General features: G+C 62.1%; 188 protein-coding genes, 3 tRNA genes and 9 pseudogenes (2 of these 200 only partly in view). 106 read left to right on the forward strand and 94 right to left on the reverse strand.

Annotated features, from left to right (window positions below; genetic code table 11):
* Positions 1–300: pseudogene (locus tag DYST_RS00520) on the reverse strand (2OG-Fe(II) oxygenase); it reaches 397 nt to the left of the window's first position.
* 216 nt (positions 301–516) lie between these two features.
* Between DYST_RS00520 and carA the strand changes: the two are divergent.
* From carA to greA, 3 genes are read left to right on the forward strand one after another with little or no spacing between them, the layout of a single operon-like run.
* Positions 517–1,653, forward strand: a complete 1,137-nt coding sequence (gene carA, locus DYST_RS00525; protein WP_102303667.1) for a glutamine-hydrolyzing carbamoyl-phosphate synthase small subunit — start codon at positions 517–519, stop codon at positions 1,651–1,653.
* Positions 1,646–4,873, forward strand: a complete 3,228-nt coding sequence (gene carB, locus DYST_RS00530; protein ID WP_239949233.1) for a carbamoyl-phosphate synthase large subunit — start codon at positions 1,646–1,648, stop codon at positions 4,871–4,873. The genes carA and carB overlap by 8 nt, the downstream gene beginning before the upstream one ends.
* Positions 4,870–5,349: a transcription elongation factor GreA gene (gene greA, locus DYST_RS00535; RefSeq protein WP_239949234.1), complete on the forward strand. Its 480-nt coding sequence runs from the start codon at positions 4,870–4,872 to the stop codon at positions 5,347–5,349. Before carB ends, greA begins: the two co-directional genes overlap by 4 nt.
* 187 nt (positions 5,350–5,536) lie before the next feature.
* On the opposite strand, the gene ykgO is transcribed toward greA, so the two are convergent.
* The 5 genes from ykgO to DYST_RS00560 form a co-directional block, all read right to left on the reverse strand.
* Positions 5,537–5,662: a type B 50S ribosomal protein L36 gene (gene ykgO / locus DYST_RS00540; protein ID WP_010342887.1), complete on the reverse strand. Its 126-nt coding sequence runs from the start codon at positions 5,660–5,662 to the stop codon at positions 5,537–5,539.
* Positions 5,616–5,768, reverse strand: a complete 153-nt coding sequence (locus DYST_RS00545) for a hypothetical protein (RefSeq protein WP_199179007.1) — start codon at positions 5,766–5,768, stop codon at positions 5,616–5,618. Before DYST_RS00545 ends, ykgO begins: the two co-directional genes overlap by 47 nt.
* Before the next feature lie 20 nt (positions 5,769–5,788).
* Entirely contained in the window at positions 5,789–6,685 is an 897-nt protein-coding gene (locus DYST_RS00550) for a LysR family transcriptional regulator (RefSeq protein WP_102303664.1), read from the reverse strand.
* 296 nt (positions 6,686–6,981) lie between these two features.
* Positions 6,982–9,000: an NADPH-dependent 2,4-dienoyl-CoA reductase gene (locus DYST_RS00555; protein WP_239949236.1), complete on the reverse strand. Its 2,019-nt coding sequence runs from the start codon at positions 8,998–9,000 to the stop codon at positions 6,982–6,984.
* Positions 9,001–9,169: 169 nt separating this feature from the next.
* Positions 9,170–9,427 carry an acyl-CoA-binding protein gene (locus DYST_RS00560; protein ID WP_102303791.1) on the reverse strand — a complete coding sequence of 86 codons (258 nt, stop codon included), beginning with the start codon at positions 9,425–9,427 and terminating at the stop codon, positions 9,170–9,172.
* 114 nt (positions 9,428–9,541) lie between these two features.
* Between DYST_RS00560 and cmk the strand changes: the two genes are divergently transcribed.
* The 12 genes from cmk to DYST_RS00620 all read left to right on the forward strand — a co-directional run bounded on the left by cmk (position 9,542) and on the right by DYST_RS00620 (position 28,625).
* On the forward strand, positions 9,542–10,222 hold the full coding sequence (gene cmk / locus DYST_RS00565; RefSeq protein ID WP_239949238.1) for a (d)CMP kinase: 681 nt from the start codon (positions 9,542–9,544) through the stop codon (positions 10,220–10,222).
* A gap of 166 nt (positions 10,223–10,388) precedes the next feature.
* On the forward strand, positions 10,389–12,062 hold the full coding sequence (gene rpsA / locus DYST_RS00570; RefSeq protein ID WP_102303661.1) for a 30S ribosomal protein S1: 1,674 nt from the start codon (positions 10,389–10,391) through the stop codon (positions 12,060–12,062).
* A gap of 73 nt (positions 12,063–12,135) precedes the next feature.
* Positions 12,136–12,423 carry an integration host factor subunit beta gene (locus tag DYST_RS00575; protein WP_102303660.1) on the forward strand — a complete coding sequence of 96 codons (288 nt, stop codon included), beginning with the start codon at positions 12,136–12,138 and terminating at the stop codon, positions 12,421–12,423.
* A gap of 192 nt (positions 12,424–12,615) precedes the next feature.
* Positions 12,616–12,885 (forward strand): DUF1049 domain-containing protein, encoded by a 270-nt coding sequence (locus DYST_RS00580; RefSeq protein WP_239949246.1) that lies wholly within the window; start codon positions 12,616–12,618, stop codon positions 12,883–12,885.
* Entirely contained in the window at positions 12,882–14,057 is a 1,176-nt protein-coding gene (gene lapB, locus DYST_RS00585; RefSeq protein WP_102303659.1) for a lipopolysaccharide assembly protein LapB, read from the forward strand. The genes DYST_RS00580 and lapB overlap by 4 nt, the downstream gene beginning before the upstream one ends.
* 7 nt (positions 14,058–14,064) lie before the next feature.
* Positions 14,065–15,150 (forward strand): MraY family glycosyltransferase, encoded by a 1,086-nt coding sequence (locus DYST_RS00590; protein WP_343214846.1) that lies wholly within the window; start codon positions 14,065–14,067, stop codon positions 15,148–15,150.
* Positions 15,084–16,979, forward strand: a complete 1,896-nt coding sequence (locus DYST_RS00595; protein ID WP_102303657.1) for a polysaccharide biosynthesis protein — start codon at positions 15,084–15,086, stop codon at positions 16,977–16,979. The genes DYST_RS00590 and DYST_RS00595 overlap by 67 nt, the downstream gene beginning before the upstream one ends.
* Positions 16,980–17,852 carry a UTP--glucose-1-phosphate uridylyltransferase GalU gene (gene galU, locus DYST_RS00600; protein WP_102303656.1) on the forward strand — a complete coding sequence of 291 codons (873 nt, stop codon included), beginning with the start codon at positions 16,980–16,982 and terminating at the stop codon, positions 17,850–17,852.
* Between the two features lie 296 nt (positions 17,853–18,148).
* A complete protein-coding gene (locus DYST_RS00605) occupies positions 18,149–24,184 on the forward strand; it encodes an alpha-2-macroglobulin family protein (protein ID WP_239949253.1) in 6,036 nt (2,011 codons plus the stop codon).
* 316 nt (positions 24,185–24,500) lie between these two features.
* Positions 24,501–26,894, forward strand: coding sequence for a penicillin-binding protein 1C (gene pbpC, locus DYST_RS00610; RefSeq protein ID WP_239949255.1), 2,394 nt, complete (start codon positions 24,501–24,503; stop codon positions 26,892–26,894).
* An 88-nt stretch (positions 26,895–26,982) separates the two neighbouring features.
* Positions 26,983–28,272: an NAD(P)/FAD-dependent oxidoreductase gene (locus DYST_RS00615; protein ID WP_239949262.1), complete on the forward strand. Its 1,290-nt coding sequence runs from the start codon at positions 26,983–26,985 to the stop codon at positions 28,270–28,272.
* A complete protein-coding gene (locus tag DYST_RS00620) occupies positions 28,269–28,625 on the forward strand; it encodes a tRNA-binding protein (RefSeq protein ID WP_239949264.1) in 357 nt (118 codons plus the stop codon). Before DYST_RS00615 ends, DYST_RS00620 begins: the two co-directional genes overlap by 4 nt.
* Here the strand turns inward: DYST_RS00620 and DYST_RS00625 are convergent, their stop codons facing one another.
* Positions 28,626–29,900 (reverse strand): MFS transporter, encoded by a 1,275-nt coding sequence (locus DYST_RS00625; protein ID WP_239949266.1) that lies wholly within the window; start codon positions 29,898–29,900, stop codon positions 28,626–28,628.
* Positions 29,901–29,970: 70 nt separating this feature from the next.
* Between DYST_RS00625 and DYST_RS00630 the strand changes: the two genes are divergently transcribed.
* A complete protein-coding gene (locus tag DYST_RS00630; protein ID WP_239949267.1) occupies positions 29,971–30,591 on the forward strand; it encodes a TetR/AcrR family transcriptional regulator in 621 nt (206 codons plus the stop codon).
* 2 nt (positions 30,592–30,593) lie between these two features.
* Here the strand turns inward: DYST_RS00630 and DYST_RS00635 are convergent, their stop codons facing one another.
* Entirely contained in the window at positions 30,594–31,541 is a 948-nt protein-coding gene (locus DYST_RS00635) for an MBL fold metallo-hydrolase (RefSeq protein WP_239949269.1), read from the reverse strand.
* A gap of 106 nt (positions 31,542–31,647) precedes the next feature.
* Entirely contained in the window at positions 31,648–32,349 is a 702-nt protein-coding gene (locus DYST_RS00640) for a pirin family protein (protein WP_239949271.1), read from the reverse strand.
* A 262-nt stretch (positions 32,350–32,611) separates the two neighbouring features.
* Between DYST_RS00640 and DYST_RS00645 the strand changes: the two genes are divergently transcribed.
* From DYST_RS00645 to DYST_RS00660, 4 genes are all read left to right on the forward strand, one after another.
* A tRNA-Gly gene (locus DYST_RS00645) sits at positions 32,612–32,687 on the forward strand.
* Between the two features lie 83 nt (positions 32,688–32,770).
* Positions 32,771–32,844, forward strand: a tRNA-Cys gene (locus tag DYST_RS00650).
* A gap of 145 nt (positions 32,845–32,989) precedes the next feature.
* Positions 32,990–33,721 (forward strand): helix-turn-helix domain-containing protein, encoded by a 732-nt coding sequence (locus DYST_RS00655; protein ID WP_239949273.1) that lies wholly within the window; start codon positions 32,990–32,992, stop codon positions 33,719–33,721.
* A 75-nt stretch (positions 33,722–33,796) separates the two neighbouring features.
* Entirely contained in the window at positions 33,797–34,147 is a 351-nt protein-coding gene (locus tag DYST_RS00660; protein WP_239949274.1) for a VOC family protein, read from the forward strand.
* A gap of 741 nt (positions 34,148–34,888) precedes the next feature.
* On the opposite strand, the gene DYST_RS00665 is transcribed toward DYST_RS00660, so the two are convergent.
* Positions 34,889–36,136, reverse strand: coding sequence for an NADH:flavin oxidoreductase/NADH oxidase family protein (locus tag DYST_RS00665; RefSeq protein ID WP_239952028.1), 1,248 nt, complete (start codon positions 36,134–36,136; stop codon positions 34,889–34,891).
* Between the two features lie 71 nt (positions 36,137–36,207).
* Here DYST_RS00665 and DYST_RS00670 point away from each other — a divergent pair, with 71 nt between their 5' ends.
* The 32 genes and pseudogenes from DYST_RS00670 (at position 36,208) to gspD (ending at position 80,166) form a co-directional block, all read left to right on the forward strand.
* On the forward strand, positions 36,208–36,651 hold the full coding sequence (locus tag DYST_RS00670) for a MerR family transcriptional regulator (RefSeq protein ID WP_239949276.1): 444 nt from the start codon (positions 36,208–36,210) through the stop codon (positions 36,649–36,651).
* 62 nt (positions 36,652–36,713) lie between these two features.
* On the forward strand, positions 36,714–37,127 hold the full coding sequence (locus tag DYST_RS00675) for a hypothetical protein (RefSeq protein WP_239949278.1): 414 nt from the start codon (positions 36,714–36,716) through the stop codon (positions 37,125–37,127).
* 69 nt (positions 37,128–37,196) lie between these two features.
* Positions 37,197–38,486 carry a TolC family protein gene (locus DYST_RS00680; protein ID WP_239949280.1) on the forward strand — a complete coding sequence of 430 codons (1,290 nt, stop codon included), beginning with the start codon at positions 37,197–37,199 and terminating at the stop codon, positions 38,484–38,486.
* A complete protein-coding gene (locus DYST_RS00685; protein ID WP_343214847.1) occupies positions 38,483–39,751 on the forward strand; it encodes an efflux RND transporter periplasmic adaptor subunit in 1,269 nt (422 codons plus the stop codon). Before DYST_RS00680 ends, DYST_RS00685 begins: the two co-directional genes overlap by 4 nt.
* Positions 39,748–42,927: an efflux RND transporter permease subunit gene (locus DYST_RS00690; RefSeq protein WP_239949285.1), complete on the forward strand. Its 3,180-nt coding sequence runs from the start codon at positions 39,748–39,750 to the stop codon at positions 42,925–42,927. The genes DYST_RS00685 and DYST_RS00690 overlap by 4 nt, the downstream gene beginning before the upstream one ends.
* Positions 42,928–42,932: 5 nt before the next feature.
* A complete protein-coding gene (locus DYST_RS00695) occupies positions 42,933–43,394 on the forward strand; it encodes a copper-binding protein (protein WP_239949287.1) in 462 nt (153 codons plus the stop codon).
* Positions 43,395–43,424: 30 nt separating this feature from the next.
* Positions 43,425–44,180: a secretin and TonB N-terminal domain-containing protein gene (locus tag DYST_RS00700; protein ID WP_239949289.1), complete on the forward strand. Its 756-nt coding sequence runs from the start codon at positions 43,425–43,427 to the stop codon at positions 44,178–44,180.
* A 10-nt stretch (positions 44,181–44,190) separates the two neighbouring features.
* Entirely contained in the window at positions 44,191–44,736 is a 546-nt protein-coding gene (locus tag DYST_RS00705; RefSeq protein ID WP_102303637.1) for an RNA polymerase sigma factor, read from the forward strand.
* A gap of 4 nt (positions 44,737–44,740) precedes the next feature.
* Positions 44,741–45,706 carry a FecR family protein gene (locus DYST_RS00710; protein ID WP_239949291.1) on the forward strand — a complete coding sequence of 322 codons (966 nt, stop codon included), beginning with the start codon at positions 44,741–44,743 and terminating at the stop codon, positions 45,704–45,706.
* A gap of 588 nt (positions 45,707–46,294) precedes the next feature.
* Positions 46,295–47,860, forward strand: coding sequence for a ShlB/FhaC/HecB family hemolysin secretion/activation protein (locus tag DYST_RS00715; protein ID WP_239949293.1), 1,566 nt, complete (start codon positions 46,295–46,297; stop codon positions 47,858–47,860).
* A 60-nt stretch (positions 47,861–47,920) separates the two neighbouring features.
* Entirely contained in the window at positions 47,921–49,711 is a 1,791-nt protein-coding gene (locus tag DYST_RS00720) for a DUF2341 domain-containing protein (protein WP_239949302.1), read from the forward strand.
* An 11-nt stretch (positions 49,712–49,722) separates the two neighbouring features.
* Complete coding sequence (locus DYST_RS00725; protein ID WP_102303633.1) at positions 49,723–50,127, forward strand: ExbD/TolR family protein; 405 nt, start codon at positions 49,723–49,725, stop codon at positions 50,125–50,127.
* A 17-nt stretch (positions 50,128–50,144) separates the two neighbouring features.
* Positions 50,145–50,819 (forward strand): energy transducer TonB, encoded by a 675-nt coding sequence (locus tag DYST_RS00730; RefSeq protein ID WP_239949304.1) that lies wholly within the window; start codon positions 50,145–50,147, stop codon positions 50,817–50,819.
* 61 nt (positions 50,820–50,880) lie between these two features.
* A complete protein-coding gene (locus DYST_RS00735; protein WP_239949306.1) occupies positions 50,881–52,644 on the forward strand; it encodes a putative porin in 1,764 nt (587 codons plus the stop codon).
* An 11-nt stretch (positions 52,645–52,655) separates the two neighbouring features.
* On the forward strand, positions 52,656–53,279 hold the full coding sequence (locus DYST_RS00740) for a hypothetical protein (protein ID WP_239949307.1): 624 nt from the start codon (positions 52,656–52,658) through the stop codon (positions 53,277–53,279).
* Between the two features lie 92 nt (positions 53,280–53,371).
* Positions 53,372–53,683, forward strand: a complete 312-nt coding sequence (locus DYST_RS00745; RefSeq protein WP_239949309.1) for a hypothetical protein — start codon at positions 53,372–53,374, stop codon at positions 53,681–53,683.
* Between the two features lie 234 nt (positions 53,684–53,917).
* Positions 53,918–65,062 (forward strand): filamentous hemagglutinin N-terminal domain-containing protein, encoded by an 11,145-nt coding sequence (locus tag DYST_RS00750; protein ID WP_239949311.1) that lies wholly within the window; start codon positions 53,918–53,920, stop codon positions 65,060–65,062.
* Positions 64,977–66,200, forward strand: a complete 1,224-nt coding sequence (locus DYST_RS00755; RefSeq protein WP_239949313.1) for a hypothetical protein — start codon at positions 64,977–64,979, stop codon at positions 66,198–66,200. The genes DYST_RS00750 and DYST_RS00755 overlap by 86 nt, the downstream gene beginning before the upstream one ends.
* Positions 66,187–67,062, forward strand: coding sequence for a filamentous haemagglutinin family protein (locus tag DYST_RS00760; protein WP_239949315.1), 876 nt, complete (start codon positions 66,187–66,189; stop codon positions 67,060–67,062). Before DYST_RS00755 ends, DYST_RS00760 begins: the two co-directional genes overlap by 14 nt.
* A gap of 227 nt (positions 67,063–67,289) precedes the next feature.
* Positions 67,290–67,700, forward strand: coding sequence for a hypothetical protein (locus tag DYST_RS00765; protein WP_239949317.1), 411 nt, complete (start codon positions 67,290–67,292; stop codon positions 67,698–67,700).
* A 255-nt stretch (positions 67,701–67,955) separates the two neighbouring features.
* Positions 67,956–69,206, forward strand: coding sequence for a substrate-binding domain-containing protein (locus tag DYST_RS00770; protein ID WP_239949319.1), 1,251 nt, complete (start codon positions 67,956–67,958; stop codon positions 69,204–69,206).
* Positions 69,207–69,340: 134 nt separating this feature from the next.
* A complete protein-coding gene (gene gspE / locus DYST_RS00775) occupies positions 69,341–71,068 on the forward strand; it encodes a type II secretion system ATPase GspE (RefSeq protein ID WP_239949321.1) in 1,728 nt (575 codons plus the stop codon).
* A gap of 30 nt (positions 71,069–71,098) precedes the next feature.
* A pseudogene (gene gspF / locus DYST_RS00780) lies at positions 71,099–72,316 on the forward strand (type II secretion system inner membrane protein GspF).
* 41 nt (positions 72,317–72,357) lie between these two features.
* Positions 72,358–72,783, forward strand: coding sequence for a type II secretion system major pseudopilin GspG (gene gspG / locus DYST_RS00785; RefSeq protein ID WP_102303101.1), 426 nt, complete (start codon positions 72,358–72,360; stop codon positions 72,781–72,783).
* A gap of 4 nt (positions 72,784–72,787) precedes the next feature.
* Entirely contained in the window at positions 72,788–73,279 is a 492-nt protein-coding gene (locus DYST_RS00790; protein WP_275666909.1) for a GspH/FimT family pseudopilin, read from the forward strand.
* Entirely contained in the window at positions 73,276–73,683 is a 408-nt protein-coding gene (locus DYST_RS00795) for a prepilin-type N-terminal cleavage/methylation domain-containing protein (protein WP_239949323.1), read from the forward strand. The genes DYST_RS00790 and DYST_RS00795 overlap by 4 nt, the downstream gene beginning before the upstream one ends.
* The gene (locus tag DYST_RS00800; protein WP_239949325.1) at positions 73,680–74,345 is read left to right on the forward strand and encodes a prepilin-type N-terminal cleavage/methylation domain-containing protein; all 666 of its coding nucleotides are present in this window, start codon (positions 73,680–73,682) and stop codon (positions 74,343–74,345) included. The genes DYST_RS00795 and DYST_RS00800 overlap by 4 nt, the downstream gene beginning before the upstream one ends.
* Before the next feature lie 79 nt (positions 74,346–74,424).
* Positions 74,425–75,324 carry a general secretion pathway protein GspK gene (locus DYST_RS00805; protein WP_239949327.1) on the forward strand — a complete coding sequence of 300 codons (900 nt, stop codon included), beginning with the start codon at positions 74,425–74,427 and terminating at the stop codon, positions 75,322–75,324.
* On the forward strand, positions 75,321–76,484 hold the full coding sequence (locus tag DYST_RS00810; RefSeq protein WP_239949329.1) for a PilN domain-containing protein: 1,164 nt from the start codon (positions 75,321–75,323) through the stop codon (positions 76,482–76,484). Before DYST_RS00805 ends, DYST_RS00810 begins: the two co-directional genes overlap by 4 nt.
* Positions 76,481–77,110 (forward strand): type II secretion system protein GspM, encoded by a 630-nt coding sequence (gspM, locus tag DYST_RS00815; RefSeq protein ID WP_102303096.1) that lies wholly within the window; start codon positions 76,481–76,483, stop codon positions 77,108–77,110. Before DYST_RS00810 ends, gspM begins: the two co-directional genes overlap by 4 nt.
* The gene (locus DYST_RS00820) at positions 77,107–77,820 is read left to right on the forward strand and encodes a general secretion pathway protein GspN (protein WP_239946703.1); all 714 of its coding nucleotides are present in this window, start codon (positions 77,107–77,109) and stop codon (positions 77,818–77,820) included. The genes gspM and DYST_RS00820 overlap by 4 nt, the downstream gene beginning before the upstream one ends.
* 3 nt (positions 77,821–77,823) lie before the next feature.
* On the forward strand, positions 77,824–80,166 hold the full coding sequence (gspD, locus tag DYST_RS00825) for a type II secretion system secretin GspD (protein WP_239949331.1): 2,343 nt from the start codon (positions 77,824–77,826) through the stop codon (positions 80,164–80,166).
* Between the two features lie 915 nt (positions 80,167–81,081).
* On the opposite strand, the gene DYST_RS00830 is transcribed toward gspD, so the two are convergent.
* The 14 genes from DYST_RS00830 to DYST_RS00895 form a co-directional block, all read right to left on the reverse strand.
* Positions 81,082–81,324: a DUF2274 domain-containing protein gene (locus DYST_RS00830; protein WP_239949333.1), complete on the reverse strand. Its 243-nt coding sequence runs from the start codon at positions 81,322–81,324 to the stop codon at positions 81,082–81,084.
* Complete coding sequence (locus DYST_RS00835) at positions 81,321–82,631, reverse strand: TrbI/VirB10 family protein (RefSeq protein WP_239949334.1); 1,311 nt, start codon at positions 82,629–82,631, stop codon at positions 81,321–81,323. Before DYST_RS00835 ends, DYST_RS00830 begins: the two co-directional genes overlap by 4 nt.
* Before the next feature lie 2 nt (positions 82,632–82,633).
* Positions 82,634–83,623, reverse strand: a complete 990-nt coding sequence (trbG, locus tag DYST_RS00840; RefSeq protein WP_239949336.1) for a P-type conjugative transfer protein TrbG — start codon at positions 83,621–83,623, stop codon at positions 82,634–82,636.
* Positions 83,620–84,324, reverse strand: a complete 705-nt coding sequence (gene trbF, locus DYST_RS00845; RefSeq protein WP_239949338.1) for a conjugal transfer protein TrbF — start codon at positions 84,322–84,324, stop codon at positions 83,620–83,622. The genes trbG and trbF overlap by 4 nt, the downstream gene beginning before the upstream one ends.
* A 12-nt stretch (positions 84,325–84,336) precedes the next feature.
* Entirely contained in the window at positions 84,337–85,689 is a 1,353-nt protein-coding gene (trbL, locus tag DYST_RS00850; RefSeq protein WP_239949340.1) for a P-type conjugative transfer protein TrbL, read from the reverse strand.
* On the reverse strand, positions 85,686–86,012 hold the full coding sequence (locus DYST_RS00855; protein ID WP_239949341.1) for a hypothetical protein: 327 nt from the start codon (positions 86,010–86,012) through the stop codon (positions 85,686–85,688). Before DYST_RS00855 ends, trbL begins: the two co-directional genes overlap by 4 nt.
* 10 nt (positions 86,013–86,022) lie before the next feature.
* The gene (trbJ, locus tag DYST_RS00860) at positions 86,023–86,763 is read right to left on the reverse strand and encodes a P-type conjugative transfer protein TrbJ (RefSeq protein WP_239949344.1); all 741 of its coding nucleotides are present in this window, start codon (positions 86,761–86,763) and stop codon (positions 86,023–86,025) included.
* Positions 86,760–89,222, reverse strand: coding sequence for a conjugal transfer protein TrbE (gene trbE / locus DYST_RS00865; protein ID WP_239949346.1), 2,463 nt, complete (start codon positions 89,220–89,222; stop codon positions 86,760–86,762). Before trbE ends, trbJ begins: the two co-directional genes overlap by 4 nt.
* A gap of 10 nt (positions 89,223–89,232) precedes the next feature.
* On the reverse strand, positions 89,233–89,502 hold the full coding sequence (locus DYST_RS00870) for a VirB3 family type IV secretion system protein (protein ID WP_239949348.1): 270 nt from the start codon (positions 89,500–89,502) through the stop codon (positions 89,233–89,235).
* Positions 89,499–89,879: a TrbC/VirB2 family protein gene (locus tag DYST_RS00875; protein ID WP_239949349.1), complete on the reverse strand. Its 381-nt coding sequence runs from the start codon at positions 89,877–89,879 to the stop codon at positions 89,499–89,501. The genes DYST_RS00870 and DYST_RS00875 overlap by 4 nt, the downstream gene beginning before the upstream one ends.
* Positions 89,876–90,904: a P-type conjugative transfer ATPase TrbB gene (gene trbB / locus DYST_RS00880; protein WP_239949351.1), complete on the reverse strand. Its 1,029-nt coding sequence runs from the start codon at positions 90,902–90,904 to the stop codon at positions 89,876–89,878. Before trbB ends, DYST_RS00875 begins: the two co-directional genes overlap by 4 nt.
* Positions 90,901–91,365: a CopG family transcriptional regulator gene (locus DYST_RS00885; RefSeq protein WP_239949353.1), complete on the reverse strand. Its 465-nt coding sequence runs from the start codon at positions 91,363–91,365 to the stop codon at positions 90,901–90,903. Before DYST_RS00885 ends, trbB begins: the two co-directional genes overlap by 4 nt.
* The gene (locus DYST_RS00890; RefSeq protein ID WP_239949354.1) at positions 91,362–93,362 is read right to left on the reverse strand and encodes a conjugal transfer protein TraG; all 2,001 of its coding nucleotides are present in this window, start codon (positions 93,360–93,362) and stop codon (positions 91,362–91,364) included. Before DYST_RS00890 ends, DYST_RS00885 begins: the two co-directional genes overlap by 4 nt.
* Before the next feature lie 373 nt (positions 93,363–93,735).
* A complete protein-coding gene (locus DYST_RS00895; protein WP_239949356.1) occupies positions 93,736–93,984 on the reverse strand; it encodes a hypothetical protein in 249 nt (82 codons plus the stop codon).
* Between DYST_RS00895 and DYST_RS00900 the strand changes: the two genes are divergently transcribed.
* From DYST_RS00900 to DYST_RS00915, 4 genes and pseudogenes are all read left to right on the forward strand, one after another.
* Positions 93,973–94,434: a PadR family transcriptional regulator gene (locus DYST_RS00900; RefSeq protein WP_239949358.1), complete on the forward strand. Its 462-nt coding sequence runs from the start codon at positions 93,973–93,975 to the stop codon at positions 94,432–94,434. The genes DYST_RS00895 and DYST_RS00900 overlap by 12 nt on opposite strands.
* On the forward strand, positions 94,427–94,921 hold the full coding sequence (locus tag DYST_RS00905; RefSeq protein WP_239949360.1) for a transcriptional repressor: 495 nt from the start codon (positions 94,427–94,429) through the stop codon (positions 94,919–94,921). Before DYST_RS00900 ends, DYST_RS00905 begins: the two co-directional genes overlap by 8 nt.
* Before the next feature lie 123 nt (positions 94,922–95,044).
* The gene (locus DYST_RS00910) at positions 95,045–95,842 is read left to right on the forward strand and encodes a siderophore-interacting protein (RefSeq protein ID WP_239949362.1); all 798 of its coding nucleotides are present in this window, start codon (positions 95,045–95,047) and stop codon (positions 95,840–95,842) included.
* Between the two features lie 133 nt (positions 95,843–95,975).
* Positions 95,976–96,148: pseudogene (locus DYST_RS00915) on the forward strand (oxidoreductase); the annotation flags it as partial.
* 103 nt (positions 96,149–96,251) lie between these two features.
* Here the strand turns inward: DYST_RS00915 and DYST_RS00920 are convergent.
* The 3 genes and pseudogenes from DYST_RS00920 to DYST_RS00930 all read right to left on the reverse strand — a co-directional run bounded on the left by DYST_RS00920 (position 96,252) and on the right by DYST_RS00930 (position 98,266).
* Entirely contained in the window at positions 96,252–96,500 is a 249-nt protein-coding gene (locus tag DYST_RS00920) for an EexN family lipoprotein (RefSeq protein ID WP_239949364.1), read from the reverse strand.
* Positions 96,497–97,424: pseudogene (locus tag DYST_RS00925) on the reverse strand (LysR family transcriptional regulator). The gene DYST_RS00920 and the pseudogene DYST_RS00925 overlap by 4 nt, the downstream one beginning before the upstream one ends.
* A gap of 410 nt (positions 97,425–97,834) precedes the next feature.
* Positions 97,835–98,266, reverse strand: coding sequence for a VOC family protein (locus tag DYST_RS00930; RefSeq protein WP_239949365.1), 432 nt, complete (start codon positions 98,264–98,266; stop codon positions 97,835–97,837).
* A gap of 170 nt (positions 98,267–98,436) precedes the next feature.
* Here DYST_RS00930 and DYST_RS00935 point away from each other — a divergent pair, with 170 nt between their 5' ends.
* Complete coding sequence (locus DYST_RS00935; RefSeq protein ID WP_239949367.1) at positions 98,437–98,973, forward strand: TetR/AcrR family transcriptional regulator; 537 nt, start codon at positions 98,437–98,439, stop codon at positions 98,971–98,973.
* Positions 98,974–99,098: 125 nt separating this feature from the next.
* Here the strand turns inward: DYST_RS00935 and DYST_RS00940 are convergent, their stop codons facing one another.
* The 9 genes from DYST_RS00940 to DYST_RS00980 all read right to left on the reverse strand — a co-directional run bounded on the left by DYST_RS00940 (position 99,099) and on the right by DYST_RS00980 (position 106,492).
* On the reverse strand, positions 99,099–101,084 hold the full coding sequence (locus DYST_RS00940; protein ID WP_239949369.1) for a relaxase/mobilization nuclease and DUF3363 domain-containing protein: 1,986 nt from the start codon (positions 101,082–101,084) through the stop codon (positions 99,099–99,101).
* A gap of 463 nt (positions 101,085–101,547) precedes the next feature.
* Positions 101,548–102,132: a S26 family signal peptidase gene (locus DYST_RS00945; RefSeq protein ID WP_239949371.1), complete on the reverse strand. Its 585-nt coding sequence runs from the start codon at positions 102,130–102,132 to the stop codon at positions 101,548–101,550.
* Positions 102,129–102,659 (reverse strand): DUF2840 domain-containing protein, encoded by a 531-nt coding sequence (locus DYST_RS00950; protein WP_239949373.1) that lies wholly within the window; start codon positions 102,657–102,659, stop codon positions 102,129–102,131. Before DYST_RS00950 ends, DYST_RS00945 begins: the two co-directional genes overlap by 4 nt.
* The gene (locus DYST_RS00955) at positions 102,656–102,907 is read right to left on the reverse strand and encodes a chromosome partitioning protein ParB (RefSeq protein WP_196806961.1); all 252 of its coding nucleotides are present in this window, start codon (positions 102,905–102,907) and stop codon (positions 102,656–102,658) included. The genes DYST_RS00950 and DYST_RS00955 overlap by 4 nt, the downstream gene beginning before the upstream one ends.
* The gene (parA, locus tag DYST_RS00960) at positions 102,904–103,542 is read right to left on the reverse strand and encodes a ParA family partition ATPase (RefSeq protein ID WP_239949384.1); all 639 of its coding nucleotides are present in this window, start codon (positions 103,540–103,542) and stop codon (positions 102,904–102,906) included. The genes DYST_RS00955 and parA overlap by 4 nt, the downstream gene beginning before the upstream one ends.
* A gap of 253 nt (positions 103,543–103,795) precedes the next feature.
* On the reverse strand, positions 103,796–104,644 hold the full coding sequence (locus tag DYST_RS00965) for a replication initiator protein A (RefSeq protein ID WP_239949386.1): 849 nt from the start codon (positions 104,642–104,644) through the stop codon (positions 103,796–103,798).
* Between the two features lie 14 nt (positions 104,645–104,658).
* Positions 104,659–104,940, reverse strand: coding sequence for a helix-turn-helix domain-containing protein (locus DYST_RS00970; RefSeq protein ID WP_239949388.1), 282 nt, complete (start codon positions 104,938–104,940; stop codon positions 104,659–104,661).
* 125 nt (positions 104,941–105,065) lie between these two features.
* Positions 105,066–105,821 (reverse strand): DUF7011 domain-containing protein, encoded by a 756-nt coding sequence (locus tag DYST_RS00975; RefSeq protein WP_239949390.1) that lies wholly within the window; start codon positions 105,819–105,821, stop codon positions 105,066–105,068.
* Positions 105,822–106,141: 320 nt separating this feature from the next.
* Positions 106,142–106,492, reverse strand: coding sequence for a DUF2958 domain-containing protein (locus DYST_RS00980; RefSeq protein WP_239949391.1), 351 nt, complete (start codon positions 106,490–106,492; stop codon positions 106,142–106,144).
* Positions 106,493–106,784: 292 nt separating this feature from the next.
* Between DYST_RS00980 and DYST_RS00985 the strand changes: the two genes are divergently transcribed.
* Entirely contained in the window at positions 106,785–107,075 is a 291-nt protein-coding gene (locus tag DYST_RS00985) for a helix-turn-helix domain-containing protein (protein ID WP_239949393.1), read from the forward strand.
* Between the two features lie 66 nt (positions 107,076–107,141).
* Here DYST_RS00985 and DYST_RS00990 read toward each other — a convergent pair whose 3' ends face one another.
* The 15 genes from DYST_RS00990 to DYST_RS01060 all read right to left on the reverse strand — a co-directional run bounded on the left by DYST_RS00990 (position 107,142) and on the right by DYST_RS01060 (position 125,136).
* Entirely contained in the window at positions 107,142–107,459 is a 318-nt protein-coding gene (locus tag DYST_RS00990) for a DUF736 domain-containing protein (protein WP_239949395.1), read from the reverse strand.
* 767 nt (positions 107,460–108,226) lie between these two features.
* On the reverse strand, positions 108,227–110,263 hold the full coding sequence (locus DYST_RS00995; protein ID WP_239949397.1) for a ParB/RepB/Spo0J family partition protein: 2,037 nt from the start codon (positions 110,261–110,263) through the stop codon (positions 108,227–108,229).
* A 77-nt stretch (positions 110,264–110,340) separates the two neighbouring features.
* On the reverse strand, positions 110,341–111,165 hold the full coding sequence (locus tag DYST_RS01000; RefSeq protein WP_239949399.1) for a DUF932 domain-containing protein: 825 nt from the start codon (positions 111,163–111,165) through the stop codon (positions 110,341–110,343).
* Positions 111,166–111,709: 544 nt separating this feature from the next.
* Complete coding sequence (gene radC, locus DYST_RS01005; RefSeq protein ID WP_239949400.1) at positions 111,710–112,216, reverse strand: RadC family protein; 507 nt, start codon at positions 112,214–112,216, stop codon at positions 111,710–111,712.
* Positions 112,217–112,595: 379 nt separating this feature from the next.
* The gene (locus DYST_RS01010; protein WP_239949402.1) at positions 112,596–113,012 is read right to left on the reverse strand and encodes a very short patch repair endonuclease; all 417 of its coding nucleotides are present in this window, start codon (positions 113,010–113,012) and stop codon (positions 112,596–112,598) included.
* Positions 113,005–113,811 carry a hypothetical protein gene (locus DYST_RS01015; protein WP_239949404.1) on the reverse strand — a complete coding sequence of 269 codons (807 nt, stop codon included), beginning with the start codon at positions 113,809–113,811 and terminating at the stop codon, positions 113,005–113,007. The genes DYST_RS01010 and DYST_RS01015 overlap by 8 nt, the downstream gene beginning before the upstream one ends.
* Complete coding sequence (locus DYST_RS01020) at positions 113,812–114,525, reverse strand: hypothetical protein (protein ID WP_239949406.1); 714 nt, start codon at positions 114,523–114,525, stop codon at positions 113,812–113,814. It abuts the gene before it with no gap.
* Between the two features lie 189 nt (positions 114,526–114,714).
* Entirely contained in the window at positions 114,715–116,619 is a 1,905-nt protein-coding gene (locus DYST_RS01025) for a hypothetical protein (protein ID WP_239949408.1), read from the reverse strand.
* A complete protein-coding gene (locus DYST_RS01030; RefSeq protein ID WP_239949410.1) occupies positions 116,591–117,637 on the reverse strand; it encodes a PD-(D/E)XK motif protein in 1,047 nt (348 codons plus the stop codon). Before DYST_RS01030 ends, DYST_RS01025 begins: the two co-directional genes overlap by 29 nt.
* Complete coding sequence (locus DYST_RS01035; RefSeq protein WP_239949412.1) at positions 117,634–120,357, reverse strand: Z1 domain-containing protein; 2,724 nt, start codon at positions 120,355–120,357, stop codon at positions 117,634–117,636. Before DYST_RS01035 ends, DYST_RS01030 begins: the two co-directional genes overlap by 4 nt.
* On the reverse strand, positions 120,302–122,425 hold the full coding sequence (locus DYST_RS01040; protein ID WP_239949414.1) for a DNA cytosine methyltransferase: 2,124 nt from the start codon (positions 122,423–122,425) through the stop codon (positions 120,302–120,304). Before DYST_RS01040 ends, DYST_RS01035 begins: the two co-directional genes overlap by 56 nt.
* Positions 122,422–122,961 (reverse strand): hypothetical protein, encoded by a 540-nt coding sequence (locus DYST_RS01045; RefSeq protein WP_239949416.1) that lies wholly within the window; start codon positions 122,959–122,961, stop codon positions 122,422–122,424. The genes DYST_RS01040 and DYST_RS01045 overlap by 4 nt, the downstream gene beginning before the upstream one ends.
* 118 nt (positions 122,962–123,079) lie before the next feature.
* A complete protein-coding gene (locus DYST_RS01050; protein ID WP_239949417.1) occupies positions 123,080–123,382 on the reverse strand; it encodes a helix-turn-helix domain-containing protein in 303 nt (100 codons plus the stop codon).
* Positions 123,366–123,791: a type II toxin-antitoxin system RelE/ParE family toxin gene (locus tag DYST_RS01055; RefSeq protein ID WP_428993946.1), complete on the reverse strand. Its 426-nt coding sequence runs from the start codon at positions 123,789–123,791 to the stop codon at positions 123,366–123,368. The genes DYST_RS01050 and DYST_RS01055 overlap by 17 nt, the downstream gene beginning before the upstream one ends.
* Positions 123,792–123,939: 148 nt before the next feature.
* Positions 123,940–125,136, reverse strand: coding sequence for a tyrosine-type recombinase/integrase (locus tag DYST_RS01060; protein WP_239949419.1), 1,197 nt, complete (start codon positions 125,134–125,136; stop codon positions 123,940–123,942).
* A gap of 142 nt (positions 125,137–125,278) precedes the next feature.
* On the opposite strand from DYST_RS01060, the pseudogene DYST_RS01065 reads away from it, so the two are divergent.
* From DYST_RS01065 to DYST_RS01075, 3 genes and pseudogenes are all read left to right on the forward strand, one after another.
* Positions 125,279–125,368 (forward strand): annotated as a pseudogene (locus DYST_RS01065).
* 28 nt (positions 125,369–125,396) lie between these two features.
* Entirely contained in the window at positions 125,397–125,642 is a 246-nt protein-coding gene (locus DYST_RS01070) for a hypothetical protein (protein ID WP_239949421.1), read from the forward strand.
* Positions 125,643–125,793: 151 nt separating this feature from the next.
* Positions 125,794–126,462: a response regulator gene (locus DYST_RS01075; protein WP_102304934.1), complete on the forward strand. Its 669-nt coding sequence runs from the start codon at positions 125,794–125,796 to the stop codon at positions 126,460–126,462.
* A gap of 63 nt (positions 126,463–126,525) precedes the next feature.
* On the opposite strand, the gene rne is transcribed toward DYST_RS01075, so the two are convergent.
* Positions 126,526–129,714: a ribonuclease E gene (rne, locus tag DYST_RS01080; protein ID WP_239949423.1), complete on the reverse strand. Its 3,189-nt coding sequence runs from the start codon at positions 129,712–129,714 to the stop codon at positions 126,526–126,528.
* 437 nt (positions 129,715–130,151) lie between these two features.
* Here rne and DYST_RS01085 point away from each other — a divergent pair.
* Positions 130,152–131,073: pseudogene (locus tag DYST_RS01085) on the forward strand (RluA family pseudouridine synthase).
* On the opposite strand, the gene DYST_RS01090 reads toward DYST_RS01085, so the two are convergent.
* Both DYST_RS01090 and DYST_RS01095 read right to left on the reverse strand, forming a co-directional pair.
* A complete protein-coding gene (locus DYST_RS01090) occupies positions 131,041–132,438 on the reverse strand; it encodes a CPBP family glutamic-type intramembrane protease (protein ID WP_239949425.1) in 1,398 nt (465 codons plus the stop codon). The pseudogene DYST_RS01085 and the gene DYST_RS01090 overlap by 33 nt on opposite strands.
* Before the next feature lie 134 nt (positions 132,439–132,572).
* Entirely contained in the window at positions 132,573–132,914 is a 342-nt protein-coding gene (locus DYST_RS01095; protein ID WP_239949427.1) for a 4a-hydroxytetrahydrobiopterin dehydratase, read from the reverse strand.
* A gap of 138 nt (positions 132,915–133,052) precedes the next feature.
* Between DYST_RS01095 and DYST_RS01100 the strand changes: the two are divergent.
* A pseudogene (locus DYST_RS01100) lies at positions 133,053–133,662 on the forward strand (NfuA family Fe-S biogenesis protein).
* A gap of 71 nt (positions 133,663–133,733) precedes the next feature.
* On the opposite strand, the gene DYST_RS01105 reads toward DYST_RS01100, so the two are convergent.
* Positions 133,734–134,087, reverse strand: a complete 354-nt coding sequence (locus DYST_RS01105) for a c-type cytochrome (RefSeq protein WP_239949429.1) — start codon at positions 134,085–134,087, stop codon at positions 133,734–133,736.
* Between the two features lie 18 nt (positions 134,088–134,105).
* Positions 134,106–134,429 (reverse strand): c-type cytochrome, encoded by a 324-nt coding sequence (locus DYST_RS01110; RefSeq protein ID WP_102304919.1) that lies wholly within the window; start codon positions 134,427–134,429, stop codon positions 134,106–134,108.
* 179 nt (positions 134,430–134,608) lie between these two features.
* On the opposite strand from DYST_RS01110, the gene DYST_RS01115 reads away from it, so the two are divergent.
* Complete coding sequence (locus DYST_RS01115; protein ID WP_239949431.1) at positions 134,609–135,769, forward strand: glycoside hydrolase family 18 protein; 1,161 nt, start codon at positions 134,609–134,611, stop codon at positions 135,767–135,769.
* Positions 135,770–135,858: 89 nt separating this feature from the next.
* On the opposite strand, the gene DYST_RS01120 is transcribed toward DYST_RS01115, so the two are convergent.
* The 4 genes from DYST_RS01120 to DYST_RS01135 all read right to left on the reverse strand — a co-directional run bounded on the left by DYST_RS01120 (position 135,859) and on the right by DYST_RS01135 (position 139,753).
* The gene (locus DYST_RS01120; protein WP_102304917.1) at positions 135,859–137,091 is read right to left on the reverse strand and encodes a TraB/GumN family protein; all 1,233 of its coding nucleotides are present in this window, start codon (positions 137,089–137,091) and stop codon (positions 135,859–135,861) included.
* Between the two features lie 79 nt (positions 137,092–137,170).
* On the reverse strand, positions 137,171–138,061 hold the full coding sequence (locus DYST_RS01125; protein WP_239949433.1) for a carbon-nitrogen hydrolase: 891 nt from the start codon (positions 138,059–138,061) through the stop codon (positions 137,171–137,173).
* Between the two features lie 134 nt (positions 138,062–138,195).
* Positions 138,196–139,230, reverse strand: a complete 1,035-nt coding sequence (locus DYST_RS01130) for an agmatine deiminase family protein (protein WP_239949435.1) — start codon at positions 139,228–139,230, stop codon at positions 138,196–138,198.
* A 169-nt stretch (positions 139,231–139,399) separates the two neighbouring features.
* On the reverse strand, positions 139,400–139,753 hold the full coding sequence (locus DYST_RS01135; protein ID WP_428993947.1) for a hypothetical protein: 354 nt from the start codon (positions 139,751–139,753) through the stop codon (positions 139,400–139,402).
* 179 nt (positions 139,754–139,932) lie between these two features.
* Here DYST_RS01135 and DYST_RS01140 point away from each other — a divergent pair, with 179 nt between their 5' ends.
* Genes DYST_RS01140 through recJ form a run of 3 tightly spaced genes read left to right on the forward strand, consistent with a single transcriptional unit; the run spans position 139,933 to position 144,487 of the window.
* Positions 139,933–141,846 carry an ABC-F family ATP-binding cassette domain-containing protein gene (locus DYST_RS01140; protein ID WP_239949437.1) on the forward strand — a complete coding sequence of 638 codons (1,914 nt, stop codon included), beginning with the start codon at positions 139,933–139,935 and terminating at the stop codon, positions 141,844–141,846.
* Positions 141,843–142,775 carry a phosphoglycerate mutase gene (locus DYST_RS01145; RefSeq protein ID WP_239949439.1) on the forward strand — a complete coding sequence of 311 codons (933 nt, stop codon included), beginning with the start codon at positions 141,843–141,845 and terminating at the stop codon, positions 142,773–142,775. Before DYST_RS01140 ends, DYST_RS01145 begins: the two co-directional genes overlap by 4 nt.
* Positions 142,736–144,487, forward strand: a complete 1,752-nt coding sequence (gene recJ, locus DYST_RS01150; protein ID WP_239949441.1) for a single-stranded-DNA-specific exonuclease RecJ — start codon at positions 142,736–142,738, stop codon at positions 144,485–144,487. The genes DYST_RS01145 and recJ overlap by 40 nt, the downstream gene beginning before the upstream one ends.
* Before the next feature lie 8 nt (positions 144,488–144,495).
* Here recJ and DYST_RS01155 read toward each other — a convergent pair whose 3' ends face one another.
* Positions 144,496–145,665 (reverse strand): hypothetical protein, encoded by a 1,170-nt coding sequence (locus DYST_RS01155; protein WP_239949443.1) that lies wholly within the window; start codon positions 145,663–145,665, stop codon positions 144,496–144,498.
* A 31-nt stretch (positions 145,666–145,696) separates the two neighbouring features.
* Positions 145,697–146,545: a hypothetical protein gene (locus DYST_RS01160; protein ID WP_239949445.1), complete on the reverse strand. Its 849-nt coding sequence runs from the start codon at positions 146,543–146,545 to the stop codon at positions 145,697–145,699.
* A 237-nt stretch (positions 146,546–146,782) separates the two neighbouring features.
* On the opposite strand from DYST_RS01160, the gene DYST_RS01165 reads away from it, so the two are divergent.
* The 3 genes from DYST_RS01165 to DYST_RS01175 all read left to right on the forward strand — a co-directional run bounded on the left by DYST_RS01165 (position 146,783) and on the right by DYST_RS01175 (position 150,491).
* A complete protein-coding gene (locus tag DYST_RS01165) occupies positions 146,783–148,168 on the forward strand; it encodes a DUF3300 domain-containing protein (protein WP_239949447.1) in 1,386 nt (461 codons plus the stop codon).
* 11 nt (positions 148,169–148,179) lie between these two features.
* Positions 148,180–149,082 carry a DUF2950 domain-containing protein gene (locus tag DYST_RS01170; protein ID WP_239949449.1) on the forward strand — a complete coding sequence of 301 codons (903 nt, stop codon included), beginning with the start codon at positions 148,180–148,182 and terminating at the stop codon, positions 149,080–149,082.
* Positions 149,083–149,252: 170 nt separating this feature from the next.
* Complete coding sequence (locus DYST_RS01175; RefSeq protein ID WP_239949451.1) at positions 149,253–150,491, forward strand: BamA/TamA family outer membrane protein; 1,239 nt, start codon at positions 149,253–149,255, stop codon at positions 150,489–150,491.
* A gap of 48 nt (positions 150,492–150,539) precedes the next feature.
* Here DYST_RS01175 and DYST_RS01180 read toward each other — a convergent pair whose 3' ends face one another.
* From DYST_RS01180 to DYST_RS01190, 3 genes are read right to left on the reverse strand one after another with little or no spacing between them, the layout of a single operon-like run.
* A complete protein-coding gene (locus tag DYST_RS01180) occupies positions 150,540–150,998 on the reverse strand; it encodes a glycine zipper domain-containing protein (RefSeq protein WP_239949453.1) in 459 nt (152 codons plus the stop codon).
* A gap of 60 nt (positions 150,999–151,058) precedes the next feature.
* Positions 151,059–151,637, reverse strand: coding sequence for a hypothetical protein (locus DYST_RS01185; RefSeq protein WP_239949454.1), 579 nt, complete (start codon positions 151,635–151,637; stop codon positions 151,059–151,061).
* Between the two features lie 59 nt (positions 151,638–151,696).
* Positions 151,697–152,392 carry a response regulator gene (locus DYST_RS01190; RefSeq protein WP_239949456.1) on the reverse strand — a complete coding sequence of 232 codons (696 nt, stop codon included), beginning with the start codon at positions 152,390–152,392 and terminating at the stop codon, positions 151,697–151,699.
* A gap of 502 nt (positions 152,393–152,894) precedes the next feature.
* On the opposite strand from DYST_RS01190, the gene DYST_RS01195 reads away from it, so the two are divergent.
* The 3 genes from DYST_RS01195 (at position 152,895) to DYST_RS01205 (ending at position 155,654) form a co-directional block, all read left to right on the forward strand.
* Positions 152,895–154,472 (forward strand): sensor histidine kinase, encoded by a 1,578-nt coding sequence (locus DYST_RS01195; protein WP_239949459.1) that lies wholly within the window; start codon positions 152,895–152,897, stop codon positions 154,470–154,472.
* A complete protein-coding gene (locus DYST_RS01200) occupies positions 154,469–155,083 on the forward strand; it encodes a response regulator (RefSeq protein WP_239949461.1) in 615 nt (204 codons plus the stop codon). Before DYST_RS01195 ends, DYST_RS01200 begins: the two co-directional genes overlap by 4 nt.
* Before the next feature lie 157 nt (positions 155,084–155,240).
* Positions 155,241–155,654, forward strand: a complete 414-nt coding sequence (locus tag DYST_RS01205; RefSeq protein WP_239949463.1) for a response regulator — start codon at positions 155,241–155,243, stop codon at positions 155,652–155,654.
* Here the strand turns inward: DYST_RS01205 and ligD are convergent.
* Together ligD and DYST_RS01215 are read right to left on the reverse strand one after the other, a co-directional pair.
* Complete coding sequence (gene ligD, locus DYST_RS01210) at positions 155,651–156,553, reverse strand: non-homologous end-joining DNA ligase (RefSeq protein ID WP_239949465.1); 903 nt, start codon at positions 156,551–156,553, stop codon at positions 155,651–155,653. The genes DYST_RS01205 and ligD overlap by 4 nt on opposite strands.
* Positions 156,550–156,825 (reverse strand): hypothetical protein, encoded by a 276-nt coding sequence (locus tag DYST_RS01215; protein WP_239949467.1) that lies wholly within the window; start codon positions 156,823–156,825, stop codon positions 156,550–156,552. The genes ligD and DYST_RS01215 overlap by 4 nt, the downstream gene beginning before the upstream one ends.
* A 328-nt stretch (positions 156,826–157,153) precedes the next feature.
* On the opposite strand from DYST_RS01215, the gene DYST_RS01220 reads away from it, so the two are divergent.
* The gene (locus tag DYST_RS01220; protein ID WP_239949469.1) at positions 157,154–157,393 is read left to right on the forward strand and encodes a hypothetical protein; all 240 of its coding nucleotides are present in this window, start codon (positions 157,154–157,156) and stop codon (positions 157,391–157,393) included.
* Between the two features lie 319 nt (positions 157,394–157,712).
* Here the strand turns inward: DYST_RS01220 and DYST_RS01225 are convergent, their stop codons facing one another.
* Entirely contained in the window at positions 157,713–158,297 is a 585-nt protein-coding gene (locus DYST_RS01225; protein ID WP_102304900.1) for an FMN-dependent NADH-azoreductase, read from the reverse strand.
* Positions 158,298–158,412: 115 nt separating this feature from the next.
* On the opposite strand from DYST_RS01225, the gene DYST_RS01230 reads away from it, so the two are divergent.
* Genes DYST_RS01230 through DYST_RS01240 form a run of 3 tightly spaced genes read left to right on the forward strand, consistent with a single transcriptional unit; the run spans position 158,413 to position 161,363 of the window.
* Complete coding sequence (locus DYST_RS01230; protein ID WP_239949471.1) at positions 158,413–159,366, forward strand: LysR substrate-binding domain-containing protein; 954 nt, start codon at positions 158,413–158,415, stop codon at positions 159,364–159,366.
* Positions 159,367–159,426: 60 nt separating this feature from the next.
* Positions 159,427–160,572, forward strand: coding sequence for a pyridoxal phosphate-dependent aminotransferase (locus DYST_RS01235; protein ID WP_239949473.1), 1,146 nt, complete (start codon positions 159,427–159,429; stop codon positions 160,570–160,572).
* Positions 160,560–161,363: an amidohydrolase gene (locus DYST_RS01240; RefSeq protein WP_239949475.1), complete on the forward strand. Its 804-nt coding sequence runs from the start codon at positions 160,560–160,562 to the stop codon at positions 161,361–161,363. The genes DYST_RS01235 and DYST_RS01240 overlap by 13 nt, the downstream gene beginning before the upstream one ends.
* Before the next feature lie 26 nt (positions 161,364–161,389).
* On the opposite strand, the gene DYST_RS01245 is transcribed toward DYST_RS01240, so the two are convergent.
* Positions 161,390–162,733 carry a retropepsin-like aspartic protease gene (locus DYST_RS01245; RefSeq protein WP_239949477.1) on the reverse strand — a complete coding sequence of 448 codons (1,344 nt, stop codon included), beginning with the start codon at positions 162,731–162,733 and terminating at the stop codon, positions 161,390–161,392.
* A gap of 14 nt (positions 162,734–162,747) precedes the next feature.
* On the opposite strand from DYST_RS01245, the gene DYST_RS01250 reads away from it, so the two are divergent.
* The gene (locus tag DYST_RS01250; RefSeq protein WP_239949479.1) at positions 162,748–163,296 is read left to right on the forward strand and encodes a DUF2975 domain-containing protein; all 549 of its coding nucleotides are present in this window, start codon (positions 162,748–162,750) and stop codon (positions 163,294–163,296) included.
* Between the two features lie 7 nt (positions 163,297–163,303).
* On the forward strand, positions 163,304–163,528 hold the full coding sequence (locus DYST_RS01255) for a helix-turn-helix domain-containing protein (RefSeq protein ID WP_102304894.1): 225 nt from the start codon (positions 163,304–163,306) through the stop codon (positions 163,526–163,528).
* A gap of 44 nt (positions 163,529–163,572) precedes the next feature.
* On the opposite strand, the gene arsC is transcribed toward DYST_RS01255, so the two are convergent.
* From arsC to DYST_RS01275, 4 genes are read right to left on the reverse strand one after another with little or no spacing between them, the layout of a single operon-like run.
* Positions 163,573–163,920 (reverse strand): arsenate reductase (glutaredoxin), encoded by a 348-nt coding sequence (gene arsC / locus DYST_RS01260; RefSeq protein WP_102304893.1) that lies wholly within the window; start codon positions 163,918–163,920, stop codon positions 163,573–163,575.
* A 14-nt stretch (positions 163,921–163,934) separates the two neighbouring features.
* Positions 163,935–165,422 (reverse strand): pseudouridine synthase, encoded by a 1,488-nt coding sequence (locus tag DYST_RS01265; protein ID WP_239949480.1) that lies wholly within the window; start codon positions 165,420–165,422, stop codon positions 163,935–163,937.
* Entirely contained in the window at positions 165,419–166,300 is an 882-nt protein-coding gene (gene scpB, locus DYST_RS01270; RefSeq protein ID WP_239949482.1) for an SMC-Scp complex subunit ScpB, read from the reverse strand. Before scpB ends, DYST_RS01265 begins: the two co-directional genes overlap by 4 nt.
* A 49-nt stretch (positions 166,301–166,349) precedes the next feature.
* On the reverse strand, positions 166,350–167,264 hold the full coding sequence (locus DYST_RS01275) for a segregation and condensation protein A (RefSeq protein ID WP_102304890.1): 915 nt from the start codon (positions 167,262–167,264) through the stop codon (positions 166,350–166,352).
* Between the two features lie 468 nt (positions 167,265–167,732).
* Between DYST_RS01275 and DYST_RS01280 the strand changes: the two genes are divergently transcribed.
* Both DYST_RS01280 and DYST_RS01285 read left to right on the forward strand, forming a co-directional pair.
* Positions 167,733–168,908 (forward strand): DNA polymerase IV, encoded by a 1,176-nt coding sequence (locus tag DYST_RS01280; protein ID WP_239949487.1) that lies wholly within the window; start codon positions 167,733–167,735, stop codon positions 168,906–168,908.
* A gap of 98 nt (positions 168,909–169,006) precedes the next feature.
* Positions 169,007–169,375, forward strand: coding sequence for a PilZ domain-containing protein (locus DYST_RS01285; RefSeq protein ID WP_102304888.1), 369 nt, complete (start codon positions 169,007–169,009; stop codon positions 169,373–169,375).
* Positions 169,376–169,468: 93 nt separating this feature from the next.
* Here the strand turns inward: DYST_RS01285 and DYST_RS01290 are convergent, their stop codons facing one another.
* Positions 169,469–171,148: a long-chain-fatty-acid--CoA ligase gene (locus tag DYST_RS01290; RefSeq protein ID WP_102304887.1), complete on the reverse strand. Its 1,680-nt coding sequence runs from the start codon at positions 171,146–171,148 to the stop codon at positions 169,469–169,471.
* 118 nt (positions 171,149–171,266) lie between these two features.
* On the opposite strand from DYST_RS01290, the gene DYST_RS01295 reads away from it, so the two are divergent.
* Complete coding sequence (locus tag DYST_RS01295; protein WP_239949488.1) at positions 171,267–171,713, forward strand: nuclear transport factor 2 family protein; 447 nt, start codon at positions 171,267–171,269, stop codon at positions 171,711–171,713.
* Positions 171,714–171,788: 75 nt separating this feature from the next.
* Here the strand turns inward: DYST_RS01295 and acnA are convergent, their stop codons facing one another.
* Positions 171,789–174,539 (reverse strand): aconitate hydratase AcnA, encoded by a 2,751-nt coding sequence (acnA, locus tag DYST_RS01300; protein ID WP_239949490.1) that lies wholly within the window; start codon positions 174,537–174,539, stop codon positions 171,789–171,791.
* A gap of 708 nt (positions 174,540–175,247) precedes the next feature.
* The gene (locus DYST_RS01305) at positions 175,248–175,964 is read right to left on the reverse strand and encodes an SDR family oxidoreductase (RefSeq protein WP_239949491.1); all 717 of its coding nucleotides are present in this window, start codon (positions 175,962–175,964) and stop codon (positions 175,248–175,250) included.
* Between the two features lie 124 nt (positions 175,965–176,088).
* Between DYST_RS01305 and DYST_RS01310 the strand changes: the two genes are divergently transcribed.
* The 4 genes from DYST_RS01310 to DYST_RS01325 all read left to right on the forward strand — a co-directional run bounded on the left by DYST_RS01310 (position 176,089) and on the right by DYST_RS01325 (position 182,337).
* Positions 176,089–177,003: a LysR family transcriptional regulator gene (locus tag DYST_RS01310; protein ID WP_239949492.1), complete on the forward strand. Its 915-nt coding sequence runs from the start codon at positions 176,089–176,091 to the stop codon at positions 177,001–177,003.
* A 295-nt stretch (positions 177,004–177,298) separates the two neighbouring features.
* Complete coding sequence (locus tag DYST_RS01315; RefSeq protein ID WP_239949494.1) at positions 177,299–179,890, forward strand: bifunctional aconitate hydratase 2/2-methylisocitrate dehydratase; 2,592 nt, start codon at positions 177,299–177,301, stop codon at positions 179,888–179,890.
* A 154-nt stretch (positions 179,891–180,044) separates the two neighbouring features.
* Entirely contained in the window at positions 180,045–181,298 is a 1,254-nt protein-coding gene (locus DYST_RS01320) for an esterase/lipase family protein (RefSeq protein ID WP_239949496.1), read from the forward strand.
* A gap of 127 nt (positions 181,299–181,425) precedes the next feature.
* The gene (locus DYST_RS01325; protein ID WP_239949498.1) at positions 181,426–182,337 is read left to right on the forward strand and encodes a LysR family transcriptional regulator; all 912 of its coding nucleotides are present in this window, start codon (positions 181,426–181,428) and stop codon (positions 182,335–182,337) included.
* 23 nt (positions 182,338–182,360) lie between these two features.
* Here DYST_RS01325 and DYST_RS01330 read toward each other — a convergent pair whose 3' ends face one another.
* Both DYST_RS01330 and sbcB read right to left on the reverse strand, forming a co-directional pair.
* Positions 182,361–183,047, reverse strand: a complete 687-nt coding sequence (locus DYST_RS01330) for a DUF2461 domain-containing protein (RefSeq protein WP_102304880.1) — start codon at positions 183,045–183,047, stop codon at positions 182,361–182,363.
* Positions 183,048–183,058: 11 nt separating this feature from the next.
* The gene (gene sbcB / locus DYST_RS01335) at positions 183,059–184,507 is read right to left on the reverse strand and encodes an exodeoxyribonuclease I (protein ID WP_239949500.1); all 1,449 of its coding nucleotides are present in this window, start codon (positions 184,505–184,507) and stop codon (positions 183,059–183,061) included.
* Positions 184,508–184,632: 125 nt separating this feature from the next.
* Between sbcB and orn the strand changes: the two genes are divergently transcribed.
* From orn to DYST_RS01360, 5 genes are all read left to right on the forward strand, one after another.
* Positions 184,633–185,193, forward strand: coding sequence for an oligoribonuclease (orn, locus tag DYST_RS01340; RefSeq protein WP_102304878.1), 561 nt, complete (start codon positions 184,633–184,635; stop codon positions 185,191–185,193).
* Positions 185,194–185,213: 20 nt separating this feature from the next.
* Complete coding sequence (folP, locus tag DYST_RS01345; protein WP_239949502.1) at positions 185,214–186,122, forward strand: dihydropteroate synthase; 909 nt, start codon at positions 185,214–185,216, stop codon at positions 186,120–186,122.
* A 57-nt stretch (positions 186,123–186,179) separates the two neighbouring features.
* Positions 186,180–187,532, forward strand: coding sequence for a phosphoglucosamine mutase (glmM, locus tag DYST_RS01350; RefSeq protein WP_102304876.1), 1,353 nt, complete (start codon positions 186,180–186,182; stop codon positions 187,530–187,532).
* A gap of 120 nt (positions 187,533–187,652) precedes the next feature.
* The gene (locus tag DYST_RS01355; RefSeq protein WP_102304875.1) at positions 187,653–188,588 is read left to right on the forward strand and encodes an isopenicillin N synthase family dioxygenase; all 936 of its coding nucleotides are present in this window, start codon (positions 187,653–187,655) and stop codon (positions 188,586–188,588) included.
* 158 nt (positions 188,589–188,746) lie between these two features.
* Positions 188,747–189,247, forward strand: coding sequence for a hypothetical protein (locus DYST_RS01360; RefSeq protein ID WP_239949504.1), 501 nt, complete (start codon positions 188,747–188,749; stop codon positions 189,245–189,247).
* On the opposite strand, the pseudogene DYST_RS01365 reads toward DYST_RS01360, so the two are convergent.
* Positions 189,241–190,057: pseudogene (locus DYST_RS01365) on the reverse strand (SDR family NAD(P)-dependent oxidoreductase). The gene DYST_RS01360 and the pseudogene DYST_RS01365 overlap by 7 nt on opposite strands.
* Before the next feature lie 121 nt (positions 190,058–190,178).
* On the opposite strand from DYST_RS01365, the gene tpiA reads away from it, so the two are divergent.
* The 4 genes from tpiA (at position 190,179) to DYST_RS24245 (ending at position 192,230) form a co-directional block, all read left to right on the forward strand.
* Complete coding sequence (gene tpiA, locus DYST_RS01370) at positions 190,179–190,928, forward strand: triose-phosphate isomerase (RefSeq protein ID WP_239949506.1); 750 nt, start codon at positions 190,179–190,181, stop codon at positions 190,926–190,928.
* Between the two features lie 25 nt (positions 190,929–190,953).
* Positions 190,954–191,397: a preprotein translocase subunit SecG gene (gene secG, locus DYST_RS01375; protein WP_239949508.1), complete on the forward strand. Its 444-nt coding sequence runs from the start codon at positions 190,954–190,956 to the stop codon at positions 191,395–191,397.
* A gap of 11 nt (positions 191,398–191,408) precedes the next feature.
* Positions 191,409–191,493: transfer RNA gene (locus DYST_RS01380), tRNA-Leu, on the forward strand.
* 176 nt (positions 191,494–191,669) lie between these two features.
* Complete coding sequence (locus tag DYST_RS24245; protein WP_428993948.1) at positions 191,670–192,230, forward strand: Arm DNA-binding domain-containing protein; 561 nt, start codon at positions 191,670–191,672, stop codon at positions 192,228–192,230.
* 151 nt (positions 192,231–192,381) lie between these two features.
* Here the strand turns inward: DYST_RS24245 and DYST_RS01385 are convergent, their stop codons facing one another.
* From DYST_RS01385 to DYST_RS01400, 5 genes are all read right to left on the reverse strand, one after another.
* Positions 192,382–192,672 (reverse strand): hypothetical protein, encoded by a 291-nt coding sequence (locus tag DYST_RS01385; protein WP_239949510.1) that lies wholly within the window; start codon positions 192,670–192,672, stop codon positions 192,382–192,384.
* 183 nt (positions 192,673–192,855) lie between these two features.
* Positions 192,856–193,991 (reverse strand): IS3 family transposase gene (locus DYST_RS01390; protein ID WP_239949511.1). Its coding sequence is split into 2 segments (ribosomal slippage): positions 192,856–193,748 and positions 193,748–193,991, totalling 1,137 coding nucleotides; the frame shifts between segments, so codons are not numbered across the junction.
* Positions 193,992–194,309: 318 nt separating this feature from the next.
* Positions 194,310–194,624, reverse strand: coding sequence for a hypothetical protein (locus DYST_RS01395; RefSeq protein ID WP_239949513.1), 315 nt, complete (start codon positions 194,622–194,624; stop codon positions 194,310–194,312).
* A gap of 767 nt (positions 194,625–195,391) precedes the next feature.
* Entirely contained in the window at positions 195,392–195,523 is a 132-nt protein-coding gene (locus tag DYST_RS23910; protein WP_255558031.1) for a hypothetical protein, read from the reverse strand.
* A 93-nt stretch (positions 195,524–195,616) separates the two neighbouring features.
* The gene (locus DYST_RS01400) at positions 195,617–195,895 is read right to left on the reverse strand and encodes a hypothetical protein (RefSeq protein WP_199045333.1); all 279 of its coding nucleotides are present in this window, start codon (positions 195,893–195,895) and stop codon (positions 195,617–195,619) included.
* 951 nt (positions 195,896–196,846) lie between these two features.
* Here DYST_RS01400 and DYST_RS01405 point away from each other — a divergent pair.
* Entirely contained in the window at positions 196,847–197,299 is a 453-nt protein-coding gene (locus DYST_RS01405; protein ID WP_199045332.1) for a fasciclin domain-containing protein, read from the forward strand.
* A 1,616-nt stretch (positions 197,300–198,915) separates the two neighbouring features.
* Here the strand turns inward: DYST_RS01405 and DYST_RS01410 are convergent.
* From DYST_RS01410 to DYST_RS01440, 7 genes are all read right to left on the reverse strand, one after another.
* Positions 198,916–199,293 (reverse strand): hypothetical protein, encoded by a 378-nt coding sequence (locus DYST_RS01410; RefSeq protein ID WP_199045330.1) that lies wholly within the window; start codon positions 199,291–199,293, stop codon positions 198,916–198,918.
* 18 nt (positions 199,294–199,311) lie between these two features.
* On the reverse strand, positions 199,312–199,590 hold the full coding sequence (locus tag DYST_RS01415; protein WP_199045329.1) for a hypothetical protein: 279 nt from the start codon (positions 199,588–199,590) through the stop codon (positions 199,312–199,314).
* Positions 199,587–200,114, reverse strand: coding sequence for a cation:proton antiporter (locus DYST_RS01420; protein ID WP_275666910.1), 528 nt, complete (start codon positions 200,112–200,114; stop codon positions 199,587–199,589). Before DYST_RS01420 ends, DYST_RS01415 begins: the two co-directional genes overlap by 4 nt.
* Positions 200,115–200,622: 508 nt before the next feature.
* A complete protein-coding gene (locus DYST_RS01425; RefSeq protein WP_239949517.1) occupies positions 200,623–201,681 on the reverse strand; it encodes a slipin family protein in 1,059 nt (352 codons plus the stop codon).
* A gap of 772 nt (positions 201,682–202,453) precedes the next feature.
* Entirely contained in the window at positions 202,454–203,740 is a 1,287-nt protein-coding gene (locus DYST_RS01430) for an NRAMP family divalent metal transporter (protein ID WP_199045327.1), read from the reverse strand.
* A 181-nt stretch (positions 203,741–203,921) separates the two neighbouring features.
* Entirely contained in the window at positions 203,922–205,238 is a 1,317-nt protein-coding gene (locus DYST_RS01435; RefSeq protein WP_102304352.1) for a cation:proton antiporter, read from the reverse strand.
* Between the two features lie 87 nt (positions 205,239–205,325).
* Positions 205,326–206,531 (reverse strand): DesA family fatty acid desaturase, encoded by a 1,206-nt coding sequence (locus DYST_RS01440; protein WP_199045326.1) that lies wholly within the window; start codon positions 206,529–206,531, stop codon positions 205,326–205,328.
* Between the two features lie 393 nt (positions 206,532–206,924).
* Here DYST_RS01440 and DYST_RS01445 point away from each other — a divergent pair, with 393 nt between their 5' ends.
* The 9 genes from DYST_RS01445 to tkt all read left to right on the forward strand — a co-directional run bounded on the left by DYST_RS01445 (position 206,925) and on the right by tkt (position 225,820).
* Positions 206,925–207,083, forward strand: a complete 159-nt coding sequence (locus DYST_RS01445; RefSeq protein ID WP_102304354.1) for a DUF3309 family protein — start codon at positions 206,925–206,927, stop codon at positions 207,081–207,083.
* Between the two features lie 184 nt (positions 207,084–207,267).
* Positions 207,268–208,026 carry an SH3 domain-containing protein gene (locus DYST_RS01450; protein WP_199045325.1) on the forward strand — a complete coding sequence of 253 codons (759 nt, stop codon included), beginning with the start codon at positions 207,268–207,270 and terminating at the stop codon, positions 208,024–208,026.
* Between the two features lie 338 nt (positions 208,027–208,364).
* A complete protein-coding gene (locus DYST_RS01455; RefSeq protein WP_428993949.1) occupies positions 208,365–217,037 on the forward strand; it encodes a GH36-type glycosyl hydrolase domain-containing protein in 8,673 nt (2,890 codons plus the stop codon).
* Between the two features lie 131 nt (positions 217,038–217,168).
* Positions 217,169–218,560 carry a glucose-6-phosphate dehydrogenase gene (gene zwf / locus DYST_RS01460; protein ID WP_239949521.1) on the forward strand — a complete coding sequence of 464 codons (1,392 nt, stop codon included), beginning with the start codon at positions 217,169–217,171 and terminating at the stop codon, positions 218,558–218,560.
* The gene (locus DYST_RS01465) at positions 218,554–219,288 is read left to right on the forward strand and encodes an HAD family hydrolase (protein ID WP_199045857.1); all 735 of its coding nucleotides are present in this window, start codon (positions 218,554–218,556) and stop codon (positions 219,286–219,288) included. Before zwf ends, DYST_RS01465 begins: the two co-directional genes overlap by 7 nt.
* A gap of 2 nt (positions 219,289–219,290) precedes the next feature.
* A complete protein-coding gene (gene tal / locus DYST_RS01470) occupies positions 219,291–220,391 on the forward strand; it encodes a transaldolase (protein ID WP_199045855.1) in 1,101 nt (366 codons plus the stop codon).
* Entirely contained in the window at positions 220,388–222,076 is a 1,689-nt protein-coding gene (gene pgi / locus DYST_RS01475; RefSeq protein ID WP_233176244.1) for a glucose-6-phosphate isomerase, read from the forward strand. The genes tal and pgi overlap by 4 nt, the downstream gene beginning before the upstream one ends.
* Positions 222,073–223,731, forward strand: a complete 1,659-nt coding sequence (gene pgm / locus DYST_RS01480; protein WP_199045854.1) for a phosphoglucomutase (alpha-D-glucose-1,6-bisphosphate-dependent) — start codon at positions 222,073–222,075, stop codon at positions 223,729–223,731. The genes pgi and pgm overlap by 4 nt, the downstream gene beginning before the upstream one ends.
* A gap of 43 nt (positions 223,732–223,774) precedes the next feature.
* The gene (gene tkt, locus DYST_RS01485; RefSeq protein ID WP_199045852.1) at positions 223,775–225,820 is read left to right on the forward strand and encodes a transketolase; all 2,046 of its coding nucleotides are present in this window, start codon (positions 223,775–223,777) and stop codon (positions 225,818–225,820) included.
* A gap of 21 nt (positions 225,821–225,841) precedes the next feature.
* Here tkt and gnd read toward each other — a convergent pair whose 3' ends face one another.
* The 3 genes from gnd to DYST_RS01500 all read right to left on the reverse strand — a co-directional run bounded on the left by gnd (position 225,842) and on the right by DYST_RS01500 (position 229,708).
* Positions 225,842–226,747 carry a phosphogluconate dehydrogenase (NAD(+)-dependent, decarboxylating) gene (gene gnd / locus DYST_RS01490; protein ID WP_102304361.1) on the reverse strand — a complete coding sequence of 302 codons (906 nt, stop codon included), beginning with the start codon at positions 226,745–226,747 and terminating at the stop codon, positions 225,842–225,844.
* 112 nt (positions 226,748–226,859) lie between these two features.
* Entirely contained in the window at positions 226,860–228,383 is a 1,524-nt protein-coding gene (locus tag DYST_RS01495) for a mercuric reductase (RefSeq protein ID WP_239949523.1), read from the reverse strand.
* A complete protein-coding gene (locus tag DYST_RS01500; RefSeq protein ID WP_102304363.1) occupies positions 228,383–229,708 on the reverse strand; it encodes a glucoamylase family protein in 1,326 nt (441 codons plus the stop codon). Before DYST_RS01500 ends, DYST_RS01495 begins: the two co-directional genes overlap by 1 nt.
* A gap of 334 nt (positions 229,709–230,042) precedes the next feature.
* On the opposite strand from DYST_RS01500, the pseudogene DYST_RS01505 reads away from it, so the two are divergent.
* A pseudogene (locus DYST_RS01505) lies at positions 230,043–230,686 on the forward strand (GH36-type glycosyl hydrolase domain-containing protein) (its annotated part continues 1 nt past the right edge of the window); the annotation flags it as partial.

Consider the following 230,686-nt stretch of genomic DNA (forward strand, 5'->3'; position numbering starts at 1 on the left):
CACAGGGTGATCAGGGTGGGGTATCGGCCCAGGTTGGCAATGCCTAGGTGCTGGCCGATGGCACTGGCGAACTCGGCCGAGCTGAGGCGTTCCACCAGAGTATTGACCGATGGGCCGCAGTCGCTGGCGTCGTAGGGGAAAAAGCCGGCGCTGGCATAGCGGGGGAAGTCTCGCTCCAGATCCCCCCCGCGCCTCGTCGGGCAGCTGCCCGTGGGCAATCAGGAAGGGGAATGGCTCCATCCGTACGTCCGTGTCCGGTCGGTCGAGGCGAGCAGGATCGAGCAACACGGCTGAGTTCATGGACATCCGGTCTTTGGCTTGGCGGCGCTAGTGTAACGCTCAGGGTAGGGGCTCGGTTGGCCCCATTTCTCGCGCGATGTTCAGCTGTTTCGGGTGGACACCAGAGGGGCTTGCACCTATCATTGCGACCCGCCCTGAAAGATTCCTCGACTAAGGTCCACAAGCCTGCTTCGCTGCGGCTTGCGGACCTTGCTGCACCTAAAAGGCGGTCCTCCCATGCCTATTCCTGCTCTGCTTGCCCTCGAAGACGGCAGCGTGTTCCACGGCTACGCCGTTGGCGCGACTGGCGAAACTGTCGGCGAGGTGGTTTTCAACACCGCCATGACTGGCTACCAGGAGATCCTCACCGATCCCTCCTACGCCAAACAGATCGTTACCCTGACTTATCCGCACATCGGCAACACCGGCGTGAACGTGGAGGACGAAGAGTCTGACACGGTCCATGCTGCTGGCCTGATCGTGCGCGACGTGCCCCGCCGACATAGCAACTGGCGCAGCACGGAAAGCCTGCCCGATTACCTCAAGCGCCACGGCATCGTTGCCATCGCCGGCATCGATACGCGTCGTCTGACCCGCATCCTGCGCGATAAGGGCGCTTTGAACGGCTGCATCGTTGCGGCTGAGCAGATCGATGTGGAGGCCGCCCTGGCGAAGGCGCGCGCCTTCCCGGGCCTCAACGGTATGGACCTGGCCAAGGAAGTGAGCGTCGGTGAGTCGTACCCGTGGAATGAGGGTGTCTACGATCTCGACCGTACCGCCTTCAATCAGCCGTCCAAGCGATTCAAGGTCGTGGCCTACGATTTCGGCGTGAAGTACAACATTCTGCGTCTACTGGCAGAGCAGGGCTGCGACATCACTGTCGTGCCCGCGCAGACGTCGGCCGCCGACGTGCTGGCGATGAAGCCCGATGGCGTGTTCCTCTCCAACGGTCCCGGCGATCCGGCTGCCTGCGACTACGCAGTGGCCGCCACGCGCGAGTTCCTCGACGCGAAGATTCCGCTGTTCGGTATCTGCCTGGGCCACCAGATCATGGGTCTGGCCGTGGGTGCCAAGACGCTGAAGATGAAGTTTGGCCATCACGGTGCCAACCACCCGGTGAAAGATCTGGATGACGGTCGTGTGCTGATCACTTCGCAGAACCACGGTTTTGCGGTCGACCCGGCCACGCTGCCGGCGAATGTGCGCGTCACCCACTCTTCGCTATTTGATGGTTCGTTGCAGGGCTTTGCGCTCACCGACCGTCCGGCGTTCTGCTTCCAGGGCCATCCGGAAGCCAGCCCCGGTCCGCACGACATCGGCTACCTGTTTGATCGTTTTGCCGCCCTGATGCAGGAGGCCCGCACGCATGGCTAAGCGCACTGATATCAAGAGCATCCTCATCATCGGCGCCGGCCCGATCGTCATCGGTCAGGCTTGCGAGTTCGACTACTCCGGCGCACAGGCCTGCAAGGCGCTGAAGGAAGAGGGTTACCGCGTCATCCTGGTGAATTCCAATCCCGCCACGATCATGACCGATCCGGAGACGGCCGATGCCGTCTACATCGAGCCGATCAACTGGCAGACGGTGGAGCGCATCATTGCCAAGGAGCGCCCCGATGCGGTGCTGCCGACGATGGGCGGCCAGACCGGCCTCAACTGCGCGCTCGACCTCGCCGACAACGGCGTGCTTGAGAAGTACAACGTCGAGCTGATTGGCGCCTCGCGTGAAGCCATCCGCATGGCGGAAGATCGTGAGCTGTTCCGCGTCGCCATGGCCGAGATTGGCCTGGATTGCCCGAAGGCCGAAGTGGTTCGCACCTTCGAGCAGGCGCTGCTAACGCAGGTAAAAGTGGGTTATCCCACCATCATCCGCCCGAGCTTCACGCTCGGCGGTTCCGGTGGCGGCATCGCGTACAACCGCGAGGAGTTCGAGGAAATCGTCAAGCGCGGTCTCGAGCTTTCGCCGGTGGGCGAAGTGCTGGTCGAGGAATCCGTGCTCGGCTGGAAGGAGTTCGAGATGGAAGTGGTCCGCGACAAGGCGGACAACTGCATCATCGTGTGCTCCATCGAGAACCTTGACCCGATGGGCGTGCACACCGGCGACTCGATCACCGTTGCGCCGGCACAGACGCTCACCGACAAGGAGTACCAGCGCCTGCGCGATGCTTCCATCGCCGTGCTGCGCAAGATCGGTGTAGACACCGGCGGCTCCAACGTGCAGTTCGGCATCAACGCCGAGAACGGCCGCGTGGTGGTCATCGAGATGAATCCGCGCGTGTCGCGTTCGTCGGCGTTGGCTTCCAAGGCCACCGGTTTCCCGATCGCCAAGATCGCTGCGAAGCTGGCCGTGGGTTACACGCTGGACGAATTGAAGAACGACATCACCGGCGGCCTGACCCCGGCGTCGTTCGAGCCGAGCATCGACTACGTCGTCACCAAGATCCCGCGCTTCGCGTTCGAGAAGTTCCCCTCCGCCGACGCACGTCTCACCACGCAGATGAAGTCGGTGGGCGAAGTCATGGCCATGGGCCGTACCTTCCACGAATCGCTGCAGAAGGCGCTGCGTGGTCTGGAAATCGGCAAGACCGGTCTCAACCCGACGGGTCTGGACCTGACGGCTGAAGAAGGCGTCAACGCGCTCAAGCGTGAGCTGCGCGAGCCGCGTCCCGATCGCGTGTTCCATCTTGCGGACGCATTCCGCGCCGGCCTGACACTGGAAGACGTGTACGGCCTCAGCCGTGTCGACCCCTGGTTCCTTGCGGCGTTCGAGGACATCGTGCTCACCGAGAAGGAAGTGCAGTCGCAGGGCATCACCGCCATCGACGCACTGCGCATGCGCGAGCTCAAGCGCATGGGCTTCTCCGACGCGCGCCTAGCCGAATTGCTGGACACCAACGAAGCAGCAATGCGGCATCTGCGCCGCACGCTGGGTGTGCGCCCGGTGTACAAGCGCGTGGACTCGTGCGCGGCTGAGTTCGCCACCACAACGGCTTACATGTATTCGACCTATGAGGAAGAGTGCGAAGCCAATCCGACCAATCGCGACAAGATCGTCGTGCTTGGCGGCGGCCCGAACCGTATCGGCCAGGGCATCGAGTTCGACTACTGCTGCGTGCACGCAGCACTCGCACTGCGCGAGGATGGTTTTGAAACCATCATGGTCAACTGCAACCCGGAAACCGTGTCGACGGACTACGACACCTCTGACCGTCTCTACTTCGAGCCGCTTACGCTCGAAGATGTGCTGGAAATCGTTGATCTCGAAAAGCCCAAGGGCGTGATCGTGCAGTACGGCGGTCAGACACCGCTCAAGCTGGCGCGTGCGCTTGAAGCGGCAGGCGTGCCCGTGATCGGCACGTCGCCAGACAGCATCGACCTTGCGGAAGATCGCGAACGCTTCCAGCAGATGATCGAGAAGATCGGCCTGAAGCAGCCGCCGAACCGCACCGCACGCACGCCTGAAGAGGCACTGGCCTCGGCCCGCGAGATTGGCTACCCGCTGGTGGTTCGCCCGAGCTACGTGCTGGGCGGCCGCGCGATGGAAATCGTCTATAGCGACGCCGATCTTTCGCGTTACATCCGCGACGCTGTGCAGGTGTCCAACGATTCGCCGGTGTTGCTTGATCGCTTCCTCGACCACGCGGTCGAAGTGGATGTGGACATCATCGCGGACGCCGAAGGCAATGTGCTGGTCGGCGGCATCATGGAGCACATCGAAGAAGCGGGCGTGCACTCGGGTGACTCGTCCTGCTCGCTACCGCCGTACTCGCTGACCCAGGAAGTGCAGGACGAAATGCGCCGCCAGGTCACCGCGATGGCGAAGGAACTGAAGGTCATCGGCCTGATGAACACCCAGTTCGCCATCCAGGGCGACACGGTATTTATCCTCGAAGTGAATCCGCGCGCATCGCGCACGGTGCCGTTCGTGTCTAAGGCCACCGGTGTGCCGCTCGCCAAGATTGCCGCGCGTGCCATGGCTGGTCGTACACTGATCGACCAGGGTGCCACCAAGGAAGTGATCCCGGGCTACTACTCAGTGAAGGAAGCGATCTTCCCGTTCCTGAAGTTCCAGAACGTGGATCCGATTCTTGGCCCCGAAATGCGTTCCACCGGCGAAGTGATGGGCGTCGGTCGCAGCTTCGGTGCTGCCTTTGCCCGCGGTCATGACGCTGCCGGCATCAAGACGCCGCCGAAGGGCAAGGTGTTCGTGTCGGTGCGTGACGCCGACAAGGATCGCCTGCTACCAGTGGCCCGCGAAGTGCTCGAAAAGGGCTTCAGTCTGGTTGCCACTGAAGGCACGGCCAAGTACCTGGCCGAGCACGGCGTCACCTGCGAGCGCATCAACAAGGTGGTCGAGGGTCGTCCGCACATCGTCGACCTGATCAAGAACGGCGAGATCGTCTACATCGTCAACACGACCGAGGGCAAAGCGGCCATTGCCGACTCGTTCTCGATCCGGCGCGAAGCCCTGCAGCAGCGCGTCACGTACTCCACCACGGTGGCAGGTGCCCGCGCGCTGGTGCATTCGCTGGACTACCACGGCGATGGCCAGGTGCACAGCCTGCAGGAACTGCACAAGGAACTGAAAGCATGAGTCGTGCGCCCATTACCAAGGCAGGCTCGGAGCGTCTTCGCGGTGAGCTGGAGAAGCTGAAGTCCACGGATCGGCCGCATATCATCGCGGCCATCGCCGAGGCTCGCGCGCATGGCGATCTCAAGGAGAACGCGGAGTACCACGCGGCACGCGAGCAACAGAGTTTCATCGAAGGACGCATCGGTGCGCTCGAGGCGTTGCTGTCCACGGCGGAAGTTATCGACGTTAGTCGTCTGGCCGCCGGTTCCCGCGTGGTGTTCGGCGCCACAGTGGATCTGGAAGACGAGGACAGCGGCGAAGCCGTGACCTACCAGATCGTTGGTGACTTGGAAGCGGACATCAAGCTGCGCCTTATCGCGGTGTCTTCGCCGATCGCGCGCGCGCTGATCGGCAAGAGCGAGGGTGACAGCTTCGAGTTCAACGCACCCAATGGCGTGAAGCGTTACGAAATCACGGGTGTGCGTTACGACGCCTGAGCAAGTACACCGAGGAGCGCACACCCTGCGCCTCCGTCGGGGCATCAGCACAAGTGCTGATGCCATTTAAAGGGCCGCTGATGCGGCCCTTTTTCTTTGGAATGCGTACGGGGTTAGCCTGGAAATTGAAGCAACAAAAAAAGGCCGCTTTCGCGGCCTTTTTTCTTCGACTCATCGCAGCTAGAAATTAGCGCTGACGAGCCTTGAAACGCGGGTTGCTCTTGCAGATCACGAACACTTTGCCGCGACGACGCACAACCTTGCAGTCACGGTGCCGCGCCTTGGCGGACTTCAAAGAGGAAAGCACCTTCACGGCCAGCTCCTGAAACTATCGAAAGAAAAAATACAAGACGGCGATCATAAACAGTTTCTTGACTTCGTACAAGTCCTTGGATCGCCTGCGCAAATGGGTTGTTCATGGCGGGTGAGATCCAGGCGATCATTCCGGCTCAGTCATGGCGCTAAGGAAGCGGCGGACGACGGGATTGGGGTCGTCCATACGGCTGGCCAGCGCCAGCAGCATGAAGGCGTCAGGGTCTTCCAATTGCAGGTACTTCACGCCGGGGAGGTTCACGGATCGCATGGACGCCGGCACTAGGGCCAGTCCCATGCCAGCGGCAACGAGCACCAGCAGGCCGTTGATCTGCTGGGCGTGCTGGCGGATCAGCGGATGGAAGTTGGCCTTGGCAGCAATCTGGGCGAGGCGATCGTACAGGGTGGCGGCCAGTTCGCGCGGCTGCACCACAAAGGCCTCCATGGCGACCTCCCGCAGCCAGATGCTTTCCCGGCCTGCCAACGGGTGATTGGCGGGCAGGGCGAGCAGCAAGGGCTCCCGGTCGATCACGTCCAAGCGCAGGTGCTTGGCCATGCCCGGATGTTCAGGCTCATCGCGAACGAAGCCAACGTCTAGGTCGCCTGATATCAGGGCGGCGTACTGCTGCTCGGTGTACATCTCGCTGAGGATCAGGCGCACCTGTGGTGCAAAACTGCGGTAGCGCAGCAGCGTCTGGGGTAGGGAGGGGTGGAAGGTGACCGACACGGTGTAAGCGAGTCGTAGCTTGCCGCTGAAGCCCGTAGCCGCGTCGGCCATCTGGGCGCGCGCCTCCTCGGCCTTGCCGAGGATCTGGCGGGCTTGTTCCAGGAAAAGCTTGCCTGGTTCGGTCAGCGACACGTTGCGCTTGTTTCGTTCGAGTAGGCGCACACCCAAATCATTCTCAAGCGATTGAATTTGCTGAGAAAGAGGGGGTTGAGAGATGTAGAGCCGCTGGGCTGCTCGGGTGAAGCTGAGCTCCTCGGCGACCGTTACAAAGTAACGAAGCTGACGGAAGTCGAACATAGGAGGGCTTTAAGACGATTTCCGAATAAGTCGGCCGCTAAATATATATTTGTTTCTATAACGGGTCGATCCTATTATTTCTTACGTCCCGCCACCGTCCCCTCCCCCCCAGGTGGCGGCGACCCTCGCCCCGCTACGACGCTATCCCCGCGATATCTGGTCTTCCTCCCCCTGACCCATATCGACGCGTCGCCTAGCGGGGCGCTTTCTTTTTCAGCACAACGCCCGGCCTAGCGCCGGGCGTTGTCGTTCGGGATCAGTGGGTTGCGTTGTGGGGTATCCCACAACGCATGCGATCAGAGGCTTGCGGCCAACCGGGTGCCCTGGTCGATGGCGCGCTTGGCGTCCAGCTCGGACGCGACGTCGGCTCCGCCAATGACGTGGACCTTGATGCCGGCCTGGGTCAGTACATCGGCGAGCGCGCGGTTCGGCTCCTGGCCAGCGCAGACGATCACATGGTCCACTGGTAGCACCTGCGGCTTGCCGTCGACCGTAATGTGCAGGCCCTCGTCATCAAGGCGCTCATAGGTGACGCCGCCGAGCATGGTGACGCGCTTGGCCTTGAGCGTGGCGCGATGTACCCAGCCCGTGGTCTTGTTGAGCCGGGCGCCGGGTCGGCCTTCGGAGCGTTGCAGTAGCCATACCTGACGCGCAGGTGCTTCCGGCACCGGGGTTGCCAGGCCGCCGCGCGAATCCAGTTGCATGTCCACACCCCATTCGCGCGTCCAGCGGGATACGTCCAGCGTGGCCGAGGGCTGGTGTTCGACTAGGAACTCGGCCACGTCGAAGCCGATGCCGCCCGCACCGATGATCGCCACGCGTTGGCCTACGGGTTTGTTGTGTGCCAGCACGTCGAGGTAGCTAAGCACGCGCGGATCGTCACTGCCGGGGAAGTGCACGCTACGGGGCGTGATGCCTGTGGCGACGACGACTTCGTCATGCCCTTCGGCTGCGAGCGCTGATACATCGGCCGCGTGGCCCAGCTTCACGGTTACGCCGGTGTCGTCGAGGCGATGGCGGAAATAGCGCAGCGTCTCGTGAAACTCTTCCTTGCCTGGAATGCGCTTGGCGTAGTTGAACTGGCCACCGATCTCGCTGGATTTATCGATCAGTGTCACGGCGTGCCCGCGTTCGGCGAGCGTGCTGGCACAGGCGAGGCCCGCCGGACCGGCGCCGACCACGGCGATTTTCTTTCGCGATGCTGCGGGCTCGATGAGCAGCTCAGTTTCATGGCAGGCGCGCGGGTTAAGCAGGCAGCTCGCGCGCTGGTTCTTGAAAACGTGGTCGAGGCACGCTTGGTTGCAGGCAATGCAGGTGTTGATGCGCTCGCTGCGCCCCGCCTTGGCCTTGTTCGCCCATTCGGGATCAGCCAGCAGCGGGCGGGCCATCGACACCATGTCCGCTTCGCCGGTGGCCAAGATTTGCTCGGCCACGTCGGGCATGTTGATACGGTTGGTGGTGATCAGTGGGATGGATACTTCGCCCTTGAGCTTCTTCGTCACCCACGCAAAACCCGCGCGCGGCACGCTGGTGACGATGGTGGGGACGCGTGCTTCGTGCCAGCCGATGCCTGTATTGATGATGCTGGCGCCGGCCGCTTCGATGGCCTTGGCAAGGGTGACGATTTCCTGCCAGTCCTGGCCGTTCTCCACCAAGTCGAGCATCGACAGGCGATAGATGATGATGAAATCGCGACCCACCGCTTCGCGCGTGCGTCGCACGATTTCTACGGGAAAACGCATGCGTTTTGCTGCGTCACCACCCCAGGCATCGCTGCGCTGATTGGTGCGAGCGGCCAGGAACTGGTTGATTAAATAGCCTTCCGAACCCATCACTTCGATGCCGTCGTAGCCGGCATCTTGAGCGAGCTTCGCGCAGCGGACGAAGTCGCGGATGGTGCGTTCCACGCCACCCGTGGAGAGTGCGCTCGGCGTGAACGGCGTGATGGGCGATTTGATCTTTGATGGCGCTACAGACAGGGGGTGATAGCCGTAACGGCCAGCGTGCAGGATCTGCATGCACAGCTTGCCGCCCTCGGCATGCACCGCCTTGGTGAGCTTGCGATGGCGCGCCACGTGCCAGGGCATGGAGAGCCGTCCGCCGAAGGGCTTCAGCCAGCCGCGGATACTGGGGGCGATACCGCCAGTAACCATCAGGCCCACGCCGCCACGGGCGCGCTCGGCGAAATAGGCGGCCAGTTTGTCGTAGTCGCTGGACTTGTCCTCCAGCCCGGTGTGCATCGAGCCCATCAGAATGCGGTTGGGCAGGGTGGTATGGCCCAGATCAAGCGGGGAGAACAGGCGGGGGAAGTTCATGGGGCCATTGACCTGGTTCAAACGATCGTATGAATGTGCCTGGGTAGAGCGTTTGAAAGCAAGAGGGCGGACGTGGGGCACGTCCCTTCACACCCCGACTTGGGCCGGAGTGGCGCGCTTGCGCTGGTTTTCGCCCTGACGCGCCAAGCCGGATGGCTGGCGGGCTGGATCAGTCCAGCAGCTCCCGCACGAGTTCGATGTAGCGCTGCATGGCTTCGTTTTCCGGGGTGCCGCGCAACTGGGCCCAGGCCTCGTGCTTGGCGGTGCCGACGAAATCGAAGAAACCCGGCTGCTCGCTGTGAACATCGCCTTCGGAACCCTGCTTGTAGAGGGCGTAGAGCTTGAGCAGGGTGTCGTTGTCCGGCCGCTGGTCAAGCCGCTGGATGTCTTCGGCGGCCTGTTCGAATTCGCGGCGCAGATCGGTCATGGTGTGGACTTGCATGGTCAGGCGGGCAGTAAAAAGGGAGTGGACATCCCGCGTTCCGTGCGAGGACCAACGCGATAGCATATGCGTTTTCCTTCGCCGCCGTCAGGAGCCTCCATGTCCTCGTCCTCTTCCGTCCCTGTACTCACCATCGACGGACCCTCGGGGTCGGGCAAGGGCACCATCAGTCGCATGGTGGCTGAGAAACTGGGCTGGCGACTGCTGGATTCGGGTGCGCTGTACCGGGCTGTGGGCTATGCGGCGGGTATGGAGGGGCTGGATCTCTCCGATGCCGAGGCGATGACTCGTTGTGCCCAGACCACCAAGATCCGCTTTCAGGCGGCCAAGGATGGCGACGACACCCATGTGCTGGTGAACGGCCATGACGCCACGGACGAATTGCGCACTGAAACAGCAGGTGCGGCGGCCTCGGCCATTGCCTCGATTCCCTCGGTGCGTCAGGCACTTGTGGACATGCAGCTGGCCTTTCGCAAGGCACCAGGCCTGGTCGCCGATGGCCGGGACATGGGGACGGTGATCTTTCCGGATGCCGCCTTCAAGGTATTCCTGACCGCCAGCGCCGCCGAACGGGCGAAAAGGCGCTATAAGCAGTTGAAGGAAAAGGGACTGAGCGTTACACTTGCCACCCTTCAGCGCGAGATCGAAGCGCGCGACGCCCGTGATGCCTCACGAACCGTCGCGCCGCTCAAGCCGGCCGTGGATGCGGTTTTTATCGACACCACCGGCATGGGCATCGAGGACGTCGTCGCGAAAGTATTCGCTGTCGTGCAGACCTGAAAGGGTTGCCGGCGGCTTTTGGCGCCCCTGTTGCGGCAGGGGATATTGGTCAACGGTGCCAAGGGAGTGATCCCAAGACACCCATAACCGGTGGGCTGACCGTCCGTGCGCCATTCATACAGGTGCGCACAAGGATCTAAGGCCTTTTCTCATTTCTGGAATCAACATGACTGAAAGTTTTGCCGAACTGTTTGAACAGAGCCAACAGGCTATCTCCAAGCTGAAGCCGGGCGCGATCGTCACCGGTATCGTTGTGGAAATCCGCAACGACGTCGTCGTGATCAACGCTGGCCTGAAGAGCGAAGGCATCGTCCCGATCGAGCAGTTCAAGGACGAGAGCGGAGAGCTGGAAGTGCAGGTAGGCGACGAGGTGAAGGTTGCCCTCGACGCCCTGGAAGACGGTTTCGGCGAGACCAAGCTCTCCCGTGAGAAGGCCAAGCGTTCCATGGTATGGGACGACCTCGAGCAGGCCTTCGACAAGGAAGAGACCATCACCGGCAAGATCTCCGGCAAGGTCAAGGGTGGTTTCACCGTCGACATCAAGGACGTCCGCGCATTCCTGCCGGGTTCGCTGGTCGACGTGCGTCCGGTCCGCGATCCGGTTTACCTGGAAGGCAAGGACCTCGAGTTCAAGATCATCAAGCTCGACCGCAAGCGCAACAACGTTGTGGTCAGCCGCCGCGCCGTCGTCGAGACCGAGTTCTCCGAGGAGCGCGAGAAGCTGCTTGAGCGCCTGACCGAAGGCGCAGTGGTCAAGGGTACCGTCAAGAACCTCACCGACTACGGCGCATTCGTGGACCTGGGCGGTATCGACGGCCTGCTGCACATCACCGACATGGCGTGGAAGCGCGTGCGTCATCCGTCCGAAGTCGTCAACGTCGGCGACGAGCTGGACGTCCGCGTGCTGAAGTACGACCGCGAGCGCAACCGCGTGTCGCTGGGTCTGAAGCAGCTGGGCGACGACCCGTGGGTCGCCATCGCTCGCCGCTACCCGGTCGGCAGCCGCCTGTTCGGCAAGGTCTCGAACGTGACCGATTACGGTTGCTTCGTTGAGATCGAGCCGGGCGTGGAAGGCCTGGTCCACGTGTCCGAGATGGACTGGACCAACAAGAACGTCAACCCGGCCAAGGTTGTGCAGGTCGGTGACGAGACCGAAGTGATGGTGCTGGACGTGGATGAAGAGCGTCGTCGCATCTCGCTGGGTATCAAGCAGACCCGCTCGAACCCGTGGGAAGCTTTTGCAGCGATGCACAAGAAGAACGACAAGGTGTCCGGTCAGATCAAGTCGATCACCGACTTCGGCATCTTCATCGGTCTGGATGGCGGCATCGACGGCCTGGTTCACCTGTCCGACATCTCCTGGCAGGCCTCGGGTGAAGACCTCGTTCGCAACTTCAAGAAGGGCGACGAGATCGAAGCGGTGGTGCTGGCCGTTGATCCGGAGCGCGAGCGTATCTCCCTCGGCATCAAGCAGATGGAGCAGGATCCGTTCGGTCAGTTCATGGCCACCAACCCGCGCGGCACCATCGTCAACGGTACCGTGAAGGAAGTGGACGCCAAGGGCGCCGTGATCGACTTGGGCGAAGGCGTCGAGGGTTACCTCCGCGCCAACGACATCGCCAAGGAGCGCATCGAAGATGCTACGCAGCATCTGAAGGTGGGCGACAAGGTCGAAGCCAAGTTCACCGGCATGGACCGTAAGGGCCGTCAGCTGCAGCTGTCGATCCGCGCCAAGGACGAAGAAGACGTTGCTGACGCGATGGCCGAGTACTCGTCCGCTTCCGGCGGCACGACCAAGCTTGGCGCACTGCTCAAAGAACAGCTCAACAAGGCTGACTAAGCAGTAGTACTGCTAGGAATGCGGGGCGGCGCTCGGCCGCCCCGCGGTTTCACGTCACGGACATTGGGGACCCATGACCAAATCCGAATTGATTGAGGCGCTGTCACGGCGTCAGACCCACCTCGCGTTTGCCGACGTGGAGCTGGCGGTCAAGAGCGTGATCGAACAGATGAGCCATGCCCTCTCTAGCGGTGAGCGCATTGAGGTTCGCGGTTTTGGCAGCTTTGCACTGCATTACCGTCCGCCGCGCATGGGCCGCAATCCCAAGACGGGCGACGCAGTGGCACTGCCGGGCAAACATGTCCCGCACTTCAAGCCGGGCAAGGAACTGCGAGAGCGTGTCAACATGAATCTGGAGTAAGACCCAGCGCAGGTTTCTGCACGGGTTTTTCCCCAGTGAGGGCAGGGCGGCCACAGGCCGATCCTGCCTTTTTTTTGGAGCAGGTTTTTGCGACGAGCTGGGCGATCCGCGAAACGGACTTGCCGCCCGATTTGTGAAGAGTGGTTCGCTCCCCGCCTGTGATGGCCCCAGGCAATCGGTTAAAGTCGCGATATGCGCCTGATCGTTACGCTGATTCTCCTGCTCTTCATCGCCGCCGGCATTGTCCTCGGCGCGTTGAATGCCGATCTGGTCGGTTACGACCTGGGCTTTGTGCAGCTTTCGTTACCCAAGGGGGCGGCTCTCTTGGCGGCACTGGTCGTCGGCTGGCTGCTGGGTGGGCTGACAGCTTGGCTTGGTGTCAGCGCCAGGCAACAGCGTTTGCGCCGCAAGGCCATGGGACAGGAAAGCGGCAAGGCCAAAACCTCTCCGGCCGGTGCATGAGCGCGCTTCTGTACGTACTCATCCTGCTGGTCCCTGCAGCATTTGCTAGTGGCTGGTGGACTGCTCGCCGGGCTGGCGTGCGACGTTCCGGTGCACAAGTCAGTGAGCTTTCGTCCGATTACTTTCGTGGCCTGAACTACCTGCTCAATGAAGAGCAGGACAAGGCTATCGAGGTATTCCTCAAGCTTGCCGAATACAACCGCGACACGGTTGAAACTCATCTGGCGCTCGGCAATCTGTTCCGTCGCCGGGGCGAGGTGGATCGTGCGATTCGCCTGCACCAGCATCTTGTGTCCCGCCCGGGGCTTTCCGATGCCATGAAGACCGTGGCTTTGTTAGAGCTGGGCGAGGACTACATGCGTGCGGGCCTGCTGGACCGCGCCGAAACACTGTTTTCTGATCTGGTGGCCATGGACGCGCACGCGCCGTCCGCCTTGCGGCATCTGATTGCCATCTATCAGCACGAGCGCGATTGGCATAAGGCCATCGAGCATGCACGCCGCTTGGAGGCGATGACCGGCGAAGACGAGGCCGGCATGATCGCCCAGTTCTATTGTGAGCTGGCGGAGCAGGCGCGACAGCACGGCGCACGCCAGGACGCGCGCGAATATCTGCGCCAGGCTTTTGCCTGCCAGCAGGATTGCGTGCGTGCCTTCATGCTGACCGGGCGACTGTACGCCGAAGAAGGCCAGCATGCGGAAGCTGCGAAAGCCTACGAGCATGCCGTCGAAGCGGACATCGCGTTCGTTCCGGAGATCCTGCCGCCACTGCTCAACAGCTACGCGCGTTCGCAGCAGATGGAGCACGCCGAGCATTTCCTGCGTGACATTCTGGAGCGCTATCACGGTATTTCGCCCGTGCTGGCGCTCATGCGCTTGTACCAGCAGCGCGACGGTGAGCGAACGGCTGTGGAGTTCCTCACGTCACAGCTTCGCCTACGCCCTTCGGTGCGAGGTCTGATGGCACTGATCGATGCCACCATGGACAGGATGGAAGGGGAGGCGCGCGAGAACTTCCTGATCCTGCGCGATCTCACCAAGAAGCTGTTGGAAGGTCAGGCCATGTACCGCTGCAGCCGCTGCGGTTTCGGCGCCAAGGCACACCACTGGCAATGCCCCAGTTGCAAGAGCTGGAGCACGATTCGCCCGATCCATGGCGTGGCCAACGAATGAGGCACGGATGAATCTGGTTTCGCTGGCGATAGGGATGGTGCTGGCTGCGTTGGTGATAGCAATGGTGGTCGTTCGGGGCGCCATCGCGTACGCGCATCGACGCGGCATGATGGATTTGCCGGGACAGCGTCGTTCCCACACTCTTCCTACCCCTCGCGGGGGTGGGATTGGCGTCGTCGTTGCCGTGCTGCTGACTGTGCCTGCATGCCTGCTCATGCTCCCGGGACGGCTGCCGTTCGCTGTGGTGGCAGCCTTGGCGATCAGTACGATTCTGGTCGCGGCGGTGGGTTGGTGGGATGACCATGCTTCATTGCCGGTTCTGCCACGGTTCGGTATCCAGTTGCTGTCGGCTGGCCTGCTTGCGGTGGCGTTGGCATCGGCCGGCATGTCCTGGTGGTGGGTGCCCGTGCTGATGCTTGCGGGTGGCTGGAGCATCAATCTGCACAACTTTATGGACGGCATCGACGGCCTGTTGGCCCAGCAGGTGATCTTTATTGGGCTGGGCCTGGCGCTTATAGCGCAGGCGGCCATTCAGCCCGCGATGGCCGTTGCTTGTGCCTGCCTTGCGGCCGCGGCGGCGGGTTTCTGGTATTTCAATCGGCCCAGGGCCCGTATTTTCATGGGGGACGTGGGCAGCGGCACTATGGGGCTGCTGATTTTTGCCTTCACGGCGCTCCTCTGGCAGGTGGACTGGCACCTGATCTGGCCGGCTCTGATCCTCAGTTCATCTTTTGTAGCGGACTCAAGCCTTACGCTTCTCAACCGTATGGTAAGTGGCCGTCGTTGGTACACTGCTCATCGGGAGCATCTGTATCAGTGGATGGTCCGCAGTGGGTTTACGCATGCCACGGGGGGGGGCGTGCTATCTGGGTTGGAACATGCTGGTGGCGGCACCGCTCGCTTTCCTTGCATGGGCTTGCCCGACGTGGGCAGTGCCGGTGTTTTTCGGCACTTACCTGATAGCGACCACCGTTTGGATTGTCATGAAGCGCCAGTGCTTGTGGCGCGTAGGGAACAAGGGTCGACATGTCGCTACGTAAATGGGTCGGTGTCATTCATCCGCGAACGGCCGTGGTACTCCACGACCTGCTGATGGCTGCGCTGGCGTGGTGGGTGGCGAAGGCCCTCCGTTACGCGATGATCGACAACGCGGCCATCAGCTTCCACGTGCTGGAGTTTCCGCTGGTTCTCCTGGTGCAGGGGGCTGTGCTGAGCTGGACGGGCCTCTACAAGGGTGTCTGGCGTTTTGCGAGCCTTCCGGATCTTTGGAACATCCTGCGCGCGGCGGTGATCGGCGCGTTGGCCATTGCGGCGGTGCTGATCCTCTACAACCGCCTGGACGACGTGCCTCGTTCGGTGTTGTTGCTGTATCCCGTCGTGCTGTCGGTTCTTCTAGGTACGCCCCGCCTTGCCTATCGCTTCTGGAAGGACAGCCGGGTCGACCTGTTTCAGGCCAAGCCGCCTCAGCGTGTGCTGATCGTCGGTGCTGATCGCGCCGGCGAAGCCCTGTCGCGTGACCTGCATCGCGATCACGGCTTCACGGTGGTCGGCTTTGTCGACGACAAGGAAAGCCTGCGTGGCGCCAGCATCAACGGTAAGCCAGTGCTTGGCCGCATCGACCAGATTCCGGAGCTTGCTCGCGAAGTCGCCGTGCAGATGCTGCTTATCGCCATGCCGGGTGCCTCTACGCAGGAAATGCGTCGCGTGGTTGAGCTGTGCGACCTCAGTGGATTGCCATACCGCACTGTCCCCAAGCTGGAGGACGTGGTCTCGGGGCGGGCGCATTTCAACGAGATCAAGGAGGTCGCCATCGAAGACCTGCTTGGTCGCGATACCGTGGAGCTCGACTGGACGGCCATTCGCGTAACGCTGACCGGGCGACGCGTGCTGGTGACCGGTGGTGGCGGCTCCATTGGTTCCGAACTCTGCCGGCAGGTGGCGCGCCTGGGTGCGCAATCGCTGTGCGTGGTCGACAACTGCGAATTCAATCTTTATCGGATTTCTCAGGAGCTGCGCGCCGAGTATCCGGAGCTGATCTACGAAGGCGTGCTGGCCGATTGCGGTGACTCCGCTGCCATGCGCAAACTGTTCTCCGAATACAAGCCGCAGGTGGTGTTCCATGCCGCGGCGTACAAGCACGTGCCCATGCTTCAGGGCCAGCTGCGCGCAGCGTTCCGCAACAACGTGCTGGCAACGCGCAACGTGGCCGACCTGGCGGACCGTCATCACGTCGAATGCTTCGTGCTGATCTCGACGGACAAGGCAGTCAACCCCACGAGTGTGATGGGTGCCTGCAAGCGGTTGGCTGAAATCTGGTGCCAGAACCTCAACGAGCACTCCAATACCCACTTCATCACCGTGCGTTTCGGCAATGTGCTCGATTCCGCGGGTTCGGTCGTGCCGCTGTTCCGCGAGCAGATCCGCAATGGCGGCCCGGTGACCATCACGCACCCGGAAATCTCCCGCTACTTCATGACCATTCCGGAGGCCTGCCAGCTCATTCTGCAGGCAGCCAGCATCGGTAAGGGTGGTGAGATCTTCGCGCTGGACATGGGTGAGCCAATCAAGATCCGTGACCTTGCCGAGCAGATGATCCGCCTCGCCGGCCGCAAGCCCGGCACGGAAATTCCTATCGTCTACACCGGACTGCGCTCCGGTGAGAAGTTGTTTGAGGAGTTGTTCCATCCTCTGGAAAACTATATCGAGACGACGCACGCCAAAATCTTCCTGGCGCAATACCGTCAGGTGAAGTGGGATCTGCTCAATGCTCAGATGGCCAGGGCGGCAGATGCCGTTGTGGTCTATGACGAGGAAACGCTGCGCCAGTGCGTCTCCAACCTGCTGCCGTCGTTCCGTTGGAGCGACTCGGGGCAGGCGGACAACGTGGTGGCGCTACGTCGTAATGAATCAGGAGAAAAGTAAGTGAGCAAGCCGTTGCGCAAGGTGGTGTTCCCCGTGGCGGGCCTCGGCACGCGTTTCCTCCCCGCGACCAAGGTCGTGGCCAAGGAAATGCTGCCGGTATTGGATCGTCCGCTGATTCAATATGCTGTGGACGAAGCGGTGGACGCTGGTGCAGACACGCTTATCTTCGTCACTAATCGCTATAAGCACGCCATTGCCGATTATTTCGACAAGTCTTATGAGCTGGAAGCCAAGCTTCAGGAAAAAGGCAAAGACGAGCTGCTTGCACTCGTGCAGGGCACGCTGCCCAAGCATGTGCGCGCCATTTTCGTCACTCAGCCTGAAGCCCTCGGCCTGGGCCATGCGGTGCTGTGCGCCAAGCCGGTGGTGGGCGACGAGCCGTTTGGCGTCGTTCTCCCTGATGACCTGATCTGGAACAAGGGCAAGGGTGCGCTTCGTCAGATGGCGGAGCTGGCGCAAACCCAGGGTGCTGGCGTTATTGCTGTGGAAGAAGTGCCGCCCAGCGATACCGACAAGTACGGCATCGTCGATGCCACGCCCATTGACGAACGCAGCGCGCAGATCCGCCACATGGTGGAGAAGCCCAAGCCGGCCGATGCGCCGTCGAACCTCGCAGTGGTTGGGCGCTATGTCCTGCCGGGTCGCATTTTTGAATTGCTCGAGCAGACAACGCCGGGTGCCGGCGGTGAGATCCAGCTGACCGACGCGATTGAGGCGTTGCTCAAAGAACAGGGCAAGGTGCTGGCCTACCGTTTCGAAGGCACCCGCTTCGATTGCGGCAACAAGGCTGGCCTGGTGCGTGCCACCATGCACATGGCCTTGCAGGATCCAAAGCTTGCGCCGGTCGTGCGCGAGATCATCGCGACGCTCTGAGTCGTCTCTGAGTCACCGGCCTTAATAGGCCGGTGACTGGACGGTACCTGGGTTGAGTCTCTACGCAATGTAGGGGATTGCCTTCAGCCTGAGTCGTCGTTTTCTCATGCGTCTCTGACGCAACCATGCCAGAATCTCTCCCGCGCTTCGCCATCTTTGGCGAGCAAGCTACCTGTGGGATAAGCCCCTGACGTCTGTTCCGCCTCGCAAGAGGCGGGCATTTTGGCGCATCCGGCTTCGCCCCAAGGCCGGCTTGGCCGTTGTCGTGTTCATTGGATGAAAACCGGGAAAGCATCATGGATCTGCTGCGATTTCTGCTCTCGTTGCCCTTGCGCCTGTTGCGCGGGCTCCTCGCTGGCATAAGCCTGATATTGCGCCCGCTCTTGGGGCAGGTCAGTTGGTCGGCGCCCGCGTGGCTGCCGGCCACCGGGGGCTGGGTCCGACATCGCCCGATGCAGGCGGCCGGCATGTTGCTGGCTGTGCTGGTTGTGGCCTGCGGAGGCTGGTTCGGTTGGCAGTGGTACAAGAATCGGCCCCAGCCGGTGGAGCCTTCCCGGATCACCTTGAGCGCGTCCGCGCCGTCTATTACGGACTACACGCGGCAGCCCATCGTCATCAATCCGTTGATGGTGACATTCTCCGGCTCTGCGGCTCCCATCGAGCAGGTCGGCAAACCGGTAACGACCGGTATCACCATGCAGCCCGTCATGAAGGGGCAGTGGAGCTGGGTCGACGATCGCACGCTGAAGTTCGTGCCCGCGGAAGACTGGCCGGTGGGCAAGCACTACGAAGTGCGCTTCGACGTCGCCAAGGCGTTTGCCCATCATGTGCTGATGGGGGATGACCACTTCGCGTTCGATACCCCGGCGTTCGAAGCGAAGGTGGAGAACGGCGAGTTCTATCAGGACCCGCAGGACGCTACCGCCAAGAAAACCATCCTGCCGGTGGCATTCAATTATCCGGTCGATACCGCGGAGTTCGAGAAGCGCATCGAAGTGGGCTTGAAGCAGCGCGTCGGCAGCGATGCAGCGCTCAAGTACACGGTCACCTACGACCAGTACAAATTGCACGCATGGATCCACTCGCAGCCGCTTTCCCTGCCGCGCGATGAAAGCTCGGTGTCCTACACCATCGCCAAGGGCATCCGCAGTGGGCGTGGTGGCGACGGTACCAGCGAGGCGGTCACGGCACAGGTGCGCGTGCCCGGCCTCTACAGCCTCGCTATCAATAGCATTGAGCCCACCCTGGTCGACAACGAGAAGTACGAGCCCGAACAGGTGTTGATGGTCAACGTCGGCGGCACGGTGCGCGACAGCGAACTGGGCGGCCTGGTCAAGGCATGGGTGTTGCCTGCGCATAAGGCGGGAGAAGATCAGGCCGACGATGCACCGCCCTACGATTGGGCGGCCTCCGAAGTCGGTGAGGCGCAGTTGCGCCAGAGCCAGCCGCTGAAGCTGGAGTTGGTGCCGACCGAGAACGATTACGAAGCCGTGCAGAGCTTCAAGTTCCATGCGGCGCCGGGCCAGCGCGTTTACGTGCGCGTGGACAAGGGGCTGAAATCCTTCGGTGGCTACATCCTGGGTAAGGCCTACACCACCGTCGTCACCGTACCCAACTATCCCAAACTGCTGCGATTCATGGCAGACGGTTCGCTGCTCTCCATGTCGGGTAGCAAGCGCATCTCGGTGGTGTCGCGCAATCTGCCTGGCATGCATGTCGAGATCGGCCGCGTGCTGCCGGATCAGCTGCAGCATCTGGTGAGCTTCAACCAGGGCACGTATGCGCACCCAGAGTTGAGCTACGACTTCAATGAAGACCACATCGTGGAGCGTTTCGAGCAGAAACGCAGCTTCCCCAAGGATGATCCGTCCAAGGCTCATTATGAGGGCATTGACCTTGGTCAGTATCTGAAAGAAGGCAAGCGCGGCGTTTTCCTGCTGCATCTGTCCAGCTACGACGCTGCGGCCGAGAAAAAGAAAGAAGACGCCAAGAAAGCCAACGAGAACGAACCGCAGGCAGCACCCACGAACGACAACTCGGGCGATGAGTCTGAAGAGTCTGGCGACGACCAGAGCGAGATGGCCGACAGCGGCGACAGTGGCGATACGTCCAGTCCCTCCGATACGCGCCTGATCGTCGTGACCGACTTGGGCATGCTGGTGAAGCGCTCGCTGGACGGCAGCCAGGATGTGTTCGTGCAATCCATCCACACCGGGCAACCGGTGGGCGGTGCGACGGTATCCGTGCTGGCGGTGAACGGGCAGACGCTGTTCAGCGACACCACTTCGGCGGACGGCGTGGTGCATTTCCCCACCCTGAAGGGCCTGGATCGCGAGAAGCAGCCCACGCTCTATGTGGTGAAGAAGGGCGATGACCTGTCGTTCCTGCCTATCGGTGGTTCGACCAGTTATGAGCGCAAGCTCGACTTCTCGCGCTTTGACGTGGGCGGCGAGCGCAATGCCCAGAACGAAGGCCAGCTTTCGTCGTACCTGTTCTCTGATCGCGGTATCTATCGTCCAGGCGACACCTTCCACATTGGCCTGATCGTGCGCGCAGCGAGTTGGACGCGTAGCGTGGTCGGCGTGCCGCTGCAGGCTGAAATCGTCGACCCGCGTGGCATGACGGTGAAGCAGTTGCCGATGTCGATGGATGCCTCTGGCTTCGGCGAGCTCGAGTATGCGCCAGCCGAAACGGCACCGACGGGCACGTGGACCGTGAACCTTTACATCGTGAAAGATGGCAAGGCCGGCGCGCAGATCGGTAGCACTACCGTGCAGGTCAAGGAATTCCTGCCCGATCGCATGAAGGTCGAAGCCAAGCTGGCGGGCCAAGTGACTGAGGGCTGGGTCAAGCCCGACCAGATCAAGGGCATCGTCGATGTAATGAACCTGTTCGGCACGCCTGCAGCGGATCGCCGCGTCGAGGCATCGCTGACCTTGCGTCCGGCATGGCCGGCGTTCCGTAGCTGGCCCGACTACCACTTCTACGATGTGCGTCGTGCGAAGGAGGGTTACGAGGACAAGCTGCAGGACGGCAAGACCGACGACAAGGGACACGCCGAGTTCGATCTCGACCTGAAGAAGTACGCCGATGCCACGTATCAGCTGTATTTCCTGGCGAAGGCCTATGAACCGGAAGGTGGTCGCAGCGTGGCTGCCGCCGCGCAAACGCTGGTATCCAGCAACGACTGGTTGGTGGGCTACAAGTCGGTCGACAACCTCGACTACATCAATCGCGACGCGACGCGTAGCGTGCATCTCGTTGCCATTGATCACACGGCCAAGTCGATCGCGCTGAAGGAGCTCAAGGCGCGCCTGATCGAGCGTCGCTACCTGTCGGTGCTCACCAAGCAGGACTCGGGTGTCTACAAGTACCAGTCCAAGCTCAAGGAAGTGACGATCAACGAGCAGGCGCTGGCCATTCCTGCCAACGGTATGGACTACGCTCTGCCGACCGACAAGCCGGGCAACTATGCGCTGGTGATCGTGCGCAGCAGCGATGGCGTGGAAGTGAATCGCGTGGAGTACTCGGTGGCTGGCGCCGCCAATGTCTCCCGTTCGCTGGATCGCAACGCGGAACTGCAGCTCAACCTGAGCAAGCCGGATTACGCGCCGGGCGAGTCGGTGGACATCGCTATCCGCGCCCCTTACGCCGGTAGCGGCCTGATCACCATCGAGCGTGACAAGGTCTACGCGCATGCGTGGTTCCATGCCGATACCAGCAGCTCCGTGCAGCACATCACCGTGCCTGCGGATTTCGAGGGCAACGGCTACATCAACGTGCAGTACATTCGCGATCCGTCGTCGGATGAGATCTTCATGAGTCCGCTGAGCTATGGCATCGTGCCGTTCTCGGTGAACCTGGACGCGCGCCGCAACGCCATCAAGGTGGAGTCGCCGGCGGTGGTGAAGCCGGGTGAGACGGTGACCTTCAAACTCACCGCGCCGCAGCCCACCCGTGCCGTGGTGTTCGCCGTGGACGAGGGCATTCTGCAGGTGGCGCGCTACAAGCTGGGTGATCCGCTGAAGTTCTTCTTCCGCAAGCGCATGCTGGAAGTGGGCACGTCGCAGATCCTCGACCTGATCCTGCCCGACTTCGAGAAGTTGATGGCGATGGCGGCACCGGGCGGTGATGCCGATGCGGCCATCGGCCGGCAGCTCAACCCATTCAAGCGCAAGCGCGACAAGCCGGTGGCGTACTGGTCGGGCATCGTCGATATCAACGGCGAGAAGGACTTCACCTATCAGGTGCCGGACTACTTCAACGGCAAGCTCCGCGTGATGGCGGTGGCCGTGTCCTCCGACCGTGTCGGCACGTATGAAGGCAGCACGACGGTGCGTGGTGATTTCGTACTCTCGCCAAATGTGCCGACGACGTTGGCACCGGGTGACGAAGTCGACGTCAGCGTGGGTGTAGCCAATAACCTGACCGGGCTGGGTGGTAAGCAGGTGCCGGTAGCAGTGACGCTGAAGACCGGCCCGCAATTGCAGATCGTCGGCACGCCAACGCAGAGCTTGAACCTCGGCGAGATGCGCGAAGGCGTCGTGACGTTCCGCGTCAAGGCGACCGACAAGCTTGGCTCCGGCAACCTTAGCTTCACGGCAGGCTATGGCGACAAGTCGGCGCGCCAGAGCGTGGATGTGTCCGTGCGTCCGGCTTCGGCTTATCGCACCCAGGTGGACGTGGGTCGCGTGGACGCTGGTAGCAAGCAGGACCAGCCAGACCTGCGACGCATGTATAGCGAGTACGCCTCGCGTGACTCGGCCATGTCCAACATCCCGGTTGTGCTGTCGAGCGGCCTCACCACCTATCTGGTGAACTTCCAGCATTACTGCAGCGAGCAGATCGTCAGCGCGGCCATGCCGCGGCTGGTGTTGTCGAAGTGGCCGCAGGTTAAGGTCTTTGCCGATGCTTTGCAGCCGGTGATGAATGGCGGCAAGAAGCTCAGCAACGAAGAGGCGCTATCGCAGTTCCTCGACGTGCTGCATTCGCGCCAGAATGGGCAGGGTGGTTTCGGTCTGTGGTCCGCCACACCGGATGCCAATCCGTTCGTGTCTACCTATGCCATGCACTTCATGCTGGAGGCACGCGACCGTGGCGTTGAGATTCCGCGCGACATGTTCGATGCCGGCAATAAGTACCTCAAGCAGCTGGCGAGTGACGATAGCCTCGACGGGCTCGATCTGGTGCGTCAGCGCGCTTATGCGGTGTACCTGCTGACCCGCCAGGGCAACGTCACCACCAATGACCTAGCTGCCGTACAGAAGCGCTTGCAGGATGCCTATCCCGACCAGTGGAAGAACGATCTGGCCGCAGCATGGCTGGCCGCGTCGTACCAGTTGCTGAAGCAGGACAAGCAGGCTGCGCAGCTCATCGCCGGCCCGCAGAAGCTGCTCGAGCGCAGCAAGGCCGACAAGGACTACAGCTACGGTTACTACTACGACTCGCTGACGCGTGATGCCACCACGTTGTACCTGCTCAGCAAGCATTTCCCGGATCGGGCCAAGGCACTGTCGCCGCGTGTGATGGAGAACATCACCGAGCCGCTGCAGTACGGCTGGTACAACACCTTGTCGTCGTCGATGGTCTTGCTGGCGCTGGATACCTACGCACAGGAAAACAACGTACAGCTCGACAAGTTGCGCATCGACCAGGTGATGGCGGACGGTTCGGTCAAGGCGATAGCCGCGCCGCAGGGTAACCTGCTGCAAGCCGGTAGCTGGAATGCGGACGCTAAGCGTCTGCGCTTCACCAACGACAGCACCTTGCCGGCGTGGCGCGTGGTAAGCCAGGGCGGCTATGACCGTGACCAGCCGGCCAAGGCCATCAAGGACGGCTTGGAAGTCACCCGCGACTACACCGACACCAACGGCAAGCCTATCGACAAGGTGACCATTGGTCAGGAAATCGACGTCCATCTGAAGATCCGCAGCACCGACGGCAGCGACTATGACGACATCGCCATCGTTGATCTGTTGCCTGGCGGCTTTGAGCCGGTAATCCAGCCGCCGCCGGCTGTTACGGACCAGCAGCCGGATGGCAGCGACGCAAGCGATGGCGGTGGCGACAGCGATGTGAAGGCCAGTGAATGGCGCTCACCCATCGGCGTGGGCAAGTCCACCTGGGCGCTCGAGTACGCCGACATCCGCGAGGATCGCGTGGTGCTCTACGGCTCGGCGACGTCCGATGTCGGTGAGTTCGTGTATCGCATCAAGGCCACCAATGCCGGCAAGTTCATCGTGCCGCCGGCCTATGGCGAGGCGCTGTACGATCGCCGCGTGCAGGCGAGGACGGCGGGCGGCAAGACCTTGGAGGTTGTCCGTCAGCCCTGATGGGTAAGAGCCTGTTCAATGCCTCCCCGTAGCCCGCGTTGTTCACCCCAGGCGCCCAGCGAGTGGGCTGCAGCGCAGCGCCTGACTGGTGGTCAGGTCAAGCTGCGGACCGCCCGCTGGGCGCCTGGGGTGAACAACCTTCGGGCCGGGTCTGTTTGCCCACAGGCCAGCGTCATCACTCAGTCGTGTACGGACGTACACTCCTTCGTTCTTCCTTGTCCTGCGTGCAAACAGCTCCCGGCGCGGGCCACGGGGAGGCATTGAACAGGCTCCAGGGCGCGCCCGCCACGGTGGGCGCGCCTGCGGACACTCACGCATGATCACGTCGTCGCTCATTGTCCGTTGCTGGCGTGCCTTGGTTCGCTGGGTCGTCCGTTGGCAGAACTGGCTGGTGGGCGCGGCCTTGCTCGGCGCGCTGCTGGTGGGTTGCCGGGTATGGCCACATCGCCCGTTGAATGCGTGGCTGCCGTCGTCGACGGCGGTTTACGACACGCGCGGCCGGTTGCTGCGCCTGACGCTGGCGAGTGACCAGCGCTACCGATTGTGGGTGCCACTCAAGGATGTGTCTCCCGCCTTGGTCGACGGCGTACTGCTACACGAGGATCGCTGGTACCGCTGGCACCCTGGCTTCAACCCTTATGGTTTGTTGCGCGGCGCCTGGGTGACGTACGTCAGCCACGGCAACCGGCAGGGTGGCTCAACCATCACCATGCAGCTTGCGCGATTGCTGTGGCGGCTCAATACGCGCACACCGACAGGCAAGCTGCTTCAGGTGGCACGGGCCATACAGCTGGAACTGTTCTACTCCAAAGACCAGATCCTCGAGGCTTATCTCAACTACGCACCCTATGGGCGCAACGTGGAAGGCGTGGGTGCAGCGAGCCTGGCGTACTTCGACAAGCCCGCCGACACACTCAGCCTGCCGGAGGCGTTGACCCTGGCGGTGATTCCCCAGGATCCCAGCCGTCGCCTGCAAGCAGGCGCGGACGCACCTGACCTAATCAGCCACCGACTCAGCAGTTCGCGCAACCGGCTCTACGCTCGCTGGAAAGCATTGCACCCGAAGGACGCAGGCCTGCAGCCGCTGTTCGCCTTGCCGCTGCGTCTTCGCCCCTTGTCGCAGTTGCCGTTCGAAGCACCGCACGCGGTAGACCAAGTGCTTGCCGCGCGCCGCGTGATGTCCAGCGATACGGACAGCCGTGTCACGACCACACTGGACGTGGATCTTCAGCACGTGCTGGAGCGTCAGGTGGATCGCTACGTAGAGCGCAACAACGGGCGTGGCATACGCAACGTGGCTGCGGTGCTGGTGGATACGCGCGACATGGGCATCAAGGCGCTGGTGGGCTCCGCCGATTACACCAATGCTGATATCCAGGGGCAGGTGAACGGCACGCTGGCCAAGCGCTCGCCCGGTTCGACGCTCAAACCTTTCATTTACGGGCTTGGATTCGACCAGGGTGTACTGCATCCGCAGACCGTCCTGCGCGACGTGCCGACCGCGTTCGGCCCGTATGCGCCGGAGAATTTCGACGGACACTTTCTTGGACCCGTGACGGCGACGGAGGCGCTGGTGCGCAGTCGCAACATCCCTGCGGTGTGGGTGGCGTCGCAGCTGCAGCAGCCGAGTTTCTACCAGTTCCTGCGCGACGCCGGCATCAGCCGCATGGCGAGCGAAAAGCACTACGGCCTGGCCCTGGTGCTGGGCGGTGGCGAGGTCACCATGCAGGAGCTGGCTGACCTTTACGCGATGCTGGCCAATCGCGGCGAACTCAAGCCGTTGCGTCTGCTTGCCGCGGATCCACAAAGCGCCGGCACGCGCCTGTTGAGCGACGAAGCCAGCTTCATGGTCATGGACATGTTGCGGCAAAACCCGCGACCGGATGAGACCACGGGCGCGCAACCGGATCGCTTCCCGGTGTACTGGAAGACCGGTACGTCATGGGGTTTTCGCGATGCGTGGACGGCCGGCAGTTTCGGGCCCTACGTGCTGGTGGTGTGGGTCGGTAATTTCGATGGCAGCAGCAATCCAGCCTTCGTTGGCGTGGAGGCGGCCGCACCGTTGTTCTTCCAGATGGTTGATGCCTTGAGGGCGGCACAGCCACGGATGACCGAACCGGTGCGGCACATGCCTGCGCACCTCAAGCGCGTGGAGATCTGCCTCGCCAGCGGCGACTTGCCCAACCAATGGTGTCCGCAGCGCGGCATGACCTGGTTCATCCCGGGCAAGTCGCCCATTCGCGTGAGCCAGGTGCATCGCCCGATCGTCATCGACGACGACACCGGCAAGCCGGCCTGTCCGCCTTACGCGGGCAAGCGCACGCACGTGGAGGTTTATGAATTCTGGCCTTCGGAGCTGCAGCGCGTCTTCGTGCAGGCCGGTATTCCGCGTCGCACGCCGCCACGCAACGATGCCTGCGTACTCAGCGGCGTCGATGGTGAGCCACCGGCCATCACCTCGCCGCTGCGTGGCAGCATTTATGCCTTGCGGCTGAAGTCGGCGGGTGACGATCGCATCGCCTTTAGCGCGAACGCGGACGCCTCCGTCCATGAGATGTATTGGTTCGTCAACGATGCCTATGTCGGACGCAGTGCGCCCGGTGAATCAATGTTCTGGCAGCCAGGCACCGCAGGCAACTATGAAGTGCGGGTGGTGGACGACCGCGGTCGCAGCGACATGCGCCCGCTGGGTGTGAATATCGTCGACTGAGCACCCCCTGCCAAGCGTCATGCCGGGGAAGGGCGGCACGGCTGCGTTATGCTTGATCGCCTGAACCGAGACAAGTAACGCCTAACGCATGACTTCGTCACCGGCAGTCTCCTACTACCGCGCCACGGCGACGCCGTACGCATCGTTTGCGCCGTTACAAGGCAAGGTGGACGCACGCGTCGCCATCGTCGGCGGCGGCTTCGCGGGCTTGCACACGGCGCTGGGTCTCGCCGAGCGTGGCGTGCGTGACGTGGTGCTGCTGGAGCGGGAGCGGGTTGGCTTCGGCGCGTCCGGGCGCAACGGCGGCTTCGTATTCGGAGGTTATTCGCTGGGCGAGCAATCCTTGCTCGATCAGCGCGGGCAGGATGCCGCCCGCGCGTTGTTTCGGCTGACGACTGATGCTGTCGCGCGTATCCGCGAACGCGTATCGCGCTATGAGATTCCCTGCGATCTGGTCGACCAAGGCATCATCTGGGCCAACTGGTTCCGCGACCCAGCGGTACTGCGCCAGCGGCAGGAGCTGCTGGAAAAGCACTATGGCGCAGCGTGGGAATGGCTGCCGCAGAACGAGCTTCGCGCGCGCGTCCATACGACACGCTACTACGACGGCCTCTACGAGCGTGACGCACTGCACCTTCATCCGCTGAACCTTGCCATTGGCCTCGCAGGCGCAGCGGCCGCTCAAGGCGCGAGCGTCCATGAGAACACCGATGTGTGGCAATTGCGTCGCGAGGGTTCGCGCTGGCGTATCGAAACCGCGCAGGGCTCGGTACATGCCGATCAAGTCGTGCTGGCGTGTGGTGGCTATCTCGCAGGTCTCAAGCGGCAGGTCGATCGAGCGATTCTGCCTATCGCCACGTATGTGATGGTGACGGAGCCGCTGGGCGATCGCCTCAACGATGCACTGGAAACACGAGCGGCCGTCTACGACTCGCGCTTCGCATTCGACTACTACCGCCCGTTGCCCGATACCCGTTTGCTCTGGGGTGGGCGAATCTCCGTGCGCGATCGCTCGCCGCGCGCAGTACAGCGCCTGCTGATGCAGGATCTGCTGCGTGTGTTTCCACAGTTGAAAGGTGTGCGCGTTGATTACGCGTGGTCGGGCCTGATGAGCTACGCCCGACACCAGATGCCGCAGATCGGTAGCAGCGGCGATGGCCTTTGGTGGGCGCAGGCGTTTGGCGGGCACGGCCTTGCTCCCACGTGCGCAGCAGGTGATCTGTTGGCATCTGCTCTCGCGGAGGGTGATGACCGTTGGAAGCAGTTCGCGCCGTATGGACTGGATCGCACCTATCGCCCGTTTGGTTACCTGGGCGCACAGACCAGTTATTGGTGGCAGCAGGGCAAGGACTGGTTCAAGACACGATTGGAAGGATGAGCAGGATGGAAGCGAAGTCGCAGGAAGAAATCAGCTGGGCTGATTTCGAGAAAGCGTTGATCGTGGCCGGCACCGTCACGCGCGCGGAGCCGTTTCCCGAAGCGCGCAAACCCGCATGGAAAGTATGGGCAGATTTCGGGCCTTACGGCGAGAAGAAGACGAGTGCGCAGATCGTGCAGCTGTATCGCGCCGAAGATCTGGTCGGTCGCCAGATCGTGGGTGTGATCAATTTCCCTGAGAAGCAGGTGGGGCCGTTCCGTTCCCAATTCCTGCTGACCGGCTTTCCAACCGACGACGGCGTGGTACTCACCGCCGTCGAACGGCCCGTTCCCAACGGTACTCGTCTGGCCTGATCAACCGGCTTGCAACGCCGGTTGCAGATGGGAGCGGCGATTGATCATCAGCGCCAATCCCGCTGCGATCAGGCCGGTGACGCCAGCGACCACGAAGGGCTGCAGATAGTCGCCATTCTGCGTGCGCAAGGCGCCGGCGAAGAACGCGGCACTCGCCGCGCCGATCTGATGGCCGGCCGCCACCCAGCCGAACACCACAGGTGCATCGCGATCGCCAAAGGCTTCGGTGGCGAGACGCAGCGTGGGCGGCACCGTGGCGATCCAGTCGAGGCCGTAGAACATGCCGAACAACGACAGGCTAGCGAACGAGAAATCGGAGTAGGGCAGCCAGATCAGCGACAGGCCGCGCAGTGCGTAATACACGAAAAGCAGCTTGCGCGGGTCATAGCGGTCGGTAAGCCAGCCAGAGAGAGTGGTGCCGACGAGGTCGAACGCGCCCATCATGGCGAGCAGGCCTGCCGCGCGCACTTCCGGAATGCCGTGGTCGCCGCACATCGCGATGAAGTGCGTGCCGATCAAGCCATTGGTGGTGAAGCCACAAATGAAGAACGTGGCGAACAGGAACCAGAACGTGCGTTGCTTCGACGCAGTTGCCAGCGTGCCCAAGGCGATGGACAACAGGTTGCCACGCGGTGCGGCGTCGGCTTCGTCCTCCGTCGCGCCATACGGGCGCAGGCCGATGTCGGACGGGCGCTCCGGCAGCAGCCACCACGCCAACGGAATCAGCAAGGCACAGCCCGCCGCAACGGTCCACACCACCGGGCGCCAGCCACCGTGCTCGGCGATGGCGGCCAACGCGGGCAGAAAAGCCAGGGTGCCAGTAGCCGTGCTCGCCGTGAGCAGGCCCATCATCAGGCCACGGTGCGTCACGAACCAGCGGTTCACTACGGTTGCGCCGAGCACAATGGCCACACAACCCGAGCCAATGCCGGAGAACACGCCCCAACTCAGCATCAGGTGCCAGGGTTGGGTCATCCATGCGCTGGCCGAAATGGACAAGGTCATCAGCACCAGCGCGCTAATCAGGGTGCGACGCACGCCCACCGCCTGCATCAGCGCTGCGGCAAACGGGCCGACCATGCCGTACAAGAAGATGCCCAGCGCGGCGGAGAGGGAGATAGTGTCCCGGCTCCACCCGAAGGCCTTGCCCAGGGGCAGGATGAGCACGCCGGGCGCGGCGCGGACGCCAGCGGCGGCAAGCAGGGCCAGGAAGATCACGCCGGCGACGACGAAGGCGTACTTCTGGCCGAAAGGGCGGGTGCGCTGTATAGTCATGTTACCGGTCGGTACGTGGAGTTGCCGAATCGTACGTACCGATCGGTAACATTGTCAACAGCCGTGTGCCATGTCGATCAAAGATTTCCCATTTGAGCCCGCCGAACCTGCTGCGGAAAGCAAACCCAAGGCCGCCGAGCGCATACGCCGCACGGCCCGTGAGTTGTTCTACCGCGAGGGTATCCGCGCCATCGGCGTGGAGGAAATCGTTACAAAGGCCGGCGTCACCAAACCAAGCCTCTACCGCAGCTACGCCTCCAAGGACGATCTCGCCGCGGAGTACCTGCGTGACTACGAAGTGGCGTTCTGGAAGGTGTTCGAAGCGGGGGCCGAGACGCATCCGGATGACGCGCGCGGGCAACTCATGTCCTACATCGAGGGACTAGCCCATCGCGCCACGCAATCGGGTTACCGCGGCTGCGGGCTTACCAACGCAGTGGTGGAATATCCCGGTGACGACCATCCGGCCCGCAAGGTCGCCGAAGAGCACAAACACAAGTTTCGCGAGCGCCTCATCGAGTTGTCGACGGCGATGGGGGCAAGGGAGCCGGAGGTCCTCGCGGACGGCCTGCTGCTGTTGCTCGAAGGTACCTACGCCTCGGGGCAGATGTTCGGGTCGCATGGACCCGCGGAGTCCCTTGTCAAAATTGCCAATCAGCTGATTGACGCGTCAGTGCGCTGGAGGCAGTGACATCAGTCGGTCGATTTCTTCTGACTGTCCAGCCACACGCCCAGGCCTTGCGCATTGAGCTCCACATCCATGCCCAGCAGAACGAGCAGGGACTCACGGTCGCCCGTCCAACCATGGGCCTGCGCGCGCGACAGATAGAGGTCGGTCAACGCGGCCTTCATCGCCTCGTGTCGTTGCGCTGTATCCAGTGCTTGCGCTTGCGCTGCGATGGCGATGGACACCATGGCATCGATCTGCGCGTGCAGATCGCCGGCCAGCTTCTCGACGTTTTCGATGCGGTCGAAATGGGTGATGTACATCGCCGAAGGGTTCAGGCCAACCAGGCGTCGGATCGACGCATGCAATGTATCCGGGTCGAACTGCACCGGTGTCGTCGTCGGCAGAATGAAGGGGCCGTTCGCCGTATCGAGCTCGCGATACGAGAGACCGAACGTATCGCCGGTAAAGCACACGTTCGCTCGCTGGTCGTACACGCTCAGGTGATGTCGCGCGTGTCCCGGTGTGTCGAGGCAGAGCAACGGCCGTCCGGCGAGCGAAACCACGTGGCCATCCGGTGCTTCGGCGACTCGTTCGGCGGGAATGGGGCGCAGCCGTCCATACGTGGCTTCCATCACTTCCTCGCCGTAGACCGCCGAGGCCCCCGCCCATAGCTGGCTGGGATCGATCATGTGTCGTGCGCCGCGCGGGTGCACTACCAGGCGCGCGTTGGGCAGTTGTGCGATCAGTTGCCCCGCACCGCCAGCGTGATCGAGATGGACGTGCGTGAGAATCAGCCAATCGACATCGGCGGGCACGAGCCCTGCATCGTCGAGCGCCTTGAGCATGCGAGGCACGCTATGGTTGGTGCCGCAATCGATAAAGGCGGCATGGCCGGCTTCGACAAGCAAGTAAGCCGCATCGAATCGCGGACGAACGAAGCCGGTATCGATAGTGTGAATGCCGTGATTCATCGCCAACCTCGCGCAGGAGTATCACGCGAGGTTAGCAAGGTCGCCCCGATGGTTCACTCCCACCTTGGTCGGAAGGGAGGCAGACGTTGTCGCCTGCCGCTCTATCTCACGGCGCGCTGTCGACCAGCACCAGTTCCGAGTCTTCGAGTGCCGTCACGGTCAGCTTCGTTTCATGGCGAATCGCCGCGCCGTCACGTGTATCGAGCGTTACGCCATTCACGTCGAGCTTGCCCTTGGCAGGCACCAGGTACGCATAGCGACTGCCGTCTAGCTCATACACCGCCGTCTCACCAGCCTTCAGCGTCGCGCCGAGCACGCGGGCATCGGTGCGCAGGGGCAGGGCGTCGGTGTCTTCCTTGAAGCCACTGGCCAGCGTCACGAATCGCCCCGAGCGGTCGCCCATCGGAAACGGCTTGGTGCCCCACGACGGCGGCTTGCCGTGATCATCGGGCATGATCCAGATCTGGAAGATCTGCGTATTGCTGTTTTCGAGGTTGTACTCAGCATGCGTGATGCCCGTGCCAGCACTCATCACCTGCACATCGCCCGCGACCGTACGGCCCTTGTTGCCAAGGCTGTCCTGGTGCGTGATCGCACCTTCGCGAACGTAGGTGATGATTTCCATGTCCGCATGGGGGTGAGGCGGGAAGCCCGTCTGCGGCGCGATGGTGTCGTCGTTCCACACGCGCAGTGCACCCCAGCCCATGCGGCCCTGGTCGTTATAGCTGGCAAACGAGAAGTGATGCTTGGCATTGAGCCAGCCGTGGTTGGCTCCACCCAGACTGTTGAAAGGTCGACGGTCGATCATGCGGCACTCCTTGATGATGGGACGCGCTGGTAAAGCGCCTGACATTCAAGATAAGTCGGAAAGGCGCAGATACCAGACCGCACAAATCGGACGGACTGTTGCTCATGGGAGACGCCTGCGCGTGGTTGCAGATGAAGGCTGCCATTCCGAACGTCCTCGGAACGCGATGCCCCGACACCCGGCCGCATCTCGGGGAAGGTGAAAAAAGTCTTCCCAAGGTCTTCACAAATGCCATGGTTCTGCTATTATTTCTGACTCCGATGCGGGAATAGCTCAGTTGGTAGAGCACGACCTTGCCAAGGTCGGGGTCGCGAGTTCGAGTCTCGTTTCCCGCTCCAGTTTTCTGCAAAACCTCGGTATTCCGGGGTTTTGTGTTTTCAACGGATAGTAATCGTGTTTCAGGTTACGATTCGGATGTAATGGCCTGGTGGCAGAGTGGTCATGCAGCGGCCTGCAAAGCCGCGTACGCCGGTTCGATTCCGACCCAGGCCTCCATTACATCAACGACTTAGGCGCCCTTGGGCGCCTTTTTTGTGCGCGGAAATGCGGTGGAGCAGGTCCTTTATTAAGTCAGGGTCCCGGTTTTGTGTGCTCCAGCCCCGTGCAATAAGCTCTCGGTGTCTACCCACGCCGATTCGTGATGATTCCGCCCTCTGTTTCCCGCTATACCGAGATGGCTACACCCATCGCTTTGCGTGAGCGTGTGCAATGCACGTGGCAGTTCCATCAGGGCAATCTCGATACCCATCCCACACAAGTACTACCGGATGGATGCGTCGATTTCATTTGGAATGGAAGTAGCCTTTTCGTGGCCGGACCAGACAGCCGTGCGGCCATAGCGACGCTGGCGCCTGGCAGCACTCTTACGGGCGTGCGCCTGGCTCACGGCACGGCTGCGGGACTGTTGGGGCTGCCTCTTCATCACATCGCTGATCAACGCGTGCTGCTATCGGACATCTGGGGAAGCCGCCATAGCGGGGACTGGGAACTTCAGCTCCATGAAGCGATGGACCCAGCGGAGGTATTGCATGCCTTGTGCCTCAGTCGTGAGCTGACTGCAGACCGTCAAATGCAGTGGATTTTTTCCATGCTGCAAAGCCCCTCGGCACCACGAGTTTCAGCGCTGGCCGCCGCTCTCAACATGACCGAGCGATCATTGCGGCGTCGGTGCCAGCAAGCTGTTGGTTATGGTCCGAAGACACTGGAGCGCATCTTGCGGCTCCAGCGATTTCTGAAGTTGGCCCCGCAACATGCCACGCTTACCTCCGCGGCATTGGAGGCCGGCTATGGCGATGCGCCTCATCTGGTTCGCGATAGCCAGCTGTTGACTGGCCTGACCCCACGCGAGCTTGTGGCGCGTCACGTTCGTTGATATGTCCGTTTTCGCCAAGCCAGCAGCCATAGCGCCACGCAACAATGACGCCTCCACTATTTTTGTGAGGGCGCCATGTCTCGTACCGACCAGCATCACCGAATTGACTACATCGAATTTGCCGTAGCCTCGATCGAGGCGGCAAAGCGTTTTTATGGTCGTGCGTTCAATTGGACATTTCAGGACTACGGTCCTGATTACTGCGAGTTCCGCGATGGTCGACTCACGGGTGGTTTCTACCATGGGACTCCGCAACCGGGCGGAGCACTCGTCGTGCTGTACTCGAACGATCTCGATGTGACCAGGGCTGGTATTGAGGCCGCTGGCGGTCGCATCGTTCGTCCGATCTTCGATTTTCCCGGCGGCCGACGCTTTCACTTTGTTGATAACGATGGCTATGAGTTGGCCGTCTGGTCTGAGGTTTGAGCAGAATAGATCGTGCGTTGGGCTTGGTAATCGTGGCCAGGTGATGTTCGGGCGTCTCTTTCAGGCGGCAGCGAGAGTCGGCTGATCCGGCTTCTTGACGCGTCTGTAACATCAAGCACGAATCTCGCGCAAAGAATGACGCCGGCTTTGCGCATGCGAGCCGGAATGACTTTGCTATGAGCAACGCTCAGTTAGTTTTAAAGCGGAACCGTCACGGGAAGCTGGGTCTCGGGAGAGACGAGTACTCCGTGTTGAGCCTGGCCTCGATGTTGACGATCCATGTGTAGTATTCGACATTGAGGCCATAGCGTTCTTCGGCGATGACATCGCAGCAGAGTCGCCATCCTGGCCCAATATCTGCTGCCAGAGCATCGAGCTCGGATCGGATTCGATTTTGAGCGTCGATGACTCGCGCTCTTACCTGTTTGGTGTCCACGCTTCCCCCTTGGTTCACGGCAGCCATTGACTGCCGTACAAGCCCGCGACATGCCCCTCGCATGCTGCTGGCATTGCCTGAGACGTTTTCACGGGGCAAAACGGAAATGGCTCGCAAAGTCTTCGCATCTGCTGACCGCCGAGGCGGATGGCTTTTTTCGCTGTGATGCCGTGAGTGCGCGTTGCCACTGAAACATGGAATGTAGAAGAAAAGGGCTCGCGTCGCCGCAAGCCCCCTATCACTGGTAAAGATGGCGGGGTTCGAATCAACGGTTCCGCGAGTGTCCGATGGCTAGTCGGCAGCACTCATTTCTTGGCCGTCGAATACGCCCGACGCCAGGTCACATAGCGTTTCGTCAGTGCGCGCGTTTTGATCCGGTCGAGCAACAGACTCGTGCTGGGCCACAGGCCCGCCGAGGGTGCTCGCCCCGCGCCCATGCGATGAAGCTGGCGGCGAACCGTGGCCATCGTGGCGACGCTGGCGAACGCTTTGTTCTTCCAACCGACAACGACCGGCGCTACGGCGGTTTCGGCAGTTTGCCAGCGCTTGGGCAGATCGGGTTGGTAGGCGAGGGCGGTGCCTATGCCGACCAGGCTCATGCCGCCGGCCAGTACGTTCTCCGCGATCTCGCGTCGACGAATGCCGCCTGTTGTCATGAGCGGCATGCGCGCGACCTTCGCGAGCTCGGATGCGAACTCCAGAAAATAAGCTTCGCGAGCCAGCGTGCGTCCGTCGGCAGTTCGACCCTGCATGGCGGGGCTTTCATAGCTGCCGCCCGAGAGTTCGAGCAGATCCATACCTTCATGGTTGAGCAGTTCGACCACCGCGACGGCGTCCGCCTCGCTGAAGCCGCCGCGCTGGAAGTCGGCGCTGTTGAGTTTGACCGAGACAGCAAACGACGGCGCTGCCGCCTTGACCGCGCGAACTACCTCGATGAGCAATCGAGCGCGCTGTTCCAGCGACCCGCCAAAATCGTCCGTGCGTTGATTGGTCAGCGGCGACAGGAACTGAGAGAGCAGATAGCCGTGGGCCGCATGGATCTGCACGCCATCAAATCCCGCCTGTTGTGCAGCACGTGCCGTGGCGGCGAACCGACGAATGATTTCTTTGATCTCTTCGCTCGTCAGCGCTTTGACCGGCGCAAACAAGGCGCCAAGCTTGCCCATCTGCAAAGGCACTTCTGAGGGTGCATACCCTGGGTTTCCCAAGTTCGCATAGGTCTGGCGACCGGGATGGTTGATCTGCATCCAGATCCTTGCGCCGCCAGCGTGGGCCGCATCCGCCCACGCCTTGTAAGGCGCCAGCGGGGTGGTGTCATCAAGCACGAGCCCGCCCGCTCCCGTCAGCGCATCGGGTGCAACCATCACATTGCCCGTGATGAGAAGCGCTGCGCCACCTTGGGCCCATCGGCGGTACAGCGTATGTGTTGGCTTGCCGGGAAGCTGTCCGGGTTCGGCCAGGCCTTCCTCCATCGCGGCCTTAGCGATTCGGTTCTTTAGCGTCTGGCCGCCAGGGAGGGTCAATGACTCGAAGAGGGGGTGTTGACGTGACATGGGCGAGGGAGCTGGAAGTGGCGATGCCGGCAGTCTAAGATTCAAGTTGACTTGAAGGTCAAGGGTTATGTATGCGCATCGGTGAACTGGCAAAACAGACGGGCATGAGTACCTCTGCCATCCGCTACTACGAAGACAGTGGCCTGCTGCCAGCCGGCAAGCGAGGTCTCAACCAGTACCGCGACTACGACCAGCAAGCGGTCGAACGACTTCAATTCATCCAGCTTGCTCAGCGCCTGGGGTTCTCGCTAGACGCGTTGCGCAGCCTCTTTGATAGATCTGAGGATGAGTTGCCGCACGAGCAAATCCTGGCGGGGTTGGAGAGACGCTTGACCGAGATCACCCAGCTTCGCGCCGAACTGGCGGAGCAGGAGCGCGAACTGCGCCGGTTGGCGCAAGCGTGCAGGGAAAGCTGGGCACGCGGGGAGTGTGTTGAAACGTCAAGCCTTGGCGCCGGCCAGGGAAGCAAGCGCGCGCCGCTCAAGCGCAAACCTTCGGCCTCGCTCGCTCGTTGATGCCCGTCGAAACGGGCAGCGCTTGACTGGACCTAAGTCCAGATGCGCTACCATGCGCCGCCATGCGCTTCCGCTATCGCCTCAGCCGTCGTCGTCGCCTCCTTTGGGTGGGGATGGTGGTGTTCTGCCTGCTGTTCCAGCAGTTGGCGATGGCTGCTTACGTGTGCACCTTGCCCTCGGCTCCCGCCACGCATGAGCTCGCGATGAGTGATTGTGAGGCCATGGGGATGGGCGCATCCCATCACGCGTCAGCACAGCATTCCGTGGATCCACGTTGCACTGAGCACTGTGCCAGTCACGTACCTGCCACGCCGGATGCCAAGGTTCCCGCGGTGCCGCCGCTGCTGTTGCCGCCTGATTTCGCCGCCATGGCGAAGGCGGTCGTTCGTGCGCCAGTCTGGACGCACTTGCCGGATACCCGTCTCTTTCCCCCGGAATCGCCGCCCTCGCTGCGGTTCTGCACGCTGTTGATTTAAGCCCCGATCGCGCTTTGAACGGTGGCCGTGCGCATGCGCGGCCGTGGTTGTGTGCGATCGGAGTTCATCATGTCCATCCTTTCATACGGCGTGCGCGCGATAGTCGCGCGTCGCTGGCGTTGGCTGCCGTGGGTAGTCAGCGCGCTCATCGTTTCACCCGCTTGGGCGGTATCACCTGCGTTGACGCTGGACCAAGCACAGCAACAGGCGCTTTCACATGCGCCACAGATCGAGGCGCGACAAGCGCGGACGACTGCAGCGCGGGAAGAATCGGCGCGTGCCGGTGCCTTGCCGGATCCACAATTGACCGTGGGCATCGACAATCTGGCCGTCCAAGGGCCGGGTGCCTTCACGGCCGGCGGCGACAGCATGACCATGCGCACGGTCGGCATCACGCAGACCTTGCCGTCGGCAAGCAAGCGTGGCGCTGAGCGTGCTTTCGCTTCGGCGAATGTCCAACTCGCCTCGGCGGCGGAAACCACCTCGACGCTCGCCATTCGGCAACAGGTAGCGGATGCGTGGGTCACCGCGTGGGGCGCCCATCACGAACAGATGATGCTGTACGCCTTGAAGACCGCCTGGGCGCAAGACATCGCCATGGCAGAAGCTCATCTGCGCAGCGGTACCGGCAGCGCTGCGGATGTTCTAGCAGCGCGCATGGAAGCCCTCGATCTGGCCAATCGGATTGACACAGCTGCCGCCGACGAAGCACAGGCACGCGCGCGGCTCATGCGTTGGCTCGGCCAGCCGGTCGATCAACCGCTAGGCGATGCGCCGGATTTTGGCGTCCTGCCTGTCGATGAAGCCGCGCTACTGGCGCAACTCGATCGCCAGGGAGCACTGCTGGAATGGCCGGCGCGAGAGAGCGCCGCAGAAGCGGCCCTGGACGAAGCGAAGGCGGAGAAACACCCGCAATGGTCGGTCGGCATGAGCTATGGCTCGCGCGTGCGTGGCCTTTCCGACATGGTGTCGCTGCAAGTGGGTGTCAGCCTGCCGCTGTTTACTCGCAACAGACAGGATCGCGGCATCTCCGCTCGCGCGGCAGATCTCGATGCCGTGCAAGCCGAGCATGAGGATGCACGTCGCGAGCAGGCCGGTGCGATACAGGCGGCCTGGGCGCAATGGCAGGCATTGGGGCAGCAGGTGCGTCGCCATCGCGATGTGCTGTTGCCGCTGGCCGAGGATCGCTCCGCACTCGCGTTGACTGCTTATCGTGGCGGTGGCGATATCCAGCCGCTGCTGCAAGCGCGACGCGACGAGCTGTCCCATCACGCCGACTACGCCCGTATGCAGGCTGATTACGGCCGCGCCTGGGCGTCCCTTGCTTATCTACTGCCGACCCAAGGAGACGCGCCATGAAGCGCCGGCTCATTCCTATCTTTTGCGCCATTGGCCTGCTCACCGCCGTTGCCGTTGGCTACGGATGGGGCCATCGCTCCACCGCAACGTCCGCTGCAAGCAACGGCACAATGGCCGCTTCTACGCCATCCCAGCCCGTGGCGTATTGGTACGACCCCATGGTGCCGGATCAGCACTTCGATAAACCGGGCTTGTCGCCGATGGGCATGCAGATGGTGCCCAAGTACACAGGCGCCAACGACACATCGGGAAGTGTGCGGATTGATCCTGCGACCGTGCAGAACCTGGGCGTTCGCGTGGCCCCCGTGCAACGCCAGGTGCTGGAAGGGGAGATTCAAGCACCCGGCACCGTGACATGGGATTTGCGCGAGGCCATCACCGTCAGTGCAAGGGCGGACGGCGTAATCACACGGCTGCACGTTCGCGCGCCGTACATAACCGTCGCCGCCGGTGAGCCACTCGCTGATCTGCTGGCGCCGTCATGGAGCAGTGCGCTCGCCGAGTCGGACGCATTACGGCACACGCAATCGCCGGATGCACAAGCATTGCGCGGCGCTGCGCAACAGCGCTTGCAGGTGCTCGGCCTCACCTCATCCGATCTCAGCGGTGCACGCTCGGTTGATGGTGGTGTGACGTTGCGCGCACCGCAGGCCGGCGTGATCACCTCGCTCGATGTCCGCGAGGGACAGCGTGTAACGGCAGGGCAAACGCTGATGACCCTCAACGGCCTGACTTCCGTGTGGATCGAAGCGGCGGTGCCTCAGGCACTCGCTGGACGATTATCGTCGGGCACACCAGTAACGGTCAGCACGGATGCGCTTCCAGGGCAGTGTGCAACGGGTACCGTCGAAACCTTGTTGCCGGATCTGGATCCCACCACACGCACACAGCGCGCGCGCATCGCACTCGCCAACACCACGGGTCATCTCGTTCCTGGGCAATTCGTCCGGGTCGCCTTCACACCCATGTCGAACGCACCTGTACTCGTGATTCCCACCGAGGCGCTGATTGCTACCGGTGATCACCCACGCGTGATGGTGGCGCTTGGCGATGGGCGCTTCCGTCCGGTGATGGTGCAGACCGGGCGCGCCGCCGGGGGCTACACGGAGATCGTGGCCGGCCTGCATGAAGGTGAGCGGGTGGTCGCATCAGGTCAGTTCCTGATCGACTCGGAGGCCAGTCTTTCAGGCGCGCTGGAGCGCCTTGGCGCCGATGACGCCGCTCCGGCTGCAGCGAGCAGCGCATCCATGGGAGGTGATCAATGATCGCCCGCCTGATTCGCGCATCGATGGCACATCGTGCACTGGTTCTTCTCGCTGCGCTGGTGCTGGCCGCCATCGGCTTGTTCGCCGTGCTTCACACGCCGATCGATGCCTTGCCCGATCTCTCCGACACGCAGGTCATCATCCGCACCAACTGGCAGGGACAGTCGCCGCAGGTCGTCGAGGATCAGATTACCTATCCATTGGCGACGACCATGCTGTCGGTGCCGGGTGCCACGGCCGTGCGCGCTTACTCCTTCTTTGGGGATTCCTACGTCTACGTCTTGTTCGACGAACACACGGACCTCTACTGGGCGCGTTCGCGCGTGCTGGAGTACCTGAGCCAGGTACGCGATCGCTTACCCGCTGGCGTCAATCCAGCCTTGGGGCCCGACGCTACGGGCCTTGGATGGATCTACGAGTACGCCCTGGTGGATCGCACTGGCCAACACGACCTTGGGCAACTGCGCGCGCTGCAGGACTGGTTCCTGCGCTATCAACTCAAGACCGTGCCGGACGTTGCGGAAGTCGCAAGCCTGGGTGGCATGGAACGGGCGTGGCAGATCGTTCCCGATCCGCAGGCGCTGGCTGCACGGCGGCTGACGGTTTCATCGCTGGTCGAGGCCGTGCAGGCTGCGAATGGTGCGGGTGGCGGTTCGGTGATCGAACAGGGTGAGGCCGAACTCATGGTGCGCAGCGAGGGCTATCTGCACACCCAGAATGACTTCGAGCATGTACCGCTGGGCGCGAGTCAGGACGGTGTGCCCATCCTGCTGCGTGACGTAGCTACTGTGCGTCGCGGCCCCACGTTCCGTCGCGGCGTGGCCGAACTCGATGGCCAGGGCGAAGTCGCTGGCGGCGTCATCGTATTGCGCTCCGGCAAGAACGCACGCGCCGCGATCGCCGCGGTCAAGACTCGACTGGCCGAACTGCAGCACAGCCTGCCGCCCGGCGTGAGCATCATTCCCACCTACGATCGCGCGCAGCTGATAGATGCTGCCGTCGATAACCTCTGGGGCAAGCTAGCGGAAGAGTTCCTGGTCGTTGCGGTGGTGTGTGCACTGTTCCTTGGACATTTACGGTCGGCGCTGGTCGCGGTGATCACCTTGCCTCTCGGTGTGTTGGCCGCCTTCATCGTGATGCATCTTCAAGGCGTGTCCGCCAACCTGATGTCCCTGGGTGGCATTGCGATTGCGATTGGCGCGATGGTGGATGCCGCGGTGGTGATGATCGAGAACGCACATAAGCATCTCGAACAATGGAGTCACGCGCACGATGGCGAAGAGCCGAGCGGCGCCACACGTTGGGCGTTGATGACCGAGGCCGCCGTTGAGGTGGGGCCGGCACTCTTTGTCAGCTTGCTCATCATCGCGTTGTCATTCGTACCGGTGTTTGCACTGGAAGCGCAGGAAGGCCGGCTATTCAAACCCCTTGCGTTCACCAAGACCTACGCCATGGCAGCAGCAGCGGGTCTGGCGGTGACGTTGGTGCCCGTGCTGATGGGGTATCTGATACGAGGCCGCATCCGCTCCGAGCAGGCCAATCCGCTCAACCGTGCGTTGATCGCGCTCTATCGTCCGGTTCTGAACGCCGTGCTTCGCTATCCAAAAACGGTTCTGCTGCTCTCCGCTGCATTGCTGCTCAGCGCGGCATGGCCACTGAGCCGGTTGAGCAGTGAATTCATGCCGACCATGGACGAAGGCACGCTGCTCTACATGCCAACAGCCTTGCCGGGGCTTTCCTCGGGCAAGGCTGCGCAGTTGTTGCAGCTGACCGACCGGATGATCAAGACCGTGCCCGAGGTCGATCACGTGTTCGGTAAGGCAGGGCGCGCTGAAACCGCGACAGATCCCGCACCGCTGGAGATGTTCGAAACCACGATCACCTTCAAGCCCAAGGATCAGTGGCGCCCTGGCATGACGATGGCCAAGCTCAAGGAAGAGTTGGACCGCGCAGTGAAAGTGCCCGGCCTGACCAACCTGTTCGTGCCGCCCATCCGCAATCGCATCGACATGCTTGCCACGGGCATCAAGAGCCCCATCGGCATCAAGGTGCTGGGCCCTGATCCGCGAACCTTGCAGCGCGTGGCAGATCAGGTCGAAGCGGTGGCGCGACAGGTGCCGGGCGTCGGCTCGGCCATTGCCGAGCGCGCAGCGGCCGGGCGCTATGTGGACGTGCGTGTGCGCCGAGACGAAGCCGCACGCTACGGCCTGACACAGCAGGCCGTGCAAGCGGTGATCGCGACCGCTGTCGGCGGTGACGCCATTGGCGAGTCGATCGAAGGACGCGAGCGCTATCCGATTTTGGTGCGCTATCCGCGGGAGGCTCGCGACTCCGTTGCTGCCTTGACGACGTTGCCGATCGTAGCGCCGGGTGGCGCCCAGTTGACGCTCGGACAGATCGCCGACATCGCGGTGACTGCCGGTCCATCGATGCTCAAAAGTGAAAATGGCCAGCTCGCCACCTACGTGTACATCGACACGGCAGGGCGAGACCTCAGTGCCGTCGTACACGATCTCCAACAGGCCGTAGCACGCAACGTGGCGTTGCCGCCGGGCGTTACGCTGGCTTGGTCGGGGCAGTTTGAATACCTCGCACGCGCCATGAGTCGATTGGCTTACGTGATCCCCGCTGCGTTGCTGATCATCTTCGGGTTGATCTATGCCGTCTTCCGACGCGTCAGCGAGGCGGTGCTGATCATGATCAGTGTGCCACTGGCGCTGGTCGGTGGCTTATGGCTGATCCTGGTGCTTGGGCACGCCATCTCTGTCGCCACCGTGATTGGCTTCATCGCGCTCGGTGGCGTGGCTGCGGAGTTCGGCGTGGTGATGTTGTTGTACTTGCGCCACGCCTGGGATCAGCGCGTGAGCGCAAACCCTCAGGCTGACATCACCGACTTGCACGACGCCATTCGTGAGGGCGCGGTGCAACGCGTGCGCCCCAAGGCCATGACGGTGGCGGTGATCCTGGCAGGTTTGTTTCCCATTCTTCTGGGCCATGGCGCCGGCTCGGAAGTCATGCAGCGCATCGCCGCCCCTATGGTGGGCGGCATGCTCACGGCGCCGCTGTTGTCCATGTTGGTCATCCCCGCGGCCTTTCTCCTGATGGCGCAGCGACGTCTGCGCCACACCTCGGTCGCATCCTCCATTCCCGTCACTCAAAGGAATCTTCACGTATGAAAGCCATGTTTCTCGCCGCCGCCATGGCGACCGCACTGACCGCCACTCCCTCCATCGTGTTCGCACAAGACAGCATGGCGGCCATGCCGGGTATGTCGCATGCGACACCACCGACCGACGGTCAGGGCCAGGGTGTAGTGAAAGCTATCGATACGTCCAAGGGCACTGTCACCTTGCAGCATGAAGCGATCACGGCCATTCATTGGCCGGCGATGACCATGGCTTTCAATGTGGCGACACCAGCCATGCTTCAGTCGGTCAAGGTGGGCGACAAGGTGCGCTTCACCGTGCATCCGGCGGGCATGGATAGCACGGTCACTTCGATGCAATCGATCCCGCAACCCAAGCACGTCGGGCCGCTTAGGCGGCCCGACGGTTGTCTTGTCATGAAACGGAAAACTTGCTTGTCATATTCACGCAGGACTAACGCGCGCGTTGACAGGCATCGCGTTATTCAACTGACATAAGTTACCGTTACCTTCTTTCGGGATGTTCGCGTGACGGCGTTCGACGCAGGGACCAGTCATCCGGTCTTGGGGAAGTACTTCATGTCGCACGCCTGGTGGGCGCTCGTGTTGTCGGGTTGGCTTTGTTGGGGGACGAGCCATGCAGGTGGGTTGCAGTCAACGATCGACATGGCTTCAGGCGCTTCGGCAGGCCTCTATCGATTCGACATCGGCCCGCAGCCATTGAGCGCGGCCGTGAAAGCATTCAGTGACACAACCGGGCAATCGCTGCTTGTGGACGAGCGACTGCTGGTCGGGAAAATGTCGCCCGGCGTACGTGGCGAGTTCACCACGGAGGATGCCTTGCGACGATTGTTGGCGGGCACCGGCCTGCGCGAACGCTATGCGTCCGACAAGGCGTTTACGCTCGAATCGTTCGACAGCGCAAATGAAAGAGGCACGAACGAGCATAGTTCGCCAGACGAGAGTGATACCGCATGGGAAGTCTATGGCGCGTCGTTGCAGGCTTCATTGGAACAGGAATTGTGCCGGGTGCCGGACGCTAAGCCCGGTGGCTACCGGCTTGCATTGCAGGTGTGGGTTGATGAAGAGGGCAGGGTGAATCGCGTGCGATTGCTTGGCAGCACCGGACTGCAGGCGCGGGATGCCGCGATCAGCCAGGCGCTGGAGGGTATCCGGGTAGCGCCGCCGCCGTCTGGACTCGGTCAGCCCATGACCTTGCTGCTGTTGCCCACGGGGAAGTCGCATGCATTGCATTGCGACACGCCCGTGGCCGCGCGCGGCTGAGGACAGCCGGATGGAAACGCCGACGCTGTCGTTGCTTGGTCTATTCATGGAGTGGCAGCCCGAGCTGCGCCGTCGCCTACGTCGCCGGTTGGGTTCGGACGAACTCGTTAATGATGTTCTGCAGGAGACCTATCTGCGCGTAGAGCGGATGAGCGACGACTCCGTCGTGTCGCATAACCCAGCAGGTTATCTGTTCCGCATGGCGCTGAACGTTGCTGCCGACCAGCGGCAGGCCGAGTCGCGGTACCTGACCGGCGAGGAGGTCGAAGACCTGCTGCACTTCGCTGACGACTCGCTGGACCCCGCGCGCATCGTCCATGCCCGGCTTGAGGTGGCCGCGCTGGAGCGCGCCATGGGGGAGCTTACGGCGCGACAGCGCGACATCCTCATTGCCGCCCGGGTCGATGACCTGCCGCAGCAGGAAATCGCCGACCGTTTCCGCATTTCCGTCCGCATGGTGGGCAAGGAATTGAGGCGGGCGCTTGAACATTGTGGACGGCGTCTCGATCGGCGTGTGGTTCAGCGGTTCGGTCCCGGCGCCGGAAAAGAGTCTTAAGGGTATGACGTCACGTTCTTCCAGCCTGGGCCACGACTCCACGCTTCGCCGCGAGGCGCGCGATTGGGTGCTCCTGCTGACCTCGGGGCGGGCCACTACGGACGATGCCGCCGGGTTCAAACACTGGTGCACCCTGAGTACCGAGCATGCGCAGGCATTCGCGGAAACACGCCTGATGTGGGACAACCTGGGCACCGCAGCGCGCAACCTGCGCCAGCGAGAGCAGGTCCCGGCGTCCCGGCGCATGACGCGGCGTGCCTTCCTAGGTGGGGCTGTGGCGGCGTCGGCAGCGTTGCTGGTGGCGCAGTCGCCCCTGCATCTGTGGCCCAGCCTTCCGGACGCCATGGCCGATTACCGCACGGCCACCGGCGAGCAGCGCCAGGTCGAGCTGACGTCTGGCGTCGTCGTGGAAATGAACACGCAGACCGCCATGAACGTGCGTACGTCCGCCGGGCGTGTCGTGGGTATCGAGTTGTTGACAGGGGAAATCCAGCTGCAGGTGTCCAGTGCGCTGGCAGGCAGCTTCGACGTACATGCTTTGCAGGGAGGCATCCACGTGGCCTCGGGCGCGCTCTGTAACGTGCGCTGCCTTGATGGCCGGGTGCAAGTTACCGGCCTGGACGGAAACGTCCGCGTGGAATACCAAGGAAGGTCCGAGCTGTTGGGACGCGCCCAGCAGACCGCGTATGGAAGCCATAGTCTGGCGCCCGTGGCGCCCGCCGACACAGACGCGGCGGTGGCCTGGCGGCGTCGCGTACTAGTGTTCGACAACCGCCCGCTCTCGGAAGTGATCGCAGAGATCAACCGCTATCGACCCGGCCGTATCATCCTGACCAACGATGTATTGGCGGCACGCAAGGTGCACGCGCAGGTATCGCTCAACCAGCTAGGCGACGTCGCGTCGCTCATCCACCAGGCCTTTGGCGCGTCGGTGCGTTCCTTGCCCGGCGGCATTGTGCTGGTGAGCTGACTCCCCACCTCCTTCTATTCGCTGGATCGTTGCATGCGCGGGGCAGAACGCGTCGCTGCTGCGTCGCGTTTCCGCGCGTGACGGTGGAAATGACAGATTCGTGTCCGAAGGGGCGAAAACCGGCTGAAACAGTCGCTGGCATGAATTTTTCGTGACTTAGTTCAGTCCCGCATGCGGTCCTCCGTCTTTCTGGGCAAGGACGAATGCTCAGGGCTGGGATGCCCACTTTCTCTTCCGCCCGGGCCACGCCGGGGCGGTCATATTGGCGAGAGGAAAGGGCGGGCTCACGGGCCCGCCCCGGGGAAGGCTTTGCGTGATGGAAACGAACGACGTCCGGCCGTTTGGAAGGCCATTTTCACGTATGGAGAACGACCTCGTTCCTCGCCACAGTGCGGCGGTTCATGCCGTGGCGCGTGCCTTCACCCGCTCTAATGTGACAGCCGACGCGAATCGGACATGCCTTTGTCGCCTTTCGGTTAGAAATGCAGGCCTACCCTCTCGGTTCGCGCTCGCGCGAAACACGCCGCGAGCGAACAGGGGGCGGGTGTGCGTATGAGCGGCAAGGGAATGGCCTGGCGGAGTTGGTCGTTGAAACCGTTGGCTCTGGCGCTGCTGTGCGCCTGTGGCGCGGCGCAGGCACAGCAGGGCGAGACAGCGACGACACAGGCGCCTGCGCGCTTCGACGTTAACGAGTACCTGGTGCGTGGCAATCATCTCCTTGACTCGCTGGAGATTGAGACGGCCGTCGAGCCCTATCTGGGCCCGGGCCGGAGCCTGGACGACGTGCACGCGGCGCGTGACGCCCTGCAAAAGGTCTATCAGGCCAAGGGCTACCAGTCGGTGGTGGTGGAGTTGCCGCCTCAACAAGTGAAGGACGGCGTGCTTCTCCTCCAGGTGGTGGAGAACAGCATCGGCCGCGTGCGCGTGGAGGGGGCGAAGTACCACTCGCCCGAGGCGATCCGCGACGCAGTGCCAGCGCTGGCGGAAGGCAGCGTACCCAATTTCACCCAGGCCCAGGCGCAGCTTGCTCAGGTCAATGCGCAGCCAGGGCAGCAGGTGGTGCCAGTGCTCAAGCCCGGCGCACTGCCGCAGACCATGGACGTGACGCTCAAGGTCAACGACACCTATCCGCTGCACGCCAGCGTGGAAGTGAACAACGACCACAGCGCCGACACACCCGAGCTGCGCACCATCGCCAACGTCCGTTACGACAATCTGTGGCAGGCGGGTCACTCGATCTCCGCGACGTACATCGTCGCGCCGCAGGATCGCCATGCGGCCGAGGTGTATGCGCTCTCTTACCTCGCACCGCTCAACACTGACTGGTCGCTGGTGGGGTCGGGCTACAAGTCCAACAGCAACGCCAACACGCTGGGTGGCACCACGGTACTCGGCAAGGGCAACTCCGAAACACTGCAAGCCTCGCGCAGCCTGCCTTTGCTGGGCTCCTACAGCCAGTCGTTGTCGTTCGGCATCAGCCACAAGCATTTCGACCAGAACATCACGCTGGGCGAGCAGACGTCCAAGGTGCCGATCACTTACTACCCGCTCATGGTGTCCTACGCCGGGCAGCGCAGCGGCGATCGTTCCAACCTGTCCTTCACGCTGGCCGGCAATCTGGGCCTGAGCGGGCTGGGCAGCTCGCGTACGGAGTTCGACAACCTTCGCTACAAGGGCAAGGACAACTACATCTACGTGCGCTCCGATGTCAGCTACACGCATCTGCTCGGCGGTGATTTCTCGCTGGCGGTGCGCGGCAGCCTGCAGCTCTCCGATTCGCCGTTGATCTCCAGCGAGCAGTTCGCCGCCGGTGGCGCCAGCAGCGTGCGCGGCTATCTGTCGGCGGAGGAAACGGGCGACAACGGCGGCGTGGCGTCGGTGGAACTGCGCAGCCCGTCACTGGCCGACATGGTGGGCCACTTCGTCGATGACTGGCGTTTCCACCTGTTTCTCGATGGCGGGCGCGTCCTGCTGATCGATCCGCTGCCCGAGCAGCAAAGCCGCTTCAACCTGCTCAGCACCGGCGTGGGTACGCGATTCAGCCTGTTCCGCACGATGAGCGGCGAAATCGAATTCGCCTATCCGCTGCATGACGGCGTGCGTACGCGTGCACACGACGGGCAGGTGCTCTTCAGCGTGAAGGCCAACCTGTGAGGGACATGGCCATGACCCGCTCATTACACGGATTTCCGACGCCTCAGGGGTAGAACTACGATGCGTTACCTGATCTTTGCATGCCTGCTATGCCTTTCGTGGGCGGCGCGTCCTGCCCTGGCCGCTGATGTTGCCTGGTGGAACGACGACTGGACCTACCGCAAGGCCATCACCATCGACACGACGCCCAAGGGCGCCGCCATGACGCCCGCCACGGGGCGCGTGCCGCTGCTGGTCCGCCTGCACTCCGGCAACTTCCAGTTCGACGGCGTGGCGAAGAACGGCGCGGACCTGCGCTTCATCGCTGCCGATGGCAAGACACCGCTGAACTACGAAGTGGAGACCTTCGATCCCGTCATGGGCGTTGGCCAGATCTGGGTGGATACCACCGATCTGCCGACCAGTGGGCAGCAGACCATCTGGATGTACTACGGCAACGGCAAGGCACCGGTGCAGAGCAGCGGTGCGGCGACGTTCGATGCCGACTACACGCTGGTGTATCACTTCGATGAGGCCGCCGGCGCGCCGCCAAAGGATGCGACGGCTTACGCGAACCACGCGCAGAAGGGCACCGTGCGTACCGTCGACGGCGGCATCGTTGGCCGAGCCGCGCGCTTCGACGGCAGCGCGCCGATCGAGCTGCCTGCGAGCACGTCGCTCAACGTGACGGACGGCGGCAACTTCACTTTCAGCGCATGGATCAAGCTGGACGCATTGCCGACGGTACCGACGGCGATCTACGCGCGTCGTCAGGAAGGCCGCGCTCTGGTCATCGGCCTGGACGGCGGCGCCCCCTATGTCGAAGTCGACGGCGCCCAACCGCAGCGGACGTCGGCCGGCGAGCCATTGAAGGCCGGTCAGTGGACGCATCTTGCGGTGACGGGTGAGTCGGGTCATGTCCGTCTTTACGTCGATGGCCGACCGTATGCCGATATGTCGGCGTCGCTGCCGGCGCTGAGTTCAGTGGCTACGCTGGGCGGTGATGCCGCGGGCGCATCCGCACTCGGCAATTTTTCAGGCGAGATGGACGAGCTACGCCTGTCGCGCGTGGCCCGCCCCGCGGCACTGATCGCTATGGATACGACCGCTCAAGGTGCGGAATCGCGCCTGCTGCAGTATGGCGAAGACGAGAAGAAGTCGGGCTTTGGCTTCGGTTACTTCGGCATCATCGTGAAGTCGGTGACGGCCGACGCGTGGGTGGTTATCGGCATCCTGCTGGTGATGGCGTTGGTCTCCTGGGTAGTGATGTGGAACAAGGCCCGCTACGTCAGCGGCGTCACCAACGCCAATGATCGGTTCCTTGACCGTTTCCGCACGCTGGGCAGCGATCTGCTCGGCATGTCCGACGAGCGGAACCACGCGCTCGACTTCGCGGATTCCTCGCTGTATCGCCTGTACGAGATCGGCAAGAAGGAAGTGTGGCGCCGTCGCGACAGCCATGGTCGCCTGGTGATCGCGAGTGAGTCGATCGAGGCGATTCGCGCCGTCATGGATTCCACCCTGGTGCGCGAGAACCAGAAGCTTTCGCGCTCCATGGTGATACTGACCATTGCGATCTCGGGCGGCCCGTTCCTTGGCCTGCTCGGCACCGTGGTGGGCGTGATGATCACCTTCGCTGCCATCGCTGCAGCGGGCGACGTCAACGTCAATGCCATCGCGCCCGGCATCGCCGCCGCGTTGCTCGCCACCGTGGCCGGCCTGTTCGTCGCGATTCCCGCGCTGTTTGGCTACAACTACCTGTTGACGCGCAACAAGGCGGTGACGGCGAACATGCAGGTGTTCGTGGATGAGTTTGTCACGCGTCTCGCCGAGCTTCATCGGGACATCGACCAGACCACGGTCACTGCCTGAGGAGAATGGCCATGCAGGTCCAAGACGACGAAAAACCGTACGACGACATCAACATCACGCCCATGCTCGACCTGGCGTACGTGCTGCTGGTGATCTTCATCATCATGACCACGGCCTCCGTGCAGGGCGTGAAGGTGAACCTGCCCAAGGCCAGCGCTTCGGTGAGTTTGGCCAAGCCGCAGACCAAGGCGATCACGGTTTCCGACAGCGGGCAGATCTTCCTGGACGCTTTTCCCGTGACCTTGGGTGAGCTGGAGCAGCGCCTGCGCACGCAGAAGGCGATCACGCCAGACTTTCCGGTGATCGTGAAGGGCGACTCCAACGTGCAGTACCAGAAGGTGGTCGACATCCTCGATCTGCTGCGGCGTTTGGATCTGTCGCAGGTGGGTCTGGTCACCGGCAAGCAGCAAAGCTGACGGTGCGAGGACCATCCATGAACGCACCGGCACCAAGTAAGGGCGGATGGAAGCGCTGGCGCGGGCGTCTCGTCGTCGCGGCGGTCGTGATCGTCGCCGGACTGTTGCTGTGGAACTTTGCGGGGCATCAAGTCGGCGTGCGGCGCTCAGCGCCGCGCATCGCCACCATCACGCCCTTGCCGCCACCGCCACCACCGCCGAAAGAAAAGCCACCCGAACCGAAGAAGGTCGAAGAGGTTAAGCAGGAAATACCCAAACCCAACGAGCCGATGAAGCCGGTCGATGCCCCCAAGCAAGCGCCCGATCTGGCCAAGCAGGTGTCCATCAATGGCCCGGCGCAGGCGGGCAACGACTCGTTCAACATTGGTGCCGGCGATGGCGGCGGCATGGTCGGCAGCGGCGGCGGCAATGGCGTTGGCGGTGCTTCGTACGAGCAATACCTTGGCTACGCGTTGCAGCAGGCGATTGAGCGTGACGACCGCACGCGCCGGCTTGCGTTCGAGGTCAAGGCCAGCTTGTGGATCGAACCGGATGGCCGCGTGTCACGCGTGGAACTGGTAACGCCCAGCGGCTCGTCCAACACCGATCAGGCGCTGATCAGCGTGCTGCAAGGCCTGCACATCGACACGCCACCACCTACCACTTTGCATATGCCTGTGCGCGCGGCCATCCGTGGGCGGCGACCAGCATGAATACCCAGCCTTTGTTCTTCCCTTGCTTGCCGCACGGCAACACCACGCATTGGAGAAAGTCATGAGTTCCAGGAATGCCCTCAGCGCGGGCGCGCGCCTTACGCGCCGTGCACTGTGCGCCAGTATCGCCGTGCTATTGGCGGCCACCGCGCTTCCGACGCTGGCGCAGGATGCCGCGCCGTCGCCCAACGCCACCATCAACCTGATTCGCTTGATGGTGAAGAAGGGCCTGATTTCGCAGGCCGATGCCGATGGCCTGATTACCCAGGCGAACACCGAGGCGACGCAGGCACAGCGAGCAGCGGCCACCGCCCAGGCAGCAAGGCCGCCGGCGGATGGCGCGCAGCCGGGCGACGTACGCGTGGCCTATGTGCCGCAAAGCGTGCGCAACGAGATCCGCGATCAAGTGAAGCAGGAAGTGATCGCGCAGGCCAAGACCGAGCACTGGGCCGAACCGAACGCGCTACCGGAATGGCTGGATCGCATCAGCTGGTCGGGCGACATCCGCGTGCGCAACGAGTGGTGGCTCTATAGCCGCAACAACTCGCCGTACTTCATCGATTACGCGACGCTTAATCGCAACGGTCCGTTCGACGTCAATCAGATTTCCCAGGGCGTCAATCCGCCGATTCTCAACTCGCAGCAGAATCGCCTGAACATCCTGGATATGCAGGCCCATCTGGCGATGACCGCGAAGGTAGCCGATACGGTGACGGCAGGTGTGCGCATCGGCACGGGTAACGACAACAACCCGGTATCCACTACGCAGGCGTTGGGTGGCGGCCTCGTCAAGAAGGAGATCTGGCTGGACCGCGCGTGGATTCAGTGGCAGCCGTATAGCTGGGGCTCGCTGACCTTTGGTCGTATGGCGGATCCGTTCTTCGTCACCGACCTGATCTACTCGCCGGAACTCAACTTCGACGGCATCGCCGGCAAGTTCAAGGTGCCGTTCAACAGCGACTTTGAAGGGTTTGCCACGGCCGGCATGTTCCCGATCCAGTACACGGGCAACAACTCGCCCGCGCAGGGCTTTGGCTACGACAAGAACCAGAGTAACAGCCGCTGGCTTTCCGCCGCGCAGCTGGGTCTGACCTGGCATATCGATGAGGACATGAAGTGGAGTACGGCGTTGGCGTACTACTTCTTCGACGGTATGCGCGGCAAGCTATCGGCGCCGTGCCCGATCTACACCGGCGTCGATTACTGCAGCACCGACGACGATGCACCGTCGTACATGCTCAAGGGCAACACCCTGTTCCTGCTGCGCGACATCGTGCCGGATCCGTCCTCGCCGAGTAACTATGCGCAGCCGCAGTTCGTTGGCCTGTCGTACGACTATCACTTGGCCAACGTCACCTCCACGTTCGATTTCAAGATCGGCGAGACGCCGGCCCGCATCCAGGCTGACTACGTGCGCAACATGGCGTATCACGCCAAGGACGCGCTGACGCGCTACGCCAATGGGCTTGGCACGCCGGTGAATAACTACGAAAGCAGCACCTCGGCCACGGAATCCGGCCCGTACAAGAGTGGCCCGGTGGGCTGGTTGGTGCGCGGCATCCTGGGCAATCCCAACCCGATGGCCGCGAACGAGTGGAATGTCACCTTCGGCTACAAGTACCTGCAGCCCGACGCCGCGCTCGACGGCCTCACCGACGTGAACTTCCATCTTGGCGGCACCAATGCCAAGGGCTTCATCTTCACGGCGGACTATGGCATCGCCACGCGCACCTGGTTGTCGGCCCGTTACTTCAACGCCAAGCAAGTGTTCGGGCCGCCGCTGTCGATCGACGTCGTGCAGCTCGAGATCAACACCAAGTTCTGAGGAGATCGCGCATGAACACCCTGACTCGCCTGGCGATGTCGCTCGCGCTGCTCGGACTGGCCGGTTCGCTGCAGGCTCAAACGCTGGAGGAACAATTGCGCGGGCAGCTGCGTGACACACGCAGCCAACTGCAGGATCTGCAGAACGAACAGGCTAGCTGGCAAGCGCAGAAGACATCGGCGGAAAGCGAACGCGATCAGGCCCGCAAGGCGCTCGAACAGGCGCAGGCGGAACTGGCCCGGTACAAGTCCGGCGCGGCCGGCGATGGTGCTGCACTGAAGAGTGAGCGCGATGCGCGTCAACGCGCCGAAGAGGCTGTGCAGCAGGGCAAGGCGGTCGCTGCAACGAACGCCGCGCACCTGCAGGATCAGCAGACCCGCAACACCGCGCTGTCGACGCAACTGGACGGCGTCCGCAAGGAGCTGTCCACCTGCACGGCCCGTAACGAAGCGCTCTACAAAGTCGGCAACGAAGTTGTGGATGCCTATGCGCATATCGACATGGGCACGGTGATGGCGTCCCGCCAGCCTTTTGCCGCGTCGGCACGGGTGAAGCTGGAGAACGCGGCGCAGGGCTATGGCGACCGTCTATACGAACAACGCTACCGGCCGGCTGCCGAGGCATCGCAGCCGTGATCGCCCCGGGCGCGCGCCGGCGAAAGCCGCTTCGCGCGTCATGGCCAGTTGCCTTGAGGTGGCTGCTGGCCTGCTCATGTGGTTCGCCAGCGATGGCACAAGACGCGGCGGCACCATCGTCGGCGTCGCCGCCCAGTTGCGTGGACGTCAGCGTCAATCAGCAATCGGTGCTGGCGTTCGACTGTCTCAGTCGCGTGTTGACGGCGGGGGCGTCGCGCCCTTCCGTGCCCGGGCCGGCGTTCGACGCGGTGACCAGCGAACCCTCCAACCGTCAGGTAGGGCAGTACAACTTTTCCGCCTTGAGCCACCGCATGGGCTCCAACCTGGGCAAGTCGGTGTTGCCGCAGCGGCCACCGGCTGTCTATCCACCCACGCCGGCCGTACTGCTTTCGCCGGGGCATTGAATGCGCCTTCATGACAGTCGATATGACGTTCCGGTGTCTGCGCGATCAGCGCATCAAGGCGAATTGGTTGCTTATGAAGTTTTGGTGACAACGGTTCAGTCGCGCCGCATGGCGGACGTCTTTACTTCCGACATGCGGCGTCTTTTCGAGGGGCTTTCTGAATAGAGGAAAGCGTCTCGTCGCGTTCAGGACGCGTACGCCTGTAGCCATGAAACAACAAGGGATAAGGGTCTCGTGAGCAAGACGGTCAGGTCGCAGCAGGATTCCGCCACATCGTCGCGCGCCGTACCTGGCCGACGCCCACTGGCGCAGTGGATCGCCGCCGCATTGGCGATGAGCGCCATGCACGCCCACGCTGGCGCACCGCCACTGAGCCAGGCCTGGCTTGCCGGGCAGCGCAACGCCAACGTCACGCCGACACCGAACCCCGCTGCGGCCACCGGCACCATGCCGGACACCAGTGGCCTTGCCGCGCAGACCTCGGGGCAGTTGTTGCAGCAACGCGTGGTGCAACAGTCTATCGCCAATCTCAACAACGCGGCGGCAGCGGTGGCCGCGCAGATCAGCGTGCAGCAGGCCGCGCAACAGGCCGCCCAGAAACTCACCTCGCCGGTACCCGACGGCATTGCCGCAGGTGGCCTGCAGGTTGCCGCTGGCGCGGCGACCAATCCCTTGCTGTGGCAGAACGCCAACGCGCCGGTGCAAACGGCAGCCGCCGGCAAGACCACGGTGCAGGTCAAGCAGACCGCGCAGAAGGCCATCCTCACCTGGGATAGCTTCAACATCGGTCGAAACACCACGCTCTACTTCAACCAGAGCGGTGGCACGCAGTCCGATGGCAGCAATAACTGGATCGCGCTCAATCGCATCCAGGATCCCAGCGGCTCACCCAGCCAGATCTTCGGCCAGATCAAGGCCGAAGGTACGGTGTACTTGCTCAACCGCAACGGCATCCTGTTCGGCGCGGGAAGCCAGGTAAATACGGGATCGCTGCTGGCGAGTTCGCTGAACCTGTTTAGTGGCAATGTTGCCACGAGCAATGCGGCGTTCTTGAGCGGAGGCATCGGCGCGACATCAACGAACAGCGGATTCTTGTTCGACGGCATATTCACTGACGGGCGCAACCACGATGTGGTGATTCAGCAGGGCGCATCGATCACGACGGGTAAGCAGGGCTTCGCGCTGATTGCCGCACCGAATGTCACCAATGCCGGATCGATCGTTTCGGACGATGGTCAGGCGATACTTGCTGCCGGCACGCAGTTCGGTAATGCGGCTGGTGGTTCAACGAGCACTACGCTCCAATTGATGAATATGGGCGGCGTTGCTCCGGGCCCAAGTCACGTACCGGGCACAGTGACCAATACAGGCTTGCTCCAGGCCCGGCGCGGCCAGGTGCAGATGTTGGGTTACAACCTCAATCAGGATGGGGTCGCGCTGGCCTCCACTAGCATCAGCTATCCAGGCAGTGTCCAGCTCATTGCCAACGATCAGGGCAATGGCGATTCCACGGGTGTGAACTATCCGGGGCACGGCGTTCTGACTCTGGGCTCGCAATCGGTGACTGCCGTCCTTCCAGAAAAGGATGGCAGCACGACCACATCCACTTCGGCGGCGGATGCGGCATTCAAGCCCGGTACGGTATCGCTGTCTGGCGGTATCGTGACTTTGCAGTCGGGTTCATTGTTGGAAGCGCCCAGCGCTGTGCTCTCGATCGTGGCTACGCCTGAGAACAATGATGTCCGGCCTACCGCCGGTCGCATCTATATGGACAACGGCGCTGTCGTGGACGTGTCCGGTCTCGCAAACGTCAACCTGCCGATCTCAGCCTTGCTTGTTACGGTGCCGCGCATTGGCCAAAACGAACTCGCCAATTCGCCACTGCTGCGTAACAGCTTCCTGTATACGCAGAAGAACGTACTGATCGACAGTACGCAAAGCGGCACGCGCGCTGACGGTCTGGATTGGGTAGGCAGTCCTATCCTCAACGTTTCGGGCTATGTGCAGAACATGCCGCGCGACATCACGCAGATGATGACCAAGGGCGGTGACGTCACGCTCAAAGGTAACGAAGTCATCATCCGCAATGGTGCACAGCTCAATCTAGATGGCGGCTACATTGCCTATCAGGCGGGATGGGTCACCACACCGAATCTGTTGGGTGCCAACGGTCGCATCTACAACATTTCCAACGCCGATCCCAACATGAACTACGTGGGGTTCGCCGGCAATTTTGCGGTGGATCACGCACGCTGGGGCATCACCGAGAACTACAACAACCCGTTGTTGGCCGGCGTGGGGCGCTGGGATCCCGGTTACATCGTGGGCAGCGATGCAGGTAGCCTCAGCGTGTCGTCGGGCAGTGCGCTCGTCATGGACGGCGAGATCACCGCTCAGGCGTTTGCTGGCCGCGATCAGGTGGGGCAGGGTAAGCAGCCCAACGGCGGCAGCTTCAGTGTCGATCTGACTGCCACAGACAATAGCCGCACCGTCTATGCCACCAGCGTTCTGCTCCAGCAGTCGGCGCTGGTACTCGACAAGCGCGTAGCCGATTTCGATCAGGATACGCCGTGGGATGAGGTGCTCTCGTCCCAGCCGACAGACACGCCCAGCGATGCCGACCTTCGCTTCTGGGTACCGCTGTCGGCCGACATGATGCGTACGGCGGGTTTCGCCAATGTCAGCCTCACGTCCGGCGGCTTCGGTGGCCAGATCGTGGAAACAGCAGGAACGCAGCTGAGTGTGGTGCCGGGCGGCAGCATCTCGTTGACGGGCTCGCACATCGATATCTATGGCACCTTGAGCGCACCTTCGGGCTCCATTGCCATTACGTCGACAGGCCCGGCACTCACCGCCAATGGCGGCACAGGCCTGGTGACGCCGCTCAACATGCCGTTGGACGGAAATATCACGGTGGGGCCGAACGCGTTGCTCAGCACGCGCGGCCTGTGGGTGAACGACGGTGGCCAATCGGCTGATACGTTGATCGGCAATCGCTATATCAATGGCGGCAGCATCTCGCTCACGGCTCAGCAGGCTTTCTCGGCAACGGGGCAGGGGGATGGCACCGGCTCGATCATCCTCCAGCCGGGCAGCACGCTGGATGTTTCCAGTGGCGGCTACGTTGCGCCGAATAATCAGGTGGCGTTGAGTCAGGGCGTTCCCGTTGGACACGGTGGCGATATAACGCTGTCGACCTATGCCATGGCGAATAAGACAGATGTCTTCGGTGGCAATGGCACCCCCGCTCCTGCCATGCTCAACAGCGGATCGCTGGTCCTTGGTGGCGCGCTGCTTGGCTACGGTTTTAGCGGGGGCGGCACGCTGGCATTGCAGGCAGCGGCAATCGATATCGGTGGGCAGGCCATATCGGCTCCATCGGTCAGCGTGTTGAATATCGATCCGTCGTTCTTCAGCGGAAAGGGTTTCGACAACTACGCATTGACTGCGGTGACCGACGGTGTGATTGCGCCCGGTGCTCAGATCCGGGTATCGCGCGACAATTTGTTGCCGAACTATCAGGCGTTGTTGACCGCACCTACCGGGATCGACCTCTACGCCACAAACGCAGCCAATCCCGCAGGTATCTACACAACAGTAGGAGCCCTGGATGCCTACCACCGTTATGTCTCGCGTGAGACGACGACCGGGCATGGGCCGGGCTTTTCGCTGAGCGCTGGCCGATATCTCGGGTGGAACGCGATAGTCGGCGCCCCCGCGCCGGTCTACAGCGGGGTGAGTGGTTCGGTAGTGGTGGGTGAGGGCGCTTCCATCACCACGGACGCCGGTGGCGCCGTGAGTCTGGCGGGAACACAGGCGACCACGGTATGGGGGCAGATTTCCGCACCCGGCGGCTCCATTGCCCTGTCGACCAACAACCTTCTACGCAACAACCACTGGCCCAGCGTCACCCCTGAGGTCTGGCTGGGTTCCCGTGCGGTGCTGGACGCTTCAGGCACCACGCTGATCAATCCCTGGGCGTCGGCGGTCACCGTCGTAGACCCGTTGACGGGACGTCTGAGTCAGGCCGTGCCGCGTACTGGTGTGCTGCTTGATGGTGGCACGGTGTCGCTGACGGGTGATGATGCTTACGTCGTTGCGCAGCAGGGCGGCACGATCAATGTATCGGGCACATCGGACCAGTTCGATCTTCCCGTGGCGGGTGGGCCCTTGGGGGCGGCGACTCAGTACGTTTCGTCGCCCGTATGGAGCAACGCGGGAAGCATCGCGCTGTCTGCCGCCGCGGGCTTGTACTTTGATGCGAGCCTGAGCGCACATGCTGGCGTACCTCAGGCCGAAGGTGGCAGCCTCAGCATCGCTGCACTTGATCGTAATGCTGGACAAACGGCTGCGCCGGCCGCGACGGCCATCGTGCTGCAGCAGTCCGGCTATCTCGTACCCGCTGGTCTGGTACAGGGCCAGCGCGTCGAGCAAGGTTCAACGCCGTCGGGCGTGCTCCATTTTGCGGTCGATCGCCTGACCAACTCGGGCATCACATCGCTGGCGATCGGCCCGGATGCGTCGGTCGGTTTGTCCGGCAGACAGTCGATCGTGCCGTTGGCGTTCGCGGGCGATGTGAACCTGTCGCTCGGCCGTTCGTTCTCGGCCGATGCATCGCTTATCCAGGCGCTTCCGGCGGGCGCCATCTCACTGACCAACGGAACGACATACACGCAGGGTAATGGCACGGTGCAGATCCAGGCACCTTACGTGAGTCTGATGGGAGGCGCGGCCGCCAGCCAGATCACGGCACCGATCACGGTAGCGGCGCCGGTCGCCAGGGCCGGTGATGGAACACTGCAGGTCAACGCGGACTATATCGACCTGGGTGGTTGGCTGAACCTGCAGTACTGGGCCAATACCGATTTCACGTCGAGCGGTGATATCCGCTTCTATGCGCCGTCCTTGCTTGCCTACAAGAACGGGGCGGAGCTTGCGGGCCTGTTGTTCACCACGGGCAACCTGCAATTCAAGGCGGCGCAGGTGTATCCGGCGAGCGACTACCACGTCGTTATCGACGCGAACGCGTCGGGCCTGAGCAACGCTGCGGGTCAGGCGCTTTCCACCACGGTCAGCATTCTGCCCAACGGCAGCAGCATGACACCGCTGTCCGCCGGCGGCGCTTTGATGATCAGCGCGAACGACATCGAGCAGCAGGGCACGCTGCGTGTGCCGTCGGGCACGCTGATGCTCGGCGTCAGTGACCCGGTGGCACAGGCCAATGCGTTTGGCGTGGATCCCAAACTGTTCCCGCTGGCTACGACGCAGTCGGTGCATCTGGCGTCGGGCAGTCTGACCTCGGTGTCGCTGGACGGCCAGACGGTACCCTACGGCACCACCGTCGACGGCGTGGAATGGCGCTATAACGGCGATCCCAACAATAGCTCGGCCGATCTCACCGCAGCACCATCCAAGCAGATCGAGCTCTATGGCAACACGTTGTCGCTGGATGCCGGTGCGGGCATCAATGTGTCCGGTGGCGGCCACTTGCAGGCGGCTGAGTGGGTGAATGGCACCGGCGGTACGCGCGATGCGCTGTCGCAGTACGAAACCAGTTACGCCAATAGCACCACGGGTGTGCAGGTGCCGCAGTACGCGGATGGCCGCGCGATCTACGCCATTATCCCGGGCTACTCGTCGCCGGTAGCGGCGCATGACGCTACCTTCCAGAACAGTGGCAATACGACGCCGGCGGTGGGCCAGCAGATCTACCTGTCGGGCGCACCTGGATTGCCCGCGGGCTATTACACCTTGCTGCCGGCGCAGTATGCGACCTTGCCGGGTGCCTATCGTGTCGTGCAGAACACCAGTGCCACCGATGCCGTGCTTGGCCGCAGTGCGGTGCAAACGGATGGCACGCTGAGCGTCAACGGCTATTTCGTCGATGGTTTGAGTGGTGCGCGTGCGGCGCGCAACACGACGTTCCTGGTGCAATCGGCACCGGTATGGCAGCAGTATTCACAGTATCGACTGACTGACGCCGATACGTTCTTCTCGAACCTCGCGAGCAAGAGCGGTCAGATTGCACCGGCAGCCGTGGCAGATGCAGGTCGCCTGGCGCTGGCCGCGGGTCAGGCGCTGAACTTGGGTGCCACGCTGACCGCAACGCCGGCCGCGGGTGGTCGTGGCTCGTTGGTGGATATCGCAGCGCAAGCCATCGAGGTAGTCGACGCGGGTCAAACCGCTCAAAGCGGCTACCTCACGATCTCGGTCGATGGACTCAATGCACTTGGCGCCGGCAGTCTGCTGTTGGGCGGCACGCGGCAGCTCGGCAGCAACGGCTATCAGGTCACCACATCCGCGGATAGCGTGGTATTGGCGAACGATGCCGATCATCCGTTGCAAGGGCCGGAAATCCTGCTGGCTGCCAATGGCCTAGGTCATGCGGGTGCGCAAGGCGTGGTGCTCCAGGCGGGCAGCGCGTTGACGGCCACAGGGAACGGATCGGGTGCGAGCAGCGTTCCCCTGATCTTCGGCGCGGTGGCCGGCACGGATGCCAAGGGCAATCCCATTGCGGCGGTCGACGGTGATGGTGCGTTGTTGCGCGTGTCGCAGAATGGCGCAGCGAGCATCGTGCGCAACAACACGTCGACCACAGGCGTGGGCCAGCTCTCCATTGGCGCGGGTGCGCGCGTGGCGGGCGGAAGCGCACTCACACTGGATGCCACCGGTACGACTACCGTCGACGAGACGGCCGCGCTGTCGGCCCAGGCCATCGACAGCTATAGCAATCTGATTTCGTTCCTGGGCAGCAATGCGTCATTGGCGCAGGGCACCGGCGGTTTCGTGATCGGCCCGCAGACGCTCAACCTGCTGCGTGGCGCACAGAGCGTGACGCTACGTAGTCGCGGAAGCATCAATTTCTATGGCGATGTCGATATCGACCTTGACCATGACCTGAGCTTGAGCGGCGGTACGTTTGCCAATCATGGCGGCGCGGTCAGCATCGAAGCCGATCATCTGTTGCTTTCCAATGATCTCGGTGCGGCCAACGCCAGTTTTACGCCGGGTAGCGGACAGCTCACGATCCGTGCGAACGAACTCGACTTCGGTAACGGCACGACGGGCTTGAGCGGCTTCGGTGGGTTCTCCGCTACGGCGGCGCAGGGCATGAAAGGGCAGGGCAGTGGCTCTTTCAACTTTGGCCAGGCCAACGTCAACCTCAATACACCCTGGCTGCTCGCCGACAACGCGTCGAGCAGCGCGTTGATCACCACGGGCACGTTGAATATCACCGGTACGCCGAGCACCTTGCCCAGTGATGTGATGGGTGGCGCGCTGCAACTTACCGCTGGCGCCGTATCCATTGGCACCAACGTGGCCGCATCGGCCGGCAACCTCACCATCGAGGCTACCCAGGGCGACGTCAACGTGGGTAGCGGTGGCAAGCTCTCCGTGGCGGGCATCAACAAGACCTTCTACGACACCACGACGTACGCACCCGGCGGTGCGCTGAGCATCACTTCCGATCATGGCGCGGTGAATCTCGCGCCCGGATCATCGCTCGACTTTTCTGGCGCCAGCGCAGGCGGTGACGCAGGCAGCCTGAACATCCAGGCCGGTACGCAGGCAACGTTTGGTGGTTCACTAACCGGCGGTGCAAACAGCAGCTATCGCGCCGGCTATTTCACCTTGGGAAGTGGCAACGCTGTCAATCTCGATGCCGTTGTCGATACGGCGGCCGCTGCCGGGGCGACAGGCCTGTTCCAGGTCACCAGCGGCGCTGGCAACCTGATGCTTTCGGCGGGGCATACCTTGACCGCGCAGCGGGTTTACCTGAGCGCCAACGGCGGTAGCGCCAGCGATGTGGGTGGTGGTCAGGTGCTGATCGATGGCACCGTTAACGCCGCAGGCCACTACGGCACCAGCATCACGTTGTACGGCAACAAGGGCGTGGACGTCGAAGGGAGCCTGATCGCCACCAGCGACGTCGCTGCGCAACGCGGCGGCACGGTGACGTTGGGCACCAGTGGCGCTACGGATGGCTCGACCAATACCACTTACGGTTACGAAAGCGTCGCCCCGACGGCTTCCGGCTATGTCCACCTGGGCAGCGGCGCAGTCGTCGATGTATCGGGTGGCTCATCCGATGATTTCTCCGGCGGCTCGGTAAGTCTGCGTGCGCCATTGCTGAGCAATGGGGATGTGCGCATTGCCGTCGACAATGCCAGCAGCATCAAGGGTGCGCGCGTCGTCACCATCGAGCCTTACGCCACCTGGAGCACGAAGGACACATCCACCGGTGCGCAGCACTTCGACGGCATCATCGATCCGGCGGGTTGGTATGCGGCCAATGGCGGCGGCGCGATGGTGTCGGGCAAGTGGGCCGACGCATCCGGCAACGTGCTGGCGGCGCCGACCGATGCAGCGACATTGGCAAAGTATCTGCAGAACGACTATTTCATCCCGGACAAGGTCGATAGCGCGCACACGGGTTTCTTTGGCTATGTCGGTGGCGATGCCAGCAAGGGTGCCGGCACGCTGATGAGCTATGTGCAGCAGCCTGGGTATAGCTTCGGCAATCGTTTCGCGGGTATCGCCAATGTGCAGGTGCGACCGGGCATCCAGCTCGTCAGCGCCCTCAACGATAGCCAGCAAGGCAAGATCTCCGTACTCACCAACTGGAATCTCGGCGCAGGTACTACGCAAAGCAATGGAAGCATCGCGCTGGCGTATCGCTATCAGGGGATGGCGCCGATCCTGACAGTCAGTGCGGCGGGCGATCTTGATGTCCAGGCCAGCATTACGGACGGCTTCTATCAGCAGAACAATGGCGCGACGTTGGCTAATCCGCCCACGCCGCCGGTGTCGGACAACGGCTACGCGACCGCACTGGCGGCGTATCAGGTGTCGCAGGCCTACCTGGACCAGAAGGGGCTTTGGAACGGCACGATCATCCTGAGATCCGGCAGCTTACCGGGACAGACGCCAGGAGGCGGCACGGCAAACATCGCCAACGACCCGTACTACAAGCCCTTGCAGGCGCCACTGACGGCGCAGTCTGCCAATTACTACACGAATTACGAAGGCTATATCGCGGAGTTTGGCAACGGATCGTCAGCGACATCATCGTCGTGGTTGACCCTGTACAGCGGGTATCAATTCATGACGTACAGCCCCACCACGTTGATCGCACCCAACCCGGCGAACTACACCTCCTACGTCACGTACGTAGGTGATTACCAGACGTGGTTGTCGAGCAATTTCGCAAGCAACCCGGCGAGCAAGCGTCTTACCACGCCGTCGCCGCTGCTGTTGCCGGTGGACACCAACTACACGCAGTACACCACTGACTACGCGACGTACCTGACGGGGCATAGCACCTACTTCAACTACGTCGCGACCAAGGTCGGCAATCGATCGGCCGGATCGCAGTTGTTCTATGCCCCGTTTGCGCCGGCAGCCGACCCCACCGATCCCGCTTATAACGCTGCACTCACGGCGTATCGGACGTCGCAGGCCTACCTGGACCAGAAGGGGCTTTGGAACGGCACGATCATCCTGAAATCCGGCAGCATCGCAGGGCAGACGCCGGGTGGCGGTACGGCGAACATCGCCAACGACCCGTACTACCAGCCGTTGCAGGCACCCTTGGCGGGGCAGTCCGCTAACTACTACACGAACTACGAGGGCTATATCGCGGAGTTCGGGAACGGCCCTGTGGCGACACCATCGTCGTGGGTGAGTCTGTACAGCGTGTATCAATTCATGACGTACAGCCCCACCACGTTGATCGCACCCAACCCGGCGAACTACTCCTCCTACGCCACCTACGTCGGTGATTACCAGACGTGGTTGTCGAGCAATTTCGCAACCACGCCGACGGCAAAGCGTCTTACCACGCCGTCGCCGCTGCTGTTGCCGGTGGACACCAACTACACGCAGTACACCACTGACTACGCGACGTACCTGACGGGACATAGCACCTACTTCAACTACGTCGCGAACAAGGTCGGCAATCGGTCGGCCGGATCGCAGTTGTTCTATGCCCCATTTGCGCCTGCGTCCAATGTGGCGAGTGGAGGATCGGGTCCAGCCACCATCTACGTGCCAGGCAGCGCGGCGAACAACAGTCCGTCGAACATGCCATCGCTGGGTAGCCCGGCTTCGCTGGCATCGGCCACGTTGTTGGGCGGCTCCAGCACGTCCTATCGTCTGGTAGCGGGTGCGCAGTCAGGTACGGCTGATCCGCTGGCGACGAATGCGGATGCAGGCGACGTGGTGTTCGACGGGCACTTCGCCGTGGTTGATTCGCTGACCGCACCCGTACAAAGCAAGTACAACGGCAAGACGCTACTGTTCCCGACCACCGTGCGCACGGGCAGTGGCTCTATCGATATTGCCTCGGGTGGCAACATCGACTGGCTGGACGACAGTGCGCCAGCGGTGGTCTATACCGCCGGCGTCCCGGCGGACGGGACCAGTGTGAATACCAGCGTCTCGGTGATCCGTCCCAATTGGCTCAACGCTCTTGATTCTACGATTCCGTACATGCTCAGTACGGGACAGGTGAATCCGGTGGGTGGTGGTGATCTGAGCCTGACCGCCAAGGGCAGCATCTATGGGATCCAGGAGGCGGTCGATAGCACGGGCAATGTGACCAAGGGGCCGGCCGGCTCGGATATCTCACAGTACTGGTGGCCATGGATGCAGACGGCCAATGCCGCCGATGGCTCGGCCTCGTCGATCAACTTCGCCAATTTTGGTCAGGGCGTGATGAGCCTGGGCGGTAATGTCTCGGTGACCGCGGGCGGTGACATCAGTCAGCTATCGGCGTCGCTGCCGACAACGTGGGTTGCCAATGCAGGCAAGACCAGCATCACCACGCTGGGCGGTGGCAACCTCAACGTCAACGCAGGTGGAGACATTCTTAGCGGTACGTACTTTGTCGCCAAGGGCCAGGCCGATATCCAGGCTGGCGGACTGATCGGCAGCAATCTCGGCTACACCACGCCCTCGACGAACTTCTTTTTTGGCGGCATCTCCAGCCCAGTGTCCACACTGCTGGCGTTGCAGGATGCCCAGTTCAACGTGCAGGCACGCCTGGGCGCTGATATCGGTGGTATCTACAATCCTTCCTATCTGGCGGGCTCCAACAACGCGCCGGGTAACCCGATCACGATATTGGCCCCGTCCGGTCAATTCGACTCCCAGAGCTACAGCGCGAATTCGGCAGTGAAGGTGAGCTCGAATCAGGGCGACGTCGTGCTCGATAGCCTTAGCGTCCCCGCCAACCTGTTTAGTTATGGTGCCGCACAGGGGGGGAGGAACTCAGTTGGATCCTGGAATGATCTTGCCGTCGACCCTGAATTTGCAGGCGCTGTCAGGCAGTGTGGATGTGCGGGGGCCGGGCGCGCTGTACCCCTCGGCGCAAGGTAATCTGACGCTGTTGGCTGCCGATAATGTCGGGCTTAGCCAACAGGTTTACACCCTGCAGTACGGTGGTACCTCTGCGTACAACCTGGGTCTGATCGATGCGTCGGCTGACGCGCTTCCTTCAGCGCTTACGCCCTATGGCGTCAATGGCTCGTCCAACTTCTTTGCTCTGTGGCATTTGGGCTACCTGAGCGGCATAGCGCCTACGATGCTGCACTCAGCTGATCCATTGCATGCGGCTGATAGCCAGCCCGTGCGGATCTACGCTTTGCAGGGTGATGTGCTCGACGGCATCCAGGCGCCCAATGGTTTTCAGTACCGCTCCTTGCAGGTGCTTCCGAACAAGCCGGCACTCATTTACGCGGGCAGGGATATCGTCAACCTGTCCTTTGTGGGGCAGCAGTTGCGTGATGCGGATGTCACGCGTATCTCGGCAGGCCGGGATATCTACGACACGCCCATCACCGCATACTTCAATAACAACACTAGCCGTACCGATCCCGGTGCCTATCAGCTCGTTCCCGCCTTGCTGCTCGGCGGCCCGGGTACTTTCCTGATTGAGGCGGGACGCAATATCGGGCCCTTGAGCAGTCAACAGGAGATCGCGACGACGGGCAGTTCGCTGCTGACTGGGGACATTCGGTACACAGGCATCGATACCATTGGCAATGCCATCAATCCGTACCTGCCGCATGAAAGCGCAGATGTCGATGTATTGTTCGGCGTCAGCCCCGGTATTGCGGTCAACAGCTTCATGGCGAGCTATGTGGACGGCACGACGAACGGCGTGAACCTGATGCCGGATCTGGTGACCTTCATGGAGCGCCGCGAAGCGGGCCAAGTGGTGGATACCGGTTATGCGCAGGACAAGATCACCGTCAGCCTGACGTCGGATCAAGCACGCCAGTTGTTCAATCAGCAGCCTGACTACGTGCAGCGCCAGTTTGTGACGGAAGCGGTATTCAAGATCCTTGCCCAGGTGGGTGCCGACTACAACAATCCGGCCAGCCCGTACTACGGGCAGTACGCACGCGGCTATACCGCCGTCGACACGTTGTTCCCGGCCGCCTACGGCTACACGGCCAATGGTTCGGGGCAGGGGGGGCATCAACGGTGCGGCGAAGACCGTGGATACGGGTGACCTGGATATTCGCAGCTCCACCATCCAGACCCAGCAGGGCGGCAATATCTCCATCCTCGGTCCCGGCGGGCAGGCCTTGCTGGGCAGCGCGTCGGCACCGCCGGTGATCACCCAGAACGGTCAGATCGTGGCAGGCCCGAACACCATGGGTGTACTGACGCTGGAGAAGGGTGACGTCAACATGTTCACCGATCGCAGCGTGTTGCTTGCGCAAAGCCGCATCTTTACCGAGCAGGGCGGCAACCTGGTGATGTGGAGTTCCAATGGCGACATCAACGCCGGCCAAGGAGCCAAGACCACGGCTGAAATTCCGCCGCCGACGTACCTGTGCACGATCGACGCCTGGTGTCGTATCGACGCGCGTGGCCAAGTGAGCGGCGCGGGCATTGCGACGCTGCAGACCGTTCCGGGGGCTCCCACGGGCAACGTCTACTTGATCGCGCCGCGCGGTACGGTGGACGCGGGTGATGCGGGTATCCGTGTCTCGGGCAATCTGATTGTGGCAGCGGCACAAGTGGCTAACGCTGACAACATCCAGGTGCAGGGTGAGAAGATCGGCGTGCCGGTTGCGGCATCGGTCAATGTCGGTGCACTGAATGCAGCCAGCGCCGCCGCTAATGCCGTGACCAAGGCCGTGGATGATGCCAACCGGCAACAGCAGGACGATGCGCGGAACAAGATGCCTTCGGTGATCTCTGTGCAGGTGCTGGGCTTCGGCGATGGCACCGGCAGCGTTGACGACAAGGATCGCCGCCGTCGCTACGACCCCAACAGCCCCGTGCAGGTGCTTGGTGCCGGACAACTCAGTGCGCGTGCGCGAAACCAATTGACGCCGGAGGAGCGCGCTCGACTCGCGGAGTGAGAGAAAACATGGGCGTGAATGCGAAGCACGACGCGTGCCGCGGACAATCATCGGCAGCACGCAAGCCCGCACTGCTGCCATGCAGTCACATCTGGTCGCTCGGGCATGGGAGGCCGGAGGGTGATCACCCGATGCACGACATAGCATCGGACAAGGTTCTGCGTGTCCATTGATGGATTTAGATAATGGACGTCTTATAAGTTTATTCACACCGACCGATGATAGCCATGGATGCACCCTGTAACAGCGGGGATGGTGGGCGTTTAGCCGCATTTTCAATGGTATTAAGGCATCTGATTGATGCGCACCAGGAAAAGGCTGCCGAGAGGTTGATTAATCAATGCAATAGGACATTTTCAAGGCGGTTGCTCGACTATCCCGTCATTGCATGGCATGCACGTTCCAGTTATGTGGTTCGCAATCGCCTCAGGCGGAAAATCGATCCTGCGCCCGATGACCCCTGCGCGGATGTGCTCATCTCGCTGATCCCTGTATTCAACGTATGGTGCCAGGAAGGGCGGCGCAGCGCCTTGCGTAGCGTCGTGCGCGAAATGAACCAGATAGACCTCAGCGATCTTGCCAAGCGTCCGGGGCTCGACATGGAGGTCGCCACCATGATTCGCGAATTTATTGATTAGCGCAAAGTGTGATTTTGGTCGTGATTTTTATTTAAATAAAAAATTCATGCTTTCATCACGTTGGTGACATGGTTTGTTTCATGGCTAATTTGTCTAAATAAAAAAATAGTAAGAGTCATGCTGTCGTCATTTGCAGTTACTTTTAATTTTAATCGTGATGTCACTGCGCAAACGTAAAAAGTATTAGGCCTCCATTCCGGAGGTATTTCTGCCAAGGGGTAAGTCATGATTTTCGGGTCCAATGGAAATACCCGCATGAAGACGCTCGCGGGTGCACTGGTTCTCAGCTTTGCCGCTGTTGCCTCTGCGGCTCACGCCGGCACCACGCTGGTTGGTGGTGGCGCCACCCTGCCGGCGCTGGGTTACGGTGGTGATGCCACGCATCGCCAGATCACCCCGACCACCGGTTCGTTCCTGTACGTGTACTCCGCCCAGACCGGCAACCCGCAGACCTCCTACTGCCAGACGGGCAGCGGCGCTGGCAAGAACATCCTTGCTGGCGGCACCATCGGCGGCACCTCCTACAACGTCCAGAACGCTTGCCCGGATGGTTCGGCCACGCCGACCGGCTTCGGCGCTGCTGCCGTGGGCCGTAGCGATCTGACCCAGCCGAACTTTGCTGGCGCCGATTCGCCGCTCAGCGCCTCCGACTACACCAATTACCGCAACAACCGTCCGTCCAGCTATCCGGTGGAGTTCCCAGCCGTTGCCGGCGCGATTGCCATTGGCTTCAACAAGGCCGGCGTTTCCTCGCTGAACCTGACCGATGCGCAGGTCTGCCAGATCTTCTCCGGCCAGATCACCAACTGGAACCAGATCTCCAGCGTCACCGGCCCGATCAACGTGGTCTATCGCTCGGACGGCAGCGGCACCACGTTCGGCTTCAGCAACCACTTGTCCGCTGCCTGCAGCGGCACGGCCAGCGCACACTTCGTGACCGATCAGGCCTTCACCAACGTGGTCGCCAAGTATCAGCCGACCCTGCCCAGCAATTGGGTGGGCCAGAGCGGCAACCCGAACGTCGCCAACTACGTGGTTGCCAATGACGGCACCATCGCCTACGTGGAAGCCGACAACGCCGCCAACGTACTCGGCAGCTTTGCGACGGTCAACGGTCAGGATCCGATCGCCAACTTCGGCGCCTCGCCGCTGCCGATCAGCAGCTCCGCGATCAATTACAACTACGTGATCAACGGCGCGGATCCGACCACCGGTCGTCCGATCATGTCCGCCATCTCGGGCGCGCCGAGCACCCAGTGCATTGCCCTGGTCGATCCGTCGTCCTACGCCAAACCTGTCAGCGGCTACCCGATCGTCGCCGTGTCCTACCTGCTGGCCAACAGCGCCAACAACGGTTCGGACCAGACTGCTGTGCAGAACCTGATGTGGGCGCCGTACAACTCGACCATCACGTCCAACACGACGCAGATCGGTTCGGGCACGGGTCTGTCGTTCCTGAGCACCAGCTTCACGCAGAGCGCTGTGCAGGGTTGCGTGGGTACCTGATCCAACTTGCTGTTGTTGTTTTGCCGTGGAACGTGGGGGAGGGCGGGGGCCCTCTCCCACGTTCTTTTGCGTGAAAGACAATCTGTCATCCTGGCGTGGCAGCCTGTGATGATTTACTGCGTTCGGGAACGCTCATGTCCTCGCAGGTTGTAGCTCTTCATCGTAACGATTCTGCCTCTACCGACGAGACGCAGCTATTTCGACAATTACTGGCCAAAGGCCGGCTGAAAGATACAGACCTTGCACGCTCGCGGCGCCTGCATGAAGAATCCCCCGACGGCACGCTGACGGGTTTGATGGCGCGGTTGGGCCTGGTGTCCGAGCGCGACCTGGCCGAAGCGTGGTCGGAGTTGCTGGATACGCCGCTGCTGGCGGCCCGCGACGCGCCTGACATGCCGCCCGCCGAGCTCGACGTCTCCGTGCGCTTCCTGAAGCAACAGCACGTGGTGCCGGTGCGGGTGGGTGAGGATGGCGTGGCGCTGGTCGTCTCCGACCCCGCCGACCCCTACCCACTGCAAGCGATGCAACTGGCCGCCGGCCGCCCGGTCGCGCTGCGCATCGGTTTGCGCTCAGAAATCGAGGGCCTGATCGAGCGCTACTACGGTTCGGGCCGTTCCGCCATGGGCACCATCGTGGAAAACCTCGACGGCAGCGCCGCGGTAGAAGACGACGTCGAGCATCTGCGCGACCTCGCCTCCGAAGCGCCGGTGATCCGCCTGGTCAATCTCATCTTGCAGCGCGCCGTCGAACAGCGCGCCTCCGACGTGCACATCGAGCCGTTCGAAAACCGCCTCAAAGTGCGCTACCGCATCGACGGCGTACTGCACGAAGTCGAAGCGCCGCCCTCCAGCTCCACCGCCGCGGTGATCTCCCGCGTCAAGATCATGGCCAAGCTCAACATCGCCGAGCGCCGCCTGCCGCAGGACGGCCGCATCCAGTTGCGTGTGCAAGGCAAGGAACTGGACCTGCGCGTGTCCACCGTGCCGACCAGCTTTGGCGAATCGGTGGTGATGCGTATCCTCGACCGCGAATCGGTGGTGTTCGACTTCGCCTCCTTAGGCTTCACCGATAACTTCCAGCAACGCTTCGTCGACGTACTGGACCGCCCCCACGGCATTCTGTTGGTCACTGGCCCCACCGGTTCCGGTAAGACCACCACGCTGTACACCGCGCTGTCCCAGATCAACACGCCCGACGTCAAGATCATCACCGTCGAAGACCCGGTCGAATACCAGATCGAAGGGATCAACCAGATCCAGGTCAAACCGCAGATCGGGCTGGATTTTGCCGGCGCCCTGCGCTCCATCGTGCGCCAGGATCCGGACGTGATCATGATCGGCGAAATGCGCGACCTGGAAACCTGCCGCATCGCCATCCAGTCCGCGCTCACCGGTCACTTGGTGCTGTCCACCTTGCACACCAACAGCGCCGCCGGCGGCATCACCCGCCTGCTCGACATGGGCGTGGAAGATTACCTGTTGGGCTCCACCGTCAACGGCATCCTCGCGCAGCGCCTGGTGCGCCGCCTCGATCCGGAAACGGCGACCCCGTATGAAGCCCTGCCCGAAGTGATCGAGCAGTTCGAGCTGCACAAATACACCGACGAGCGCCCGATCCGCCTGTGGAAACCCGGCAGCAGCGCGGCCAACCCCAGCGGCTACCGCGGCCGTCGCGCCATCATGGAATTCCTGGTGATGACCGATCCGCTGCGCCGCATGGTGATGCAGCGTGCCGATGCCGGCGAGATCGAGCGCGTCGCGCGCAGCGAAGGCATGCGCACCATGTACGAGGATGGCATCGCCAAGGCGGTCGCGGGCGTCACCACCCTGGAGGAGGTGTTGCGTGTTACGCAAGAAAGTTGATGCGCGGATGCGCGTGGCGCAGGTGCGGCCATGAGCCAATTCCGCTACCGCGCTGTCAGCGCCACCGGCGACGTCTTGCAAGGCCAGATGGAAGCGGCCAGCGTCGAGGAAGTGGTCAGCCGCTTGCAGGACCAAGGCCACACGCCGCTCGATGCGCGCGCCGCCGACAGCGATGCCGGTGGCAGCGGCATCGCCGGCTGGTTCAAGCGCGGCCCGTTCACCGGCGACCAGCTCGCCCAGTTCACCCACCAATTGGCGACCTTGCTCGGCGCTGGCCAGCCGCTGGATCGCGCGCTGGGCATCCTGATAGACCTGCCCGAAGGCGCCAGCGCCAAACAACTGATCGAGCGCGTGCGTGATCGCGTGCGCGGCGGCACGCCCTTGTCGCAAGCACTGGACGACGAGCACAACGTGTTCCCCAAGCTCTACATCAGCCTGGTGCGCGCCGGCGAAGCCGGCGGTTCGCTGGAAGACACCCTGCGGCGCCTCGCCGATTACCTGGAGCGCTCCCAGCAACTGCGCGGCAGCATCATCAACGCGCTGATCTACCCCGCCTTCCTGATGGTCGGTGTACTCGGTTCACTGCTGCTGCTGCTGGCCTACGTGGTGCCCCAGTTCGTGCCGATCTTCGAAGACATGCAGGTGCCGATCCCGCTGATCACCCAGATCGTGCTGGCGGTGGGTGGCACCTTGCAGACCTGGTGGTGGGCCATCGCCCTGCTGATCGTGATGGGCGTGGCTATCGCGCGTGCGCGCCTGCGCGATCCGGCGGCCCTGTTGGCCTGGCACGGCCGCCTGCTGACCATGCGTCTGGTCGGCCCGCTGCTATTGAAAGTGCAGACCGCGCGCATCGCGCGCACGCTCGGCACCTTGCTCAAGAACGGCGTGCCCTTGCTCACCTCGCTCAGCATCGCGCGTCAGGTCACCGCCAACAAAGCGCTGGACCAAGCATTGGCGCAGGCCTCCGAGCAGGTCAAGGAAGGCGCCGGGCTGTCCTTCGCGCTGGACCAATCCCAGCGCTTCCCGCGGCTGGCCCTGCAGATGGTGCAGGTGGGCGAAGAAGCCGGCTAGCTCGACACCATGCTGCTCAAGGTGGCCGACACTTTCGAGCTGGAAAGCCGCCGCGCCATCGACCGCCTGCTGGCGGCGTTGGTGCCCGCGCTCACCATCGTGATGACGGTGCTGGTGGCGATCATCATGGCCGCGATCCTGCTGCCCATGCTCGACCTCACCAGCCACATTCAGTAGTTCCCTTGTAGAGCCCCCTTCGAACGACGACGAGGTACCCCATGCGACAAAAGACTTTTGGCCGTCACCACGCGGCACGCGGCTTCACCCTGCTGGAAATGCTGGCGGTGATCGTGTTGATCGGCATCATCGGCGCGGTGGTGGTGACCCAGGTCGGCAAGAACGTCGACAAGGGCAAGTACGGCGCCGGCAAAGCGCAGCTCACCACGCTCAGCCAGAAGATCGAGAACTACGCGCTGGACAACGGCACCCCGCCGCAACAGCTGCAGGATCTGATGGCGAAGCCGGCCAACGCGCGCAACTGGCAAGGCCCGTACGCCAAAGAGTCCGAGCTGAAGGATCCCTGGGGCCATGAGTTTGGCTACAAATACCCCGGCGACCACGGCAGCTTCGACCTGATCTTCTACGGCCAGGACGGCAAGCCCGGCGGCGACGGCTACAACGCCGACGTTGGCAACTGGCAGTAAGCCGATGCCGGCGAAGCCGCCACGCGCAACCATCAACCGCGCCTTGCGTGCGGCGCGCGGCTTCACCTTGCTGGAAATGCTGGCGGTGATCTTGCTGATCGGCATCGCGGCGGCGGCCGTGGCGGTGTCGGTCACGCAGGGCCTGGCCAGTGCACGCGTGAGCGCGGCGAGCGGCGAACTGGCCGCGGCGCTGCGTGGGGTACGTACGCAGGCGATCGTGCACGGCAACGAACACACCTTGGACGTCGACACGCGCGACAACACCTATCGGGCCGACAACGGCCCGGCGGTGCGCCTGCCCACGGGCATGCGCATCGGCATCACCAGCGCGAAGGAAGATCAGGTCAATAGCTACACGGGCCGCATCCGTTTCTTCCCGGATGGCAGCTCTACCGGCGGACATATCACCTTGCAGCGCGAGCGGCGGCAGTGGCGGGTGAATGTGTCGTGGCTGACCGGGGCGGTGAGTGTGGCGGATGTGAGTGCGAAGCGATGAGGCGCGCACGCGGGTTTAGTTTGTTGGAGGTGATCGCGGCCATTCTTCTGTTGGCCGTGGCGTTTGCGGCGTTGTTGCAAGTGGCGGGCGCTTCTTTGCATCTGGCGGATCGATCAGGGCAGATCAGCAAAGCTGACATGTGGGCACAAGCGAAGCTGGATGCCTTGGGCGTGACCGATCGCTTGGTGGCAGGCGAGAGCGACGGCGATTTCAGCAAGGATTATCGCTGGCACCTGCGCATCACACCCTGGCAGGACGACGACCCGCCGCAGGGCAGCCCACTCACCTTGTATCGCGTCGACCTGGACGTGCGATGGGGTTCGCCACGACGCCCTCAAGTGATTCACTACACCACGCTGCGAGCCGTCGACGAGGGTGCGGCTTCGGCGGGGAGTGCGAAGTGATACGCGCGCGTGGCTTCAGCTTGTTGGAGGTGCTCAGCGCGCTCGCCTTGCTCAGCATTCTGCTGGTGGGGGTGTTGTCCGGCATACGGACGGCTACGCATATGGTCAGCGCTGGCACGGGTTCCATGGAGAATCTGGATGAAGTGCGTTCGGTGCAGCGCTTCCTGCGTAATGATCTTCTTCAGGCTCGTGCCATTCCCTGGAAGGTGGACGGCAAGGGCGTGCCTGTCGTGTTCGAGGGTGACGAGCAACGCATCCGGTTTGTTGGTCCGCTTCCCGGCTATCTCGATCACCAGGGCCCACAATTGCAGACCTTGGCGCTGGTGCGCGATGGCCAACGAGGGCTTCGGCTCGAGCTAAGCAGTGATGGCATGAGCCCGACGGGTGCCTCGCATGGCATCGGCTTCGCGCCGGAACCGTTGGCGGAGGGCATCACACGTGGCCGCTTTCGTTACTACGGTCGTCAAAGCGAACAAGGCCCCGGTGCGTGGAGCAATGAGTGGCATGTCGCGGGACGGATGCCCGAATTGGTCAGCGTGGAACTGGAGCGTGGAGCGGATGGTGAAACCTGGCTGCTCGTGCAGACGCCGATACGCCAGAGCGCGAACGCGATAAACACGCGCGCACTGGCCAGGTTGTTGCCGAACGCAACGCAATACTGATGGCACAAAAATGTCGCCTTGCGCTGTAATCCTTGGAGCTTCACGACACGCTAAGCCAGGTGTTCACGGGAGGACATGGATGCCCGCCGATCGGACAGCTCGTTCAGCACATCGCGAGCGGGGTATTGCCTTGCTGGTGGTGCTATGGGCCTGCACGCTGCTGGCGATCCTGCTTGGGGGCTTCGCCACGTTGGCTCGCACCGAAGCCACGCAGACACGCTACCTGTCTACCCGGGCGCAGCTGCGCTATATCGCCGAAGCTGGCGTGATGCGCGCCATGGCCGAGATCACGGCCAAGGATGGCGGTCGATGGATAGGTGACGGACGTCCGTATGGCCTGAGCATCGATGGACAGAGCGTGGACATACGTATCGTTGACGAGCTTGGCAAGGTCGATATCAACACGGTCGATCCCCAGGTGCTTCGGAATCTGTTCGTCGCGGCGGGCATGGATGCGGCGGATGCAACTGCGCTCGCGGACAACGTGCGCGAATCACGCGATGCGGCGGGGGCGTTCAATCGCGCAGAGGGCGCGCAGCGTTACACACAGGCCGGGCAGGCAGGAGGTCCTCGTTATAGCGAATTCAACGCACCTGACGAGCTGCAGACCGTCCTTGGCATGACACCGGCCCTATACCGCAAGATTGCTCCCGTCCTCACGGTATGGTCACGGCGAGCAACGCCTGCACCAGCTTTTGCACCGCCATTGGCTCTTGCGGCGTTGCCGGGTATGGACATGGCAACGGCCAAGCGCTTCGCCTCCACGCGAGACGCGATAAACGCGAAGATGCCGTTGCCGATGCTGCCTAACGGCATGCCCATGGGCAACACACGCGGCAGTAACGTGAGAACGATTGTTGCCTCGGCAACGGGGAAGGATGGCACGGTGTCGCGCGTCAGTGCCACGGTTCGCATCGACCATGTGCGTGGCCGCGGGAGCGCCTCCATCTTGCGCTGGCAGGAGGATGCCGCGGAATGAATGCCAACACGCAAGCGTGGCGTGCCTCGATCGTACGGCGATGGCATGCGTCGCACGGTGCGCGCCTGTGTCGCTGGTGGCTGGACGAGCTTGCGCAGATGCTTCCGCTGTTCTTGAGGCCATGGTTTTCGGGTGATATCGAATGGCATGTGATCGCATCAGTAGGCGATCAATGGCAGTGGTGTTCACCGCACGCCACAACGCCCGTGGCCTGCTGGAGTGATACCGCGGCCGAGGCGCAGCAACGGGATGTGATCGGGAAGGCGCTCGATGGTCTGTCGCCTGACGCGGCGCGTTTCGTATTGCTGGTGCCAGATGCGTGGGTCTTACGCCGTCGCGTCACGTTTCCTTTGGCCGCGCGAAACACCTTGAGGCAGGTCGCTTCCTACGAGATCGATCGACAAACACCGTTCTGCGTGGCCGATGTCGTGTACGAGATCGAAGTACCTGCTTTCGCGGTGAATCATGGGCAGCTGTCGACGGAGTTGATTGTCGTTCCCCGTTCGTTGCTTGATCCGTTGTTGGCAAGGTTTCGCGAACTCGGCGTTGTGCTGGATGCGGTCGATATCCGCGAAGGCGATGGACGCAAGGGGCTGAACCTGCTTTCCCCCGTCGACGTGCCGCGGCGAACGAATCGGCGGGCTAGGCTCAACCTGATCCTTCTCGCGAGTGCCGTGTTGCTATGCACGTTCTCCATGCTTCAATGGGTGCACAATCGCGAGCTCGCGTTGCGCGTTATGCAGGACGAAGTGGCGCGCATGCAGTTGGAGGCCAAGGCGGTCTCTGTTTTGCGACAGGAGTTGCAGGACCATGCGGGGGCGACAGGATTCCTAGCTGAGCGCAAAAAGAGTCGTGTCAGCACGCTGTCGATTCTGCAAGAATTGTCGATGCGGCTTCCGCAGAATGCATGGCTGGAACGATTGAACATCGACCCTGCTGGGCAGGTCGGTATGCAGGGGCAGGGCACGCAGGCGGCGTTGTTGCTGGAAGCATTGAAGGGAGCGGCGTGGCTTGCAGAGCCCGCCTTTCAGGGATCGATACAGAAGGACGCTGTGACTAGCAAGGAACGCTTCTACATGGTGGCGCAGCTGCGCAAGCCCAACGACGGCAAACCGAAGGCCGCGCCCGCGACGCCCGCGGCGGCTGGTAGCACGCCATGAAGCTGGCCGCGCTCAAGCCGCGCGACAGCCGCATTGCGGCGATCCTGCTGTTGCTCGTCGTGCTGGTGATCGCCTATTTCGCCCTGCTGCACTGGTGGTTCGTGGCGCCGCTGCAATCCATCCATGCCGAGATGGACGACCTGCGCGACACCCACGCGCGCTACGCCTCCGCCATTGCCGAGAAACCGCAACTGCAGCAGCGCATCGCTGCGATGGGCGCAGGGCAGGCGGCCAGTCACGCCTTCTTGCCCGAAGACGACCCCAACGCCGCTGCCGCCGGCCTGATGCAGCGCGTGGTCGATACCGTAGCCGCGCATCCGCAAGGCGGCGCCTGCGACGTCACCCAAAAAATGCCCGTCACCAACCCGCCGGCGGCGCCCGACGAGCCCTACCGCAAAGTCGCCGTGAGCATCAGCCTGCGCTGTGATGTGCAGCCGCTGGCCGAGACCTTGCACGACCTGGAGCAGGGCACGCCCTACCTGTTCGTCGATGATCTGAGCATCTACCGCAACCCGGTCGCCGCCATGCAACAGGCCGCCGCCCCGTTGGAAGTGCAGTTCACCCTGTCCGGCTACGTGCACCAGCCGCGCGCGAGCGGCGACGATGCCCAGGGCGGTGCGCCATGAACGCCGCTGCCCAACGCCGCCTGACCCCGATCCTCGGGGGTGTAGCCGTACTGTTCGGTGCGCTGCTGCTGACCCTGCTGCTGGGCGTGGGCCGCAGCGTGTCCTGGGGCGCGACACGCCCGGCCACGCCACTGCCGCCCGCACACGACCAAGGCCTGCCGCCGTCGGTACCGCTGGCCCAGTTCTCCGCCGTGTGGCTGCAACCGCTGTTCAACAACGATCGCAAACCGGTGATGCACGCCGCCTCCGGCGGCGCCAGCCTGGGCGACATGTCGCTCACCGGCATCATCCTCACCCCACCGCTGCATATGGCCCTGCTGCGCGACAAAAGCGGCGACCACAACGTGCGCGTGCGCGAAGGCGACAGCTTGCCCGACGGCAGCTGGCGCCTGGTCGAGCTCAAGCCGCGCGCCGCCGTGTTCGAATCCGGCAGCGGCCGCACCGAGCTGCAACTGCCCGCCGGTGCGCCCATCGACGTGCCCAAGCCCGACAGCAACCCACCGCCGGCCCCCGCGCCCGGTGCCGCGATAGTCACCCCCGCCCCCGTGCCGCAGAACGGCCCCATGCTCAACACCACCAACACGCCCAACCCCGCCTTGCAGTCGCCCAACGGGGCCGACGCGCAAGCCGACCGCATTCGCCAGTTGCGCGACGCCATCCAGAAGCGCCGTGCCCAACAGCAAGCCGCGACACCCGAGGGAGCCCACTAAGCCATGTCCATCCAGCGCACCTCGCGGTTCACCCGCATCAGCACCCTCACCCTGGCCTTGTGGCTGGCCGGCTGCCAGAGCTTGCCGCCGACCCACGACGACGGCGCGCTGCAGCGCGAGGCCCTGGCCGGCACTGAAAAGCCGGTGCCCGCGCCGTTGAACACCCGCAACACCCCGGCCGATCAGACCACCTCGCCCAAGCCCCAAGTCACCGAAGGCACCGGCCAGTTCGTGCGTGCCACCGGCCTGGCGCAACCGCGCAAAGCCGCCAGCGGCGACGGTGCGGTGACCTTCAACTTCGAGAACCAACCCGTACAGGCGGTGGTGAAAGCCATCCTCGGCGACCTGCTCAAGCAGAACTACACCATCGTGCCGGGCGTGCAGGGCAACGTGTCCTTCTCCACCGCCGAACCGGTGGACAGCAGCCAGGCCATTCCCATCCTGGAAACCCTGCTGTCGTGGACCAACAACGCCCTGGTCATGCGCGAGGGCCAATACGTGGTGATGCCGGCCAAGGACGCCGTGGCCGGTAACCTGGTGCCCAGCCTCAACGCCGTGGCCCCGCAAGGCGGCCTGCAGGCGCGGCTGTACTCCTTGCGCTACATCTCCGCCACCGAGATGCAAAAGCTACTCAAGCCCTTCGCCCGCACCGATTCCGTGCTGCTGGCGGACCCCTCGCGCAACGTGATCGTGCTCTCGGGCACGCCCTCCGAACTGGACAACTACCAGCGCACCATCCACACCTTCGATGTGGACTGGCTGCGCGGCATGTCCGTGGGCGTGTTCAGCCTGCAACACGCCAACGTCGGCGAACTCGGCCCGCAGCTTGACCAGATGTTCGGGCCCAAGAGCGACACCCCGCTGGCCGGCATGGTGCGTTTCCTGCCGATCGAACGCACCAACGCCATCGTGGTGATCAGCAACCAGCCGCAGTACCTGCAGGAAGTGGGCGACTGGATCACCAAGATCGATCGCGGCGGCGGCAACGAGCCGGAACTGTTCGTGTACGACGTGCTCAACATCAAGGCCTCGGATCTCGCGCAGTACCTGGGGCAGATCTATACCAACGGCAGCGGTGGCGGCGGCAACGCGGGCAAGGTCGGGCCGGGGCTCAACGGCTCCACGCTGGGCGCCAGCGACAATGCCAACGGCAACGCCAGCGGCATGGGCAGTACCGCCGGCAGCTTCGGCAGCTCGCCCTCGGTGAATGGTGTGGGTGGCGGTTTTGGTGGTGCGGGTGGCTTTGGTAGCGGCGGCACCGGCGGCGCCACGGGTGGCACGAGTGGTTTTGGTAGCACGGGCACGAGCGGTGGCTTGGGTAGCAGCGGCACGAGCGGTGGCGCGGCGGGATCGCTTGGCGGCAACAACGGCAATGGCAATGTCAGCCAACAGTACGTGTCCGGGGATGGTTCCATCCGTATCAGCTCGGTGGATTCGAACAACCAGCTAATGGTGCGCGCGCGACCTTCACAGTGGACGGAAATACGACAAGCGATTCAGCGCCTGGACAACGTGCCATTACAGGTGCAGATCGAAATGCGAATTCTTGAGATCGACCTGACTGGCGACCTGCAGTTTGGTGTGCAGTGGTATCTGCAGGGGCTCGCGAACAGCAAGCCGAATGCCAACGGCATTGCAACGAGCATTTATCCCGGAGCGCATCGCCAGATCGCTCTCGGTGATGGCGGCAACCAATACGGTGGCGAGCCGTTCTTCTATTCGTTCCTGAGCAGCAACGGCAAATTCCAGGTGGCGATTCGTGCGTTGGAAACCAACGGCAACACGAAGACGCTGTCGGCACCGTCGCTGGTCGTGCTCAACAACCAAGTGGCGCATATCCAGGTCGGTGACCAGATCCCGATCAATCAAACGTCGATCGTGACGGGGCTCAGCACGGCGGGCACGACAGCCAGCAGCGTCAGCTACATCCCGACGGGTGTGATTCTGGATGTGCAGCCGCGTGTGAATCCGGGCGGTCTGGTTTATCTCAACGTGCAGCAGCAGGTAAGCAACACCAGCGGTGCGGCCAATTCGCAAGGCAACTTCACCATCCAGCAACGCGCGGTGGGCACGCAGATCGCGGTGCAGAGCGGACAGACCGTATTGCTTGGCGGCCTGATCCAACAGAATGAATCAATCACTGATGCGGGTATTCCTGGACTCAATCGCATTCCGGTGTTGGGCCGTCTTTTCGGCACGACGGAACACAAGCGTGATCGCACCGAGCTGATCGTGCTGATCACGCCGCGTGTCGTCACCAGTAGCGAGGATGCCAAGCAGATCACCGACGAATATCAGCGCAAGTTCGAGTCGCTGGCACCGTTGCGGGCGACGAACTCTGGATAGGCCTACAGAGGGGAGCGACAGGGCTCAGGCCGCCGCCATTCGTATTGCGTTGCTCTAGATGAGAACCATGTCGCATTTTTTGCGTTGGTGAAGATATGGGCAAAGGCTCAATGGAAGATCTGGCGCTCCGACGCGCGGAGCGTGATAGGGCGTGTGGCACCCATTGCACGTAGGCATCTTGGCGTGGCGAGTTGAACGCGTGAAAGCAGGTTAAATCATTGATATGTAAATGAACGGGGCGGACCGCCAAGCTCTATGTAAGTGGGACGCGGGGCTGCCATCCACAGTCCTGCAAAAAATCCATCGTTTTACGGGACTTTCCTCAGCATCGTCTGCGTAAGGGAGCGCTCGCGTGCATGGTAGGATGCGAGTCTTTCCGTCATGGCCCGGATGGCGAAACTGGTAGACGCAAGGGACTTAAAATCAGTTTTGTCAAGTCCTCGTCTCTCACGAGGCGCATGCGGGAAGCCAATAGGGACAACAATTTGCGTCCTTCTCGACGCGTGCTTCGTCGCGTTCCTCAGCGACTAGGAGCCAACTAGGAGCTGAGGAAAGTGGTGTAAGGTTTGACGTTCCACGTCATGCCCGAGTGGTGAAATTGGTAGACACAAGGGACTTAGACAATTTGAGCCCTCCGGGGGAAACCCCAGAGGTGAAGCCCGTCAAAGTCGGCGAAAGCCCTGGATGCTTCGGCAACCGAGTCAACGCCGAGCCAAGCCCAAGCCCCACGGCTGGGAAGGTGTAGAGAGCAGACGGCGGGCACCTACGGCTGCAAGGCTATGGTGAAGGCGTGCTCCAGACCACGAACAGCAAATACGCTGGCGGCGAAAGTCGAAGTGGTAAGAAAATCCCTCGACCTCACGGTCATGCCGGTTCGATTCCGGCCTCGGGCACCAATTCGGAAGCCGCCTCTGTTCACGCAGAGGCGGCTTTTTCGTTCCTGCTTTGTACGCGCTTGAATCCCCGATCAGCGGCCATGAACGCCTCCAGCATGTGCGGGATCAATACCGTGGCATCGACCGCCTCGCCGTAGGTCTGCGCGTGCAGCGCGGCATAGCGGTCGAGGTCAGATTTCAAGTTGGCTGGACACGCGAAGGTCAGCTTGATGCTCTCGGTTCGGGGCAGCGGCCCGAGACGCAGCTTGAGCGTCGTACTCATTGCGAACTCCCCCGCTGGAAGAACAGCGGCTGGTAGGGCCGCAGCACCATGTCCTTGTTCACCATCACCTCCACCGGGAGACCAGGCCGCGCCGTCAGTGTCGGCTGCACGCTCAGGTTGCGGCGCGTGATTTCCTGGCCAACCTGATTGGCCGTGTCCTGCGCGCTGTCGCGCAGCGCAAGGACCGTGTTGCCGTTGTTGAGGTTGCCCTGATTCGACATCGCCATCTCGGAGCTGACGCCCAGCAGCGTGGACAGGACCGCGCCGGCCAGGATGCGGCCCCAGTGCCAGTCCACGCCGTCTTCGAGGCCCGCGTAGCCGGCCGGGTCGATGCCGGGCAGCTTGTCGAGCGCGATCGATGAGGCATCGGGCAGCACCAGACGCAACCAGACCAGCAGCATGCGCCGCTGCCCGAACGCCACCTGGCTGTCGTAGCGTCCGATCAGCCGCGAGCCTTGCGGAATCAGCAGATAACGTCCGGTCGCGGTGTCGTACACCGGCTGCGTCACCTCGGCGATGACCTGCCCCGGCAGGTCGGAATTGATGCCCGTCACCAGCGCGGCCGGGATGACCGTGCCCGCCATCACGGTGTACGGCGAGGCCGGTGTCTGCAAGGTGCCGCCGTTGCGCGTGGCGTTATCGCCGCCCATGGCCATGAACGCTTCCTTCTGGCCCTGCCGGTTCTGCACTGCCGTCGGATCGGTGGGCTGCGCCACCGTCGAGGCCGGGCCAGCGGCCTGTGGATCGAAGGCCGCCAGATTGCTCGCCGGCGGAGTGGCCGCTGATGTCGCTGGCGCAACCGCGGCATGCTGGCCACCCGTCTGATTGCTGGTATGGAAGAACACCGATGACCCGGCGGCGGTTTCGGCTTCCTTGCGCAGCGCGTCGCGCTCGGCGGCTTCCGGGTCTTGCCCGGGCGATGTGTTGGCCAACGGCGGTGGCTGCTGCGACTGGACGATGGCCGGCCCCAGGTCGCCCGGCAGCGGCGGCCCCAGCGTCGGCACGCTGACCGCCGGCTTGGGCGGCAAGCCGGAATAATCTTTCGGAAGCTGGTCGAGTTCTTCGGAGCGCGCCACGCGATCGACGTTGTAAAGCTCGGTCGCCGTGTTGCCGGCGTGGCGATGGGGCTGCAACGACCAGAAGGTGGCCCCGATCACGGCCACGCCCAGGCCGCCAGTCAAGAACGCCAGCGTGCGCCGGTTCAGTCGCGTCACCGGACGCGGCTGCGAGCGCAGCGTCATGCTCTCCGGCGCGACCTTCGGAGCAGCGTTAGGCATGGAGGCGTCCGGGGTGTCGTCCTGGCTCATGGTCAGTTCCCCCGCGTGCCATCGGTGCGCTCGATACGCACCACGTCGCCCTTGTCACCACCGAGCCGCAATTCGGCCGCACCGAACAGGCGATCCACGATGTAGTACGGCGAACGGAAACGGTAGTTCACCAGTTGGCCGTCGCCCTGCGGGCCGATGACGAAGAGCGGCGGCAGCTCGCCCTGAGCGATGCCTGCGGGAAACTGGATATAGACCTTCTCGCCATCGTCGAAGGCACGTAGCGGCTTCCACGGCGGATTGCTGCCGCTGATCGCGTAGCGGAAATGGATCTTGTCCAGCGACAACCCGGCATTGATGGGTGCGGCAGCCTGCGCGGCCTGATCCTGCCGCTGCAACGCGAGCATCTGGTCTCTCGGGTACTCCCAGGACACCGACGCCATCCATGCCTTCTCGGTCGAAGTCAGTTCCAGCAGGTATGTCCTGCGGCTGGTGGTGATGACCAGATTGGTTTTCAGGCCGGAACGGATGGGCTTGACCAGGACGTTGACACGCAGCGCATTGCCGGCGCCGCTGGACGTGTCGCCGACGATCCAGCGCACCGTGTCGCCGGCGGCGACCGTCACCAGTTCCTCGCCCGGCTGCAAGGAAATGACCGTCACGCGGCCGGGTGCGGCATAGACCTGATACAGCGCGCCGTCGGTGAACGGCCACACCTGGATCGCATTGACGTAGCCCTCGCGCGTGGGTTCCATGCGCGCCTCGGCGTTGGCGCGCGTGACGCGCACGGTTTCGTCGGCGGGTTCGGGCGCGGGTTTGGCATCATTCGCGTCGGGTAGCGGCTTCATCTGCCCTGGCATCGGCAGCACCTTCGGCACCTCCACCACTTCGAAGGGCTTGGGCGGTTCGGGCAGCGGCTGCGCAGCAATTGGCTCGTCGAGCGAGATGCGCGGCGGCGGCTTGCCCTGCGTGGCGCAGCCCGTCAGGGCAGCAAGCATCAGCACGAAAGCGTAAAAGCGGAAAGACAGGTTCATGGCTTGGCTCCTTCGGACACATCCAGTTCGCGGCTCCACGACAGGCCGTTGACGTAGATGCCCAGCGGGTTCTTGCGCAGGCGCTGTTCGGTGCGCGGGGTTTGCAAAACAATGGAAATCACGGCGTTCCAGCGCTGGGTGCTGGCGGGCGCGTCATTGACGAAGTGCTGTTCGATCCAGCGCACGTTGAATGACGTGTCGCTCGCGCGCGTGACGCTGGTGATCTGCACGGTCACCGACTCCTTGCCCACGCGCGCGAACGGATCGTGTGTGCGCGCGTAGTCGTTGAGCACGGCCGCGCCGCGATCGGTGGTGTAGTCGTAGGCGTCGAGCCAGTTCTGTCGCACCACCACCGGATCGATGGAGAGCGAACGCACCAGCGTGATGAACTGCGCCAGGTGATAGGCGGTCTGCGCGTCCGTGGGCCTGTAGGGCGTGGCGGCTTCGCCGACCGTGCGCACCTGGCCGGCGTGATCGACTTCGATCACGTAGGGCGTGACGATGGACTGCGCGGAACGCCAGACGAGGCCGGAAGCCATCAGCACCGCGAGTACCAGACAGCCGAACGCCATCCATCGCCAGTTCTTCGCCTGCACGCGGGCTGAGCCGATGCGCTCGTCCCATAGCTGCGCCGCAGACTGATAAGGGGTGGCAGGCTGCGGCGTACTGGCATAGCGCACCTGGGGTCGCTTGAATCGCATAAGTCGTTCTCCTTACGAATCGGAATCGCCCAAGCTCGGGCCTTGTGCGGAGCCGCCGCCATCACCGCCGCGCAGCGTGTGCGCGGCCGTCGTCGCGGCGTGGCTGATCTGCTGGCGTCGATGCAGGCGCTTGGCCCAGGCGGGTTGTTTGGCATCGGGCGTGGCACCCGATGCGCCGCCTTCCGGGGCCCTGGTATCGGCTCCGGCGCTGCTCTCACCACGAAAGGCCGACGCGGTGCGTTCGCCAAACGTCCGCGCACCCGCCGCGACCTTCTGTCCGGCGACCTGCGCGCCGGTCTTGGCGACGTTGCCCACGCCGGCAGCCGCGCCCTTGAGGCCACCACCGGCTGCGGCGGAACCGGACTGGTAGGCCGAGCGCGCACCGCCGGCCGTCGAGGCGGCAGCTCGCGCGCCGCTGCCGAGGGCGCTTGCGGCAGCCGGCGCCATGCGTGCTCCGGCTACAACGGCGGCACCGACGCCGGTAGCCGCCGCACCCACGCCAATAGCGGCACCCGCTGCACCCAATGCCGCGCCGGCCATCGCGCCCGCGCCGAGCTGCGGCGCACCGGACACGAGGCCTGTCGCAATGCCCGGCCCGAAGATGCCCAGCGCGAGCATGGCGAGCGAGGCCAGCATCACGACCAGCGCGTGGTCGATGGATGGTTCGGCGGGCGTGGTCGGGAACTGGGCAAAGAGGCCCGTGCCGATGCCGACGATGACCGCGAGCACCAACACCTTGATGCCCGCCGACACCACGTTGCCGAGCACCTTTTCGGCGAGAAACGCGGTCTTGTTCCAGAGCGCGAACGGCACCAGCACGAAGCCGGCAAGCGTGGTCAGCTTGAACTCGATCAGCGTGATGAAAAGCTGCACCGCGAGCACGAAGAAGCAGACGATGACCGTGAACCAGGCGAGGAACATCACGACGATGGGCGTGATATTCACGAACACCTCGGGAAAGCCAGCCATCTGGCTGATCTGTTCGAGAATCGGCATACCGGCGTCAATGCCGGTCTTGGCGAGGTGGCCCGGTTGCAGGAACGTGTCCATGCTCACGGTCGAGCCGGTGGCCGTCAGCCCCAGGCCGGCGAACGAGCGGAACACGATGCCCGCCAGCCAGTTGAAGTTGCCGATGATGTAGGCGAAGGCACCGACATAGAGCACCTTGCGGATGAGCTTGGCCATCACGTCTTCGCCCTGGCCGGCGGCGTGTCCCAGCGCCCAGGTGAGGCCGGCGAGCGTCATGTCGATCGCCACCAGCGTCGCGGTCAGAAACGCGACCTCGCCATGCAGCAGACCAAACCCCGAGTCGATGTAGGTCGAGAAGACGTTGAGGAAATGGTCGATGATGGAAACGTCGTTCATGGCCGCGCCTCCACGGGCACACTGGAACCCGCGCCGGGGCTGTGGCCGTCGAAGCTGAGCGGGATGTCCGCAGGCAGTTCGTCCAGCGTGCGGTATTCGTCGGCCCCGGCCTTGCCCGACATAAAGCGCTGCAAATCGGCCTGATCGACGCGCGCGCAGAAAGCGGCGTCATGTTCGCCACGGCGGCACTGCGCAAGCAGCCGATGCAGCCGCGCCGGATCGGCGGCCAGCGCATCGACCGATAGCGCCCTCGGTCGGTCGCACCCGGCCAGCAGGCAGGCGACAGCGAAGTGCGCAGCAAAAAGGACGGGCGCGCGAGTCATGGCCGCCCCCTCAGTTGCCGTAGAAGTTCACGGATTGCGGCGTGTACGGCGTGCCGGTGCCAAGGAAGCGTTGCGTGATGACGCGGCCTTGTTCGACGGCGGCGGCCTGCCGCGCCAGTTCCAGCGCCGCCGCGCGGCCTTGCGTGAGCTGGAGCTGCTGCGACTCGCTGGTCTGCTTTGCCTGCAAGGCGAGAAGCTGGTTGGTCGCCTGCATGGCCTGCAAGGCGCCGGTGGCCGACTGGCTCTGGCCCACGAGGTCGGACATGACGCCTGCATCGGCGGTGACGTTCTGCGACACCTGCGCCTGCATCTGCATCGTGGTCTGCAAGCCATTGAGCGTGTTCTGCCAGCGCTGGTGCGCATCCTGGTACATCTGATTGCCGCTCACGGTCGCGGCGTACTGCTGCGGATACAGCTGCGCGAACTGCTGGTTCATGCTCTGCACCTGGAAGGCCAGCCCCTGTGCCTGCGCAATGAGCTGCTGGGTATTCGCCAGGTTCGTGCGCAACTGGTTGACCACGTTGAACGGCAGGCTCGCCAGGTTGCGCGACTGATTCATCAACGACTGCGCTTCGTTCTGGAGCTGCCGAATCTGGTTATTGATCTGCTCCAGCGTGCGCGCGGCGGTCATCGTGTTCTGCACGAGGTTGGTCGGGTCGATGACGACCCACTGCGCCTGTGCGGTGGATGCGACGCCCAGCAATCCGGCGACAGCGAAGGCGAATGAGAGGGAGCGAAGGCGGATCGTCATGGCGAGTTCTCCAGCGGTGGGGAAGCGAGGAAGGACGCGGCCAATGGCGTCCGCCTTGGAAAGTCGGGCAGCAGGTCGGCCGCCCAGTCGAGGCCGCGATGGCGCAACCACGCGCCGGCGAAACCGGGTGTGCCGGTCTGCGCCGGCACGCGGTCAATGTCTCGCTGGTCTTGCGGTGTAGATGCGCCCGCGAAGGCGAGCGTGACCGGCCCCAGGTCGAGGTCGAACAGGCGGTTGCCAGCTCTGGATTGGTAGTAGTAATCGCGCTTGGGCTGCGCGGTGGCGACGATCTCGATCTGGCGGCTGTTCAGCCCGAAGCCTTCGTAGATCGTGCGAATCTGCGGCTCGGTTGCCTGCGGGTTCGGCAGGAAGATGCGGCTGGCGCAGCTTTCGATGATCGCGGGCGCGATGCTCGAATCCTTGATGTCCGCGAGCGACTGCGTGGCGAAGATGACGCTGACGTTTTTCTTGCGCAGCGTCTTGAGCCATTGCCGGATGCGCGCGGCGAACACCGGGTCATCGAGAAAGAGCCACGATTCGTCGAGGATCAAGAGCGTCGGCGCGCCATCGAATCGCTCGTCGAAACGCGCGAAGAGATACCCCAGCACGGCCAGCACCGCCGCCTTGCTGTGCATCAGTTCTTCCATCTCGAAGCACTGCACGTCGGCCGCACCGAGCCGGTCGTGATCGGCGTCCAGCAGCTTGCCGTGCGCGCCACCGAGCACATAGGGCGCGAGCGCCTGGCGCAGCGCATTGGACTGGAGCAGCACCGACAGGCCCGTGAGCGTGCGCTGCTCGACCGGCGCGCCAGCAAGACTGCCGAGTGCCGACCAGATGGCCACCTTCTCGTCCGGGCCAACGGCGACACCTTCATGCGCCAGGCGGCCCTCGACCCATTCGGCGGCCCAGGTGCGGTAGCTGTCCTGATCGATGCGTGCGAGCGGCTGGAACGCAATCGCGCCATCGGCGCCGAGGTCGTAGTATTCGCCGCCCAGGCCCAGCGCCGTCGCCCGCATCGAGCGGCCCATGTCGAACGCGAAGATGCGCGAGCCGGGATAGCGGCGAAACTGCATCGCCAGTGTGGCGAGCAGCACCGACTTGCCCATGCCGGTCGGCCCGACGACGAGGGTATGGCCCACGTCGCCGATGTGCGTCACGAGTCGGAACGGCGTCGCGCCCTCGGTACGGGTAACGATCAAGGGCGGGCCGTCGAGATGGTCGTTCTTCTCCGGCCCGGCCCACACCGCCGACACCGGCATCAGATGCGCGAGATTCAGCGTCGAGACAATGGGCAGGCGTACGTTCGCATAGGCATGGCCCGGCACCGACGACAGCCACGCCTCCACGGCATTGAGCGTTTCGGGGATGGTGACGAAGCCTCGGCCCTGGATGGCGCGTTCCACCTGGCGCAACTTTTCGTCGGCCACGGCCGCGTCGGCATCGAACACCGTCACGGTGGCCGTGACGTAGCCATAGGCGACCTGATCGCTGCCCAGCTCCTGCATCGCGACATCGGCATCGGCTGCCTTGTTGCTCGCGTCGGCATCGACCAGCGGCGATTCCTGCTGGAAGATCGTTTCGCGCAGCAGTGCGATGACGTTCTTGCGCTTGGCGAACCATTGCCGGCGCAGGCGGCCGAGTTCCTTCTCGGCCTCGGCCTTGTCCATGCAGAGAAAGCGCGTGCTCCAGCGATAGGCAAAGCCCAGCCGGTTGAGGTCGTCGAGAATCCCTGGCCAGGTCGAGGTCGGAAAACCCCGCACCGTCACGACACGAAGATGCTGGTCGCCCAGCATCGGCGCGAGGCCGCCGATAAGCGGCGCGTCAGCCAGTAGCGCGTCGAGATGGAACGGCACCTCCGGCACGCCGACGCGGTAGCGCCGCGTCGAGATGGTGGCGTGCAGGTACGTGAGCGTTTCGCTGTCGTCGAGCCAGTCGATTTCCGGCATTACGCCGTCGAGCAGATCGAACACCCGGTCGGTTTCCGCGACGAAGGCGGCGAGCCGTTCGCGCCAATCCACGCCGCGGGTCGCGGTGTTTTCGTAGAGCAGCTTGGCCGCGCGGGCACGGGACTCCTCCGGCGGCAGGTAGGCGAACGTGACGTGATAGCCGCTCTCGAAGTGGTTGCCCGATTCCTCGAAGGTCGCACGCCGTTCCTCGTCCACGAGCCAGGACAGCGGTTCGGGGAAATCCGATGGCGGATAGTGCGCGGCGGGTCGACGTTCGGCTTCGATGAACAGTGCCCAGCCGGCGCCGAGCCGGCGCAGCGCATTGTTCAAGCGCGCGGACGTGGCGATCAGCTCACCTTGCGTGGCGCTGTCCAGGTCTGGTCCGCGAAAGCGCGCCGTGCGCTGGAACGAACCATCCTTGTTCAGCACGACGCCGGGTGCGACGAGGCCCGCCCAGGGCAGCCAGTCGGCGAGCAGCGCCGGACGCTGGCGATATTCGGCGAGGTTCAGCATGGGCCGTCCCTCACACGTCCAGCAGCGGCTTGTGCCGCAGGTGTTTGGCGAACACCTGCATGAACTGCGGATCGGCGCGCGCGCCCCACACCGCCAGCGAATGGCCAACGATCCAGAGCGCGAGGCCGGGAAGCCAGAGTTGCAGACCCAGGCCCACGGCGGCGGCCAGCGTGCCGTTGGCGATCGCCACGGTGCGCGGCGCGCCGCCCAGCAGGATCGGCTCGGTCAGCGAGCGATGCAGCGGCACCTCGAAGCCCGGTAGCGTGTCGGCCGTGTTCATACGACGGCCCCGCCGGAGAAGCTGAAGAACGACAGGAAGAACGAGGACGCGGCGAACGCGATGGACAGGCCAAAGACGATCTGGATCAGCTTGCGAAAGCCGCCCGAAGTGTCGCCGAAGGCCAGCGCCAGGCCCGTGGAAATGATGATGATGACGGCGACGATGCGCGCAACCGGCCCCTGGATGGACTCCAGAATGGATTGCAGCGGCGATTCCCACGGCATGTTGGAACCACTCGCCTTCGCGGTGCCAGCCATCAGCAGCATCGCGGCGGCCGACAGCAGCCCGTGATACGCGGGAGCGGCCAGGCGCCGCAGGCGCGAAAGGCACGGAACCGGATTTACGGAAGCACGGAAAGCAGCAGCACTCTGCGTCATGGCAGTTCTCCAGAAGGTTCAGGGGACGAGGAAGCGATGGCGGATGCCGGCGGGTTGGGTGTTTCCAGCGCATCCGCGAGGCGGCAGCCGATGCCGTCGAAGCCGACGACGCGGGCAATGCTTTCGATGCGACGCTGACGGCCTCGACCGGCGATGTGGACCACGACGTTGACCGCCTCGGCGATCAGCGCGCGCGGCGGGTTCACGGCGACTTCGAGAATCAGTTGCTCCAGGCGCAGCAGGGCGCCCACGGCGGAACCGGCGTGGATCGTGGCGATGCCGCCCGGATGGCCGGTGCCCCATACCTTGATGAGATCAAGCGCCTCGCCGCCGCGCACCTCGCCGACGATCACACGGTCGGGACGCAGGCGCATCGTGGCACGCACCAGCTCGGTCATAGACACGATGCCCGCACGCGTGCGCAGCGGCACGTGGTCGCACGCCGTGCATTGCAGTTCGATGGTGTCTTCGAGTACCAACACGCGGTCACCCGTCGCCGCGATCTCGGCAAGCAAGGCATTGGCCAGCGTCGTCTTGCCGGTGCTCGTCCCGCCGGCAATCAGGATGTTCTGGCGTTCGCGCACCGCGTGGCGCAGAAACTCAGCCTGCTCAGTGGTCATCATTCCGTCTGTGACGTAGCGGTCCAACGGGATCACGCCCACGGCACGCTTGCGCAACGCGAAGGCCGGCCCCGGCGCGGCCGGCGGCAGGATGCCCTCGAAGCGTTCGCCGGTTTCCGGCAGCTCGGCGGTCAACAGCGGTTGGCCGCGATGCACTTCCGCGCCGACGTGCGCGGCGACCAGGCGGATGATGCGTTCGCCGTCTGCCTCGGACAACTCCGCGCCCATCGGTGCGCGGCCTGTGGACAGCCGATCCACCCACAACGTCCGGTCGGGGTTGAGCATGATTTCCACCACGTCGGGGTCTTCCAGCGCGGCGGCGATCAGCGGTCCCATCGCCGTGCGCAACATGCGCACGCGCCGGTCGAGCGAGGTGGTGGCGAAAGATTGCGGCACGGCGCTCATGAGGCACGCTCCTGCACCTCGGCCAGCGCCGCCGCATCGTCCAACCGCGTGGTGTCAGGGTTCAGCTCCTCCACCACGTCGCGTACCAGGCTGCGCCCGCGCAGCAAATGGCGGCCGAGTTGTTCGACGAACTGCTCGAATCGCGCCTTGCCTTGCGCGCGGGCCGCTTCCTGATGCGCTTCGGGAACCGGCGTGCTGACCGTCAGGTAGTAGCGGACGAACAGCGCCAGCGTCTCGATCTCGATGTTCTGGTCACGCTCCAGCTTCTCGAACTGGCGCGACAGCCGATCCAACCGCTTGGCGATGGCCGCCTCGCGCTGGTCGCCGGCATCCGGTGATAGCCACGACGCCAGCGCCGCCGCGACGATGGACGACTTCGATACGCCTTTCTTCGCAGCCAGCTCGTCGAGCCGTTTGGCGTGTTCAGGCGAAATGAACAGATTGAGGCGGTACTGGCTCATAGCTGGAGTCCGTCGTCGGGGTCGAGGGAGGCCAGCCGGGTCGTGCGCTGCATGGCCGGATCGAACTGGCGAGGAAGCGGCAGCGGCAGGTCGTCGTCATCGAGCAGCGCCAGGTCGTTGGCGGTCGGTGTCGGCTCTGGGTGGTATTCGGCGACTTCGGATAGCTCCGGCTGCCGGCGGGGGCCGCCGTCGTCGGCAGTAGCCGCGAATCCCTCGGCCGCTTCGGTGGCAGGCGCGGCCGGTACGACAGGAATTGCCAGCGCGCTCCAGTCGTCGGGCCGCAGCGGTGGCGCATCGGCGTAGGGGCCTGACGCGAGCGCGGGTGGCGGTAGCACGCGCCGCTTGAAGTTGGCGTCGGCGTAATAGCGCAGCTTCTTCGCCTTGATCGGCGCTACGCTGGAAACCATCACCACGGCCTCATCGGGCGGGAGCTGCATCACTTCGCCGGGCGTGAGCAGCGGGCGCGCCGTCTCCTGCCGCGACACCATCAGGTGCCCGAGCCAAGGAGAAAGTCGATGGCCCGCGTAGTTGCGCTGCGCGCGCAATTCGGTCGCAGTGCCCAGCGTTTCGGAAATGCGCTTGGCGGTGCGTTCGTCGTTGGTGGCGAATGTCATGCGCACATGGCAGTTGTCGAGGATGGAATGGTTCTGGCCGTAGGCTTTGTCGATCTGGTTGAGCGACTGCGCGATGAGGAAGCTGCGGATGCCGTAGCCAGCCATGAACGCGAGCGCCGTCTCGAAAAAATCGAGCCGGCCGAGTGCCGGAAACTCGTCGAGCATCAAGAGCAGCTTGTGACGGCGCGCGATACCGTCGCTGCCGTCGAGCGATTCGGCCAGGCGCCGTCCGATCTGGTTGAGAATCAGGCGCACCAGCGGTTTGGTGCGGCTGATGTCGGACGGTGGCACGACGAGGTATAGCGAGATCGGATGTTCGGCGGAGATGAGATCCGCGATACGCCAGTCGCAACGCGAGGTGACTTCGGCCACGGTCGGGTCGCGGTACAGGCCGAGAAACGACATGGCCGTGGACAGCACGCCCGAGCGTTCGTTATCCGATTTGTTCAATACCTCGCGCGCGGCAGAAGCGACGACGGGATGCGGGACATTCCCCAGGTGCCGCGTCGTCATCATCCGGTGCAGCGTCAGCTCGAACGGGCACGCGGGATCGGAGAGGAAATTGGCTACTCCGCGCAGCGTCTTGTCCTCACCTGCGTAGAGCACGTGCAGGATGGCGCCGACCAGCAACGCGTGCGACGTTTTCTCCCAATGGTTACGGCGTTCCAACGCGCCTTCGGGATCGACGAGTATGTCGGCGATGTTCTGTACGTCGCGCACTTCATGCGCGCCACGCCGCACTTCCAGCAGCGGGTTGTATGCGGCCGACTTCGCATCGGTGGGGTTGAACAGCAGGCAGTGCGAGAAGCGCGAGCGCCAACCCGCGGTAATGCTCCAGTTCTCGCCCTTGATGTCGTGGATGACGGCCGACGCGGGCCAGCTCAGGAGCGTGGGAATGACCAGGCCCACGCCCTTGCCGGAGCGCGTGGGCGCGAACGTCAGGACGTGTTCCGGGCCTTCATGGCGCAGGTACTGTCGTTCATGCAGACCGAGAAACACGCCGACCGGCTGATCGAGGCCGGCCTTGTGAATGTCGTCGGCGTTGGCCCAGCGCGCCGAGCCGTAGGTCGTGACACGCTTGGTCTGCCGCGAGCGCCAGACCGACATGGCGATCGCGACCAGCACCGCGACGAGACCACTGCCGCCCGCGATCACGCCGCCCTTGTCGAAGACGCGGGGCGCATAGCCGTCGTAGAGGAACCACCACTCGAACAGCCGCCAGGGGTGATAGACCGGCGTGTTGAGAAAATCAAACCAGGGCGGGCCAAGGCGTAGCTGATAGCCCAGGGCGGCGGCTGTCCATTGTGTGGCTGTCCACACGCCGGCGATCACGATGCCGAAAACGACGGCAATCTGCCCGAATAGCACGCCTTGACTCTGCATGTCGGCCTCCGTTTTCTCCTGTGCAATTCGCGGCACATGCACGTGCCGCACACGGGAGGATCGGAGTCAGGTCAAGGGTCGGTCAAAGACCATTATCGGAAGAAATATCGAGAAAAAAGCAAGGATTCACGCAGGGGCGAACGCAAGAAAAACGCCGCAAGCGAAGGCGCATTGCGGCGTAAAAAGGGAAAAACAGGAAAATCATTGATCGATAGCTAAGGATGCTCTGATCTATTCAGTGCATCCTGAAGTCCACCGCCGGACCGCAGCGGCCGATCTATCCGGAGATCCGAACCAAGCAAACTTGCCCGTCTTTGCGCGCGCCCTGTCCGATCTTGCCAAGTATTGCTTTAGATATGCTTACGATATATCTTTACGTCACTCTCACGATATATCGAAATCTCTCATGCACATGCGCCAGATGCTTTTCAACGCTTTTCATCAACACCATCACCATCACGGCCACGCTTTCGGGCACGGCGAAGGCCGGGATGCCCACGAACATCACGAACGCCATGCCGGACCCTTCGGTGGTCGCCACGGCGGCGGCGATTTCTTCGCCGACTGGAACGAAATGCGCGGCGGTGGTGGCCGGCGCGGCGGTGGCCGCATGTTCGGCCACGGCGACCTCAAGCTGCTGCTGCTCGCACTCATCGAACAGCAGCCGCGTCACGGCTACGAACTGATCCGCATCATCGAGGACATGTTCCACGGCCAGTACTCGCCCAGCCCCGGCGCGATCTATCCCACCCTCACCATGCTGGAAGAACTCGGCTACGCCGAAGTGACCAACGAGCAGGGTGGCCGCAAGCTGTACGCGATCACGGCCGCTGGGCGCACCTACCTGGACGAGAATCGCGAAGCGGTGGATGCGGTCACCGCCCGCACCGAACACAGCGCCAGGATGGCGGCGAAGATGGCGGCGCCGATGGGCGTGCGCAAGGCGATGCATGCCCTCAAGCATGCCTTGTTGATGCGTGGCAGCGACTGGAACAAGGACGAGGCAAAACGCATAGCCGACATCCTGGAACGCGCCGCCAGCGCCATCGCCAGCGGTGAACGCCGTGACTGAAACAGCCTGCGATGCCCTGCTGGCATGGGAAGCGCGTTGCAAGTCGCTGGGCCTGCTGATGACGGCGCCGCGTCGCGCCATCCTCATTGCGATGCTTGAGTTCGGCACAGCTCACGATGCAGTCACCCTGTTGCAGGCTGCACGGGAGCACCATGCGGCCACCAGCCTCGGTACGGTTTATCGGCTGCTGCGCGAGCTCGAGCAACTCGGACTGGTCCAGGCGCACGCGCCCGCACATGGGCGCTGCCACTGGCGCCTGCATGACTCGCACTCGACTACGCCGGAGCCCGCGCCAGGCAACGTTCGCATCATGGTGAAGCAAGTGCAGCATTTCCTGCGCGAGCTGGAAAAACTCGGCTTTGCCGAGGCACAACCTGCGGTGTACAGCAGCGTCGCCGTACCCAGACTGGCCAACCACTCGCCAGTCGATCCCACCGTCGATCTGCTGCAGTCGATAGCCGAACGCCTCGGCTATCGACTCGCCTGACACCGCTGCATATCCACCACAGCAACGGCCATCGCCACCGCCACCGCTCGCCTATTCGCCATGCGCGGATCGTGCAGAGCCTGTAACCGGCACCTGCCCCTCACATCCCTGGAGATCATGCCGATGACACCCCATACCCATCAGAGAGTTCGCCACACCGTGGTGTTCCGCACGCTTGACGTACTGCGCGTCGAGCACCTGACGCCACACATGCAGCGCATCGTTTTCGGCGGCGCGGAGTTGCGCGGTTTTGTCAGCGCCGCGCCGGACGACCACGTGAAACTGTTCCTTCCCAACAGCGTCGGTGAAATCGTGCCACCGGTGCTCGGACCGAACGGCCCTACCTATCCGCCCGGCCGCGAATATTCGCCGATGCGCGACTACACCCCGCGCAGTCATGACGACGCTCTCAACGAATTGACGATCGATTTCGTGCTGCACGGTGACGGCCCTGCTGCCACCTGGGCAGTGCAGGCCACGCCAGGCCAGCGGATCGGTGCCGGCGGCCCGCGCGGATCTTCCCTGGTCGCCGATGACTTCGACACCTACGTGCTGGTCGGCGACGAAACCGCCCTGCCCGCGATCGGCCGCTGGCTGGAAGAGATGCCCGAAGGCACCCATGTCGAGGTGCTGCTGGAAATTCCCCATGCTGATGATCGCCAGGCACTCCGCTCACGCGCGCATGTCAACATCCACTGGCTCGAGCGCAACGGCACCGCAGCCGACCAGAGCGACCTGCTGGAGCAGGCCTTGCGTGCACTGCCCACGCCCATCGGCGACACCTTCTACTGGATCGCCAGCGAATCGCGCCGGACCCGCAACATGCGCCAATGGCTCAGTGAGGAACGCGGCGTGCCCAAGGACTGGATGAAGGCCAAGGGCTACTGGAAAGCCAACGCGGACGACAGCGACGAAGACTAGCGAGTCGCCCAGGCTCGTCATGCGTGGCTAGGCATCGCGATTGCGTGGCCGGGCTATCCTGTCCCACGCTTCTGCACGCCATCGGCACGATGGCTGTCCGAGTATTCGCAGCCAGTCAATCGAGGATTCCGGCATGTCATTGACGCCCGCCATCGCGGAATACGATGCGCAGCCACTGCGCGATCGCGTGGTGCTGATTACCGGCGGCGCGCAGGCATCGGACGCGGCATCGCGCAGGCCGTGCTCGGCGCGGGCGGCATCGTGATGATCGGCGACCTCGATGCCGAAGCCGGACATGCCTGCCTGGCTGGGATCCAGTGTCTGTAGACCATTGAACGCAAAGGCGCTGGATTCCTGCTTTCGCAGGAATGACGAGCAAGAAGCCGATTGATCAGACCTTCCCTAACGATCAGAACTTCGGCGGGTTCTTCGGCGGCGTATAAGGCGTATTGCCGTTGCCGAAGAAACGGCGGTTCGTCGCCTCAGCCACGCGGTTGCAAAGTTCATCGCCCAGCTTCGCGCGACCCGTCTTGCACTGCTCGCGCAGCGCCTTCAACCGCACGGGGTTGGCCGCGAGCGAACCCACCGTATCGGTCGGTTCGGATTTGCCGCAGGCGGTCAGCATCACGACGAGCATCAGCGGCAGAATCTTCTTCATGACTCGGTTTCCTCCGGAACATTGGGACGATCGCTATCGAGCGCTTCGACCGCATGGACGCACTCAATGAAGCGCGCCAGGATTTCCGATGCCTCGTTATCGGCGCGCAGCAGATAGGTCGTGAGCTTGGGGGGAGATTCCGGCCAGTGGGCGTGCGATCACACCGCGTTCGCGACTTGCCGTGAACTGCGAGGCGCCCGCTAGGCCCAATGCGCAGCCCGCTGCCACCATCGCCATCATCAGATTGATAGTGGCTACGCGCCCGGCAACCAAGGGCTCTCTATCGGCATGCCGCAGCAGACGATCAATCTGCCGCACGTAGCCTTCACACGCATGGGGATCGCCCAGCACCAGCGGATAGCGCAGCATTTCTTCCAGCGGGATGCGTTTGTACGACAGCAACGGATGGCGGTCGGGAACCGCCACCATCAGCGGATCGCTCCAGGCTGGCTCCGCGATGATGCCGTCGCCAACCTCATCGGCGCGTGCGAATCCCAAGTCGTAGGTGTCGTCCAGCAGCCCCTTGATCTGCTGCGACAGGGGCACTTCGGACAGACGGATTTCGATGTCCGGCTCGTCTTGGCGGCATCGCGCCAAAAGCGCTGAAAAGCGCGTAGGCGTGATGCCGTCCGACAAGGCGATGCGCAACTGACCGTGGAAACCATTGGCTGCGGCTTTAATGCTATCGCGGGCCTGCTGCAAGGCGGTGAAGACGCGCTGCGCATGCTCCCTGAACATGCGCCCTGCACGGGTCAGTCGGGTGCTGCGCGAGGTACGTGCAAACAGCAGCACGCCCAGTTCTTCTTCCAGTTCCTTGATGGCGCGCGACAACGGCGACTGCTCGATGTGCAGTCGTTCGGCTGCGCGGGCGAAGTGGAGTTCTTCGGCGACGGCAAGAAAGCAGCGTAAGTGTCGAAGCTCCATTGCTCCTCCGTGAATTCGGCGGTGTACCGATTTGCGCCTTATGTCCCGCGCGAGATTCCATCGCTAGTTAGTGGGTGTGCAGTTCACGGCCGATGCACACAATTGCGTGCTCGCCCTCGACGAGTGCCGTAGGGCTGGCATGCACCGAGTAGCGGCCGGTGAAGATCGCGCGGACGCGGGATGGCCGAGCCGAGCACGAAGCGCGTATCAGCCATAGCTTCAAATTCGATCGATTCGTCCAAGGGAGCACATGCCTAACTCTCCTCTTCCGACCGGCTCTAGCGTGCGTAGACTGCCATCCATCACGGCACTCTGGCCGACTGGGCGGCCCGGCGGCGGCTGATCGATCCAGCGCTCGCCTGGTCAAGCAGGTCCTTGGCACCCTTCGCGCCGGTTATTCGACGAAAATATCAAACGGGCTTGTCGCCACAATGGCTAGTGTAGAAACTGACGCCATTGCCATCGGGATCTTGTATCGTGAAATAACGATGGCCGTATAGCGCGCGTTCTGCGATGACTGACGGTGAATATCCTTTATCAATCAGGCCGGTCCTGTAGAGTTCCAGATCCGCTTTTGTGTGCCCAGCGATCATCAGATCCAATTTTTCGCTGCCAAACTCTGGTCTTTGGCCGACATGGCTATTCTGCAAAGTGCTGCTCTGATCATCGTCCTTTTGAAATAGCAGCAAATGCGTGCCACCGCGCAGTTCAACGATCGCCAATCCAGGAAATGTGTCGAGTGCGCGCAGACCTAAGCCAGCATAAAACTGACGACTCGCCTCGATATTTAGCACTTTCATGACAAAGTGACCGAGGGCTGCGGCGGGTAAAGAGTCTTCCATTTCTAAGTCCTTTCATAAAGTTCGCTAGTGGGCTAGCTGGGGAGCAGCGTTGCTGTGCAAGCGCCGCCGTGCTAATCTGACCGATTAGTCGGAAATAGTATCCGACTGATCGGTCGAAAAAGCAAGGGGTTGTTGTGGCGCGAAAAAAGGAAATCGACAGAGACAGGGTCTTGGATGCTGCCGAGGCCGTCATCCTCGAATCTGGTGGTCGAAATTTCACGCTCGACGCCGTCGCCGAGCGTGCGGGGATCAGCAAGGGCGGTCTCGTCTATACCTTTGCGACTAAGGATGGATTGGTATATGCGGCGCTAGAACGAGAAATGGCTCGTTTTCAGGAGGCAGTACGTCAGCGACTCGGCAGTGGGCCAACTGGGCCGGTCGAATTGGTCCTCGCGCATATCGAGGAAGCCCTGGCCGAGGACGACGCCTCGACGCAAATGGCGGCTTTTCTCATAACCGCACTGGTGCACGCCCCTGACATGCTGGGACCGGTGCGACGCCTGTACAGCGCATTGCTCGATCCGCTTCGATCGGAACATGGTGAGTTTGCTGAAGTCCGTCACGCACTGCTGGCTGTTGAAGGTATTTTTCTGCTCCGAGGACTCGGGTTTGCAGAGGTTTCCGCAGACGAGCTCAAATCTGTCCTGCTCCACGCACGCAACATCGTCCTTGCGGTGTTGAATAGATCGGCATACCTACCGCTCTGAGAGTCAGCGATTTGACGATGAATTCGGCGATCTCCCAATTCCGGCATATCAATTCCAACGCATCCAGGCTCGCTTGCTCCCTCAATCGCAGTCACCGACTCTCACAGCATCGTTACGCCCGCGCATCACCCAGGGCCTAACTGGCGCTGTCGCCCCATATCCCAAGATATCCCACCGCTTCGCACCGTCGCAGCGATTTGCTGCCCTAGCCGCTGCTCGATCACCGGCCTCCACGGCACCAGGCTAAACCCCATGCCATCGTCAAGCATGGCGTATCGCCCACTGGCAAGCATGACGCTGCGGCGGTAGATGCCGGCCACGCGCTGGCCATCGGCCACGGGCCGATGCTCCAGGCCAGTTTCGGCGGCAATTTCCTTCCCGACCTGCGCCAGATCCCGATTGCGCAGTGTGCCCAACAGGTTTCGCGCCAGCATCACGCGCTGGCCGCGCCGCTCTGCCAACCCCTGTTCGGCCAGGAAATCGGAGCGCTTTTGGAGCGCGTCTTTGACCTCGCTGCCAAACCCCAGATCGCCGAGCCCTCGGCCACTTCCAATCAGTTGCTGGTCGAGCCATGTAGCGCCGATCACTCGGGCCTGCCGCTCTATGGGCAGGTGCGATTTCAACTCCACGACCACGCCACCCAAGCGCTGCGCGTCATACTGGCGGCCTTTCTCCAGCAGGTCGTCCGGCACCTTCCACAACCCTTCGGCGACGCGCTCCACGATACCGGCGCGGCGTAAGGCTTCCAGCCGGCGGACATGGGCCGCGACGACTTCATGCGGGTCGCGGCTTGCCTGCGCCTGTCCCTGTGCGACCGCTAGGTGATGATCCGTGCGGTACAAGCCGTCACTCGCCAGCGCGGTGATGTTGCGGTCAGCGGTCCGCAGTTCCGCGTAACCGCGCACCTCCACCACCGATCCCATGGGGTAGTTCCCGGGTTCATCGCGGGCATTGAGCGCAACATAGTGGGCCTTACCGTCCACGCCGTCGATGACCAGATAACCCCGGTCGCGCAGCTCATCGGCCAGTCCTTTCGCAGCTATGCGCCCGACGACTGTGCGGCCATTGTCGCCTGGCTCGAACACTGCCAGCTCGCGCGGCTGGCCGCTCATGGCCCGCTGCATGGTACGGATGATGTCGCCACGCTCGCCCAGGGCGCGCAAGGTCTTCTCGGCATCAGCATGGACGGCCCAGGTGCCGGGCTGCACCTCGTCGGCCAGATCCATGCGCTGCAAGCGTTGCAACCGCCCAATCAGCAGCAGGCGCTGGCGTTGCAATCGGGATTCGTTGAAGCGCTCGATCTGCACACGGCCATCGTCGTCTACCTCGCGTTGCAAGGTGCGATCAAGGCTCGTCCATCGCTCCTGTTCCACCTCGCGTTGCAAGGTTTGCTGGATCTCCCGTTCGGTGCGCGGCCCCAGCCATTCAGTCGCCAGCTCGGCGGCCCGGTGGCGGAAACCCTGGGCGATGTAGTCGCCCGCGATGATGAGGTCTTTGCCGGTGTCGTCGCGCCCGCGCACGACGATATGCGTGTGCGGGTTGTCCGTATTCCAGTGATCGACCGCCACCCACTCCAGCCGTGTGCCCAGGTCGGCCTCCATACGTTCCATCAGGTGCCGGGTGTACGTGCGCAGGTCTTCCAACTCGGCGCCGTCCTCGGACGAGAGGATGAAGCGGAAATGGTGCCGGTCGTCCGCGCAGTGCTCCTTGAAGGCACCGAGGTCGGCTTCGTCGGTCTGTGGGCCATAGGCGCGGCCCGGCTCGCCCTCTCGGCCCACGCCGTCACGCTCGATGTAGCGCAGGTGCTTGGCAAGCGACTGCGGGCTGGCGTGGCGCTGGTTGACCAGCAAGGTCTTGATGATCACGCGCCGCGAGAACGGCGTCAGCTTCGCACCTGCGAAGCGCGCTGCCGTATGGCCGCGCCCCAGGCGCGAGCCGGGCCGCTGGCCGGTACGCTGGCCCTTGCCGCCGACCATGACAGGACGGTGCAGTGCCGACTTGCCTGCGCTGGCCTTGCCAGTCTGCTTGAGCACCCTGGAAACGAAGCCCTGGCCCCGGTGTTTCGGCGCGCCGGGACGCACGCGGAAATCGTCATCGTCGCGCTGGCTCATGGCCGACCTCCCTCAAAGCATGAACGCAAGCTGCGGCGTGCGCCAGCGTGCGAAGCACGCGACGGAGCCCCTATCGGCGCGAGCTTCGCGCCCCATGCGGCACAGCGGCGAAGCCGGCCTGTGCCGCGCCAACCCCACGTGCAGACAGACTTTGCGGGCGGACAGGTGCCGCCCCCTTTTGTCTTGCCTTCCGCCTTTGTCTTTCGCTGTCGCTCCAGGCGTCGGCGGCCCGGCGGCGCTGCGCTGCATGCAGCCAGCGCGCCGGCGAACGCGACCACGGCCACAGGCCGGGCGCGTTCGAGGCAAGACGCCTGCACGTCGGAAAGCATCGCCGGAGGCTGCGCGACGTGCGATGCCGAATACGCAAATTCGGCAGCCGCACGACACGCGCGACGACACGACGCCGCGCAGCGGAACGACACGTCGGATGGCACAACAAAGCGCAGCGAGTCGGCAGCCATCATCAGTGTGTCTCCAGCCAGAGCGGATGCGCGACGCCGATCACGGCGGAGGCAGCCACCGGCCCGAAATACCTACTATCGAACGACGCCGGATTGGTCGTGCTCAACAAGAACAGCTCGCCCGGCAGCAGATGCCGGCACTGCTGCCAGGCAGGCAGCGGCCGGCCCAGGTGGTCGGCAGGCAGCGTCGCGGCCACCGACACGCCGTCAATGCTCACGCTGCGCCCGACGATGCACACCTGCTGCGGCGCGATGGCGCCCACACGCTTGAGCAACGGAATACCCGGCGGCAGGTAATCGCGCTGCGCGGCCAGCAACGCAGCCTGCGCCGGCAGGTGGGCCAGCACAACGCTGTCCACTTGCATGGGGGTGTGCAGTGGATCGGTCAGCCAGTTGAATGGATCGACGCGATACCAGCCGACTGGCACGCTGTCGGTCGGGTTGTAGATCACGCGCGGCAGTGGCGACACGAACGACGCCCAGGCCAGCGCAGCGAGGCCGCAGGCGGACAGGCTTGCCAGTACGAGGCGAGCGCGCAAACGCGAGCGAGGGTGCGGCGAGGCGGCGGAAGCGGGAACGCTCGTCATGACAGCGCCCTCCCGGCAAGCCAGGCCGCGTGTCGCTCGGCGGTGTACGCCGGCAGCGGCAGACGTGCGGCGAGTCGATTGGCGAGCGTGCGCCAGTACGCGGGCGACACGGCAGCCGGCGCGATGCCCAGCGCCTCGATGGCGTCGATCTGCGGCAGCGCGGCGCGCACGGCGGGTTCGCCCTCGGCGTGCAGCAGCAGCTGTGCGCCCGGCAGCACGCCGGGGATGCGCTGCGCCGCGTCCAGCGGCGTGCAAGTCTGCATCACCATGAGCTGCCAGCGGATCGTGCCGTAGTCGTTGGCCTGCCAGCGGATGCGGCACAACATCGCGCCCGGCAGGAACACCGCGACGCGACGCCAGCGGTCGAGTCGGACGGTGCGCGCCGGCTCGCCGAAGCGCAGGTAGAGATCTATGCGCTGCTCAACGTAGGCAAGCGATACGCGGGTCAACGACACGACACCGGCTTGGCCGGCGAGCGCAGCGAGCAACGGCGGCGCAGCCGTAACCGCCGAAATGGATGCGTTCATGGGGTCGTCTCCGGAAACTCGCGTTCGAGCAACGCGCGCAGCAGTTCGGCGACCGTCACGCCCTGCGTGAACGCCGACACCTTGATGCGGGCGCGCATCGCAGGCGTGATGTCGAGTGTCAGGCGTGCGGTGTAAAGGTCGCCTTTGTGCAAGGTCTCGGCGTCGCCTTGGCGAACCCACGCTTCGGCGTGCGGGTTCGCTGGCGGCCGTGCGCCGATGCCGATGCGTTTGCTGCGCGCTGTCGTCATGCCGGCCACCGCAGAAGCTCGTCGGTGAGCGCCGCGATCTCGCGCGCGGCGGCGCTGTCGGGCGCCGTCTCGCGTGCGAGCCGGCCAGCGGCCACGCTGTCGGCGAACACGATGCGTTGATGCACTTCCGAGCGCAGCGCTGGCAGCGGCTGCTCGGCGAGCGCGCTGCGTGCCTCGCGGCCGATGATCGTGGTGCTGACGCGCCGGTTCACGACGAAGGCCGCGCGCAGCGCAGGCCGGAACACCTGCGCCTCGCGGATCAGCGCCACCATCTCGGCACTGGCCCACAAATCGTAGGGGCTGGGCTGCACCGGGATCAGCACGCGCTCGGCCGCCAGGAGCGCCGAGCGCGCCAGCGCGGCGATGCGCGGCGGGCCGTCGATAACGACGTGATCGGCCCGCCTGGCGAGTTCTGGCGCTTCCTGGTGCAGCGTTTCGCGGGCCACGCCCACGGTACTGAACAGCCGGGGCAAGTCCTGCTGGCTTCTGCGTTGCCTCCAGTCCAGCGCCGAGCCTTGCGGGTCGGTATCGAGCAGGATGACCGATTGCCCGCGCATCGCCAGTTCGCCTGCGATGTGCGTGGCGAGCGTGGTCTTGCCGACGCCGCCCTTCTGGTTGAGCAGCGCGATGATCATGGCGCGGCCCTCCGTGTTGGAATGCCGGGCTTTCGCGGTTGCGCGTGGTGCCATTTGACGGTTGTCCACCGAAACGGCGCGCTTCTACTATCAGTTAGAGTATTTAAGTTAGATAAGTTAGAGGGCGCTGAAACCCGCGCCGTTATTGGCTTTCCGGCGATTTCGCACGCCTGATAGCACGATAGGCACACGCCTGATAGCACGATACCTGGCACGTCTGATAGCACGAGCCCGTCCACACGTTTTCCCCGAGTTATCCCCGTGCCGTGAACGACACCGGCCGGAAGGTCAGCAGTTCCGCATCGGTATCCGGCATCCGCTCGATGCCGAGCACGTAGCCGGGCAGCGACTGCCGCGCGACCAGCGCGCGCAGGTCGCAGGCGAAGTCGTAGGGCTTCGCCGTGCTGCCCGACTTGCGGTGCAGGTGCCGGAAGTCGAATTGCCAGCCGTGCGGTTGCTTGCCGCCGTGCTTGCGCACCAGGCGGTACAGCCATCGTTCGATGCCGCCAGTCAGCCGGAAGTACGCCGGGTCGATGGTCAGCACCAGGGCGGCGTCGAGCACGCCGGCGTAGAACCAGTCCGGCAAGATCAGCTCGATGCCCAGCGGGGTGCCGCTGGCGTCGGCCAGTTCCTTCCACTCGTTGATCCACGAGAAGCGATGCAGGCGCCGGCCTGTCGTCTCGCGGATGGAAGTCGCCACGGTGGTCGATTGCAGCCGGTCGAGCGCGGCCTTGAGGCGCTGGTAGTCGCGCAGCGACACCCCGCGCCCGATAAAGCGCAGGATCTCGTAGGGTGTGGCGTGCATCAGGCGCGACGGGCGCAGGCCCGCGTCGCGCGCTTCCACGATCTGGCTGGCCGCCCAGATCAGGATGTCTGCATCCCAGATCGTGGCGATGCCGTGCTCCTGTGTCCCTTCCACGCGGATAGTGACGTTCCTGCTGCGAAAGTCGATCGGCGCCGTGCGCCGCGACTTCGCCAGCGAGAAGAACGGAAAGGCCATCAAGTCTTGGCTGTCGCGCGGCACGATGCCATCGCCCGGCAAGGCGCGGAACAGGTCGAGCTGTTCCCGCTCCCGGGATGGGCTGGGCATGGCGATAGCCATCTGCGAGCCACCAATTAGCGTGCACGGCTGTCGGCCGAGTGATGCTCGGCGTAGTCGGGATCGGACGTGGCCTCGTAGCTGCGCTGGTCGGCCCAGGCATCAAGGTCGGCCACGGCGTACATGACGCGCCGGCCGAACTTGCGAAACTTCGGCCCGCCGCCGATGACACGCTGCTTTTCGAGCGTGCGCGGCGACAGCCGCAGGTAGTCGGCAGCTTCGTCGTTGGTGAAGTAGCGTTGGGGCTGCGGGGGCGTGGCGACGGTAGCGGCGGCGGGCCGCAAAGGAGCTGGACGCATCGGATGAACCTCCATCGGTCAGAATCGCCCGGCCACACAACGCGACCGGATGGAGGCAGTCTCGGAAAAGCGGCGCGGTGCGCAGAGGGTCGTTTTGCAACGTAGGCAAAACGACCCTCCCCAGGTCATTCGAGCTGTGCGAGACGGCGATAGCCGCCGTGCATCAGCGTCTGGCCCCGGCGTACCAGGCGGCGCACGCGCGAGCGCAGGCCGCCGTCGGCGTGCCAGCTTTCGGCGACCCTATCGGCACCGAAAAGTCCCGCCGCCGTTTCGCGCAAGGACGCACCCGCCAGGGTCGCGTCGAGCGCCTGCAGGGTGTGTAGTTCCAGCAGCGCGGCAGGCGTGGGACGGCTGCGGGCCAATGCCGCAGGCGCGGCCCCGCCGGTGGCGGCGCATTGCTCCAGCCAGGCCGCCAGCACGCGCTGGAGCGTGCCGGCCGAGGCGCTGGCGCGGAGGACATGGACGTAGGCCATGCCGTCCGCGAGACCCGGCGCCAGCGCCAGCCGCAGGCAGCCACCGGGCCAGCGCGCCAGCAGCACGAGGCGCTTGCTGTCGTGGATCAGGCATTTGTGGCCGGGGATGCGCCAGAATGCGAAGACGACGGCACCCGGCGGCGGGTCGGCGTCCGGGTAGAGCTGGAGCACGCTGTCGTGATCGGGGAACCAGGCCGGATGCGCATCGCGCGCATCCCGCGCCGGGTCTTCGAGCAGGCGCAGGCCCCAGGCGTGCGCCGCCTCGGGTCGGCGACGATGGCGCAGCCATTCGCGCCGATAGTCGGGGTTCCTGCGCAGATATTCCCAGGCCAGCGCGGGGCCATCAAGATGCAGCACGTAGAGATACGCGGCGGTGGGATACCAAGGTTCGGCGCTTCGATCGGCCATGATGCACGATCCCCTCGTTGAGCAGGAACATCGCCACGGTCGTCGCTGTGCAGGGACTACGGCATCACTTCAAGGCGTCATCAGGCACGAGGTAAAGTAACCAGCGGTGTCAAATCCGATGGGCTCCGGCATCTTGCACGTGCAGTCCGAATCATGACGGCGTGCGTGCGCGAATCGCACGCAGCACGGAACACCCTGCCGCAAGCCGCGTCCCGCATCGTGACTTTTTCGGTCAGGCAGACCGCCGCGCCACGCAAGAGTGGCGTTTCATACTGGCCGGGTATCGAGCCAGACCAAGAAAGAAAGGAAGCAAGGCGCGATCAGTCGGGAATCGAACCGTCGAGCTGTGCCAGCCGCACATACCCGGACAGCGGCCGCACTGCATGGAAATACAGGTCGCGCAGGACGGGCCGCCCGAGCGGCCCGACGATAGCGGCCAAATCCGACAGTTTCACCACTCCCAGCGCGGGCATGCCGATGCCAAGGTCGATCAACCCCCAGGCTGTATTGCCGTCGGCTGGATCAAGTGCGGCCAGTAGCCAGGTCGCGTGCGCGTCCGGTGTGAACAGCCGGACCACCGGCATCGGATCGATGGGCTGGCCGGTAGCGCGTGCTTCGCCGACGGCGAGCAGTTGCGCGCGTTGTTCGTCGGTAACGAGTGGCTGGGTCATGACCGTCATTCCCATGTATCCGGTAATGCACAGAGCCGCTTTGCCACCAAAGCACGAAACCGGCGAAGCGGATGCGTGCCTTCGTGGGAAAGCACGAAAGCGCAAACCGACGAATCCGGCCATGCACGGAAACGTCGATGCGCAATGGTGCATATCAGGAAAGACACGGAAGCGGCTCTCCGGGTTTGTCGAAATCCGTCAAAGCGGATTTCAGTAACCAGCCGGCTAAATTGCTACCAATGAGTTAAAGATAACGTGGTTTTAATTGTCTCGCGATCGGACGCTTCTGTCCATGCAGAAGCGTCCCGTCCAGGCCGGCCGACCGGCCGGCGCTACCACCTTCGATGCCGAACTGGCCCAGGCGTTCGGCGCGGCGGTGCGTGCATTGCGGGCGGAGCGTGGCATCGCCCAGGAACTGCTGGCTAACCAGGCCGGAATCGAGCGTTCCCACTTGGGAAAGATCGAGCGCGGCGAGCACATGCCCACGTTGGCGATAATCTTCAAGATCGCCAACGCGTTGGAGTGCAGCACGGCTGCACTGATGAGCGCGACGGAAAGCCGGCTTGCAGCGTCCGGAGCGTAGCTGTTGCAGTGCTGTCTCTGGCAGCACTGCTGCCCCGCCGCCGTGGGCGGGGCGCAGTGGCGGCGGTTAGTCCGCCTGCTGTGGCTTGCTGCGCGACCAGATCAGGTCGTGCCTGCCGTCCTCGCTCTCGATCAGGCGGGCATAGACCGTTGCCGGGAACGAAGGATCGTCGAGGGTCACGGACACATAGGGCCGTTCGGCCTTGCTGACTTTCTTCCACGCCGCGCCGATGTCGTGGCCGGCCGCCTGCACGCGGAAGTCGGGGGCGTTCTCGCTGTCGCCCTTGTCGTTGGGAACCAGCTTGACCTTGACGTTGAGCGTCAGGGTGCGCAGCGTGCCAGTGAAGCCGTCTTTCTCTGCGGTGAAGGTGCCGATGTTAGCCATGATGTTTCTCCTTTCGGGTTGAACAAGGTCGCGCCAGTGCGTCCTTGTTGTGATCCGGCCGGCGGGGGATGGGCTGGCCGCACCGCGCAGCGGGCGCAACACCGTGGAGCACCTGGAAGCGAAAACAATTTGTCCCGCGAGGAAGCCGCGTAGCGGCGGGGAAATTGTTTTCGCTGGAAGGTTGCGGCCATGAAGCCCAAGGCGCAGCCGTGCCCTCGCCAGGATTCACAACAGACCAAGGACGTACAGGCCGACCGCTCCCGAAAGGAGACAGGGCCGACTCGGCATCTCCGCATGATGGCTTCATCGGCTTGTGCCCTGATGCGGGCAAGGCCAACTGCAATGACAAGGGCGACAGTGAGAATGCCCCTGCCGCAACCTGCGGCTCCGTGCGCGAGGCGTGGCGTGGAAGCTCCATAAAGCAAGGCCGGGCGAGTGTGTCCGTGAACCGTCCTTCGTGACGTAAAGGCGGCGAACCGCCAGCGTCGAAGACGGCACGCTTTTGCACAACCTGTCGCAGCAAGCCGGGGCGTAGCCCCAAGCCCTGCCCATGACGGCGGGGCGCCATCGAAACCTTGCCCGCGCCAGCGGGTGCCGACTGCCGTACCGCGCGCAAGGTCGTTGCGCGCTCGCCCCGTCGCCGCCTGGCCGAAGGCGGCGACGGGGCGGTTTTGCCGTGGACGTGGAAACCGGGCGCGGCAGACCTGCCGCGCCCGGTTCTGAATGAAAGGAAACCCCGGCGCACTGCGCCGGGGCTAGGGACTACCTCACGCGGCCAGTGCGTGCACTTCCACCTCGGCGGCGGCATCTTCCGACGCAGCAGCTTCGTCAGCCGCTTCCGGCACGCCTTCCGGCTCCGTGTGATGCTCGGTCTGAAACACGGCAGTCATCCAGCCGGTGCCCTCGGCCAGCCGTTCGGCTTCGCTGGCAATGTCGCCCTTCTTCAACTTCGACAGACGGGTGACGTGCGCGGGGGCGAACTGCCCCACGGCTTCCAGAATCACGGCCTTGGAAACATGGCGGAAATAGCCCTCGGCGGTCGGCTTCCACCATGCGGCCATGTCCAGCTCCACGGCCTGCGCCAGTTCCGCGCCGGGCTGGTGCTGCGCAGCGCGAGGCGTCACCACATCCACCGTGGACGCCACGCACACGGCCAGCAACCGCACCAGTTCGTCTTGCGACTTCGCCAGCAACACGGCGAACAGTTCGGCGCTGTCGTCCGGCAACGCTTCGCCTGCGATCTGCTGCAACTCACGAAGCGCCACGGCGGCAGGCGATTCCGGCACGTCCGAAGCCATGCTTTCCAGCCGGTCTTGCACGTCCAGACGCACGCCGAGTGGCAAGCCGTCGCGGTGGCATCCATCCTGCAAGACAGTCCGCACCATGCCATACACCAGCGCGGCCAGAGCGACCTGCGGATGCCGGGCGACTTCGATTTGCAGCGCCGCCGTGCGATGGGCACTCAACCGTTGCGCCAGCCGGTCGGACAGGTTCGCGGTCTTGGGGGCTTCGTCGGCGTCGTCGTTCGCGCCATCGCCTGCACTGAAACCCTGCCGCAGTTTTTCCAGCGTGCGCAGCGCCTTCGCCTCGGCCTCGCGCAGCAGCCCGCGATGAATCACGGCCTCGCCCTCGCGGTCGAGCGTGACGATGGCACCGGCCACGGCGCGCACGTCCGGGGCATATTCCCGCAAGGCATCTTCGATGGCTTGCAGTTCATCGGCCACCTGCTCGCGGCGCGGTTCCAGCGCCTCGGTCCTGTCCTCGTCCTCGGCGTCGTAAGCTTCTTCCAGTTCGGCGTCGATCTTGTCGAGGCGGGTTTGCAGCGACGCGACGCGGCGGCCTTCGCGGGCGCTCGGCTCTCGGCGCTGGCGCGGGGCGTTCTGGAACGTCTGCCGCTCGGCGTGGCTCACCTGCGGCACGGCTTCCACCCATGCCCAACCCTCACCACGCACGTCCTCGGCCAGCGCGTCCAGCTTGCCACGCACCAGCGTTTCCAGCAGCGCGGCATCGGTCAGGTAGGTTCCGGCATCGCCTTCCGCGAACAGGTCGCGGCGGATGCCGCCACCTGCCGTCGTGTAGGCGTCCAGCTCGACGAAGCGCACCAGCGGATGCGTGGCGGTGATTTCGCGCTCGGTCAGGCGTTCGCGCAGCGCGGACGGGCTGCGCTGCCATTCCGGCGCACCGTAGAACGCGGCTTCCTGCGCGGTGCGGTCGTCGGTGATGGTCAAGGCCATCAACTGTTCCAGCGTCGCGGCTCCGACGCGATAGTCGGACAGCAGGCGCGGCGAGACGTTGGCGAGCTTCAAGCGGCGCTGCACCACCAGCGGGGACACGCCGAAGTCGGCGGCAATGTCCTCGATGGGGCGACCCTCCTTGACCAGCGCGGCGAAGGCCGCGAACTGGTCGGCGGGGTGCATGGCCTCGCGCTGCACGTTCTCCGCGAGGCTGACGGTACGGGCGGAAGCGTCGGCCACCAGCAGGCACGGCACTTCGTAGTCGGCGGCGATGCGCTTTTTCTTCGCCAGTAGCTTCAAGGCAGTCAGGCGGCGGTCGCCCGCGACGACTTCGTACTGCTCGCCATTGGCGGCGAGGATGACGATGAGATTTTGCAGCAGGCCGACGCGAGCAATGCTCGCGGCCAGTTCGGGGATGGACTGGCGCGGGGTCGCGCGCACGTTGCGCTTGGAACGGCGCGGCAACAACTGCGACAGCGGAACCAGAATCAGGTTCTTGGTCGGGTCGGCCACTTCCAGCGGCGCGGCGGTTTCGATGGCGATGGTTTCGGTTTTCAGGACGGCGTTCATGGTGACAACTCCTAGCAGTTGGGATGCAGCAGCGAGAGAAGCGACAGGGGCCGCTGCCTGCCCCTGTCGCGTGGGGTTCAGGCTTTCAACTGGCGCAGGCCATCGGCCAGCAGCCACAAGGCGCGATTCAGGCGGATGCCGTTGTCGATGCCCTGCACCGGGCGCGTGGTCTGGCGGCGACCATTCGCGGCGCGGGCGGACAGGCCGCCTTTGATGAGGTTTTCTTGCGTGCGGTTGAACACGCTCCACAAGTCGCGGCGGCTATCGTCGTGACGGCGCGGCATCAGGATTTGCGATTCCGTGATGGGCGCGGGCTTGTCCTCGTCGTACTTCAACGCCAGCGCGGCGCGGGCGAACACTTCCGATTCCCCGGCGTCTAGCGTGATGGCCTGCATGGCATCGCGGGATTCCTGCGCCCGGTCGAAGCCGTGCAAGACTTCGTAAGCGCCTTCGATCACCTGCGCGGCTACGTCTCCCTTGTGGGGTACGCGCACGTCGGCCACGGTGTCACCGCAAACGAGGCCGTTCTGGCACACGAAGCGGAACATCCCGGCGAGCATCTGATAGCTACTGGTGCCGTCGTGCGAATTGAGCAGGATGATTTCGTTGGCTTCGCGGCCGTTGATCTGGCTGGCGTGGCGCAGCCGGATCATGTGCTTGGTGTAGTCGCGGCGATCATCCGCACGCACGCGGGTCTGGCACACCATGAAAGGCTCGAAGCCTTCGCCGCGCAGTTCTTGCAGCACGGTCGCGGTGGGGATGTAGCTGTATCGCTGCGATCGGCTTTCGTGCGGCGCGTCCGCGTAGATGGACGGGGCCACGGCGCGAATCTGGTCATCCGACAAGGGACAGTCGGAGCGCAGCACCGGGGAACGTGAAGCGAAACGGGAAGCGAGTTGCATGGTCTTTCTCCTGACAAGGGTTGGCTGTTGAAACCCCACCGGATTCCTAGATTTGGAGCCCGCTTTGGGCTTCCGGTGGGGTCGGCGCGGAGACCTGGGCCGGCCTCGTTGCCACCGTCTTTCCTGAGTTCATCGCCCGCGACGGTCAGGAGCGCGCGGATGGGGGCCGTCAAGGAGACAAGCGCAGGGTGGGTGCGGCCCGCAGGCGCAGCCGAGGACACGGCCCTGCGCGCCTTGACGGCACACGGGAGCGGGCTACAGTCGCGGACAAGGTGATGAAGTCAGGAAAGGCGGATCGACAGGCAACGGCCGTTGTGTTGGCGCAGACACCACGCAAGCGAAGCGCGCAGGCCCGGATCTCGGAGCCGGGCCAAAGTCCGCGCCGGCGCAGCCGGGGCGGCGGCATTGCAGGGGCGCCAAGCGCAGCGCGGCGGGGATAGCCCGCAGGGCTTTCCCCTGAGAGTGCAAGCACCAGCGCGCAGCGCCGAAGGCGCGAAGGCGTCAGCAGCGGGCGCAGCAAAAAAAGGGGCCGAAGCCCCCTCGCTCAAAGCAGGCCGCGTTCGGCGAATGACGCCGTGGTTTCACCAGCGACGATGACGTGATCGAGCACACGCACGTCCACTAGCGCCAACGCTTCCCTGAGCCGCTGGGTCAGCGCCTTGTCCGCTGCGCTCGGCTCGGGATTCCCGCTTGGATGGTTGTGCGAGAAAATCACCGCCGCCGCATTGAACTGCAGCGATTCTTTGACGACTTCGCGTGGATGAACCGATGCGCCGTCGATCGTGCCACGGAACATCTCCACATACTCGATCAACCGGTGGCGCGTATCGAGGAACAGCACTGCGAAAACCTCGTGCTCGAATCCGGCCAGCTTGGTGCGCAGGTACTCCTTGACCATCGCCGGCGAACTGAACTCGGCACCACGCTGCATCTTTTGGTCGATGACCTGGCGCGCGGCCGCCAGGATTTGGTCGGTCGTCGCCGGCAGATAGCGCCCCTGGTCGTCACGTACCAGCAGCGAGGCATCAAGAGAGAGGGAAAGTTGCGACATGTTCGTGCTCCGGTTGCTCGGGCGGCATTGCCCGGAACCGGCGCCAGCACGGCGCAGCGCAAGCCGTCACAGGGTCGAAGACGGCCAAGGCCGCAAGCGTGCAAGCACGCGCAGCCCTTGACGGCGAGAACGCCGTGATACGGTGAAGGGAAACAGCAAGACCGCCCCCACGCTACGCATGAACGCAGGCAAGCGGAGCGCGCAGGCCCGTCAAGGGTCGGAGGCGTCAGGGATCAAAGCCGAATGGCCGCGACTCGGTACGAGGCGCGGGGCACAGCCCGCGAGCCCAACGGCGCATTGCGCCGGGACGGTCAAGAATTGATTGACAAAATTCACTGCGCAGAAAATATCTGTGAAGCAGCGAATATTTCGTACGAAGCTAGGCTCTGCGAAGCTTGTCTACTCTTGCCTCAATGCGCTGAATGCAGCGTTCAAGGTTCTTTTTTACGTCGTGCTCCCAAATCCGCATGACCGTCCAGCCGTCACGGCGCAGAAGTGTCATATGCCGGAGGTCGCGCGCCATGTTCCCAGCAATTTTTTCGTACCAGTAGGGTGCGAGTTTGTGCGACCACTGGTCGAACTTCCATCCGTGCCAGAAGTCGCCATCGATGAATATAGCGAGTCGAATCTTGGTGAAAACGACATCCGGCTTACCCGCAAGCCATGCTGCATTCACTCGAAAGCGGTAACCGCGTCTGTGCAGTTCCTTCCTCACGGCAAGCTCCACTTTGGTGTCCCGGCCGCGGATCCGTGACATGGTCATACGCCGTTGCTCGGGCGTCATGTTGTCAGCCATCGCTAGGCACCAGCGCCGATTCCGAGTTCCGGCGGGGAAGTGAAGCGGCCACTTGTTCGAAAACACTTTTGACGTGGCGATCGATCTCCCCTGAAGCGATCGACTCGAATGACAAGAATGACGATAGTCGGAGGAAACGCTTCTGCGCCTCTCGGATCAACTGGCGCCGGGTGAGATCAGAGTATGTCTGCGATGCGGCCAGCAGTCCGGCCGCAATGGAGCCGGGCAAGCCTTCTATGCCGGCGAGCGACGGGCGCTCCATCAACTGGACCAGTTCGTCCTCTCCGAGCGCGCGCAAAAGCTCCGCCAACCGAGAGGCATCAGGTGCTCGCGGCGCGAGGTGAAAGGCGCGCCACCAAAGACGCTGAAAGACGTTGCGGCGACCTGCAACAAATCGTTCAAGCGGGGTTGTGGCATTGTCTGTCCCACCAAATCGCCATCGGACGACATCAGGCAGCAGGACGCAGGACAGAAACTCCCAGACGCCGCCTTTGACCGCTTCCGCAGGTGCCATGCACATCTGTTGTGCCAGCGCGATGGAAGCCTCGGCATCGAAGGCCGCAGCCTGCTGCTGGCTTGCTGGATTCGGATATCCGGCAGTCGTCGCCAACTGAAGGAGGTCGCCGCGAAGCTTGCTTAGCGCCGCGACTGTCGCGCGGGCTCCTCCCGTCGGCGTGTATTCGCAGGCAGGATGTTCGGTCGTGGCCGTGCCCGCGAGCGATGGAATGGAGGCTGCGCGAGCTGCATCGGCTAGTTGGAGGGCGATATGGTGTGGGAGCTGAGGAAAGAGGGTCACCATTCAGCTCCAGAACAACCTGAGCCGACCCTGCAGGTCGGTGGTGAAGTAATCAGGCCTCTGATTTGCGGCGGCGGCCAAGCCCCGGATGCCGTCGCCAGGAAACAGCATCTGGATCATCATGTAGATGATCCTGCCGCAACTCCCTTCAGCGTAGTCGCCTTCGCATTCGATGAAATCCTCGTTTGCCAGCGCGCCAAGAATCAAAGCTTTGGCAATGTCGAAATAGATCGCAGAGCGAATCGCCGATGCTTCGGCATTCGGGAATTCGCCTGAGACCGCATGCACTACCCGTGGGTGCGCAGCGTTGATGAGCAGGCGGACCGAGCCGAGAAAAGGCTGTTCCAGAGCAAACACATTCCAAGAGAGTCGCCATGCCGCCTCTGGGTTTGCCCAATAGCCTTTGCTGAAATCAACCACTTCCACCGGAAAGAACGAAAGCGATGAATCCAGCTGAATCGTCTGTCTTTCCTGTAGCAGCACGGCGCCGGCATGTCGCGCCGAGAGTGGTGTACCGGAATCCTGTCGGACAGCCACCAAAACTGTGGTGTCGATATGCAGCGCTCCTGCAATGTCGCTGCCAGCAATGTCACCAGACAGCTCAACAAGGCAGGTGTCGTCGCCGTCGGAAATAGGAATTCTGGCCAGCCCGCGGCGCAGCACGGTGCCGGGACTCAGACCAGCTTGCTGCCGCCAGCAACGGAACAGTTTCGGCAAGGCCGCAGTCGGCCCGCAGACCTGCGGCGTCGATGATGACCTCTCTGCGTAGCCGGAGAACAGAGCCGTAGTCGAAGCCGAACAGGATGGCAGGAAGATGCGACGGCGGCTCTGTCGATAGAACTTCCCACTGTCCTGTCGTGAGCCGGTGGGCAGCCGCTCGTTTGTAGGGGACGGCGGTCACGGTTTTCATCCTTGCACTCCAGCCTCCACCCTGAGTGCAACGGAAATCATGGCATCGGGAGGAATGCTCACCGCGACGGCCCATGTACCGCTATTGACAGGAATCTCGCAACTGGCGGCTCTCGTCGCCGCAATAGTGCCGGTTGGGTCCACCCACCTGATTACACTTGGCTGTTGTGCGCCTTCAGGGGGATCGCTTTCGAAGCCGTCGGCAATGACCACCTTGGGCAATGCAAAGACTCGGGCCGGTGTACCTTCCGGACCAGACGTTTCAAAGCGGGCGACCATCACCGCAATGCCGTCGATCAGTTCGATTGCCGGTTCGCCGACAAACGAAACTTGCGGCGCTAGTGCGCCTTTGCGCCCCGTGCTGGATCGTCCGCCGGCACCGCCGCCCGTGGACGTGGTCAGTTCATTCCGGGTTGCGCCTGCGGCATCAGGACTCAGCGATGGCACAAGCGCGCCGAGCATACGTGAGAAGCTGGCCACCGAATGCGCTCCCGCTTCCGATGCCTCGATTGTGTGGGGCGCTGCGAAAGCCTCAACGGCTTCCTTCACTCTGCGCAGGGCTACCCGAACGAATGTCTTTTCGGACGCATCCAGCAGCAGATCGGGAATCCAGTCGTCATGGGTTGGCGGCTCGGCATGGGCGAATGCGGCATCTGCATCGGCGTCAACCCGAAACACGCCTGCGTATTCGGCCAGTTCATAAGGGACCGGCGGTCCCTCCAGGTACTTCACCACGAAGTTTGGAGCACGCATCACAGCGATGTGCTGCAGCGGCCGCCGAAGGCCGCGCTGGTACAAGCCAGCGCCGTCGTCGTCGCGTTCGCCCGCGGCAGGTTGCGAACCCATTAAGGCTGAAGGCTGTCGAACGAGCGCAAGATGACCTAGCAGCTTCTTGGGCCGCTGCGATGCGATGGACTCCAGCACTGCACCACCGGATGGTGCTTTAGCGGACGCTGCCGCAAAAGCGCGTGCCAATAGCACCAATTCTGGATCTTCATGCACCGCTGGCAGCGGTAGCTCGCGGCCCTCGCAGCGGACGCAGAACGACATGGTGGGAGTGTGACCGGGGCCGTCGATGAGCTTTGGCCAGAAGTAGTCCATGATCGCACAGCCCATTTGACTCAATACCTGTTGAGGTGCAGCGCCTTCGAAGTCGGGTGCGAGAACGTAGACGGTGGTGCCGCATGCATCCGGGCCGCGTTGGACGCCGCCGAGCAGCAGTGCCAGCGCGTCGGCTTCGGTACCCAGTATTGGGTCAACGACCCCGTCCTGCGCCAAGCGTCCCCACCAGTGCCGGCCGGTGAAGCGCTGGCCTTCAGGGCCTTGAGACTCGAACTGCGGTCCCAATGCAGCAGCCATGAATCTCGACTCCATGCCGCGTCCGTTGCTGAAGCGAGTGTGGACGCAGATGGTTTTCAGCGAGCTGGCGAGAAAGTACGCCGCTTTGCCAAAACCGTAGGTGCCGCCCGCGTATGCACGGTTCGGCGGCCGCCCGATGTAGCGCATGAAGTCGACAAAATTGGTCGACTCGCCTGGCTGCGGGACAACATTGCCGCGGGTGGGGCCGCAGAGTCCGCGGGTGCCGAAATCGCTGACGGCGAGTACAGGAAAGTCGCCATCCGCAAGGAGGCGGGCTTGAACATCGACAGCGAACGGCACGCTCCCAAATACCCGGGCCGCCAGTGTTCGACGTATGTCCCGTTCGAGCAGGTATCCATCAACCTGGAACTGAACCCCGCCTGCGGGTGCGAGTCGTGCATCCCAGCTGTTCTGAGCTGCTTCGCGAACCAGCAGTGTGAAGCGGTCTGCGCGAGGTCGCCCGAGTTGGTTCGACACGCCCTCGGCAGCGGCACCGCCCGTCGCAGAAAACAGCTCAGACTGCAGGTTCAGCGGCACCGCCATCGCGGACTCCTGCAAACGCCGCGTGGAGGCTATCCAGTATTTCCGGATGCAGTGGTGCAGACGGGGACGCGGCAAGGTCGATGGTGTAGTGGATGTCTGATACTCCTGCTGCAAGTCCAGTGGGAGAGAAAGATGCCCCTGTCAGCCGCGGAAACGATGCAGCCACTTCGTAGATTCGACTGTCGATGACGTCGATTCGAATCTGCTGGTAGTGGGCATCATCGCGCAGGTCATATCCGACTTGCGACAGGCGACCCAACAAGTCGCGCCGATCAACACCTGTGTCCAAAACCGACTGAATCAGGTCCGGCACGGTGACGCCGGATGCGCCGTTCAGCTCCAAGCGCATGGCGCTCAGATACAGCCGGGCATTGTGGGGCGGCTCCAACTGCGTAAGGCCGTGAACGCGGAATTTCCATTCGTCGCGTCGCACTGTGGTTTTGACCTCCAAAGCGCAGCCCTCTATCGTGAAGTCGTGTCGCGCGCCATATGGTCCCTGCCAAGCTGAGATTCCATGGGTGCTCTTTGCTGCTATGCGCGCCAAGTGCCACAGTTCGCCGAACAAACCGCACAGGGCTTCAGTAGACAGAACGTTCGATGCCTCACGGTCCAACAGTTCGCGCCAACGCTGAAGCGTCTGATGGCAGGCCTGCAGCGGCTGGATCGCGCGACTGTGCAACAAGCCGAGCACCTCTTCAGCGAGATGAGCAAAGACGCTGTTGAGATGTGCCTTTTGACAAGCGAGGTCGAGGTACTGCCGCTGCCCTGTATCGTCGACCAGTGGCCGGGTGGTGAGATGTACGCCGCCGCTGCGCCGGTCGTGCGCGGCGGGAAAGTCTGCAGCGACGGGAACCAGCACATGCCGAAGACCCAATGCATCGAGTGCCAGCAGCACCGCTCCCTCAGAGGTGTTCAGCACCGTGTCGAAAACGCGGAACTCCCCGCGCGTTGGGCTACCCGTGCTTAATTCCAGCTGGCGCCATCCTTCATCAGTGGTCCAGGTACCCTCGCTCGTCATTCGTCAGTCTCTGCCATATCTTCGAGATCGTCGATGTCAATCTGCTCGCTGTCGACATCCGGAAGTTCAACGGTCATATAGTTTTGCGGCGTCAGATCATTTTGCGGCACGTCGGGGAATACGAGTGCAAGACCCACAACGTGTTGAACGGCGCCGAGTAGTGCGCGCTGGGTGCTCCCTTGACGCGGCATCGAATCCTTGCTGATTGGATAGAGCAGCAGCAAGCCCCTGTCCGGCGCGGCTTCTTCGCGAAGGTCGCGCAACTCATCGCGATCCTTGCCGCGCAGCTCAGACGCGGGTCGCGGCACGTCGATCGCAACGTCGGTCTCCGACATCAAGGCCTTGATGTCAACAACCTGCGGGCCTCTTTTCCGCAGTGAACGTGCGCGGTTGACCAGAGGTACTTCGGCGTCCAGCCCGAAGTCGATCGTCCCGAGTGCTGGTACCGGCGCGGATCGTGTGACAACGGCAACCGTCCAGAGGGCGATATGTCCCCGCTGGTTCTGGTCGCGGATGTAGCTCTGCAGCAGCCCATTTGGCATCTCGCTGTTGCCAGGATCGATGGCGTACTCGTTCAAGAACTGAAGCACTTGGGTCGACGAGACATCGAAGAAGACCTTGTGCGGCTTGTCCGTTACCGTCGCGGGTTGAATACCGGCTGCCCGCATGCGCGCAATCAGATCGCGTGCTGCCTTGAGATTTTGATCCAGCCAACTCTGGTCTTCGTGGCGGAAGACAATCGTCTGCACTTCTCGCGCGTTGAAAGCCATCTTGGCCTGCACCGCGTGCTGCATTTTAAGTTTGGCCGTGATGGCCAGCGCTGGGTGCTGGCGGATGCGAACGGCAAACTCCATGGGAGTCACATCGCCGTTCTTGTAGCGGGAGATGTCCTGACGAATCTCGCGTTCGACGCTAGCCAGGTCGTAGAAGTAGTCGCGCAGATCTTCCGTCATCCACACGCGGGCAAGATCGCCGTAGCCCGGTCTGTAGCCAAACCAACGCCCCATCTGCAGCAGAGTGTCATAGGCAGACGCCGATCGGACAAAGAAGCTGACCGTCAACCCTTCCAACGTCAGTCCGCGTGAAAGCACATTGCCGCCGATTACGATATAGATGCGGCCGTTTCCATCGGCATCCTGCTGATAGTCCACGCGGTCGAGGGTGGGGCTGCTGCCATTTTCGACCTTCGACTCGGTCCGTCTGAGTACCGTCGTCATGTGCGCGCTCAGGTCGGCGAATGCAACTGGTTCCAGGCCCAGCATCTCGGAAGGCAGCTCTGCCTGCTCGCGCAGCCAAAGTGCTTCGAGTTCAGCCATCAAAGCTGCGTCGCCCTTCTGGATCAGTCTCAGCACGGCCCCCTGAAATGCATCAACGGCACCCTTGGCATTTCGATGCGCCGCCGCGTATTGGGTCGTATGGATGAGCATTGTGGCGTGCTTGCCACGCTGCCCACGCACCTGGCGAGCGGCAACGGCCATCCAGAAATACAGCATTGCTTCGCGCAGCGTTGCAGTGATTTCCGGAGTGAACGTGAATCGAGCGTCTCTGCCTGGCGGCTTCAACTGCGTGCCTTCGTGGTCGGGCACCAGCCGAATGACATTCAGGCCGTCCACAGGCTCTTCGTTTTCGTCCACGGGCGCACGCCCGAAGATTTGCTCCGCGCCGAAGTATCCATTTCCGCGTGGCAGATCGACAATGAAGTCCCTGGGGTAGAGATCTTCGGGTAGTGAGGGATCGATGAAGAGGTTGGCGAAGGGGGTAGCCGTATAGCCTACATAGGCTGCTTTAGGGAGATCCTGCAGCAGCTTCACAATCAGTTCGTTGATCTTGGTTCGCTCGTCCGGCTTTGGGTGCGAGTTGGGGCTGGCCTGGTCGGCTTCATCATCAATGATTAGAACAGGACAAGCGCGAAGAACCTCGGGTCGTGCGCCCGTAAGCCATCTATGCAGGCGCTTGAGCCGGCCGCTGTTTTTCTTAACGACGCCCAGTACCTTCGTGGAATGCTTTTCGGTAAGAAAGGAGTTGACGTTGGTATTGGCGGCGAAATCGTCCTGAACATCGGTCACGGTGATCCAATGCTCCAGGTTGGCAGCAATAAGATCTTCGTCGATGCGTAGCTGTGTCTGGTAGCGCAGGACGTTGTTCATCCCTGACAGCACGATGATGAACCGGTAGCCGACATCGGCAGCCTTGGCAATGACCGCGGTGAAGCTTGCCGTCTTGCCGCTCTGCACGTGCCCAAGTACAAGCCCCCGCGTCCGGATCTGCGCCTTGCCAGGTGGATCGAGCAGCGACACCACTCGGGTCGACGCTTCGTCGATATCCTTGATCGCTGCCGGGTCCCAACCCTTCTCTTTCAGGTGTTTCTCGTAGGAGTGCCACAGCTTGTCCGACGGATCTGGACCGAGATACCACGGATCGAAGTGCTTGTTATAGATACTGCCTGGCTCCTTCATCGTCCATACACGGCGGCTGGCATCACGGTACTTCTGCAAGGCCTGCTCGACTAAGGCCGGGGGGAGCAGCGTTGATAGGCGTGCGGCGGCCTCTTCAGGGGTCCGTCCGGCGCGCACTGAATCGCGAATTTGCTCGGCCAATTGGCCGACTTGATCATTAGTTCCATCGCTTAGCGACATGCATTCCCCCTGGTTGAAACTCTTGTTTTCAGAGATCGAGAATGAACTCTGCGACGGCTTTTGTGACGCTTGGGCAGACTGCATTGGCAAGCTGCTGCTGCTTGTGCATCAGGCCGCCATCAGTGCCCGATGCCGTCCCCGCGAAGCGGAACCAGTCGGGAAAGCTCTGCAGCCGCGCCGCTTCGCGAAGCGAGAGCCCCCGGTGCTGTGATGGATGAATGATCATGCTCTTGCGATAGTGGCCAATGGTTATTGCGGGTTCCCTCCAAGCCAGTCGCCTGTAAATGTTGCTGTGTGTGCGTTCCACATCGGCATAGTTGGTCATCAAGTCGCGCACCGCCTGCCAGTTCTGCCCTTGGCCAATGCCCTTGTAGCGCTCAATGACGTAGTCGGCGTGCCTTGAGGTGACGTGATCCCAGATGACGCCTTTGGGCGCGCCCGTGCGCATGGCTCGAAGGAAGGCGTTCTGCTGCATGCGTGCCGAATCCTCTTCATAGGGGCGTTCAGCCAAGTCGTCTCCGTTGCCGAGCTTGGGCAGATCAGCTATTGCATCACGGACCGTCACAAAGGCGTTGCCTGTACCTGGTCCGTGAGTCGGCCTGGGAAAAGGTCCCCATTTGCCGAAGTCCTCCGACGAGTAGCCGACATCCTTGTGAATACCGAGCAGGAAAAATCGATTGCGATTCTGCGGGGCTCCATACCAAACAGCGTCCAGCAGTTTCGGAAACACGAGATACCCCATGTCCGCAAGTCGCTCCAGAACGTGCGCGGCAACGCTGAGGTCTGAGTCGGTCTCATCCCTGGGCGTCCAAAGGATTCCCTGGACGTTCTCCATCAACAGTACCTTGGGCGCCATGTGGGACACGCAGTCTAGGAAGGCATCCACCAGATGATTGTTGGGATTGGAACTCGACCAGCTGTTTCGGTTTGCACTGGAGAAGCCTTGGCACGGCGGCCCGCCGATCAACACGTCAACGTCACCATGTTCTTTAGCCATCGCCCCAAGCCGCGTTCTGACCTTGTCGGAACAAAGGTCCATTGGGGCATACTCCGTTGGCGTCGTACCGGCTGGGGTCAACGCGGTTTCTTCCATGAAGGCATGGTTATGCTTCAGCGTCTGGGTGTAGATCGGATGGATCTCGGCTGATCCGGCAATACGGTAGCCGCGACCGCCCGACGCCCTTGCACTAAGGAAGCCAAGCCCCATGCCGCCGGCTCCTGCAAACAGTTCTACGATATTCAGCGTCTTCTTTTCAGCTGTCAGACGGTGTTTGAGCCGTGCAGGCCGATCGGGTAGCTGCAAATGCTGATGGGCTGCTTTGGCGTCGTGCCCGGCGGCGATCTTGCGGTTCGCCCGCACTAGTATGTCAAGCGTTGCTGATTTTTCTGATGTATCAGAGAGGCGTGCGGGCGCTGCAACCGCTGACCGCGTCCGTTTCGCCTTGCGGACTGCCAGCCTAACCCAGCGCGTCCATGCAAGCAGCTGCGCAAGCTTCTTGATCCCGTCTTCCAATTCCAGCGAGGTCATACCGACAAGGATGCCACGCTGATATCCCTTGATGCCGCCAATCGACAAGGCGAAGCAAGTCAGGTCTGCAACGCCTGCAAGTCCCACTTTGCCCAGATTGGCGGCGTAGCACTCGGATTCGCCCGCGGGCTTGCTTAGATTGACCTGCTGCCAATTCGCTGTTTCCACCCGATCCTTCGGAGAGGATGAACGGATCCCGTCACGAGCTCGTGCAAACTCAACCCGACGCGTAGGATCGACTTCTACAACATAGTGCAGCCCGCTGCGGCCGCTTGCTTCCAAGCGTTCTATGAGCTGTGCTGTGGCCACCGTGCGAAAACTGCATACGACGACGCCGCTGCGTGCTTTCGCCTGTTCAAGGAGAGCCATGGCCGTGTCTGCGCGCGAGGATTCCCCATCCAGATCCAGCTCCTGCTCGGCCGTGAGCACATCCCCGTTAAGCCGGTAAAGTCTCATGTGCTGTGCACCGGCTTTTTTGCTTTGGGCGCGCAGGTGGCCCGCTACCTCTTCGAGGATCCAGATCGGCCCCAGATCGGCCGTCGCCGAACCGGCACCCACCAACATCTGCGGCTCGAGTGTGTGTGGCGCAGTTGGCTCCGGCAGGTCAAATGTCACTGCACTCATGCTCCAGCCATCCGAGGGGAGCGGGTAACAACCGCCGCTGGGAAGTGAAGAGGCCGTTGCTCCGAGGTGGGGAAACTGCTGACCCACGCGGCCTGCAGCTGCTCTGCGAATGGGCGCATAGGTACCAATATGGCTGGCGCATCAAGGTCTGGTTCTCGCGTTAGCAAACTCACTTCGCCGCGCTCGACGTCAACGAGAAGGCGCTGGTCTCCGAGCAAGGGCCAACTGGTATTGCGGCACAGGGAAAACAGGCTCGTCGAAGCGGCAGCCAGTGTCCCGACGCTAATGCCCATCACTTTGACCAGATGTCGCACCACCAGTAGCGCCAGCGCATCCCCAGGGGCAAAACATGGCGTGTAGCCATTCAACCCAGCGAGCGGCGGCAGAACCTGGCGCCAGTGACGCAGCGTCTGGTCCGATAAATGTGTCACCTGAGCGACTTGTTGTGGAGTGAGCTTCAGCATGGTTTTATTGTATTCCGCAATCATCCTGTTGTTAACAACAAGATAGATGGTCGCCGAGAATCTACACACCACGAAGCTTCGATCCGAAGGTTAGTGCTCGGTATTAGCCAGGACACGACAGGCGGCTTCAAGGTGCTGTGAGCTGAAAGGGGTAATTCGCGTCGCCAATACCTGTCTCCGTCGTCAGGCATCAGATGATGGCCTGCAAACCCTTGTCGGCGATGACGTTGAGCAGCTTGAGCGCCGGTCCGGCGGGTCGAGTGTCGCCTTGTTCCCATTTGCGCACGGTCGAAGCCGTGGTATGCAGGTGATGCGCGAACACCGGCTGACTGAACTTCAAGTCTTCGCGCAAATGCTTGATGTCCTCGGCGCTGAATTCCCGAACCGGCGGCGGGCAGATCGCGTCGAACTCGCGCATCGTCACCTTGCTGATCGCGCCCACTTCATGCAGCACGGCCAAGTCGTCGCGCAGCGATTCAATGATCTTGCTCACAATGCACCTCCAGTAACACACCGGCCTGCAACGCTTTCGACAAGGCTTCCGGAGACAGTTCCAAGAACACCTTGCCGGTGAATTGCAGCGCCTTCTTCTCGTCCTGCGCGATGTTCGCCTTGTCGCTTTTCGGGAACCCATGCAGGAACACGTAACGGCTACCAATCCGGGCCGACAGCAGCGTGCGGTAGCCGCCGCTTTTGCCGCCGCCGGGACGGGCCACCCGCTGCTTGTAAAGGTGGCCGCCCAAGTCCGCGTCGATCAGACCGCTTTCCATCTCCTTGGCCGCCTTGCACAAGGTAGTATCGGGCAGCTTCTCGCCGGCCTGCCACCGCGCAAAGTCCTTCCGCTTGAGGATGAGCATCATCTTGACCTCCAAACTATACCCGAAACGGGTATAGTTGTCCATGCGCCGATTTGGTATCGCTGTCGGAGTCGCCATGTCAGCGATCCCGACGCAGCGAGGGTGTGCCCGGAAAGCGGAAAGCGGCTGGCCGGAGATTGTCGCGTTGCTGTCACGGCAGTCGGGGCCAATGGAGCAAGCTTCTGGTAGCGGGTCATGCGGCCGCCTTTGCCTGCAGTGCGCCGACAACCGATTTGCGGCGGTTCGCCACCAGCTCGGCGGCCTTACGCACCGGGTCGTCCTCGGTGTGAACGTAGCGCATGAACATCGCCACGGTCTTGTGCGCCGTGAGGGCCATGCCGACCTTGACCGGGATGCCGGAGTTGGCAATATCGGTCGCCGAGCGGTGGCGGATGCCGTGGGTGCCGACCTTCGGCACGCCGGCACGATCAAGGAAGCGCCGCCACGCCTGGTAGTAGGAACCGGGACTCAGCGGCTTGCCGTGGTCCCGGATGGCGGGGCAGACGTAGGGCGAATCGCCATAGCGAGGCGCGTTTGACAGCAGTCGCTGAGCTTCTTCGCTCAAGGGCTTGGACATATTGCCGGTCTTGCTGTCCGGCCAGACCGCGCGGCCGTTGGGCAGGTCAAGCCAATCCCACTGCAACAGCAAGACCTCCGACATGCGTGCGGCGAACTCGAATTGCAGCCGGACGGCCAGCAGGTAGATCGGATGCTCCAGATGCTCGGTTTCGGCCCGGTCCATGTATGCGAACAAGCTGACCATCTGTTCGTCGGTGATGAGCCGGGTCGAGCCTTTCTCGGGGTACTTGGGTACATGGCGGCAGGGATTCGTGCCGTCGGGCCGGTAGCCCCACAACTCGGCCAGGTTGAACATCTTGCGAACGCAGGACAGCACGCGGTTGGCCTGAGTGGGTGACTTCTCCAGGCGCTTCATCAGCGCGGTGATGTCCTGACGGGTGACTTCGTGGGCCTTCTTGCTGCCGAATGCAGAGATGATGTAGCAGTCGATCTGGTACTGATACGACTTCTGTGTGCTCGGCTTGTTGTGCAGCTTGGAATGATCCTCCATGAACCGGGTGCAAAGCTCCTTGATCGTCGGCGCCTTGCGTGCCTCGGTTTTCTGATTTCCCGGATCGCCCCCGCGCCGAACTTCTGCCAGCCAGTCCTGAGCCAGCGACCGCGCTTGTTCGACGGTCAGCTCACCGAACTGGCCGAGCGCCGGCTTGCGGCGCACGCCTGAGTTCGTACGGTACTGCAGCATGAAGACCTTGCGGCCGGTTGGTGTAACCTTGCACAAGAAGCCTGGAACAACGGTGTCCCGGAGTTCGACGTCTTGCGATTGCGGTCGCGCCGTATCGACCACGGTTTTCGTCAGTTTGATCTTTGCCATGAGGTGCTCCTGAAAATCCACCGATTTCCAGGAGCCGGCCAAGAGCCAAGCGAAAGGGAACCGGGGCGGTTTGCATCGCGCACCGGGATATGATCCAAGGCATTGACCTAAAGGAAAACCTGCTACAGCAAGCTGTATCCAAGCCTAGAGGTGCCCGGTGCAGGATTCATGCTGTCGCTTAAAATCCCTCAGCCGAAAGGCTATGCGGGTTCGACCCCCGCTCCGGGCACCATCCGACCGAGGCAATCGAGGGATGTCTGATGAGTGGCAGCAGATTTATCGGACCTTTTGATAATCGCGTCGCCGCAGAGTTGCCACAGGGTTTTGTCGTTGGTTACTGCAAGGGCGACTGCAAGATCGAGCAAGGCACCTTCGTTGATGGCGTCCTTCGCCGCACTGGCGAACAGGAATGGTCCGATAGCCATGGGCACGTGGTGACAGTTATTGTTGAGGACTTCGATCTCAATGCGCAGGGACTACGAAATTGGTCCACGGGTGTCGAGTAGTCCTGTCAGTAGCACGGTGGTGGAACCTGTAAGGTAAGGCCCAGGGCCATCGTAGGCGGGTTTTGTTGCCATATTTTTTAGGCGCCTCAAGTGCTTGCATTGAGCCATAGGGCGGCCTATGTTCGCCGAATACACCCAAGGAGGGCGACTGGTGATCAAGGTAGTGCTGATTGACGATCACGAGCTGGTGCGCACGGGATTCAGGATGATCCTGCAGCAACAGCCGGATATTCAAATCTGCGGTGAAGCGGGTACTGCCGAAGAGGGTCTGAGGTTGATCCGCGCTAAGGCGCCGGACATCGCCCTGGTAGACGTGCATATGCCCGGTATGAGCGGTATCGAGCTTACCGAACGTGTTTCCCGTTCCAAGCTTGCGACTCACATCATCATTGTGACTGTCGTGGACGATGCACGCTTTCCAAAGCGACTGCTCGATGCAGGCGCACTTGGCTATCTGACCAAGGGCTGCACATCGGAAGAGCTTCTTGATGCGGTACGCCAAATAGCTTCCGGGCGTCGTTACCTGGCGCCCGCAGTGGCCCAGCAGCTTGCTCTGGCGACGCTGGATGGCGAAGGGTCGCCCTTCGACGCGCTTTCCAGCCGTGAGCTCGAGGTGGCCATGATGCTGGTGCGTGGTAAGGCGCTGACGACGATTGGTGAGCAGCTCAACCTGAGCCCCAAGACTGTCTCTACCTACAAGCAGCGATTGATGGAAAAACTGCAGGTGGATCACATCATCAGCCTGGCTCACCTGATGACCATTCACGGTCTATTGGATACGCACAACAATCAGGTAGGCAACAACTTACCGGGTATGTGATCGGTAAGTTGGCAAAAAAAGCCGGACGATGGTCCGGCTTTTTTTATGTGCAGTGGGTCGTCGTCAGCTGTGTGACGACGCGTCCTTCTTCACGTCCTGTGCGCTTTCTTCGTCGACCGGCGCGACCGGTGCAGACTCGGCAGTGGACTGTTGCTCCAGGCCCGCATGAGCCAACAGGTCTCCTTGTGCCGGCTGCGCAACCGCTGCTGGGATGCTTTCTACAGGCGGTTCGACATGCACGGACACACTTTGCTGTGCCTCCGCTGTCTCGGTCGACTGTGAAACGATCAGCGTCTCGGCAACGGGTTCGATCTTGGGCGACACATCGAGGTGCACCAGGGACTCGACGGCGGTGCTCGCCTCTGTGACGTGAGTGACTTCTTCCATTGCGACGGCAGCGACAGCTTCCGGAGCATGGATGGTGCTGGCAGAGACATCGGTCGTCGTATGTGCTGTGACGTCAGCAACCGGTTCGACGGCTACAGCATGGTGGTCTTTGTGCGAAAGGACCTCGCCAAAGGGCTCGGCCGCGATCGGAGCGTCGAGCTGCACGTGTTCCGACGCAGCGTCTGTGACGGCGGTAGGTGACGGAATTGGCGGAAGTGCAGGCAGATTGAAGGATGCTGGCGCGACCGCACTCAGTACGTGCTCGGGTGCCTGCGTGGGTGCGCTCGGCACTGCAGCGGCAACCACCTTTTCAGAGGTCGCGGACGGGGCGTCGGCGGGCGCTGCCACTCCGTTCTGTTCTGGCGTTGCCGTGTGTGCAATCGCTGTTGCGGCAACCGTGGCTACGACAGCCGCGGCTACCGAAGCGGCGTGCGACGACGGCGCAGTCGCTTCGCTGCGGTCCTCATCGTCCAGATCGTCGAGATGCTGGTCAGCGGACTCCTCGGTCTGTGCGTCGGCCTGTGAGCCGTCCTCATGACGACGACGACGACGGCCACCACGACGACCGCGGCGGCGACGCGACTGGCTGCCCTCAGCTTCCGGTGTGCCAGCTGCGGGGTCCATGATGCCGCTGGTTGCGACTTCGGTGGTGGCCTCGGCGGTGGCCGCGATCTCCTTGATCACCTCCGGTGCCGGCACATGCTCTGGTCGCTCGGCCGGGGTAGTGCTTGCCACGGACGCAGCGGCCACGGCGATTACTGTGTCCGGAGCGGGAGTGCTGGACTGGGCTTGCTGCGGCTGGCGCGGCTGGCGCTGTTGCTGCTCCTGGCGCTGCTGCTTGCGCTCATTTTGTGCCTGTTGCTGACCCTCGCCCTTGGGCTGCTGCTGGCGCTGTTCCTGCTTGGGCGGCTGTTGGGCCTGCTGCGGCTGGCGCTGTTGCTGCTGGCGATTGCCCTTTGCTTGCTGCTGGCCCTTCGGCTGGCCTTGCTGCGGCTGTTCGCGGCGCTGCTGTTGCTGCTGGCGATTACCTTGCTGCTGACCACTCTGGCCCGAACGGGCACGCTCGTCGCGGCGCTGATTGCCGCGGTTTGCTTGAGCAGGCTCGGACTTCGCTGTTGGAGCGGGCGAGGCAGGGGCAGCCGGGCTGCGGAACCAGCCAAGCAAACGGGAGAGCACGCCGCCGCGCGGGGCTGGGGCTGCAGCAGACTGACGCGCGGCCACCGGCTGCGGCGCTGGAGCGGCTGCGGTTTCTTCGCGAACGGGAGCTGGAGTGGCGGGTACGATTCCGCTGACAACCGGCTGCTCGCTGCTGCCCAGAGTCTGACCCATCTTCGGAACCGCGGATGCTTCGACGGCAGTGAGGCGTTCGTAGCTGGGCTTGCTGTGCTCGCCCATGTCGGCTTCACGGATGCGCTGGATCTCGATGTGCGGGGTTTCGAGCTTATCGTCCGCGACGATGACCACGTGCACCTTGTTGCGCAGCTCGATCTCGACCACGCTGGCGCGCTTCTCGTTGAGCATGAAGTTGGCCACGCTCGGCGGGGCCTGCACCAGCACCTGGCCGGTGTTGTCCTTCATGGCGTGCTCTTCGATCAGGCGCAGGGTCGAGAGAGCCAGTGACTCCACACCGCGGACATGGCCATGGCCTTCGCAACGCGGGCAGACGATCTGAGTAGCTTCGCCCAGGCTGGGGCGCAGGCGCTGGCGTGACATCTCCAGCAGGCCGAAACGGCTGATGCGGCCGATCTGCACGCGGGCACGGTCCAGCTTCAGCGCTTCCTTGAGGCGTTCTTCCACTTCGCGCTGGTGCTTGGGGCTGTCCATGTCGATGAAGTCGATCACGATCAGGCCGCCGGCATCGCGGATGCGCAGCTGGCGGGCGATTTCCGCCGCCGCTTCCAGGTTGGTGTTGAACGCGGTTTCTTCGATGTCGCTGCCCTTGGTGGCCTTCGACGAGTTGATGTCGATGGCGGTGAGGGCTTCGGTCTGGTCGACGACGATCGAGCCGCCGGAGGGCAGGCGGACCTGGCGATCGAACACGCTCTCGATCTGGGTTTCGATCTGGTAGCGCGAGAACAGCGGGGTGTCGTCGCGGTACATCTTGAGCTTGCGCAGAGCGTTGGGCATCACCTGCTGCATGAATTCGCGTGCGTCGTTGTACAGCGACTCCTCATCGATGAGGATCTCGCCGATGTCGCTGCGCAGGTAGTCACGCAAGGCGCGGATGAACAGCTTCGATTCCTGATAGATCAGGAACGGGGCCTTCTGCGCCTGTGCGGCGCCAGAGATGGCCTTCCAGAGCTGCAGGAGGTAGTCCAGATCCCACTGGAGTTCTTCGGCGTCGCGGCCAAGGCCGGCGGTGCGCACGATAAGACCCACCTCGTCAGGGACGTTGAGATGCTCCAGCGCTTCTTTCAGTGCCTGGCGGTCTTCGCCCTCGATGCGGCGCGAAACGCCACCCGCTTTCGGGTTGTTCGGCATCAGCACCATGTAGCGGCCGGCGAGGCTGATGAAGGTGGTTAGCGCGGCGCCTTTGTTGCCACGCTCTTCCTTCTCGACCTGAACGACTACTTCGTGACCTTCCTTGATGAGGTCGCGGATGTTGGCCTTGTTCGGGTCCAGGCCCGGCGTGAAGTACTCGCGGGCGATTTCCTTCAGCGGGAGGAAGCCGTGGCGTTCGGCGCCGTAGTCGACGAAGCAGGCTTCAAGGGAGGGCTCCACGCGAGTGATGCGGCCCTTGTAAATATTGGCCTTTTTCTGTTCGCGGGAGGGGATTTCGATGTCTAGATCGTAAAGGTTCTGGCCATCGACGATGGCCACGCGCAACTCTTCACGCTGAGTTGCGTTGATCAACATACGTTTCATTGTAATTTTTCCTCAGCTTGCCGCGCGTCGCGTGCCCCGGTGGCGCCAGTCGCTTCGGCGGCCTGCCGGGGATCGCGCCGCTGCGGTTAAGCGGCAAATGACGGCATCGTTCTCGGTGCCGGGATGATTCTTGGCAATGCGCCGATCGCTCTCCGGAGCCCTTCGGGAACCGGACAAACGACAACCCAAACCGTTACGATGTAAGGGAGCAGCAACCGGCTGCCATAAAGGCGACCGGCGCTATCCTCGCCGACGTCACGGGATGGGCATCCCGACTCCATCCGAACTTCGGTAGGGCGGGATCAAACGCCGGCCGAGTATCCTATTTCGTCAGGTTTTTTTCAATGCAGACGGTAACTTCCCCCGACGTACCTCACGGTGTGCGTCAAGTCGAGATTGGCCCGGAACGGGACGGTCAGCGTATCGACAACGCGCTGATGACCCTGCTCAAAGGGGTACCGAAGAGCATGATTTACCGCATCCTGCGTACCGGGCAGGTGCGTGTGAACGGCAAGCGTGCGAAGCCGGAAACCCGTCTCGTGGCGGGTGACATGCTGCGAATTCCCCCCCGTACGGACAGCCGAGAAGGTGGTCGGGAAGGGCCCGTCGGCCAGTATGGTCTCAGCCATTACTGAGTCGATCATTTTCGAAGACAAGCATTTCCTGGCCATCGACAAGCCGACCGGTATTGCCAGCCATGGCGGTAGCGGGGTGAGTCACGGAGCCATCGAGCTGCTTCGGGCAGCCCGCCCGAATGAACACCTGGAGTTGGTCCATCGTCTGGACCGCGATACCAGTGGTGTGTTGGTGTTCGCCAAGACTCGCGCCGGGTTGACCGGTCTGCAGGCGGCCATCCGTGACGGCTCAGTCACCAAGCAATACCTCTGCCTGATGGACGGACACCCGGGCAAGGCCAAGTTCAGCGTCAACGCGCCGCTGCTCAAGTCGGTGCTCCAGGGCGGTGAGCGCATGGTCCGTGTGTCTGACAACGGCAAGCCGTCGCTCACTTTCTTCCAGGAAATGGAGCAATACCCCGGCGCACGCCTGATGCAGGCCACATTGGGAACCGGCCGCACGCATCAGATTCGTGTCCACGCTGCCCATATAGGTCACCCGCTGGCCGGCGACCCCAAGTACGGCAATAAGGAAATGAACAAGGCGTTCAAGGAGTTGGGACTGAATCGCCTGTTCCTGCACGCGTCGCACATGAGTTTCGAGCTGGATGGACGTTCTTACAGCTTTTCTGCGCCGCTGCCTGACGATTTGAAGGAGTTCCTCGACAATTTCGCCGCAAAAAGCAGAAAGGTCAGGCGCTTGTGGGAGCAGCTACAGGAAAAAGCGCGCGCTGACCTCGAGTGAGCGCAACAAGTGGCCGGTCAGGCCGCTTTCCACCAGCAGCGCGCTGGCGGCATGGGCGAGGGCAATGGGGATCAACCGCGGTGAGCGCATGAAGCTCCATGCCCACCACAGTTCGGCCAAGGCGCACAGCTGCATGAGTGAACCGTTGGGAGTGTGAAGCAGGCCGAACAGGCTGGCGGTGACGAGGATGACGGTGGTCCGGGGAAGTCCGGTGCGTTCCAGTCGTCCCATCACGAGAGCAAGCACGGCCCACTGCTGCACCAGCGCCCATCCGATGTAGGCCAGAATGTGCCGGCCGTCCAAGTGGATCAGGTGATGACCGTCGGCCCATGTCAGCGCGGCTGCGACGGGTAACGGAACAAGCGGGTAGAGCCAGTCGGACCAGCGTCGCCCCCACCAACTCCATTCGACCGGTCGACGACGCCATTCGCTCTGACCGCCATAGATGAGCGCACCGAGAAAGGCAGCGATGCTCGGAAGGGATGGTTCTGGTCCCCAGTGCAGCCCAGCGATTAGCCAAAACGGGCCTGTGGCAATAGCCGCGATTTCCGTCCATGGGCGGATCACGCCCGGGCGTTGCCGCATCGCCAGCCAGATCAGCCACCCCAGATAGAGACAGCACACGCCTGCATCGAGCCAGGTGGGCATGTGGGAGGACGCTTCCGCGGACAAGGGCTGGCCGAAGGGGAGGATGATCGCCGCGGGCCAGTACTGCCGGATGCGATCTCGCAGCAACAGCATGGCTTCAGCCGACGCATTTTCTGGCAGGCGCACTATCGGGGTTCGGTAGCGGGCGAGGGCGTCTGGTTGGGGCATCCACGCGTCGGCGGCTTCCGCTCCTGACAGGTGGATGTCGGCGATCTGTCGATCGATGACAGCAGGAAGCGAAGTTGATTCGGTTGAGGCCAAGGCGGCCGAGTGAACGGTCAGCATGGCACCGGCAGGCAGCGTCACCCTCAGCCGCAACATATAGGCGACCACGCCAGGGGGCCGGCAAGTGCGCCCGTCAGTGGACCGCCACGCCAGGTCGCGCAGGTCGATGGCGAGTTGCGTCTTGTCCCTCGACACCGTTGCTGCGTGATGGGCTGAGCACGGCTCTGCCGATTCCAGCGGCTGGTAGATCAGATCTACCACCCCGCCGTGATCGCTTTGCATGGCGAGGCGCAGCAAGGGCCAATGGGCCAAATCGACCGGACCCGCCAGCGGCAGGCCCATTTCGAACGGCGTACCGTCGCGGCTGACGATCGTCAGCTCGTCGGTTGTTGCAGTGAGGTCCGCCGATCCGAACACACGGCCGGCCACCAGGTCGGAAGGCTGGTGCAGCGTCCATTGCCAGAGTGGCGCGCCGCTGCGGAGCAGGGACACCTTGCTGCTCGCCTCATGGAGCAACTGGCCACGCGTGATCCAGCCGGACAGTGCCGCCAGGCACCAGAGCATGACAGCGACCGCCGCGAGGAAACCTGCGGCGGGCAGCAGGCGGGGCGTAGTGCGCGGCGCGCTCAACGTTCGAGCAAGGCGTCCACGCGTGCGGCGCAGATGATGTCGTTCATCGACAGGCCGCCGACGTCGTGCGTCGACCACAGGATCTGGCAATGGCCATAGCCGGCTTCCAGGTCGGGGTGGTGGTCCTCTTGATTGGCCATGAAGCCAACCGCATTGATGAAGCCGAGCGTGCGGTGGAAGTCGGGAAACTTGAAGTCCTTGACGATGGCTTTGCCGTCGTCGGTGACCTTCCAGCCCGGCAACACGCCGAGCAGCTCCTTGAGCTTGGCGGCGTCGAGCGCGTGTTCCTTGCCCTTGCGCGGCGTGCAGTGCTGGCTGGCGAGTTGGCTGAGGTTCATGGCGAAACGTCCGTAGCAAGTGAAAGGTGCGAAGCGTCGAAGCTTGGCGAGGAAAAGTCAAAGCCAGGCAGTCGAGGCAAAATAGGACTAAAATGGTGCTGTATTGCCGGCCATGCCGGAGTTTCAGCGAGAGTAGACATGATCGATATTTCAGAACGCGCGCAGAAGCACTTCCTACGTCTGCTCTCCCAGCAGGGCGTTGAGGGGCTGAGCATCCGGCTGCGCGTGACCTTCCCCGGCACGGCTGCCGCAAATTGCGAGCTGGAGTTTGCCGAGCCGGACGAGCTGAGCGGGCAGGAGTGGACCGTTGTTTGCGACGGTTTTGACTTCAATGTCGATGGCGACAGCGCGCCGTGGCTGGAAGGGGCCAGCATTGATTTCGAGCCGAATGCCACCGGCGGCCAGCTCAATATCCGCGCGCCGCGCATCAAAGGTGAGATTCCTGGCGAGGGGGGCTGGCCTGATCGAGCGTGTGCGTTACGTGCTGGAGGCCGAGGTGAATCCGAAGATCGCCTCGCACGGCGGTCGCGTGAGCCTGCTCGAAGTGGATGCCGATGGCGTGGTCATCCTGCAGTTCGGTGGCGGTTGTCACGGCTGCGGCATGGTCGACGTCACGCTCAAGCATGGCGTGGAAAAGACCCTGCGTGAGCGGGTGCCGGAAATCACGGCAGTGCGCGATGCCACTGACCACAGCGGCGGCAGCAACCCGTATTACAGCAAGAAGGAAGGGCAGTCCGCGCTGGGTTGATCCCTCATCGTTTGGACGTCCAAAAGAAAAGGCCCGCATGTCGCGGGCCTTTTTGTTTCTTTCGGTGACGCCTACTTGTCGCCCTGGATGTGACCTTGCAAGGTGTTGAGCTTGGTCGGCAGGCTGGAGAAGTACGCAGCGACGTCCTGGATATCCTGGTCAGACAGCTGTGCGACGAAACCCTTCATGATGGCGTTGTCGCGTTGACCGCTCTTGTACTCATTGAGCGCTTGCTGGATGTACATATTGTACTGGCCAGCCAGACGCGGGTACTGCGGATCGATCCCGTTGCCATCGGTGCCGTGGCAGGCGAAACAGGTGGCGGCCTTCTGTTTGCCGTTCTCGATGCTGCCCGATGCCAGTAGCTGGGTGGAAGCGAACGCCAGGACGGCGCCGAATGAAAGCAGGGTCAGTGCACGTTTCATGCGGGTCGGGTCCTTGGCTTACTTGGCGAGGCTGGAGAGATAGGCGGCGATGTCTTGAATGTCCTGGTCGGACAGACTCTGCGCCTGGGCCATCATCGTTGGATGCTTGCGCTCACCTGCCTTGTACTCGTGCAGCGCGCTGACGATGTACTGCTCGTTCTGGCCGACGATGCGCGGCACGGGGTAATTCGGATAAGCGTTGGCGTAACCCGGTACTCCATGGCAGCCATTGCACGTGTAGATCAATTTGCGTCCGGCAGCTTTGTCCCCCTCGGCATGCACGCTGGCAGTGGCGAAGAGAGCTGCGGCCACGGTCAGGCCAAGCATTTGCACTCGAGTCATCAGGATCGTCCCCACGATTCCGGCTGGTACATGGTGAATGTCACGGCAGTATAGTCGGAGCATTCACGAACGGACAACATGCCGCAACTCACTGATTTCCATCAGTGCAAAGTGTTTGCGAGGTTGAGCGGGCGTGTACGGGGAGCGCTAACGCGCGATAACGAACGCAGGGGAAGGGCATGGAAAAAACGCTTGGGAAAGCCGGAAATCGACGTCTTCTGAAGGCAGCGCTGTGCGCGGTACTCATCTTTGGCGGTGCGTGGCACGCCGGTTCCGCAGAGGCGTCGCCCCCTGCGGCAGATTACCGCATCGTCGGCTATGTGACGGACGCCAGCCCGTTGCCTCACGTGAGCGCTGACAAGCTTGACGTGATCAATTACGCGTTTGCCAAGCTCGATCCCACGGGCGCGGTGCTGTTTCCCAGCCCGGTAGCCAGTCAGACGCTTGTGACCCTCACTGGGCTGCGCAAGCTCAATGCGGGCCTGAAGATCATCGTGTCCATTGGTGGCTGGGGTGCAGACCATTTCTCCGATGTCGCGCTCACGAAGGGCACGCGCCAACGCATGGCTGATAGCGTAGCGGCGTTTGTCGAAAAGTATGACGTGGATGGCGTAGATCTCGACTGGGAATATCCGACCTTGCCGGGTCCCGGCATCAGCCACCGTCCCGAGGACAAGCGTAACTTCAGCCTTTTGCTCGAGACATTGCGTACGCGACTCGACAAGGTGGGCGCCACCCATGGTGGTCGCCATTATTTGTTGACCATCGCCGCTGCGGATAGCGAGTTTGTCGCGGGTATCGAGCTGGAGCGCGTCTCGCATTCGCTCGACTGGTTCAACCTGATGACTTATGACTTCCACAATGGTTTGACGCCAACCACGGGGCATCACGCCGGGCTGCATCTGTCTGATGTCGCACCCGCCGATGACCGCGCTGGCGACAAGGCAGTAGCGCAGTTCCTTGCGGCGGGCGTGTCGGCGAAGAAGCTCAATCTGGGCGTAGCGTTCTACGGGCGCGAGTTCACTGGAGTGGATTCTGCGCATGATGGCTTGCAGCAGAAGTACGCCAAGTTCGTGGATGCACCGGCCTGGCACGACCTAGTGAGCAATTTCATCGACAAGAACGGCTTCGTGCGGCACTGGGATGCGAAAGCCCAGGCTCCCTACCTGTGGAATGGGCAGACGCGCACGTTCATCAGCTACGAAGATCCCGAGTCGCTGCGCGCCAAGGCGGCCTTCATCAAGGCAAAGGGCCTGGGGGGCGCGATGTACTGGGAGCAGAGTTTGGACCGCAACGAAGAGTTGCTGGACGTGCTGGATCAGTCGTTGCGGTCGCGCTGATTTGTGCCGTCATTCCTGCGAAGGCAGGAATGACGGCCTGAAAGTTCGGTACGGTGCGGTTGATGGTAGGAGCCAGAAGCGAACACGCCTCAGAACAAACTCTTGAAGATATGAATTCCGGCGGTGTACTCGCCGATGATCGTGCCCAAGCACACGAGAAAGAAGTTGAGCAGCGTGCGGGCGACGCGATTGCGCCACCAACCGCGCCAGTCGCCGATGTCGTCGCGTAGTGCTTCGAAGTCGGCGACTCGCGGGCGACGTACCCAGGCTTCCACCATGGCACTGATGCCGCCCGACGGAATGCCTGGGCGGAACGGCTTGATGGGGCCGGCAATGAATGCAGCGATGATGCTCAATGGATGCGCGCCGGCGATGATGGCGCCGATGGCTGAGAAACCGCCCGTGTAGAGAACCCAGTCGCGCAGCGCCGCGGTACCCAGCGCCGCGTTGCGATGGAAGGCGAAGCCGATGGCGACGAACACTGCCAGTACCAAGCCAATCGCGACCCACTTGGGCCAGCGTGCTTTCGGCGGTGCGGCGGCCAACGTGGCGGCTTCCGCCGTAGGATCACCTTGCTGCGTGCGCAACTGCTCACACAGGCCTTTGAGGTGTCCTGCGCCGATCACTACCAGCACACGGCGACCTTCACCGAAGCCCGCCTGGCTGGCCTGCTCGCGTAAGCGAGCCGCCATGTAGGCGTCACGTTCGGCAATCAGCGCGCGATAGAGCGGGGCTGAGTTGGTGGCGAACTCGCTGAAAGCGCTTTCCAGCATGTCGCCTTGCTTGAGCTTCTCGATCTCGGACTCTTCGATGTCCTGGCGTTCGAACACGCTGGCGATCAAGCCGCCCATGAGGCCGAAGCGCTGCCAGAACCCCACGCTGTGCCACGCGCGGCGCAATGTGGTGCCCACCTCGCGATCCACCAGCCAAAGGGGAAGCCCGCGCTGGTCGGCGCCGTCCATGCCGGCTTTCATCTCTGCTCCGGGCTCGATGCCGTACTGCTCGGCAAGCCGCTTCTGGAACGAAGACAGCACCAGACTGGCGGCTACCATGCCTGCCTTGCCCTGGCGGATCACCTGGAACAGATCCATCTGCTTGAACGCTTCCGGATCGCGCATGCCCTGCGCGCGGCTGTCGCACAGTTCCACCGCGATCGCGTCGAAGCTCTCATGCGCGAGCAGTGCTTCCACCGCTTCGACACTGGTGCGTGATACGTGGGCGGTGCCAAGCACCACGTACTCCACGCCGTCTCGCGTTACACGCTCAATAGGCTGGTCGTGCAACACCGGCGGCAGGGAATCGGCGATATCGGTCTGGCTCATGCGTGGTGTCGGTGTGGTTTAGGCTAAAGACGGCATGGGGATGGTGCTGGCGCGATCCAAGCCGCGCCGGTGCGGTTGTTCAGTCGCGGAAGCGCTTGAGCAGATCGCTGTAGGCGTCGATGCGACGATCGCGTAGGAACGGCCAGATGCGGCGCACATGCTCGCTGCGCGCCATGTCCACGTCCACGATCAGCAGTTCGCGCTGGTCCGTGCTGGCCTGAGCCAGGAATTCGCCCTGCGGCCCGGCCACGAAGCTGGTGCCCCAGAACTGGATGCCGTTGGTGACGCCGGCTTTGTCGGCTTCGAAGCCCGTGCGGTTGCATGACAGCAGCGGCAGGCCGTTGGCCACGGCGTGGCCGCGCTGCACGGTGACCCATGCCTCGCGCTGGCGATCCTTTTCACCCTGATCGTCCTGCGGATCCCAGCCGATGGCGGTGGGATAGAGCAGCAGGTCCGCGCCGGCCAGCGCCATCAGGCGGGCGGCTTCCGGATACCACTGGTCCCAGCACACCAGCACGCCGAGGCGACCCACCGAGGTGTCGATAGGGTCGAAACCCAGGTCGCCCGGTGTGAAGTAGAACTTCTCATAGAACGCCGGATCGTCCGGGATGTGCATCTTCCGGTACTTGCCGGCGATAGCGGCCGAGCGGTCGAACACCACGGCGGTGTTGTGATACAGCCCGGTGGCGCGTTTCTCGAACAGCGATGCGACCACAACCAGCTTCAGCTCCTCGGCCAGCTTGCCGATGTGCGCCGTACTGTGCCCCGGGATGGTCTCGGCCAGATCGAACTCGTCGACCGACTCGCGCTGACAGAAGTATGGGCCGTTGTGTAGTTCTTGCAGCAGCACCAGCTCCACGCCCTTGGATGCGGCTTCCCGCAGGCCAGCCTCAATGGCGTCGAGATTGGCATCGCGGCTACCGCGGTCGGTTTCCTGTAACAGGGCGACTTTGAGGGGCTTGCGGGTCATCGGCGGGTCTCGATAGGGCTGCCGGGGGGAGCAGGCTGCACAGTTTAACGGATACGACGAAGCCGGCCCCATGCGGGACCGGCTGGCGGTTCATGGTTGGAGCGGGCTGGACCGGTTTTCACCGGCCCAGCGCCTCAGACGATGCCGGCGGGTAACTGCATGGTGATGCAGTGCAGACTACCGTTCTGCCAGATCAGCGGACGGCACGGCACCTGTACCACTTCGCGACCCGGATGGGCCTCGCCGATGATGCGGGCGGCCTCGTCGTCGGCTACGTCGCCGTAGGCGGGCACCAGCACGGCGTCGTTGACGATCAGGTAGTTCGCATAGGAGGCAGCCAGGCGGCGCCCCTCGTCGATGATTGGCTTGGCCCAGGGCAACGGGTAGAGCGTGTAGGGCTTGCCATCCGGCGTGCGCAGCGCAGCGAGTTCCTCGCCCATGTGCTTGAGCTCGTCATGGTGCAGATCGCTGACGTCGTCGCAGGCCTGATACACGATGTGGTCACCCGGGGCGAAGCGCGCCAGCGTGTCGATGTGGGCGTCGGTGTCGTCGCCTTCGAGGTAGCCGTAGTCGAGCCACAGCACGCGCTTGGCATGCAGGCTGTCGCTCAAGATCTCGGTCATGTGCTCGCGCGACTGCTCGGGATGGCGCTGGCTCAGGCAACGCCAGGTGGTCAGCACGGTACCCGCGCCGTCGCTCTCAATGCCGCCGCCTTCAAGAGCCCAGTCGATGCGCTTGTGCGATGCATTGCCGAACACGCCTTCCTGCACGAGTCCGGCGATCAGCGCGTCGTCCTGGTCGGCGCCGAACTTGCCACCCCAGCCAGTGAAGCGGAAGTCGGTGAGCTGGAAGCTGCCATCCTCGGCCTTCAGCGTGACCGGGCCGGAGTCGCGCAGCCAGGTATCGTCGTACGGTTGCTCGACAAAGCGGACCTTGGAGAGATCGACGCCTTCACCCGTAAGCAACGCTTGCACACGTAGGCGCAGCGTGTTGTCACCCACCACGATGATCAGCGACTGGAAGCGCGTAACGGCGGCGGCGAGTGCCACATAGGTGGTCTCTACGTCGGCCAGACGGTCGGCCCAGTCGGTGTTCGCATGCGGCCAGGCGATCAGCACGGCCGATTGCGGCTCCCATTCCGCCGGAAGGCGAAGGCTATGGTCAGTCATCGTGAACGGTTCTCTTGCGGGGCGGCAGCCCGAGGGCCTCTGCGTAGGTCAGGGCGTTTCGGGCAGGGACGATGGAGGGCGCAGAGTGTAAACGATGCTGCGTGACAGCACGGAAAAGACAACGCGGCCCGTGTTTCCACGAGCCGCGCTCAAACGATTGATCTGCCGGTCAGTTGGCGGAAGCGGGATTAGTGTTGTTGCCGGCCGGTGTGTTGAGCACGGCATGGATCACGTGACTCTTCTCGAAATACACGATGAAATTCGAGTAGTCCCAACGATTGATCACCGGGTGCTTGGCACTGTCTCCGCCACGTGGCGTGAGCTTGTGCTGCGGGGCGCCGTACTTCTTTTCGACCTCCGCCATGCTCATGCCGCGAGAGGGCAGGTCCATCGACTGTTCCTGCTGCACGCGGTTGACGAGCAGACTCTCCGCATGTGCGGCAGATGGCACGCCGAAACCGGCGGTGGCCAGCAGGACAATGGACAGGCTAATGCTGGACTTGCTGAATCCGAACTTGTTCACGGTTCCCCTCTCCGCACAAGGCGTTGCGGCGTCGTTGTAGCAGAACTGTCCGGGCTTATCCACGCGAATCTGTGGCGATTGCGACGCCGTGGGCATTCATGGTGGGGATTGGGGTGTCCGGACCGTTATCATGGGCGGCTTCGGGCGACAGAACGCCCGGTCCGGATTAAGTGCCCCTCATGATTTCGTTCCGCCATTTCGCTCTCCGCCGCGGCAGCCGGCTGCTGCTTTCCGACATCGACCTGGTGATCCAGACCGGCTGGCGGCTTGGTGTGGTGGGGCGCAACGGTTGTGGCAAGTCCAGCCTGTTCGCCGCGTTGCAGGGGCAGGTAGAAGCCGATGCCGGCGACCTGGACATGCCGGCCAAGATCCGCTTGGCCTCGGTGGCACAGGAAACCCCCTCGCTGCCTGACCCGGCCATCGAGTACGTCATGGGGGGCGACGAGGAGCTCGCCAAAGCGCTGCGCGACGAAGTCGACGCAGAGGCGCGCGGCGATACCGAAGCGATGGCGCGCGCCCATCACCGCATTGAAGAGCTGAATGGCTACGACGCACGTGCACGCGCGGGGCGTCTGCTGCATGGTCTGGGCTTTGCGCCGGAAACACACGAGACGCCTGTGAAGGAGTTCTCTGGCGGCTGGCGCGTGCGCCTCAACCTGGCGCGTGCGCTGATGGCACCATCCGAATTGCTGCTGCTCGACGAGCCGACCAACCATCTCGATCTCGATGCTGTGCTCTGGCTGGAAGAATGGTTGCGCCGCTACCAAGGCACCTTGCTGGTGATCTCGCATGACCGCGAGTTCCTCGATGGCGTGATCACCCACACGCTGCACCTCAACGATGGCAGCGGCAAGCTGTATACCGGCAATTACAGCGCGTTCGAACGCCTGCGCGCCGAGCAGCTGCGCCAGCAGCAGATCGCGCACGAGCGCGAACAGGCCGAGCGTGCGCATTTGCAATCGTTTGTGGATCGCTTCAAGGCGAAGGCAAGCAAGGCCAAGCAGGCGCAGTCACGCGTGAAGCGACTGGAAAAACTGGCCGGTACCGAGGCGGTGCGCGCGGAGCGTCCGTTCCATTTCCAGTTTGCCGTGCCCGCACGCCTGCCCGATTCGATGGTGCAGATCGAAGACGTCGATGCCGGCTACCCCGGCGACGATGGCGTTGCGCCGACGAGAATCTTGCGCGACGTGCGTTTTCGTCTGGAAGCGGGAGAACGCATCGGCTTGCTCGGCCCCAACGGCGCCGGCAAATCCACCCTGGTGAAGACCCTGGTCGGCGAACTGACGCCGCTCGCGGGCGAGCGCAAGGGTCACAAGGATCTGAAGATCGGCTATTTCGCCCAGCACACAGTGGAAAGCCTGCACGAAGGTTCCTCGCCGTTCGACCATCTGCAGGAAAAGGCGCCCGGCGTGGCCGCCCAGGCCTTGCGCGACTTCCTGGGCTCGTGGAATTTCGCCGGTGACCGCGCATTTGAATCGGTTGATGGTTTCTCCGGCGGTGAGCGCGCGCGTCTCGCGCTGGCATTGATTGCCTGGGACAAGCCGAATCTCCTGCTGCTCGACGAACCGACCAACCATCTCGACCTGGACATGCGCGAAGCGCTGGCCGATGCGCTCGCCGAATTCGACGGCGCTCTGGTGCTGGTTTCGCATGATCGCCACCTGCTTGGCCTGGTCTGCGACAGTTTCTGGCGCGTGGCCGACGGCGTGGTGGAGTCGTTTGATGGTGATCTCGACGATTACGCGCGCTGGCTACGTAGCCGTGGTGCGGCTGCAAAGAAGAACAAGGGTAAGGACAAGGATGCCGGGAAGCCGGTGCCGCGCGCCGAGTTGCCTGAAGAGCGTCGGCGTGACGTCGCCGCGCAGCGCGAAAATGAGAAGGTCGCGCGCCAGCGTGTGAAGAAGCTCGAGACCCGTATTGCCACGCTAGAAGGCGAGCTGACTACACTCGAGGCCAAGCTGGCTGATCCGACGACGTACAACGGCCCCACTGCCGACATGATGCGGTTGAGTCAGAAGCAGACCGAGCTTCGCCGCGAGAAGGAAACCCTCGAAGCCGAATGGCTCGAGCTCTACGAACAGTTGGAGGCATGAGCGACCGCATGGACGACCCGGCTCGCCAAGTGATCGATATCTGGCTGCCGGACCTCGCCCGCTTTGCGCCCGATCATCCGCTGCGAGCGCTGTTGCGCAAGGCTGACCCACTGGACGTTGGCGCGCGAGGCTACATGGATGGTCTTGCATCTCGCTTTGGTCTGGGCGGCTCGCTGCCAGCGGGATCGTTGACGCGAGAGTTGATCGTGGGCGACGCGGGAACCGATTCTTGGCTGTGCGCCGATCCTGCCTGGGTACAACCGGATCTCAACGGGGCACGTCTACTGGCCTGCGGCCAGATGCAATTGTCCGAAGACGACGCCAAGGCGCTTGCAGGGTCGCTGATGCCGTTGTTTGAGGAAGTCGGCATGACGCTCCGGGTGTCGTCACCCGATCACTGGCATGTGCAGTTGGCCGTCGATGCGCAGATTCCCGATTTCGCCGCGCCGGAGCAGGCACTGGGCGAGGATCTGTACTACCACCTGCCACAAGGCGAGAAGGGGCGCTCTTGGCGCATTCTGCTCAATGAAGTCCAGGTGATTCTGCATCAGCACCCCCTCAACGAAGAGCGACGCCGTCTAGGCCTGCCACCGGTCAATCATCTGTGGCTGTGGGGCGGCGGTGTTCTGCCGGCTTCCGTGCATACCGCCCTGGCGCATGTCGTTGGCGATGACCTATTACTGGCCGCACTGGCGAAACAGGCGCGCGTTTCATGTGCGCCGCGGACGAAGGAAGCCGTGTCCACTGCTATGCCAGGGACGCTCATCGACCTGCAGGATTTACCGGTAGACGACATCGCAGCACAATGGACCGACGATCTTCTCGCCCTGGCCCAAAAACATGCGCTGCAGCTCAGCTTTGCTAGCGGCGAGCGCTGGGTCCATCGTCCATGGCACCGGCTTCGCTTCTGGCGAAGGAGCGGTCCGTGAAAAAGATAAGTCTTCGGCGGCGCGAGGCATTGGGCGCGCCTTCGGGTTGGGGTTCGGACGTCCATCCAGTCCTTCAGCAGGTTTTCGCAGCGCGTGGCGTGCTGTCGCCGAGCGACGCTGAGTACCGTCTTGCGCGCCTGTTATCGCCGCAGCAGTTAGGTGGACTCAACAAAGCGGTCGCGCTTTTGTCGGAAGCGATCAGCGACGATTGGACCATCCTGATTGCCGGTGACTACGACTGTGATGGCGCAACCGGTACCGCGGTTGCCGTGCGTGGGCTGCGCATGCTGGGTGCGCGTCGCGTTGACTACGCTGTGCCGAATCGCTTCATTCACGGCTATGGACTCAGCCCTGCGCTGGTGGATTCGTTGCAGCCGACACCGCAATTGATCATCACCGTGGACAACGGCGTGGCGAGCGTCGCCGGAGTGGCCGCCGCGCAGTCGCGCGGCATCCGCGTCATCGTTACGGATCACCATCTTCCGGGCGAACAGCTGCCTGCTGCCGATGCGATGGTGAATCCCAACCTGAGTGGCGATAGCTTCCCAAGTAAGGCATTGGCCGGCGTAGGGGTGATGTTTTATTTGCTGCTGGCGTTGCGTGCGTCGTTGCGCGAGCAGGGAGCTTTCGCGCCTGGCAGCGAGCCTGATCTTTCCGTATTGCTCGACTTGGTGGCGGTGGGTACGGTCGCGGACCTGGTTCCGCTCGATTTCAATAATCGCGTACTGGTCGAGGCGGGTATGCGGCGGGTGCGCAGTGGGCGAGGCCACGCTGGCGTCATGGCGTTGGTGGAAGCCAGTCAGCGTAGCGCGGCAACCCTGTGTGCGAGCGATCTTGGCTTTGCGATCGGTCCGCGTTTGAACGCTGCTGGTCGACTTGAAGACATGCGCATCGGCGTGGAATGCCTGCTGACGGATGACCCCGTGCAGGCGCGTCGTTACGCGGACCTGCTCAGTTCGATCAACCAGGAGCGACGCGAACTGCAGGCGGCCATGGTTGCCGAAGCCGAGGTCATGGTGTCGCGTGCGGCCGATATCGACGCGGTCGGCGTGGCCTTGTTCGAACCCAGCTGGCATGCAGGCGTGGTGGGGCTGGTGGCATCGAAGCTGAAAGAGCGACTGCATCGCCCGGTGATTGCTTTTGCACCGGCCAGCGAAGACCTGCCAGATGAACTGCGCGGCTCCGGGCGATCCATTCCTGGGTTCCACATCCGCGATGCGCTAGTGATGATCGATGCGCGCCATCCGGGCCTTATTCCGCGTTTCGGCGGTCACGCCATGGCCGCTGGGCTCAGCTTGCGTGCCGAGGACTATCCGCGTTTCGCGGAGGCCTTCGACGCTATTGCTCGAGAGTGGCTGGACGAGGATCACCTGCAGGCCGTGCAACACACGGATGGCGAACTGCCGCCGGGTGCCGCGACGCTGGAGCTCGCGCGCGAGCTGCGTGCGGCAGGGCCCTGGGGACAAGCCTTTCCAGAACCGGTATTCGACAACCTGTTCGAGTGTGCCAGCTGGCGCCTAATGGGCGAACGGCATCTGCGCCTGAGCTTGCGCGACCCGCGCGATGGCTCCGTGCACGATGCCGTGATGTTCAACGCGTATGAAGGCACTCCGCCGCCAGTGGTCCTGCGCGCTGCCTATGAACTTGTCATCAACGACTGGCAGGGGCGCGAGAGCGCGCGTCTACTACTGCGCTATATGGAGCCGGCCTGAGGCGTCATTCAGATCACCAGCTTCAACAGCTGGCTAAGAATGACCTTGGCGGGTATGACCGACAACCAGATGGGCGCGAAAGGTAGCAGCGTGACCAACGCGAGCGAAATGGCCGCGCGCGGGTCGAACAGCACCGGACGCATGGCGTAGACGTTCGCCGTCACGCTGTACAAGTCGGTTGTCGACGAGAAATCGGGTTTTTCGAGTGACTCCTGGTCCACTTTGCTTTCGGGTCCCAGCCACTTGTCCTCGAACTGGGTGCCAAGTCGACTAGCCAGGGCGCCGTACTCGAAAACGCCGCGTCGCCAGGTCATGAGCAACGAGCGCCCAAAGACAAGGGGCGGACTGATGAAGATGGCGACCACCACGATGGTGGTGGCAATAGGGACGGCGGGATGATCCAGGGGATTGAGACCGAGATGGAATACCTCGTTCGCAAAGGTTCCTGCCGTGATGATGCCGATGGTCAGGGCCAGCGACATGAACATCCTTGGTGAGAAAGCGACGAACTGCAGCCCTGCTGCTTTGTCTGGGTGGGACGAGATCAAATGAAGGTTCATCCGCGAGACCTGATGCAGAAAGCGTGTCCACACACCGACACGCCACACCCAGCTGAGTAACAGGCCGAGAAGCAGCGGGAGGCTGATCAGTAGGTGCCACCAGCCGGCAAGTGACAGATGCGTTGCGTCCGCAGCGTAATGCCACGCAGGGAGCAGGCCGGCATGGATCGTGAAAGCGATGATGATGACGAACGCATAGACCAATAGGGTCATCCCTGCGGAGGGCCAGATACCAAGGCTGAGGCGGCGTGTCGACGCCACAGCGTCGTCGAACCGTTCCCGATCGGATGCGTCAATGATCTTAGAGACGAGAAAGTGACGCGCAGTCAGATCCAGGCGAGGAAGAATGATGTACTCCGACAGGATCAGAATGGGCACGGCCAGCACGTAGCGCGCATGCACCGCAATGTCGACGAAGAAAGCGTGTAGCAGCTCCCTATGTCCGGACGTGAGGGACTGCATCGTGCTCAGTAGAGCAAGCGGCAGCCAGGCGAGCGCAACGGCGATGAACACACGCCGGAAGGCCTGGGCGCGGTGCTCGGGTTTGATCAAGCGAAGCCGCCGAAGCACGACAACGTGCTTGGATTCTTCGAAGATGCTGGAAGTGGCCTCGCTCATCCGATGTGCTTCGACATTCGCCTGTCGATGCTCAGAAATGCCAGGTCAGGCTAAGCGCAGGTCCGCTCAGCTCCACGCTTTTCAGGAACTCGTCGCCGCCGTTCTTCTTGTACTCCACATCCCGGTAGTTGAGTGCGATATCTCCCCAATGGAAACCGTAGGCCACGCCGACCATGAGCTGGTAGGTGTTGTCTGAACCACCGGTACCGATATCCGCGTAGTAGGGAAAGAACCAGTTGCTACCTGCGAACGGTGACCATCGGCCTCGAATGCCGACAATGCCGTCGGTGACATGCGTTTGGTTGCTGAGATGGCCGCTATCGGAGATGTTGAGGTTGCCGCGGTTGCCCGTCAGGCTGAAATTCCAGTTGAGATTGCCCTTGAGCCATAGATAGCGGGCACCGAACACCAGGTCGATGTAGCCCTGTTGGCCATGGGCCAGGGTATAGAGCCCTGCCAGCGTCACCATTCCGCCCTTCATGTTCCATCGCGTGTCGAGGTTGGCATTGGCTCCAAATCGCTGGCCACCGATGTTGGTGAAGCGACCATCTTCGTTAGAAAACTTCACCCAGTCGAGGTCACCATAGAAACCCCAGTCTCCTTTGCGAACGGTGCCGTCGATCATCAAGGCGCCGCTGAGCGAGCTGAAGATATCGTTGTTCGATTTCTGTTCGACCGTGGGTCCGTTGTCAGGCAACTGGTACCGCGTCTTGGCGCTGATACCCGGCAGCCATCCATACGGTTGGATGCTTCCGTGCCAATCGCCGTCCCAGTAGTCCGGCGTGTCCGCCTTCGCGATGGGGACCCAAAGGAAACCCAAGCACAGCACGGCGAATAGGGCGCGGGGAGTGGCGAAGCGCGAAGACTCGATGCGGTGCATGGTTGTCGTCCTTTTCTGTCAGGGATGGACGATATGGTCCTTCGCTATCACTGACGCTCACAGCGAACTACTACTTACGCCGTGGCTGGTAAATCTACGTGCCATCCGGTTTGGTATGTCGTGAAACTGTCTGGCTAAGTAGTTTTACTGAGTTCGCTTCCGCATAAATGCAGTGGTCAATGCATGGTGTGGGGTATCAAGCTGATACGAGTGCGAGAGCTGCATGGGAGCGGCACGATGAAGACGATGAGAAGCGACGGGTTCTGGCGGATCTGCCTGCTTTGCCTTTTGTGCGTACCCTTCCTAATGGCTGGCCAGGCTGTTGCGCAGAACTCACAGGGCGGCACGCAAAAGATCTACAGCAACCAGCAACTCGACCAGATGCTCGCGCCAGTCGCGCTGTATCCCGATGCATTGCTCTCGCAGGTCCTTATGGCCTGCACGTACCCGAGCAACGTGGCGGATGCTGCGGCCTGGTCGGCATCCCACCCGAAGACGCAGGGCGACGATGCCGTGAAACAGGTGGCGAGCCAGCCATGGGATCCAAGCGTCCAGTCGCTGGTGGCGTTTCCTCAGGTGCTGGCCCAGATGAAACAACACCCCGACTGGGTGCAGAACATCGGCGACGCCTTCCTTGCCCAGTCGGACGACGTAATGGCATCGGTTCAGCGCCTGCGTCAGCAAGCTCAGAAAGCCGGCAACTTGAAGTCGACCGACCAGCAGAAGGTGGTGGTGCAGCAGGCCTCCGCGGGGTCAAGCGCACCGAGCACGACGGTCATCCAGATCGAGCCTGCCAATCCGCAGGTGGTCTATGTGCCTGCTTACAACCCGACCGTGGTCTATGGGACGTGGGCGTATCCCTCTTATCCACCCACTTATTGGCCGCCACCGCCGGGCTATGCGTATCCGGTGGCAACGGGGCTGGCGGCGGGTCTCGCGTTTGGCACCGGTATTGCCATCGCCAACTCGCTGTGGGGTGGTTTCGACTGGGGCCACAACGACGTCAACATCAACGTCAATCGCTACAACAACATCAACGTTAATAACCGTATCAGCGGCAACGGCAACGTGGGTTGGAACCATAATCCGGACTATCGTCGCGGCACGCCTTATCACGATCAGGCCAGCCGTGAACGTTATGGTCAGGGCGTGGGCGGCGCCAATCAGCGTCAGGCGTTCCGTGGCAACGATTCGGCAGCCAACGCCAGTCGCGAACACGCCCTGCAGAGTTTCGACCGCTCCACCAACAATGGATCTTCCACGGCAGCCAGGCGTTCTGCTGGTGAAAGCGGCGGCGCCCTTAATCGTCCGGTCAGTGGAAACCGGGCGGGCGGCCAAGGCACCGGAGGTGGTGCGGAGCGCGGCAATATCAGCGGGCAGACGCGTAATGGCAACCTAGGTGGCGAAACGCGAGGGAACTTCTCGGGCGATCGGTCCGGGGCAGGTCCGCGCAACAATGCGTTCAGCGGTGGGCAGTCGCCGGGTTCGGCACGGACGCAGTTTGATAGGGGACAGGCGAGTCAGCACTCGATGTCGAATTCCCGCGGCGCCGGTGCCGGCGCCGGGCGGCAAGTGTCCCGACCGGCGCCTAGCCGGGCTGGTGGCGGATTCCATCGTCGTTGAGGAGCCAGACCATGAATCGCATTCCCAAGATCCGTAGCCTGGTCCTGAGCCTGATGGTTAGTACTGGCGTTGTCTTCGCTGGCACTACGCTGGCGCAGCAGGGGAGCTATCCAACGGCGGATGCTGCTGCCAGTGCTTTCGTGCAGGCAGTGCGCAACCATGATCAAGCCGCGCTGGCCAAGGTGCTGGGCAGTAACTGGAAGGACTACATTCCCGTTGAAGGCATACAGCAGGACGACGTGGATCTGTTCCTGAAGCGCTATGACGAGAGTTATCGTATCGACACTGCGGATGGCAAGACGCATCTCGACGTGGGCTCAGAGAATTGGGTCCTGCCGCTGCCGTTGGTGCAAGGGAGTAGTGGCTGGCACTTCGACCTGGTTGGCGCCGAACAGGAAATACGTACGCGTCACATCGGCGAAAACGAACTGGCCGTGCAACAGGCCATGCTTGCTTACTACGATGCACAGCGGGATTACGCGTCGGAGGACCGTGATGGCGACAAGGTGCTGCAGTACGCACAGCGCCTGATCAGCTCACCAGGCAAGCATGACGGCCTGTACTGGCCGACATCGGGCGATCAATCACCGAGTCCGCTTGGTCCGAACTTTACCCACGTGAAGCCCGGTCAGGGTTACTACGGCTATCACTACAAAATACTGACGGCGCAGGGGGCATCTGCTCCGGGTGGTGCCTATAACTACGTAGATGGCGGGCGCATGACCAACGGTTTCGCTCTTGTTGCGTGGCCGGTCCAATATGGCGAAACAGGGGTGATGAGTTTCATGGTGAGTCACGACGGCCAAGTGTTCGAAAAGGATCTCGGAAAGAACGGCGCTAGTGTTGTGCAATCAATGAAATCGTTCGACCCAGATAGCAGCTGGAAGGACGTAGACGTTTCGCCAGCCAATTGAGCTAGGTTGAACGGAAATCAGGGACCCGAAGGTTGCGCCCAAGAGCGAGTAGCGCGGCTAGGTGCATTTACCTAGGATTATTCCGAGTATTTGCGCTGTCCGTGCGTACTCCAGTCCGGCAAAGTCACATCAATCTGATGTGACAACGATGGCCGGACAATGGAGTCGTCATGGGGACCTTCCTCGCGGCTGGCAGGTGGCTGCTGCTCTTCGGAGTAGTCCTGCTGGGCTGCACTGGTTTGCACGCGCAGGGCGCCACGTTTCGCTCGGATTCCGGGGAACGAAGTTCGCCGCTGTCACCCGAATCGCCGCTTGCGACTGTTGCCGATGGCAAGAAGCCCTCCTGGTGGGACAATTTTCGTGACCCCAACGATGGCGCGCTGGACATGTCGCGCTGGCTGTTGCAGCACAAAGGCGCTTTGCTTGTTCCCATCGTCATTACCGAGCCCGCCGTGGGAAATGGCGGAGGAGCGGCTGCGGTGTTCTTTCATCCGCCGAAGCAATCGGAGGAGTCCAAAGAAAGCGGGTTGCACATCCCGCCCGATATCTATGGTGCGGCGGCTTTCAAGACGGAGAACGGGACCTGGGGGTACGGTCTGGGTGGGTCGTTCCATTTTAAGGACGACACCTGGCGATATGCGGGCGTCATCGGCAAGGCCTACGTCAATCTGAACTACTACACGCAGGGTTTGCTGTCGGCTCCCAAGGAGATCGGCTACAACCTTGATGGTGTCTTTTCCTACCAGCAGGTTTCACGCAGGCTGGGTGGTAGTGACCTGTTCGTGTCGGCACGCTGGCTATACATGAATCTGGACAGCCGGCTCAACATTCCCAGCGACGATCAATACTTCAAGCCCAAGGAATTCGCCAAGCGCGCCTCCGGCCTGGGACTTGGGCTGAGTTACGACTCTCGGGACAACACGTTGACGCCATCGAAGGGCTGGTTGTGGCGACTCGAAGCCACTGAGTATGCGCCGGCCATCGGCAGTGACAACACCTTCCAGAGCTATCGCGCTCACGCCTACGGCTATTTCAAGCTAAGCCAGGATTGGGTGCTGGGAACGCGAGTGGACTATCGCGCGGTGCGTGGCAATGCGCCCTTTTATCAGCAACCATCAATCGACTTGCGTGGCATAGCCTACGGGCGATACCAGGACCAGAACGTCGGCATGCTGGAGGCAGAGCTGCGGTGGAACTTCACGCCGCGATGGGCGCTGTTGGGATTCGGTGGAGCCGGCAAGGCATGGGGCCGCACACTGGATTTCGGCGATGCCAGCACGCATACGGCGGAAGGGGTCGGCTTCCGCTATCTGATCGCTCGCGCCCTGGGGCTTTACGCCGGCCTCGATTGGGCATGGAGCGAGGGCGATCACGCCTACTACATTCAAGTGGGAAGCGCGTGGCGCTGAAACCCTCAGGCTCAGTAGAGCCTGAGGGTTGAAAGTGGACTATGCAGGTCAGTTGACTGTGTAACCCTTGCCTTTCATACAGGCACCGTAGGCCTGCGCCAGATTCGCTGTGTTCTGGTTCTGCGTCGCGGCGGCGGCGGTGTTCTGCTCCCGCCTTTGTTGGCGTGCTCGCATGCCGCCGGCGACCACACCGGCGGCAGCACCGACCGCTGCGCCATGTCCGGCATCGTTGTTGGCGACGCCGCCCACTACGGCGCCTGCTGCGGCACCGCGCACGGCGCCACCGGCGCGTTGCCCGCCGCCGACGGCGGGGCCGGTTTCCGGGGCAGGGGATGCCTGAGTGGGTGCATTGGTTTGCGCCCAAGACATGCAGGCATTCTTGTCTGTCTGCTGCTGGTTGGTGCTTTGTCCGTTGGCGGGATAGGCCACGGGAAGTTGTTGTGCCGCTGCCGTACCCGTGACGAGGAGGGCTGCAAGTCCGAGGCTGCGCAGATAATGGATAGCCATAGTTGTTCTTCCTGATGCGTCCAGGGAGCTGGGCTGCAGGGTGCCGCAGCCCAGGTGGCTTTAGCGGATGATGCCGTCCGATTTCAGCTTGGGAATAATGGTTTTCGCCAAGTCCTGCGTGGCCTGGGGAATGTTGCTGGTGCCCACCCCCTCGGTGGTTACAGACCAGATCACCTTCTGTGAGCTGACGTCCCATACGGTGGTTTCGAGCGTAACAGCGTCGTACTGGGTCACGTTGGGAGTAGATGCCCAGGCACCGCCATACCAGCCGTAGAAACCTCCGAAGCCCGGGCCGCTTGGCGTGACGTTGAGCTTCTGTTCAACGCGCTGCACGCGCGTCGTAAGGATCACCTGTGCACCGGTGGCCTTGATCACGTCGGTCAGTTTTTCCGAGGCTGCTCCGGCGGGGATCTGGGAGTAGCTTTGTTCAGCCTGTACGCCAGCAGCCTGCAGTTGCTGTGCGAAGGTGTCTTCGAACACGTGACGGTAGGTGTCACTCTTGGTGATGCCCATGACGAGCACGTTGCCGGCGGGCGGCCCCGGCCATGAGGGGTCTTTCCATTGGTTGCTGACACTGAACGTTGAACAGGCGGCAAGCAGGACGGCGCCGAGTGGAGCTACATATCGGAGCAGGTTCATCGTGAATCTCTCATTTGATACTTGTGAATGGGTGCTGCACTAGGGATGGAAGTCGATGACTAGGGGAGGGGCTTATCCTCCGTTGCCAGGTGTACGTCGTACGGACCCACCGGGATAAGCCCCAGTCGCTCCGCTTCTCGAATCAGCGCCACGCCGTGGTGTACGCCCAGAAGATCCAGCAGCGATTGCCGGTGGCTTTCGACCGTGCGCACGGAGATGCCAAGCTCTGCGGCGATTTCGCTGGTTCGCTTGCCTTTGGCCATGGACTCGATGACCTCCCGTTGCCGCCGAGTGAGGCGGCGTAGCGCCTCGGGCGCATCGAGCAACGAGGCCATCAGCTGGGGGCTGATGAACTGGTTGCCCGCGCTGACCTCTGCCATGGCATAGAGCAGCTCACTGCTGGGCGATTGCTTGAGCACATAGCCGTTGGCGCCAGCTTGCATGGCCTCGCGCACGATTAAGGGTTCGCCATGAGTCGAAAGCACTACGACGGGAATATCGCTGCCTTGTTGTCGCAGGCTACGCAATGCCTGCAAGGCGCTGAAAGGCGGCATGGCAATGTCAGTGATGACGAGGTCGACCTGGCCGGCCATAACGGCTTCGATGAGTGCCTCTCCGTCGTGCACGAGCAGGACGGAACGAGCGCTCTTGGCAAGGAGGCCGGCCAAGCCCTCGGCGACGCACCGGTGCTCATCGGCAAGCAATACACGCAACCGGCGTGTGCTCTTCGCCCTCGGCCGAGCATTTGTCTTCATGTGGGAACGATGGGCAACGCCCATCGCCCGATGATCTGCGTCGGAAAAGAGGCCGGGGCGCGCCAGGGTGGGCTGGTGCTTCCCGATGCGGGTTGCGCGTGCTTCAGTTCCATGGTCGGTCGAGTCTCGTCGGGCCGCTGATTGTTCTATCTCAGCTTGTCTTGTCGAGGCTCGCTTGGTAAGCGAACTTTCACTCAAATGGGGTCGGTAAATTTACCGATCAGTACGAAAATTCTTTAGCTTTGGCAGTTGAGTGCCGCAGTGAATCCAGCCAGGTCAGCCATCACCTCAGGTTCTGATTTGGGTCTATAAGAACGATCTAGTATCAGAGTTCAAAGCGATCCGTCACCGGCCTCGTAGAACTACGTAAATCGTCACGAAGCGATGACGGCTGGTGTGGGCCAATGCTGATTGGCTTCGGTTGTCCGGCGATGTCTACTCCTTAGGGGCGGCAGCTGCTAATCAGCGGCGAGGCGAAAGGATGTACGGAGCGGAAGGGGTCATGAGCGGGAAAGCACCCATAGGTGCGTGGTCCCAATACCTGTCACGTGGCATAGGCGTTGGCCTGGCCGTGTTAGTGGCTCAGTGGGTGTCTTTGGCGCTCTGGGATCATTCGCTCGATTCGCAGATCATCTGTCTACCCGGCGCCATGTTGCTCGCGTTGCTGTTGTGCGCAAGCTATCGGTATTGGCTGGCCTACGACATCGGTTGGCTGGGTGGCATGCTGCTGATGGCATTGATGATGGGCTTGCCAGGCAAGGGCATCGCCATCGTCAGTGTTGCCGTGCTGTTGCTCGTCAACGTCACGGCTTGGCTGTTGAGTCGCCTGCGCAAGGGCCAGTCAGTCGACAACTTCTTCCAGCTTCTTGTTTTCCTGGCCATTGCGGCAGTTGCATTGCCAACGGCAACTGGCGTGTTGGTGTTCTGGTTGTCCGACGTGGTGGAGCTACCTAGCTGGCTGTCCCGTGCGTGGTGGCACGTCGCGTTAGCGAACTCACTGGGCTATGTCTTGCTCACGCCCGCGATCCTCAGCCTTGTCCATCCCAATTCGTCAGCGCGCCGTGCTGCCCTGCCTGGATGGGACGTGGTGCTGATCACTGCCGGAGCTCTGTTCGTCCTCTGGCTAGGCTGGCGTGAACTCGGGGCGTTCACCTTGATAAGGCCGCTCATGCTACTGGCGCCCGTGCCGTTAGCCATCTTTGTTGCGATGAGGGCACAGGTGGTTGGTACATGCGCGGTCAATCTGGTCGTAGGGCTGATCGCTATCCAATTGAGCCTCGCCCATGAAGGGCCATTCGTTCAAATGGAATCCGAACTGACAACCATCAGTGTGCAGTTGTGGATGCTTGGTGTGGCCGTCGCTTCGCTGTACCTCTCGGTACTCGTGGAACAACGCAGGGCGACACAGCATGCGCTGCTCGTTAGCAGCACCGAGGTTCGCGAGCTCGCGGGTCGACTGATCGTGGCGCAGGAACAGGAGCGCGCCCGCATCGCGCGCGATCTTCACGACGACATCAACCAGCGCTTGGCCGTGGCATCTATTCGCCTGAGCGCTTTGCGCCGGAAGGTAAGCGAGAACAACAAGCAGGATGTAAGTCAGCTGCAGAGCGAGCTGATCGCGCTATCAGAAGATGTGCGGCATCTATCTCACGATCTCCATCCGAGCATGCTTACGCAGACAGGGCTTACCGCGGCGCTTGCCGGCCTATGTCAGAACATGCGTCACCGAAGCGGGCCGGTCATTGAGTTGCGCGTTTCGCCACAAGCAAAGGATCTACCTGAGGATGTGGCGCTTTGCTTGTACCGCGTTACGCAGGAGGCCCTCGGTAATGCCTTGCGCCATGCCGAGGCGAAACGTGTCGAGGTGGCGCTGCAGATCGAGCACCATCAGGTAGACCTTACCATCGCAGACAACGGCAAGGGATTTGTCGCAGAGGGAGAGGGGCGTCGAGGGCTGGGATTGATGAGCATCGACGAGCGCACGAAGTTGCTCAATGGCAGCTATCGACTGCAATCAACTCTAGGAAAAGGGACTGAACTATGCATACGAATACCGTTAGAAATCCACGAGTCAGTTTGAAACCAAAACTGATCATTGCCGACGACCATCGCATGGTAGCCGAAGGCGTACAACACATCCTCGACGAGGATTTCGACTTGCTTGATATCGCTGCGGACGGCGAAGCGCTGGTCGATGCGGTACAGCGCTTGGAGCCAGACCTTGTGGTCGCGGACATCAATATGCCGCGTTGCAATGGCATGGACGCTCTAAAGCGGTTGCGCCAGGCAGGAATGGAAACGCGATTCGTGTTTCTGACCATGCATATGGAGCCCGCATTGGCGGTAGCGGCGCTTCGTGCGGGTGCCCGTGGCTACATTCTCAAGAATTCAGCGGGCGAAGACTTGCGCAATGCCGCGCAACAGGTCATGTCTGGCGGTACGTATGTGACGCCAGCGCTTGGCGCTCGCTACATCAGTGGGCAAATGGCAGATATGCGCAATCTCACCGCCAAGCAATTGCAGGTGCTTCGCCTGGTGGGTTCTGGTCTGCGCTCCAAGCAGATTGCACTGCAGCTGGGGCTGTCGGTGAGAACCGTTGAGGCGCACAAGTACACCATGATGCAGGTGCTTGGCGTGCATTCCACGCTGGAATTGGTGCGGCGCGCTGAGGATCTCGGCCTGTTGTTCTGAGCGGATGGCAGGAGGCGCGGTCACCAGGCGTATCGGTAGTACTTTTACTTAGCGGCGACTGGGTTTTCTTTCTGTGGCGGAAGCTTTTACGTTGGAAGATGCTGCAACCGATGCATAACTATGCATGGGAGCCAGCGTGAGACGAGCCACTCTCGTATTGGCCGAGGACCACCTGCCCATTGCCGAACAACTGCGGGAGTTGCTCGGCGAAGAGTTTGACGTGCTTGCTGTCGTAACCCACGGTGAAGCCTTAGTCAAAGCTGCGCGCCGGTTGCGGCCGGATGCAGTGGTGACCGATATCAGCATGCCTGGCATGGATGGCATGAAGGCGGCGAGGGAGATTCTGGCGGATCGGCCGGAGACGCCTGTGGTCTTCATTACGGTGCAGGATGATCCGATGCTGGCCCGTACCGCGCTGTCCGTGGGCAGAGGCTATGTGCTCAAGGCGTCGGCTGGCGAAGAGCTCATCGATGCCGTTCGTCATGTCTTGAAAGGGGGCTACTTTGTTTCCCCTGCGCTGGGTCGAATCGATCTGCTCATGGACGATCGGGCATCGGGTGGAGCCAGCTAAGCTTTCGATGGCGCGTATATGCGCAACGGCTTCTCGAGGCTTTGCCGCATCGTGGCGAAGCCTTCCCAGGGTTCGCTGCGCAAACGCGACAAACGTCGCCGCGCGGATCGGATGTCAAACGCATCGCCGCTCGCGCAGCGGCCGAGGTCTTGCCATCGCATGGGCATGGCAACCGGAGCGCCGGGACGTGCACGCAAGGACCACGATGCTACGCTCGTAGCACCCCGCGTATTGCGAAGGTAGTCGATGAAGATGCGGCCTTTGCGCTCAGCCTTGCTTGCTTTTGCAGTGAAGGAGGCGGGCTGTTCGTCGGCCAGGCCATGGGCAAATGCGTTGCTGAATTGGCGGGCGTCATCCCAGCGGCACGATGTGTGGAGAGGTACGACAACGTGCAGTCCCTTACCGCCCGTTGTTCGTACGAAACTCTGGAGAGAAGCTTCTACGAGGCGCCCTCGTATCCATCGAGCTGCGTCGGTTACCTCCGGCCACGATATGCCATCGCCAGGGTCAAGATCGAAGACGAGATAGTCGGGCTCTTCAAGCGAGGTCGCCCGTGATGCCCAGGGATGAAATTCGATGACGTTGTATTGCACCAGCTCGATGACAGCACCAGCGTCGCCGGGGCAGATGTAGTCGTTCATAGCACCGCTTTCCTCGCGCAACGTGATGTGTTCCACGTGCCGCAGTCCGGGCATAGGGTGCTTCTGAAAGAAACCGGGCTTGGTGGTGCCTTCCGGAAAACGATAGACCGACGTAGGGCGACCCGCGATGCCCGGGAGAAAGCGCGGCATGACAGCCTGGTAGTAGTTGGCAATGTCCTGCTTGGTAATGTCGTCGGCAGGAAACACCAGTCGTTGGGGATGAGTCACGACCGGCTCAGGGCGTGGGGTGATGGTCATGGTTGATGCTCTCCATCTTCCCCGGCGATGGCGCATCGTTCGGGCCATGCGGCCAGCAGAGCCATCAGTCGCTCCGGTATCGCCGGTGGCGTGTCACCACGAATCTCGACCATTTTGCGCTCGGTTTCGCGGATCTGCAGCTCACCTACGGGATGCCGCCGCAATTGGCCGCGAAGAAGCTCGTTCTCTTGCTCGAGTTGACGATACAGACGGAGCAGTTCGTTGAACGCCTCGAACGTTGGGAGATGTAGCTCTTGCATGCCATCTGTCATCAGCACAACTCCACGACGATGGGATTCCGAAACTGACGAGATGGCGGTTAATGACAGGTGATATATCCATGTGCACAGGGCCTGTTGTTCATCTGTGTACGTCCTCGCGCTCACGGACAACAAGCGCACGTGTATCTGTTGTGAAACAGGTAACACGTCGTGCCTATTTCTATTGTCGTAGTCGCTTTCCTACGTAATATCAGGGGCACTTCTGATAGGCATGTCGGTGTAACAAAGGCATGCTCTTTTAGTATTTGATGGATAGGTCGCGTCGTGAAGAACGGGCGTGATCAGCTGGCGGCAGGACTCTTTTCCCCCAAAGGGCTGCATGATGGTCACCTATTCGCTGAAGCAATGTCTTGACGGCTCGTGGTGTGTCTGCCGTCTAGGCTTTTCTCTGTTCAATGATCTCCGGCTTGGTGCTGCCATCAAGCTTGCGCGTGAAGTTGCACGCGATGAGCACCTGCGCTCGGGGCGCTCCGTTTGTGTCGAAATGCCCGGTACGGATGGTGCGATCCGCTTGGCTCAGTACGCTCGCCCAAAGCCGTCGCTGGAGCAGGCGGCGTAAACACACCGCGGCCAAAGCGTAGGGGCGCCTTGGCTATCGGACGTGCCGCATGGCTGCTTCTGCGCCGGGCGCCGGCTTAGCAAAGTCAGCGAACTTCCGTGCATTGCTGGCGCATGGAGCTGCGCAAAACGTCGTGTTCGGCGAGGTTCCACGCCTTGCTTCATTGCATCGGATCGCGTCGACGCAACCCTCGCGCCAGATTGCCTACTTCAAACTGTTGAAAACCTGGGGGCGACAGCAACGCCCGGTGTCTCGCGGAAACGACAAACGCCGCACCCTGGGGCGCGGCGTTTGTCGGGGACGGTGGTACTTGTGTGGCTTAGGCGGCCTTGCGGGCAACCGTACCGATAGAGGCGTGAGCCGACTTCACCGATTCGACCTTGTTGTCTTCGCCCAGGTTCACACCTTCGGCGCGAACGAATTCGATGTCGGTGACGCCGAGGAAGCCAAACACGGCGCGCAGGTAGGTCTCCTGGAAGTCCATGGGCTGGGCCGCGCTGCCCTGGCTGTACACACCACCACGCGAGGACACAACGATCAGGCGCTTGCCACCAGCCAGGCCTTCTGGGCCATTGGCGGTGTAGCGGAACGACTTGCCGGCGACGGCGACTCGATCGATCCACGCCTTGAGCTGGCTCGGGATGCTGAAGTTGTACATCGGGGCACCCATGACCACCACGTCGGCAGCCAGAAATTCCTCGATCATCTGGCTACCCAACACGGCGGCCGGATCGCTAGCGTCGGCCACGGGGGTCCAGTGGGGAAGCGGATTGGCAGCCAGATCGTGGTAGATGACTTCCGTACCGGGGTTGTTATGGGTGAGTTCGGCTACGATGGCAGCAGTCAGACCGCGCGAAACGGAGTGGCTACCCAGGGCGCTTGCGTCGAGATGCAGCAGTTTCATGGTATTTCCTCAGTTGACGGGCCGGGTCGACCGGCGACGTGACTAAGGTATTCTTCGGACAATCGGCTGATAAGTCCGGTAAAGTTGAACGTATTGTTCTAATAAGGAAACAGCGATGACCGTGCTGGATGGCGCCCTGCAGGATCTCAACGATCTGTATTTCTTCGCCGCGGTCGTTGAACACGGCGGGTTTTCGTCCGCCGGGCGTGCCCTGGGTATCCCGAAGTCCCGCCTGAGCAAGCGTATAGCCCAATTGGAGGAACGCCTGGGTGTGCGCCTGCTCCAGCGGACCACGCGCCGTTTCGTCGTCACCGAGGTGGGGGAACGCTTCTACGGCCACTGCCGCGCCGTGCTGGAAGAGGCGCGGGCCGCGCAAGAGGCTGTGGAAGAAGTGCGTTCCGAGCCACGTGGCGTCGTGCGTGTCAGTTGCCCGGTGTCATTGGTGCAGACGGTGGTGGGTCACATTCTTCCCGATTTCCTGGCGCAGCATCCGAAGATGCAGGTGCGTCTGCAGGCGACCGACCGTCGCGTGGACGTCATCGGTGAAGGATTCGACATCGCTATCCGCGTGCGCAGCAAGCTCGACACTGACGCAACGCTCGTCGTGCGTACCTTCGGTCAGTCGAACGTCCTGTTGGTGGCCAGCCCCGAGCTGCTCAACCGCCTTGGACGACCCAAGGAGCCATCTGACGTCTCGCAGATGCCGGCGCTTAGCAACCATGAGCATGAAGGTGCGCAGAGTTGGGAGCTGCTCGACAAGGAAGGCCAGCGTGTCGTCGTGGATATCAAGCCGCGCCTGATCTGCGGCGATTTCAATGCATTGCTGCAAAGTTGCAAGAGCGGTATCGGCGTGACGCTGCTGCCTGAGTTTGTCTGCGGCCCGGCTATTGGGCGCGGTGAGCTCGAGGTTGTTCTGCCTGATTGGAGCGTGCCTCAGGGCACCATGCACTTTGTTTATCCCAGTCGGCGCGGCCTGTTGCCCGGCGTGCGTGCCTTCGTCGATTTCCTTGCGGAGAAACTGCCTAATGCTGTGCGCGAGAATCACGCGCAGTGCGGCAAATACCTCTAACGCTGGCTCGCAATGGGTGCCGTGTTAGCATAAATGTTTAGCCCTCCAGACATCCGGACCATGCAGATCGATACCAAGCTTCCGAAAGTCGGCACCACCATCTTCAGTGTCATGAGTCAGCTGGCGGTGGAACACAAAGCGGTGAACCTGGGGCAGGGCTTTCCGGACTTCGAACCACCGCAGCCAATGCGCGATGCGATCACGCGCGCCATGGCCGAAGGGCGCAATCAGTACGCACCGGGTATCGGCCTGCCTACCCTGCGTGAGCAGATCGCGCTGAAGACCGAGCGCTTATATGGTCACAAGCTGAGCGCCGACACGGAAGTGACGGTGACGTCGGGTGCCACTGAGGCCTTGTTTGCCGCTATTGCCGCCGTAGTGCGAGCGGGCGACGAGGTCATCGTGTTCGATCCCGCCTACGACAGCTACGAGCCAGCCATCGAGTTGCAGGGTGCGCGCGCGGTGCATATTCCGCTGCAGGCGCCGAGTTTCTCCGTTGACTGGCAGCGCGTGCGTGACGCGATTACGCCGAAGACGCGCATGATCCTCATCAATAGCCCGCACAACCCGACGGGCGCGGTGCTTTCCGCCGCGGACCTGGACGAACTGGCGGCGATCGTTCGCGACACCGAAATCGTGGTGCTGTCCGACGAGGTGTACGAACACATCGTGTACGACGGTGAGCAGCATCAGAGCGTGCTTCGCCATGCGGAGTTGGCAGCCCGCAGCTTTGTCGTGTCCTCGTTTGGTAAGACCTATCACTGCACTGGTTGGAAGTTGGGATACGCGGTGGCGCCAGCGGCGCTCAGCGCAGAGTTCCGCAAGGTGCACCAATACCTGACGTTCTGCACGTTCCATCCCGCGCAGGTGGCCTTTGCCGAGTTCATGGCGAGCACACCGCAGCATTACCTGGAGCTGCCCGACTTCTATCAGGCCAAGCGCGACCGTTTTCGCGAGCTGATCAAGCCTTCGCGCTTCAAGTTGCTCGATGTGCCGGGCGGCTATTTCCAGCTGGTCGATTATTCCGCCATCAGCGACAAGGACGACGTATCGTTCTGCGAGTGGATGGTGAAGGAAGGGGGCGTAGCAGCGATTCCGCTCACGCCGTTCTACGAGAAAGCGCCGGGCACGCACCTGTTGCGGCTGTGCTTCGCCAAGAGCGACGCCACGATGGATGCCGCAGCGGAGCGTCTATGCAAGCTTTGAGGATAAGCCTGGTCCAGGGCGCGACTCGCTGGCACGACGCGCCCGCCAACCGCGAATACTACGGCGAACTGGTTCGCCGCGTGGCCGGGCAGACGGATCTCGTCGTGTTGCCAGAAACGTTTCTTTCCGGTTTCAGCAACGACACGCGTGCCAGCGCCGAGATGATGGACGGCGAGGGCGTGGCATGGATGCGTGCGCTGGCGCAGGAAGTCGGCGCCGTGCTGTGCGGCAGCTTGGCGATCCGCGAGGGCGAAACGGTCTACAACCGGTTGATCTGGGCGCGCCCGGACGGCAGCTTCGCGCAGTACGACAAGCGTCACCTGTTCCGCATGGCCGGTGAACATACGCGCTACGGTGGTGGCAGCGAGCGTCTTATCGTGGAGCTCAATGGGTGGCGCATCCTGCCGCAAGTTTGCTACGACTTGCGTTTCCCGGTGTGGCTGCGCAACGGGCGTTGCGAGGAAGCGACAGGCGGCATGGAGTACGACCTTGCCTTGTTCGTTGCCAACTGGCCGGCACCGCGCCGACAGCCGTGGCGCACGCTGTTGCGTGCACGCGCCATCGAAAACCTGAGCTATGTGGTGGGGCTGAATCGCGTGGGCGTGGACGGCAACGATCTGCCCTATGCAGGCGACAGCGTTGTGCTTGATCCCGTGGGTGAACCGCTGGTGGAACTGGGGGCGCAAGAGCAGGTGGTGACGGTGACGGTTGATCCCGCGCCACTGCTCGCGCATCGCGAGCGTTTCCCGGCGTGGATGGATGCGGACAGCTTTACGCTCGACGCAGGCTGATCCGTTCGGGGGGGGGGGGCGCGCGGTCAGTCCGCGCGCGGTTTGGCCCTTGGCTTCGCCAACGGTTTTCCCACTTCGAACTGCATGCGCTGGAAATCGATCGTCCAATGATCGAAGGCTTGCAGAATATCGCCGCCAAGCACGTTCGGGGCCTTGACGTTGCCTGCATCGCTCAGCGAAATCGCCAAGGTCGGCAACACCGTCTGTTGATCGCCAATGCGCACGTTGACCTGCGGCCACGCGGCCGATTCGTTGTCCCGCGAACCTCCAGCGCCCGCAACGTGTTCTTTATGCGTCTTCAATCCCTTGATCACGGACGGATGCTCCGTGGCGAAGCCTGACGAGAGAGCAGAGCGCGCCCCGCCGCTGTCCAGGTGCATGGCGACCGGGATGTTATTCAGGAAGACGTTTACGTAGAGATCGCTTCCAGCCATGCGCAGATTGCCGGTGGCAGCGGATGAGGCATCGCTGCGCGATGGCAGCAATTTGCCGTCACTGGTGAACTCTAGGCGCTGAAGCTGTCGCAGCACGGGGAAGCCGAGGATGGCATCGATGTGATAACCACCGGGCACCGGCATGCTCAGCTGATCGTCGTCGAGAACCAGGAAAGCCACATGATTCAACGACAGACCTGCGAACTCAAGGTGATCGGCGATACCGATCCGTGACGCAACGGCCTGGCGACTGGCACTGCCGACGCTGGCGGTGCCGTCGAGCAGGTGCAAGCCCAGCTTATGCGCGGTAGACAGTGACACGGTGGACAGATTGGCGCCGGTGTCGAGTACGACCTCCTGCGACTTGCCATTGATCACTGTGATGGAACGGGGCAGGCCAACTTTGTCGCGGGTTACATCCTCTGGCTTTGGCGCGTAAGCCTCCACCTGTTGCTTCGGTGCCGCGGCGAACTGCTCGGCGACCGCAGCCATCTGGAGCGCGTTGGCCCGGTCATCGGCGCTGGCGCCTTGCTCGGTCAGCGCCTTTTCCCACGCGTGTGCCGCGTCGGCAGCCTGGCGGTACTCCCCATCGGCAAAACTGGCATCGGCCACGATGGGCCATGCGAGTACGCGCTCCGCCGGGGAGCGGGCGCCATCGGCGAAATAGCGGGTGACCAATTGACGTGCTTCTGCGGCATTCAGCTGAGTTGCGGCCAGCCGTGCCTGCGCGAGCAAAGCCAGGCCGGGATCCTCGATACGAGGAAGTGAATTTGCCAGCGCAAAGACTTCGCCGTCGGCAGCGTTGCGCAAGCTGTCTTCCGACTGTTGGCGCGAGAGGGCCTGTGCTGCTGGGGAGCCACCTGTTGCGAGGGCGAGGCTTGCGTAAGTGACCAGTAGTGCGAACGGCAGGAGCCGGTTCAGGGCTGATTGTTTCATGATATGGTGCCTGTATGACGGATAGAAATTATCGTAATACAGAAAAAAAGTATCATGCAACAGCGTTACTCGTGGCGCGGGCGGCGCGTCGGCTGGCGATGGTGGCTTGGCTGGCTGCTTTAGCCTGCCTTGTGGTCACTGCCGCGGGCATATGGGGCAATGACGGAATGCAAGGTGGCATGGCAGCGGTCTTGTCGACCGGCGGCTTGCCTCGTGGATGGGCTGCACTCATGGCGGCACTGTTGGCGCTGGTGACATGTGCCGCGCTAGTCGAGTTAGCGCGCATGCTCGGTCGCGTTCACCCCGAGTCCTTATTTTCGAGCGCGGTGACGAAACATTTCCGGCGTTTTGCGGGTTTGCTGATGATCGCCGCGGTACTTCGGGTGCTATTGCCGGCAGCCGCTTCGCTCTGGCTGGCCGCGCAATCCGGCGCACATTCGGCGAGTCTTGAATTCAGCGGCGATGACTTGCTGTCGATATTGCCTGTTGCAGTGTTCTTCTTCGTGGCGCGGCTGTTTGACCAGGCAGTGCAACTGGAAGATGACCAGCGCTCGATCGTGTGAGGTACCGATGGCGATCGTGGTTCGACTCGACGTCATGCTGGCGATGCGCAAAGTGCGTTCGCGCGAACTTGCCGAGTTCGTCGGTATCACCGAATCCAATTTGTCTTTGCTCAAGTCAGGCCACGTGCGTGGCGTGCGTTTCGAAACGCTGAGCAAGATCTGCGAATTCCTCGCATGCCAGCCCGGTGACCTGCTGGTCTATGTGCCGGACGAGGAAGACGAAGGGAGTTGAAGTGCGACCGCCGAATCCTTGCCTGTCGACAAGGATTCGTTGGCTCACAAGATAGACAGCACGGCTTCCGGTGGACGCCCCAAGGCGGCCTTGCCGTTCGACACCACGATAGGGCGTTCGATCAGGCGCGGGTGGCTCGCCATCGCCGCGATCAGCGCGGTGTCGTCGAGCGACGGATCGTCGAGGCCGAGTTCGGTGTACTCGGCCTCGTTCTTGCGCATCAGTTCACGCGGCGTCATGCCGAGCATGTCGAGCAGCTGCGCGAGCTCGACAGTGCTGGGTGGCGTATCCAGATAGTTGACTACGTCGCACACAACGCCGCGTTCCTCCAGCAGCGCCAGTGTTGCGCGCGATTTGGAACAGCGGCTGTTGTGATAAATGCGGACGGTCACGGTGTCTGATTCGTTCAGCGGTTACCCGAGCGGTTGCCGCCACGGCCACCGCCACCGCCACCTTGCGGACGACCACCACCCTGCGGACGGCCACCCGTACCGCCCTGCGGACGGCTACCGCCACGGCCTTGCGGACGACCGCCTTGACCACCCTGGCTGGCACCCGGACGACCGCCGGGCTTGCCACCGCGGTTGCCACCGGCTCCACCACCAAAGCCGCCGTACGGACTGCCACTGCGTCCTTCCGCGCCGCCAGCGCGGTTACCGAATGGCTTACCGCCCGCTGCGCCGCCGCGGCTGCCCGTGCCCGCCGCCGCGCCGCGACGGTTACCCGCCGGGCCGCCACGACCGCCAGTGCCACCACCACCCTCGCGAGATTCACCAGCGAACCAGGTGCGAACCGACGGCAGCTCCTGGCCCGGGGCCACGCCACGACGGTTCTTGCGTTGCATCCCGCCGCCGCCACCACGTTCCGGGCGAGCAACGTTGCCGTTCACTTCCTTGCCCGGGTGTCGACGCTGCTGCTTGCCGCGTGCGGGTTCTTCGCGAATACGGTCATAGGCGCGCAGCTCGCGCGCTTCGTCCTGGTAGCCGGCGCTATAGGAGCCGCTTGCGCCGCCTGCGGGACGGTACTCGGTGACATTGCGCGGCGCGCGGCGCTGGTGCAGCACCGGGCTCAGCGTGAGTACCGGCTGCGGTGCGCCGAGGCCGGTGGTCTTGCGCAGGTCCTTGACGATTTCTTCGCCCAGCGACTCGCAGTCGCCACGACGCAGTGCGCGCGGCAGTTCAACGCTGCCGTAGCGGATACGCTTGAGGCGGCTCACCAGGAAGCCCTGAGAGTCCCACAGGCGACGCACTTCGCGGTTGCGGCCTTCGCGGATAACTACGCGGAACCAACTATGGCTACCGCCGCGGCTGATAACGGCGATCTCGTCGAAGCGGGCGGGGCCGTCTTCCAGTTCCACGCCAGCCTTGAGCTTTTCGATCATCTCATCGGGCACTTCGCCGTGCACGCGACACAGGTATTCGCGCTCGAGCCCACTCTTGGGGTGCATCAGCGCGTTGGCGAGTTCGCCGTCAGTGGTGAGCAGCAGCAGGCCGGTGGTGTTGATATCAAGGCGACCCACGGCGACCCAGCGCGCACCCTTCAGGCGCGGCAGCTGTTCGAACACGGTGGGGCGACCTTCTGGATCTTCGCGAGTGGTCACCACGCCTTCCGGCTTGTGATAGACCAATACTTCGGTCTCATCGCGGTTATCGGTGGCAACGATGAACTGCTTGCCATCCAGCACGACGCGATCGCCCGCGTGCACGCTGGCGCCGATGGTGGCGGGCGAGCCATTGAGTTCCACCTCACCGGCCTGGATGCGCTGTTCGAGCATGCGACGCGAGCCGAGGCCTGCGTTGGCGAGCACCTTGTGCAGGCGCTCCTCGATGGCGGGGGTGCTTTCGTCGCGCGGTGCGCGCTTGAGGGTCAAAACGGATTTCTGGGGCGCAGTCATGCGCGGTACTCCTCGGTGTCTTGCGTGGCGTCGCCTTGGTCGGCGTCCGCGTGGGTCGCTGCCTCGTCGGCAGTGTCAGAAAGGACCTCGACGTGCATGGCAGCGTCGGGTTCGGTGGTAGCGACTTCTATCGCCTCGGGTGTTTCGTGATGAGGTTCTTCGACGGCGTCGGAGGCTTCGCTCTCCGTTTCGCCGTTCACCGGGGCATCATTTCCGGTGGGTTCGGTGACGTCGGTTTCGGTTTCTTCGCCGGCAACCACCAGGATTTCGTCTTCTTCGTCCGGATCGATCGGCAGGTCACGCGCCACGCGGACAGGCAGCGGTTCCGGCGCAATGCTCATCTGCGGGTCTTCCATGTCGCGGATTTCCGACAGTGGCGGCAGTTCGTCCAGCGATTTCAGGTTGAAGTAGTCAAGGAAGGCGCGTGTGGTGCCAAACAGGGCGGGCTTGCCGGGCACGTCGCGGTAGCCCACCACGCGGATCCACTCGCGCTCTTCCATCGTCTTGATGATGTTGGAGGACACCACCACACCGCGGATCTGTTCGATTTCCGGCCGGGTAATTGGCTGCCGGTAGGCGATCAGGGCCAGTGTTTCCAAGAGGGCACGCGAGTAACGGCTGGGCCTCTCGGTCCACATCCGCGAAATCCACGGATGCACATGCTGCTTCACCTGATAGCGGAAGCCCGAGCCCACCTCGCGCAGCTCAACGCCGCGGTGAGCGCAGTCTTCCGTCAGCGCTTCGAGGGTCTTGGCGATCTCTTCCCGACCGACCTCGTCCTCTTCGCCGAACAGTTCCAGCAGTTGAGGCACGGTCATCGGCTGGGTAGATGCCAGCAGCGCCGCCTCGATGATGGGTTTGAGTTGTTCGATCTGCATAGCCTCGGATGGGATGCGATGCTTCGGTGAATAATTCAGGCCGGGCTGCTTATTCAGCAGCAGCGGCCCGCTCGTCGTCGGCGAACAAATCTTCCGCGCCTTCTTCGGCGCTCACGACCTTCGCCCTGACATAAATCGGTCCCAGTGGTTCTTCCTGCACAATCTCCACCAGCATTTCCTTGGCCAGCTCCAGCACGGACAGGAAGGTGACGACTACGCCCAGGCGGCCTTCGGTAATGTCAAACAGCGTCTCGAAGCGCTGGAAATTTCGATCGCCGGTTAGTCGGCCCAGCAATTCGCCCATACGCTGTCGAACACTCAGCGCCTCACGCTTGATGGCGTGATGGCCAAACAATTCGGCGCGGCGCATGACGTCCTTCAGCGCCAGCAGCAGCTCCTTCAGATCGAGCGGCGGCGGCAGCTTGATCACATTGCGCTCGCCCGTGTCCGCATGGGCGGGTGCGAAATCGCGCTCCATGCGGGGCAGGGCGTCGATATCCTCTGCTGCCCTCTTGAAGCGTTCGTACTCCTGCAGGCGTCGGATCAGTTCGGCGCGGGGGTCCTCTTCCACGCCTTCCTCGGCTGGAGGCCGGGGCAACAGCAAGCGCGATTTGATCTCGCCGAGAATAGCCGCCATCAGCAGGTATTCGGCGGCCAGCTCCAGGCGCATTACATCCCGCATCATCTCGATGTAGTCCATGTACTGCCGGGTGATCTCGGCGACAGGGATGTCCAGGATGTCCAGGTTTTGCCTGCGAATCAGGTACAGCAACAGATCGAGCGGCCCTTCGAATGCTTCGAGGATGACCTCGAGTGCATCCGGCGGGATGTACAGGTCCTGCGGCATCTGCAACAGCGGCTCGCCGCGCACGATGGCCAGCGGCATTTCCTGCTGTTGAGGTACCGACGCAAATGCGTCTTGCGGTGCGGGGACCGCCTGAGGCTCGATTGGCTCAGTGCTCATTAATGCATGTCGTTGGGCCGTCCGCGACGGCTTGCTCTGCGTTTAACACGTTAGGAAACGGTTTATCCCACCGGCATTCGCTCGACGAATGTCCCGACCGGACCGTGGCCCACAGGCGCGATCCGTTAAAACTGACTTGCGCGATGCCTAGCCGGTGCGCATGACGTCACCGTCGCGGGCATGCATGATGAAATCGCGCGTCCGGCGTTTCGATCAGGCTGACCGTGAGCGACCCTTGAGCGTCTCTGGCGTGTCTGGACCACGACAATAGGCGCGAGCCATAACGTGACGAAACCCGCGTCACTGGCTTCTCAATCGGTCGGCTGAGTGCATCGGGACGGGTGCCGTAGCGGTCGATCTGGCCGATCGTGCGCGCACCCTTATAACCCTGGCGACTCCAAGATTAGCCGCTGAAGCCGGGCAAGTCCAGTACACCCGATGCGCGCGGCACGGCAAAATAGCTTCGACATGCTGCCCGATGAACGCACCATCATCCACGTCGACATGGACGCATTCTACGCGTCCGTGGAGCAGCGTGACCGGCCCGAGCTGCGGGGGCTGCCGGTGATCGTGGCTGGTCTGGGGCCGCGCGGGGTGGTATCCACCTGCAGTTACGAGGCGCGGCGCTTCGGCGTGCGTTCGGCCATGCCTACGGCGCAGGCCCGCCGGCTCTGTCCCCATGGTGTCTACCTGTGGCCAGATCTGGCGCGCTATGAGGAGGTTTCCTGCCAAGTGTTCGAGGTTTTCCATGAGGTGACGCCCCTCGTCGAAGGGCTTTCGTTGGATGAGGCGTTCCTTGATGTCACCGCCAGCCAGCGCCTGCTGGGGTCCGTGGAAGCCATGGGGCTGAGGATCAAGGAGGCCATTCGCGAGCGCACCCAGCTCAATGCCTCGGTGGGCATGGGGCCCAATAAGCTGTTGGCGAAACTCGCCAGCGAGATATCCAAGCCGGACGGGTTCCGACGCATCGCCTCAGACCGCGCGGTGGCGGAACTGGCGCCCTTGCCGGTGGGCCGACTCTGGACCGTAGGAAAGGTGACAGAACAGGCTCTGCACCGACTGGGCATCCGGACCATGGGTGAATTGGCAGCAAGTGACACGGCGCGTCTGGCGAGTGCGCTAGGACGTCAGGCCGGCGCTCTGCAGGCGCTGGCCCGGGGCGAGGACAATCGCAGCGTCGAGCCCGAGCTGGCTGAACAATCCATCGGCGCGGAGCACACCTTCGACGTGGACTTAGCCGAACTGGCCATGGCTGAAGCATGGCTACTGAGGCATTGCGAGCGCATTGCCGCAAGGGCGCGCCAGCGGGGTTTGCAGGGCCGCACGGTGACGGTGAAGCTACGCGAGCCGCCCTTCGTGACGCATACCCGGCAGGCGCAACTGGCATCGCCAAGCGCGTCCGCAAGTGAACTCTATCGACTGGCACGGCGCTTGCTTAGTGCGTGGTGGGAGTCCCAACAGCGGCCACGTCTGCGCTTGTTGGGCGTCAATTTGTCGGGATTTGCGGTCGAGCCGCAACAGGATCTGTTCGATGCCGCGCCGGAACAGCGCGTCGCGGATCAGTTGCAGGATCGGATCAACTCGCGGTTTGGGACGGGGAGTCTGGTTCGCGCAGGTGTGTTGAAGACGCGACGGCCGGATTGAAGTTAGAAGGAGGCGCTCCACATCGGTCGATGAGGCAGTGTTCTTCAGGATGAAGCAGTCGGCGCCGGGTGGCGCGCGACGTGGGGAGAAAGAGCAGGATGAGCAAGGCGGAAGACAAAGCCAGGAGCGGGGTCGACCCGGAGCAGCTGCGGCCCGCGCGCATGCGAATCGAAACCACGGTGCTGATGAGCCGTGGCGACGAATCGCATCCTACGGAGCTGGTGGATATCTCCGCGACCGGCGTGTTGCTGCGCCGTCCGTTGGGCTGGCACGGCGAGCAGGGGCAGAGCTGGATCCTCGATATGATTTTCGGCCACGACTTGCATATCCATCTGGAAGCGCAGGTGGCGCGTATTTCCGAGCGGCATTTGGGGTTTGCCTACACGCGCATCCCTGAGGACAAGCAGGTGCCGTTATGGAATCTGCTGGGTGGCTATGCGGACATCCTGGAGATGTGGCACGACTGATCGCCGGTGATTCTCGTGGTTCCAGCGCGCTGCCAAGCCAGAAACGAAAACGCCCGCATTCGCGGGCGTTTTCTTATTGGCAGATAGGCGGGATCAGGCCGGTGTTTTCTTCTCGTCGCGCAGTTCGCGGCGAAGAATCTTGCCCACGTTGCTCTTGGGCAGCGAATCGCGGAACTCGATGATCTTCGGGCGCTTGTAGCCGGTGAGGTTGTCGTGGCAGAACTTCTTGAGTGCTTCCACGGTGAGGTTCGGGTCCTTGCGTACCACGAACAGCTTCACCACTTCGCCGGAGTGCTCGTCCGGCACGCCCACGGCTGCCACTTCGGCCACGCCAGGGTGCTGCATCACCACGTCTTCGACTTCGTTCGGATATACGTTGAAGCCAGACACGAGAATCATGTCCTTCTTGCGGTCGACGATGTAGATGTAGCCGCTTTCGTCCATGCGGGCGATGTCGCCGGTATGCAGCCAGCCATCAGCGCCCAATACCTTGACGGTTTCGTCGGGGCGCTGCCAGTAGCCCTTCATCACCTGCGGGCCATGCACCATCAGTTCGCCCACCTGACCGATCGGCAGCGGCTGATTGTCTTCCGACCAGATCGCCACATCGGTGGAAGGAATCGGCAGGCCGATCGAGCCGTTGTAGTCCTTCAGATCCAGCGGATTGATGCACGCGGCGGGCGAGGTTTCGGTGAGGCCATAGGCTTCGGCCAGCGTGCAGCCGGTGACCTTCTTCCAGCGCTCCGCTACCGCGCGCTGCACGGCCATGCCGCCACCTAGGCTCAAGTGCAGCCGGGAAAAATCCAGCTCAGCGAACCCAGGGGTATTGAGCAGGCCATTGAACAACGTGTTGACGCCGGTAAGCGCAGTGAACTTCGACTTCTTCAGTTCCTTGACGAAGCCGGGCATGTCGCGCGGGTTGGTGATCAGCCAGTTCAGGCCGCCCAGGCGCATGAACACCAAACCGTTCGCTGTCAGCGAGAAGATGTGATAGAGCGGCAGCGCGGTGATGATGATTTCTTCGCCGGGTTTGGCGTTCTTACCAATCCAGGCGCCGGCCTGCATCATGTTGGCAACCATGTTGCCGTGCGAGAGCATCGCGCCCTTGGCGACGCCAGTGGTGCCGCCCGTGTACTGCAGGAACGCGAGGTCGTCGTGACCCAGTTCTACCTTCAGCAGCGGGTGAGGAGCGCCGCGCGACAGGGCGTCGGTGAAGCGCACGGCATGGGGCAGGCTATACGCGGGCACCATCTTCTTGACGTGCTTGAGCACGAAGTTGATCACCATGCCCTTGGCGCCCAGCAGGTCGCCAATGCCGGTGGTGATGATGTGCTCTACCTTGGTCTCGCCGATCACCTGCTGCAGCGTCGAGGCGAAGTTGTCCAGCACCACGATGGCCTTTGCGCCGGCATCCTCAAGCTGATGCCTGAGTTCGCGCGCGGTGTACATCGGGTTGGTGTTGACCACTACCAGGCCGGCGCGTAGCGCACCGAACAGGGCGATAGGGTATTGGAGCACGTTGGGCATCATGATCGCGATGCGATCGCCCTTGCTCAGCTTGAGCTCGCCGGTGAGGTAGCCGGCGAACTGGCGACTCAGCTCATCGATCTGGCCGTAGTTGAGCACCTTGCCGAAGCTGGCGAACGCGGGGCGCTGGCGGAAACGCTCGAAGGCTTCTTCCACCACCGCAGCCACCGACGCGTACTGGTTGACGTCGATCTGCGGAGGAACGCCTTCGGGGTAATGGGCCAGCCACGGACGTTCAATGCTCATGTTGTATCCAACGCTCCTGTATGTGTCTGCCTGACGGCGACGTAGGGCAAGATAATGTCGCGGCATTGGAGCATACGCTCGCGTATAGCAGCAAGCCGCGCCGCAGCGAGAATTTCCCATGCCTCGAGTACAAAAACTGTTTGTAAATCCGTTGTTTTGCCTGTTGCTGATGGCTGGCCTGTCGGCCTGCCATCACACGCCCGACGAAAGTCGGGTGCGACAGGGTATCGAAAAGGCCGAGCATGCTGCTGAGCAGGCGGATGCCTCGGCACTGGATGCCGTGCTGAGCGATGACTTCGACGGGAACCATGGGGAGATGGAACGTCGCCAACTGCTTGGTCTGTTGCGCGCGACATCGTTTCGCGGCGAGACGATCCACGCGTTGACGGGCCCTATTGAGGTCGAACAGCACGGCGATCGCTACGTGGCACGCTTCACCGTTACCTTGACGAGCGGAGGCAAACTGCTTCCCGCGCAGATCGGCATGTATCAAGTGGAGACGGCATGGCGGAAGGATGGAGGGGAGTGGCGTTGTTATTCGGCGACATGGACATCTGCGAGCTGAGGCTCCTGACCAGCGCAAAGAAAACGCCGCGCGTTGGCGGCGTTTTCCTCTTGCTTATTGGCGCTTACCTGACACTCAGGCCGCCTTCTTCCCTGCGAGTTGGCGCAGCACGTACTGCAGGATGCCGCCGTGACGGAAGAACTCGCGCTCCTTCGGTGTGAGCAGCAGTACCTTCACGGTGAACTCCTTCTTCTTGCCGTCTTCGCCAGTGGCAACGACCTTGGCGGTCTTCGACTCGCCACCGTTCAGGCCGGTGATATCGAAGGTTTCCTTGCCGGTCAGGCCCAGCGACTGGGCGTTCTGGCCGTCCTCGAACTGCAACGGCAGCACGCCCATGCCCACCAGGTTGGAGCGGTGGATGCGCTCGAAGCTTTCCGCGATCACTGCCTTTACGCCGAGCAGCAGAGTGCCCTTGGCCGCCCAGTCGCGCGACGAGCCGGTGCCATATTCCTTGCCGGCGATGACCACGAGCGGCGTCTTATCGGCCTTGTACTTCATGGCCGCGTCGTAGATGGCCATCTGCTCACCGTTGGGCACATAGAGCGTATAGCCACCTTCAACGCCGTTGAGCATCAGGTTCTTGATGCGAATGTTCGCGAAGGTACCGCGCACCATCACGTCATCGTTGCCGCGGCGCGAGCCGTAGGAGTTGAAGTCCTTCGGCTCCACACCCTTGCCGATCAAGAAGCGGCCCGCCGGGCTGTCCTTCTTAATCGAGCCGGCTGGCGAGATGTGATCGGTAGTGATGGAGTCGCCGAACAGGCTAAGCACGCGGGCGCCGTGAACGTCTTCGATGGAGCCCGGCTCCTTGCTCATGCCTTCGAAGTAGGGCGGGTTCTTGATGTAGGTGGAGTCGTCCCACTTGTACACGTCGCCATCGGGCGAGGCGATGTGATTCCAGCGCGAGTCGCCCTTGAACACGTCGGCGTAGCTCTTCTCGAACATCTCGGGATTGAGGGCGCTGCCCACAAGGTCCGAGATTTCCTGGTTGGTCGGCCAGATGTCCTTGAGGTACACCGGCTTGCCATCGCTGCCGGTGCCCAGCGGATCCTTGCTTAGGTCGACGTCGAGCGTGCCGGCCAGTGCATAGGCGACCACCAATGGCGGCGAGGCCAGGTAGTTCATCTTCACTTCCGGATGCACACGGCCTTCGAAGTTGCGGTTGCCCGACAGCACCGAGGCCACGGCCAGATCACCCTCGCCAATGCCCTTGCTGATTTCGGGCGGCAGCGGGCCGGAGTTGCCAATGCAGGTGGTGCAGCCGTAGCCGACGATGAAGAAGCCGACCTTCTCCAGCTCCTTCAGCAGGCCGGTCTTCTCCAGGTAGTCGGTGACCACCTTGGAGCCAGGACCAATAGAGGTCTTCACCCACGGCTGCGCTTTCAGGCCCCTGGCGGCGGCCTTCTTGGCGAGCAAACCGGCACCGAGCATCACACTGGGGTTGGAGGTGTTGGTGCAGGACGTGATGGCAGCGATCACCACGGCGCCGTCGCCGAGCTTGAACGATTCACCGTCCTTCTCCACGCGCACGCCGCTGTCGGTGATGTCGTTGGCCGGGTTGCCAATGGCTGCCGAGCCGCCTTCAGCGATGAAGGCCGAGGTATCGTCATTGCGCGGGCGGCGGTTGGCGGTCAACGGGCCCACTGCGTCATGGAAGCTCTTCTGCACACCTTCTAGCAACACACGGTCCTGCGGGCGCTTGGGGCCGGCCAGCGAGGGCTTCACCTCGGCGAGGTCGAGCTCCAGCGTCGTGGTGAAGCGCGGCTCCACGGCGTTTTCGTCGTGCCACAGGCCCTGTGCCTTGGCATAGGCCTCCACCAGCCGGATCTGCTCTTCGCTGCGGCCAGACAGGTGCAGATAGTTCAGCGCTTCCTGGTCGATGGGGAAGATGCCGCAGGTAGCGCCGTATTCCGGGGCCATGTTGCCGATGGTGGCACGGTCGGCCAGTGCCAGATGCTTCAGGCCGCTACCGAAGAACTCCACGAACTTACCCACCACACCGAGTTTACGCAGCGTCTGAGTGACGGTGAGCACCAGGTCAGTAGCGGTGACGCCCTCGGACAACTTGCCGGTCAGCCTGAAGCCCACCACCTGCGGAATCAGCATGGACGACGGCTGTCCCAACATGGCGGCTTCCGCCTCGATGCCGCCCACGCCCCAGCCCAGCACGCCGATGCCATTGATCATGGTGGTGTGCGAGTCGGTGCCAAACACGGTGTCCGGATAGGCCCACTGCTTGCCACCCTTTTCCGCGGTGAACACCACACGGGCGAGATGCTCCAGGTTCACCTGGTGCACGATGCCGGTGCGCGGCGGCACCACCTTGAAGTTGTCGAACGCCTTCTGGCCCCAGCGTAGGAAGGCGTAGCGCTCCTGGTTGCGGTGGAACTCGATCTCGACGTTCTTCTCCAGCGCGGATTCTGAGCCATACACGTCCACCTGCACCGAGTGGTCGATCACCAGCTCGGCAGGGGCCAATGGGTTGATCTGCTTGGCGTCGCCGCCCAGCTTCACCACCGCATCGCGCATGGCGGCCAGATCGACCACGCAGGGCACGCCGGTGAAGTCCTGCAACACCACGCGCGCCGGCATGAAGGCGATCTCAGTGTCGGGCTCCGCCTTGGCGTTCCAGTTGGCTACGGCCTCGATTTCCTTGGCCGTGACGTTGACGCCATCCTCGTGGCGCAACAGATTTTCCAGCAGGATCTTCAGCGAGAAGGGCAGGGTCTTGAGGTCAAAGCGCTGGCCGAGCTTGGTCAGGCTGGCGATCTGGTACTGGCTGCCGTTGACAGTGAGGGTGTCGCGGGTGGCGAATGAATCCAGCATGGGGCTAACTCCTGTTGCGTGAGTCTGGCGAACGCGCGAACGCGTAGCAGGGATGCTCTTAACTATTCCATATGGGCGGCATGACTCCAGATAGCCCGCAGGGTGTGAGGCGTGGCGCAGCCCAGGCTGGTTGCCTGGGCAAGACGCGCGTCGCGCCCTGCGGGCTATCTAGAGATCACCCGGAAGGCCGGCTCTGTCTGTCCGCAGCTGTGCGTCGCGCCGATTCGACAGGCCGCCAGCCTGCCTTCATCGTCGCAACACCCATCTGCGGACAGACAGAGCTGGTGACGCCTATATGGAATAGTTAAGAACATCCCAAGTGATCCTAAGGCACGGAACGTGAGGGGAATTGCAAAGGCCTGGGTCGCTTATCGAGCCGGTTGCGGCGGATATGGCGGAGGAGGGCCTTCGGTGATCAACCTCTTCGTTGACGGGCGCTGCCATTCAGTTTGGGACAAAAGCCGTATCGCGCAAGAGACCCGATCGGGGATTGCGCCATATTTGCGTTGCAAGATTTCGCACGCTCGCGGAAGCATGATGCGTGGCTGCCGGGAGCGCAGGGGTTTGCGTCTTCCTTGTCCGGCTTGTTGCTGGCGTAGGGATGACTTTCAGTGACTCGGCGTGAGCAAAAAAACGACGGCACACGAAGCGTTGGCTTCGCGTGCCGTTTGACGATGCAGGCCTGTGTGCAGTTTCGACGGCGCGCCGTCAGCGCGAACCGCCATCGATGTCGATCAATGCGCCTGTGGTGAAGTCGTTGGTGATGACGAACTCCATAGCCTGCGCCACTTCTTCCGATGTGCCCGCCCGACCGACATGAAGGTCCTTGATCATGCCATCGAACAGAGCGGTCTTGGCCTCGTGCGACAAGTGATCGTAAGCAGGCGTGTCGATCAACCCTGGCGAAACCACATTCACGCGCAGCGGTGCCAACTCCATGGCCAGGGTTTGCCCCATCTGCGTGATGGCGCCGTTGATCGCCGCCAGCCCGGCGGTGTGCATGAGTGCCGTGCGCGAGGCCGTGCCCGACAACAGGGTGACGGAGCCGTCCTTGCGCAGGTGAGGCAGCGCGGCCCGAATGGATTGCCAGTAACCCAGCGCTTTCTGCTCGAAGGCTTTGAGCAAGACCGCACCGCTGACGTCGCGGAACGGACCCCATGCGGCACTGCTGGAGGCGGCCAGGACCAGGTGATCGATGCGTCCGACGGCGGTGAACAGTGCTTCCAGTGAGGACTCGCTGGAGAAGTCCACGACATGGGCGCTGGCGCTGCCCGGGACGGTGGTGAGGGCGGCGTCGAGGCTCGCCTGCGAGCGGCTGGCGATGATGACGTGAGCCCCTTTCGAGGCTAGGCGCCGTGCACAGGCCAGACCCATGCCGGAGCTACCGCCAATGATCAGAATGCGTTGATTTTTAAGATTTTCCATGATGACTCCACCATTCCGGACGACAGGTGCCGGCATGTGGAACAGCATGGGTTTGTCCGTGGAATCCGTAAAATGGATTGTAGTGATGGATACTATCCATTGATTAGATACTTATGGGGCATCCATGTCGCTCGGGCGTTTCGACCTCAATCTGCTCCGGTCGTTGGACGTGCTGCTGGTCGAGCGCAACGTCACCCGCGCCGCTGCGCGGCTTCATCTGTCACAACCGGCGCTTTCCAGTCAGCTCAAGCAGTTGCGTACGCTGTTCAATGACCCGTTACTGGTGCCCAGCGGCCCGCGGGGCATGCTGCCGACGCCGCGCGCGTTGGCGCTGCAGGAATCCTTGCGCGATTACCTGGCGCAACTGACCGCGCTGGTCGTCGAGCAAAAAGGGTTTGATCCGGCAGCGTCGAGCCGCATCTGGCGAGTCAGTGCGGCGGACTCGGCGCACTCCGTCGTAGCTCCCGGTTTGCTGCGTCGCCTACAGGCGTCCGCACCGGCGTGCCGGTTGGCGTTGTTGCCGTCCTCCCAGCAGAACCTGCCGGAACTCATGAGCAGCAACGAGATCGACCTGCTCCTTGCGCCATCGACATCCATGCCGGAATCACTCAAGTGTCGGGAGCTATATCGCGAGTCGTTCGTCTGCGTGCTGCGCAAAGGGCATCCGGCAGCGAAAAAGCCGCTCAGCCTGGATCAGTTCTGCGAGATGCTGCATGTGTTGACGTCACCCAGTGGCGGCGGCTTCGAAGGTGTCGTCGACGAGATGCTGGCCCACGTCGGGCGCCGCCGCCGCGTGATGGTATCCACGCCCAGCTTCTTGTTGCTTCCCTCTCTGGTGGAGGCGAGTGACTTGGTGGCTACGGTGCCGCGTCGCGTTGCTCAGTTCTGGACAAACCGGGTTGCACTGTTGGCACCACCATTGGAAATCGAGGGTTTCTCCATGCAGATGGGCTGGCATCCGCGCAATCACGCCGACCCCGGCCTGCGCTGGCTGCGCGAACAGGTTCAAAGCGTTGTAGCGGAAACCGCCCGCACCTGAACTGTCGATTCAGGCAATGGCAAAGCTCGACATCACCACCAGGCAACGCGCCGTGGTGTGCGGCATGCCAAGATTTCGAACGCTGCCGGAAGCGTTGTCTTGCGTTGCGGCACCAGGGGCTCGGCTGGCAAAATAGCGCGTTGTAATGCCGCCCAAAACGGCATGTCGACAAGACCTTGCGTCTTGTCGAGCGCCGGTAGCGGCCACGCGGAACCATCCCCTCGGGCGACCTCCGCCGCGGTTGTGCAAACAACTGCTCGCTGCCTCTTTGTTCTAGTTCACCGGACGAGACCACATGCTTAACGCCTACCGCCAACATGTCGCCGAGCGCGCCGCGCTGGGAATCCCGCCGCTGCCGCTGTCGGCCCAGCAGACCGCCGACCTGATCGAGCTCCTGAAGAATCCGCCTGTCGGTGAAGAGGCGTTCCTCGTTGATCTGATCACCAACCGCGTCCCGGCCGGCGTGGACGATGCGGCCAAGGTCAAGGCGTCGTATCTGGCGGCCGTGGCGTTCGGCACCGAAAAGAGCGCGCTGATTTCGCGCGAGAAGGCCACCGAACTGCTCGGCACCATGCTGGGCGGCTACAACATCCATCCGCTGATCGAGCTGCTCGACGACGCACAGATCGGCACCGTCGCCGCCAATGCGCTCAAACACACGCTGCTGATGTTCGACGCCTTCCACGACGTCAAGGAAAAGGCCGACAAGGGCAACACCAACGCCAAGGCCGTGCTGCAGAGCTGGGCCGACGCCGAGTGGTTCACCAGCAAACCCGAAGTGCCGGAAAGCCTGACCATCACCGTGTTCAAGGTGCCGGGCGAAACCAACACCGATGACTTGTCGCCGGCGCCGGACGCCACCACGCGCCCGGACATCCCGCTGCACGCGCTGGCCATGCTCAAGAACAAGCGCGACGGCGCACCGTTCCAGCCGGAAGAAGACGGCAAGCGCGGCCCCATCGCCTTCATCGAATCTCTGAAGGAAAAGGGTCACCTGGTTGCCTACGTCGGTGACGTGGTCGGCACCGGTTCCAGCCGCAAGTCCGCCACCAACTCGGTGCTGTGGTTCACTGGCGAGAACATCCCCTTCATCCCGAACAAGCGTTTCGGTGGCGTGTGCCTGGGCAGCAAGATCGCCCCGATCTTCTACAACACGATGGAAGACGCCGGCGCGCTGCCGATCGAACTCGACGTGTCCCATATGGAGATGGGTGACGTCGTCGAGCTGCGTCCGTGCGACGGCAAGGCGTTGAAGAACGGCGAAGTCATCGCCGAATTCCAGGTCAAGTCCGACGTGCTGTTCGACGAAGTGCGCGCCGGTGGCCGCATTCCGCTGATCATCGGTCGTGGCCTCACCGCCAAGGCGCGCGAAGCGTTGGGTCTGCCGGTCTCTACGCTGTTCCGTCTGCCGCAGCAGCCTGTCGATACGGGCAAGGGCTTCACGCTGGCGCAGAAGATGGTGGGTCGTGCCATCGGATTGCCGGAAGGCCAGGGCGTGCGCCCGGGCACCTACTGCGAGCCGAAGATGACCTCGGTGGGTTCGCAGGACACCACCGGCCCGATGACCCGCGACGAGCTGAAGGACCTGGCCTGCCTGGGCTTCTCGGCCGACCTCGTCATGCAGTCGTTCTGCCATACCGCCGCTTATCCGAAGCCGGTGGACGTGAAGACCCACCACACGCTGCCGGAATTCATCAGCACCCGTGGCGGCATCTCGCTGCGTCCGGGTGACGGCGTGATCCACAGCTGGCTCAACCGCATGCTGCTGCCCGACACCGTCGGCACCGGCGGCGACAGCCACACGCGTTTCCCGATCGGTATTTCCTTCCCGGCGGGCTCGGGCCTGGTGGCCTTCGCCGCCGCCACGGGCGTGATGCCGCTGGACATGCCGGAATCCGTGCTGGTGCGCTTCAAGGGCGAACTGCAGCCGGGCGTCACGCTGCGTGATCTCGTCAACGCGATCCCGCTCTACGCCATCAAGCAGGGTCTGCTGACCGTTGCCAAGCAGGGCAAGAAGAACATCTTCTCCGGCCGCATCCTGGAAATCGAAGGTCTGCCGAATCTCAAGGTGGAGCAGGCGTTCGAGCTATCCGATGCCTCGGCCGAGCGTTCGGCTGCCGGTTGCACGGTGCATTTGGACAAGGCGCCGATCATCGAATACATCACCAGCAACATCACGCTGCTGAAGTACATGATCGCCCAGGGCTACAAGGACCCGCGCAGCCTGCAGCGCCGCATCAAGGCGATGGAAGCATGGCTCGCCAACCCGCAGTTGCTGGACCGCGATGCAGACGCTGAATACGCTGCGGTCATCGAGATCGACCTGGCTGACGTGCACGAGCCCATCGTGGCTTGCCCGAACGACCCGGATGATGTGAAGACGCTCAGCGACGTGGCTGGCGCCACCATCGATGAAGTGTTCATCGGTTCGTGCATGACCAACATTGGTCATTTCCGTGCCGCGTCGAAATTGCTGGAAGGCAAGCGCGACATCCCGACCAAGCTCTGGGTGGCCCCGCCGACCAAGATGGACCAGCAGCAGCTGACCGAGGAAGGCCATTACGGCGTACTCGGCACCGCTGGCGCCCGCATGGAAATGCCGGGTTGCTCGCTGTGCATGGGCAACCAGGCGCAGGTGCGCGAGGGCGCTACGGTGTTCTCCACCTCTACCCGCAACTTCCCCAACCGTCTGGGCAAGAACTCCAACGTGTACCTGGGTTCGGCCGAACTGGCCGCGATCTGCTCGCGTCTGGGCAAGATCCCGACCAAGGATGAGTACATGACTGACGTAGGCGTGATCAACGCCAATGGCGACAAGATCTACAAGTACATGAACTTCGACCAGATCAAGGATTACTCCGAGGTAGCCGCCGCCGTTCCTGTCTGATCGGTGGAGTCAAAAAAACAGTAAAAAAGGCCGGCGATAAGTCGGCCTTTTTTTGTTGAAAAGGGCGGCAAAAAACAGAGTTTTCCGGTCTTCTTCTTGAGGATTAGGCTGCTACGGTGCCTGTTCGACCTCACGGCACTGAAGGGGCAAAAACATGCCGACGGCAAAGAAGACTGCACACACCGCAACCAAGAAGAGCGCCTCTACCCGGACGCAAAAACGGACCCCATCGCACGCCCAGACCCCAAACCATTCATCCCGTAACAACTACCCCAACGTGTTAGTGCATGGCATGTGCGGCTGGGGCAAGGATGAAATCTTCGGCCAGTATTTCCGCTACTGGGGCGGCCTCAAGGGCGATATCCAGGAGTATCTGAAGAGTAAGGGGTATGAGACCTTCGTCGCTTCGATGGGACCGATCTCCAGCAACTGGGATCGAGCCTGTGAGCTCTATGCATTTTTGCGTGGAGGCATGGTCGACTATGGTGCCGTTCATTCGGCCCGCTACGGCCATTCGCGCTATGGGCGCAGCTATCCCGGTGTGTTTCCGCAGTGGAGTGAAACCAACAAAGTGCATTTGATCGGACACAGCCAGGGTGGTCCGACGTCACGCACGCTGATCCAGTTGCTTGAGCACGGCGACGCTGACGAGGTGGCCTTTGTGCCTGGCTCGCACGAGGCGCCTTCGTCCGATCTTTTCAAAGGCGGCAAGCGCTGGGTGCACAGCCTTACATCCGTGGCCGGCGTACATAACGGCACTCCAGTCGCCGATGACATGGGGGCGCTCATTGCCGACTTGCTGCATGCGGCTGCGTCGACCGCCGGCCTTGCAGAGAACGAACCCATCTTTGATTTCTCTTTGCAGCAGTGGGGGCTTGAGCGTGAAAAAGGCGAGGGGTTCGCGGAGTACATTCGCCGCTGCCTTGGCAGCAAGATCTGGAAGACCAACGATTGCTGCGCCTATGACCTGTCGCTGGTTGCTGCGCACTTTCAGAACGCACTGGTGCTCACGTCGCCGGATGTTTACTACAGCTCCTATGCTGTAGATGGCACGTTCGAGGGGCCTTTCGGAGTGCGCCTTCCGGCGCCTAACATGAATCCTGCGCTCAAGCTGGGCGGTGTCTTGATCGGCAAGAATGAGCGTGATTTGCCAGGTGGTGCTGATGCCTGGCGCCCGAACGATGGTGCCGTTCCCGTGCCATCGGCCCAGTACCCGTTTGGTCATGCACACGAAGCCGTGGTGGCCGGCAACACCGAGAAACCCAAGAAGGGAGTCTGGTACGTTCATCCCACACTCACCGGCAAAGATCACATCAGCGTTATTACCCCATGGCTGAATGTCACCATCGAAGAGCTCAACGCCTTTTATGAAGGCATCGCCAGCCACAACCGCTCCTTGCCTGCATAAATCCGGGCTGATGGCCATTCCGGCTAAACTCTCGGTGTCATCCTCTACAAACGACAAAGCCCGGCACAGTGCCGGGCTTTGTCGTTTATGCTTCGTCACGTATTTCCATCAAGTCGACAGGCAGCGGATGATCTCCTCCCACTTATCGGTAGTCTCGTTGCGCGACCTGATGTTGGTGCAGGCGGTGCGCCGCCATGGCAGCTTCAATAGTGCCGCGCGCGCCATGCACATCAGTCCTTCGGGCCTTTCGCATCAGGTGCAGAAGGTAGAGCAGGCGTTGGGGGCGCCGCTGTTCGAGCGCGGAGGGCGGCGCATCGTGCCGACGGCGGGTGGTCAGCGATTGCTCGAACAGATCGACGCCGTGCTCGCCGCCGCCGAACACCTGCAACAGGTCGCCCGCGCTGGTGAGGTTGCCTTTGGTGGCGAGCTACGCCTGGGTGTGCCCGCATCGCTGGGCCCTTATCTGCTTCCCCATCTGATCGGGCCGTTTCCCCAGCATTTCCCTGGTACCCGGCTCAGCCTATCCGAAGGCAAGCCGCGCGGCCTGTTGCGTCGTTTGAACGAAGGTGAGCTCGACGCTGTGCTCGCTCCACGCGTTCCGCCGATGAGCGGTGTGGCAATGCGCCCGCTGTTCTTCGAGCCCTGGGAGGTGATGTTTCGCGCCGATCATGCGCTCGCCGGCAAGCGGAGCGTGGGCATCGAGCAACTCGAAGCCAGCGATGCCACGCTGATGACCGAGAGCCATTGCGAGGATGTGCTCGGCGGCGGTCACGTGCAGGACGTGAGCCTGGAGAGCTTGGCTGCCCTGGTAGAACTGCGAGGAGGCTATGCACTCGTGCCGGCACTGGCCCATGACCGCCTCGCTTCCATGCCCAACGTGGTGCTCGCCAAGCTCAAGGGTCAGGCGCCAGGGCGCGAGATTGCGCTGTACTGGCGCGAGGCCTCACCGTGGCATGCAGACCTGCAGAATTTCGCGGTCTTGCTGCGCAAGCTCGCGAAGCAGCGGCCGGGGCTAAAGCCAGCGGACGAAGCGAGCTGAGGCTCGCTTTGTCCTCCCTATCGTCAGAAATCCAGTTCCTGCGACGCACACAGATAGTCGATCATCGGCGACACGCGCTTGTACGTGTCCACCAGCCACGGTAGCAACTCGGCGGAGCAGGCCAGCTTTTCGTCGAAGCCTTCACCGCAGGCGAAATCCTTGCGCTTGATGTCATCGATCAGCTCGTGCGTGGCGTCGAACCCGCGCGGCGGGCGACTAAGCGATTCACCCCAGAACTGGAAATGATCGCGGAAGGCCTTGCTGCGCGTCGCGCGCTTCCAGGCCTCGGGGTTGTCGGCAAGGAACTCGCGGATCTTCTTCAGCGCGTCGGACTCCGGATGCCAGATGCCACCGCCCGCGAAGCAGTCGCCCGGCTGGATATGCACGTAGAAAGACGGCGCAGGGATTTCGTGGCGGCGTTCATGGAAGAAGCGCGCGCCTTGCCACGGTTTGTACGGCTGCTTGTCGTTGGAGAAGCGCGTATCGCGGTAGATGCGGAACAGCGAACCGCCGCTCTTGCGCGGGTCGGCACGGTAGTGCTTGCTGATCTTGGCAATGGGCGCCTGGATGTCGGTGATCAGCGCGAGGAATGGATCGCGTACGTCGCGTTCGTACTCCGCCTTGTGAGCATGAAACCACTCGCGGTTGTTGTTGCGATCCAGCGAACGCAGGAAACGGAAAGTGGCGGGCGAAAAGTAAGTCTTGGCCATGATGTCAGTGGTCAGGCGGAGAGAAGGGCGATGTCGGCAGCCAGTATCTCGCCCCAGGCTTGCAACTGGTCGAGAATGCCGAGCTTGTTTCGGTGGGCGTCATCCGCACGCAGCGCGGCGATGTGGGCGAAATACTGGTCCAGCGTCAGGTTCGTCAAGGGTGTGGGCCGGGTCAGCCGATCACGGCAGAAGGCCTGCCAACGCGCCTGTTCTTCAAGGTTGAGGGTTTCCGGCCAGTTGCGTGCACGGTAGCGGAATAGCAGTTCCGGATAACGCGAATCGCGGAATGGAAAGCTGCGCTGGCCCAAGTGCTCTGGCGGCGTTGCGCGGATGTCCGCCAGCAGACGTTTGTCCGCATCTGGCAGAAAACCGCCGTACAGCGCCAGCTCCGGATCCTGCGGTGGTGGCAGGTCGGCCCCGCGCTGGAACACGCGGCGAAGCTTGGCCGCCAGCCCCTCGGCAGAGGCAAGCATGTCGCGGTGCGCGTGCACGCGGTCGAGATCGATCTGCAGGCGCTCGAGGTCCACGCCCTTCAGCGTGGAGAGCGGAGCGAGCGCTGGCGAGCGGTTCGCGCGAACGGTGCGTAGCGGAATCCGTTCGACGCCTTCGGGCAGATCGGCCCGTGCGGTAAATACACGGTCGGCAATCTCATCCTCGTCCAATGCCAGCAGCTCGGATGGATCGTTCGCCAGGTCGTACACGATGATCTCCGCCGGCCGGCTCGGGTGCGCAGCCAACGGTGCGACCACGGCCAGGCAATGCCGGCTGGACGGGTAGCGGGAAGACACATGTACCACCGGCGTCATCGCCACCACGTCGAGCATTTCGAACACGCGCTGCTTGCGCCGCAGGTTGAAATACCAATCCCACAGGCGTGGCTGGCGCACGCGGATCAGGCGGGCCAGGTCGATCAGCGCATAGACGTCGGACAACGCGTCGTGCGCGCGCTCCTGTCGAAGATGGTTGGCGGTGGCCAGGTGTTCCAGCTTGAAGCTGGGCGAGCCATCCTCGCGCTTGGGCCACTCGATGCCTTCGGGACGCAGCGCCTGGCACATGCGCACGAGGTCGATCAGGTCCCAGCGAGAGTTACCGTTCTCCCATTCACGGCCGTAAGGCTCGAACATATTCCGATAAAACAGCTGGCGGCCAATTTCGTCGTCGAAACGCAGTGAGTTGTAGCCCACCCCGCAGGTACCTGGCTGGGCCAACTGCTCATGTACGCGCGCTGCGAAGTCCGACTCCAGGCAGCCCTCGCGCTCGGCCTGTTGCGGCGTGATGCCGGTGATCAGACAGGCCTCGGGGTGCGGCGGCATCTCCTCAGGCGGTTTGCCGAAGAACATCACCGGCTCGCCCACGACCTCCAGTTCCATCGTGGTGCGGATGCCGGCGAACTGCACCGGGCGGTCACGCCAAGGGTCGGCGCCAAACGTCTCGTAGTCGTGCCAGAAGAAAGTCTGCATGCCGCGATCATCGCATGGCCCTTCTGCGTGCTCCATGCGGCCCACCCCTGGCAGGCGCCCCGATCGTGCCGAATTCAGCGGCCTGGTCGGTGCGCTGCTGTTAGACTCCGCGTCCAGGAGGGCGCATGAGCCAAGCGAACGAAGACAATCTGATCTGGATCGATCTGGAAATGACCGGTCTCGATACGGACAACGATTCCATTCTCGAGATCGCCACCATCGTCACCGACAAGGATCTTCGCATTCTGGCGGAAGGCCCGGTGTTCGCGATTCGCCACCCGCTGGAGCGGCTGGAAGGCATGGATGCGTGGAACCGTAACCAGCACCGCCGGTCTGGCTTGTGGGACCAGGTGGTGGCTTCCAGTGATGACCACGCAGCGGCGGAACAGGCCACGCTCGATTTTCTCAAAGAGTGGGTGCCGGCCGGCAAGTCGCCCATGTGCGGCAACTCGATCTGCCAGGATCGCCGCTTCCTGCACCGTGAGATGCCACGGCTGGAGCGCTACTTTCACTACCGCAACCTCGACGTGTCCACGCTGAAGGAGCTCGCGCGCCGCTGGGCGCCGGCTGTCGGCAAGGGCTTCTCCAAGGAATCCGCGCACACCGCGTTGTCGGACATCCGCGACTCGATCGACGAACTGCGCTACTACCGCCGCTTCATGGGGCCGCTGGGCGGCGAGTTCTGAGTCTTCCTACGGGAGTCACTATGTCCTTCGATCTGTTCGCTCCCGTGCTCGACTGCAACGGGCGGTCGCTCAAACTTGACCGCCCGCGCGTGGTCGGCATCCTCAACGTCACGCCCGATTCGTTTTCCGATGGCGGTAACTACGCATCGTTAGATGACGCCGTGGCGCATGGTCTGCGCATGGTGGAAGAGGGTGCGGACATGCTGGACATCGGCGGAGAATCGACCCGCCCCGGATCCGGCGACGTTCCCGTTGAGGAAGAGTTGCGGCGCATCGTGCCCGTGCTCGAGCAACTGGCAGCGCGTACCAGCGTCCCGCTGGCCATCGATACCTCCAAGCCAGAAGTGATGCGTGCGGCCGTGGCGGCTGGCGCGGGCATGATCAACGACGTCTATGCCCTGCGACGCGAAGGCGCCTTGGATGCCGCGGCCGAACTCGGCGTACCGGTGTGCCTGATGCATATGCTGGGCGAACCGCGCAGCATGCAAGACGATCCGCACTACGACGATGTGGTCGGCGAGGTGCACCGGTTTCTGACCGATCGGCTATTTGCCTGCGAGTTGGCCGGCATCGATCGTCGCAAGGTTATGGTCGACCCCGGTTTCGGCTTCGGCAAGAACCTGGAGCACAATCTGGCCCTGCTGCGGGCGTTGGAGCGTTTTGCGAATCTTGGCAGTGGCGTCTATGTCGGTATGTCGCGAAAATCGATGATCGGCGCGATGACGGGACGGCAGGTGCCTGCTGAGCGCGTGGCGGGCTCGGTCGCCGCGGCCGTCATTGCAGTGCAGCGCGGCGCACGGATGGTGCGCGTTCATGACGTGGCGGCTACCGTCGACGCGCTCGCGGTGTGGCATGCCGTGCAGGCTGGCGATGTGCCGGCGCGCCGTGACGACAAACCCTCCATGCCGCGCTGGCCGGATGACGAGTAATCACCCAGAACAGGATGTCTGGCGCATCAACGCGCCGACTTCGGCAGGAGTAATGCCATGACGCAACGGAAATATTTTGGAACCGACGGTATCCGCGGCCTGGTAGGGCAGTGGCCCATCAGTGCAGATTTCATGCTGCGGCTGGGTCGCGCGCTCGGCGTGGTGCTGGCGCGCCATGGGCGCGCACGGCCGAAGGTGGTGATCGGCAAGGACACCCGCGTATCCGGCTACATGTTCGAATCCGCCCTCGAAGCAGGGCTGGTCGCTGCAGGGGCCGACGTGGCATTACTCGGGCCCATGCCTACACCGGGCGTGGCGTTCCTCACGCGCTCGCTGCGCGCCGACGCAGGCATTGTGATCAGCGCGTCGCATAACCCGCATCATGACAACGGCATCAAGTTCTTTTCGGCCAATGGCGAAAAGCTCTCCGATGACGTGGAGCAGGCCATCGAGGAAGAACTGGAGCTGGAGTTCACTACCGTTCCCTCCGAACAGCTCGGCAAGGCCACCCGTATCGCGGACGCCGTGACGCGCTACGCGGAGTTCTGCAAATCGACAGTGTCTGAAGATTTCAGTCTGCGTGGCATGAAGATCGTGCTCGACTGCGCCAATGGGGCGACCTATCAGGTGGCGCCGAAGGTGTTCTCCGAACTCGGCGCGGTGGTGAACACCATCGGCGATCGGCCCGACGGTTTCAACATCAATCGCGACGTAGGCTCCACGCACCCACAGGCACTGGAGCGCGCCGTGTTGGAACAGGCTGCCGACATCGGCATCGCCTTCGATGGCGACGGAGACCGCGTCCAGTTGGTCGACCGCCACGGCAAGTTGGCTGATGGCGACGACATTCTTTTCGTGTTGGCCAACGCATGGCATGCGCAGGGCCTACTGCTCGGCCCGGTGGTCGGCACGCTGATGAGTAACTATGGCCTTCAGCTCGCACTGGCCCAGCACGACGTAAAGCTGATCCGCGCCAACGTGGGTGACCGTTACGTGCTGCAGCAGCTCAAGGAACACGGCGGCAACCTGGGTGGCGAAACCTCCGGCCACATCCTGTGCCTGGACCGCGCCACCACGGGTGACGGCATTGTCTCCGCACTGGCCGTGCTGGAGGCGCTGACCTATGCCGGCACGGATTTCGCCGAGGCGCGGCAGGGGCTGCACAAAATGCCCCAGATCATGATCAACGTGCGCGCGGACGGTGCCCGCGAGGCCTTGCATAGTCAGCCGGTACGCGAAGCGCTTGCTGAGACCGAGCGCGCGCTGTCGGGCCGTGGTCGAGTGGTGCTGCGTGCCTCGGGTACGGAGCCGCTGGTCCGCGTGACGGTAGAGGCTGCCGACGAGGGCGAAGTGCGGCAGTTGGCCGAAAAGCTCGCCGGTGTCGTAAAATCGTCCGCAGAACGTTCGTGAGCCTGTAAGAAGTTCGGGGATCTTGCATCCCACCCAGGTCGCCAAGGATTGGCCCGACGTGCCCCGCCCCTGCGGTGGCGGACAGACAAGTGGACCGCACGCACAACCTGTGGACAAGCCATGAAGAAAGTTCCAACCCTCGACATCCGTCGTTACGACACAGACCGTGCCGCATTCGTTGCCGAGCTGGGTAACGCCTACCGTGAATACGGCTTCTGCTGCATCAGCGGCCACGGTATTCCGCGCGAGCTGATCGACGGCGCCTACGAGTCGTTCCAGCAGTTCTTCGCGCTGCCGGCCGACACCAAGATGAAATACCACGTGCCTGGCAGTGGCGGCGCGCGCGGCTACACGCCGTACAAGGTGGAAACGGCGAAGGACAGCAAACACGCCGACCTCAAGGAGTTCTGGCACGTTGGTCGCGAGATTCCGCGCGACTCGAAGTTCGCCGACGTGATGCCGCCCAACATCTGGCCGGCCGAAATCTCGGACTTCAAGAAAAACGGCTACGGCCTGTTCGAAGCACTCGACCAGCTCGGCTCGCGCGTGCTGCGCGCGCTGGCCTTGCATATCGAACTGCCCGAGCACTTTTTCGATGACAAGATCGACCAGGGCAATTCTATCCTGCGCCCGATCCACTATCCGCCGATCACCGAAGACAACATCCCGAACGTGCGCGCCGGTGCCCACGAGGACATCAACTTCATCACGCTACTGGTCGGCGCGAGCGCGGAAGGCTTGGAAGTGCTGACGCGCGAGGGCGAATGGTTGCCGATCACCACCGAAGGCGACGCCATCGTGGTCAACATCGGCGACATGCTGCAGCGCCTGACCAACCACGTGTACCCGTCCACGTCGCATCGCGTGGTGAATCCGCAGAACGATAACGCACGCAAGCCGCGTTACTCGGTGCCGTACTTCCTGCACCCGAACCCGGACGTGGTGCTCGACCCGCTGCCGCAAACGGTTACGCCGGACAACCCGAGCCGGTACGACACCAGCATCACCTCGCACGAGTATCTGCTCGAGCGCCTGCGCCAGATCAAGCTGATCTGATCCCGCTTTGTGCTCCCTCTTCATTATGGAGAGGGAGCACTTGTTCCGCGTTTCATGCGCGCCGCTCGGCCCAAACCGGGATGGTGGCCATGACTTCCGATCGATTCCCCCGGCTCAGGCGCGTACTACGCTGCACTCCCTCGTAGCGGGAGTTCGCCATGCGCCTGAAGTCGTTGCTGTGGATCGCCTGTTTCCTGAGTGGCAACGTCATGGCGACAGCCGATGACCCTTTTCGCGACTTTACGGACCTGACGGGGCACTGGACCTGTCACGGTGTCTTTCCCGCCTCGGGAAAGATTATCGACTCCACCATTCGTTTCGACTTCGATCTCAACGGCAAGGCGCTGATCAAGCACCACGACGACACGTCACCGTCCGCGACGTATCACGCGCTTGAGGCATGGGGATACGACGCCAAAAATGGCCGCTACAACGCGACCATTCTCGACAGCTTCGGTGGCGCTCGGCTGTTTTCGTCTGATGGCTGGAAAGACGGGCGCCTGGTCTGGCGTTCCGCGCCCGAGATCAAGCCAGCCCAGCGCTTCACCTATATTCGAGAGCCCAAGAAAGGCTTGCGCATCGATTGGGAAGTGGAGCGTGAGGGCAACTTCGTGGTTGGCGATACGCTGCAATGCTCGCTGGAGGGTACCGGTCAGTGAGTGGCTTCCAGCGCGCGATAACGCTTCGATTCGCGGGCCGATAGCCAGAGCGTGAACCGGTCGGGCAGCAGCTTCGTCAATGCTTTGATAAAGCGGTTGACGCCCCCCGGTGACGTGCACGATGTCGCCACGCTCCGCCGCTTCATAGCCTTCGCGCACCACAGCCTCGGCGCTCTGCCACATAAAGCCCGGCAGCTTGTTCATCAGCAGCCGAGTACCGGTGACGTCGTGGAACTCCGACCAGGTGAAGCCTGGGCATAGCGCGCAGACGTTGATGCCAAGATGACGGTTCTCAAGTCCAAGCGATTGAGAGAATTTGATCAGATACGCCTTGCTCGCCGCATACAGCGTGTGGCCGGCTGAGCCGGGTATATGCCCCGCCAGCGAGGCAACATTCACGATGCGGCCGTAGCCGCGTTCACGCATGCCGGGCAGCAGGCGCCACGCCAATTCGGCGGGAGCGGTCATCAACACCCGGATAAAGGCCTCATGCATCGGCCAGTCGACCGCTTCGAACGTGCCTGGCACGCCGTAGCCTGCATTGTTGATGAGCCAGTCCACCTTAAGTCCACGTGCGTCCAATGCATCGCACAGTTGCGCCACGGCGGATGGGTCGGCCAGGTCCGTCGGGAGCACGGTCACGGTTGCCTGGTGGCGATCACGCAGCTCCTGGGCCAGCGCTTCGAGCCTCTCCACTCGGCGGGCCGTCAGCACCAGATCATGGCCGCGGGCCGCGAGCTCCCGGGCGAAGGCGGCGCCAATACCGGCGGAAGCGCCTGTGACCAGGCTGAGTGGACGGGTCGTGGTCATAAAGTGGTCTCCTTGTGGTTCTTCTGATTTTTTCCGTAAAGGCAATGGCTTGTCGCCGACTCGTTGCCAGTGGCATGGTCCGACGTTAAGCTTTCGGGTTTATACGCAAGGGAAGACGCGCATGCGCAAGAAACTCGTCGCCGGCAATTGGAAGATGCATGGTAGCCGCAGCATGGCGACTGCCCTGGTCGGCGACGTCGCTGCCGCACTGCCAGCGGACATCGACGTTGTCGTCATTCCGCCGTTTCCTTACCTGGGCGAACTGGCCATGCAGCATGCCGGTTCCGGCCTGGGCTTTGGCGGCCAGGACGTGAGTGAACACGAAGGGCAGGGTGCCTACACGGGTGAAGTGTCCGCCGCCATGTTGGCCGACGTGGGCGCGCAATGGGTCTTGATGGGCCATTCCGAGCGTCGCCACTACCATCACGAAACAAGTGAGCTGGTAGCACGCAAATTCGCCGCCGCCAGGGCTGGCGGGCTTACCCCCATTCTCTGCGTGGGTGAAACGCTGGCCGAGCGAGAGAACGGACTCACCGATGCCGTCGTGGCGCGCCAACTCAAGGCCGTGATCGAGTTGAACGGCATCGCCAGCTTCGATACGGCCGTGATCGCGTATGAGCCCGTGTGGGCCATTGGCACCGGGCACACGGCCTCACCCGAGCAGGCCCAGCACGTTCATGCGTTCATCCGTAGCCAACTGGAAAAAGAAGATGCTATGATTGCCCGTCTGACCCGACTGCTTTACGGCGGTAGCGTCAAAGCGGCAAATGCTGCGGATTTGTTCGCACAGCCGGATGTGGATGGTGGGTTGATCGGGGGCGCCTCGCTGGCATCGGCTGATTTCCTCGGTATCTGCGCCGCAGCCTATTGAGCATCACGGACTCTTAAAGAGAACCATGTTCGTCATTTTCAGCGTCTTCTACATTCTGATCGCCGCGGCGATGATCGTGCTGATTTTGATGCAGCGCGGCGCTGGTGCGGACGCGGGCTCCGGTTTCGGCGGCGGTGCATCCGCCACTGTGTTCGGTGCACGTGGTTCGGCGAGCTTCCTGACGCGTACCACAGCGGTGCTGGCCGCGCTGTTCTTTGCGCTGAGCCTGGGCATGGGTATGTACCTGAGCCACAGCGGCAAAACGCAGAGCGATAACAGCGGTGATCTGGGCGTGATGTCGGGTCTTGCCAACAAGCCGGCGGCAACGCAGAATGCGCAGCCCGTCGCTCCGGTCAATGCGGAAATCCCGCAGGCCACCAAGTCGGCCCAGGGCGATGTTCCTGCCGCGACGACTCCGGCCAAGCCTGCAGGCGATGTGCCTGCAGCAGAACCAGCAAAGAAAAACTAAGTAAGACACCTGCCCAGGTGGCGGAATTGGTAGACGCACTACCTTGAGGTGGTAGCGCCGTAAGGCGTGGGGGTTCGAGTCCCCCCTTGGGCACCAATGAGAGATTTGGAACTGTCCACGACAGTCCAGAATCGTAGATAACCCCGCGTAATTGCGGGGTTTTTTATTGTCTGTTGTCCAGGGGTGTCCTGAGCTATCCAGGGCAATCCAGGATTGGTGGGTATAATTTTGGGTACAATTTTCCCTCTATGTACCCAAATAGGTCTCAAGCTATGCCGCGTCTTGCCGCGTCATTGACCGAACTTCAGATCCGGAAAGCCAAGCCCCAGGACAAGCCGTACTTCCTCTCGGATGGTAATGGGCTGGTGCTCTGGATTAGTCCCGCCGGGCTCAAAGCTTGGCGTGTGCGTTACCGTCTGTCGGATGGTTCGCGGCCCGCGCCTGCGACGGTTGGTCATTACCCGGAAATGTCACTGGCGGATGCGCGCGTTAAAGCAGTGGAAGTGCAGCGCGATGCTAAGCATGGGAAGACCACTGCTGGCCTTCGTAAGGCTCGCCAAGAGATAGATGCTGCTGCGGATGCCGGAGTGGCGGCTGAGGCAGAGCTTCGCGCTGAAATTGAGCAAGCATCATTTCGCTCTGTATCTGGGCGATGGATGGCGGAGAAGCGCTTAACTTGGGCGACGGAAGCCAAGATGACTGCGTCGGGTGCGCCGGTATTCCGCTTGAGCTGGACAAACGCCTGCTTGGCGGGAGCGGGAAGGTGTGCGTACGGGCAGTCCTTCATGTCGAGTGGAGGACCAATAAGGTCCTCCACTCGCAGCTCGACGTGATGATGCTGCATACGCGCCATGTTGTTGAAGCCGATTCGAGGCGAGGTATGTTTGCTCTGTGACTCGCCCGGATAGAGAGCATGGTTGGCGGTGGTTGGCATCAAGCCATCTTGAGGCGCGCAATGCACTTCTATACCTTTGATGCCCGCGTTCATTGCACACCGCCAAGCAGTTGATCACTGGCAAGCTTGGCAGCCGCCGCAAGGAGCGCATCTACCTTCGTGTAATGTAGCTTAGGGATAATGGACTTTACCTTCTTGCGAATCTTGTCGTCAGATTCGCCACGACCCATCGCCATGCGTATAGATGGGATCAATTTAGCGAGCTGCTCGGCCTCCAACTCTTCCGGTGTAGGCTCAATCGACTCGATGGCCATGATGGCCTGGTTAATCAAGTCATCGCCTATGACGATGACTTCCTTCTTGGCGTTCTTGTTAGCCATGTTAGATTTCTCCGCGCTTGATCAGCGCACAGGAGTTATTGGTGTTGGTATCGTCAACCTGACGCGAGCGATCGCGCACAACTTTCCGCCACGCACGAATCTCTTCGGCAAGGAAAAGCTTCTTGCCGTTGCGATTACGGACTAGCGAATGGACTGCCCCGGGATTGACGACACCCACCAGCCTCACAGTGAGGCCTTCTCAAAGGCCTCGGGGCTGACGCCACCGAGATGGCTGTGACGACGGGTTCGATTGTAAAAGACCTCGATGTAGTCGAAGACATCGGCGCGGGCCAGATCACGGGTTTTGTACACGCGTTTGCGGATGCGTTCCTTCTTCAGGCTGCTGAAGAACGATTCGGCCACGGCATTATCCCAGCAGTTGCCGCGCCGGCTCATGCTCGGTTGCAGACCGTGGGCACGGCAGAAACGTTGCCAGTCATCACTACCGTATTGTGAGCCTTGGTCGGAGTGTACGATCACTGCTTTCGTGGGTTTGCGCCGCCAGATCGCCATCAGCAATGCGTCCAGCACCCCTTCGCGGGCCAGCGTCGGCTTCATCGACCAACCGATGACCTTGCGCGAATGCAGATCGATGACGACCGCCAGATAAAGCCACCCCTGCCAGGTGCGCAGATAGGTGATGTCGGTGACCCAGGCCTGGTCGGGCTGATCGACGGTGAACTGCCGCTGCAGGCGATTGGGAGCGATGAGTGACGGACGTCCGACGATACGACGAGGCGCCTTGTAGCCGCGAATTGCCTTGATCTTCTGGGCATGCATGATCTTCTCCACGCGATGCTTGCCACATACCTCGCCAGCCTCGCGCAAATCGCCAAGCACGCGCCGCGCACCGTAGACACCACCACTGGCATCGTACGAATCGCGAATCAGTCCAAGCAGGCGCCGATCCTCAATGGCGCGATCGGACTCCGGCTTGTCCAGCCACTGATAGAAGCCACCGCGTGTCACCTCCAGCATTCGACACATCGGAGCCACGCGAAAAACATGGCGGTGGTCGTTGATGAAGCGGTACTTCACTCGGGTTCTTTGGCGAAGTACCGTGCGGCCTTTTTTAAAATGTCGCGCTCCTCTTCCACGCGACGCAGCTGGGCGCGCAGGCGAAGAATTTCGCTCTTCGCCTCTGTCAGTTCAGTGGCCTGCTGTTCGGTCTTGTCGGGTTTTACCGCTTTGACCCATTGATACAGGCTGTGGGTCGAAACGCCGAGACGGGCGGCCACTTCGGCGACCGAGTGGCCGCGGCCGACCACTTGTCGGACCGCTTCTTCTTTGAATTCCGGGGTAAACCGCTGACTGCTCATGGGGCTTCCTCCTATGCTCAAATCATAGGCTGGAAGTGCCGTCATCTCCGGGGCAGTCCAGAATGCGGCATTCGAGTCCACGGGAAAGGGGGGGGTCTTGCCCGTCTCGACTGAGTTTCCCGTTGTCGTCGTACTCAGGCACAACCCCATATTTGTACGCACTAGCTCGGGATAGGCCGATGAAAACAAGAACAGGCTTTAACGCAACGTTGCCACTGTGAGGAAACTCATGCGTTACTTCCGTGCTCTCGCAATCCCTGCGAATGGCGTTGTCACCCTCGCTACTGCTAGCTCGAAGAGTCTGGGCAGTCATGGAGATTAACCAGCAATCTTCTTTGCCGCGTTGTGCGCGTCGATTTCACGCCGATGGAAGAGCTTTTGGCCATTCTTCTCATGCGGAATGGGCAAGATCGCACCGAGGATTGTTTCACCTCGTTCGATCATGGCTGACTGGCCTTTCAGCTTTGCCTTGAATTCTTCACGCGAGGAGAAGCCCATGCTCGCGCAGCCAGTCCTAAAGTTGACTTCGCTATCGGGGTCAGGCGCTGAACGTTCCGGGGGAATGCGTCCGGCTAGGAATGCCTCGGTAATGTTCACTAGGCCATGGGTGAACTTGTCGTCTTTCTGATGCATCAGGCGTGGTCCGTCGTCGGTTGGGACTTGCTTGCCCAGCCAGAATGGCAACGGTGGGGGATGCGCGCCTGCGAATAGATCACGCACCAACCAACCGCCCAAAAATCAAGCATGGACAAACGTTGGATTGGTGCGACGTCAAGGCCAAAGTCGCATGCCGGTCGCTCAGGGAACTGGACGCAACACGGTCTTATCGGTTGTCGGCGTGATTGGTACCGACGGCGGAGGTGATCGGCTAACGAGACCAGCGATACCTCTTGGCGATATTACTACGAGATGCTCGTGCACATGTCAATGCGTGATCGCACGACTTTCTTGCTCGACAAGCACAATGAAGAATGCCTTGGCGATTCGATACCTCAAGAGGGACTAGAGCACGCAACGCTCGACAGTCGACGCGCTCGAGACGCAGCCAGCGGACCAAGGTTCCCCTTTCGGGTATAAATAGCTTTGTCTTAATTAATTTATTTAAAATCAATTAGTTAATTTGTGGTTAGCGTCTCCGCGGGCCGCATCAAGAAGTCCACTCCTTGGAGCGCCAGGCCCTCCGCATCACGTAGCACCGGAGAGGCGGCGCCCACCCTGGCATGCGCTGCAGCCCGCAAGGGTCGATTGGCCAGCCACTCCTCAGTAGGTTGGGGGCTCCCGCCTGAGCAGACCGGGTTGTTCGTCAACGGCCGGATTTCGCCGTTGCTAGGGCCGGAGCTGAAGTATTGCCCGCTTGCGGCGTGTCATGGCGCGATGACTGCAGCGATCGTCTCGTTCGGTCAGCTCGACGCGATGGGCGAGCGCAAGACCATGGGAGACATGTCGCAACTGATGGCGCGATCAGCGCTGGGGCGTTCGTAGTCACCTTCGTACGTAAAGCCGTTGGTAGTCTTACCGGAAATACTGGTCATGATGGTTTCCTTTGGAGTAGATCGTATCTGCGCCTTCCGTCCTTGGATGGGGGCGGTGTGGGAAGATCGCGCGTTGTTGGCCAGCGACTACCGTCAGCGATTGATAAGGCCGGCGTTTAGGTAGGGTGCACCGTCGTCATCCATACGATCGGCGTCGATGTCTTGGCAGTCTTTGTGAGACTCCAGCAAATCGACCTTAGGCACGATCTCACTTCGTCGTGCTGGAGCCTTAGCTCGCGGCGATACCACCGATGCGTCGTACCCCGGAAACCAGCGATTGCGCTGCTGATTGTCTGCAGCATCCGGAAGGGGCTCAAAGTGCAGCTTATGAGGGTGAAAGTAGAGCGAGTTCGTTTGATTGATCATGTACATGGAGTTGCCTCGAGTGTTGACCCGCATCCTTCAGGTCGTAAGCAAGCGCTAGCCCGCGGCTCCGGCCAAGGCGGAGAAAACTCAGAGGCCTTTCAAGAAAAATTACAGATAATCTGAGGCATCCGAGGCGGGTCTAACGAAGCCACGGTGCACGATCAACATGCGCTTTCTTCTGTTATGCCTCTGTAAGGTGTCGCCAGGTTGCTGGCCCGACCTTTCTCCAGAGCGCGCCCTGCTCTTGCTCACCTGCCTTTACGTGTGGTGGCTCTTTCGACCATTGCATTAGGCTGACATCCGCGACCTCCTGGCGCACCACATAGACCGCGCTGTAGTAGCCCGGAAGCCATCGGTCGGGTCCTGGCCAGTCATAGAGCCTAGGAGGAGTGAAATGCACGGCGTTCATATAGCCACCTGGAGTGTTGGCTCGCATCAAGCGATGCATAGGCGGACGACTGTCCGTAACTCCAGCAATAGCTGGAGATAGCTCAGCAGGCGTGAGGGAAGGCGTCGCGTGACTGAGGCGCATGGAATGAGTGTCAGAAAACTAAGCGCTCGACAACCATGCACTCTTTAGTGCTACGAGGATGTGCGGTCGGTCGACAGGCGGTTGTGCTGGTTCTTTCGCCATTTCATGCGGCGTCGGCTTAGAGGTGTGCGTCACTACATCGCCCATAGCGGGCGAATGAAGGTCGCATTGTCTCGCATTGCCCATGAAGCGATGAAACCCACCATGCCAGACATGTCGTCTGACTCAACCAGGCAAATCACTCTCGCCTAACAACTACACGCGCATGCTGCTCGGGCGCCAGGAATGAAAGTCTCCTCCTTGGCAGGCGTCTCAGTTACGCGGTCCTTTCCCTAACGCCCTCTGAGTTCTTCTTCGGTCTGCATCGGAGTCGCGGCTTCGGCCGCTCCAAATCCGCCATGCGGATCACTACTCAAGGCAAATCTATGTCCAATCATGATTCCAACACCTCTCGCGTTCCTGGCAAGAACATCGTCGAGACAGCAGCCGCCAACGGCTCCTTCCATACGCTTAGCAAAGCTCTCGAAGCGGCCGAGCTCACCCATGTTCTGAAGGGCTCGGGCCCCTACACCGTGTTTGCACCGACGGATGCGGCGTTCGAAAAGCTTCCCAAGGGGACACTGGAAAACTGGCTGAAGCCAGAAAACAAAGCGGAGTTGATCTCCGTTCTGAAGTACCACGTGCTGCCGGGCCGGGCATCGGTCGTCGAAGTCGAGAAACTGACCGCACCGAAGATGCTGCAGGGCCAGACTGCGCCGATCACGAAGGACGGTGACAAGCTCCGCATCGGCGGCGCCACCATCACGGGGCCGGACATTGCCTCAAGCAACGGCATCATCCATGCGATCGATACAGTGATCGTGCCCACTAAGCACTAACAGACAGGATCTTGTGGTGGGGTCCGCCCCACTACAAGACTCCATGATGGCGCTTTCGTGGCTTCGGACTGCACTTGCCTCGAAGCGGCTAATGCCGAGAATGCGACCCTAGGGCACCGCTACCTCTGGTGGCACAAATAGCTCGCTCGACATCAACGGCAGAGCCGGTGCCGTAATCCGGCCACATGAGTGGATTCTCCGTGGGGGAGCTTGCATCCAGCAGTTCAATCGATGCCGCGCCAACGAGTTCCATGAGATGACGAACATCGTCCACTGGCATTTCATCGTTCAGCTCCACCGTAACCACGGTGTGGCCCATCTGTGTCGGTTCGGGAAGATGGCTTGGTGATCGGAGCTCCGATGCTTTCTGTCCTTCTCGGTGACCCTGATGGCTGATATTGGACACAACCGATGTAGGCGCACTTGAGCTTGCGGCTGAGTTCCCTACGCTCTCATCCACACAAGCCATCACATGTGCGTGTCGCATGCCCCTTGCTAACAGCTTGTTTATGACAGACGCGGCTGCAAATTGACTGTCAAATTTGGCAACAATAAGGTTAGACATGCTCGCAGATCCTCGTTGGAAACATGCGTATCCATGCTACGCCGTCCACTGGAATCGCTCCGTGAGGGCTTCCTTATTGATGCATCTGGAATGTCGTGCAAAAACCTCTTGCGTCAGTCGTATCACACGCTCGTGTAACACGATCAGGAGCAAGATAGTGAAGCGCTGAGTTTACTCAGACTCACTGTACGCGCCTCAGCCGCTCGGCCCCAACTCTGACGCCACTGAGCTATCTCCGGCTTCGCTGGAGTTGCAGGCTGATGCCTGCCTACGGCCGCGTGATGCGAGCCAACATTCAGGGCAACCTCATGAACGCCATGTACTTCATTCCGCCTAGGCCTTGCGAGGGTCAAGAAGCCAATCGTTGGCTATCTGGCTATTACAGCGCTTTTTACATGATGCTCTACAAAGTCACCTATTTTGATAGGGGTCGGAAGCCGCAAGAGCGACCGCGCGTAACGGCAACGAAGAGAACAATGCCCACAAGGAGCTCCTGAGTCGATGACTTGGTAACACCTCACGGTCGCGTACTGGCAGCAAGCGCTTCTTGATGCGTACGACCAACGACACTCAATTGATCTAGCCATGGCTTCGTCCTTCGCCATGTCGGGTGTCTACGCGGCGCCAAAGAATAGCGGCACCATTTCCCCCATTCCTTCGACGCCACAGGTATCAGAAGACACCATCGACATGTCTGATCCGCAAGCACAGGTCGTCGCCTCTGCAGGTACGACCAACGGTACGGGCAATCAGGTGACCATACGATCTGTCCAGGCCGGCGCGTTACCCGACGCCCCAAGGCCATCATTCGAATCACTGAGACACTAACCACGATGGATTCATCAGCGAATCGGAAGCTGAGGCGTATTCGCCGCTGGCAAACGACTATCTATATTTGGCGCCAAGCGGAAGCCGTGGTGTGACGCGGGAGGCATATCGTCGCTGGCGCTGGTACTGTTTGATGGAGACACTGAGAACGAGCCGCTGAAGCCCGACGGCAGGCTGCCATGGATGGGTCGGGCAGGGATGTCCCCTCATGCTATAGACAATCCTAGCCTTTCATCAGCGGGCGCACGGTTGCCCCATGCACGACGATGGACGCGGCGATGGTGATCAACGTGATAGTGGTGAGTTGCTTCGCCAGGGCAGAAGTTATGCCCTGACGAATGGCGTACATCAGATAGAACACAGAGCCGACTACCCTAATGCCGAACCAGGAAATCATGGCTAGCTGATAGAGGCTGCTCGAACCGCCTATCATTCCAGCAGTCACAGCCAGTGGACGTAACACCACCAGAAAGAGTGGAATGAACCACCAGGACAGTGCCGACGGTTCCGTATAAGCAAGTATGGCGCCGACGAGTAACACCAGTGTCAGCTCGGCAAGCTTTTCGAGTTGCACGTTGAAGCCATGTACGGCACGCGTCATGGCTGCGCTGGCATGGTGCTAATGTGCGGCCAGCGCCTTATAGGTGTGACCGTGCACTTCTTTTGATGTGCCCAGTGATGCACTTCCTTTGCTTGGCTGCTCTTCCACGCGCTGCAGCGCGAGCCCGGCAGCGAACACGGCAAGGGAGCCTGATGCAAGGCAAAGTTGGGCTACGCCATCGGCGATTGCGATCAGCCCTAGCGCCAGGAACTCGTCTAGTCCCACAGCCTGCCGATGGCGCGTACGCAGATAGACGACCAGTCGGCCTATCAACGCGCCGAGCGCAGCTCCGATCAACAGCCCTCCAGAGCGGCCCCCCAAAGCAAGTCGATCAGTACCCAGCGCAAATTGGCGCTGCCCAATTCATGCAGGCCCAACAGACCAAGCCCAAGCATCACAAACGGAAATGCCGTGCCGTCGTTCAAGCCACCTTCTCCCGCAAGGCTGAAACGGAGGCGATCCGGGTCCGCGCCGCGCTCCGTCCTGACGCCCGATGCCAATACGGGATCGGTTGGCGCCAGGATGCCGCCCAGCAGTACGGCCGCCCCAATAGGCATCCCCAGGCCCCACACGCCGGCCAAGGCGACCAGTCCCACCGTTATAGCCATCGAGACAAACGCCAACCTCAGCGGAACGATCCAGCGCCGGTCGAGCAGCGGCACTCCCATGCGCAATCCCACGGTAAAGAGCGAGATGAGTAGCGCGGCTCCGGCAACGTGCTCCAGCACATCGGCGTGCCTCAGTGGATCGAGCGTGATCAGCCCGAACCATTCTTGACCCAGTGCAAAACCGGCGCACAGATAGATCATCGCGCCACTCAACAGCAGTCGGGCTCAGGATGGTGCCAGTAAGCACCATGGTGATGAGCAGTGTACCGATGAGTAGCGACCATAAAGCATCCTGCATGAGTTTCACCTGTCGGGAATGGCTACGCCTGCCGGACCTTTTATCGATCACGCTGGTCGGTACCTCGTCGATCACTTCATGGAAGGCGGAAACCGGATGCCGCGTGGTGTATGGGTGTGCGCGCGGGCCAATCCCGCTGTGGCCTAGTGAAAACTAACTGTTGCAAGCGCCAGCGGCAGCCTCGGATTCACAGTGTCGCCAAGCCGAGGCCAGGGAGCGCTCGATAGAGCGGATCTGCAGAACACCCGTTGGATGGCGTTTGAGCTCAGTACGAAGTAGCTCATTCTCGTACAGTAGTCGACGATTTTGGTCGAGCAATACATCGAAGACTCTCTCCAGGCGATTGGATTCCGGCTTTCGATCTGTAGTCATGATTCCCCCATGAGCGTGTCACGAATATAGGGAGGGCCTTGGTTTGGCCCACTACGGTAACTTCTCGGATTTCTGGCTTGGCGTGGAAGGTGTCGTGGCGTCGTCTGATGCAAGTGCATAGCCACCCTCGGAAATCAGGTTATTCAATGCCCTGGCCAAGCTCCACTCCGCTGTCTTAACGGCGTCATGATCGACCTCGACTTCCGTGTCGATCGGTGTGTGGAGTGCAGTCAATTCACCGGCTACGCCATGTTGCTCTTCCGCACGCATGGCGGCGCTTCGTGCAGCGAGCGCCAATGCGGTGGCCGATGCTGGATTCATGCTGTCGACCATCGAACTGGGAATGAGGATGGTGGTGCCACGTTCCTTAGTCGTCTCATAGATGATATTCATCGCGCGCAACTGAAGGGCTGTCGGTTGGTCGGCGTAGATCTTCGCCGCACTGACAAACTTGCTCGCTATCTCAGCTTCGGCCGAGCCAAGAATGATACGCGCCTGCTTTTCCCGCTCGGCTTGAGCCTGTCTCGACATGGCATCTTGCAGTGCGACGGGAATGGCTACGTCGCGTATTTCCACCGATCGCACCGTCAGACCCCATTCGAGGGTCTTGCGTCCGATTTCCGTGCATAGTGCCAAGTCCGCGGATTGGCGATCAGAGAGCAGAGACGCCAGCATCGACGAGCCAATCATCTCGCGTAGTGACGTTTGGGCCACTCGCGCGATGGCCTGTTGATAGTCCGTAATAGCAAGAGCGGCCTTTCTGGCGTCGTGCACGTGCCAAAAGATGATGGCATCCACGTTCACGGGTACGGTGTCGCGCGTCAGTGCCTGCTCAGCGTTGAAGGCGGTGGTCTGAATGCGCTCATCAATGACGGCCACGACATGATCGAGCACTGGGATGATGAGGAACAAACCAGGCCCCCGTACCCCCAGTAGTTTGCCGGCTCGCAGCACGACGAACTTCTGCCACGTGTTAGCCATTTTCAGTGATTGTGAAGCGATCGCGGCAATGACCCAGAAGCCGATCGCCGGGCCCAGATTGCCACGAGACATGTACAGGCCGCCGACGGCCGTCAGGGCGACCACGATGAATAGGGTTATGGCATTCACGGCTGCGCTCCCGCCCGCCTGGAGCGAGTGAGTGGTAGTGATTTACCTTCCCATTGGGAGGCACGCGTGTCGGTGCGCTGGCGCACCCATTCTGCGGATGGGACGCCGTTTTTCCCATCCAAGCCAGAGGGTAAGGAAGTGCGCTCAACGTGATCATCGGGCTCAGCATGGGAGGCGCCTACGCCAATATCACACGATCATGATCTTCTGGTGGTGAGACTGACCTAGCACTCGCTGAAATCTTCCATCTGTGCCGGAAAGCACGTCGATTCCGGTAAGACCAAACATCAGATCCGGCGGACACTGAACGTCTTTCTGGTACGGTTCCGATGCGAGCGGCCTGCTACTGCCAGGCCCCAGAGACAATATTCTGAGGAGGTCCGCTTCCGATCCAGAGCGGAGATCTCGTCATCCGCAAAATACCTAGATCGAGTCTTCAGCCGTTCTGCACCGAAGGGGATTTGTGGATCGTCGAAAACGGAGGGCCCTTTCCCATGGCTTTGCGCTCCTGGTTGTCCTGGGCCTTCTGGGCTGCACGCAGACCGACTAGTCAAAACTGGTTGAGCAGGCGGTCGACAAATTTAAGAGCGGTTCGACACGCAAGGGAGACAGTTCCCATCGAAGAAGGGGTTACTGGCGTCTTCGCCGGCGAGCGCGAGGCGGATCGGGAGGCGAAGATGGAGGGGCGTCGCCGAGCACTCGTAATGTCCTGAGGTCAAGCCATCTCTCAGGAGTGGTGCGCTGGGAGCGATACGATTGCCATTGCGGTTTGTCACTTCCCCCAGGTGGCGAACATAACGACTGCCGCCGTTGCCATCGCTGCTGTCGCGAGCCAGCCAAAGAGCTGTAGGAACCAAGGAAGCGTGAACTCGCCCATCACCTTGACCCGCGAGCTCATTAGCATCATGACAATCATCAAAGGTACAGCGACGACACCGTTGACCACTGCGCTCCAGTACAACGCCTTGACGGGGTCCAAGGGCGTGAAGTTCAGCGCCATGCCAACCACGCTCGCCACGATCAAAGCGCCATAGAAAAATTTTGCCTCGTGGGGCTTGTGCTCCAATCCCGCTCGCTGACCGAATGCATCTGCGGCAGCATAAGCCGTGGCGCCTGCCAATACAGGAACAGCCAGAAGGCCCGTGCCGATGATACCCGCGGCAAATAGACCAAATGCGAGCTTTCCTGCCAAGGGGCGTAACGCCTCAGCGGCATCGGCTGATGAATTGATGTCCGTTTTTCCGTGTGCGTGGAGTACCACGGCGGCGGTCAGAATGATGAAAAAGGCGATCATGTTCGAAAAGACCATGCCCACACTGGTGTCGATACCTATTCGCTGCAGTGCTTCGGGTGCTTGTGATGGTGATCGCTTCAATGGCCTTCTCCCGCTGCTCGGGCTCATCTCTTCTACTTCCTGAGATGCCTGCCAGCAAAATAGATAGGGACTGATCGTGGTGCCGAGCAAGGCAACTACGCCAACAGCATACTTGGCATCCCTTACGATGGGCGGCACGACAATGCTCCTGAGCACGGCCGTCCATGGCACATGAATAACCAGGACGGTCGCAACATATGCGAACAGGCTCAAGGTGAGAAATTTGAGGATTGGAGAGTAGCGCGAGAAAGGGATAAACATCTGAAGGAGCAGTGTGGACAATGCAAACACGGCCGCATATAGCAGTGCTGGACCGCCTATAAGGAGCTTCAATGCCGCCCCCATAGCGCCAATATCCGCCGCTAAGTTGATGACGTTGGCGGCAACAATGGACACGACCAGCCCATAGACGAGTGTTCTGGGATAGAACGTGCGGATGCCGCTCATCAGGCCGCGTCCGGTCACACGGCCAATGCCTGCACTGATCGCCTGTATCGCGATCATCAAGGGAATCGTCAGCACGATGCACCAGAGCATTCCGTAGCCGAACGCAGCCCCCACTTGTGAGTACGTGGCTATGCCACTGGGGTCATCGTCTGCAGCGCCAGTGATCAATCCTGCACTGAGACGGTGCCATAGGGGAGGGCGATGCGTGCCGTTGGGAGCAACGACAGGTTTCTTCATGGCCGTTCTCTCGATGCGAAGAGGTCGGAACACATGCCCCGAGTTCAGCGGGAGTCGTGAGGGCCGTCCGTAATTTGGCAAGTTGGACGATGAGCACTTACAGCAACGTGGACCTTTGGACGGTATGGTTAGGGAGGAAGCTCTGGGACTCGACTTGGCTCCAACCTAAGGCCAGAAGTGCCTAGTCAGGTTGGCGTGGTGATGCGATGCGCTGTATGTACCATCGAAGTAGGGGCCGAATCGATACGCCATGTACAAGGATGGAGATAGCTACCGATGCGAGCGTAAGCGTGATTAACTCCTGTGCCAGGACGCCCGATACGCCATAGCGAATGGCGAACAACAGGTAGAACACCGAACCTATGCCGCGAATGCCAAACCACCCGATCATGGCTCGTTGCGATATGTCCATCGGCTCCCCAAGGGTGCCGGCGAGTACCGCCACCGGACGTATCACCAGAAATAGCAACGGAATGAACCACCATAAGGCGCTCCAGGGGGTGGTATAGGGAAGCATTGCCCCAACCAGTAGCACCATGGTCAGTTCGGCGAGCTTCTCCAATTGTCCATTGAAGCCGTGGACGGCATCCGTCATGGCAGCGCTGGCATGATGAGAGTGTGTGGCCAGCGCACCGTAGGCGTGCCGGCGGAAGTTGGGCGCTACGCCAAGGGATGTCGTCCCTTCGCGCGGCTGTTCTTTCACTCGCTGCAAGGCCAGTCCAGCAGCAAACACAGCCAGGAAGCCCGACGTATGGCATAGCTGAGCCACGCCGTAAGTGACTGCCACGATACCAAGGGATACGAACTCATCGAGACCTATCGCTTGCTGATGACGTGTGCGCAGGTGAACGATCAGTTTGCCAATCACCCCGCTCAGCGCCGCGCCGATAGCCAGTCCACCCCCTGTGGACCACATCAGGTCGACCGACCACCAATGCAGGATGCGAAGGTCATGCCCATGTTTGTCCAGCAAGCCGAGGCCAAGCAGCACGAAGGGAAAAGCAGTTCCATCGTTCAGTGCACCCTCACCAGCCAAACTGAAGCGGAGGCTATCCGGGTCGGTGCCGCGCTCGGTCTTGAAGCCGGACGCCAGCACTGGATCGGTTGGCGCAAGAATGCCGCCCAGCAGTACTGCTGCCCCCCAGGAAAGGCCTAGTCCCGACACGCCCACGGCAGCAATGAGTCCGACCGTGATGGTCATGGAGATGAAGGCAAGTCGTAGCGAAAGTATCCAGCGCCTGTCGAGTATCGGCACTCCCATCCTCAAGCCCACGGTGAACAGTGAGATGAGCAGCGCTACCTCGGCAATCCGTCCCAGTAAGCTGACATGGTGGCTCGGGTCTAGCTCAATCAGGCCCAGCGATGCCGGCCCGAGTGCATAACCAATGCAGAGATAGACCATCGCACTGGTAAGCAGGATGCGTGCAAGCGCGGCCCCGGTGAGCACCATCGCGATCAGCAGCGCGCCAATTAGGAGTGACCAGAGTGGGTCAGACATCTGCGCCTGTCCATCGATATCGACGATCGGGCCTTATTGGGTGCCGATTTGGCGCAAAGGTCAGCTTAGTGCTGCGGACTCGGATACTCATTCGTCCAAATGGTGAAGGTAGATGCATGGAGCGACGATGCTATCGCTGAGGGATTGGGCGAATTGCTGGAGTGCTTCAATGCCGCTACCTTGGGCTTCGCGCACCCACTGGGAGAGTGCCTCAGCCGCATGGTCCTTATTGCGTGTCTCCATCAATGCCGCGAGCTGATTCCGCAGTCGGCATATCGTATGCAGGCATGGATGGGTCACGATCCAGGCATCGAGATGCTCACGCTCGTCCGCCGGAAGCCAGCGCCCACCGTCTGCCAGAGCGCGACGCAGGTGTATCGACAGTTTCGGGCTTCTGCCATCCCGGCACCGAAGCTCCTCGTGCACAACCGGTAAGGTGACTTTGCGGAAGAATTCAGTCATCACTTTCACCCGGGGAGTCAGTGCGACACGTCTCGCTGTTCTGGCCGCCATGTTCGTCTTGGCATCGAAGACGATGCGTCGGACGCGTGCCAGGCCGAGTAAGGAAAGCAGTTGGATCACCAGCCAACCGAAGTCGAATTCGAAGCGACGCACCGAGAATTTCGCCGAACTGGGAAAGGCGTGATGGTTGTTGTGCAACTCCTCACCTCCCATCCAGATCGCTAAGGGCACCATATTAGCGGACGTGTCTGGCGTTTCGAAGTTGCGATACCCTCGCCAGTGGCCCACGCCATTTACCACGCCGGCAGCCCAGAAGGGGATCCACATCATCTGCACGGCCCATATGGCCATCCCGCCAACGCCGAACAAGGCAACGCTGATGACGGCCAGCAGGGTGGGGCCCCAGTTGGAGTGAGGTGTATAGATATGGCGCTCAATCCAGTCATCGGTTGTACCGTGGCCATACGTCGCTAGCAGGTCAGGGTCGCTCCGTACCGCGGCATACAACTCCGCGCCCCTCCACAGCAATTGATGGATGCCTAGAATGTACGGACTATGAGGGTCTTGCACCGTATCGGCGTGTGCATGATGTTTGCGATGTACGGCCACCCATTCCCTAGTGACCATCGCGGTCGTTAGCCAGCTCCAGAATCTAAAAATATGTGCGAGCGCGGGATGGAAATCGATCGATCGATGGGCCTGGCTGCGATGCAGATACAGCGTCACTGTAAGTATGGTGAGCTGGGTCATCACGAATAGATACAGCAGCAGCATGCCAAGCCCAACCTGGAGCAGGCCGTGCGAGGCCATATCGAGTAACCGGTCGAGCATGGGATTACCTCATATGAAGGGTCTGTGTCCTGTTGCAGCGCCGTGCGTTACGGATAACCTAATGCGCCGACGTTGCATCGGACGGGGAAATACCTTGTTCCTTCAATCCGGTGAGCATTGAAGATGCCGCGCTCAGGCCGCGCATAGATTAAAAGTGGATGGTGCGGCAAGCCGAGGTGATCGTCTGTTCTCAACCGCACATAGCACTTGAGTTCTCCCGTGCCAAAACGTCGCGTCGGCGTTCGTTACCGAACAGTACGATGCCGGTGACGAGCGTAGATTAGCTCCGCAACGTACGCATGGCGGATCGAAGCATCCGCAATCCAGAAGCGCCGTCGGTCGCGACGGTGAAGGAGATGCGGAGTCTGCTGCGCAGATTTAACGAGAGCCGACATGACTATTGGCACCATTCTTCTCGTGCTACTTATCCTCTTGTTGATTGGGGTGATCCCGAGTTGGCCTTACAGTCGTCAATGGGGCTACGGGCCAAGCGGTGGCTTCGGTTTGGCTCTACTCATCGTCGTCGTGCTTTTGTTCATGGGGCGCATCTAGGCATAGACGGGGAGGGGCTCTCGCCGCCCTTATGGGCGGCGAAGGCTTCTCTGCTCGTCAAGTCGTTCAGTCAGTCCACTGGACACTTACCTTCCGTGTCGATATAGCGGCTGTGAGCGCCAGCGCACCGTGATGAATGCATCAACAGCGTATAGCTGACGCCTAGCACAACGAGGGCAATCAGATGAAACGCTTTCATTCCATCACTGCACTGGGCTTCTCCATGTTTGTATTCGTATCGGCCATGGCGGCCGATGGCTATGTCACGGGGCAAGTCGATATGCGCGCAGGACCGGACTCCAGCTATCCGGGTGTTGTCACGCTAGGCGCAGGCACTGAAGTCTCCATTCAGGGCTGTGTGAATGGTTGGTCATGGTGCGACGTCATTACGGGTGGAGATCGTGGCTGGGTGGCCGGGAATGATCTGCAGGAGGACTATCAGGGGCAGCGAGTTCTCATTCCGTCCTATGGTGTCAAGATCGGCATCCCTATCATTACCTTCGTCTTTGGAACCTACTGGGACAACTACTACCGCAATCGTCCGTGGTACGGTCAGCGAGAGCATTGGAGTCATGTGACTCCCAACTATCGTCCCGTGGCGGTCACTAAGGACTATCGCCGCGGCGAGGGTGCGGTGCACAGCGCTCCGGCAAATGACGCAGGTCAGTCTCATGCCAATCCTGTTGCTTCTGTCAGTCAGACAGGGCCATCTGCCGCGCGTACCACGCCCGCCGCACACACCACACATCAGGCTACGGGAGCGCCGACTGCAGCGTCACAGTACCACGCGGTCGCTGCTGGACACACTGTTACACAGGCGAAGGCCAGTCCACTGCAGGTACCTTCAGTGCACGCAGCCTCTGAGCAAAAGGCGTCGCGACCTGCCTCGCCCGCGAAGTCAGGCACGAAAGAAGAGGGCGGCAATGACAAGGGCCAGCATTGAGTCTGTCCGGCCATGAATATATCCGTGCGGGCCACCTAAAGGCCTTGCACGCCATCGTGTGAGTTCACTGCCGGCCTGAGATCGTAGGTTGGCGATCTAGGTTTGGCTGTACTGGCGGTTAAGCCCGCAGGTACCCACGTGCTTGGTTGCATATCCCCTGGCTCGGGTGATCTGGATTCGTTCATGGCGCTCTAGGGCGTGGCATGTGTCTCGCCTTCACGTGGTTCTCCCTGCCTGCAGGGTAAAACTGTCAATGCTGGATAGAGGGCTGCGGCATCCGCAGGCCTTATTTTCCGTTGATTCGCCGCTCCGCATGATTTCTAGAGGGACGGTGACTTTTGAAGATCAGCAATCCGTTCGCTTCGTTCTCGTTCCGTCGCCTCAGGGCTACCTTCCGCCGGCAGCTGCGATGGCGGCGACATATCGAGCACACGCCGGAGCCGACCCTGCGCTCGGAGTTGTTCAGTGCCGATCAGATGGATCTGTACGGCACAGCGCTGGCTAATGCGCATCGGTCTAGCGCCAAATCGCGTGACAATTCCTTGTTGGCCCGTCTCGCCGACAATAAGTTTGTGCTCGCGCACTCCTGTGCCAGGCTCACTCATGCCCATCGTGCGGATCGTCGCATCACACCGGCCGCCGAATGGCTGCTCGACAACTACTACCTGATCGAAGAGCAGATTCGCATCGCTCAGCGACATCTCCCCAAGAGCTACAGTCTTGAACTACCACGATTGCTCACCGGGCCGTCGGCCCGGCTACCGCGTGTCTACGATATTGCGCTGGAGACAATTTCCCATGGTGATGGGCGCGTTGATAGTGAAAGCCTGAGCCGCTTTGTCACCTCTTACCAGAGCGTCAGGCCACTTACGCTGGGTGAATTGTGGGCAATTCCGATCATGCTTCGGCTGGCCCTGATCGAGAACCTTCGGCGCGTGGCTTCCCGCGTGATGGTCGATTGGAATGACCGCAACCTGGCCGATCAGTGGGCCGACCGCATGACGGAGATTGCCGAGCGCGATCCCAAAAGTGTCGTGCTCGCCGTGGCCGACATGGCGCGATCCCATCCGCCCCTGGCCAGCTCCTTCGTGGCCGAATTGACGTGGCGATTGCAGGGGCAGGGGCCTGCGCTGGCGTTGCCCCTGAACTGGATCGAACAGCACCTTGCCGAATCGGGTTTGAGCATCGAGCGGCTCGTGCAGATGGAGGCGCAACAACAGGCGGCCGACCAGGTCTCCATTGGCAACAGCATTGCTAGCCTGCGGATGCTTTCCGCCCTGGACTGGCGTGAGTTCGTGGAAGCCACGAGTGTCGTCGAGCACATCCTGCAAGACGATCCTGCGGGCGTCTATACATCGATGGACTTCGCTACGCGCGATCACTATCGGCATGTCGTGGAATGGTTGGCACGGCATAGCGAGCTATCCGAGACCGACGTGGCGAAGATGTCTATCGAGCTTGCTAGGGCGCGCGCGCAGGCGGGGGCAAACAGAGAAGTAGAGGCGCACGTCGGCTTTTACCTGGTTGATCGGGGATTGCCTGTACTCGAAGAGCGTATCGCTGTAAGACAGCCTTATGGCGCCGTCTGGCAGCAACGGGTTAAACGTGCGCCGCTGACGTTCTATCTCGGCACGACCGTGCTCCTGACGGCGGCGCTGGCATGGCCTCTGCTGGCTAGTCTTGCGAACAGCGGCATCCATGGTCTCTGGCGCTTGATGGTCACCTTGCCCATAGCCCTGATAGCTAGCCAGCTCTCGATAAGTCTCGTCAACTGGCTGGCGTCCATCGTGGTCAAACCGCAGATGTTGCCGCGCATGGACTATTCGGAGGGCCTGCCCAACGAAATGCGTACCTTGGTGGTAGTGCCCTCGATGTTCTCCAGTGCGGAAGATGTGGACGAGCTGATCGAGGGTCTTGAGGTTCGTTTTCTCGCCAATCGCGACGAGCATCTTCATTTCGCATTGCTCACTGACTTCACGGACGCGCATGTGGAGGTGACGGAGCAAGACGCAGGACTGCTTCAGATGGCGGAACGCAGAATCGACGAGCTCAATGAGACCTATGCGAAGACGGATATCGATCGCTTCTTCCTCTTTCATCGCCCCCGCCGCTGGAATGCCATCGACAAGGTCTGGATGGGCGCCGAGCGCAAGCGCGGCAAGCTGGCCGATCTAAATGCCTTGCTTCGCAGTGGCGATACGGGTCGATTTTCCTTGATCGTCGGCCGCATCGCCGGGCTCATGGATGTAAGGTATGTGATTACCCTGGATGTGGATACCCAGCTGCCACGAGGCGCGGCGCGCCAGTTCGTCGGCGCCATGGCCCATCCACTCAATCGCCCGGTCTTCGACACGGATGGGCGGCGGGTCGTGGCGGGCTACGCCATTCTCCAGCCGCGGGTGGGCATCAGCCTGCCCAGCGCCGTGCGCTCGGTCTACGCAAGGTTGTTTGGCAGTGATGCGGGCATTGATCCCTACACGCGAGCCGTGTCGGATGTCTACCAGGATCTGTTTCGAGAAGGGTCGTTCATCGGCAAGGGGATCTACGACCTCGATGCCTTCGAGCGCGCGATGCAGGGGCGCTTTCCAGACAACAGCATTCTCAGTCACGACCTGATCGAGGGCTGTTATGCGCGATCGGGCCTGATCAGCGACGTGCAACTATATGAGGAGTATCCCTCGCGCTACAGCGCGGACGCCAAGCGCCGACATCGTTGGATCCGAGGCGATTGGCAGTTGATTCCCTGGCTGCTTCCACGTGCACTGGCGCCGAACGGGGCGACGAAGTCAAGCCCATTGTCGGCGCTATCGCGCTGGAAGATATTCGATAACCTGCGGCGCAGCCTGGTTCCACCCGCGTTGCTGGCGTTGCTCCTATTGAGCTGGCTTGCCATGTCATCCGTGGCCTGGTGGACAATTGGCGTGCTGACAGTCCTGTTGCTGCCGCCGTGGCTGACGTCGGTGCTCGGCCTGTTGCAGAAATCGAGGGACTTGCCGCTGGATCAACACCTTCGCGTGGCGCTGCATGCCGCGGCTCAACATTTCGTGCGTGCCTTGCTCGTATTGGTGTGGCTGCCGCACGAAGCGTTTTATAGCCTGGATGCGGTCGCAAGAACGCTGTGGCGTGTGCTGATAACGCGGCGTCACTTGTTGCAGTGGAGTGCATCCCGGGAAATCGAACGTGCCAGCGCGACTTCGTTGGCGGGGATCTATCGGCGAATGTGGGTGGTGCCGTGTCTCGCGGTGATCGTTATCCTGGCATTGGCAATGCGACGGCCAGTGGCGTTAGGCGTGGCGGGACCCATTCTGCTGTCGTGGTTGGTTGCGCCGGCTATTGCGTGGTGGCTGAGCAAGCCTCCCGCGCGCATCGACTTTGAGCCCGCCGAGCACCAACTACGCTTCTTGCGCGTACTGGCGCGCAAGACCTGGGCGTTCTTCGAGGCGCATGTCGGGCCACGGGAAAACTGGCTGCCACCAGACAACATCCAGGAGAAGCCTTCGCCAACCGTTGCGCACCGCACGTCGCCTACCAATATGGGTTTGGCGCTGCTGGCGAATCTCGCGGCTTACGATTTTGGTTACCTGACGTCAGCTCGGCTGATGGAGCGCACCGCCTGTGCCCTCGACACTATGCAGTGCATGGAGCGTCATCGGGGACATTTTTACAACTGGTACGACACCCTTTCGCTGCTGCCACTTCCCCCGCATTACATCTCCGCCGTCGATAGCGGCAATCTTGCCGGTCATCTACTGACGCTCCGCGCTGGCCTGTCGGCATTGGCGGATGACCCACTATTTGATGCGCGCCTTCTCGATGGACTGGTCGATACGCTTGAGATCTTGCTGAGCGAATTTGCGGTACGTGGTATCGATACGCGTCTGCTAGGCGATTTCCAACTGCAGCTTGATGGTGCTCGTGCAGCACCACCGGTGTCGCTCATTGAGGCGGAAGCCTGCATGAGTCAACTGCTTGCGGAGTGCGAGGCCGTGGCGATGTCTTTGGAGCTCAATCCGGAAGACGAGCCCGGCTTCTGGCTTGTGGCATTGCTTATGCAATGTCGTGATGCCAGTGTCTACTTTGGCCGTTTCGTGTCCGGTCCGGCTGATGATGAAGGCGTCTGGCAGAACAGTATCCCGTCCCTGCGGCAGCTGGCGGGGGGAGGGATGGGACGGGACACGGGTGTTCCGTCGCAGGTGTCAGCACAGGCGCAGCGGGCAGCCGTGGAATGCATGGCGCTGATTGCCCGGTTGGTGAGGCAGCTGGGTGAGCTCGCCACCATGGATTTCGGCTTTCTTTACGATACGCGCCGCGATCTGCTGACCATTGGCTACAACCTGGACGAGCGTCGGCTCGATGCGGGCTATTACGATCTGCTCGCCTCCGAGGCTAGGCTTACCAGCTTTGTCGCCATCGCGCAGGAGCAGCTGCCGCAGGAGAGTTGGTTCACGCTCAGCCGTTTGCTGACGACGGCGGGTGGCGAGCCGGTGCTGCTTTCCTGGACGGGCTCGATGTTCGAATACCTGATGCCCATGCTGGTGATGCCAAATTACGAGGGCAGCCTGCTTCATCAGACCTGCCGTGCCGCCGTAGCCCGGCAGATCGAGTATGGCAATCAGCGCGGTGCGCCCTGGGGCATCTCCGAATCAGGGTACAACGCGATGGATGCCCGCATGAACTATCAGTACCGCGCCTTCGGCGTTCCTGGCTTGGGTCTCAAGCGCGGCCTGGGTGAAGAGTTGGTGGTGGCCCCGTACGCCACGGCACTGGCATTGATGGTGGCACCCGAGGAGGCGTGCGCCAATCTGCAGCGACTTGCCAGTGAAGGACTAGAGGGACGCTTCGGTTTGCATGAGGCGATCGACTACACCCCGGCTCGTTTGCCACGTGGGCAAAGTTCGGCGGTGATCTTCTCTTTCATGGCCCACCATCAGGGCATGAGTTTGTTGGCGCTGGATTACGTGCTTCGGCAGCAGCCCATGCAGAGGCGGTTCGAGTCCGACCCGAGCCTGCAGGCGACGCTGCTCCTGCTGCAGGAGCGCATGCCCAAGACAGCGATGGAGTATCTGCACACCGCCGAGTTCTCCAATGTGCAAGGGCCGGCGCCCGCAGCGGAGTCCACCCTTCGCGTGTTTACCGACCCAGATCGGATGAGGCCGGCGGTGCAGTTGCTCTCCAATGGTCAGTATCACGTCATGGTGAGCAGCGCAGGGGGTGGCTACAGTCGCTGCCGGGATATGGCCGTGACGCGCTGGCGCGAGGACATCAGCCGCGATAACTGGGGCATGTTTTGTTATCTGCGTGATGTGGCCAGCGGGGAATGCTGGTCCGCCATGCACCAGCCGATGCTGATGAAGACGGACCATTACGAGGCGATTTTTTCAGACGCGCGCGCGGAGTTTCGCGTGCGCCAGTGCGATTTCGATGCGCATACCGAGATCGTCGTGTCGCCCGAAGACAATATTGAGCTTCGTCGTATCCGGTTGACTAACCGGGGGCGGGCGAGGCGCACCATCGAGATAACCAGCTACGCCGAGGTGGTTCTGACGCCGGCCATCGCCGACGCATTGCACCCAGCCTTTAGTAACCTGTTTGTGCAAACTGAGCTGATACGCGCGCTACAGGCGATTATTTGCACGAGGCGGCCGCGCTCCAGTAGCGACTTTGTGCTCTGGATGTGTCACCTGATGGCGGTGCATGATGCGGATATTGATGCGATCTCGTATGAGACTGATCGTGCCCGCTTTATCGGCCGTGGCCATAGCCTAGCGGACCCTGCCGCCATGGACTCATCCGCCGACGGCACTGGTCGTCTATCGGACAGTGAGGGGGCAGTACTCGACCCGATCGTAGCCATTCGCTGCCGAATCACGCTTGACCCGGAGCAGTCTGCTTTGGTGGATATGGTCACGGGAGTCATTGACAGTCGAGAAGCTTGTCTACACCTGATCGAGAAGTATCGCGACCGGCATCTGGCCGATCGTGTATTCGACCTAGCTTGGACCCATAGCCAGGTTTTGCTGCGGCAACTCAATGCCAGTCTGGCCGACGCGCAGCTATATGAGCAGATGGCCGCCTCCATCATTTACGCCAGCGCGCCATTGCGTGCGGAGGCAGGAATTTTGCGTGCCAATCGACGAGGGCAATCTGGTTTGTGGGGGCAGGCGATCTCTGGCGACCTGCCCATTGTGCTCTTGCGCGTCTCCAATGCCTCCCGGATCGAGCTGGTACGCCAAATGGTCCAGGCGCACGCGTATTGGCGACTCAAGGGCCTGGCTGTGGATCTGGTGATTTGGAATGAGGATTACGCTGGCTATCGGCAACAGTTGCAGGATCAGATCATGGGCTTGATCGCATCTGGGGTCGAGGCGAGCCTGATCGATCGGCCCGGCGGCATCTTCGTGCGCTCAGCCCAGCAACTCTCCCATGAGGATCGCATCCTGGTACAGGCAGTTGCGCGCCTGGTGCTTACAGACAATCGAGGCAGCCTTGTAGAACAAATCGGGCGTCGCCAGTTGCGCACAAGCCCGGCGCGCCTGCAAATCACAGAGAGCTGGATTTCCGAGTTTGACCAGACTACCCCGACGTCCGATGCCTTGCCTGACAGCCTGCAGCTGAACTGCCCCTATGGCGGATTCAGTGCCGACGGCACCGAATATGTCATCACTTTGGCGGCGGGCCAGTCCACGCCAGCCCCATGGGTCAACGTATTGGCAAACCCGCAGTTTGGCACCGTCGTCTCTGAAAGCGGTGGTGCTTATACATGGGCGGAAAACGCGCACGAATTCCGCTTAACACCCTGGGGCAATGATCCGGTTACCGACGCCAGTGGCGAAGCCATCTATCTGCGCGACGAGCAGACCGGGCGCTACTGGTCGCCGACACCGTTGCCACGGCGAGGCGAGGGCGCATATCTAACGCGGCACGGTTTTGGCTATAGCGTATTCGAGCACCAAGAGGCCGGAATTCGCACCGAGCTATGGATCTACGTCGCGCTGGACATGCCGGTGAAGTTCATGGTGCTGAAGGTGCGTAATGGTTCGGGTCGCTTGCGGCGACTATCTGCTACAGGCTATGTCGAGTGGGTGCTTGGCGACCTGCACTCGCGGACGGGCATGCATGTGGTTACAGAGTCGGACCCGGTGACTGGCGCCATGCTCGCGTGTAATGCCTGCAACACAGAGTTTCCCGATCGCGTGGCATTTTTCGACGTCGACAACCCCGCGCGTAGCGTGAGCGGCAATCGCAGTGAGTTCCTTGGCCGCAATGGCAGTATGCGCAATCCAGCGGGAATGGAAAATGCAACCCTATCAGGCCAGGTGGGCGCTGGGCTGGATCCTTGCGGGGCCATCCAGATCCCCTTTGAACTGGATGATGGCGATGAGTACGAAATTATCTTCCGGCTCGGAATGGGCGCCGGCACCAAAGCGGCGATTGAGCTCGTGCAACGATGTCGTGGACTCGGTAGCGCCGCGGCCGCACTTGATGCAGTGCGACTTCATTGGCATTGGACGCTTGGCAAGGTTCAGGTCCATACGCCGGATCGAGCGGTCAACGTACTGGTCAATGGCTGGCTAATGTATCAAACCATTGCCTGTCGTTTTCTCGCACGCAGCGGCTATTACCAGTCCGGTGGCGCCATCGGTTTCCGTGACCAACTGCAAGATTCGATGGCCATGGTGCACGCGGCTCCGTATCGCGCGCGTCAGCATTTGTTGCTTTGTGCCGCACACCAGTTTCCTGAAGGTGATGTTCAGCACTGGTGGCATCCGCCGTTGGATCGGGGCGTGCGCACCCGTTGTTCGGACGATTATCTCTGGCTGCCCCTGGCAGCGAGTCGCTATGTCGTCACGACAGGGGATCGTGGTGTGCTCGACGAAATGGCCGTCTATATAGAAGGTCGACTGGTTAACACGGACGAGGAGTCCTATTACGATTTGCCCGCACGGTCGGAGCTGCGTGAAACGCTCTATCAGCATTGCGTTCGGGCCATTGAACACGCCGCTCCGCGCGGCTCACATGGCCTGCCGTTGATCGCCTGTGGTGACTGGAACGATGGCATGAATCGTGTGGGCGAGCACGGGCGCGGCGAGAGTGTTTGGCTCGGCTTCTTCCTCTACGACGTGTTGCTTCAGTTCGCTCCAATCGCGCGCTTTCAAGGTGATGCACGATTTGCAACGCGCTGCGAAAGCGAGGCTGTGCTGCTAAAGAGGAACCTCGAACAGCATGGCTGGGATGGCGCATGGTACCGGCGCGCCTACTTTGACGACGGCACACCTCTTGGCTCGGCGGACAACGACGAATGCCAGATTGACTCCATCGCACAAAGCTGGTCGGTGCTGTCGGGCGCTGCAGATGATGCTCGGCGGAGACAGGCGATGAGATCGCTGGAGCAGCGACTAGTGCGTCGCGACATTGGGCTGGTCCAATTGCTGGATCCTCCGTTCGATCGCTCCACATCTGACCCCGGTTACATCAAGGGTTATGTGCCGGGCGTGCGCGAGAACGGCGGACAATACACCCACGCCGCCATCTGGGCCGCCATGGCCTTTGCCAAGCTGGGCGACGGCGAGCGGGCATGGGAGCTGCAGCGCATGATCAATCCAGTCAGCCATAGCCAGACCACCGAGACCATGGAGATTTACAAGGTCGAGCCATACGTGATTGCTGCGGATGTCTACGCTGCAGCCACCCACGTCGGACGCGGCGGCTGGAGCTGGTACACCGGCTCGGCAGGCTGGATGTATCGACTACTGGTGGAGTCGCTGCTTGGCCTGCGCATGGAAGGCGAGTATCTGTACATTACACCGTTGTTACCGGCCGACTGGCAGTCGTTCAAGCTTGATTATCGTCACGCCGAAACGGATTACCACATCTCTGTCACCCGAGACGACGACGGCGAAGGTGGCGATCAGATCAGTCTTGATGGTGAACTTCAGGGTGGCCAATGCATCTTGCTGACGGACGATGGCATAGACCATTACATCGATGTGTGGTGCCGGTTGGCTACCTAGGACAAGCGTCACATCATGGCAAGGTCATAGATGCCCGATCTTAACGCGACATGGGCCATGCTCAGGATTCGTCAACCGCGTTGGCTATAGCGGTTGCCCGCCTAAAGCCATAAAGGAACCCGCAACCCATCATGACGAGCCCTTCCTCTGATGCGTTTGTTTTCTTCGGTGCGACCGGTGACCTCGCGTACAAGAAGATCTTCCCGGCATTGCAGGCCATGATTCAAGCGGGTGAGCTGGACATGCCGATCATCGGCGTGGCCCATGCCGGCTGGGGGCGAGAGCAACTGCAAGAACGTGCGAAGTCCAGCCTGGACGAATACGGTGGATTCGACGACGTTGCATTCTCCAGGCTCACCGCGCAACTGAAGTACATCGACGGCGACTACAACGATGCAGCGACCTACAGCCAGCTCAGGCAGACGCTAGGTGAAGCACAACGCCCGCTGCACTACATGGCCATTCCGCCCAGCATGTTCAGCACGGTGGCGCAGGGGCTGGCAAAGGCGGGTTGCACTAAAGGCGCACGGATCGTGGTTGAGAAACCGTTCGGGCGCGACCTGGCATCGGCCAAGGCGCTGAATCGCACGCTGCATAAGGTGTTCCCCGAGTCGTCTATTTTTCGCATCGATCACTATCCAGGCAAGGGGGCCGTGCAGAACCTGCTTTACTTCCGTTTTGCCAACACCTTCCTGGAGCCGATCTGGAATCGCACCTACGTCGACAGCGTGCAGATCACCATGGCTGAGAGCTTTGGCGTCGAGGGTCGCGGCAGCTTTTACGAAGAAACCGGCGCCCTTCGTGACGTGGTGCAGAACCATCTGTTGCAGATCACTGCGCTACTTGCAATGGATACGCCGATCGGCCATGACGCCGCCGCGATGCGCGACGAGAAGCTTCGGGTATTCCAGGCCATGCGCCCACTAGATCCCCGGGAAGTCGTGCGAGGACAGTTCAAGGGATATCGCCAGGAGAAAGGTGTTGCGCCGAAGTCCCAGGTCGAAACCTTCGCGGCCTTGCGTCTGCATATCGATACCTGGCGCTGGGCTGGCGTGCCGTTCTATATCCGTGCCGGCAAATGCCTTCCGCTCACGACCACCGAGGTCATGGTGAATCTGAAGCGCCCGCCGCTATCCGTGTTCGATGAGATCACGCCGGCGCAGTCGAACTACTTTCGCTTTCGGCTCAGTCCCGAAGTTGTGATATCGGCTGGTGCGCGCGTCAAGCAGGCGGGCGAGGCAATGCGCGGCGAAGCCGTGGAGCTTATAGCGCGGCATCAGCCCTCGCAGGAGGAACAGCCCTATCGGCGACTGCTTGGCGATGCCATCCGTGGCGATGCCTCGCAGTTCACCAGCGACGCCTGTGTCGAGAGGGCGTGGGCCGTGATTGATCCTGCGTTGGGCGGGGCCGAGCCTGTGCATGAGTATGCCGCCGGCAGTTGGGGGCCCGCATTGGCGGCCGATCTCGTGACGAAGGGAGGGGATTGGCACGATCCGAGGGCGGAGGCGACGGCGCCATGTTGACGACGCGTCCACTGGTGTTCCTGCTCGATGTCGACAATACCTTGCTCGACAATGACCGCTTTGCGGCTGACCTCGCGGCACGGCTCGATTGCGACTTCGGCAAGGAAGAGCGCGAACGCTATTGGTCCATCTACGCCAGTCTGCGGGACACACTGGGCTACGCCGATTACCTGGGCGCGCTACAGCAGTTCCGCCCCGACAACGGTAACGAAGCGGCGTTATTGCAATTGTCGTTCTTTCTGCTCGATTACCCCTTCGTTGAGCGGGTCTATCCGCACGCACTAGAGGCCATTCGATACCTGGAAGCGATTGGTACATCCGTCATTCTTTCCGATGGCGACATCGTGTTTCAGCCGCGCAAGATCCAGCGCGCTGGTCTCTGGGATGCCGTGGAGGGCCGCGTGCTGGTCCATGTGCACAAGGAGAGCATGATCGACGCGACACTGCAGCGTTATCCCGCTGCACATTACGTCATGGTCGATGACAAGCCGGGATTGCTAGCTGCGGTCAAGCGAGTGCTTAGTGGCCGAGTCAGCACTGTGTTCGTTCGCCAGGGATACCACGCGGCTGAAGCGACGCAGGTCTCGCTCGACCTCCAGCCCGACTACACCTTCGACCACATCAGCGATCTGTGGGGATTGGCGCGCGCGGATTTTCCCGCCATCGCCAATCTCCATATCGCCCGCGCCAGTCGCGGCGGCACCACTAAGGCAGCCCCTCCGGAGTAGCCATGAAACCCACCCGTCGACTGCACGATCTCGGCCAGAGCCTGTGGCTGGACAATATCACCCGAGAGATTCTCGATAACGGCATCTTGCGTCGTTACATCGATAATCTCTCGATTACCGGCCTCACCTCCAATCCCACCATCTTCGATGGAGCTATTGGCAGCGGCCAAGCATATGATGCAGCCATCCGCGAGAAAGTGAAGGCCGGGAAATCTGGCGAAAGCCTGTTCATGGAGTTGGCGCTGGAGGATCTCAGCCGTGCCGCCGATATGTTCCGGCCCGTGTACGAGGCCAGTGGCCATGTCGACGGCTGGGTTTCGATGGAGGTGTCGCCATTGCTTGCCAGTGATCCCGCCGGCAGCATTGAGGCGGCGAAGCGGATTCACACGCAAGCGACTCGGCCCAATCTACTCGTGAAGATCCCAGGCCTCCCTGAGGGGCTTCCGGCTATTGAGGCATCCATCTACGCAGGCATACCGATCAACGTGACGCTGCTGTTCTCCTGCAAACAATATCTTGCCGCCGCAGAGGCCTATATGCGCGGCATCGAGCGGCGCATTGAAGCCGGACTGGATCCACGAATCGGCTCGGTGGCCTCCGTGTTTGTGAGCCGCTGGGATGTAGCAGCCAACGACAAGGTACCAGCCGAGCTGCACAACAATCTCGGTATCGCTGTTGCCCAACTTACGTATCGCGCCTATCGCGAGCTGCTCGCCACGCCGCGTTGGCGCAAGCTAGCCGACGCAGGCGCATTGCCCCAGCGCCTGCTGTGGGCGAGCACAGGCACGAAGGATCCCAAGGCTTCGGACACGCTATATATCAAGGCATTGGCGGCTCCGGACACCGTCAACACCATGCCGGAGAGAACCTTGCTGGCCTTTGCTGAGCACGGCGCGACGGATGGCGTTATGGACGTAGACGGCGGCGATGCCGAGAACGTCTTGGCCCGCTTTGAGCGGGCGGGTATCGACATTGATGCGCTGGCAAGCCGGTTACAAAGCGAAGGCGCGCAATCCTTCGTCAGGTCTTGGCAGCAATTGCTGCAGCGTATCGTGGACAAGGGTGCCGGGCTTTCCAAGGCCACTCAGCGAGCCGCGTCATGATGCCTTCTCCCATCACATCAGCCGCTGCGAGCCTGACATGGCTGCCGGCCTGGCTGGCGCTATTGCAGCACGCCAGGCAGATGGATCGTAACCATCTTCGTGAACTGTTTGCCTTTGATCCGGCTCGCAGCGAGCGGCTTCATGTCGAGGCCGTTGGCATGTATTTCGATTACTCCAAGCAACGCGTCACTGATGAAATAATGCGCTTGCTGCGCGAGCTGGCCGACGCCTGTGGTTTGAAGCAACGCATGGAAGCCATGTTTCGGGGCGACAAGATCAATGCCACCGAGAGGCGAGCTGTCCTGCATATTGCTTTGCGCGCACCGGTGGGAGTGCGCATTGATGTCGACGGAAAGAATGTCGTGCCGAAGGTGCACGATGTGCTCAATCGCATGGCTGATCTGGCGGCACGTGTACGCGACGGAACGTGGCTCGGCTATACCGGCAAGCCCATTCGCCATGTCATCAGCATCGGCATCGGCGGGTCAGACCTTGGGCCTGTCATGGCCTATGAGGCGCTTCGCTACTACAGCCAGCGGCAGATGACCTTCGGGTTCGTCTCCAACGTAGATGGGACGGATTTTGTCGAGACAACGCGTGACCTGGATGCGGCGGAGACGCTTTTCATCATCTGTTCCAAAACCTTTACGACGCAGGAGACGCTGACCAACGCGCATGCGGCGCGCGAATGGTGCCTGCGCGGACTGGGGGGCGCCGACGCCGATAATGGCGGAGCTATCGCCAAGCACTTTGTAGCGGTATCCACGAACGCCGAAGCGGTCGCCAAGTTCGGCATCGATACCAGTCATATGTATGGATTCTGGGATTGGGTGGGTGGCCGCTACTCGATGGATTCCGCGATCGGCCTGTCGACGATGCTGGCCATCGGTGCGGCCCATTTCCACGAGATGCTTGCCGGCTTCCACGCGATGGATGAGCATTTCCGTCAGGCGCCGCTGGAAAGCAATCTGCCAGTGCTGATGGGGTTGCTCGGCATCTGGAACAATAATTTCCTCGGCGCCTCGACGGTAGCCGTGCTTCCTTACGAGCAATACCTGAAGCGGTTTCCAGCCTACCTGCAACAGTTGACGATGGAGAGCAACGGCAAGCACGTGACGCTCGACGGTGCGACGGTGGACTACGAAACCGGTCCGATTTACTGGGGCGAGCCGGGTACCAACGGACAGCATTCGTTCTATCAGCTGATTCACCAGGGCACCCGTTTGATCCCGTGCGATTTCATCGGCTTCTGCCAACCGTTGAACCTGCTGCCGAACGGACACGGCGGTGACCAGCACGACTTGCTTATAGCCAACCTGATCGCGCAGAGCGAGGCCCTGGCATTCGGCAAGTCCGCTGATGAAGTGAAGGCGGAAGGCACTGCTCCCGATCTGGTGCCCCAGCGAACGTTCGAAGGAAATCGGCCGAGCACTACGATTCTTGCTGAGCGACTCGACCCCTACACGCTAGGCACGCTGGTGGCGCTGTATGAGCACAGCGTGTTCGTGCAGGGCGTGATCTGGAACATCGACTCGTTCGACCAGTGGGGCGTGGAGCTTGGCAAGGCATTGGCCAAGCGCGTGGAGGGTGAGATCGCCAGCAAAGACGCCAGTGGTCTCAATCACGACAGTTCCACCAACGCGTTGATTCGACGGTATCGTCGGTTACGCGAGGTGCGATCGTGAGTACCACCGTCAGTCCGCTGGCAGGAAAGCTGGCGTCGCCTTCCCTGCTGGTCGATGTGGCCAAGCTGCTGGCTGCATATACCGAGCTTCGCCCCGATCCGTCGCTGCCGTCGCAACAGGTGGCCTTTGGCACCTCCGGTCATCGGGGCAACTCGTTCGATCGCAGTTTCAACGAGTGGCACGTGCTGGCGATCAGCCAGGCGATCTGCGAGTACCGCAAGGGCGCGCAGATCAGCGGTCCGCTCTATATGGGCCTGGACACCCACGCGCTATCGCAGCCGGCCTTCGAAAGCGCGCTGGAGGTGTTGGCCGCCAATGGCGTGGAAACCATGATCGCTTGGGGTGGCGAGTTCACGCCGACACCCGCCGTGTCCCATGCCATTCTGGGCTACAACTACCGGCGAAGCGCCGGGCTAGCCGATGGGATTGTCATCACGCCTTCGCACAACCCGCCCGACAACGGTGGCTTCAAGTACAACCCGCCCAACGGTGGCCCGGCCGACGTCGATATCACCGACTGGATCCAGGAGCGGGCCAATGCCCTGATGAGGGATGGCATGCACGAGGTGCGGCGCATGCCGTTCACGCGGGCCCGCCATGCGTCGACCACGCATGAGTTTGACTTCCTCGATGCCTACGTCGGCGATCTCGGCAGCATGATCGACTTCGACGCGATACGTGGTGCCGGCATCCACATGGCAGTCGATCCGCTTGGCGGTGCTGGCGTGCACTATTGGGCACCGATCGCAGAGCGTTACCGTGTCGACCTCACCGTGGTCAGCGAGGAGGTGGATCCGCAGTTCGGTTTCATGACCGTCGATTGGGACGGCAAGATCCGCATGGATCCATCGTCGTCTTATGCCATGCAGCGGTTGATCGGGCTGAAGTCCAAGTACGACGTGGCTTTCGCCTGCGATACGGATCATGATCGCCACGGCATCGTCACGCGTAGCGGCGGTTTGATGGTGCCAAACCAATACCTCTCGGTGCTGATCGACTATCTGTTCAACCACCGTCCGCAATGGGATGCCAGGGCAGCCGTCGGCAAAACCCTGGTAAGCACCGCGTTGATCGATCGTGTCGTCAAGCGGCTGGGCCGGCGACTCTATGAAGTGCCGGTCGGCTTCAAGTGGTTCGTGGATGGCCTGCTTGACGGGTCGCTGGGGTTCGGTGGCGAGGAAAGCGCCGGTGCGTCGTTCCTTCGCCGTAACGGCGAGGTATGGGCCACCGACAAGGATGGCATCGTGCCAGCCTTGCTGTCGGCAGAAATCACGGCTCGCCGCGAGGGCGATCCGGCCGAGCAATATCAGGCACTCGTTCAAGCCTTGGGCGAGCCCGTCGCTAATCGCGTCGACGCGCCCGCGACAGCCGAGCAGAAAGCGCTGTTAGCCAGGCTTTCGCCCGAACAGGTGCCAAGCACCACGCTGGCCGGTGAGAAGATCGAGAGCGTGATCGACCGCGCACCCGGTAACAACGCGCCCATCGGCGGCATCAAGGCTTCCACTGCCAGTGGTTGGTTTGCCGCACGGCCATCAGGCACTGAGGACATCTACAAGATCTATGCCGAAAGCTTCAAGGATGGCGCGCATCTGCAATCGATCTTGCAAGAGGCGCAGCAGATCGTCGATGCGGCACTCAAGGTCCGTGCGACCTGACTCCCAGCGCTGATCCTTCCTTCTTGCCCCCCAGGTAGCCGACATGTTCACCAAACTCGATCAGCTGTGCATCAATACCATCCGCTCCCTTTCGGTGGACATGGTGCAAAGAGCCAATAGTGGCCATCCCGGCATGCCGCTGGGGGCTGCCCCCATGGCTTATGTGCTGTGGACCCAATGGTTGAGGTACAACCCGCGCAACCCTGCGTGGGAGGATCGTGATCGCTTCGTGCTGTCGGCTGGACACGGCTCGGCGTTGCTGTACAGCCTGCTGTACCTGACGGGCTACGATCTCTCATTGGACGATATCAAGCAGTTCCGCCAATGGGGCAGCAAGACGCCGGGGCACCCCGAGCGCGGCCACACGCCGGGCGTCGAAACCACCACCGGGCCACTGGGGCAGGGCATGGCCAATACCGTGGGCATGGCCATCGGCGAAGCGCAACTGGCGGCACGCTACAATCGTCCTGGCCATACCGTGATCGATCATCACACCTACGCCATCGTCAGCGACGGCGACCTGATGGAAGGCGTGGCATCGGAGGCCGTTTCGCTGGCTGGACATCTGCAGCTCGGCAAGCTGGTGTGCCTCTACGACGATAACTACGTCACCCTTTCCGCGGGTACCGACATCACGTTCTCCGAGGACCGCGCGCGGCGATTCGAAGCCTGCGGCTGGCACACTGTGCGGGTGAACGACGGCAATGGCCTCGATGCCATCCAGGCAGCCCTGCATGCCGCACATCAGGAACGCCACAAGCCGTCGTTGATCCTGGTGCGGACGCACCTTGGTTACGGCTCGCCCGAGCAGGACAGCTTCAAGGCCCACGGCTCCCCACTTGGCGTGGACGACGTGCGTAAGACCAAGCAGACACTGGGGTGGCCCACCGAGCCGGACTTCCTGATACCGGACGAAGCACTGACGCATTTCCGCCAGGCGGTGGATCGGGGCGCCGATCACGAGGCGGCGTTCGACGAGCGGCGGCGCGCTTACGCGGAGGCTTTTCCGGAGCTTGCTGTCGAATTGCAGCGCAGTCTGTCAGGTGAGCTACCACGCGGCTGGGACGCCGGTATTCCGGTGTTCGCCGCCGATGCCAAGGGCCTCGCCACGCGCGATGCATCCGGCAGGGTCATGAACGCGATAGCGCAAGGGTTGCCGACATTGACCGGAGGCTCGGCCGACCTCAATCCATCAACCAAGACGGCGCTGAAGGATCACGGCGATTTCAATCCGCCGGCATCGAACAACGAGGACAAGCAAGGCTCCGATCCGGCGGGCTGGAGTTGGCAGGGACGCAATATCCATTTCGGTGTGCGCGAACACGCAATGGGCGCCATCGTGAATGGCCTTGCTGCGCATGGTGGCTTTATCCCGTTCGGCTCGACCTTTCTGATCTTTTCCGACTACATGCGGCCGCCCATTCGGCTCGCCGCGCTGATGGGGCTGCATGTCGTACATGTGTTCACCCATGACAGCATCGCACTGGGCGAGGATGGTCCCACTCATCAGCCGGTGGAACAGCTGGCGAACCTCCGGGCGATTCCCAACCTCATCATGATCCGCCCAGCGGATGCCAACGAAACGGCGGTTGCCTGGCGGGTGGCGGTGGAGGCGCATGGTCCGGTGGCGTTGGTACTGACTCGGCAGAATCTTCCCACGCTCGATCGTCAGCACTATGCCAGCGCCGATGGCTTACGCCAGGGCGCCTATGTACTGAGCGATGCGCCTTCCGGCAAGCCCGAGCTGACACTTATCGCCAGCGGTTCCGAAGTGTGCCTGATGCTTGAGGCGGCGCAGCGCCTGCAAGGGCAGGGCATCGCTGTACGCTGCGTCTCCATGCCGAGCTGGGAGCTGTTTGAAGCGTTGCCGCAAGCGGAGCGCGATCGCGTGCTGTTGCCATCGGTCAGCGCGCGACTCGCCATAGAACTGGGTGTATCGCAGGGCTGGGAACGCTATATTGGCGCAGCTGGTGACATGCTCGGTGTCGAGCACTTCGGAGCTTCGGCGCCGGCAGAGGTGCTGTTGCGTGAGTATGGCTTCACAGTCGACAACGTCTGCGCCCGCGCCTTGGCGCTGCTTAAGAAATGAATGAGGCGCCAGGCGAACGACTCACTCGCTCTTGATGGGGTGCCCGCCGAATTCGTTGCGCATGGCCGACAGCAGCTTGTCGGAGAATGAGTCGTTGTCGCGCGAGCGCAGTCGCTCGATCAGCGACTGGGTGATCACCGGTGCAGGCACATTGAGGTCGATGGCCTCATCCACGGTCCATCGACCCTCGCCTGAATCGGCGACGTAGGGTGCGATGCCGGTCATGCTCGGGTTCTTCGCCAGCGCCGCTGCGGTCAGGTCCAGTAGCCATGAGCGCACCACGCTGCCGTAGCGCCATATCTCCGCCACTTCGTGCAGATCCAGGGCGAACTCGTGCTTGTGTTGAAGGATCGAGAAGCCCTCGGCATAGGCCTGCATCATTCCGTACTCGATGCCGTTGTGAATCATCTTGGTGAAGTGGCCTGACCCGACGGGGCCCACCCGACCCCAGCCCTGATCCTTGGTCGGCGCAAGTGTTTCGAAGATAGGCCGCATGCGTTCGACGGCCGACTCCTCGCCGCCAATCATCAGGCAATAACCCTCGGACAGGCCCCAGACACCACCACTGGTCCCGCAGTCGATGTAATGGAACTGCTGGCCAGCAAATGTCTGGGCCCGGCGCATGGTGTCCTTGTAATTGGAGTTGCCGCCGTCGATGACGGTGTCGCCAGGAGCCAGTAGCGACAGCAGTTGCTTAAGCGTGCCATCAGTGATGTCCCCCGCAGGCACCATCAGCCATAGCGTACGAGGAGCGGGCAGCGCCGCCACCAGGGCGGCCAGTGAATCAGCGGAAGTGGCACCTTTGCTTTCCAGGTCCTTGCGCGCTTCGGGCTTGGGGTCGAAACCCACCACCTGATGTCCACCGTCCACGAGGCGCTGGGCCATGTTGGCGCCCATGCGGCCGAGGCCGATCATGCCGATCTTCATGACGTCTCCTGGAATGGTGTGAAGGGTGCAGCGTTGCCACAGGCCAATACACGATGCGCCTGCGCCGGACAAGGTCACGTGACAGGGCGACCGCTGCCATCCTCGTCAGCCGCTATCGGGCCAGCCAGCGGCGGGCCCTGGCCTGGATGCCTGGCGTGAAGCGCGCGCGGTAGTATGCCTTTGCGGCCTGCTGGATCGCCGCAGCCTGCGTCGGATAGGCGTGAATGACTCGCGCTAGCGTACGCAGGCCAATGCCTGCCACCATGGCGAGGGTGATCTCATTGATCATGTCCCCGGCATGGCGGGCGACGATGGTGGCGCCAAGAATTTTGTCAGTGCGGCCCTTGACGTGGATCTTCACGAAACCGTTTTCTTCGCTATCGGTCACCGCTCGCGCAATTTCGTGCATGGGGATGGTGAAGGTTTTTATCGGGATATCCAACTGATTAGCCTCGCGCACATAGAGGCCCACATGCGCGATCTCCGGGTCGGTAAAGGTGCACCACGGAATGACCAGTTCGCTTAGTCGCTCGCGGCCGCCGAACAAGGCGTTCTGCACGACGATGTGCGCCGCAGCCTCGGCCGTATGCGTGTACTTGTGCTCGAGGCACACGTCGCCGGCGGCATAGATATTGGGATTGCTGGTACGCAGGAAGTCGTCGACACGGACGCCGTCGTTGAGGTCGTAATCGACGCCTGCTGCATCGAGGCCCAGTTGCTGCACGTTGGGCGCGTGACCGGTACCGGTCAGGATGGCGTCCACGGCCACCGTACTCCGATAGTCGTCACTGACCAGGTCAACCAGCTTCTCGCCATTTTCCACGCGTACGGCAATGGCGGTGGTGTTCAGTCGAACCTCTATGCCGTCGCGGGCAAACGCATCGGAGAGGATCTGGGCGGCATCGCGCTCTTCCTTTCCAAGGAACAATGGCATGTCCTGCACGATGGTGGTTTTAGAGCCGAGTCGGCAGAATGCCTGAGCCAACTCGCAGCCAAGCGGGCCGCCGCCAACCACCATAAGGCGGCGCGGCAATTCAGTCAGGTCAAACACGTTCTCGTTGGTTAGATAGCTTGCTTCCGCCAGACCGGAGATCGGCGGAATCATCGGGCTGGCACCCGTCGCAATCAGTGCTTTCTCGAAGCGCAGCACTTCTCCCTTGACTGTCAAGGTATCCGACCCAGAGAAGCGGGCGTCACCAAAGAAAAGGTCGATGCCGTTCTTGGCTAGGTGCTGAGCGGAATCGTCGCCACTGAGATGGGTCCGTATGCGCCTGACTCGTTCCATCACGGCAGGGAAATCGACGGTGATATTGCATGGTACCTGGGCGCCGTAGCGCCTCGCGTCGCGCATCTCGGCATACATTTGTGCAGTCCGGATCATAGTTTTCGAAGGGATGCAACCGTCATTGAGGCAGTCGCCTCCAATCATGTTGCGCTCGATCAATGCCACCCGGGCACCCAGTGCCCTGGCCACCTCGGCAGCGGCGAGCCCGGCAGGACCTGCACCGATCACGACCAGATGATAAGGCCCCGAGACGCTCGGATTGCTCCAGGCCTGAGGGCGCACATGAGCCATGCGCTCGCGCTCATACGTATCGCGAGGCGCACTGATTGAAGGGTTGCGCGGCTGCGACATCAGCGTGACTCTCCGTCATGAAGGTTGCCTGGTGGCAGCCAGCCACCGCGAAATCCGGCGCGATGCAGTCCGTTGCTGAGATAGGCACAGTTGTGCATCAACTGCCATAGCCCTTCAGTGCGGTAGTTTTCGATCATCATGAACACGATGCCCTGATCGAGTCCGTAATGCCCCGCCGATACCCAGGGTTGGCCGTGTCCATTGACGTGTGACGGATTGAAGCTGCTCGCTAGGCGGCCATCCACCAGCATTTCGGGATACCGATCGATCATGTGGCGTATCGAATCCAGGACGACATCGGGTGCAAACGGTAGCGATGCCAGGACGGCGGGGGCGGACAGCGTGCCATCGTCGGGGCCATAGGGCACTCCTCGCGCGGCATAGCCAAACAGTCGTCGGGGCGCGTTGTGCACATCGGGCTGCTCGTCGGTGGGGCCATCGCAAGCAGACAAGCCCCAGCAGCTCTCGTCGTAGCCTTTCAATTCGTGTGGATTGCGTTGCGCATACTCGCGCTGGATGGCGACAGCTTTGCACGAGTTCTGGAAGTAGTCCGAGCGCACCTCGCGCATAAAGCGATCGTGGATGCCGCGAAAATCAATCCACGCGTGCGAAAACTGATGCACGAACAACGGGCCGGCATACAAGTAGTCGTTGTGGTAAAGATTTTCCCACTGGTAGGTGGAAGTCCAGGACTTGTAGCAAGCTCCTGCAATGGGATAGGTGGGCGATCCCATTGCCAGGGCGTAGAGCAAGATAGCCTCGCTATAACCCTCCCAGCCGTAATGCAAGAAACTGCATTCGGGCTTCCAGCCTTGCCGGATGGTATCGCCGCCCCCCTGCGCCCAGCGCCAGTCGATGCGCTGATAGAGAAAGTCGGCAAGCGCACGCAGCTCGGCTTCATCCTCCGTCGCAGCGGAGAAGTACATACTCGCTGCAAGCATGCCGGCGATGAGTAACGCCGTGTCGATCATCGACAGCTCCGAGTGCCACACGCGTGCGCCGCTCTGCATGTCGAGAAAGTGGTAGTAGAAGCCCTTGTAGCCTGTGGCCTCGGGGCTCCCGCTCTGGTCGCTGTCGCGGAAGAAGCGCAGAGCAGCGAGGCAGCGCTGAACTGCGCCGCGGCGATCCAGCCAGCCTCGCCCCACGGCCACGGGATACGAAGACAGCGCGAAGCCCACCACGGCAATGCTGACAGGCGACCCGAGGCGGGAGGTATCAGCAACCAATCCGTTGCTTGGGTTTGTGTTCAGCAGGAAGTACTCGAACGCCGCATGCTGCAGTCGATCGAGCATGGCTTCATCCGTGAGTGTGGTCAGCGGTGCCATCGAATGAGTCCCTGATAGGGCGCCTGAACAGATTGAGCTTCGCAACATCATCCGGATGATGGTCAGGGATGATGTCGCATAAGGGTGCATGTGTCGCGTGTAGGAGGCACGCGAGACGTTGTTGTTGACGCTGTTTCTCGACATAACCGTCCCGGGACACTGGAGACTTCACACGGCATTACTCCCATCCGGCCGTATGCTCGGCTGCTCGCGGCGCGAAATCCAACTCACCGTCGCGCCTCTGGAGTTACGACGCCCCATGCCGCCACTCTCGTCGCCATCCCTGGACACATCGTCGCGAGCGCAGTTGCTTTCAAACGGGCGCTATACAGTGATGTTGAATGCAGTGGGATCTGGTTATAGCGAATGGCGTGGGCTTGCTATCACGCGTTGGCGCGAAGAGCCCGTGGGTGATAGCTGGGGAAGCTACCTGTTACTGCGGGATGAGGAGAGCGGCGAAACCTGGTCACCGACGCTCCAGCCATACGGTATCGCTGACGGCATTTACGCGAATAATTTTTGCGATGGTCACGTAAGCATGACGTGCCAGCAGGAATCGCTGATCGCCCGGCTGGATATCGCGGTGGCTTCGGATAGGGACATGGAATGGCGGCGCGTCACACTTTCCAATTCGGGTGAGCGCGCACGCAGAATTTCTCTGACATCGTACGCGGAACTGGTGCTTGGGCCGGCCGGTGCAGATGCAGCCCACCCTGCCTTCTCTAAGATGTTCGTGCAAACAGAGTGGGTAGAGCAGGATGGGATACTGTTGGCTACGCGTCGACGGCGGTCACCCGGTGAACCCGAGTTATGGGCCGCTCATCGGGCCGTGGCTCCGCCTGGCGCCGACAACGGTGGCGAATATGAGTCGGACCGCATGCGCTTTCTTGGCCGTGGCCGAACGCTTCGCCACGCCCATGCCATGCAGGCGAGTGCCGTGTTGTCGGGGACCCATGGCAGCGTGCTGGATGCTGTCTT

This window comes from Dyella terrae (assembly GCF_022394535.1).
GTDB lineage: Bacteria > Pseudomonadota > Gammaproteobacteria > Xanthomonadales > Rhodanobacteraceae > Dyella.

Bases quoted from the DNA above. Each gene is read 5' to 3' on its own strand.
- DYST_RS01140 (WP_239949437.1), top strand. From the start codon at position 139,933: ATGATTTCGTTCCGCCATTTCGCTCTCCGCCGCGGCAGCCGGCTGCTG.
- DYST_RS01280 (WP_239949487.1), top strand. From the start codon at position 167,733: ATGCTGCCCGATGAACGCACCATCATCCACGTCGACATGGACGCATTC.
- DYST_RS00620 (WP_239949264.1), top strand. From the start codon at position 28,269: ATGAGCAGGATGGAAGCGAAGTCGCAGGAAGAAATCAGCTGGGCTGAT.
- DYST_RS00955 (WP_196806961.1), bottom strand. From the start codon at position 102,907: ATGACGACAGCGCGCAGCAAACGCATCGGCATCGGCGCACGGCCGCCA.
- trbB (WP_239949351.1), bottom strand. From the start codon at position 90,904: ATGAGCGCCGTGCCGCAATCTTTCGCCACCACCTCGCTCGACCGGCGC.
- DYST_RS00900 (WP_239949358.1), top strand. From the start codon at position 93,973: ATGTTCGGCCACGGCGACCTCAAGCTGCTGCTGCTCGCACTCATCGAA.
- DYST_RS00575 (WP_102303660.1), top strand. From the start codon at position 12,136: ATGACCAAATCCGAATTGATTGAGGCGCTGTCACGGCGTCAGACCCAC.
- rne (WP_239949423.1), bottom strand. From the start codon at position 129,714: ATGAAACGTATGTTGATCAACGCAACTCAGCGTGAAGAGTTGCGCGTG.
- DYST_RS00635 (WP_239949269.1), bottom strand. From the start codon at position 31,541: ATGAATCACGGCATTCACACTATCGATACCGGCTTCGTTCGTCCGCGA.
- carA (WP_102303667.1), top strand. From the start codon at position 517: ATGCCTATTCCTGCTCTGCTTGCCCTCGAAGACGGCAGCGTGTTCCAC.
- DYST_RS01010 (WP_239949402.1), bottom strand. From the start codon at position 113,012: ATGGCTGACAACATGACGCCCGAGCAACGGCGTATGACCATGTCACGG.
- DYST_RS01240 (WP_239949475.1), top strand. From the start codon at position 160,560: ATGCAAGCTTTGAGGATAAGCCTGGTCCAGGGCGCGACTCGCTGGCAC.
- DYST_RS00875 (WP_239949349.1), bottom strand. From the start codon at position 89,879: ATGACGCAGAGTGCTGCTGCTTTCCGTGCTTCCGTAAATCCGGTTCCG.
- DYST_RS01290 (WP_102304887.1), bottom strand. From the start codon at position 171,148: ATGAGCATTGAACGTCCGTGGCTGGCCCATTACCCCGAAGGCGTTCCT.
- DYST_RS00690 (WP_239949285.1), top strand. From the start codon at position 39,748: ATGATCGCCCGCCTGATTCGCGCATCGATGGCACATCGTGCACTGGTT.
- DYST_RS00940 (WP_239949369.1), bottom strand. From the start codon at position 101,084: ATGAGCCAGCGCGACGATGACGATTTCCGCGTGCGTCCCGGCGCGCCG.
- DYST_RS00735 (WP_239949306.1), top strand. From the start codon at position 50,881: ATGAGTTCCAGGAATGCCCTCAGCGCGGGCGCGCGCCTTACGCGCCGT.
- DYST_RS01165 (WP_239949447.1), top strand. From the start codon at position 146,783: ATGAAGACGATGAGAAGCGACGGGTTCTGGCGGATCTGCCTGCTTTGC.
- DYST_RS01115 (WP_239949431.1), top strand. From the start codon at position 134,609: ATGGAAAAAACGCTTGGGAAAGCCGGAAATCGACGTCTTCTGAAGGCA.
- DYST_RS01305 (WP_239949491.1), bottom strand. From the start codon at position 175,964: ATGGAAAATCTTAAAAATCAACGCATTCTGATCATTGGCGGTAGCTCC.
- DYST_RS00655 (WP_239949273.1), top strand. From the start codon at position 32,990: ATGATTCCGCCCTCTGTTTCCCGCTATACCGAGATGGCTACACCCATC.
- cmk (WP_239949238.1), top strand. From the start codon at position 9,542: ATGTCCTCGTCCTCTTCCGTCCCTGTACTCACCATCGACGGACCCTCG.
- DYST_RS00930 (WP_239949365.1), bottom strand. From the start codon at position 98,266: ATGGAAGACTCTTTACCCGCCGCAGCCCTCGGTCACTTTGTCATGAAA.
- DYST_RS01095 (WP_239949427.1), bottom strand. From the start codon at position 132,914: ATGAACCTCAGCCAACTCGCCAGCCAGCACTGCACGCCGCGCAAGGGC.
- trbF (WP_239949338.1), bottom strand. From the start codon at position 84,324: ATGCGATTCAAGCGACCCCAGGTGCGCTATGCCAGTACGCCGCAGCCT.
- DYST_RS00970 (WP_239949388.1), bottom strand. From the start codon at position 104,940: ATGCGTCCAGCTCCTTTGCGGCCCGCCGCCGCTACCGTCGCCACGCCC.
- DYST_RS01225 (WP_102304900.1), bottom strand. From the start codon at position 158,297: ATGAAACTGCTGCATCTCGACGCAAGCGCCCTGGGTAGCCACTCCGTT.
- DYST_RS01255 (WP_102304894.1), top strand. From the start codon at position 163,304: ATGGCGATCGTGGTTCGACTCGACGTCATGCTGGCGATGCGCAAAGTG.
- DYST_RS01155 (WP_239949443.1), bottom strand. From the start codon at position 145,665: ATGAGCGAGGCCACTTCCAGCATCTTCGAAGAATCCAAGCACGTTGTC.
- tkt (WP_199045852.1), top strand. From the start codon at position 223,775: ATGTTCACCAAACTCGATCAGCTGTGCATCAATACCATCCGCTCCCTT.
- DYST_RS00805 (WP_239949327.1), top strand. From the start codon at position 74,425: ATGCCCGCCGATCGGACAGCTCGTTCAGCACATCGCGAGCGGGGTATT.
- DYST_RS01015 (WP_239949404.1), bottom strand. From the start codon at position 113,811: ATGGTGACCCTCTTTCCTCAGCTCCCACACCATATCGCCCTCCAACTA.
- DYST_RS00720 (WP_239949302.1), top strand. From the start codon at position 47,921: ATGCGTTACCTGATCTTTGCATGCCTGCTATGCCTTTCGTGGGCGGCG.
- DYST_RS01245 (WP_239949477.1), bottom strand. From the start codon at position 162,733: ATGAAACAATCAGCCCTGAACCGGCTCCTGCCGTTCGCACTACTGGTC.
- acnA (WP_239949490.1), bottom strand. From the start codon at position 174,539: ATGCTGGATTCATTCGCCACCCGCGACACCCTCACTGTCAACGGCAGC.
- DYST_RS01230 (WP_239949471.1), top strand. From the start codon at position 158,413: ATGACCGTGCTGGATGGCGCCCTGCAGGATCTCAACGATCTGTATTTC.
- greA (WP_239949234.1), top strand. From the start codon at position 4,870: ATGAGTCGTGCGCCCATTACCAAGGCAGGCTCGGAGCGTCTTCGCGGT.
- DYST_RS00830 (WP_239949333.1), bottom strand. From the start codon at position 81,324: ATGAGTACGACGCTCAAGCTGCGTCTCGGGCCGCTGCCCCGAACCGAG.
- DYST_RS00990 (WP_239949395.1), bottom strand. From the start codon at position 107,459: ATGGCTAACATCGGCACCTTCACCGCAGAGAAAGACGGCTTCACTGGC.
- gnd (WP_102304361.1), bottom strand. From the start codon at position 226,747: ATGAAGATCGGCATGATCGGCCTCGGCCGCATGGGCGCCAACATGGCC.
- trbG (WP_239949336.1), bottom strand. From the start codon at position 83,623: ATGAACCTGTCTTTCCGCTTTTACGCTTTCGTGCTGATGCTTGCTGCC.
- DYST_RS00765 (WP_239949317.1), top strand. From the start codon at position 67,290: ATGGATGCACCCTGTAACAGCGGGGATGGTGGGCGTTTAGCCGCATTT.
- DYST_RS00560 (WP_102303791.1), bottom strand. From the start codon at position 9,427: ATGACCGATCTGCGCCGCGAATTCGAACAGGCCGCCGAAGACATCCAG.
- DYST_RS00835 (WP_239949334.1), bottom strand. From the start codon at position 82,631: ATGAGCCAGGACGACACCCCGGACGCCTCCATGCCTAACGCTGCTCCG.
- DYST_RS00975 (WP_239949390.1), bottom strand. From the start codon at position 105,821: ATGGCCGATCGAAGCGCCGAACCTTGGTATCCCACCGCCGCGTATCTC.
- scpB (WP_239949482.1), bottom strand. From the start codon at position 166,300: ATGCAGATCGAACAACTCAAACCCATCATCGAGGCGGCGCTGCTGGCA.
- carB (WP_239949233.1), top strand. From the start codon at position 1,646: ATGGCTAAGCGCACTGATATCAAGAGCATCCTCATCATCGGCGCCGGC.
- DYST_RS00770 (WP_239949319.1), top strand. From the start codon at position 67,956: ATGAAGACGCTCGCGGGTGCACTGGTTCTCAGCTTTGCCGCTGTTGCC.
- trbL (WP_239949340.1), bottom strand. From the start codon at position 85,689: ATGAACGACGTTTCCATCATCGACCATTTCCTCAACGTCTTCTCGACC.
- DYST_RS00630 (WP_239949267.1), top strand. From the start codon at position 29,971: ATGTCGATCAAAGATTTCCCATTTGAGCCCGCCGAACCTGCTGCGGAA.
- gspM (WP_102303096.1), top strand. From the start codon at position 76,481: ATGAAGCTGGCCGCGCTCAAGCCGCGCGACAGCCGCATTGCGGCGATC.
- DYST_RS00810 (WP_239949329.1), top strand. From the start codon at position 75,321: ATGAATGCCAACACGCAAGCGTGGCGTGCCTCGATCGTACGGCGATGG.
- DYST_RS01320 (WP_239949496.1), top strand. From the start codon at position 180,045: ATGCCGACGGCAAAGAAGACTGCACACACCGCAACCAAGAAGAGCGCC.
- DYST_RS01195 (WP_239949459.1), top strand. From the start codon at position 152,895: ATGAGCGGGAAAGCACCCATAGGTGCGTGGTCCCAATACCTGTCACGT.
- DYST_RS00680 (WP_239949280.1), top strand. From the start codon at position 37,197: ATGTCCATCCTTTCATACGGCGTGCGCGCGATAGTCGCGCGTCGCTGG.
- DYST_RS00675 (WP_239949278.1), top strand. From the start codon at position 36,714: ATGCGCTTCCGCTATCGCCTCAGCCGTCGTCGTCGCCTCCTTTGGGTG.
- DYST_RS01035 (WP_239949412.1), bottom strand. From the start codon at position 120,357: ATGCAGTCTGCCCAAGCGTCACAAAAGCCGTCGCAGAGTTCATTCTCG.
- DYST_RS00670 (WP_239949276.1), top strand. From the start codon at position 36,208: ATGCGCATCGGTGAACTGGCAAAACAGACGGGCATGAGTACCTCTGCC.
- DYST_RS01445 (WP_102304354.1), top strand. From the start codon at position 206,925: ATGACTATTGGCACCATTCTTCTCGTGCTACTTATCCTCTTGTTGATT.
- DYST_RS01405 (WP_199045332.1), top strand. From the start codon at position 196,847: ATGTCCAATCATGATTCCAACACCTCTCGCGTTCCTGGCAAGAACATC.
- tpiA (WP_239949506.1), top strand. From the start codon at position 190,179: ATGCGCAAGAAACTCGTCGCCGGCAATTGGAAGATGCATGGTAGCCGC.
- gspE (WP_239949321.1), top strand. From the start codon at position 69,341: ATGTCCTCGCAGGTTGTAGCTCTTCATCGTAACGATTCTGCCTCTACC.
- DYST_RS01495 (WP_239949523.1), bottom strand. From the start codon at position 228,383: ATGTCGCAGCCGCGCAACCCTTCAATCAGTGCGCCTCGCGATACGTAT.
- ligD (WP_239949465.1), bottom strand. From the start codon at position 156,553: ATGACCATCACCCCACGCCCTGAGCCGGTCGTGACTCATCCCCAACGA.
- DYST_RS00740 (WP_239949307.1), top strand. From the start codon at position 52,656: ATGAACACCCTGACTCGCCTGGCGATGTCGCTCGCGCTGCTCGGACTG.
- DYST_RS01310 (WP_239949492.1), top strand. From the start codon at position 176,089: ATGTCGCTCGGGCGTTTCGACCTCAATCTGCTCCGGTCGTTGGACGTG.
- pbpC (WP_239949255.1), top strand. From the start codon at position 24,501: ATGATCACGTCGTCGCTCATTGTCCGTTGCTGGCGTGCCTTGGTTCGC.
- DYST_RS00685 (WP_343214847.1), top strand. From the start codon at position 38,483: ATGAAGCGCCGGCTCATTCCTATCTTTTGCGCCATTGGCCTGCTCACC.
- DYST_RS00550 (WP_102303664.1), bottom strand. From the start codon at position 6,685: ATGTTCGACTTCCGTCAGCTTCGTTACTTTGTAACGGTCGCCGAGGAG.
- tal (WP_199045855.1), top strand. From the start codon at position 219,291: ATGAAACCCACCCGTCGACTGCACGATCTCGGCCAGAGCCTGTGGCTG.
- trbJ (WP_239949344.1), bottom strand. From the start codon at position 86,763: ATGACGATCCGCCTTCGCTCCCTCTCATTCGCCTTCGCTGTCGCCGGA.
- DYST_RS01220 (WP_239949469.1), top strand. From the start codon at position 157,154: ATGATGGTCACCTATTCGCTGAAGCAATGTCTTGACGGCTCGTGGTGT.
- DYST_RS01325 (WP_239949498.1), top strand. From the start codon at position 181,426: ATGATCTCCTCCCACTTATCGGTAGTCTCGTTGCGCGACCTGATGTTG.
- DYST_RS00995 (WP_239949397.1), bottom strand. From the start codon at position 110,263: ATGAACGCCGTCCTGAAAACCGAAACCATCGCCATCGAAACCGCCGCG.
- gspG (WP_102303101.1), top strand. From the start codon at position 72,358: ATGCGACAAAAGACTTTTGGCCGTCACCACGCGGCACGCGGCTTCACC.
- DYST_RS01265 (WP_239949480.1), bottom strand. From the start codon at position 165,422: ATGACTGCGCCCCAGAAATCCGTTTTGACCCTCAAGCGCGCACCGCGC.
- DYST_RS01000 (WP_239949399.1), bottom strand. From the start codon at position 111,165: ATGCAACTCGCTTCCCGTTTCGCTTCACGTTCCCCGGTGCTGCGCTCC.
- DYST_RS00695 (WP_239949287.1), top strand. From the start codon at position 42,933: ATGTTTCTCGCCGCCGCCATGGCGACCGCACTGACCGCCACTCCCTCC.
- DYST_RS01130 (WP_239949435.1), bottom strand. From the start codon at position 139,230: ATGACTGACCATAGCCTTCGCCTTCCGGCGGAATGGGAGCCGCAATCG.
- DYST_RS01360 (WP_239949504.1), top strand. From the start codon at position 188,747: ATGCGCCTGAAGTCGTTGCTGTGGATCGCCTGTTTCCTGAGTGGCAAC.
- DYST_RS00705 (WP_102303637.1), top strand. From the start codon at position 44,191: ATGGAAACGCCGACGCTGTCGTTGCTTGGTCTATTCATGGAGTGGCAG.
- DYST_RS23910 (WP_255558031.1), bottom strand. From the start codon at position 195,523: ATGACCAGTATTTCCGGTAAGACTACCAACGGCTTTACGTACGAAGGT.
- DYST_RS00950 (WP_239949373.1), bottom strand. From the start codon at position 102,659: ATGAACGCATCCATTTCGGCGGTTACGGCTGCGCCGCCGTTGCTCGCT.
- DYST_RS01185 (WP_239949454.1), bottom strand. From the start codon at position 151,637: ATGAACCTGCTCCGATATGTAGCTCCACTCGGCGCCGTCCTGCTTGCC.
- glmM (WP_102304876.1), top strand. From the start codon at position 186,180: ATGACGCAACGGAAATATTTTGGAACCGACGGTATCCGCGGCCTGGTA.
- DYST_RS01125 (WP_239949433.1), bottom strand. From the start codon at position 138,061: ATGACCCGCAAGCCCCTCAAAGTCGCCCTGTTACAGGAAACCGACCGC.
- DYST_RS01435 (WP_102304352.1), bottom strand. From the start codon at position 205,238: ATGTCTGACCCACTCTGGTCACTCCTAATTGGCGCGCTGCTGATCGCG.
- DYST_RS00605 (WP_239949253.1), top strand. From the start codon at position 18,149: ATGGATCTGCTGCGATTTCTGCTCTCGTTGCCCTTGCGCCTGTTGCGC.
- DYST_RS00910 (WP_239949362.1), top strand. From the start codon at position 95,045: ATGACACCCCATACCCATCAGAGAGTTCGCCACACCGTGGTGTTCCGC.
- DYST_RS01355 (WP_102304875.1), top strand. From the start codon at position 187,653: ATGAAGAAAGTTCCAACCCTCGACATCCGTCGTTACGACACAGACCGT.
- lapB (WP_102303659.1), top strand. From the start codon at position 12,882: ATGAGCGCGCTTCTGTACGTACTCATCCTGCTGGTCCCTGCAGCATTT.
- DYST_RS00625 (WP_239949266.1), bottom strand. From the start codon at position 29,900: ATGACTATACAGCGCACCCGCCCTTTCGGCCAGAAGTACGCCTTCGTC.
- DYST_RS01295 (WP_239949488.1), top strand. From the start codon at position 171,267: ATGCCTCGAGTACAAAAACTGTTTGTAAATCCGTTGTTTTGCCTGTTG.
- DYST_RS00965 (WP_239949386.1), bottom strand. From the start codon at position 104,644: ATGGCTATCGCCATGCCCAGCCCATCCCGGGAGCGGGAACAGCTCGAC.
- DYST_RS01275 (WP_102304890.1), bottom strand. From the start codon at position 167,264: ATGAGCACTGAGCCAATCGAGCCTCAGGCGGTCCCCGCACCGCAAGAC.
- DYST_RS01430 (WP_199045327.1), bottom strand. From the start codon at position 203,740: ATGAAGAAACCTGTCGTTGCTCCCAACGGCACGCATCGCCCTCCCCTA.
- DYST_RS24245 (WP_428993948.1), top strand. From the start codon at position 191,670: ATGCCGCGTCTTGCCGCGTCATTGACCGAACTTCAGATCCGGAAAGCC.
- DYST_RS01285 (WP_102304888.1), top strand. From the start codon at position 169,007: ATGAGCAAGGCGGAAGACAAAGCCAGGAGCGGGGTCGACCCGGAGCAG.
- DYST_RS01190 (WP_239949456.1), bottom strand. From the start codon at position 152,392: ATGAAGACAAATGCTCGGCCGAGGGCGAAGAGCACACGCCGGTTGCGT.
- DYST_RS01180 (WP_239949453.1), bottom strand. From the start codon at position 150,998: ATGGCTATCCATTATCTGCGCAGCCTCGGACTTGCAGCCCTCCTCGTC.
- DYST_RS00920 (WP_239949364.1), bottom strand. From the start codon at position 96,500: ATGAAGAAGATTCTGCCGCTGATGCTCGTCGTGATGCTGACCGCCTGC.
- DYST_RS00820 (WP_239946703.1), top strand. From the start codon at position 77,107: ATGAACGCCGCTGCCCAACGCCGCCTGACCCCGATCCTCGGGGGTGTA.
- DYST_RS00885 (WP_239949353.1), bottom strand. From the start codon at position 91,365: ATGAGCCAGTACCGCCTCAATCTGTTCATTTCGCCTGAACACGCCAAA.
- recJ (WP_239949441.1), top strand. From the start codon at position 142,736: ATGGCACCGGCTTCGCTTCTGGCGAAGGAGCGGTCCGTGAAAAAGATA.
- DYST_RS00855 (WP_239949341.1), bottom strand. From the start codon at position 86,012: ATGACTCGCGCGCCCGTCCTTTTTGCTGCGCACTTCGCTGTCGCCTGC.
- DYST_RS00615 (WP_239949262.1), top strand. From the start codon at position 26,983: ATGACTTCGTCACCGGCAGTCTCCTACTACCGCGCCACGGCGACGCCG.
- trbE (WP_239949346.1), bottom strand. From the start codon at position 89,222: ATGCTGAACCTCGCCGAATATCGCCAGCGTCCGGCGCTGCTCGCCGAC.
- DYST_RS01030 (WP_239949410.1), bottom strand. From the start codon at position 117,637: ATGACGAGCGAGGGTACCTGGACCACTGATGAAGGATGGCGCCAGCTG.
- DYST_RS01465 (WP_199045857.1), top strand. From the start codon at position 218,554: ATGTTGACGACGCGTCCACTGGTGTTCCTGCTCGATGTCGACAATACC.
- gspD (WP_239949331.1), top strand. From the start codon at position 77,824: ATGTCCATCCAGCGCACCTCGCGGTTCACCCGCATCAGCACCCTCACC.
- DYST_RS01440 (WP_199045326.1), bottom strand. From the start codon at position 206,531: ATGCTCGACCGGTTACTCGATATGGCCTCGCACGGCCTGCTCCAGGTT.
- DYST_RS00640 (WP_239949271.1), bottom strand. From the start codon at position 32,349: ATGATCGACCGTCGACCTTTCAACAGTCTGGGTGGAGCCAACCACGGC.
- DYST_RS00985 (WP_239949393.1), top strand. From the start codon at position 106,785: ATGCAGAAGCGTCCCGTCCAGGCCGGCCGACCGGCCGGCGCTACCACC.
- DYST_RS01410 (WP_199045330.1), bottom strand. From the start codon at position 199,293: ATGACGCGTGCCGTACATGGCTTCAACGTGCAACTCGAAAAGCTTGCC.
- DYST_RS00595 (WP_102303657.1), top strand. From the start codon at position 15,084: ATGTCGCTACGTAAATGGGTCGGTGTCATTCATCCGCGAACGGCCGTG.
- parA (WP_239949384.1), bottom strand. From the start codon at position 103,542: ATGATCATCGCGCTGCTCAACCAGAAGGGCGGCGTCGGCAAGACCACG.
- DYST_RS01060 (WP_239949419.1), bottom strand. From the start codon at position 125,136: ATGGCAAAGATCAAACTGACGAAAACCGTGGTCGATACGGCGCGACCG.
- folP (WP_239949502.1), top strand. From the start codon at position 185,214: ATGTCCTTCGATCTGTTCGCTCCCGTGCTCGACTGCAACGGGCGGTCG.
- DYST_RS01315 (WP_239949494.1), top strand. From the start codon at position 177,299: ATGCTTAACGCCTACCGCCAACATGTCGCCGAGCGCGCCGCGCTGGGA.
- DYST_RS01235 (WP_239949473.1), top strand. From the start codon at position 159,427: ATGCAGATCGATACCAAGCTTCCGAAAGTCGGCACCACCATCTTCAGT.
- DYST_RS00945 (WP_239949371.1), bottom strand. From the start codon at position 102,132: ATGACGAGCGTTCCCGCTTCCGCCGCCTCGCCGCACCCTCGCTCGCGT.
- DYST_RS01160 (WP_239949445.1), bottom strand. From the start codon at position 146,545: ATGCACCGCATCGAGTCTTCGCGCTTCGCCACTCCCCGCGCCCTATTC.
- DYST_RS01120 (WP_102304917.1), bottom strand. From the start codon at position 137,091: ATGAGCCAGACCGATATCGCCGATTCCCTGCCGCCGGTGTTGCACGAC.
- DYST_RS01175 (WP_239949451.1), top strand. From the start codon at position 149,253: ATGGGGACCTTCCTCGCGGCTGGCAGGTGGCTGCTGCTCTTCGGAGTA.
- DYST_RS01385 (WP_239949510.1), bottom strand. From the start codon at position 192,672: ATGGCTAACAAGAACGCCAAGAAGGAAGTCATCGTCATAGGCGATGAC.
- DYST_RS00545 (WP_199179007.1), bottom strand. From the start codon at position 5,768: ATGAACAACCCATTTGCGCAGGCGATCCAAGGACTTGTACGAAGTCAA.
- DYST_RS01170 (WP_239949449.1), top strand. From the start codon at position 148,180: ATGAATCGCATTCCCAAGATCCGTAGCCTGGTCCTGAGCCTGATGGTT.
- DYST_RS01330 (WP_102304880.1), bottom strand. From the start codon at position 183,047: ATGGCCAAGACTTACTTTTCGCCCGCCACTTTCCGTTTCCTGCGTTCG.
- DYST_RS01250 (WP_239949479.1), top strand. From the start codon at position 162,748: ATGACGGATAGAAATTATCGTAATACAGAAAAAAAGTATCATGCAACA.
- DYST_RS01110 (WP_102304919.1), bottom strand. From the start codon at position 134,429: ATGACTCGAGTGCAAATGCTTGGCCTGACCGTGGCCGCAGCTCTCTTC.
- DYST_RS01105 (WP_239949429.1), bottom strand. From the start codon at position 134,087: ATGAAACGTGCACTGACCCTGCTTTCATTCGGCGCCGTCCTGGCGTTC.
- secG (WP_239949508.1), top strand. From the start codon at position 190,954: ATGTTCGTCATTTTCAGCGTCTTCTACATTCTGATCGCCGCGGCGATG.
- DYST_RS01025 (WP_239949408.1), bottom strand. From the start codon at position 116,619: ATGGCGGTGCCGCTGAACCTGCAGTCTGAGCTGTTTTCTGCGACGGGC.
- DYST_RS01215 (WP_239949467.1), bottom strand. From the start codon at position 156,825: ATGACAGATGGCATGCAAGAGCTACATCTCCCAACGTTCGAGGCGTTC.
- zwf (WP_239949521.1), top strand. From the start codon at position 217,169: ATGACGAGCCCTTCCTCTGATGCGTTTGTTTTCTTCGGTGCGACCGGT.
- radC (WP_239949400.1), bottom strand. From the start codon at position 112,216: ATGTCGCAACTTTCCCTCTCTCTTGATGCCTCGCTGCTGGTACGTGAC.
- DYST_RS01055 (WP_428993946.1), bottom strand. From the start codon at position 123,791: ATGGACAACTATACCCGTTTCGGGTATAGTTTGGAGGTCAAGATGATG.
- DYST_RS00870 (WP_239949348.1), bottom strand. From the start codon at position 89,502: ATGAACACGGCCGACACGCTACCGGGCTTCGAGGTGCCGCTGCATCGC.
- DYST_RS00710 (WP_239949291.1), top strand. From the start codon at position 44,741: ATGACGTCACGTTCTTCCAGCCTGGGCCACGACTCCACGCTTCGCCGC.
- DYST_RS00590 (WP_343214846.1), top strand. From the start codon at position 14,065: ATGAATCTGGTTTCGCTGGCGATAGGGATGGTGCTGGCTGCGTTGGTG.
- DYST_RS00795 (WP_239949323.1), top strand. From the start codon at position 73,276: ATGAGGCGCGCACGCGGGTTTAGTTTGTTGGAGGTGATCGCGGCCATT.
- DYST_RS01400 (WP_199045333.1), bottom strand. From the start codon at position 195,895: ATGTACATGATCAATCAAACGAACTCGCTCTACTTTCACCCTCATAAG.
- DYST_RS00660 (WP_239949274.1), top strand. From the start codon at position 33,797: ATGTCTCGTACCGACCAGCATCACCGAATTGACTACATCGAATTTGCC.
- DYST_RS00580 (WP_239949246.1), top strand. From the start codon at position 12,616: ATGCGCCTGATCGTTACGCTGATTCTCCTGCTCTTCATCGCCGCCGGC.
- DYST_RS00790 (WP_275666909.1), top strand. From the start codon at position 72,788: ATGCCGGCGAAGCCGCCACGCGCAACCATCAACCGCGCCTTGCGTGCG.
- DYST_RS00665 (WP_239952028.1), bottom strand. From the start codon at position 36,136: ATGTCACGTCAACACCCCCTCTTCGAGTCATTGACCCTCCCTGGCGGC.
- DYST_RS01450 (WP_199045325.1), top strand. From the start codon at position 207,268: ATGAAACGCTTTCATTCCATCACTGCACTGGGCTTCTCCATGTTTGTA.
- DYST_RS01395 (WP_239949513.1), bottom strand. From the start codon at position 194,624: ATGCATCAGAAAGACGACAAGTTCACCCATGGCCTAGTGAACATTACC.
- DYST_RS00980 (WP_239949391.1), bottom strand. From the start codon at position 106,492: ATGACCCAGCCACTCGTTACCGACGAACAACGCGCGCAACTGCTCGCC.
- DYST_RS01145 (WP_239949439.1), top strand. From the start codon at position 141,843: ATGAGCGACCGCATGGACGACCCGGCTCGCCAAGTGATCGATATCTGG.
- orn (WP_102304878.1), top strand. From the start codon at position 184,633: ATGAGCCAAGCGAACGAAGACAATCTGATCTGGATCGATCTGGAAATG.
- rpsA (WP_102303661.1), top strand. From the start codon at position 10,389: ATGACTGAAAGTTTTGCCGAACTGTTTGAACAGAGCCAACAGGCTATC.
- DYST_RS00890 (WP_239949354.1), bottom strand. From the start codon at position 93,362: ATGCAGAGTCAAGGCGTGCTATTCGGGCAGATTGCCGTCGTTTTCGGC.
- DYST_RS01070 (WP_239949421.1), top strand. From the start codon at position 125,397: ATGAGTGGCAGCAGATTTATCGGACCTTTTGATAATCGCGTCGCCGCA.
- DYST_RS00555 (WP_239949236.1), bottom strand. From the start codon at position 9,000: ATGAACTTCCCCCGCCTGTTCTCCCCGCTTGATCTGGGCCATACCACC.
- DYST_RS00725 (WP_102303633.1), top strand. From the start codon at position 49,723: ATGCAGGTCCAAGACGACGAAAAACCGTACGACGACATCAACATCACG.
- DYST_RS00745 (WP_239949309.1), top strand. From the start codon at position 53,372: ATGGCACAAGACGCGGCGGCACCATCGTCGGCGTCGCCGCCCAGTTGC.
- sbcB (WP_239949500.1), bottom strand. From the start codon at position 184,507: ATGCAGACTTTCTTCTGGCACGACTACGAGACGTTTGGCGCCGACCCT.
- DYST_RS00730 (WP_239949304.1), top strand. From the start codon at position 50,145: ATGAACGCACCGGCACCAAGTAAGGGCGGATGGAAGCGCTGGCGCGGG.
- DYST_RS01500 (WP_102304363.1), bottom strand. From the start codon at position 229,708: ATGGCACCGCTGACCACACTCACGGATGAAGCCATGCTCGATCGACTG.
- pgi (WP_233176244.1), top strand. From the start codon at position 220,388: ATGATGCCTTCTCCCATCACATCAGCCGCTGCGAGCCTGACATGGCTG.
- DYST_RS01040 (WP_239949414.1), bottom strand. From the start codon at position 122,425: ATGAGTGCAGTGACATTTGACCTGCCGGAGCCAACTGCGCCACACACA.